Origin of the sequence: Serratia sp. FGI94, from assembly GCF_000330865.1 — a bacterium.
Lineage (GTDB): Bacteria > Pseudomonadota > Gammaproteobacteria > Enterobacterales > Enterobacteriaceae > Serratia_B > Serratia_B rubidaea.
Genome location: NC_020064.1, coordinates 173,015 through 403,700, shown reverse-complemented (window position 1 = coordinate 403,700; position 230,686 = coordinate 173,015). Strand labels below are relative to the sequence as shown.

Genomic DNA, 230,686 nt, shown 5'->3' with positions numbered 1-230,686 from the left:
TCAGATGAAACTGGACCTGTACGCCAACGAAAAGCTGAAAGCGGCGCTGAAAGCGCGCGGTGAAGTGGCGGGCATCGCTTCTGAAGAAGAAGACGAAATCGTCATTTTTGACGGCGACCGTGCTGAAAACGGCAAGTATGTAGTGCTGATGGATCCGTTGGACGGCTCGTCCAACATTGATGTCAACGTCTCCGTCGGGACGATTTTCTCCATCTATCGCCGCATTACGCCAATCGGCACCCCGGTGACCGAGGAAGACTTCCTGCAGCCGGGCAGCGCCCAGGTCGCAGCCGGCTACGTGGTTTACGGCTCCTCCACCATGCTGGTGTACACCACCGGTTATGGCGTCCATGCCTTTACCTACGATCCTTCTCTGGGCGTGTTCTGCCTCTCCCACGAGAAAGTGCGCTTCCCGGAATCCGGCAATATGTATTCCATCAACGAAGGCAACTACATCAAGTTCCCTCTCGGCGTGAAGAAATACATCAAGTACTGCCAGGAGCAGGACGAAGCGACGCAGCGTCCTTACACCTCACGCTATATCGGTTCTCTGGTTGCCGACTTCCACCGCAACCTGCTGAAAGGTGGCATTTATATCTACCCAAGCACCGCCAGCCACCCGCAGGGCAAGCTGCGTCTGCTGTATGAATGCAACCCGATGGCGTTTCTGGCCGAACAGGCCGGCGGTAAAGCCAGCGACGGTAAAAACCGTATTCTGGACATTACGCCGCAGAAACTGCACCAGCGCGCGCCGTTCTTCGTCGGCACCAAATCGATGGTAGAAGACGCCGAACGCTTTATCGCCGACTATCCGGACGAGTAACGCCTTCGACGCCGGGGCCGCTCAGGCCCCACGGCGCAGCACGCTGCGCCGTTATTGCGTTATAGCTTGAACGCCGCCATGCTCTGCGCCAATGACTGGGCCTGTTCTTCCAGCGAGCGCGTTGCGGCGGCGGACTCTTCCACCAGCGCCGCATTCTGCTGCGCCACCTGATCCATCTGCGCCACCGCCAGATTCACCTGCTCGATGCCGCTGCTTTGCTCGCGGGTCGCCGCCGAGATTTCGCGCATCAACGCCGTAACGCGTCCGACTTCATCGGCAATGCCGTTCATGGTTTGCGCCGCCGACTCTGCCATCTGCTCGCCTTCCTGCACGCGCTCCTGTGACGCTTCAATCAGCCCCTTAATCTCCTTGGCCGACTGCGCGCTGCGCTGCGCCAGACTGCGCACCTCGCCGGCGACCACGGCAAAGCCGCGCCCCTGCTCGCCGGCTCGCGCCGCCTCAACCGCCGCATTCAGCGCCAGAATGTTGGTCTGAAACGAGATGCCGTCCATCACGCTGATAATATCGGCAATGCGGCGGGAGCTGTCGGTAATCGCCAGCATTTTGTCTTTGACCTGGCTGACCACATCACTGCCGCGGTCGGCAACGTCGGACACGCTGAGCGCCAGCTGGTTGGCCTGCTCGGCATTTTCCGCATTCATTTTTACCGTTGAGGTCAGTTGCTCCATGCTGGCCGCGGTCTCTTCCAGCGAGGCCGCCGACTCTTCAGTACGCTGCGCCAGGTGGACATTGCCGGCCGCCAGCTCGCGGGAGCCAACGTCAATCTGGCTGCTGGCATCGCGCACCTTGCTGACCGACATCACCAACGACTGCTGCATGCGCTGCATCGCCCGAATCAGGCGGCCCATCTCGGTATCGCCTTCACCGCGGATTTTACGGGTCAGATCGCCGTTGGCGATATGCTCCAGCTCGGCGATCGACGCATCCAGCGGGCGCAGAATAATCAGCCGCAGCGCAAACCAGGCCAATACCGCCAGCAGCACGCTGAGTATCCCGGCCGCCACGATTAACGCAATCTTGGTACTGGCGTTGCCTTCCGCCTCGCGCACCTGCTGCTGCCCGGTTTCCATGGCAAAGCGGCGGAATTCGCTCAGATCGTTTTCAAATGCAATGCTCAGCTTAGAGATGCGCGTTTCCTGAATACGGTAGTATTCATCGATCTGGCCGGCCTTGATGGCATCTGCCATCGGACGCACCCCCTGTTCCTGGTAAGCACGGTAGCTGGCCTGCAGATGTTCAGACAGCTCTCTGCCGCGCTCGGTGACCGTCCCTACGCCGACAAACGTCGCCATTTCACGCTGCGACTGCGCCAGATAGCCGTAAATACGCCCGACGGTGGCGTCGGCCACCGCAATCTGGCCCACTTCGCGCTGGCGCACCGCCAGAGACGCGGCGGTGCGCGCCCGCAGCGTCAGATTGGAACTGTTCGCCAACGAACCCAGCTCCTCACCCAGAATTTGATTCAGGGTATGCAGCGAACGCGAGCCCTGGTTAATGGCATTGACACCGATAACGCTGACCATAATCAGCAATACCGTCAGCAGGCTGAGCAGGGCCAGCAGCCCAGCCTTCACCGTAATTTTATTTAGCATGGATTTTTCCTGGCTATCGACAATAGGTGGTTACAGAAGATGTAGGGTGGTAAAACGCAGGTCGTCGCCGCGGCGCGCCATTATTGTTGTCATTGTCAGGTTATCGGCAGCAGCGGCAAAAACTTGATGCAGGCAGCGGATTAATCCGGAAGTCGCAGGCCAGGAACGTCGCGGAGGCGTTGACGATGAAAAGGACAGGAAATCGTAAAAGAGTCCGTTATAATACCCGGCACTCCATTTCTGGTTTGAAAAAAGGAAACCGACATGAGCTTGAATCAGGTACCTGCGGGTAAAGACCTGCCAGAAGACATCTACGTAGTGATCGAAATCCCGGCCAACGCTGACCCGATCAAATATGAAGTTGACAAAGAAACCGGGGCGCTGTTCGTTGACCGTTTCATGTCCACCGCGATGTTCTACCCGTGCAACTACGGTTACATCAACAACACCCTGTCTCTGGACGGTGACCCGGTTGACGTGCTGGTGCCAACCCCGTACCCGCTGCAGCCAGGCTCAGTGATCCGCTGCCGTCCGGTTGGCGTACTGAAAATGACCGACGAAGCCGGTGAAGATGCCAAACTGCTGGCCGTACCGCACAGCAAGCTGAGCAAAGAGTACGATCACATCAACGATGTGAACGACCTGCCAGAACTGCTGAAAGCGCAGATCGCTCACTTCTTCGAACACTACAAAGATCTGGAAAAAGGCAAGTGGGTGAAAGTTGAAGGCTGGGACGATGCCGCTGCCGCTAAAGCAGAGATCGTAGCTTCCTTCGAGCGCGCCGCTAAAAAATAATTTTTACGCCGCAGCCGATGAAAAAAAAACACCGCTCAATGAGCGGTGTTTTTTATTATGCTTCGTCGTGACGTGTCAGCCAGTCCCCGCTTTCAATCAGCGGGAAACCTTCTACGCTGTGTCGGTACAGGTAGATCCACGCACTCCCATAAGGCGTCTGGATCAGTTCGCGCTTATAGTCCTTAGTGTTGCTTTTAAGCTCGTCGAGCTCAGCCAAAATCGATGCATTAATACGATACACCTCGCAATGTATCGTACCTTCACCGGGGATCGCTGCCGGGTAATGGCCCAGATTATAAATCTGATAGCCTTCGAGCTCATGCTCGCCTAACCATTGGGCGTTGGTCATCCAATGGCTGTTTCCCTGTTTGCGTCGTAAACTGCCGTAGACAATTATTCGCATTGCTAAAACTCAAACTGATAGAGCAAATCTAGCGCCTGATCGAGACCAGACACCGCTTCAAGATACAATTTAGGCATCAGGCGGTAACGCAACGTCAACGTAGCCAGCGAGTCGAAAATACCCACCCCATATTTTACTTGTAAGCCAGGGAGGACATAGCCACTCACGACAACCTGTGAGCTGTCGCCAACGCCGGCAGTATCAAGTGCCAGGTTACTGACGCCGAATGCTTCGCCGATTTTACCCACAAGTTGACCACTTTGTGCAACCCCCATGCCGATTAACATTGACGTCATCGCGTTGCCGTCGGCGCCGGAGTTGCTCAGGCCCTGCCCGCGCAGCAGGTAAGACAGCGCTTCCTGCTGCGATTTGGCCGGGTCGGAGAACACTTCCAGCTTCGGCGCATCCGCCAGCCCGGTGACGCGCACCCCGGCGGTGACATCATCCTCAGTGGCCTCCGGGTTACGAATCGCCTCCATGTTCAAGTATGGCTGATCCGGCGGGCCGGAGAACAATAATTGTCCCTTGCGCACGATCAAGTCCTGACCATAGGCGTGGAAACGGCCGGCCGGAATATCAATCTGGCCATTCAGCCCCAGACCGCGTTTATCCTGCACCACTTTCAGGTCGCCCTTCAGCCGCGCCTTCAGGCCGAAGGCGTCCAGCCGCACGTCGTCGCCGACGTGAATCATCAGGTTGCTGTTAATCGCCACCGCGGTGCTCTTCGGCTGGATCGGTTTTAGCTGTTTATCCAGCATCACTTCATCCGAAGAGACCCCGATCGCGCTTTCCGGCAGCTCCTGCACGGTGATGCGCGCCCACGGAATATCCACATTGCCGTTGAGCGAGAACAGCTGCGGCGTGGCTTCAAACACCAGATCCGGCGATACGTCGATGCGCACCATCGGCGGCACCGTTACCCGCAGCTTGTCGCCTTTCGCGGCGATGCGCGCCCGCCAGGCGTTGATATCCCGCCAGTCGGCGTCGCCGGTCAGGTTCAGCTGGCCGCGCGTGGTGGTGATCAGGCCATCCAGCGTCGAGTTCATGCCGTTGAAGTCGATCGCCAGCCGGCCGTCGGTCATATCAAACGGCATCCAGCTGCCGTCAATATCTACCTTATCCAGCGCCAGACGGCCATATACCAGCGGTTTTTGCGCGTTGCCGCCCAGCCGCAGATTGGCGTTCAGCATGCCGGCGGCCTTTTCCCCCTGCATCAGCGCCGGGTTAATCATCGCCAGCGAGATGTTGGCAATGTTGACGTTGCCGGCGATATTGCGCTGTTTCTGCGGGTCGGTCACCTGGATATTGCCGTCCAGCTGGCCGTTGTTGTGCAGCTTGATCAGCCAGTCGGCCTGCGCGCGGCCGTTATTGACGCCCGCGTTGAGATTCAGCGTGTCAAAGGCGATCGGCAGCGCGTTGCCCTGAACCTGCTGCACCACTTTCACCCCGTTGCCCACCAGCGACACCTTCGCCTGCGGCAGCGCGGCGCCCTCTTTCCAGCTCACGTCGGCGCGGCCGGTGAATACGCCGTTCAGCGCAGTCTCCGGGCCGAGGAACGGCTTGATCATTTTCAGATCAAAGCGGTTCAGCACCACGCTGGCCTGGCCGCTGGCGGCGCTGGCCTCGATGGTTTTCGGCACGCAGACCTCGGCGTCCGGGTTCTGCCAGCAGTGCGGTCCGACGCTGATTTTCTGTTGGGTATTCAGGTAATCCAGCGCAATAGCGCGCGTCAGGCGCCATTCACCCACCGGCGTATCAAAGCGGGTGTTATTCAGGTTGCCGCGCCAGCGCTGCTGCTGACGGTCGAAACTGCCCGCCAGCGCCAGCTGGCCGGACACCGGCTTGCCGTCCACTTTCAGCTGCAGCGTGTGCTGTTTTTCCGTGCCTTTGCCGTCAAGCTGCAGCAGGTTCACTTCCAGCGCGTCCTGCTTCAGCTGTTCGACCCGCACCGCCAGCTGGCCCTGAATCTGATCGGTAGAGCGTACGTCGCCGTCCACTTTCACCCGTTTGATATGCAGCGCCTGCCATTGCAGACCGGATGCCGTCAGGTCCGCCAGCAGCTGCGGCGCCTGCAGGTTACCGCGCAGCTTCAGCAGGCCCTTCGCCGTGCCGCCCAGGCCCGGCAGCGCGCCGTCCAGCTGCGGCGCATCAATATTGGCGTCCAGATTCCAGCTTTTTTCGTCCAGCTGCCCTTTCACGTTCAGGTTATTGCGCCCCAGCGCCAAATCAACGCCGGGGATCTTCCACTGGCCGGCAGCGTTGCCGCTCAGCGAGCCGTGCGCCGACACCTTGTTCTGTTTCACGTTGCCGTCCAGCTGCAGCGTCGGCACCTGCAATTGCCAACTGCCACCGTACAGACTGCCGCGGGTGGTGATTTTGCCGTCCAGCTTCGCCGGCCATTCCGGCCACTGTTTGGCGGTGTTGATGCCGCTGAGCGTCAGCTGTGACGTCCAACTGATGGCCTTGCTCCAGTCCACCAGCGCGGTCAGGTCGGTATTGCCCTGCAGCGCCGCCAGACGCAGGCGGTTGAGGCGGAACTGCTCGACGTTGCCTTTGCCGTCCAGCGTCAGCAGCGCCGGCGGCAGATCCTGCCCTTTAATATCGGCGCGCGTCGACAGCGTATAGTCGGTGGCTTTGCCGTTAAAGCGCAGGCGTAAATCGTTTACCTGGTATTGAGACGCGCCGGTAAGCGGCCACTTCAGCCGTTTACTCTGCAGCGTCAGCGACAGCGGTAAGCCGGCCTCCGCCAGCTGGGTCTGCAGATCGAGCTGCGCCCCCACCGGCCCGGACAGGTTCAGCGCCACGTTCAGCGCTTCGCGCAGGCCGCCTCCAATATTCAGCTTCACCTTTTCGCCTTTCAGCGGATCGATATTCAGCGTGCTGTTGGCCACCATCTGTACCGGCCAGTTATCTTTCAGCGTGGCCTGGCCGTGTGCGAACAGCGTGCCCTGCGGCGACCTGACGTCGAAATTGTCCAGCTGGATATGTTGGTCCCGGGTGCTGGCCTTCAACAGCAGGCTGGTGATCAGCACATCGGTATCGCCGGTCAGACGCAGCTGCTCGCCGCGAATCTCTTTTACCGTGATATCCAGCGGCAGGCGGACTTCCGGCAGATCCGGCAGCAGCGGCTTGGCAAACAGCTCTTTCAGCGTTTCGCCCAGCGGTTTCTCTTCCGGCTGCGGCGCCGGCTTCGGCGCGTCGCTCACCTTCTCGCCAACCTTCTTCGCCATATCGGCCGCCGGCTGTACCTCTTCCGGCAGCGGACTGGCCGGCGTTTTCGGCAGGGCAATCAGCAGCGCAGCAATTTTGGTCGGCTGCAGCTGCAGCGCGCGCTCCCGCCATTCGGCGCCGGTGCTGAACTCCCCGAGTGAAATCGCGGTATCGTCAACGTTGACCTTGACGTTATTCAGCGCCAGTTTGCGCAGGATAATCGGATAAGGGGTGCTGAGCTCGGTGGTCGGCTCACTGCTCTCCGCCGCCGGTTCGGACGGCGCCATCTCGCTGGTTTTCACCACCACGTCGACATCGTCGGCGGTCAGGGCGTTCACGCACAGCGAGCTGCGCTTAAAGCACGACAGATCGAGCGCCAGATGGAACTGGCCGGCATTCACCGTCACGCCCGGCATCTGGTACTTCACGCCTTTCAGCGTCAGATCGCGCCAACCGCCGCTGACGCTGGCGATATCCAGCCCCGGCACCCAGCGCGCCGCACCGTTGAGCACCATATGCAAACCGCTGGTGGTGCCCAGCAGGTAGGCGACGCCCCCCACCAGCAGCAGCAGAACGATCAGCAACCCAAGACAAATCTTTTTCACCAGGCTCATAATTCAGGCCCCAAACCGATATAGAACTGCATCCCGTGGGTTTCCTTATCCCCGACCGGGGCGGCAATATCCAGTTTCACCGGCCCGACCGGTGACTGCCAGCGCACGCCAACGCCCGCGCCGGTTTTGAAATTGCTCTGTTTGATGTCATTCACCGCTTCGCCGGAGTCGATGAACACCGCGCCCCACCATTTGCCGGTCACGTTGTATTGATACTCCAGTGAACCGGTCAGCATTTTGGAGGCGCCGGTCAGTTTGCCGTCTTCGTCACGCGGTGAGATGTCTTTGTATTTATAGCCGCGGATGCTGCGGTCGCCGCCGGCAAAGAAGCGCAGGTCCGGCGGCACTTTATCGAAGTCGTTGGTTTCAATCCAACCCACCTGACCGCGCGCCACAAAGCGGTGTTTATCCGCCAGCGTGCGGATCCAGACGTTCTGCGCCTGCAGCAGCGCAAAATCAACGCCGGACCCCCAGGTGGTATCGGAAACGTCGATGGAATAGCGCTGACTGTCGCCCCAGGTCGGCATCAGTCCGCCGCGCGAGCGGGTGCGGCTGAGGCTGGCGCCCGGGTACAGCAGCACGGTGGTGTTGGTGACATTACCTTGGGTAAAGTGGTCAAAACGGCCGGTCATATTGATGGCGTACTGCCAGCCGCTGGATTTATCCCAGTTGCGCGACACCACCACCTTGGTGCTGTCCGACTTGGTATCGTTCAGATCGCTGCGCTTATAGCCGCCCTGCATCAGGTAATACTCTTCCAGCGGGCTCTTCTGCAGCGGGATCTTATACGTCAGATCCAGCTGCTGCTCCGGTGCCGAAATATAGGCGCTGGTTTCCAGACTGTGGCCGCGGTCGTTCAGCCAGGGCTTCTTCCAGGTACCTTTGATTCGCGGCCCGACGTCGGTGGAGTAGCCGACGCCGGTTTCCAGCGTATTGCGACTACGCGGCGTGACCAGCGCATCCAGCGGCAGGATTTTGCTCTCTTTGGCATCTTCGAAGTCAGGGGACACCACCACCGAGTTAAACCAGTTGGTGGCGGACAAACGGCGGTTCAACTCGGCCAAATCCTGCGAGCTGTAATATTCCCCTTGGTGGAAGGGGATCAGGTTTTGCAGGTAGTCTTCGCGAATCTGCGAACCCTCGAATTTCACTTTGCCGAAGCGGTAGCGCTCGCCGCTGTTGAAGTCGAGGTCCCAGTACGCCTTACGCAGCTCTTCCGACACGCCGAGCTGGCTCTTGGTCATCTCGGCGTCGAAGTAGCCCTTGCGCAGCGCCAGGCCGCTCAGGGAGCTTTTAAAGCTTTCATAGGTGCCGTGATTCAGGATATCGCCGATGGTCGGCCGCCCCTTCTTCACCAGCGCCAGATAGTCTTCATCGGTTTTAGCGCCGCCTTCCAACGTAATATTGGCGCCGGCAATGCGCACCGGCTCGCCCGGTTTCACCTTGGCATGCAGCACCGGACGCGACAGTTTGGGATTGTCGTCGAGGGTAAACTCAATGGTCGGGTCATAATAGCCCAGCGCACGCAGCCCCTGGCGCACCGCCTGATCTACGCGTGCGCGGAACCGACCGTCGGCGCTCACCTCTTCGGGGGTGATGGCAGACAGACGAACCCGCACGTTTTTTTCCAACTCTCCGCTCAGCCCTTCGACCTGCAGCCGCAAATTGGCCGACAGCGCCGCAGGCGCGACAAATAGCGCGCATAAAACGCAAAGGACACGGTAACGTGGCACACGTTCTCCTTAATTTATTGTACTTTCCTGTAAAAACCGTCGTTCAGATCGCCTGACCACGCCGCCACGCTAGCAAAATGGCAACTCTCCCCTGGCCGACTCCCACCGACCTGCGCACAAAATGGCATAAACAGGACGTATTCTTGGCTTTTTGCGCTCAAAAGACTGCGTTAAGCTTACACATAAACGCAACATCGGCCTTATTGTGGGCAAATAAGCGACGAGTTACAACTCGCGCAATGTCGTCTAGGGCCAATTCTTATTAAGACAACAGGAGTCAATCGCGGTGCAAAATACAGATAAATCTTGCCTGGTCGACCAGGCCAACGCGCTGCCGGGACGCGCCACGCCGGTGCCGGTCGCCGCACTTAACGTCGTCACCCAGCACTCCATGACAGAAGTGCCGGCCGGCATGGAGGTGGCGATCTTCGCCATGGGTTGCTTCTGGGGCGTCGAACGCCTGTTCTGGCAACAGCCGGGGGTTTACAGCACCGCCGCCGGCTACACCGGCGGTTACACACCGAATCCGGCCTACCATGAAGTGTGCACCGGCCAGACCGGTCATGCCGAAGCGGTGCGCGTGGTCTTCGATCCGAAGGTCATCAGCTATCCGCAGCTGCTGCAGGTATTTTGGGAAAACCACGATCCGGCGCAGGGCATGCGTCAGGGCGGCGATATCGGTACGCAGTACCGCTCCGCGATCTATTACCTGACGCCGGAGCAGCAGGCCGACGCCGAACGCAGCCTGGCCAGCTTCCAGCAGGCGATGGACGCGGCGGGAGACCAGCGCGTCATCACCACCGAAATCGCCCCGGCCACGCCGTTCTACTACGCCGAAGACGACCACCAGCAATATCTGGAAAAGAATCCGGGCGGCTACTGCGGGCTGGGCGGCATTGGCGTTTGTCTGCCGCCGCAGGGCTAACGCGTTAATTTTTAACCACTGGCGGGCCTTATCGGGCTGCTGCTATACTATCCAGGCCGCAGAAACGCGGCCTGCTTTTTGCCGTGGCAAAGCGGGCGCTGTAAAACGCGTCCGGCAACTCTTTTTTACAATGTATTGCCCTTCCTCAAGAGCGCCGTCATCCCGTCGGCACGTATGGATAGATTATGTTAAACAGTATTTTACTGATTCTCTTTCTGATCGCAGTGAGCGCCTTCTTCTCTGTATCGGAAATATCTCTGGCTGCCTCACGCAAGATTAAACTGAAGCTGATGGCAGATGAAGGCAACGTCAACGCCGCCAAGGTGCTGAAACTGCAGGAAACCCCCGGCCTGTTCTTTACCGTGGTGCAAATCGGTCTTAACGCCGTCGCCATTTTGGGCGGTATCGTCGGCGATGCGGCGTTCTCCCCCAGCTTCCAGGTGCTGTTCGATCGCTTCCTGTCGCCGGAACTGTCGCAGCAGCTCAGCTTTATCTGCTCGTTCGTGCTGGTCACCAGCCTGTTTATCCTGTTCGCGGATCTCACCCCGAAGCGCATCGGTATGATTGCACCAGAGGCGGTCGCCGTCCGGATCATCAACCCGATGCGTTTCTCGATCATGATCTTCCGCCCGCTGGTCTGGCTGTTTAACGGTATGGCGAACCTGATTTTCCGCCTGTTCAAACTGCCGATGGTGCGTAAAGACGACATCACCTCTGACGATATCTACGCCGTGGTGGAAGCCGGCGCGCTGGCCGGCGTGCTGCGCAAGCAGGAACATGAGCTGATTGAGAACGTGTTCGAGCTGGAGTCGCGCACCGTGCCCTCCTCAATGACCTCGCGTGAAAGCGTGGTCTATTTTGATCTGCGCGAGAGCGAAGAAAGCATCAAGGAGAAAGTCTCCACCCATCCGCACTCCAAATTCCTGGTATGCGACGGCCATATCGACCAGGTGGTGGGTTATGTCGATTCCAAAGACCTGCTGAACCGCGTGCTGGGCAACCAGAGCCTGGTGCTGAGCAGCGGCGTGCAGATCCGCTCTGCGCTGATCGTACCGGACACCCTGACGCTGTCTGAGGCGCTGGAAAGCTTTAAGGCGGCCGGTGAAGACTTTGCGGTGATCCTGAACGAGTATGCGCTGGTGGTGGGGATTATCACGCTCAACGACGTGATGACCACCCTGATGGGCGATCTGGTGGGACAGGGCCAGGAAGAGCAGATCGTCGCCCGCGACGAAAATTCATGGCTGATTGAGGGCGGCACGCCGATCGACGACGTGATGCGCGTACTGGATATCGATGAGTTCCCGCAGGCCGGCAACTATGAAACCATCGGCGGCTTTATGATGTATATGCTGCGCAAGATCCCGAAACGCACCGACTTCGTCAAATACGCCGGCTACAAGTTCGAAGTGGTCGATATCGACAGCTACAAAATCGACCAGCTGCTGGTCACCAAGCTGAGCGATAAGCCGGCGGCGGTGCTGCCAAAGGCGGCGGATGATAACCTGCCGGCCTGACGCGCCATGAGAAGATAAAACATCAGCGGCCCCGTTTGGGGCCGCGCTTGTTTCTGTACGCCGTTAGTGCGGCAGCGCTCAGGCTGCAGCTTTAACAACGTTTTAACCCATTTCGGATTGCAAAAGCAGCACTTGCCGATTAACTTCAGACATCACGCTGAGATGACGCTTGTCGCGGACTTTCGGCACCAGGATCCGGCCTTTGTCGAATTCAAATGCGCCAACGTCCTTAATATATAAACGTCCGCGGAACAGGGTCTTCACATATTTGGCAATTTTCAAAGGGTTATAACGCTGGAAGATTCTCATTTTGTTCTGTGCTCCTCCGTTGGACCAGGCGTTCATGCGAACCGCTAATCGGGCGGTTTCTTATCAAAGAACGCAATTGATTGCAGTGGTGTAGACCTAGTTAAGACCATTTTGTTCACTTTCGCCCGGATGTCTTCACTGGTTTTACACTTGTTGACAGATTTGTATATGATGATTTACGACATATTCAGAATATCCCTTCAAATTAAAGGCGTTAGAGACCGATAGGGAAAACTGAGATCGCGCTAACAGGACAGACCTCCGATCACCACCTAAGCTTTAGGCCGCGGAGACTGTTCGCACTATCCCCCATAACAAGGAGCACGCATGAAAAAGAGTAGCATGCTAATTATGTCCCTGCTGTTCGCCCCCCTGTTGGCCTCGGCGCACAACTTTCAACTGTTACAGCGCGTCGCGCCGGTCAGCGTCACGGACCGCGGCGAGCTAAACTACGCGAACGGCGACTTTAGCTACGAAAAATGGAGCAGCGGCAAGCTCAGCGGAAAAGTGCGGGTAATTCAGCATATTGCCGGCCGCAGCTCCGCCAAGGACATGAACGATCCATTGATTGAAGCCATCAAGGACGCCAAGCTACCACGCGATCGTTACCAAACGACGACAATCATCAACATTGACGACGCCATCGTCGGCACCGGCATGTTTGTGCGCAGCAGTATTGAGGACAGCAAGAAAGAGTTCCCGTGGTCGCAGTTTATCGTCGACAACAAGGGCAGCGTGAAGAAGGCCTGGGATCTGCAGAGCAACGGCTCGGCGATTATCGTGCTGGACGATCAGGGGCGGGTGAAGTTCGCCAAAGACGGCAAGCTGACGGAAGAAGAAGTGCAGCAGGTGATGAACATGCTGCACCAGATGCTGCGCTAACCGATCAGAACAGCGACACGCGGAAGCCGGGGTTGAGGAAAGATTCACGCGGCGTATAAAGCAGCGGCTTGCCTTGCCAGTCGTGAATTTGCGCCCCGGCAGCGACCGCCACCGCATGCCCTGCGGCGGTATCCCAGATATTGGTCGGCCCAAAGCGCGGATACAGCTGCGCTTTGCCTTCCGCCACCAGGCAGAACTTCAGCGACGAGCCGACCGAGATGGTTTGGTGCACGCCCAGCTGCTTCAGATAGTCCTTCAGCTCATCATCGCTGTGTGAACGGCTGACCACCACCAACGGCGGCTGCCCCTCCATCACGTGGATCGACTGACGCTGGCCTTTTTCTTCTTTCCACGCCTTGCCGCGCTCCGCCAGGTACAGCACGTCCAGCGCCGGCGCATACACCACGCCCATCACCGCCTGGCCGTCCTCAATCAGCGCAATATTGACGGTAAACTCGCCGTTACGCTGCAGGAACTCTTTGGTGCCGTCGAGCGGGTCCACCAACCAGTAACGCGTCCAGTGCCGGCGCTCTTCCCACGTCGGCGGATCCTCTTCCGACAGCAGCGGGATCTCCGGCGTCAGCGCCGCCAGTCCCGCCTTGATGATGCCATGGGCCGCCAAATCGGCGGCGGTAACCGGTGAATCATCTTTTTTCACCGCGGCGTCAAGCGGCTGTTCGCCGTGATAGACCGCCATAATTGCTGCGCCCGCCTCGCGGGAAAGCTGGCAAATTTGTTCTAACATCATTCACCTCAGATCAAACAATTCCGTGGGAAATCTCCCGCAACCTTATGCTAGCAGACTAGTTTTTTTTGCCCGGAATATCCATCCCGACGTGTTAACGTTAGGAAATAATTCAAGTTTGCCGGCCCGCAATTGTGAGCTTTCCCGCTGTGCCAACCGGGATTTTCTGCCACACTTCACGTTTTCTGATGGCAAGTAAGCATAATTACATCGTTCTTTGCGGCTTCCCTCCAGGAAGACGCCAAAAAACCTCATGGCATGGAGAACACCAATAATGATGAAACGTCCGCTGGCATTATCCGCCCTCGCCCTGCTGATCGCCGCCGGCGCGCAGGCGGCAACGGTTGACCTGCGCGTGCTGGAAACCACCGACCTGCACGGCAACATGATGGACTTCGATTACTATAAAGATAAACCCACCGAAAAATTTGGCCTGGTGCGTACCGCCAGTCTGATCCAGCAGGCGCGCGGGCAGGCGGTCAACAGCGTGCTGGTCGATAACGGCGATATCATTCAGGGCAGCCCGATGGCGGACTATATGGCGGCCAAAGGCCTGCACCAGGGCGACGTTCACCCGGTCTACAAGGCGCTGAACCGGCTGGATTACGTGGTGGGCAATATCGGCAACCACGAGTTCAATTACGGCCTCGACTACCTGCAAAACGCCCTCGCCGGCGCTAAATTCCCCTACGTGAACGCCAACGTCATCGACAGCAAAACTCAGAAACCGCTGTTCACCCCGTATATTATCGTCGATACGCCGGTAAAAGACCGCGACGGCAAGGCGCACACGCTGCGCATCGGCTACATCGGCTTCGTCCCGCCGCAGATTATGGTATGGGACAAGGCCAACCTGCAGGGCAAAGTCACGGTTAACGATATTACCGCCACCGCCAAGCGCTACGTGCCGGAAATGCGCCAGCAAGGGGCCGACCTGGTGATCGCCATTCCCCACTCCGGCCTCTCCAGCGAGCCGTATAAAGCGATGGCGGAAAACTCGGTCTACTACCTCAGCCAGGTGCTGGGCATCGACGCCATTATGTTCGGCCACGCCCACGCGGTCTTCCCCAGCCAAGACTTTGCCGCCATCAAAGGCGCCGATATTGAGCAGGGCCTGCTGAACGGCGTACCGGCGGTGATGCCGGGCCAGTGGGGCGATCACCTCGGGGTGGTGGATTTGCAGCTCAGCAACGACGGCGGCCGCTGGGCGGTCACTCACGCCAAAGCGGAGGCGCGACCGATTTATGACAGCGTAGCCAAGCGCTCGCTGGCGGCGGAAGACGCCGGTCTGGTAAAAGCGCTGGCCGACGACCATAAGGGCACCCGCGAATTCGTCAGCCAGCCTATCGGCAAATCCGACGGCAACATGTACAGCTATCTGGCGCTGGTGCAGGACGACCCGACGGTGCAGATCGTCAACAACGCGCAGAAAGCCTATGTGGAGCATTACATTCAGGGCGATCCGGATCTGGCTGATCTGCCGGTGCTGTCCGCCGCCGCGCCGTTCAAGGTCGGCGGCCGTAAAAACGATCCGGCCAGCTTTGTGGAAGTGGAAAAAGGGCAGCTGACCTTCCGCAACGCGGCCGATCTGTATCTCTACCCCAATACGCTGGTGGTGGTCAAAGCCAGCGGTCAGGACGTGAAGGAGTGGCTGGAGTGCTCCGCCGGGCAGTTTAACCGCATCGACGTCAACAGCAGTAAGCCGCAGAGCCTGATTAACTGGGACGGCTTCCGTACCTATAACTTCGACGTGATCGACGGCGTCAGCTACCAGATCGACGTCAGCCAGCCGGCGCGCTACGACGGCGAATGTCAGTTAATCAATGATAAAGCGGAGCGGATTAAGCAGCTGACCTTCAACGGCAAACCGATCGATCCGCACGCCACCTTCCTGGTGGCCACCAACAACTACCGCGCCTACGGCGGTAAATTTGCCGGCACCGGCGACAAACACATCGCCTTTGCCTCGCCGGATGAGAACCGTGCCGTACTGGCGGCCTATATCGGCGCAGAGAGCAAAAAGCACGGGGCGGTGCATCCGCAGGCGGACAATAACTGGCGTCTGGCCAATATCGACGCCGCCCAGCCGCTGGATATCCGTTTCGAAACCTCGCCAAGCGACAAGGCCGCGGCGTTTATCCGGCAAAGCGCCCGCTACCCGCTGAAGCCGCTCGGCAACGACCGCATCGGCTTTGCGATTTATCAGGTCGATCTGCAAACGCCGCCCGCCGACGCGGCACGCTAAATAACAAACGGGGCGCCATCTGGCGCCCCGTTTCGTCAATCCCGTTTACAGGATTTCCAGCAGTTCAACCTCAAACACCAGCGCGCTGAACGGTGGGATAGCAGCGCCTGCGCCACGCTCGCCGTAGGCCAGGTTGTGCGGGATATACAGTTGCCATTTAGAGCCAACCGGCATCAGCGTCAGGGCTTCGATCCAGCCGGCAATCACGCCGGTAACCGGGAACTCGGCCGGCTGGCCGCGCTCAACGGAGCTGTCGAACACGTCGCCGTTAATCAGGCGGCCGGTGTAGTGTACGCGCACGCGGTCCTGACGAGACGGAATTGGGCCGTTGCCCTGCTGCAGCACGGAGAACTGCAGGCCGGATTCGGTCAGCGTCACATCATCACGCTTGGCGTTTTCTTCCAGGAATTTCTGGCCTTCTACCGCCATCGCCTGCTGACGCTCACGACGTACGGCATCCGCACGTTCGTGGATTTCACGCAGCGCGCGATGTACGACGTCAACGGGAACCGCCGGGGCATTCCCTTCCAGCGCGTCACGCAGACCTGCCAGCAGAGCGTCCGGTTGTAAACCTTCCAGACCGGATTCCTGCAGTTGCTGGCCGACCTGTAAACCAATCCCGTAGCTTGCTTGCGCTTCAACGCTGTCAAAAGAAGGGGTTGTCATGGGGTTTTCCTTAAGTCTGTAAAAAGTCGAAGGCGCAGCATAACAGCGCCGGAAAGCCGGGTAAAATCTTGTGTCGAGAATGATGACTTTTCCCGTAGAAAAAGAAACAATAACCTTCTGTTAATGCCCATTGCCGCCCCCGCCGTACAATAACGCCGCTGCCTTTCACATCAAACAGTTAGCGGACTATACTGAAAGCGGGTCATCGGACCGTCGGCACACTATTTGGTACTGTGGCAATTTACGCCGTTGAAGAGAGGTCACCATGGGCAGAATCGCGCCCAGGAGAAGGAAAACCACCCGCGCCCACCGCTCGTTGCAACGCGTCTGGCAGCGCGTCAGCCAGCGCCTGCCGTTCGGCGCACCGCGACAGACGCCCGCGGAGGCAGACTCGCAGCCGCCGACAGGCGGTCAGGGACAGGGGATCAAAGCGCTACTGTTGAAAATCTGGCATCTGCCGGACGGCTTCGGCTGGCTGGAGCCTTTGCCCTATTTCCACCGCCGCTGGGTCATCATCTTCGGCGCCATACTGCTGCTGTCGCTGCTGTGGCCCTATTCACCGGATCGCGATGAGCGCCCGGGCCATCTGGAGTCGCCAAGCGCGCAGCAAACCGATGCCCAGCCGGTTACCGACGCCTCGGATCCGGGCGGGCAGTGGCAGCGTTATCACATTCAGCCCGGCCAGACGCTGGCGCAGCTGTTCCGCGACAATAGCCTGCCGGTTAATGAAGTGTTCGCCATGGCGCAGGTGGAAGGTAATGATAAGCCACTGAGCAATCTGAAAGCCGGGCAGGAAGTGCGTATCGAACGGGACGCCAACGGCGTCATTATCGCGCTGTCGGTCACCACGCTCGACAATCGCCAGGTCACCTTCCGTCGTCAGGCCGACGGCGGCTATCGTCGCCAGCGCTAAGCCGGCAGCTGTTCCAGAAGAAAATCACGCAGTACAACGCCCTGGTTGTGCTGCGTGTCCTTGCTGCCGTACAGCAGGGTCAGGCTCTCGCCCTGCCGCAACAGCGCCGCCAGCGGCCGCCAGGCATCGCCTGCCGCCAGCTCCTGCCGGTAGCGCGCGACAAACGCCTCCCACTGGTCGGTATGATGGTGGAACCACTGGCGCAGTTCACCGCTGGGCGCCACCTCTTTCAACCACGCCACGCCTTCCAGCCGCTGCTTGCTGATACCGCGCGGCCACAGCCGATCGATCAGAAAACAGTGCGGCGCCGGGCCGCTGAAGTCATACACACGCTGTAACCGGATTTGCGTCATCGTTGCCTCCTTGTCGTCCTCTGGCACCATAACGCATTTTGCCGGCGGCAGAAAAGCAAAACGCCAGCACAAGGCTGGCGTTTTGCTCGGGTAACTCTCGCGATTAAGCGACAGCAACCACAACTACATTCAGCTGTGCGAACACGTCGCTGTGTACCTGGAAGTGCACTTCGTGCTCACCAGTGGTACGCAGAACGCCGTTCGGCAGGCGAACTTCGCTCTTGGCAACTTCAACGCCGGCAGCGGTAACTGCGTCAGCGATGTCGCGGGTGCCGATAGAGCCGAACAGTTTACCTTCGTCGCCTGCTTTAGACTCGATGGTAACCGTAGCCAGTTCGTTGATCTTGGTTGCGCGCGCTTCGGCAGCAGCCAGAACGTCAGCCAGTTTGGCTTCCAGTTCAGCACGGCGTGCTTCGAAGAACTCTACGTTTTTCTTGGTAGCAGGAACAGCTTTGCCCTGTGGTACCAGGAAGTTACGGGCGTAGCCCGCTTTAACGTTAACTTGATCACCCAGGCTGCCCAGGTTTGCTACTTTATCAAGCAGAATAACTTGCATTACCTTATCCTCTCAAAGTCGTTAATGGACAGTGGCCGATTACTGATGACGATCAGTGTACGGCAACAAAGACAGGTAGCGCGCGCGCTTGATAGCACGGGCGAGCTGGCGCTGATATTTGGCACGAGTACCGGTGATACGGCTCGGGACAATTTTACCACTTTCAGTGATGTAGTTTTTCAGCGTAGCGATGTCTTTATAGTCAATCTCTTGAACGCCTTCCGCGGTGAAACGGCAGAACTTGCGACGACGGAAATAACGTGCCATTTGGCTAGTCTCCAGAATCTATCAATTCAATCTGCTCGGCATGCAGGACCAATTTGTTCAGGCCGTTGCGCCCTTGATGGCAGCTAACAAAACCTTGAACGGTAACCTGACTGCCGACCGTTAATCTTTGAGTCAGTGCTTGTGACTGTTGTCCGCTGACAACCACGGGCATGCGGCACCATGCTTGTCTGCTGAATCCGGCTTCTGTCTGCGTCGATCTGTGCTCAAGCACAAACTGGCAGTGGGGAATGCCGGAAGGACTTACCTTTCGCACCGGTTGCTTGCACAGCGTGCCAGACAAAACCAGACGATTAGTCGTCACGGCGGCAATTACTCTTCAGAATCCCCAGCATCTGCTTCTTCAGTGGTTTCGTTAGAGAACTCTTCGCGGCGATCGCCACGACGTTCGTCTTTCGCTTTAACCATTGGAGAGGCTTCAGTTACCGCGTGCTTAACGCGCATAACCATGCTGCGGATAACGGCGTCGTTGAAGCGGAAGTTAGTTTCCAGCTCATCGATCGCTTCCTGCGGAGCTTCAACGTTCAGCAGAACGTAGTGAGCTTTGTGCAGTTTGTTGATCGGGTAAGCCAGTTGACGGCGGCCCCAGTCTTCCAGACGGTGAATCTGACCTTGCGCGTTAGTGATGGTAGCACTGTAACGCTCGATCATGCCCGGAACCTGTTCGCTTTGGTCAGGATGGACCATAAAAACGATTTCGTAATGACGCATCGAATTGCTCCTTACGGATTATTCAGCCTCCTGTCAGGGTCAACCGCAGCCCATGGAAGCAAGGAACGTGTTTGTGTGCGGCTGAAAAATGACGCGTAATCATACTGGCGCCGGGGCGGAAACTCAAGGAGAGAGTGGGATTTATTCGCCGCCGGACGGTGCTCAAGGCCAAAGCGCACGATTTGTCACGGCCGGCAACGGGCGCATACGGCGGGAATCTTTCAATAAAATCATCATCAAGCGCGGCGGCTTGTTCATATTTTTTGAAAAATCCCATCAAATAGCTGCGCTTTTTTATCTGCGAGAACGGACTAGAATTAAACGTATCCGCCGTAGACAGCGCGACGAACAGATTTAAGGTTATTCAAGACAGACAAATAACTTTTTGCCCCACGATCATCGCTGCCGGACCGACCGGGACAAAGGTTAAGCGAGGCTTTATGAAACACGCCATTCTCGCCATGCTTGCCGCATTACTGCTTTCCAGCGGCGCGATGGCCGCAGAAGAGATCGACGCCCAACAGGCGTCACAGCGCCAGAGCATCGGCTTTATCACCCTGAACCGCAACGTGGTGTCTCCCGATGACGCCGATGCGCAGGTCAGGCAAATCGCCGAACGGCGCGGCGCCGGCGCCTATCGCGTCATCGCCCTGCATGAGCCGGGCAGCAACGCGTCGATTCACGTCAGCGCCGAGCTGTACCGTTAACCGAACGATCAACGCCAGGGAACCAAGCCGCAGCCAAAAGCGGCAGTCTAAAACGGTGATCCAACCCAACGCCCCCTGCTTGCAGGGGGCTTTTTTATAGCGTCGCGCGGAAGAACCCCACGCAGGCGTCCAGCGCCGCCGGCGTAATGCGGTGCTTCACGCCCGCCTCAAGCGCCAGCGTCAACCGCGCCCCCAGGCCGCGCTCGCGCAATACCTGCGCCAGGCGCAGGCTCTCCGCCGCCGGCACCACGTCATCGGCCTCGCCGTGCCACAGCAGCAGCGGACGCTCGCCCAGCTTATCCCACTGCTGCTCCAGGGCATCATCCGCCAGCGGCGCCAGGCGGGCGGTATGCTGCGCCTCAGGCAGCGGCTGCCCCAAGCTGTCCAGCGGCGGAAACAGCGTCTGCGACAGAGAAGAAAACGAACCGGAGCCCATCAGGCTGGCCGCCGCGGCGATCCACGGATAGCGCGTCAGCGCGCCCAGCGTGGCCATGCCGCCCATCGACGCCCCGGCAACGCCGACGCGCGCGCCATCAATCAGCCCGCGCTGCGCGAAATGCGACCGCAACGCCGGCAGTTCATCGATATTACTTTTGAGGATCTCCCAGAACTGCGCCAGCCGCCGCGGCTCATCACCATGATAGCGTTCGCCATGCTGGTCGGCGTCCGGCAATATCACGCGGAACCCGGCCTTCGCCAGCGCATAGCCGAAATAGGCGTACACTTCTTTCGAGGAGCAGTAACCATGGTAGAAAAACACCGTCGGCAACGGCTGTTCATATTGCCCGGCCGGCACCGCGTGAATCACGGCGATATCCCCAACGCGCTCGTCAAATAACTCGACCATCCATTCAACCCCTTATCGCTTCGCAAGCCGCTCTATCATGACAAAAAAACGCCGTCGGCATTAGCTCATTCTGTTCCAGCTTATGCTTAAGCATTACACTTGGGAGACTGCGATGAAAATAGCGAGGTCGATGATGACTCTGACGCGTACTGCCGCCCTGCTGACGCTGCTGGCCGCGTTATCCGGCTGCGGCCTGATGACCACCACGCCAAAACCACCGCCGCCGCCGATTGCCGGGCAGGCGCAGGAGGTCACCCGCGCGCAGACCTTTGGCCTGGAAAAAATGACCACCGTCAGCGCACTGGTGCACGGCAGCCCGATGAACGTGGAAGAGGCCATCCAGAAAAAAGCCTCCGCCAGCGGCGCCCGTTACTACCTGATTATCATGAACAGCGAAACCGTGGTGCCCGGGCAGTGGTACTCCCAGGCCATTTTGTACCGCTAGGCGACAGCGTATGCCACGCGGGAGAGTCCGCCATCAGTATGTCATGCACGCCGCGTTCAATACGCCGCCGCTGATGGAGACACCGCCGAGGAAAATCCCCGCCGCCAGGTGGTTGGCTTCGATTTTATCGCTGATGCGCGGCATATAAACCTTCACCGCGGCGAACAACAGCAGCTGCACCACCAGCGCAACGGCGCCCCAGATGACGTAATCCAGCAGGCTGACCGAGTTGACCGCCGCGCTGGCCAGGGGAATCACGTACCCCAGGCAGGCGCCGACAAAGCCGAACGCGGCGGACTGATTGTTCTCTTTAATCAACGCCCATTCGTCATGCGCCGTGATGCGGGTGTAGATAAACAAAAACACCAGCACCATGGCAAAACCACTGAAAAAGTAGGCGGCAAACGCCGCCAGTGCGTTAACGATATCCATATTATCCTTCCTGAACGCGAGTCGTGATCCCGTTACGGGTCGATACCGTGTGACAAAATGTTTCACGCCGGCGCTACTTTATGCCTAGCCGCCCATCGCTCTGTCAAGCAGCGATGCGCACAGCGACTCCGGCAACACGCGATCGCCGCGCACGTCCAGCGCCATCTGGCACCAGGCTTCCGCCACCGGCGGCGCGGCGCTGCGCAACAGCTGCGCCGCCGCAAACAGGTTGAACAGCTGCGCCGTCATGCTCCGCCCCTGCGCCTCCTGCCCCTTGCGCAGCTGCTGCATCAGCTGTCGCCACTGGCGGTCGAAATGACGGTTCTGCCCCTTCACCTCGCCAAACTCCTGCAGCACCGCCTCCTGCACCGCGCTGCTTTTCGTCCAGGCGCGCAGCACGTCCAGGCTCATGATATTGCCCGAGCCTTCCCAGATGCTGTTGACCGGCATCTCGCGATACAGCCGCGGCAGTTCGCTCTCTTCGCAGTAGCCGATGCCGCCCAGCGCCTCCATCGCCTCGGCGACAAAGGGGATGCCCTGACGACAGACTCCAAACTTCGCCGCCGACGTCATGATGCGGCTCAGCCCCTGCGACAGCGGGCTGCCGGCGTCGCCATAGGCGCGCGCCAGCCGCATCAGCGCCGCGACCTGCGCCTCCAGACGCAGCGCCATGCGCGCCAGCTGCTGGCGCATCAACGGCAGCTGGATCAGCGTTTTGCCGAAGGCCTGGCGCTGATGGGCATGGTACAGCGCCACCGACAGTGCGCGACGCATCAGGCCGTGGCTGCCGAGCGCGCAGTCAAAGCGGGTCAGCGCGCCCATCTTGAGGATTTGCCGCACGCCGTCGCCCTCGTCGCCCAGCAGCCAGGCGCTGGCGTCAAGAAACTCCACTTCGCTGCTGGCGTTGGAGCGGTTGCCGAGCTTGTCCTTCAGCCGTTCCAGCCGCACCGCGTTGCGCGTGCCGTCGGGCAGAATGCGCGGCAGGAAAAAGCAGGACAGCCCGCCGCCGGTCTGCGCCAGCACCAGGTGCGCGTCGCTCTGCGGCACCGAGAAGAACCATTTATGCCCCACCAGGCGGTAAAGTTCGCCGCTGCCGCGCCCGGCCAGCGGCGTCGCCGTGGTGGTGTTGCTCAGCACGTCGGAACCGCCCTGCTTTTCCGTCATGCCCATGCCGATCAGCAGGCCGCGTTTCTGCGCTCCCGGCAGCAAATGAGCATCGTAACGGTCGGACAACAGCGGCGGCAGCCAGTCGCTGAACGCCGCCGGCAGGGTGCGCTGCAGCAGCGGGGTCGCACCGTACGTCATGGTGATGGGGCACAGCGTGCCGGCCTCCACCTGCGCGTGCAGCATAAAACGTGCCGCGCGGGCGACCACAGAGCCGACGCGCGCCTCCTCCTCCCACGGCAGGTTGTGCACCCGGTTGGCCACCAACCCCTGCATCAGAATGTGCCAGGCGGGATGAAAGCGAACGTCGTCAAGCCGCTGGCCGCAGGCGTCGTAGCGCAGCAGCTCCGGCGGGTTGGCGTTGGCCAGCCGCCCCAGCTCCAAGGATTCCTGAGTGCCCAACTGCTGCCCCAGCGAAGCCAGCACCTCGCTGTCCCAGCCGGCCTGCTCGCGCTGCACCGCCTCGCGCAGCGGCGTATCGGAAAGAAAAAGGTTGCTGTTGCCCAGCGGTTTGGGCTGATTAAAAACGTCGTGCGTATGCCAGACCATAGACCTGCTCCCTGTTCAAGACCTCAGCAAACAGTATGGTAGACGTGACGATTTCTGCCGCGGGGCGGCGCACAGGATGGGAAAATGGCGGGAAAACAGCAGGCCCGACGATGCCGGGCCCGCGGGGATCAGCTGCGCTGGCGCACCGCTTCGAACAGACAGACGCCGGTGGCGACCGACACGTTCAGCGAGGACACGCTGCCCGCCATCGGAATGCTGATCAGCTCATCGCAGTGTTCACGCGTCAGGCGGCGCATGCCTTCACCCTCTGCGCCCATCACCAGCGCCATCGGCCCGGTCAGCTTGCTCTGATACAGCGTATGATCGGCTTCGCCGGCGGTGCCGACAATCCACACGTTCATCTCCTGCAGCAGACGCATGGTGCGCGCCAGATTGGTGACGCGGATCAACGGCACGCTTTCCGCCGCGCCACAGGCCACTTTTTTCGCCGTCGCATTCAGCTGGGCGGAACGATCGCGCGGTACGATCACCGCATGTACGCCGGCGGCATCGGCGCTGCGCAGACAGGCGCCAAGGTTGTGCGGGTCGGTCACGCCGTCCAGAATCAGCAGGAACGGCGTATCGACGCTTTCCAGCAGCCCCGGCAGGTCATTTTCCTGATACTGACGCCCTTCGCGCACGCGGGCGACGATCCCCTGATGCACCGCGCCCTCCACCTTGTCATCCAGCCACTGGCGGTTCGCCACCTGAATCACAATGCCGGTGGCTTCCAGCTCGGCGATCAGCGGCTGCAAACGGCGGTCGTCGCGGCCTTTCAGGATAAACACTTCCAGGAAGCGTTGCGGGTCACGTTCCAACAGGGCTTTAACGGCGTGGATACCGTAAATAATTTCGCTCATGATACTCTTTTAACCGTGCGGCCGACGTCGGTCGGCCAATGATAATTACCGTGCGGCAGGTCAGCCCTGCTCCGCACCTTTTTTCTTGCCGGCGCGTTTGGCCTTGGTGGCCGCGGCAATCTTCTTGGTTTTGGCCGACGCTTTCTTCGCCTTGGCCTTCTTGTCTTTCTTCACTTTGCCCGCCGGCTTGGCATCGTCCTTACGGAAGGCGCTGTCCGGCTCAAAGTTGGCCGGCGCTTTGCCACCGCGACGTCTGCGGCCGTTGCCATTGCCGTCGCGCAGCGTACGCTGCCCGCCTTTCTTCGCCCGCTCGCGCTCGGTTTTACCTTCGCCGCGCGGCTTACGGCTGCTGGAGATCAGCGCGAAGTCAATCTTGCGCTCATCCATATGCACCGCCTCAACGCGGATTTCCACCGTATCTCCCAGACGATAGACCACACCGGAAGATTCGCCGATCAGTCGCTGACCGATATTATCGTAGCGGTAGTAATCGTTATCCAGCGTCGATACGTGCACCAGTCCGTCGATAAACAGGTCGTTCAGGCGGACGAAGAAGCCGAAACCGGTCACGCTGGCAATAATGCCGGTGAACTGCTCGCCGACGTGATCCTGCATAAAGTCGCACTTCAGCCAGTCGGCCACGTCGCGCGTGGCTTCATCGGCGCGGCGCTCGGTCATTGAGCAGTGCAGGCCCAGCTGCAGCATCTCGTCGAGATCGCTGTGCCAGCCGCCGGTCGGCGTCCAGCGGTGCTGAGGTTCGCCGTGCTCTTTCGCCAGCTGGTATTTAATCGCCCGGTGCAGCGCCAGATCGGGATAACGGCGGATTGGCGAGGTGAAGTGGCCGTACGACGACAGCGCCAAACCGAAGTGGCCGCGGTTTTCCGGATCGTAAATCGCCTGCTTCATCGATCGCAGCAGCATGGTCTGCAGCATTTCATGGTCCGGACGATCGGCTACTTCATCCATCAGCGTGGCGTAATCTTTCGGCTGCGGTTTGTTGCCGCCGCCCAGCGTCAGTCCCAGCTCACCCAGCACGCTGCGCAGCGCGGAGATGTGATCGTCGCTCGGACGGTCATGCACGCGGAACAGCGCCGGCTCGTTACGCTTCTCAACAAAGCGCGCCGCGGCGATGTTCGCCAGGATCATGCACTCTTCGATCAGCTTGTGGGCGTCGTTGCGCACCGTCGGCTCTACGCGTTCAATGCGGCGTTCGGCATTGAAAATAAACTTGGCCTCTTCGGTCTCAAACGCGATGCCGCCGCGCTCGGCACGCGCCTGATCCAGCACCTTGTACATGTTGTGCAGTTCCTGCAGGTGTTTGACCAGCGGATGGTACTGCTCACGCAGCTCCTGGTCGCCCTGCAGAATGTGCCACACCTTGGTATAGGTCAGACGGGCGTGGGAGCTCATCACCGCCTCATAGAACTTGGCGGTGGAGAGACGCCCCTGCGCAGAGATGGTCATTTCACACACCATGCACAGACGGTCAACCTGCGGGTTCAGCGAGCACAGTCCGTTGGACAGCACTTCCGGCAGCATCGGCACCACCTGCGACGGGAAGTAGACCGAGTTGCCGCGGCTACGCGCTTCGTCATCCAGCGCGGTGCCCGGTCGCACATAGTAGCTGACGTCGGCAATGGCTACCCACAGCCGCCAGCCGCCGCCGCGCTTTTTCTCACAGTAAACGGCGTCGTCAAAATCGCGGGCGTCTTCGCCGTCGATGGTGACCAGCGGCAGCTTACGCAGGTCCACGCGCCCCTGTTTAGCCTCTTCCGGCACCTGTTCGCTGAGATCGGCAACCTGTTTCTCCACCTGCGGCGGCCAGGTATGCGGGATTTCGTGGGTGCGCAGCGCGATATCCACCGCCATGCTGGTGCCCATTTTATCGCCGAGGATCTCGACAATTTTCCCTACTGCCTTGGTGCGGCGCGTCGGGCGCTGGGTCAGCTCTACCACCACCATATAGCCCATGCGCGCGCCGGCTACCGCCTCATTCGGGATCAGGATGTCAAAGCTCAGGCGGCTGTCGTCAGGCACCACAAAACCAGTGCCGGCATCCAGAAAGAAGCGGCCGACAATCTGGCTGGTTTTCGGCACCAGCACCCGCACGATGCGAGCTTCGCGCCGCCCTTTGCGATCCGCGCCCAGCGGCTGCGCCAGCACCACGTCACCGTGGATCGCCATTTTCATCTGCTCGGCGGACAGATACAGGTCGTCTTTACGCCCTTCAACGCGTAAAAAGCCGTAGCCGTCGCGGTGGCCGATAACCGTGCCGCGCAGCAGGTCCAGCCGCTCGGGCAGCGCATAGCATTGGCGACGGGTAAACACCAGCTGACCATCGCGCTCCATGGCGCGCAGGCGGCGACGCAGCGCCTCCAGATGTTCATCGCTGGTCAGGTTCAGTTCTTTCGCCAGCTCTTCGCGGCTGGCCGGCGTCTCACGCTTGGCCAAATGGGCAAGGATGAATTCGCGGCTCGGGATTGGGGATGCGTATTTTTCTGCTTCTCGTTCCAAGAATGGATCTTGTGACATTGCGGTTCCTCCGTTGTCATCAGCAGGATGTCGCTGAGCCTTGTCTTCTCAACGACGTTTTATTCGACAAGCAATAGCTTGTAGAGCGGCGGATTATCTTCAACCATATCGGCCAAAGTGTAGTTATCCAACTCTTCAAGGAAATTCTGTACCCCTTTATGCAGTACCTGCTTCAGTCGGCAGGCTGGGGTGATGTGGCAAAAATCGCTGCTGCAGTTAACCAGGGCGAGCGGTTCCAGCACCCGCACCACGTCGCCAAGACGAATGGTTTCAGCCGGTTTGCCCAACCGGATGCCGCCATTTTTACCGCGTACGGCCGTGACCAGGCCAATACGGCTCAACTGGTTGATTATTTTCACCATATGGTTGCGGGATACGCCATACACCTCGGTCACTTCCGAAATGCTGGTCATTTTATCCTTCGGGAGCGATGCCAGATAAATCAGCGCCCGCAGGCCATAATCAGTAAAACTTGTTAACTGCACGTTTACCTCTGGGCGCGATAGAGCCCGTTTGCGTTTGATGTGCCGCTTTTCGGCATTTTTCAAAAGATTGCTATTGGATAATAAACCAGCCGGCGAGTTTGCCGCTAATTATTTAGCGCATGAAACACTTTATGACGGAACGGTGACGGTGTTTTTGACGGGAAACCGCAAGAGGGTGGGAATAACCGCGATCCTCAACGTCATGCGCGCTGCGCTGACGCCGTTCAGCGATGCGGGCACAGCCAACAGAGCGCAAGCCGGAAAAAAACAAACCGGGACTCAGCCCGGCTTGTTTGATGCAGAAAAACCGATTATGCGTCGAACGGGTCGCGCAGAACCATGGTTTCGCTACGGTCCGGGCCGGTAGAGATAATGTCTACCGGTACGCCGGTCAGCTCTTCAAGACGCTTGATGTAGTTCAGCGCCGCCTGCGGCAGTTTGCTGTACTCTTTCACGCCAAAGGTGGTTTCGCTCCAGCCCGGCATGCTTTCGTAGATTGGTTCGATACCTTCCCAACCTTCAGCAGCCAGCGGCGTGGTGGTCATTTCGCGGCCGTCCGGCATGCGATAGCCCACGCAGATTTTCACTTCTTTCAGGCCGTCCAGCACGTCCAGTTTGGTCAGGCAGAAGCCGGACAGGGAGTTGATCTGCACCGCACGACGCACTGCAACCGCATCCAGCCAGCCGGTACGACGGCGACGGCCGGTGGTGGCGCCGAATTCGTTGCCCTGCTTGCACAGGTACTCGCCGGTTTCGTCAAACAGTTCGGTCGGGAACGGGCCTGCGCCAACGCGGGTCGAGTAGGCTTTCACAATGCCCAGCACGTAGTCGACATAACGCGGGCCAATGCCGGAACCGGTGGCAACGCCGCCGGCGGTGGTGTTGGACGAGGTCACGTACGGATAGGTACCGTGGTCGATATCCAGCAGCGTACCCTGCGCGCCTTCGAACATGATCAGGTCGCCACGCTTGCGCGCGCCGTCCAGCAGTTCGGAAACGTCAACCACCATCGCGGTCAGGATGTCGGCGATGGACATCACGTAGTCCAGCGTAGACTGGAAGTCGACCGGCTCGGCTTTATAGTAGTTAACCAACTGGAAGTTGTGGTATTCGACGATCTCTTTCAGCTTAACCGCGAAAGATTCTTTATCGAACAGATCGCCAACGCGCAGACCACGGCGGGCGACTTTATCTTCGTAAGCCGGACCAATGCCGCGACCGGTGGTGCCGATGGCTTTCGCGCCGCGCGCTTTTTCACGGGCCACGTCCAGCGCAACGTGATAAGGCAGGATCAGCGGACAGGCTTCGGACAACAACAGACGCTCGCGTACCGGGACGCCGCGCGCTTCAAGTTCGCCCATCTCTTTCATCAGCGCGTCAGGAGCCAGTACAACACCGTTGCCGATGATGCTGGTGACGTTTTCACGCAGGATGCCAGAGGGAATCAAATGAAGAACGGTTTTTTCACCGTTGATAACCAGAGTGTGGCCAGCGTTATGGCCACCTTGGTAGCGCACAACATATTTAGCCCGTTCAGTCAGCAGGTCTACGACCTTGCCCTTACCTTCGTCACCCCATTGGGTGCCCAGTACGACGACGTTCTTACCCATTTTTCAAAATCACCGATTGCTTAAAAATGGATTCTAGCACCGTAATTTCTGAGTTTCAGCACTTTTCGCATACGATTGCGTAATTTTTCGGCTAAACTTCAGCCACCAAGGCGCGTGCTCAACATATAGTAGATCACGATGCCGGCAACCACTATTCCACCGCCGAAACGACGCAGCGTGGCGTCCGGCAACTGCGAAATCGTCAAGATCATTTTACGCCAGGCGCGCGGGAACAGCATCGGCCCCAGCCCCTCAAGCACCAGAACCAAACCTAACGCCAGCCAAATTGTTGCATTCATGCCTTACCCCAAAAAAGAAGGGGCCCGTGCTAACACGGACCCCCGGTCACTGTCTTAACGCCTTATTTACGCGATGAATCCGGCGATTTCATATAGCGGAAGAAATCGCTGTCCGGGCTGAGCACCATCACGTCCTGGTTCTCTTTGAAGCTGGCTTCATACGCACGCAGGCTACGGATAAAGGCATAGAAGTTAGGATCCTGGCTGAACGCGTTGGCGAACAGCTTGGCCGCTTCGGCATCCCCTTCACCGCGGGTGATACGCGCCTGACGCTCGGCTTCCGCCAAGGTACGCGTCACCTCGTAGTCCGCGCTGGCGCGCAGCTTCTCGGCTTCTTCCTGGCCCTGCGAACGCAGACGGCGTGCTACCGCTTCACGTTCCGCACGCATACGCTGATAAATCGCGTCGGAGACTTCCACCGGCAGGTTGATCTGCTTGATACGCACGTCGACCACTTCAATACCCAACGCCGCCATGCTGTTCGGGTTCACCTGCGGCTGTTTGCCGGTGGTTTCCCGCTCAACGCGCGCCGCCGCCGAGGCGATGGCGTCATCGGCTTCGGTCTTCGGCATCTCTTCGCCGTTGTTCAGCGTACCGGTGTTCAGCGCGTCGCGCACGTCGGACATCAGCTTGCCGCGCGAGTCGGTCACGATGTCTTTCACATCCAGACGGCCGATTTCAGAACGCAGACGGTCGCTGAACTTACGCTTCAGCAGCACCTCGGCCTGAGAGACGTCGCCGCCGCCGGTCGCCAGATAGTAGCGGCTGAAGTCGCTGATGCGCCACTTCAGGTAGGAGTCGACGATCAGGTCTTTCTTCTCGCTGGTCACGAAGCGATCGGCCTGGTTCTCCATGGTCTGAATGCGCGCATCCAGGTTTTTCACCGATTCAATAAACGGGATCTTGAAGTGCAGGCCCGGCGCATAAATCAGCGGTTTGTTTTCGTCATCACGCAGTACTTTGCCGAAGCGCAGAACGATGCCGCGCTGGCCTTCCTGCACCACAAACAGTGAAGCATAAAGCGCTACCAGCACCACGAGGAGGATAACTACAAAAGACTTACGCATTGATTACTGTCTCCCTACGCGAGTGGTATCGTCACGCTGCGCATTCGCCCGGCGTTGGTCCATAACCGAACCGCTGTTCTGCGGTTTACTGCCGGCGTTGCTGCCGGAAGTCGACGGCGCAGGGTTAAGACGAATCAGGCTGGTGTCTTTGTTGCCGCTGTCGCTGGCTGCGCCGGCCTGGCCACGCAACATCTGCTCCAGTGGCAGCACCATCAGGTTGTTGCCTTTGTCATTCACCAGCACCTTGCGGGTATGGCTCAAGACTTTTTCCATGGTTTCGATATACAGACGCTCGCGGGTGATTTCCGGCGCGGACTTGTATTCCGGCAACAGTTTGGCAAAGCGCGCCACCTCACCCTGGGCTTCCAGGACGGTACGGTCTTTATACGCCTTGGCATCTTCCAGCAGACGCTGCGCCTGGCCGTTCGCACGCGGCTGAACTTCGTTGGCGTAGGCTTCCGCTTCACGGATGTACTGCTGCTCGTTTTCACGTGCGGCGATAGCATCATCGAACGATGCCTTCACCTCTTCCGGCGGACGCGCCGCCTGAAAGTTGACGTCCAGCAGCGTGATGCCCATCTTGTACGGACGCACGGTCTCTTCCAGCATGCGCTGGGTATCGTTACGCACCACGGTACGCCCTTCGGTCAGGATGCGGTCCATGGAGTACTTGCCGATAACCCCGCGCAGGGCGCTATCGGTAGCCTGGCTCAGGCTGTCGTCAGCGTTCACCACGCTGAACAGGTACGCTTCCGGGTCGGTCACGCGATACTGTACGTTCATCTCGACCCGCACCACGTTCTCATCGGAGGTTAGCATCACGCCGGACGCCGCCAGTTCGCGTACCGACTCCACGTTCACCGGCTTCACTTCGTCGATAAAGGTCGGCTTCCAGTTCAGGCCCGGCTGCACCAGATGGCTGAACTTACCGAAGCGCGTGACCACGCCGCGTTCCGCTTCCTTGATGGTATAGAAACCGCTGGCCGCCCAGATCACCACCACGGCAACCGCCGCGATGCCGATGATACGGCCGCTGAAGCCCGCACCGCCGCCGCTATTATTGCCGTTAGAGCCTTTGCCTCCGCCCAGGCCGCTCAATTTCTTGCTCAGCTTGCGGAAGATATCGTCTAAATCAGGTGGCCCTTGATCACGACCGCCTTTGTTACCGCCAGAGTTGCCGCCATTATTATTGCTGCTCCCCCACGGGTCGCGGTCCTGTCCGTTATTACCGGGCTGATTCCACGCCATGTTTTAGCTCCATTATTCTGTGATTGGGTACTTCAGGTTCACGCGCGGGCCACAGCAACAATTTGCCGCCCCTATAACGCCCGCAGACCGAGTGCACAAATGTAACAGGATATGATCATACTATAAAGTTAATCAGATCGTGTTCCTGTTTACACAGGCGACGCCACTCCACTATCGGCATACGCACCACCATGCCAATGCTGCCGTCTTCTTCGTTCCACTCTTTTTCGATTGCCTGAAGCTGGTAAAAACGGCTACGAAGACGGCCAGCCTGTGGCGGTAAGCGCAGCTCGTGATGCGCGATTTCCCCCGATAAGCGCTCCGTCAACGCCTGATACAACAACGGAATACCTTCCCCGCTGACGGCAGACAGCCACACGCGGATCGGTAAATTTTCATCGTTGCGGTCGATACGCGGAACAAAGTCATCCAGCATATCTATTTTGTTCATTACCAACAGTGTAGGTATCTCGTCCGACTCTATCTCTGTCAGCACGCTGTTGACGGCTTCAATATTTTCGTCAACGCGGCTGTCTGCGGCGTCGATCACATGCAGCAGCAACGATGCCTGCCGCGTTTCCTGCAGCGTCGCCTTAAAGGCGGCGACCAGGTCGTGCGGAAGATGCCGGATAAACCCTACGGTATCCGCCAACACCGTATCGCCAACGTCCGCGACGTCGATGCGCCGCAACGTGGGATCCAGCGTGGCAAACAGCTGATCCGCCGCGTAAACCTCGGCGGATGTCATACGGTTGAACAGGGTGGATTTGCCGGCGTTGGTATAGCCGACCAGTGAGACGGTCGGCACGTCGGCGCGGGTACGCGCCCGTCGGCCTTGTTCACGCTGCTTCTCTACCCGCTCCAGGCGGCGCAGAATCAAGCTGATACGATCGCGCAACAAACGACGGTCGGTCTCTAATTGGGTTTCCCCCGGCCCGCGCAGGCCGATCCCCCCTTTCTGACGCTCCAGGTGCGTCCAGCCGCGCACCAGGCGCGTGGCGATATGGCGCAGCTGCGCCAGCTCTACCTGCAGCTTGCCTTCATGGGTACGGGCGCGCTGGGCAAAGATGTCTAGAATTAACCCGGTGCGGTCGATAACTCGGCATTCACACAGCCGTTCCAGGTTTCTTTCCTGCGCCGGGGAAAGGGCATGATCAAACAGGACAACAGACGCGCCGCTGGCTTTCACCGCATCTGCAATTTCTTCGGCCTTTCCTTCACCGACAAAGTACTTTGGGTGCGGGGCTTTGCGGCTGCCAGTTACCACTTGCAAAGCCTGAACACCGGCTGAAGAGACCAGCGACTCAAATTCGCTGAGATCTTCCGTATCTTTGTCCTGCGAGAAATAGATATGAACCAGTACGGCCTGCTCACCGGCTTCATAACGGTCAAACAAGCGTGCAACCTCTCAAACGGATATCAACCGCGAGCGTGGGGGACATAAACAGCGCACGGCTGCCTATGTTCCCCGTCATGGTTGTCTTGCAATGCGCCTTATTCAGCGTCATCGCTTTCCTGCTGCGGCTGTTGCTGCGCAGACGGATTATTACCATGGTGATAGTTATTGCTGCCGCCGCTCGGATTGTTGCTGTGGTGCGAAACCGGGCGCGATGGGACAACGGTAGAAATAGCGTGCTTATACACCATCTGGCTTACTGTGTTTTTCAACAGAATGACAAACTGGTCAAAAGACTCAATCTGGCCTTGCAGCTTAATACCATTCACCAAATAAATAGAAACCGGAACACGTTCACGACGCAATGCGTTCAGGAACGGATCTTGCAAAGATTGCCCCTTAGCCATTCTATCTTTTCCTTATTTGCTTGTTGTTTGTAACTAAGAACCTGTCGGCTCTAAAATGTACGACCTAAAAAAATTTGCGCGCTGAATACTCATCAATTGTACACAATCACTCAGCCTATGCACTAACAACCTGTGTCACCGACGCCAAAGCCTCTCCCGGCTTTTCGCTGTCCAGCCAGCGGACTGACTCCCAGCCCCGTAACCAGGTCATCTGGCGTTTGGCCAACTGACGCGTTGCGCAAATACCACGATAAACCATCTCATCGTAACTAATTTCGCCAGACAGATATGACCACATCTGGCGGTAACCGACACAGCGAATGGAGGGCAAATCCGTATGCAAATCACCCCGCGCGAAAAGTGCGCGCGCTTCCGTCTCAAAACCTGCCGCCAACATTTGATGGAACCGCAGCTCAATGCGTTGATGCAACAACTCACGGCTGTTCGGCGCTATCGCAAATTGGTGAACATGATACGGCAACGATTCACCCGAAATTTTAGTCAGTTCCGTTAAAGTTTTACCCGAAATAAAAAAAACTTCCAGTGCTCTGGTCAGTCTCTGTGGATCATTCGGATGAATTCTTAACGCCGCTACCGGATCTATCTGCTGCAACTGCTGGTGCAGCGCCTCCCAGCCCTGCTCCGCGGCCTGCTGCTCAATGCGCTCGCGCACCGCCGCATCGGCTGACGGCAGCGGGGAAAGTCCCTCCAGCAACGCCTTGAAATACAGCATGGTGCCGCCCACCAGCAGCGGGATGCGCCCGGCGGCGGTAATCTCGGCCATCTCTTGCAGCGCGTCGGCGCGGAAGTCTGCGGCGGAATAAGCCTCGGCGGGATCGCGAATGTCGATCAGCCGGTGCGGCGCCTGCGCCAGCTCTTCGGCGCTCGGCTTGGCGGTACCGATATCCATCCCGCGGTAAATCAGCGCCGAATCGACGCTGATCAGCTCCACCGGCAGCTGCTCGCGCAGCGCCATCGCCAGTGCGGTCTTGCCCGACGCCGTCGGCCCCATAATAAAAATCGCCGGAGGACGCGGCGTTATTGCTGTTTCAGTCATGTGTAAGGGCTGCCAGTGCAGCCTGTAAATCAACGGGTTGTAAAAGACCGCTCGGTGGTGCTTTGACCAGCTGCGGGCAAAGTCGTTCAACGTCGGTCAGTAATTGTATCGCTTGCGAGGCGTTCCACTGCTCATGCTCGCTGCCAAGATGGCGGGCGAACCAGGTGGCCAGCACGTCAGGCGACATCGCTTTAGGGTCGGCCAGATAGCCTAACAGTTCCGGAATCAACTTTTGTAAATTTTGTTGGCGTAACGGTAAAGGCACCGCGCGCAGGGTCACACGGCCGTGATCGACCTGCAGTTCCATCCCCATTTTCACCAGCAGCGCCTGATGCGTCGTACAGGCGGCAACCTCCGCTTTCTCCAGCGTCAGTTTTACCGGGATCAGCAGCGGCTGCGGGCGCAGTCCCTCTTCCGGCGGCGTCAGCTGCGCCTGGCGCAGCCAGCGTTCAGCCACCGGCAGATTCAGCAGCGACAGACGCTGCTGCTGTTCCACCAGCGCGTAGCACGGCGGATACACCATCAACACCCGGCCGAAGCCGTGCTGACTGCCCGCCAGCGCCGGTTCCTGCGGCGTTGGCGTCGTCTTGGCCGGTGGGAACAGCGGCGGTTTCTCGGCGGCGGCCGGCGCAGCCTCAGGCGTTGCCTGCATCAGGCGTCCGTACAGCTCGCCTTCACGCTTCTGATAACCCGCCCCGCCGTGATAGCTCTGCGGCGCCCGCTCGCGCACCGGCGCGGCGGGCGACGTTTCACGCCGCGGCGCGCTCTCCGCCGCCGGCTGGGAAAAGTGATTGCCGCCGGCGGCCACGCGGTTTTCCGGCTGCCAGGCCGGCGCCGGTTCCTGCTGTGTCTCTTCCGTCAACGGCAGCGACGTCTGCCCCACCTGCTGCAGCACCGTGGTCACCGCCTGATAGATAAAATCATGCACCAGACGCGCCTGATGGAAACGCACCTCATGCTTGGCGGGGTGTACGTTAACATCCACCTGATGTGGATCGACCTCCAGATACAGTACGTAAGCCGGCTGTTGTTCATCCTGCAGCTGATCCTGATACGCCTGGCGGATCGCGTGGTTGATCAGCCGGTCGCGCATCATCCGGCTATTGACGTAGCAGTACTGCATATCGCCAAGCGCCCGCGCGCCGGCCGGATCCGCCACCCAGCCGCGGATGGTTAAATCGCCGTGCTGCCAGGAAACCGCCAGCGCATGTTGTAAAAACGCCGGGCCGCAGATGCTGGCCAGGCGACGCTCATACTGGCTCTCTTCCTTCGCCGCACGGTACTGACGCACCAGCTTGCCGTTGTGGCTGAGGGTGATCGCCACGTCGAAGCGCGCCAGCGCAATGCGCCGCACCACTTCGTCGATATGGCCGAATTCGGTTTTTTCGGTGCGCATAAATTTGCGCCGCGCTGGCGTGTTGTAAAACAGGTCCAGCACCTCCAGCGTACTGCCTACCGGATGCGCCGCCGGCTTGACCGTCACCGCCTGCTCACGCCCTTCGGCGTAAGCCTGCCAGGCCTCCTGCTGCTGAGCGGTGCGCGAGGTCAGCGTCAAGCGCGATACCGAACTGATGCTGGCCAGCGCCTCACCGCGAAAGCCGAGGCTGATAATCGCTTCCAGATCGTCAAGCGTGGTGATTTTACTGGTAGCGTGCCGCGCCAGCGCCAGCGCCAGCTCCTCTTTACCGATGCCGCAGCCGTTATCGCGAATGCGGATCAGCTTGGCGCCGCCGCGTTCAATCTCGATATCGATGCGCGTGGCGCCGGCATCCAGACTGTTCTCCACCAGCTCCTTCACCACCGACGCAGGACGCTCAACCACTTCCCCGGCGGCGATCTGGTTGGCGAGCTGCGGCGGTAACACCTGGATTGACATGCGGGTTCCCCTTGATGGTTCAGGTATGCGGAATGGTCAGCGTCCGATCCAGCGGCGCGACGTCCGACTTCAAACGATTGGCGCTTTTCAGAGCGGTGACGCTAACGCCATAGTGCGCGGCAATCGACGACAGCGTATCGCCGCGCACCACCTTATGGCGCGACGTCTTGCTGACGCCGGCGGTTTTCGCGCTGCCTTGGACACCGGCGGCGGCCCCCGCCGCCGGTACTTTCAGGCGCTGTCCGACCCATACGCCGTCTTTCTTCAAGTGATTAAGGTTATGCAGCGCCGTCATGCTGGTGCCGTAACGGCGGGCAATCGCAGAGAGCGTTTCCCCTCTGCGCACAACGTGAGTCTGCGTTTTACCCCGGTAACTGCTGCTGACGTCTGGTGAAGCCGTATTAACCGCCGCTGCGACGTCCAGCGGTCGGTTTTCCACCTTTGGGTCGGCTTGCAGCGGATGCGACAGGAAGTAGCTGCGCAGGCCGCGATGAATCGCCTTGGCAATCTTCTCCTGATAGTCGCTACTGCCCAGCAGTCGCTCCTCCGAAGGGTTACTGATAAAGCCGGTTTCCACCAGCAGGGAAGGAATATCCGGCGAACGCAGCACGCCGAGGCTGGCCGGCTGCGGACGACTCTTGTGCAACACGCCGATGGTGCGCATTTCACTCAGCACCTTCACCGCCACGTCATACCCCACGCGCTGCGAATGGCCGAACTGCAGGTCCAGCACCGCCTGGCTGAGATACGGATCCGCCTGGTTGCTGGCCAGCAGATCGCCCGCGCCGCCCAGCAGCTCGGACTGTTTCTCATGCTGTTCCAGCCAGTTGGCCATTTCACTGTTGGCGCGGCGGTTGTTCAGCACCCACACCGAGGCGCCCGTCGCGCTGCGGTTCGGCGCCGAATCCGCATGGATCGACACCAGCACGTTGGCCCCCTGCTTACGCGCCACTTCCGAGCGGCCCATTACCGACACAAAGTAGTCGCCGGTGCGCGTCAACACCGGTTTGAACATCGGGTCGTTATCCAGCAGCGCCTCCAGGCGGCGGGCAACGGCGATGGTCACGTTCTTTTCACGCAGCCCGTTCTGTCCCAGCGCGCCGGGATCCTGACCGCCGTGACCGGCGTCAATCGCCACGACCACGCGGTTGCCCGAGCCGGCGGACACCCGACTGCTGCGCGGCGTTTCCGCCGTCGCGGTGCCGGACACCACGGTCGGTTTTTCCTTGAACGGATTGCTGCCGGATGAGCTGGACGGCGCCGCGCGGCGCACCGGCTCTTCTGTTTTCGTCACCACCGGCTTGCTGACCAGTGGCTTACTGGCCGCAGGTGCCGGTGCCTGGCGTACAACGTTGTTATTACCGCCGCTGGCGGTAATGGTGAACACCACGGTATACACGTTGCCATTCTGCCGCGTGACGGCGCGGGTTTTTGCACGCTGCGTCAGCTCAAACACCAAACGCACGCTCTGTGCATCTTTCGGCGCGCTGGAACGGATGCGTTTCACCAGATTCTGACCGCTGAAGTTCAGCGGCAGACCGCTGACTTTGCCGCTCTGGTTCACGTCCAGCACCACGCGCTCCGGCCCGTGCAGCGGGAAGAACGCATAGGCCGGCGGGCCGTTAAAGCTGACCGCGACGGTCGCTTCCCGCTGGGCGTTGGTGACTTTGATATCCGCCAGCGACGATGACGCCGCCAGCGCCAGCGACGGGCCGAACAGCCCCATCACGACGATCAGCGTCATGCCCAGGAATTTCTTTAGTCCATACATCATGTTGGCGTCATCCCTGTTACCTGTGGATTCGGTCGATGAGTTGGCTGCCGTAATCGGACAGCGCGTCCAGACGCGCTTCCCGGCCTTGATCCTGGTAGCTCAGATGCAGCGCCAGATCCGGCGCCGGCAATACGCCGGCCCCCTGCTGCGGCCACTCCACCAGGCAAATGGCATTCTGCGCAAAGTAGTCGCGAATGCCCATAAATTCGAGTTCTTCGGGGTCGGCCAGCCGGTACAAATCAAAGTGATAGACCGACAGCGGCTCCAGCGCATAAGGCTCCACCAGCGTATAGGTTGGGCTTTTCACATTGCCCTGATGGCCCAGCGCCTGCAGGAAACCACGGCTGAAGGTCGTTTTACCGGCGCCCAAATCACCATAGAGATAAATGACGCTGGCCCGATCGCACGCCTGCGCCAACGCGGCCCCCAATTCAACCGTCGCTGCCTCATCCGGCAGAGGTAATACGAGTTCTTTCATTCGATAATATCTATTTTGCCAACTGAGGATTAACGTAATAAGGGATCGCCGGCAGTAAGTCGGTCGCCAGCAACCCTCTGGTTCCTTGTTTTTCCGCCACGCTATCCGCGGCGACGCCGTGGACCACGCAACCGGCGCAGGCGGCATCATACAGCGAGAGCTTTTGCGCCAGCAATCCGCCGATAATGCCCGCCAGCACGTCGCCCATGCCGCCGGACGCCATGCCGGGGTTGCCGACGTCGGCAATCGCCATCGCGCCGTGCTCATCGGCGATCAGCGTTCCCGCGCCTTTCAGCACCGCAACGCCGCCATAGTCCGCCGCCAGACGGCGCACGGCAAGTAAGCGATCACTTTCAATTTCGGCGGTGCTGCAGCCCAAGAGCCGCGCCGCTTCGCCGGGATGCGGCGTAATAACACGATTCTGACGCTTCTCGGGATTTAATGCCAGCAGGTTAAGCGCATCGGCATCCCATAACGTTGGTTTATCGCTGGATTGCAGAACTTTCAGCGCATTCCGACCCCACGCCTCCTGTCCAAGGCCCGGGCCAATCACCATGACATCGGCCCACGCCAACGCCCGCTGCAGGGCCTCGTCATCCAGCGCCTGCACCATCAGTTCGGGGCGCGCCGTCAGCAGCGGCGCCACATGATCAATGTGAGTAAGCACTCGCACCAATCCTGCACCGCTGCGCAGCGCCGCTTCGGCGGCCATACGTATCGCGCCGCCCAAGCCGCGATCGCCGCCGACCAACAGCAAGCGTCCATGTTCGCCTTTGTGCGAACACGGGCGCCGCGGCGGCAGCCATCCTGCCAGATCGGCAGCGCTAACGCGCTGAATCTGCACCGGTTGCTGCGCCAGCCATTCAGATAATCCTAGCGTACTATAATGAAGTTGCCCGACCCAATCGCGCGCCTGGCCGGTCAGCAGGCCCGGCTTCAGCCCGATAAAGGTGATGGTGTGCGCGGCACGAATCGCCGCACCGGGAACGGCACCGCTGGCCGCCAGCAGCCCGGAGGGAATATCCAACGCCACAATCGGCAGCCCGCTGCCCAGCAGGCCGTCGATAATCAGGTCGATATCCACCGGCCAGCGGCTGTCTTCCGCCAGCTCCGTACCGCCGGCATCCAGCCAGGCCTGACGCGCCATCGCCGCCTCAGCCGGCAAGGGACGCGAACCTGCGCCGGCGATCAGCGTCACCCGCACGCCGGCCTCCGTGGCCAGCCGCGCGACCACGTAACCATCGCCGCCGTTATTGCCACGCCCGCACAGCACCAGCCAGTGGCGCGCGGCCGGATAGCAAACGCCGGCCAGACGGTAAGCCGCAGCGCCTGCACGCAGCATCAGTTCGTACAGCGAAATACCGGCGGCGGCGGCCGCTAACGGCTCCGCCTGTCTGATCCAGTCCGCAGGCCAGACAGAGTGTGGTAAACTGACAGCGTATTGTTTCTCACTATGGCCCGTCATGACACACCCTCTCGATCTCCATCAACTCGCCCAACATATCAAGCAATGGGGGCAATCGCTAGGCTTCCAGCAGGTTGGCATTTGCGATACCGATCTCAGCGCTGAAGAGCCAAAACTGCAGGCGTGGCTTGATAAACAGTACCACGGAGAAATGGAGTGGATGGCGCGCCACGGCATGCTGCGCGCCCGGCCGCATGAGCTGCTGCCCGGCACCCTGCGGGTGATCAGCGTACGTATGAACTACCTGCCGGCCAAGGCGGCATTCGCCAGCACGCTGAACAACCCACAGCTCGGCTATGTCAGCCGCTATGCGCTGGGGCGTGACTACCACAAGCTGCTGCGCCAGCGCCTGAAAAAGCTCGGCGAACAGATCCAGCAGTATTGCGGCGAACTGAATTTCCGGCCGTTTGTCGACTCGGCGCCGATTATGGAACGCCCGTTAGCCGCCAAGGCCGGGATTGGCTGGGTTGGTAAACACTCACTGATTCTGAATCGGGAAGCCGGCTCGTGGTTTTTCCTCGGCGAACTGCTGATCGATTTGCCCCTGCCGGTCGACCAGCCGCAGGAGGAGCAGTGTGGCCGCTGCGTGGCCTGCATCACCACCTGTCCGACCGGCGCCATCGTAGAGCCGTATACCGTTGACGCCCGCCGCTGCATCTCTTATCTGACCATTGAGCTGGAAGGGGCGATCCCCGAAGAGTTTCGTCCGCTGATGGGCAACCGTATCTACGGCTGCGACGACTGCCAACTGATTTGCCCATGGAACCGTTTCTCACAGCTGACCGACGAAGCGGACTTCAGCCCGCGCGCGGCGCTGCATGCGCCGCAGCTGATCGATCTGTTCGCCTGGAGCGAGGAAAAATTTCTGCGCATCACCGAAGGGTCGGCGATTCGCCGCATCGGCCATCTGCGCTGGCTGCGTAATATTGCCGTCGCACTTGGCAACGCGCCGTATCAGGAAGAGGTCGTCACCGCCCTGCGCACCCGGCTGGGGCAAAGCGAACTGCTGGATGAACATATCGAGTGGGCGCTGCAGCAACAGCTGGCCCGCCGCGCCGAACACCGCGTTGAGGTGCAGAGCCCGCAGAAAAAACGATTAATACGCGCGGTAGAAAAGGGATTACCGAGGGACGCCTGATGCCAATGGCAGACCTATCATCCACCCCGCCATGTAGCCTGTGGACTTGTGCATAAAAATAAAAACCCTTTGTCTTTCAAACGTCACAAAAAGAGCAAGTGATCGGGGTAACGTTTTGGAATAAATAAATATCTTTAAAAATCAAAAAGATAAATATTTCATTCTGATAACGTTGTTTTTTTGTCCGCGAGGTATTACCCGAGCAGCCTGTGGATAACTCTGTTTACAAGATTTTTCGTATGAATAATACAGAAGAGACTCGCTCGCATCGCTGAGGGCGATGTGGTGACGTTTAAAGGGGGAGAAAATTGGAGCGGGAAACGAGGCTCGAACTCGCGACCTCAACCTTGGCAAGGTTGCGCTCTACCAACTGAGCTATTCCCGCACACAAGAGATGCTTCGCAGCATCCGGCCAAAAATGAAGATGGCCTTTGAAATTTTGGAGCGGGAAACGAGGCTCGAACTCGCGACCTCAACCTTGGCAAGGTTGCGCTCTACCAACTGAGCTATTCCCGCGTCGCATGGTTACTACTGGTACTGCTTGTTACTCATCATGCCGCAAACTGCGACATTGCTGAATTTGGAGCGGGAAACGAGGCTCGAACTCGCGACCTCAACCTTGGCAAGGTTGCGCTCTACCAACTGAGCTATTCCCGCGTCGTATCGATAGCTGAACTTTTCGAAATTCTTCATCGGTACGGGGTGCGCATTATACGAGAATTCCTTTTTGCCGCAAGCCCCTAAACGCAAAAAATCGCTTTTTTTGTTTGATTGCTGCTTAATGCGCCAATATGGCGAATTAAGCGGCAAAGAGCGGCATTTTCTGAACGTCTAACGGCCCTTGCCGGCTTACAGCTGAATAAAATGCTCACGGTAATAGGCCAGTTCCGCCACCGATTCGCGGATATCGTCCAGCGCCTGATGGGTGCCCTGCTTTTTAAAACCGGCCAGAATTTCCGGCTTCCAGCGGCGTGCCAGCTCCTTCAGCGTGCTGACGTCCAGATAGCGGTAGTGGAAGTAGGCTTCCAGCAGCGGCATATAGCGGAACAGAAAACGCCGGTCCTGACCCACGCTGTTGCCGCAAATCGGCGATTTGCCCGCCGGCACCCACTGTTCAAGAAACGCGATGGTCGCCAGCTCCGCCGCCCGGTCGTCAATGCTGCTGGCCTTCACCCGCTCCACCAGCCCGCTGCCGGTGTGGGTGCGCACGTTCCAATCGTCCATTAATGCCAGCTGTTCATCTGACTGATGCACGGCGATCACCGGCCCTTCCGCCAGAATGTTCAGATTGGCGTCCGTCACCAGCGTGGCGATCTCGATAATACGGTCGCGCTCGGGATCCAGACCGGTCATCTCCAGATCGATCCAAATCAGGTTATTTTCGTTTGCGGTCATAATAGTTCCTGCCTGTAAGCCTCAAGACAACCCCGCGCCGGCCGGCGGCGGCAAATATTCCGCAACGGCGCGCGGCAGCCAACAACGGTTATTTAATATAAAATAGCGTGTATCATAGTCTTTTTAGTCGCAACGAGCGATAGAGCGATATAAAGCCGAAGAGTGAGGCGCAGTGAGCAAAAACAAACTGTCTAAAGGTCAACAACGCCGGGTGCAGGCAAACCATCAGCGCCGCCTGAAGCGCACTGATAACAAACCGGAACTGGACGATAGCCAATTGGGTGAACCGCAAGAGGGGATCGTCATCAGCCGCTTTGGCATGCACGCCGACGTTGAAGCAGCAGACGGTAGTCAGCATCGCTGCAATATTCGTCGCACCCTGCGGTCGCTGGTGACCGGCGACCGCGTGGTATGGCGCCCCGGCCTTGGCAACCATGAAGGGGTAAAAGGCATCGTCGAAGCCGTGCATGCGCGCAGCTCGGTGCTGACGCGGCCGGATTTCTACGACGGCGTCAAACCGATCGCCGCCAATATCGATCAGATCGTGATCGTGTCGGCGATCCTGCCGGAGCTGTCGCTGAACATTATCGATCGCTACCTGGTGGCCTGCGAAACGCTGGATGTCGAGCCGCTGATCGTGCTGAACAAAATCGATCTGCTGGACGCGGAAGCGCGCCAGCTGGTTGACGGCATGATGGATATTTACCGCCGCATCGGCTACCGGGTGCTGGAAGTGTCCAGCCGTACCCGCGAGGGCATGGCGGAGTTCGAACAGGCGCTGGCGGGACGCATCAGCATTTTTGCCGGGCAGTCCGGCGTCGGGAAATCCAGCCTGCTGAACGCCCTGCTGCCGCCGTCCGACGAACAGATTCTGGTGAATGACGTCTCCGACGTCTCCGGCCTCGGGCAGCACACCACCACCGCGGCGCGGTTGTACCACTTCCAGCACGGCGGTGATGTGATCGACTCGCCGGGGGTGCGCGAATTTGGCCTGTGGCACCTGGAGCCGGAACAAATCACCCAGGGCTTTGTCGAATTCCGCGATTACCTGGGCGGCTGCAAGTTCCGCGACTGCAAGCACGATAACGATCCCGGCTGCGCCATCCGCGCCGCGGTGGAGCGCGGCGATATCGCCGAAGAGCGCTTCGACAATTATCACCGCATTTTAGAAAGTATGGCGCAGGTCAAGGTTCGCAAGAACCTGCTGGACGCCAACGGTTAACACCCTCGGGCGAACGTTGACAGCGATCTGCGGGTCGTTACAATGCGCGCCTTTTACCCCCTTTTTAAGAGGTTAACGTGCTGGATAGCATCAAAATCAAATTACAATACTGGCTGCCGAAGTTGGCGCTGACCCGTCTGGCCGGCTGGGGCGCAGACAAAGAGGCCGGCTGGCTGACACAGCAGGTGGTAAAACTGTTCGCCCGCTATTACCGTGTGGATATGCAGGAAGCGCAGAACCCGGATTTGACCTCATACGCCACATTTAATGAATTCTTCGTACGTCCGCTGCGCGACGGCGCGCGTCCTGTCGTCAGCGACGCCAACGTGCTGGCGCTGCCGGCCGACGGCGCCATCAGCCAGCTTGGCCTGATCCGCGACGATCAGATCTTCCAGGCCAAGGGGCACCACTACAGCCTGGAGGCGCTGCTGGCCGGTAACTACCAGTTGGCGGACACCTTCCGCAACGGCCTGTTCGCCACCACTTACCTGGCGCCGCGCGACTATCACCGCGTGCATATGCCGTGTGACGGCGTGCTGCGCGAGATGATCTACGTGCCGGGCGACCTGTTCTCGGTCAACCCGCTGACCGCCGCCAACGTGCCTAACCTGTTCGCTCGTAATGAACGCGTGATCTGCGTCTTTGACACCGCATTCGGGCCGATGGTGCAAATCCTGGTCGGCGCCACCATCGTCGGCAGCATTGAAACCGTGTGGGCCGGCACCGTGACGCCGCCGCGCGAAGGCATCATCAAGCGTTGGACCTACCCGGCGGCCGGCGCAGACGAGGCGGTGACGCTGGCAAAAGGCGCAGAGATGGGCCGCTTTAAGCTGGGGTCGACGGTGATCAACCTGTTTACCGCCAACAGCGTGCATTTCGAACCGCGCCTGAACAACGGCACCGTGACCCGTATGGGTGAAGCCTTTGCCGAAGCGGCTACCGCACGCGACGCGGCAGAAGCGCCGCAAACCTAAAGGAATGATGTCGTGCGCCTGATTATCACCACGTTATTGCTCGGTTGTTTACTGGCTCAGCCGGCGCTGGCGGCGGCGCTGCCCAGCGAGTCGCAGCTCAAACAGGAGCTGAAACAGGCAGAAAGCAACAAAAACGCAGCCAATCAGGCGGAAACGGTTGAGGCGCTGCAAAGCGCCCTCAACCGGCTGGCCGAACGCACCGAATCCCTGACGCGTACGGAACAGTACCAGAAAGTGATCGACGACTTTCCCAAGATGGCGCAGCAGCTGCGCCGTCAGTTAGCGGTTGAAAGCGCCAAAATCCTGCCGAACGGCGATAATCTGCCCACCAGCGAGCTGGAACAGCAAATCCTGCAGACCAGCAGCCAGCTGTTGGAGCAGGCGCGTCTGATGCAGCAGGAACAGGACCGTTCGCGCGAAATCAGCGACTCGCTCGGCCAGTTGCCGCAGCAGCAGACCGAAGCCCGGCGCACGCTGACGGAAACCCAGCGCCGCCTGCAGGCGCTGCCGCCGAACCCGACCAAGCCGCAGGCGCTGGCGCAGCTTTATCTGCTGCAGACCGAAGCCGCCGCGCGCAAGGCCAAAGTCAACGAGCTGGATCTCGCCCAGCTGTCGGCGAATAACCGGCAGGAACTGGCGCGCATGCGCGCCGAAGTGTTTAAAAAGCGGCATGAAAAGCTGGATGTTCAGCTGCAGGCGCTGCGCAATAACCTGAATAACCAACGCCAGCGCGAAGCCGAGCTGGCGCTGAAAAAAACCGAACAGCTGGCCGAACAGAGCGGCGAACTGCCGAAAAGCATCAGCGAACAGCTGCAAATTAACCGCGAACTCTCCACCGCGCTGAATAATCAGGCGCAGCGTATGGATCTGATCTCTTCGCAGCAGCGCCAGGCCGCCTCGCAAACCCTGCAGGTGCGTCAGGCGATGAGCACCATCATCGAGCAGGCGCAATGGCTGGGCTCATCGCCGGTGCTGGGCGAAACGCTGCGCGCGCAGGTGTCGACGCTGCCGGAAATGCCCAAGCCGCAGCAGCTGGACAGCGATATGGCGCAGCTGCGCGTCCAGCGTCTGCAGTTTGAAAACCAGCTGGAAAAACTGCCGCAGCGCGCGCAAAGCATCAAGCAGGACGACGGCTCCGAGCTGACGCCGAGCCAGAAACAGATTATCGACGCGCAGCTGCGCACCCAGCGCGAACTGCTTAACTCCCTGTTGTCCGGCTGCGATACGCAAATTCTGGAGCTGACCAAGCTGAAAGTGGCCAACACGCAGCTGGTCGACGCACTCAATGAAATCAAAGACGCCACCCACCGTTATCTGTTCTGGGTGCCGGACGTCAGCCCGCTGACGCTTTCCTATCCGCTCAACGTGGCGCACGACCTGACCCGTCTGCTGTCGCTGGATACCCTGTCGCAGCTGAGCGGCGCCTTTGTGATGATGGTGACCAGCCGCAGCACGCTGGTGCCCATTTTCGGCGCCCTGCTGCTGGTGATATTCAGCATCAGCACCCGCAAGCACTACCACGCATTTCTGGAGCGTTCGAGCAGCAAGGTCGGCAAGGTCACTCAGGATCAGTTCTATCTGACCCTGCGCAACGTCTTCTGGTCAATTCTGGTGGCGCTGCCGTTGCCGGTGCTGTGGGCGGCACTGGGCTTCGGCCTGCAGAACGCCTGGCCTTATCCGGTCGCGGTGGCGATCGGCGACGGCGTGACCGCCACCCTGCCGATCCTGTGGGTCTGTATGATCAGCGCCACCTTCGCCCACCCGCGCGGCCTGTTTATCGTACACTTCGGCTGGCCGTCGCAGCAGGTTTCACGCGCCATGCGCTATTACAAGATGTCGATCTGGCTGATTGTGCCGCTGATTATGGCGCTGATCACCTTCGATAACCTCAACGACCGCGAGTTCTCCAATACCCTGGGACGCCTGTGCTTTATCCTGCTGTGCGTCGCCCTGCTGCTGGTGACCAGCAGCCTCAAGCGCGCCGGCATCCCACTCTATCTGGATAAGAAAGGCTCCGGCGATAACATGGTGAACACCGCGCTGTGGGGCGTACTGATGTCTGCGCCGCTGCTGGCGGCGTTGGCGTCCACTATCGGCTACCTCGCCACCGCCCAGGCGCTGTTGGCGCGGTTGGAAACCTCGGTCGCCATCTGGTTCTTCCTGCTGGTGGTCTACCACATTATCCGCCGCTGGATGCTGATTCAGCGCCGGCGCATCGCCTTCGACCGCGCCAAACAGCGGCGCGCCGAAATTCTGGCCCAGCGTGCGCGCGGCGAGGATGAAACCGGCAATACGCACGTCACCGGCAGTAATGAAGGCAGTATCGATATCGATGAGACCGAGATCGATCTGGATGCGATCAGCGCCCAGTCGCTGCGGCTGGTGCGTTCGATCCTGACAATGATCGCACTGGTGTCGGTGATCTTCCTGTGGTCGGAGATCCACTCCGCCTTCGCCTTCCTGGAAAATATCTCACTGTGGAATGTGACCTCCACCAGCAACGGCGTGGACAGCGTCCAGTCGATCACCCTCGGCGCGGTGCTGATCGCGGTGCTGGTGATCATGGTGACCACCCAGTTGGTGCGCAACCTGCCCGCGCTGCTGGAACTGGCGGTACTGCAGCACCTGGATCTGTCCCCCGGCACCGGCTACGCCATTACCACCATCACCAAATATCTGCTGCTGCTGATCGGCGCCATCCTCAGCTTCTCCTGGATCGGGATCGAATGGTCGAAACTGCAGTGGGTGGTCACCGCGCTGACCTTCGGCCTCGGCTTCGGTATGCAGGAGATCTTCTCCAACTTTATCTCCGGCCTGATCATTTTGTTTGAAAAACCGATCCGCATCGGCGATACCGTCACGATCCGCAACCTGACCGGCAGCGTCACCAAGATCAACACCCGCGCCACCACGATTTCCGACTGGGACCGTAAAGAGATCATCGTGCCGAACAAGGCGTTTATCACCGAACAGTTCGTCAACTGGTCGCTGTCCGACGCCATCACCCGTGTGGTGCTGACCGTGCCGGCGCCGGCGGAGGCCAACAGCGAGGAGGTGACCAAAATCCTCACCGACGCCGCCCGTCGCTGTTCGCTGGTGCTGGATACCCCGCCGCCGGAGGTCTACCTGGTGGATCTGCAGCAGGGTATTCAGATCTTCGAACTGCGTATCTACGCCGCCGAAATGGGCCACCGTATGCCGCTGCGCCATGAGATGCACCAGCTGATCCTGGCCGGCTACCGTGAACACGGCATTACCCTGCCTTACCCGCCGTTCCAGGTGCGCACCGACACCCTGTCGCGCATCACCAATCACGACGGCCGCGCGGTCTCCTCCACGCCGGCGCCGAGCACCAAGCGCGATTCCGGCGGGCTGTAAGCATAAAAAAAGGCCGACATCATCGATGTCGGCCTTTTTATTGGCTGGCGGCTGCCCGTCAGGCGCGCGTCACCGGGAAGGCAATCACGTCGCTCAGGCTTTCCGCCCCCAGCGCCAGCATCACCAGACGATCCACCCCCAGCGCTACGCCGGCGCACTCCGGCATACCGTGGCTCAATGCCTCCAGCAGGTGATAGTCGATCGGCTGCTGCGGCAGGCCGCGGGCGGCGCGCTTGCGGTTATCCTGCTCAAAACGCTGACGCTGTTCACTGCTGTCGGTCAGCTCGCGGAAGCCGTTCGCCAGTTCAATGCCCTTAAAATACACTTCGAAACGCTCCGCCACGCGGTGATCCTCGGTGCTGATCTCCGCCAGCGCCGCCTGCGACGCCGGGAAATGGTAGACGAACGCCGGCTTCTCACGGCCGATGTGCGGCTCGACGCCGAAGGTGAACAGCATCTGCAGCAGCGTATCGCGATCCTCTTCCGTCTCGGCAATATTGCTCAGATCCAGCTTGGCGGCGGCTTCACGCAGCTGCGCCTTATCCGCCGACAGCGGGTCGATCTCCAGATGACGCTGGAACGCCTGCTGATAGGAGAGCGTTTCCGCACTGTCACAGTCCAGCACCTGCTGTAATAAGTCATCCACTTCATTCATCAGCCGGTACATATCGTAATGCGGGCGGTACCATTCCAGCATGGTGAACTCAGGATTGTGGTGGCGTCCGGCTTCTTCATTACGGAAAGCGCGCCCCAACTGATAAATCGGGCCGCTGCCGGCCGCCAGCAGACGCTTCATGTGATATTCCGGACTGGTCATCATGTACAGCGTCATGCCATCCGCCGCGCCCGGGCCGACAAACTGCGTCTGGAACGGGACCAGATGGACATCGGTGACGGTTGCCTGGCTCATCGCCGGCGTCTCCACCTCTAATACGCCGCGATCGGCGAAAAAGCGCCGGATCTCAGCGAGAATCGCTGCGCGTTTCAACAAATTGGCGATAGGTGCACTTGGCTGCCAGCTTGCCGCTTCGCTCATGGTAATTACTCCGAAATCAAACAGGGCATGCAGTCTACTCGCATCCTGCCGGGCAAACAAATTCTTGCGCCGACCGGTCAGGTGCCGATTAAAAACATAAAAACGATAACGGCTATATAAACCGCTGCGAGTTAGACAAATAACAGTGAAATGCGAGCAAGGCGCCATTTTTATCGGTAATGGCTCCGGCATGCGCACTAATCGACAAAATAATCGATCACATCAAATTTCACCTACTCAACTTTGGGTATATTAAAACCCTATATTTGCCGGGTGTTATCTGTGCGTGGGGCTAACGCTATAAATTACCGGCGTTTAATTAGCATCCGAATTATTCCTGAATTTTAAGCCTTGAAAGTTAATCAGCCGTTCTGACAAGAATATTGGAGGAGTGCAGTGCAAACCTTTAACGCCGATCTCGCCATTATTGGCGCTGGGGGCGCGGGTTTACGTGCGGCGATCGCCGCCGCGGAAGCCAACCCCGCCTTAAAAATTGCCTTGGTGTCAAAAGTCTACCCCATGCGCAGCCACACGGTGGCCGCCGAGGGCGGTTCCGCCGCCGTCACCCAGGCGCACGACGCCTACGATTATCACTTCAACGATACCGTCGCCGGCGGCGACTGGCTGTGCGAACAGGACGTGGTGGATCACTTTGTGCACCAATGCCCGCGGGAAATGACCCAGTTGGAGCAATGGGGCTGTCCATGGAGCCGCAGGGAAGACGGTTCGGTCAACGTGCGCCGTTTTGGCGGCATGAAGATCGAACGCACCTGGTTCGCGGCCGATAAAACCGGCTTCCATATGCTGCACACCCTGTTCCAGACCTCGCTGAAATACCCGCAAATCCAGCGCTTTGATGAACATTTCGTCCTCGATATTCTGGTCGATGACGGCCAGGCGCGCGGCCTGGTCGCCATCAATATGATGGAAGGCACCCGGGTGCAGATCCGCGCCAACGCGGTGGTGATGGCCACCGGCGGCGCCGGCCGCGTTTACCGCTACAACACCAACGGCGGCATCGTGACCGGCGACGGCATGGGCATCGCCTTCCGCCACGGCGTGCCGCTGCGCGATATGGAGTTTGTGCAGTATCACCCCACCGGCCTGCCCGGCTCTGGCATCCTGATGACCGAAGGCTGCCGCGGCGAAGGCGGCATTCTGGTGAACAAAGACGGCTATCGCTATCTGCAGGATTACGGCATGGGGCCGGAGACGCCGCTCGGCGAGCCGAAGAACAAATATATGGAGCTGGGGCCGCGCGACAAAGTCTCCCAGGCCTTCTGGCACGAATGGCGCGCCGGCCGCACCATCGCTACGCCGCGCGGTGACGTGGTGTATCTGGATCTGCGCCACCTCGGCGAGAAGAAGCTGCTCGAACGTCTGCCGTTTATCTGCGAACTGGCCAAGGCCTACGTCGGCGTCGACCCGGTGAAAGAACCGATTCCGGTGCGCCCGACCGCGCACTACACCATGGGCGGCATTGAAACCGACCAGAATTGCGAAACCCGCATCAAGGGCCTGTATGCGGTGGGCGAATGCTCATCCGTCGGCCTGCACGGCGCCAACCGGCTCGGCTCTAACTCGCTGGCGGAACTGGTGGTGTTTGGCCGCGTGGCGGGCGAACACGCCGCGCAGCGCGCGCAGGAGAGCGCGCCGGCCAACGGCAGCGCGCTGGAGGCGCAAAGCCGCGACGTCGAGCAGCGCCTCCACGACCTGCTGGCACAGGAAGGCGACGAAAGCTGGTCGGCGATCCGCGACGAAATGGGCCTGTCGATGGAAGAAGGCTGCGGCATCTACCGGACGCCGGAGCTGATGCAGAAAACCATCGACAAGCTGGCGGAGCTGAAGGAGCGCGTGAAACGCGTCAGGATTGCCGACCGCTCCAGCGTATTCAACACCGACCTGTTGTACACCATCGAACTGCAGCACGGCCTGAACGTGGCGGAATGCATGGCGCACTCCGCCTTTAACCGCAAAGAGTCGCGCGGCGCCCACCAGCGGCTGGACGACGGCTGCACCGAGCGTGATGACGTCAACTTCCTTAAACATACGCTGGCGTTCCACAACGCCGACGGCGCACCGCGCCTGGAGTACAGCGATGTGAAAATTACCAAACTGCCGCCGGCCAAGCGCGTCTATGGCGCCGAGGCCGATGCGCAGGAGAAAAAGGAGAAGGAGCAGGCGAATGGCTGAGATGAAAACGCTGAAAATCGAGGTCATGCGTTATAACCCGGAAAGCGACGCCGCACCGCATTTCGCGACCTATAGCGTGCCTTATGACGAGCAGACCTCGCTGCTGGATGCGCTGGGCTATATCAAAGACCACCTGGCGCCGGACCTGTCCTACCGCTGGTCGTGCCGCATGGCGATCTGCGGTTCCTGCGGCATGATGGTCAACCGCGTGCCGAAGCTGGCGTGTAAAACCTTCCTGCGCGACTACGCCGACGGCATGAAGGTCGAGGCGCTGGGCAACTTCCCGATCGAGCGCGATCTGGTGGTCGATATGACCCACTTTATCGAAAGCCTGGAGGCCATCAAGCCGTATATCATCGGCAATGAGCGCAAACCGGAAGACGGTCCCAACGTGCAAACGCCGGCGCAGATGGCGAAGTACCACCAGTTCTCCGGCTGTATCAACTGCGGTTTGTGCTACGCCGCCTGCCCGCAGTTCGGCCTGAACCCTGAGTTTATCGGCCCGGCCGCCATTACCCTGGCGCACCGCTATAACCTCGACAACCGCGACCACGGCAAAAAGCAGCGTATGCCGCAGCTCAACGGTCAGAACGGCGTCTGGAGCTGCACCTTTGTCGGTTACTGCTCTGAAGTCTGTCCGAAACACGTCGACCCGGCCGCCGCGATTCAACAGGGCAAAGTTGAAAGCGCTACCGACTTTATGATCGCCATGCTGAAGCCGCAATAAGGGAGAGGAGAGTGCAATGACAACACAACGTAAGCCTTATGTGCGCGCCATGGCGCCCAACTGGTGGCAAAAACTGGGGTTCTACCGCTTCTATATGCTGCGTGAAGGCACCTCGGTGCCGGCGGTTTGGTTCAGCATCCTGATGATTTACGGCGTCTTTTCCCTGAAGGGTGGCGCGGAAAGCTGGGCAGGGTTCGTCGGTTTCCTGCAAAACCCGCTGGTGCTGCTGATTAATATCATCGCTCTGCTGGCGGCGCTGCTGCATACCAAAACCTGGTTCGATCTGGCGCCTAAGGCGGCCAATATCGTGGTCAACGGCGAAAAGATGGGCCCCGGCCCGATCGTCAAAGCCCTGTGGGCGGTGACCATTCTGCTCACGCTGGTCGTTCTCGCCGTCGCGCTACTGTAATTGGGAGGAAATATGATTAACCACGCACCTAAACGCTCCGACGAGCCGATTTTCTGGGGCCTGTTCGGCGCCGGCGGCATGTGGGGCGCCATCGTGGCCCCGGTGATCGTGCTGCTGCTGGGCATTTTGCTGCCGCTGGGGCTGTTTCCCGGTGAAGCGCTGGGCTATGAGCGCGTACTGGCGTTCTGCCAGAGCCTTGTCGGCCGTCTGTTCCTGCTGCTGATGATCATCTTGCCGCTGTGGTGTGGTCTGCACCGCATCCATCACGCGATGCACGACCTGAAAATCCACGTGCCGGCCGGCAAGTGGGTATTCTACGGCCTGGCGGCCATCCTCAGCGTCGTCACGCTGATCGGCGTCGTCACGCTGTAAACCCTCAACGGGCGGCCACGCTATCCGGCCGCCCTCTGCGTTTATCGCCTCAATGGCTGCTGAATTTCAGCCCCAGAATCCCGACAATAATCAGGCACAGGCTGAGGATGCGCATCAGGTTGGTCGACTCGCCCAGCAATATCATACCCATCACCGCCGCGCCCACCGCGCCGATGCCGGTCCATACCGCGTAGGCGGTGCCGGCCGGCAGCGTTTTCATCGCATTCGCCAGCAGCAGCATGCTGACCACCATCGCAACTATCGTAATAATGCTTGGCGTCAAACGGGTAAAACCGTGGGTATATTTCAGGCCTATCGCCCAGACAACTTCCAGTAAACCGGCAAAAACAAGAATGATCCACGCCATGAAACGGCTCCAGGATTAGGTGGGGTCGTCCCCGGACATCAGGAAGCGCAGGAAGGTCGTCCAACCTGGCAGGGTGAAGCAGGGATTATATAACCAAACTGGCGTCTGCGGAACATACCGCTGCCGCAGTATATACAGGGTATTCCACCGCCGGGGAACAGAGAACAACGCCCGTGATTGCTAATGGAATACCACAGACATTAGAGCATGACGCTATTGCGCGCTGCGTTGAATCGCCTCGCCGCCGGCCTGAACATCCTTACCGATGCCTTCGGTCGTATTACACGCGGTCAGCGAAAACAGGAACAGCATGGAGCACATCGCAAGGATACTTTTCTTCAGCATAAGACTTCCTTATTTATCAGTGATGAAAAGATACGGCTCTCTAAGCGTAGTCAATATTGGCGGGCGTTGCGCAAGTAAATGGGACTGGTTGTTACGGGAGGCGGCTTAGCTCGCACCGCGGGAGATCGCGCCGCCAAGATGCTGAACGTCCTGGCCAAAGCCGCGGAAGGTGTTGCAACCGCTGAGCGACAGCAGCAGCGTCAGGGAAATAACGGCCAACAGAGTTTTCTTCATCATGCAAATTCTGCCAACTATCAAGGGATTAAAATAAAACGGGGGAATCCGATGACTCCCCCGCTTTGATGCTTACTTAACGCGTGATACGTATTCGCCAGAGCGAGTGTCAACTTTGATCACTTCGCCAATCTGTACGAACAATGGCACTTTAACCACGGCGCCGGTAGACAGCGTGGCAGGTTTGCCGCCGGTGCCTGCGGTATCGCCTTTCAGGCCTGGATCGGTATCAACGATTTCCAGCTCAACGAAGTTCGGCGGGGTAACGGCGATAGGACGGCCGTCCCACAGGGTCACGATGCACTCTGCCTGATCCAGCAGCCACTTGGCGTTGTCGCCGATGGCTTTCTGATCCGCAGCCAGCTGCTCGAAGGTTTCGTTGTTCATGAAGTGGTAGAACTCACCGTCGTTGTACAGGTAAGTCAGGTTCATATCCATCACGTCCGCGCCTTCGGCCGAGTCGGTGGATTTGAAGGTTTTCTCTACGCGGGTGCCGGTCAGCAGACGACGCATTTTAACGCGTGCGAAAGCCTGGCCTTTACCTGGTTTCACGAATTCGCTGGATTCCACAGCGTAAGGTTCGCCCTCGATCATGATTTTAAGACCCGGACGGAAATCGTTGCTAGAATAAGTCGCCATAATGGCCCTCTGAATTTTAAATTGGTAGCTTAGCCAAAAAAATGGCACATATTGTAACCCAAAACATCGCAGATAGAGAAGATTGGTTGCATCAACTCGCCGATGTTATTACCGACCCCGATGAATTGCTGCGGCTTCTGTCACTGAACACACATCCGGAACTGCCTCAGGGACGCGATGCGCGCCGCCTGTTTCCGCTGCGCGTACCGCGCGCTTTCGCTGCCCGCATGCGCGCCGGTGACGCCGGCGACCCGCTGCTGCGTCAGGTATTGACCGCCAGCGATGAGTTCGTGACCGCCGCCGGCTTTACCACCGACCCGCTGGACGAACAGCGCAGCGTGGTGCCCGGCCTGTTGCACAAATACCGCAACCGCGCCCTGCTGCTGGTTAAAGGCGGCTGCGCCGTCAACTGTCGTTACTGCTTCCGTCGCCACTTCCCTTATCAGGATAACCAGGGTAATAAAGCCAACTGGCGCCAGGCGCTGGACTATATTCGCCAACAGCCGGAGCTGGACGAGATCATCTTCTCCGGCGGCGACCCGCTGATGGCGAAAGATCATGAGCTCGACTGGCTGATCGGCGAGCTGGAAGCCATCCCGCACGTGAAACGCCTGCGCATCCACAGCCGTTTACCGGTGGTGATCCCGGCGCGCATCACGCCTGAGCTCTGCCAGCGCCTGTCCCGCTCGCGTTTGCAGGTGCTGATGGTGACGCACATTAACCACGCCAATGAGATTGATGCGGCGCTGGCGGCCAGCATGGCGCGGCTGCGCCGTGCCGGCGTAACCCTGCTTAATCAGAGCGTGCTGCTGCGCGGCGTGAACGACGACGCCGATACGCTGGCGACGCTGAGCAACGCCCTGTTTGATGCCGGTATTCTCCCCTATTATATCCATGTGCTGGATAAGGTGCAGGGCGCCGCCCACTTTATGGTCAGCGATGACGAAGCGCGCCGCATCATGCAGCAGCTGCTGAGCAAGGTGTCCGGCTATCTGGTACCGCGCCTGACGCGCGAGATCGGCGGCGAACCCAGCAAAACGCCGCTGGATCTGCGGCTGACTCAGGACGCGGCGCCGCAGCCTTAAGCGAAAAAAAGAGGAATGCCCAGGCATTCCTCTTTTTTATATCGGTGACCCGTCCTAAATAACGTTGACACATTTTACTCACGTACAGAGGAAAATGTGATGAACCAGTATGTTAAACGCACACAACGCGATTACTCTCTATCCTTTAAGTTAGCCGTTGTCGAACAGGTCGAAAAAGGTGAAATGACTTGTCGTCAGGCCGCAGACCGTTATGGTATCCAAGGCAACGCAACCGTCATGAACTGGCTGCGCAAATACGGTCAACTTGACTGGCGGACTTCTCCTTCCCCCCAAAAGTGCGGAGGCAACATGCCCAAACTTCCCCTGACGCCCGAACAGCGAATTAAAGAACTTGAGCAGCAACTGGCTGAATCTGAAGTCAAAGCCCAGTTCTTCGAAGCCGTCGTCAAAGTGATGAATACCGACTTTGGTGCTACGCTGACAAAAAAGCAGTTAACCGCCTTATCGCGCAAACACAAGTACCGGGACTCACAGTAACGCGGGCCTGCCGATGGATGGGCATCAGCCGACAAGCGTGGTATCAGTCTCTGCAGCGAGAGGCAGGCAGAGAGGAGCAGGCCCGGCATCTCGTCGCACAGGTAACGGCTATCCGCTTGCATCAGCCCCGACTGGGGACGCGTAAGTTGCATCACCTGTTGCGGCAACGCCCGGAACCGGCGTTGCATGTGGGCCGCGACCGGCTGTTCAGTATCCTGCGCTGCGCGCGGTTACTGGTGATGCCTAAACGGGCATATCACAAGACGACGCACAGCCATCATCGTTTTTATCGCCATCCCAACCTGCTGAAAGCAGGAGACAATCAAGTAATAGCCAGCCGTCCGGAACAGGTGTGGGTGGCGGATATCACCTACCTGCCGCTGAGGACGGGAACGGCGTATGTCAGCCTGATAACGGATGCCTGGTCGAGAAAAATCGTGGGGTATCATGTACATGACAGTCTGCATACCCGACACGTCGCCTGCGCGTTCAAAATGGCGCTGGCCGGCAGACGCACGACGTTGCCGCTGGTGCACCACTCGGATAGGGGTATCCAGTACTGTTCGCAGGAATATCAGGCGTTACATCAAAGGTATGGTGTCACTTGCTCGATGACGGACGGGTATGACTGTTACCAGAATGCGCTGGCGGAACGGGTAAATGGGATACTTAAAACGGAATATCTGCTCGGCAGGCCAGAAGACATCGTACAGGCAAAAAAGATGGTCAGGGAGTCGGTGAACATCTACAACACACAGCGGCCGCACCTGTCGCTGAAATACAAAACGCCCGATGAGGTTCATCGGGCGTTATCCGGCTGAAAAGTGTCAACCTATATCAGGACTAGTCATCGGTGGTTAACGGCGTGGGGCCGTTATGGGCATTTATAAACCTGGCCCATCATTTTGCTGTCCAGAGGGGCGAAGCTGGAGAGCAGATTCTGGCTCGGGCTGGTCGCACCGTAAATCACGTTGCCGCCCATTTCAGCCGCCTTGTTGCGCAGGTCGTTGGCCGCACCGCGCAGGCCGCCGCTTTCTGCATTACTGCCGGACAGCCAGTTGCTCTGCGTGCCGGTGACTTCCCCCACCAGCTGGCATTCCGCCGCCGGTTTGGTATCGGTAAATTTAACCTGCTGACCTGCGCTGGTCAGTTGATGAGTGGTGCTGCATCCTGCCAGCAGCAGCGCCGCCGAAAGTCCCAGTAAGGCTGTAGTCCGCATCTTGTTCCCCATATAATGTTGAGAATTACGCAAAAGCTTATCAGAAAGCAATGCTACCTCTTAAGCTTCCGTTGCCACGTATACTTGGTCAACGCATAGAGCGACAGTTGATGAGGTAACAGTTTACACGCTAATTCCGTCCGGCCGGTAAAAATATCGCCAAACCCTGTGCGCCAGCTCTTTGTTATAATCGGCGTCCTGCCCATGCGCTCCGTGCAACCGATACGGTAAGCCGCGCGAGCCTATCAGCAACCCCACCCGCTCCCACTCAGCCAAAATCGTCCCAGTCCAAAACCGCCAGGCAAACGGCGTCGGGATAAATCCGTCAGAGCACGGAGGGTAAGAAATTTAACGCCATAATATTCATGGCGTTATGCGCATCCATAAATAAATAAAGAAAAGTGACGGTTGTGCGCCTTTTCTTGGGCAAATTCCTGCGCCATAGCATATATTAATACATCTAATGATTGGGGTGGCGACACAGCGGATAGCTGACGAATAAAGGATAATGGTAAATATTAATAAGCTAAGTATTTATGCGATCCGGTCACTGAGATGTAACTTAATAGACAACCCCGCTCATTATCGGGATGCCGAAGCCATTAAATAATGGCAATAATCAATCAGTGACGCTTGGACTGACAGAACGAAACCAAAAAATAGAGTCGACAAAACAGGATGGTGATATGAGAGTGATAATATGCGCCCTGGGTTCCTCTGGTGACGTTTACCCATGCATCGAAATTGGCGCGATATTAAAAGAAAGAAACCATGATGTGCATATACTTACCAATGAATACTTCAAAGATTACGTTGAGTCTCGCAATCTTTCCTTTTCAGCAGTAGGCAGTAAAGGGGACTTTATCCGTTCAGTACGTGACAGCCAGCTATGGGAGAAGAAAACCTCATTAATAAAAATATCTGCATACATGGCTAATTATCAGGTTGGTATGTTTCATTCAATCGAGAGGTTGGTGAATGATAATTGTGTAATTATTCATTCGCTTTGGGTCTTTTCAGCCAAGGTGGTTAGCGAAAAATATTCGTTAAAACGCTTCCCGATAAGCCTTACCAACGCCAACCTTAAACTCTGCCCGGGGAAATTTATTAGCTGGTTAGAAAGCAAGCTCGGCACCTCATTAAACCTGAAGGCTGAACTCTTTAGACGCCGCCTGGTTTCTCCGCTGTTACAGGGGGTCATCGCCTCGATAAGAAAATCAGAGAACCTCCCAGACGACAAAAACATCTATACCGACCTGGTAGATAGACGCTTAAAGCCTATTATTTTGTATGAGCCTTGGTTCTACGAAAAAAAACCGCAGCATGGATTTTACATGGGGTTCCTGTTAAATAAAAACCGGGAATTCGACCACGCTCCGATAATCAACCGCTTTGTGGACAAAAAAACGGTGATTTTCTTCACCAGTTGGGCATTGTCTGATGAAGCAGGCATAAATCATGTCTTAAGCAGTCTGAAAGATGAAGGTTTGAAATGTGTACTGGTCACCCCCACCCTCGACAGCGTCCACGTTGAAGAAAATGTCATCAGAACACCTTATCTTAATATGGATAGCATCAAAGGATGTCTGTTTGCCATTCACCACGGCGGCATCGGCACCAGTGCCCAACTGCTTAAAAACGGCATACCTCAGTTAATCTACCCAAAAGCCTTTGATCAGTTCGAAAACGCAAGCTCTCTCGAAAGAATAGGCTGTGGCGTTAAAGGCGGCGATATAAATGCGTTGAGGCATATGATTAAAAAATCGGTTACCAATGATAATAACTGTGCTTTTTACGCCTCGCGGCTAAGTGAAGAGAACAAAGAACGAAACGATGCGCTGGAACGTTTACTCATGGGTTAACGTGATATATTTCATGAGCGTTACTAATGATTAAGCGCATGAAATGTATGCGCCGCGCTGAACACTGAGACATGCCCTGCCGCTCCATCGCCGCCTGATAAAACACGCGTCCGCTATTCCGCATCGCCTGAACCCTTTATTCAGAGATAAAAAAACCCCGGCGCCAGGCCGGGGTTTTCACTCACGCAAGCGTGAAGGGGGATGATTACATCATGCCGCCCATACCGCCCATGCCGCCCATACCTGCAGCGCCCATGTCGGCTTTATCTTCTTTCGGCAGGTCGGTAACCATGCACTCGGTGGTGATCATCAGGCCAGCCACGGATGCCGCGTACTGCAGTGCAGAACGGGTCACTTTGGTTGGATCCAGGATACCCATGCCGATCATGTCGCCGTACTCTTCAGAGTAAGCGTTGTAACCGTAGCTGCCTTCGCCCGCTTTCACGCTGTTGGCGATAACGGAAGCTTCTTCACCGGCGTTGATCACGATCTGACGCAGCGGTGCTTCCATCGCGCGCAGCGCAACTTTGATACCTACGTTCTGATCTTCGTTGTCGCCTTTCAGCTCGGCAATTTTGCTCGCTACGCGGATCAGCGCAACGCCGCCGCCGGCAACCACGCCTTCTTCAACCGCAGCACGGGTCGCGTGCAGGGCATCTTCAACGCGGGCTTTCTTCTCTTTCATTTCAACTTCAGTCGCTGCGCCAACTTTGATAACGGCAACGCCGCCTGCCAGTTTAGCTACACGCTCCTGCAGTTTTTCACGATCGTAATCGGAAGTCGCTTCTTCGATCTGCTGACGAATCTGCGCAACGCGGCCCTGGATGGTCGCTTCGTCGCCGATGCCATCGATGATGATGGTGGTGTCTTTGTTGATCACAACGCGTTTTGCCTGGCCCAGGTCTTCCAGGGTGGCTTTTTCCAGCTCCATGCCGATCTCTTCAGAGATCACGGTGCCGGCGGTCAGGGTTGCGATGTCTTGCAGCATGGCTTTACGACGGTCGCCGAAGCCTGGCGCTTTAACCGCAGCCACTTTCACGATGCCGCGCATGGTGTTCACCACCAGCGTCGCCAGCGCTTCGCCTTCAACGTCTTCAGCCACGATCAGCAGCGGCTTGCCGGCTTTCGCTACGGCTTCCAGTACTGGCAGCAGTTCACGGATGTTGGAAACTTTTTTGTCAGCCAGCAGGATGAACGGGCTTTCCAGCTCAACAGAACCGGTTTCCGGCTTGTTGATGAAGTATGGGGACAGGTAGCCGCGGTCGAACTGCATACCTTCAACCACGTCCAGCTCGTCTTGCAGGCCGGTGCCTTCTTCAACGGTGATAACGCCTTCTTTACCGACTTTTTCCATCGCTTCTGCAATCAGTTTACCCACGGTTTCGTCGGAGTTTGCAGAGATGGTGCCGACCTGCGCGATAGCTTTGGAATCAGAGCAAGGTACGGACAGTTTTTTCAGTTCTTCAACCGCAGCGATAACCGCTTTGTCGATGCCGCGCTTCAGATCCATCGGGTTCATGCCCGCAGCAACGGCTTTCAGACCTTCGTTAACGATAGCCTGCGCCAGAACGGTTGCGGTGGTGGTGCCGTCGCCCGCAGCGTCGTTCGCTTTGGAAGCCACTTCTTTCACCATCTGTGCGCCCATGTTTTCGAACTTGTCTTCCAGCTCGATTTCACGCGCAACGGAAACGCCGTCTTTGGTGATGGTTGGCGCGCCGAAGGATTTGTCCAGCACTACGTTACGGCCTTTCGGGCCCAGGGTGACTTTTACCGCATCTGCCAGAATGTTCACGCCGTTAAGCATTTTTACGCGTGCGTCATTGCCGAATTTTACGTCTTTAGCTGCCATTGGTATTTCCCTTCAATTCTTTTCAGTTCAGAAGATAAAGCGTAATTACGCTTCAACAATTGCCAGGATGTCGCTTTCGGACATGATCAACACTTCTTCATTGTCGATCTTCTCGGCTTTCACGCCGTAACCGTCGTTGAAAATCACGATGTCGCCGATTTTCACATCCAGCGGTTGAATATTTCCGCTTTCCAGAACGCGCCCTTTGCCAACGGCCACTACTTCGCCACGAGTGGATTTACCCGCCGCAGAGCCAGTCAGTACGATGCCGCCAGCAGATTTTGATTCAACTTCTTTACGCTTGACGATAACGCGGTCATGCAATGGACGAATACTCATTGAACGCTCTCCTGTAAGAAGGTCTGTATCAGATTTAGGGTTGTGCACCGGATTCTCATGTTTACCGGCCTCGTGGGTTTTGAAATGGGGGCATTCCAACTCCCTTCAAGGGGGCCGGGAAAAAAAATTTTTAACGAATGAGCCAACTGCGATCGCTGACACAAAAACGCGGCCGGACGGCCGCGTGGTGATGTGTTGTTAATGAACAGAAAAGCATCTGTTAACGATCGTCGCGCTTGTCGTGCTCGTCCGGGCGGTGTTCCAGCGTGTGGCGTTCGTCGTCCTTACGCTGAAATTCGCCGTCGAAGGTGTTGCCGTTGGCCGCATCGCCGCTCGGCCCCCAGCCGCCGGGACGGTAAACCGAAAGATGCGGCATCAGCTTCAGCGTCAGCGTTTTTTGCACCGGCGGCAGCAACAGCAGCAGGCCGAGGAAATCGGTAAAGAATCCCGGCACCAGCAGCAGGAACCCCGCCATTACCAGCGAAACGCTTTTCACCATTTCGGCCGCCGGGCTTTCGCCGGCTGCCAGCTTCTGCTGCATCTGCACAAAGGTTTTCATCCCCTGGTTGCGCACCAACGATATGCCGACGCAGGAGGTGAAAATAACCAGCAGCAGGGTAACGGCGACGCCCAATACGGCGGCGACTTTGATAAATAACGATATTTCAATGTAGACCAGCAGAAATATCAGTAAAAACGGTAACCAGCGCACCGTGTTCTCCTATCAGATAGCTTCGCGTACCCGCCCCGGCGCATACGAGAACAATAAAGTGGCCTGATAAAACAGGTCGAGTTAATTACAATGAGGGTATCCGATCGGCTTTTCAACCGGCTTGTCTCTTTTAAATGGCTACACTGACAAATGTGAAACAGATCACACAATGCAAAAACTGTGGTTTTTGAAATTCCAGATAGTGATCTGTGTTCACTCATTTATTGCGAAGCAGCATATGATCGGCGCAGCTCCGGCCGCTCGCGGTTGATACTGCGGCCGCCGGCGCTCACGGCGACATAAATTAGCTAACAAAATCTATAATTCGGCAGCAACATAGAGAAGGTTCTCATGTCAAACAACATTCGTATCGAAGAAGACCTGCTAGGAACACGTGAAGTACCCGCAGATGCCTACTACGGTGTTCACACTCTGCGTGCGATTGAAAACTTTTATATCAGCAACAGCAAAATCAGCGATGTTCCTGAGTTTGTCCGCGGCATGGTGATGGTGAAGAAAGCCGCTGCGCTGGCGAATAAAGAGCTAAAAACCATCCCGCGCAAAATCGCCGACACCATTATTCAAGCCTGTGATGAAGTGCTGGATAACGGCAAATGCATGGATCAGTTCCCGGTGGACGTCTTCCAGGGCGGAGCGGGCACCTCGCTGAACATGAACACCAACGAAGTGCTGGCAAATATCGGCCTGGAGCTGATGGGGCATCAGAAAGGGGAATATCAGTACCTGAACCCGAACGATCACCTGAACAAGAGCCAGTCCACCAACGACGCCTACCCGACCGGCTTCCGCATTGCGGTTTACGCCTCGGTGATGAAGCTGATCGACGCCATCAACCAACTGGGCGATGGCTTCGAGCGCAAGGCCAAAGAGTTTGAAAATATCTTGAAGATGGGCCGCACCCAGCTGCAGGACGCGGTGCCGATGACGCTGGGCCAGGAGTTCCACGCCTTCAGCGTGCTGCTGAACGAAGAGACGCGCAACCTGCGCCGCACCGCGGAGTTGCTGTTGGAAGTCAACCTGGGCGCCACCGCCATCGGCACCGCGCTGAACACGCCGGACGGCTATCAGCAGCTGGCGGTGCAGAAACTGGCGGAAGTCAGCAACCTGCCGGTCGTGCCGGCTGAAGACCTGATTGAAGCCACCTCGGACTGCGGTGCTTACGTCATGGTGCACAGCGCACTGAAGCGTCTGGCCGTGAAAATGTCCAAAATCTGCAACGACCTGCGCCTGCTCTCCTCCGGGCCGCGCGCCGGCCTGAATGAAATCAACCTGCCGGAACTGCAGGCAGGTTCTTCCATTATGCCGGCCAAGGTTAACCCGGTAGTGCCTGAAGTGGTCAATCAGGTGTGCTTTAAAGTGATCGGCAACGATACTTGCGTTACCATGGCGTCCGAAGCAGGTCAGCTGCAGCTGAACGTGATGGAGCCGGTGATCGGCCAGGCGATGTTCGAGTCTATCCATATCCTCACCAACGCCAGCTATAACCTGTTGGAGAAATGCATCAACGGCATTACCGCCAATAAGGAAGTGTGCGAACACTACGTCTTCAACTCTATCGGCATCGTGACCTACCTGAATCCGTTTATCGGCCACCATAACGGTGACATCGTCGGTAAGATCTGTGCGGAAACCGGTAAGAGCGTGCGTGAGGTAGTCCTGGAGCGCGGCCTGTTGACGGAAGCCGAACTGGATGACATCTTCTCCGTCGAGAACCTAAAACATCCGGCCTATAAAGCAAAACGCTATACAGATGAAAACGAACAATAACAGATACATCCGGTAGCCCGAAAGGCACGCTAAATCCTCTGGATAGCGTGCCTTTTTACTTTCTAGCGCCCACAAATTTTTAACGTTTCATTTTCATATAACCAAAGTAATTCGGGTTGTCGCGCCCCCGTCACGGCGCAGCGAACACGTCGATGGAACGGCGGATACGTACGGCCGGGCAAACGGCAGCCTGAAAAATGGCGGATATAAAAAACTTTAATTGTGAGGAGCAACACTATGTTAGCGGTGGAATTGATCATCGTTCTGCTGGCCATTTTTCTCGGGGCCAGACTGGGCGGTATCGGCATTGGCTTTGCAGGGGGCCTTGGGGTTTTAGTGCTGGCGATGATCGGCGTAAAGCCGGGCAATATACCCTTTGACGTAATCTCCATCATCATGGCGGTCATCGCCGCCATCTCCGCGATGCAGGTCGCGGGCGGCATGGACTATCTGGTCCAGCAAACCGAGAAGTTACTGCGTAAGAACCCAAAACACATCACCATTCTGGCGCCGGTGGTGACCTACTTCCTGACCATCTTTGCCGGCACCGGCAATATTTCCCTCTCCGCGCTGCCGGTGATTGCCGAAGTGGCGAAAGAGCAAGGTATTAAGCCCTGCCGTCCACTGTCTACCGCCGTCGTTTCCGCCCAGATCGCCATCACCGCATCGCCGATTTCCGCCGCCGTGGTGTATATGTCCTCGGTGATGGAAGGCCACGGCGTCAGCTATCTGCATCTGCTGATGGTGGTCATTCCGTCGACCTTCCTGGCGGTGCTGCTGATGTCGCTGTTGGTTACCTGGCTGTTCGATTCCAAACTGTCCAACGACCCGGTCTACCTGAAGCGGCTGGAAGAAGGCCTGATCACCCTGCGCGGCAACAAGGTGATGGAGATTAAACCACGCGCCAAGTCGTCGGTGCTGCTGTTCCTGCTGGGGGTACTTTGCGTGGTGGCCTACGCCATCATCAACAGCCCGGGGCTGGGACTGGTGGCCAAACCGCTGATGAACACCACCAACGCCATTCTGATCATCATGCTGAGCGTCGCCACCCTGACCACCCTGCTGTGCCGCGTCGACACCGACGCCGTGCTGAACTCCAGCACCTTCAAGGCCGGAATGAGCGCCTGTATCTGTATTCTGGGCGTGGCCTGGCTGGGCGATACCTTTGTGCAGGCGAATCTGGAGTGGATCAAAGTGACCGCCGGCAGCGTGATTCAGGCGCACCCATGGCTGCTCGCGGTGATCTTCTTCTTCTGCTCGGCGCTGCTCTACTCCCAGGCCGCCACCGCCAAGGCGCTGATGCCGATGGCGCTGGCGCTGAACGTCAGCCCGCTGACCGCCGTCGCCTCTTTCGCGGCGGTATCCGGCCTGTTTATCCTGCCGACCTATCCGACGCTGGTCGCCGCGGTGCAGATGGACGATACCGGCACCACCCGCATCGGCCGTTTCGTGTTTAACCACCCGTTCTTTATTCCCGGCACCATCGGCGTCATCCTCTCCGTGGTGCTCGGTTTCCTGCTGGGCGGTATTTTGCTGTAACTCTCCGCGGGGCCGTCAGGCCCCGTTTTTCCTCCCACCTCCGCGCTGGTGATAAACTCGCCTTCTAGCCGCCGGGGCTTCAGGGTATAGTGCTCTGCAGAGAATCGGGTTGAGAGGGAGTCAAGATGTCTGATTGCGAAGCCGTCGTCATACTTTGTACCGCACCGGATGAGGCCAGCGCCCAAGAGCTGGCGGCCCGCGTTCTGGGTGCAAAGCTGGCCGCCTGCGCCACGCTGCTGCCCGGCGCGTCATCGCTGTATTACTGGGAAGGGAAACTGGAACAGGAGTACGAAGTCCAGATGCTGTTCAAAAGCAATCGCCAGCATCAAGACGCCCTGCTCAGCTATCTGAAACAACATCACCCGTACCAGACGCCCGAGTTGCTGGTGCTGCCGGTGATGGCCGGAGATAAAGACTATTTGTTATGGATCAACGCATCATTAAACTGATTTTCCTGCTTTGCAGCCTGTTCTTCCTGCCACAGACGGTGCAGGCCTCGCTGTTTGGCAACGGCGGCGGCAACCAATTTGTGCCGGTCGATCGGGCGTTTGCCTTCGACTTCCAGCAACAGGGCCGGCAACTGACGCTGAACTGGCAGATCCGCCCCGGCTACTACCTGTATCGCCAGCAGATTAAACTAGTGCCGCAGCAGGCCAGGCTGGCCGATTTCAGTTTGCCGCAGGGTATCGCTCATAAAGATGAGTTCTTCGGCGAGACCGAGATTTATCAGCAGCAGTTACAGCTGCCGCTGACGCTGCTGCAAGCCTCAGAGAACGCCAGCCTGAGCGTCACCTATCAGGGCTGCGCCGCCGCCGGGTTCTGCTATCCGCCGGAAACCCGCGTGATCCCGCTGGACGCCGTGGCGGCGTCATCCGCTGCGACGCCGGCCAGCGCGGCGCCGGCAACGCCCGCGCCCGCCAGCCTGCCGTTTTCACCACTGTGGGCGCTGCTGATCGGCATCGGTATCGCGTTTACCCCCTGCGTCCTGCCGATGTACCCGCTGATTTCCGGCATTATCCTCGGCCGGGAGCGGCCGCACAGCAGCGGCCGCATCCTGCTGCTGGCGCTGGTGTACGTACAGGGCATGGCGCTGACCTATACGCTGCTGGGTCTGGTGGTGGCCGCCGCCGGCCTGCAGTTCCAGGCGGCGCTGCAGCATCCGTACGTGCTGATTGGCCTCTCCGTACTGTTTATTGCCCTCGCGCTGTCGATGTTTGGCTGCTATTCGCTGCAGTTGCCTTCTGCGCTGCAGACGCGGCTGGCCAACTGGAGCAACACCCAGCGCGGCGGCTCGCTGTTCGGCGTGTTTGTGATGGGCGCGCTGGCCGGGCTGATCTGCTCCCCCTGCACCACCGCGCCGCTCAGCGCCATCCTGCTGTATATCGCCCAGAGCGGCAATATGTGGGCCGGCGGCGGTACGCTGTATCTGTACGCGCTGGGCATGGGCATTCCGCTGATTATCGTCACGCTGTTCGGCAACCGACTGCTGCCGCGCAGCGGGCCGTGGATGCAGTACGTCAAAGAGGCCTTCGGCTTTGTGATCCTGGCCCTGCCGGTGTTCCTGCTGGAGCGGGTGATCAGCGATCTGTGGGGACTGCGCCTGTGGAGCCTGCTCGGTCTGGCGTTCTTCGGCTGGGCCTTCGCGCTGAGTTTGAAAAGCTCACGCGGCTGGGCCCGCGCGCTGCAGCTGCTGTTGCTGGCCGCGGCGGTGATCGCCGCCCGCCCGCTGCAGGATTGGGCGTTTGGCCCCGGCGCCGCGCAGCAGGCCGCCCAGCCGCATTTGGCGTTCACCCGCATCAGCAACGTAGCGCAGCTGGATCGGGCGCTGCAGCAGGCGCAGGGCAAACCGGTGATGCTGGACCTGTACGCCGACTGGTGCGTCGCCTGCAAAGAGTTTGAGAAGTACACCTTCAGCGACGCCGGCGTGCAGGCCAGCCTGGCCGATGCGGTGCTGCTGCAGGCCGACGTCACTGCCAATAGCGCTGAACAGGCAGCGTTGTTAAAACATTTGCAGGTATTGGGATTGCCCACCATTTTATTCTTTGACCGTAATGGCCATGAGCAAACGGCCAATCGCGTTACCGGTTTTATGAACGCCCAAACGTTTAACGCACATTTGCAGAAAACTGCGCGGTAAACGACACTGAAGTGGCAGAAGTAGAATTTAGAGGGGAGCACAGGTGCAACGCGAACATGTTCTTGATACCGCGCTGGGACTGCTGGAGCAGCAAGGTCTGGCAAACACCACGCTGGAGATGCTGGCGGAAAAGCTCAGCGTACAACCTGCGGATTTCAAGCCCTACTGGCCGGATGCTGAGGCCCTGCTGTATGACTGCCTGCGCCACCATGGGCAACAGATCGATGCCTGGCGTCGGCAGCTGCTGCTGGATGACACGCTGACGCCGCAGCAAAAGCTGCTGGCGCGCTATGACGTACTGGCGGAATACGTGCAAAACGGCCGCTATCCCGGCTGCCTGTTTATTGCCGCCTGCAGCTTCTTCCCGGAAGACGACCACCCGATCCACCAGCTCGCCGAGCAGCAGAAGACGAGCTCGCTGGCGCTGACCCGCGACCTGCTGCGGGAGATGGACGCCGACGACGCCGATATGGTAGCCCAGCAGATGGAGCTGATTCAGGAAGGGTGTCTGAGCAAATTGCTGATCAAACGGCAGCTTCAGGATGTTTCCGTCGCCAAACGTCTGGCGGAAGACATTCTGCAGGTGGCCCAGTGCCGCAAACACGGCGCCCTGAGCTAGCGCATTTACAGCGCTACCCGGCCCGATAAGGCTCTGATTATCCAGCCTAAGGATAAAGTTCACGCAACCTGCATGAAAAGACAGCAAACGGCGCTGTTTTTTCATATTTATGCCATAAAGCGATTGACGCCAACCGGGCTTTACGGTTTAATGCTGCCCGTTGCCCGGATAGCTCAGTCGGTAGAGCAGGGGATTGAAAATCCCCGTGTCCTTGGTTCGATTCCGAGTCCGGGCACCATATTCAGAAAAACCCGCCTATGGCGGGTTTTTCGCTTTCTGGCCGGCGGATTCTCCATCGCTTCTCCCCTCATCCCCGCTCCACCGGCGATGATAACGCTAAAGATATAACCACGCCGGCGTCTGACAGCACTCCCCGAAGTTATAAAGTACGACGGGGATAGCCATAGCATCGTTTTTATTATTTATTTTTTAAAACTTTGATTCGTTAAATTATCAAAAATAGAATAACTACGCTCCCCCCTCTCCGCCACACACTCTCTTTCACCTTGAGCTTCCCTGGTAGAGAGCTACCTGCTTATTGCCCGCTGAAAAATGAGAGTTTTATTAGTTATAATATCTCAAAAATATAAAAAAATAAGCAAAGCACACCTTGATGAATCCATAAATATCGATTACCCCTATCTTTTCTGCCACACCTCAACGTGCTGAACCGGACACCGCTATTTTCTAACGTGATGCACATCACGCATTTAAACTTATTTAGAAGATCAAACCCCCAGAATTAATGGCATTAGCGATCGCCATGTTTCTTATACAAATTAAAGTTGGTAGATTTTTTGACAACCCTATTATCTGTAGACTAGTCTTTTTTCGTCACTAATGAAGCTATTTCACAGTGAAAATGGGAAACGCTAAAATACATAGCACCCTAACAAATTCATATGCAATATTTCATCTTATTTATTGAGTTAAAATGGAGCCAACTTTGTTAGGAAATACATTAACTACGAAGTTTCCCACCGTCTCGTCGAGCGTTACGGGTAGCTTTGGTGAACTATTACAGGGTGAACTTCCCGGCAATCAGGAGTTTTTAGTAACCTGTCCCATCGCCCATTCATCCACTACTTACTTCTATCAAAACAGCAACATATATACCCTGGATATTTATCCACCCTGCAAAACCAAGACTAAGCGCGCCGTTGAAATTTACCTCAATAACCTAAAACAATCCGCCTGCGGCATGTTAGTGATTAATAGCCAGATAGAAAGTGGTAAAGGGTTAGCCAGCTCAACGGCGGATATCGTTTCTGCCTTAAAGACGATGGCCCAGGCGATAGGGCGAACCATCATGCCCGATGAAGTCGAAGATATACTCCGCCATATCGAACCTTCCGATGGTGTGATGTACGATACGCCGGTTGTTTTTCAACACCGCAAAGTCAAACTGCTCAAGCAGCTTCCCCAGTTGCCCGTCGGCATTATTTTCGCCGTCGACGAAGGCGGAAGGTTGGATACCGTCACTTACAACCGTCATTACTCCAACTATTCGCTGGAAGAACAAAAGAATTTTTCTCATTTGCTGGACCATTTGGAAAATGCCATCCACAGCCGTGATTTGGTCGGCATTGGCCGGATCGCCAGTGAAAGTACGCGCCTTCATCAGCAGCGTGCCCCCAAGCAGCACCTTGAATGGCTGGCGGCATTACAGCATGACATCGGCGCGCCGGGCATTATTAATTCCCACAGCGGCACCATGCTGGGCGTATTGCTTGATATACACGATAACGATTTCCCCAACCAACTGCGTTATCTAGCGGAAAAGACCACCGCCAATGGACTTTCCCATTGCACTTTCTCATTAGCCCATTAATTCAATCCAGTTTAACAAGGATCTGCCATGCGAGACGATATTGAATACTGCGTTGTCATTAATCAGGAAGAGCAATTCTCAATCTGGCCGAAAAGCAAACCACTCCCCGCCGGCTGGCTGATGGAAGGCACTGCGGGCAGTAAACAACAGTGCCTGGATAAAATATCAGAAGTCTGGACTGATATGCGACCAAAGTCATTGCGTGCAGCGTTAAGTAAATAATCTCGTTTTCATGAATGACGCTAATGACGCATGCGCGTCAGGCGTTCCCTTTATCCTTTTTTGGGTGCAGCCGAGTGAAGCCAATGATAAATACGACCGAGAATCTCAACAACCTCAGGATGAAGTACGACTCTCCCCATGATATTTCATTGCTCAAAGCGGCTGATTTACTGAAAACGCTGGATGCAAACGGCATTGTTATTTCACTGAAAAACGACAACACGCTCTCACTTTACGCGGACGAAACGGTGTCGCCCGAATTGCTCGACGCCCTGCGCGAACAGAAAACGGGATTAATCGCCTACCTGCAGCAGCCGGAACGGCTGGAAAACCCCAACGGACCTTATCCGTTGTCAGAACAGCAAGAGCGCTTATGGCTGGCTTACCAAGCGAACCCAACGTCCGACAGTTATCTGGAAACCACCACGCTGTCATTTCCCGGCCCGCTAGAGCATACGGCGCTGGCGGCCAGCCTGTCAGCGCTCTTGGCACGTCATCCGCTGTTACGCAGTCAGTTTGACGAGTATGATGGCATCCCCTGTCAGTGGATCAATCCGCACTCTCGCGTTGATGACGTGCTGACAGTCTTCCCTTCCTGCGCGTCTGACGGCGAATATTTACAGCAATTGCAAACGCTAACGCGCTCTCCGTTCAATTTAAGTCACGCTCCGCTGATACGCGTGGGGTTGTTCACGCGGGAAGACGGACGCGCCAGACTGGCGATCGTGATGCCGCACATCATCACCGATGGCTGGTCCATTCAGGCGCTGCTGGAAGAACTGGCGGCAGACTATTCGCTGGCGCTAGCCCAAGGTGCGGACAGTCTGCGTCAGGACAACCGCTCAACTCCGCCGCGCCTCAGCGATATCTGCGCTCCGGCTCACCGACTGACGCCGGATTATCTCATCAGGCGCTCGCGCTTTTGGCGACAGCATTTCCTTTCGCGGCACGCGGCCGGCGAGCAAATCGAACCGGCAAAACTCCCTGCCCTGCTGCCGATCTGCAAGAACGGCGAAAACCGCCTCACACAGCCATTGCCCGCCGCGCTCAGTGACGCCGTCGCCCAACTCTGTCAGCGAATCCAGGTGCCGGAGGCCTCTGTTTGCCTCGCGCTCTTCGCGGTAGCGTTTTATAAAACATCCATGCTGAGCGAATTTATTCTCGCCACCCCGTTCGCCAACCGTACGACTGCAGAGGCGGAAACCTTTCGGGGGATGTTGGTCAATACCTTGCCGATCCGCGTCGCAGTGGACAGCAATCACACCCTGCAGCGTCACATCCAGGCGACCCACGAGCAATTCCTTGACTATATGGAGTTTCAGGATACGCCGCTGGCGCTGGTACTCAATCAGTCGGTTCAAAACGGCGGCCCTGCCAGCCATCAGCTTTTTCAGTCGCTGTTTGAATATCAATCGTTCGAAAACCGTTTTCGTTTCGCCGGCCATCGCGTTGATATTGCCAACCCGGCTCCGCAAGCCAGCAAATTCCCGCTGACCTTTCTGCTACGCCGTGACGGCGGCCTGACGCTGGATATCGAGTTTGATGCTTCGCTCTACGCCATGCAGCATATCGAACAGCTTGCCGACGGTTTCTTACGCCTGCTGCGTGCGGCCCTGCACAATGTTGATACGCCGATAGCTGCTCTGTCTCTGCTGGGTGACCGCGCCGACGACTATTTACGTACGGCCTTCAACTACGCCGATTGCGACTGGTCACAACACTTCGCGCTGGATTGCGCCAACGTCAATACGCTCCTTTATCAACGCGCGCTCGCAATGCCGGACAGTATCGCGATCACAACCCACACCCGGTCAATCACCTATCGTGAATGGTATCGGCAGGCGCTGCAGTTGGCGGCAGGTCTGCAGCAATATACGTTTGCCGCAGAAACAGTCATCGGCGTACTGATGCCGAGAAGCTATCCGTTGCTGTGCGCGCTCTCGGGCATTTTCCTCAACGGCTGTACCTATCTGCCGCTGGACCCGGCCCTGCCTAACCACCGTCTGCAGGCGGTGTTAAAGAAAAGTCGCTGCCGGAACCTGATCTGCCTGGACACACTGCAACAGCGCGCTGCGGACATCGCCGCTCCGCTGGGGGTGCAGGTCACGACATTCAGCACGCTGATGGCAACGACGTTGCCGGGCGATAAACACGCGCTGCCGCCGCTGCCCGCACGCGCGCAGGTTCATCCTCAGCAGCTGGCCTATGTGATATTCACCTCCGGCTCATCAGGAGAGCCTAAAGGCGCGATGGTGGAACATGCCGGCATGATTAACCATTTGCTGGCCAAAGCCCATGATATGGCGCTTGGTCCGCAGAGCGTCGTGGCCTTCCTGTCCACGCCCAGCTTCGACGTGTCAATCTGGCAAATGCTGACGGCGCTATGCGCCGGCGGCACCACGGCGATTCTGGAAGACGAGGCGGCCTGGGAGCCGGCGCCGCTGTTCGAGGGCATTGCCCGGCAGCGTATCACGGTTTTACAAACCGTCCCTTCGCATCTCAACCTGCTGTTGGAGTATTGCGAAACATACCGCCCCGAGTTACCGGACAATTTTATACTGATGCTCAACGGCGAGCCGCTGCTGCGCGAACAGTGCCAGCGCTGGCTCAGTGCTTACCCGCACAGTCATTTGATGAATGCCTACGGCTTGACCGAGGTATCCGACGATACCTGTCATTTCCATATTTCTTCGCCAGCCATCGCGCAGCAATACGCCTGTATGCCTATCAGCGGCACCCTGCCAAACATGAAGCTCTATATTCTGGACGATGATTTTTGCCCGGTTCCCGCCGGCGCGAAAGGTCAGCTCTGCATCGGTGGGATCGCCGTGGGCCGCGGCTATCTGTTCGACGCGGTCAAAACGGCGGAACGCTTTGTCCCCAATCCGTTTACTGATGTTCCCGGCGCACGCCTCTATTGCACGGGGGATATTGTTTGGGCCGACAATGACGGCGCCATTCACTTTTTGGGACGAAACGATTTTCAGATAAAAGTGCGCGGCTTCCGCATTGAAATCCAGGAAATAGAAAACGCCATCCACCAAATTGACGGCATCGATAACGTTGCCGTAATGGTCGACGGCGAGGCAGAAAATAAACATATTCTGGCTTTCTATCTGTGCGGAAAACACTCCTCCTTGACGCCGGCTGCGGTAAGATCGCGTCTGGAACATGAGCTGCCGCACTATATGGTGCCCGACATCATCGTAGCCTGTGAAGACTTTACGCTGACCACCAATGGAAAAATCGATCGTAAACGCCTGCTGGCGCGTTACAACGAGCAAAAGCATGCCGCCGTTTCCTGCGGCGAACGCACAGCCCAGTACGACACACCGCTGCAACAGCAGCTGGCAACCATCTTTGCCGCCGTCCTTAACGTCGCCCAGGTTGATAAACAGCAGTCATTCTTTACATTAGGTGGCAACTCGCTCAATGCGTTGCGCATCGTCAACCAGGTCCGTCAGGCCTGCTCCGTGCAGCTCAAGGTATCCGACGTCCTGCGCCATGAAACGGTGGCAAAGCTGGCACTGGCCGTCGAAGCGCTGCAACACGAACGTCAGCAGGATGACGATGTCATCACTCAGCTTAACCGCATAGCGCATATGCCCGGCGTCCGGCAAACACCGCTGACGCCTTATCAGCTGCCTGAATGGTATATGTACTGTCTGGAACCAGAAAATCCGTTCTACAACGTCAGCTTTCCCAATATTTTCTTCCGGGGCGCAGTGGATGAAGAAGCCTTTCTCAATGCGCTGAACACGCTTATCCAACGTCACCAGGCGCTGCAGTCGCGCTTCGGCACCCATAACGGCGTGCCCTGTGTGCGCTACCACGAAGCCCTGAGTTTGTCCCGGGAGGAGCTGTTCATCGACCGCAGCGATCTCAATAGCGAACAGCGGGAACAAGCGATCAAAACCTATGCCGAACATTACAATCAGATCGCCCTGGATCTGACCCGTCAATGTTTCACCGCCAGGCTGATCAAATACGGCGCCACGGATTATCAGTTTATTTGGGTGGTGCATCACATCATCTGGGATGAAACCACCACCATGATTTTCTTTAGCGAATTGTCGGCCGCCTATAACCAGTTCCGCCGGCGCATGCCGCCGAATCTGGCGCCGCTCGCCGTCAATTATGCCGATTTCCAACGCACCATCGACACCCTGCTGGAACAGCCGGCGATGCAGCGGCAGCGGCAATGGTGGGAACAGCACCTGCATCAGGCGCCCGGTCAGATTAACCTCCCGACCGATCGGCCTCGAGCCGCCTCGCCCACCTTTAACGGCGACGGTATGCTTTTCCACTTCAGCGCCGCTCAGAAACAGCAGCTGACACGTTATCTGGCCGAGCACAACACCACGCTGTTTATCTATTTCCTCGCGGTGCTGAATCTGGAGCTATACAAAATCACCGGCGATATCGATCAGGTGATCGGCGCGCCGATCGCCAACCGCGATTCGGATGCCTTACAGCAAATTGTCGGGCTATTCGCCACGGCGTTACCACTGCGTAACCATCTGCATCCCGAGCAATCGTTCAGCGCATTGCTGGAACAAACCAAAGAGCTGGCCACCCATGCTTTCGACAATCACAACTATCCGGCCATTTACGCATTGCGCGACGTGGCGAAATCCACCAGCGGCAACAACGTTAACCGCTTTAACGTCATGTACGGCGTGCAAAACGACAAAACTCACTGGAAGCAGCGCATTAATTTCGATGGCCTACAGTACATCGAACGCGACGACGTCAGCATCACTGAAGATAAAACCGCACGTTTCGACCTCACCGTTGTCGTTGATTATGCCGACGACGATGAGATCGTCGTTTATTTCAACTTCAATACCGATCTGTTCGATCATCAGCGCATTGCCTTCTATCTGGCTGGGTTTAAGCGCCTGGTCCTGGCCACGCTGGAGAACGACGCCCAGCCGCTGTATCGCTATTCCCTGCTGGCGGACACGCCGCCGATGGCGCAGGCTTCGCTGCTGGCCGCCGATAAGTCATTATCGATCGCTCCGGCCGAGCATTCATTGGCGCACATCTTCTTCACGGCCTGCGAACGCTATCCGGCGCATATTGCGCTGCGCAGTGCGAACGCCAGCCTCACCTATGGCCAATTGCGCGACAGAGTACATTGCGCCATGCACGCACTGGCGGCTTATCCGCTGACGATTGAAGAACCGGTGATTGTGCACGCCGAACACAGCGAAGACAGCATCGCCGTTACCCTGGCCCTGCTGGCGCTGGGAGCCAACGTTATTCCGCTCTATACGTCGATGCCCACGGCGCGCGTCGCACAAATCATCACGCAGTCCGCCGCGCGCTACCTGTGCCTCAGCGAAACGCAGTGCGCCTGGTCCGCGTTGGCGCAGACCGGCGTTCAGCGATTAGATATCCACCGCCTGTGCAGCGCTCCCCGGTCGCCGCAACCGACAGGCTTCCAGGCCGAAGAACTGCGGCGCGATGCCCCCGGGCAGCTGGCCTACACCGTATTCACCTCCGGCACCACCGGCGAGCCTAAAGGGATCGCGGTGACGCATCAGGCGATCGCCAACACGATCCACGCCACCATAAATCAGCATCAGCTGCATAACTCGGACAATGTATTACTGCTGACGGAATCTCATTTCGATCCTTACTGGCTGGATCTCTTTTGCCCTCTCGCGCGCGGCGCGAGCATCACGCTGCTGCCGGAGTGTGAGCGCAAACGCCCCGTCGATGTCGCACAGGGACTACATACGCATGGCATCACCATGCTGCAGGGCACGCCATCACTGTTAGATATGCTGGCGCGCCATCTGCTGCAGTCTGGCCGCCCCGCGCACTGTGTACGCGTTGCAATCACCGGCGGTGAAGCCATCGCTCCGGCGACGTTGCATGCGCTCGCAGCGGCGTTCCCCCAGGCTAAAATCGCCAACCATTATGGTCCCAGCGAGGTCGCCGTCGATGCGGTATCCACGTCGCTTCACGCCGATGACCGCCAGCCCATCGCCATCGGCCAGCCTATCGCCGGCGCGCTGACGCTGGTGCTCGATGAGATGCTCGAGCCGGTGCCGCGCGATCACATCGGTGAGCTGTACATTCTTTCCCCCGGGCTGGCCCGCGGCTACTTCAATAATCCGGCGTTAACCGCCGACCGTTTTCTTCCCTCACCGTTCGCCCGCTACCCTGGTGAACGCATGTACCGCACCGGCGATCAGGTCAAAATGAGCGCACAGGATCGGCTGATTTTTGTTGGCCGCACGGATGAGCAGCTTAAAATTCACGGCAGCCGGGTTGAACTGGCGGAAATCGAAGCGGCGCTCGCCGCCCAGCCGGACATCGATCGGGCCGCGGTGATTCATCACGCGACGGACCAGGGCACCTATCTGGCGGCCTTTTTACAAATGACCAACCCACGCCACCACGTTGCCGGCAAAGATCGCCGTTACGGCCTACATCCGCTCAGCCAAAAACCCGCGCTGCGGGGCGAGCTGACGCAGCTGCACCAGCAGTCATGGCCGGCCTTTTTTGCGGCCGATCACGCCACGCTTAACCACTGGCCCACTCTGCTGCGCCAACATGAAGACGATCAGCTGCTGCTGCTCAACGAACAGCAGCAACTGTCCGGCGCAGTGCACACCACACGTATCGATTGGGACGGGCAAACCGCCTCGCTGCAGCGAGGGTGGACGGGCGCTATCGCCGACGGCATCAGCCGCGACGCATCCCGGAAGCCAAATACGCTGGTGGCGCTCGCGGCGCTGGTGGCCCCGCAGGAACGCGGGCAGGGACTCAGCCGCATCCTGCTGGACACCATCAAACAGCATGCGATCGCCAGCGGCATGACGCGCTGCATCATTCCACTGCGGGTTACGGGAAAAGCGGCCTATCCGGCAATGACCTTTGCCGATTATGTTTACGCCACCGATGCCGACGGACGGCCGCTCGACCCCTGGTTGCGGGTGCATCTGGCCGCTGGCGCCCGTCTGTTGGGCATCGCCGACCGTTCACAGCGCGTCGCTGCCGACAGCAAACGCTGGTCGCAATGGCTGGCGCAAGACGTCACGGCACCGGGTCTGCATCATCATCCGTCGCTGTTTACTCCCCTGAGCGTCGATGAGCAAGGCCAAGGAATTTACGACGAACCCTGTGTCTGGGTCGAGCATCCTCTGACCGGGCTACCGGCGACTACGCCGTTCGCCGAGCCTGAGGCGCTGCGCCAAAGCCTCAGCGCGCGGCTTCCCAATTATATGCTGCCTGCCGACTGGCATTTCCTGAACGCATTGCCGCTGACTCTCAACGGCAAAGTCGACAAAAAAGCCCTCGGCGCCTGGCAAACACAGTGGCGCACGCAGGATGCGCAACCGCCGGGCGATGAGCAGGAGCGCGAGCTTCACCGCATCTGGAGCAATGCCCTGAATCACGATCGCTTTGGCGTACAAAGCCACTTCTTTATGCTCGGCGGCCACTCGATCAGCGCGCTGCAGTGCCTAGATGAAATCAACCGCACCTTCGGTAGTACGCTCACATTAAAAACGTTTTTACAAAACCCCACCATTAAAGGGATCTGCCGCGCATTGTCGTCAACGTCAGCGCAACAAGGGGAGCAGCCATGAATTCGTCATACAGTCTGTTGGCCGGCGAACAGGTCGATTTTGGTGCCGAGACGCTCATGCAGCGCTTCTTCGCCGTCGCGCAGCATTATCCGCACCGGCCGGCGATCTACAATGCGGGGCTAACTATTGATTACACACAGTTGGCCGCGAACGTACGCGCCATCGCCGCCGCCCTGCGCCGTTACCGTCTGACACCGGGCCAGCGCGTTGGCCTGTTGATCGGTGAAGACAGCGAAAAAATCGCCTTGCTGTTGGGTATGATGGCCGCCGGCGTCACCTTTGTTCCGCTGAGCAATGCCCTGCCGGCAGCACGCGTGGAGGACATCCTGCTCAAAGCCGACTGCAGTGCGGTGATACTCGATCGCGACCTGCCGCTGGCGCACAGCCTGCTGACGACCGGCGGCCTGCTGTCACAACCCGATGCGCCGGCAATTATCGATCTGACGGCGTTCCGGCAGGCTACGCGACAGATCGATGACGAGGAACACGAATACGTCTGCCATGACGTTACGCATGGCATCGCGTACTGCCTGTTCACCTCCGGCAGTACCGGCAAACCCAAATGCGTTGAAGTCAGCTATGGCGCCCTGCTTAATACGCTGTGCTCCACCCGGCATATGCATCGTTACAGCACTCAGGATTGTTCGATTTTACTGACCGATTTCAGCTTCGACGCCGCCTTTGTCACCATTTTTTGTCCCTTGCTCGGCGGCGGCAGCGTCGTCACGCTGCCCGGGCGACTGTTAAAAAACCACGAGGACATCTGGGCCGCGATCCTGCAACATCGGGTGACGATTCTACAGGGGACGCCAATCGTCCTCGCCGCGCTGGCGCAACACTGGCAAACCCTGCCCCAACGGCCCCACCATGCGCTGCGCCTGCTGATGAGCGGTGGCGACGTGCTGACCCCCACCATGTTCGCCCAGCTGCAAACGCTGGACGCCGAGGCCATCGCCAATCACTACGGGCCGACGGAGATCGCCATCGACGCCGCCTGCGGCGTCATTAGCGATAGCGACGATATTTCCATCGGCGTTCCCATCTGCAACGCCCGCTGCTATCTGGTTGATGCCCAGTTGGCGCTGGTACCCGCAGGAGAGGCCGGGGAACTGCTGGTGGCGTCGCCCGGCCTGGCGAGAGGCTATCGCGGCGATCGCGTCAGCACGGAAAAGGCGTTCATCACCAGCGCCAGGCTCAGCGGCCTGCCGCAGAGCGAGCGCGAACGCGGCGATTTTCGACTCTACCGCACCGGCGATCTGGCACGCATCGTTAACGGCAAAATCGTGCTGTTGGGCCGTAACGACCGCCAAATCAAAATCCGTGGCGTACGCGGCGATCTGAACGAGATCGAAGGCCATTTACGCGCCTGTGCCGGCGTGCAGGAGGCCAGAGTGCTCGTTCAGCAGCGGCCCATCATCGGCCGCGTTCTGGCGGCCTACGTCAGCGAGAGTCAACCGGGCGCGATCGCCATGGGAGCGTTGCGTCAACATTTACAGCAAATGCTGCCGGCTCAGATGGTGCCAACCTACTGCAAGCGGGTCGCCTATTTCCCGCTGAATAAAAACGGTAAGCCCGACGAGGAGCAATTCCCCCCGGTGGATCAGCATGATTTGCTGGCAGAGGCCGCCTCGGATGAACCTTACCAGAATCGCTACGAAACGCTGATTGCCGAGCTGTGCGCCAAATTTCTGCAAATTGACCCGCCATCGCGTCACGCTGGCTTTCAAGAGCTGGGTGCTCATTCGCTCCTGTTGACGCGCATGGCGAATTTACTCAGCGATAAACTGGCCATCCACGTCACCGCACAGGAGATGTTCGTCCACCGGGACATCCGCTCACTGGCCCACTGGTGTGAAAAGCAGACGCGGAGCGAAGCGCCGCCTACTGCCGCGCAACGGCCGATCGCCGCTGCGCCGGCAGCATTTCCCCTATCTTCCGGCCAGAAACTGATCTGGTTTAGTCAGCAGATGCATCCTGACTCATCGGCCTATAACGTGCCGCTGACCATGGCTTTCAACCGGCCGATCGCCGCGCAGGACGTCGAACAGGCGTTGGCACACCTCTGGCAACGCCACGCCATGCTCAGGGTCAAATTCCATCATGATACCGCCAGCGCCGTGCCGGATGTCTACCAATCCGACTGTTGGCAGACGCCGCCGACGCTGCAGCACAAAGACCTGAGCGCTTACTCAAACGCCGCCTATGAAGCGGCGGTCGCCCAGTTGATTGAGCAGCCGTTCGATCTGCAACAGGAACGAGCCATGCGGGCGGTATTGATCCGTACGCCGGCGCAACAGGATACGCTGATCCTGACGATCCACCACCTGGTCTGCGACGGATGGAGCATCGGGGTGCTGCACCGTGAGCTGCTGGCGGCGTTACGTATGCCGCAGGCGGCGCTGGCCAGCGCCGATCGCAGCGATGCCGCGATTTACCATCATCTGGTCCAACGCGCACAGGCTGACAACGAGGCGCCGGCCATGGCACAAAAACTGGCGTGGTGGCGTCAGCAGTTCCGCGACTTACCAACGCTGCCCTTCCCAACCGACTACCCGCGCCCCGCGTTTCAGTCATTAGCCGGCGACGTTGTGACCTGGCGCTTTTCCACCGCGCAAAGCGCCCGCCTCAGAGCGCTGGCCAAACACTATGACGCCTCCCTATTCCAGACCATGTTGAGTCTGTTCGTGATTTTGCTGCAGCGCTATGCGCAAAGCACCCCGGTGAGCGTGGGTATTCCCACCGCCGGCCGCGATGACCGTCGCTATGAGGAGTGTGTCGGGCTTTTTATCAATACGCTGGTGCTTGCCACTGATGTCGTCAGCCACGACAGCTTTGCCGACGTTCTGCACAAAGTGAAAGCCAACCTGCTGGCGGCCATGCAGCATGAGGTGCCGTTCGAGGCGCTACTGAACGCGCTGGCCCCGCCGCGTGATACTACGCGTAGCCCACTGTTCCAGATAATGTTCGATTATCACTACGAAGATATCCACCGGCGCCAGGAGATTACGCCGGAGCTTTCCTGCCTCAGCCAGCCGACGCAAACGCGCAGCGCCAAGTTCGATCTGGCGCTGGATGTCTATCAGGCTGATGAAATCACGCTGATGCTTGAATACGCCAGTGCGTTGTTTGCCCGGGAGAGCATGGAGCAATTTATCCGGCACTTTGTAGCACTCACCGAAGCCTGCCTGCAAACGCCCGATGCGTTACTCAGCAACATGCCGCTTTTCGCACAATATGCAACGCTGAATGAACGGCATGCCGCCGCCCGGCCGGCAGCGTTCCAGCCAATACTCTCACTCCTTTATCAGCAGGTGGATCAACATGGCGCACGTATCGCCGTCGCAGACGGCGAACGCCAGTTAAGCTACCGGCAGTTGGATGACTACAGCAGCCACGTGGCGCAGCGACTGATCCAGGCCGGCGTCAGCCACGAAGATATCGTCGCCGTCCATCTTCCGCGCAGCCTGGAATATGTCGTCGCGGTGGTCGCCGTGCTGAAAAGCAATGCCGCCTTTATGCCGTTGGATCCTGCGCAGCCCCCGCAGCGTCTGGCGATGATCGCACACGCCAGCCAGGCCAAAGCAGTTCTTCACTGTGCGGCGCTGTCGCCGAACGCCGGCGATAGCCTGTTCCACTTCACGTCTGAGCAGATTTTTAACGTCGATCTCAGCAGCCCCGCACCGCGCGACGCACCGCCGCGCCCACCGCTGACGGCGCACCCGCAGCAGCTGGCTTATATCTTCTATACTTCCGGCTCAACCGGCACCCCAAAAGGGGTCATGCTGTCGCAGGCGGGATTAAGCAATCAGTTGCGGATCAAAGTCGAAGAGTTCGCTCTGCGGCCAGGAGACGGTATTGGTTTCCTCGCTACCCCCGGCTTTGACGTCTCGGTATGGCAAACGCTGACCGCGCTGACCTGCGGCGCCACAACCGTCATATTTCCTGATGTTACCGCCTGGGATCCCCCAGCTCTGCTGCAGCATTGCCGCCGTATGGAGGTGGTGTGCATAGAGACAGTGCCGTCGCACTTTAATCAGTTGCTGAATTATCTGGAACAGCATGACACTCCATTGCCGGCGCTGCGTTTCGTGATGCTGAACGGCGAGCCGCTGTTGGCAGAACACTGCCGACGCTGGCTAAAGTGCTATCCACATATTCCACTGGTGAATGGCTATGGCGCGACGGAGGTCAGCGATGATTGCTCGCACTGTGTGATCGGTGCTGGCGACACCATTGCGCAGCATAAACCCATGCCCGTCAACGGCACCCTGGACGGCTACCAAATGTATGTGCTGGATCCGCAGTTAAATATCGTACCACCCGGCGCCGTCGGTGAAATCTGCGTGGCCGGCATCGGCGTCGCACGCGGTTATTTACAGGATCCAGTAAAAACCGCCTGCCAATTCGTACCGAACCCTTATGGTACATCGGCAGGCGAAGTCCTGTACCGCAGCGGCGATATGGCCAGCTATGATGCGGCCGGGCGTATCTACTATCTCGGGCGGCAGGACAATCAGCTCAAAATCAATGGGGTGCGCGTCGAACTGGCCGAGATCGACGCCGCACTGCGCTCGCTACCGCAGGTCGAACACGCGTTTACCTGTATTGATGACGCGAACCCGCAGCACAAAACGCTGCTCGCATTTATTGTCCCGCGCGACGCGCAGCCAAACGGTTTTTCTGTCGATGCGCTGCGTCCGCTGCTGACGCAGCAACTGCCCGTTCATATTATTCCCAAACATATTATCCCGCTCTCGGCATTCCCGCTGAAACCTAACGGGAAAATCGATAAAAATGCGCTGATGTCCCTTGCCGATGGCACGCTCTCGACGCATGCGCCCGCAGGAAAACTGCCGGGCGATCGGATAGAAACGCAATTAATTCATCTGTGGAGTGAAACTCTCGGTAAATCCGTTACCTATACTGATCAGAACTTTTTTGAGGCGGGAGGACACTCCATGAGCGGTATGGCGATCCTGGCGCGCATTCAAAAGCAGTTCACAGTGCAGATATCGCTAAAAGAATTTTACCAAAATGCGACCGTTGCCGCGCTGGCGCATTATGTCAAAACGCGGCAAAACCGGCAGGATAACGACGGCAGCGAACAAGGCGTTTCCAACAACGCCGGCGGCTACTCAATAGAAATTTAACCAGCGACATAATTAAAGTGGATGTTATGAGCAATAGCTTACTTAAACGCAGTTCGCGCGCTTACTTTATTTATTACATTGCGTCACAAGCCGTTTTTGACCGCGGCATTTTTATCTTGTTTCTCGTATCCAAAGGATTCGGTAATGAACAAATAGGCTTGCTGCAGTCGATTCTATTTATCTCGTCATTTCTATTCGAGATCCCCACCGGTCTACTCAGCGATAAGTATGGCCGGAAGAAAAGCGTGATCATCGGCTTGCTGGTGTACATCGGCTATTGCTTCAGCGTGATCAGCTTTACCGGCATGACGGCATTTATCCTGTTTTATACTGCTTACGGGCTGGCGATGAGTCTGGTTTCAGGTAGCGATCGCTCCCTTATTTATGAGATATACAAGCGCCATGACCGCGAGGCGTCGTTTATCAAGATGGAGTCGCTCTGTCGTACCATCGGCAGCATCGTGCTCGGGGTCGCCATCATCGTCGGCGGCGTTCTGCAGTCTGTTTCCTGGGATATGGTTTATCTGGCCTATGCAGCAGCGCTGGTCATCAGCCTGACGGCCATCGCCTTTATCCCGGAAAAAAACACGACAAATCATGAGCATGATGAGGATTTATCTATCGTACGCGATGCCACGACCTACTTTATTGTCGGCAATGGGCGCGCGCTGTTGCCGATATTACTCTTTATGGCATGTATCTATTTTGTCTACACGCCGTACCTGGTGTTCAGCCAGTCCGCCTTTAAAAGCCAGGGACTATCGGTAGAAATCATCTCCATGATCTTTGCCATCGTCGAATTCGTCAGCGCCGTCGGGTACTTCACCAGCGATAAACTGCCGGAGAAACACCGTTATCGCATCGCCTTCTTTGTGTGTCCGCTGCTGCTCAGCGTTATTTTCCTGCTGTCGGACATCGGCGGCATTTACCTCAGCGTGGCCAGCTTCTTTTTACTGGCCTATGTGGTGGCGATTATCGAACCGATCTACATCACCTATCTCAACAGCAAGTTCGCCAGCCATATCCGTTCATTTGCCAATTCATTCAGCAGTTTTGTGCAAACAACGTTTATTTCGGTCGGATTCTATTTGTACAGCCAATTAAGCAATACCGTCGGCTTTGGGATGGTTGCCCAGCTCTCCAGTCTGTTTCCGCTGCTGTCCGTGGCGCTGATTTATTACTACTTCCGTAGCCAAAGCGGCGGCCTTAAGCAAGAAGAAGTGGCAAGGAGTGAAGGATGAGAACATCGATCTATCAAGGCGCATTTGAGAAATATCTCCAGCCCGATCTTTATCAGCTGGATCGCAACCTGTTTCTGGCGCAGTTTACCGTGATGAAGGCCATTCCGGCGCACAATATTATCAGTAATGCCCTGCGGTCGGGGCGTATTAACAAAAACACCCATGTTATCGACTCCTCAAGCGGCACGTTTGCGCTCGGGCTGGCGTTGACCTGCCACTACCACGATCTCAAGGTCACCATCGTCGGCGACCCGGCCATGGACAGCACGTTGATCGCCCGGCTGAAAGAGCTGAACGCCGAAGTCGTCATTACCCACGCGACGAACCAAAACGGCAACCACCAGCTTGAACGCCTGCGCATCGTGCAGGAGGTGCTCGGCCAAGATAAAAATTCCTTCTGGTGCCAGCAATATGACAACCTGGACAATATGCGGGCTTACCATGACTTCGCCCGCCTGCTGCTGCGTCAGTTTGGCGATCGCTTGATTCTGGTAGGCACGGTCGGCTCTGGCGGTTCCACCAGCGGTACCATCAGCTATCTGCGCCAAATGAATCCAAAGATTCGCATGGTGGTGGTCGATACCTTTGGCTCCGTGCTGTTCGGACTGCCCGAGTCACCACGCGAGCTGCGCGGCCTGGGCAACAGCCTGCTGCCCAAGAATCTGCAGCATGAATTCTATGATGATATCCATTGGGTTGCCGCAGAAGCCGCCTACGCCGGTACGCGCGAACTGTACCGCAAACATGCCGTCTTTGCCGGAATTACCACCGGCGCCGCCTACCTTGTTGCGCAATCCATCGCCGCGGAGGCATCGCCGGACCAAAAAGTAATCTTTATCGGCCCTGATGATGGTACGCGCTATATGAATACCGTCTACTGCGACAGTTGGCTGGCCACGCAAGGCTATGCACAGTTGCCGATGCCGCAGCAGTGTTCCACGATCAGCAGCTTACACCAGGTGGAGCTGCTCAAGGCGCCCTGGCTACATTTCCCTTGGCGGCGTAGAAGCTTCGACGAGGTAACACGCCATGGCTAATCAGAGCTGTGTCTTTATTGAAAGCAACACAACCGGCAGCGGTGAAATATTGCTGGACAAGGCCCTGCGAGCCGGTTTTCGCGTCTACTTCCTGACTGCCAATCCGGAAAAATACCCGTTCCTCAACGATTATCTGCTCCAGGTTATATCCCTGGATAGCCGGAATTTTTCCAGCGTCGAGCGCTGTGTCGCTCAGTTGAGCAACGTGCGCTGCGTCATGTCGACCTCAGAGTATTTTATTGAAATCAGCGCCCGCGTCGCCCAGGCATTGGGGCTGCCGGGCAACGCCCCGGAAGCGATCGCCTGCTGTCGGGATAAATGGCGGCTTGCCGAGTGCCTGCAGGCCTGCCATGTTCCCACCGCCGACACCATCAGGTTCCCCGCGGCAGAGCAGCACGGCACCACGGCGCTCTGGCAGCATATCGTCAACCACGTAGGCGCCCCTTTTGTAGTCAAACCCCGCGCCTCATCCGGCAGCATCGGCGTGCGAAAAATCAGCGATGCAGAGAACCTCGCCGATTATTTGTCTGATGTGGCCGATGCGGATACCACCTTAATATGCCAGCGCTTTCTGCACGGCCCTGAATATTCAGTAGAAACCATCAGTTATCGCGCTGAACACACCCTGTTGGGCATTACCCAAAAACATCTGGGCCCGCAGCCCTATTTCGTGGAAAGCGGTCACGATTTTCCCGCGGCTCTGGATGCCTCAACCCGCCAACGCATTGAAGAGGTCTGCCTGGCGGCGCTGGATGCGGTCGGATTTACTTTTGGGCCGGCGCATATCGAATTGCGCCTTGTTGACCATCAGCCCCGCATTATTGAAATCAATCCCAGACTGGCGGGCGGTATGATTCCGCAGCTGATCGCCAACAGTTGCGATGACGATCCCCTGGATCTGGTGTTTGATCTGTACTGCGATCGGGCGGTGCGCTGGTTCACGCCACAGGCGGCGAGCCGGTTCGCCGCTGCCAAACGCCATGCATCCATCCGTTTTATGCTGGCTGAACGCCCGGGAACATTGCTGACGCTGCAGCTGCCTGCCAACGTCGGCGAATCCGTCAGCATGGTGCGCCCTCTGCGAGGTTCTGGCGATGAAATCCGCCATATCGGCGATTTCTCCGCCCGGCTGGCCTATGCGATCGCAACGTCGCCTGACGCGGACATCGCCGCCGTTCAGGCGCAGCAGGCATTGGATGGCGTCACCGTGCAATTTGCCGCGCCGACAGATGAAGAGGCGGCGGATAAAGCACAACGTATTGCCCAGCGCCTTGAGAACACCGGACGCCTTGCCAACGCACTCGATCCCCAAGCTCAAGCGCTGCTGAGCGACGTCGCCGATACCACCAGCGACGAATGCGCCCTGCTGGCGGATATCGACGAAGCGCACTTGCTTACGTTGTATCGTCAGCAATTGATCCAGCCGCGCCATGCGCTGGCGTTATTGCGTGAGATGCGCCGTTTACGCAACGACCGCTTCCGCGAGATCGCGGGACTGCCGCAGCCGCGCGGGCTGTATCTGACCTGGGAAGCCTGGATGAGTGAAACGCTGGGCGCCGAGGCCGCCGGCCAGCTACAGTTGGGGCGTTCTCGCAACGACCTGAACGCCGCCATTAACCTATTACAGCTGCGTCAGCTCACACTGGCGGTATTTCGCCAATGCTGGCAGCTGTCGGCAACGCTGCTGGATCGGGCGGAAAGCGGCGCGTACAGCCTGCCGATTTATAGCCAGTATCAGACGGCGCTGCCGGGCAGCTTCGCCCATTATCTGACCGCCGCGGCGCAGGGGCTGACCGACACCCTGCATCATTTATTGCAGCGGCTGCAGGACGGATTCCGCAGCCCGTTAGGCGCCGGCGCCGGGTGCGGTTCAACGCTGCCTCTGGCGCCGGAGTTCAGCGCCAGTTTGCTGGGATTACGCCACAGCTGCGCCAATTCTCTGCTGGCGGTCAGTTCGCGCGACGACAATCTGCGCATATGCAGTGAAGTGCAGATAGCGATGCTGCAACTCAGCCGCATCGCGCAGGACTGGCAGTTCCTGGCGACGCAAGAGAGCGGCGTGCTGACCTTCCCTGACCGTTTATCCGGTGGTTCTTCCTCCATGCCGCAGAAGAAAAACCCCTGGCTGCTGGAGTGGATTAAAGCCAGCGTCGATGAGTGGCTGGCCCGGCAGCAGGCGCTGGCCCTTGCTCTGCATAAAACGCCGTTGAGTAATTCTTATGAGATTTCCTCTACGTTCGCGCGCCTAACGCCGGTGCTGCTGCGTCAGGCCAGCCGCACGCTCGCCATGATGAGGCTGCTGGTCGCCGGCGTTGAAGTTAACGCCAAGCAAGGCGAGGCGCTGATTGTCCGCCACTTTACTTGGGCGACCTGCGCCGCCGAGGGGCTGACGCAGCACAAGGAAGACAACTTCCGCAGCGCCCATCATCAGGTTGGTGCCGCCATCAGCGCACTGCTGGCGGAATCCCCACAGGCCGACGATCGTCAACGTTTAGCGCTAATGCAACGGCTGCTCACGCAGGCCGGCCAAGCTGACGATATGTCGGTGCGCAACCTGATCGATCTCCACCGCTACGGCGGCGGCGCGGCGGTCGACGCGGTGCAACAACATATCGACCGCCTGCGTACGACGCATGCGAACCTGGCCGCGGAATACTACCAATGGGAAAACCACCTTGATGCGGCGCGTGGTGAACGGGAAAGGCTTATCGCCGAACTGGAACGTCAGTCCCCCCTTTCCTCCCCGTTTCCCGGTGACGCAGCGTCGCCAACCGATTCGTAAGGTAAAGATATGGAAACATTAATTAGCTGCAGCAAAGTGAAATATTCAATCGATGCCAGGCTGTTGTTTGACGAGCTCTCGGTCACGATTTCCGATAAGGATCGCATTGCTCTGGTGGGATATAACGGGGCGGGAAAAACCCACTTACTGAAACTGCTCGCCGGACACTATAAGCCGGATGATGGGCTGATTGAACACGTACGCGGGCTTAAGCTGGAAATGGTTTCCCAGTTTATCGATGAATCTCTGTTAGCGATGACGCTGCTGGACAGCATCAGTCAAAAAATCCGCAGCGTTGACGAATTCGCCGACTATAAGGCCAGCAAGGCGCTCTATGAGCTCGGTTTTACCGAGGCCGATTTCTCCCTGCCGGTCTCGGCGCTCAGCGGCGGACAAAAAACCAAACTGATGTTTGCAATGGCAGCGATCGTCGAACCGGACATTATTTTGTTTGACGAACCGAGCAACCACCTGGATGCCGGCACCATGAAACTGTTCGAACACTACCTGAACGCCAGGTTGAAATGCGCCTTTATCATCGTTTCACATGACCGTGATTTTCTTGATCAGGTGACCAATCAGACGCTGTTCCTGCGGGATCGTCAGCTTACCGGCTTTGCCCTGCCGTTTAGCGCCGCATTTGCCGCATTAAGGGAAAAAGACGCCGCCGACGCAGAACGCTTACGTGCGGAAGAAAAGAACATTAGCCGCCTGAAGGAAAGCTCCAAGCGGTTGGCCGAATGGGGGAAAAATTACGATAATGAAAAGTTTGCCCGCAAGGCCAAGTCTATCGAAAAACGCGTGGAAAAGCTCGAAAAGGCGAAGACCAGGGTTACCGCCGGTGAAACCTATCAGCTAACCCTCGACAGCGACCAGATCAAATCGAAAAACATCTTACAGATAGAAAAACAGCACATTGGCTACCTCGGCGCCGAACGCGATAATTCACTGTTTTTTATTGAGCAGCTTTATATCCGCCCCGGCGATCGCATCGCGCTGCTGGGTAATAACGGCGCCGGCAAATCGACCTTACTGCACACTATCGTTACCGCCTATGCGCAGCGGCAAGGGCAGGGCGGCACACATCGCGTCATTCCGGCCGATGTCACGCTCTCGCCGCAGTGCAGCCTGGGTTTTCTCGATCAGGAACTCAGTACCTTGCCGCTGTCGCAAACCATTTTTGACGCGGTGCGCGACAACGCGCCGGATGTTGATGATGTTACCTGCAAGAAGGCGCTGATTGCCGCCGGGTTCGAGTATGCCGAGTTCAGTAAACGTATCAGCCTGCTCAGCGGCGGTGAACGTTCACGCCTGCTGTTTCTGATCTTAAAAATTAACAAACCGAATTTTTTGATCCTCGATGAACCCACCAACCACCTGGATATCTTCGGCAAAATCGATTTAGAAACGGAACTGATCAGAAACCAAATCACGATGCTGGTGACTTCCCACGATCGGGCATTCATCGATAACGTCGCCAATCGCTTCATTATGATCAGCGACGCCAAACTGGAAGAAGTGTCATCCAGCCAGGCCTACTACGACAGCATCGATAAAGACATCGCCACGGCAGCCGCGCAGGTGAAGTTCTCTTCGACACGCACGCCGGAGCCGCCTACGAACGCCAATCTCAGCAGCGAAGAAATGATACTCGACATGATCATTCAATTGGAAAACAAGCTGGCTGACGATCTGTCACGCAAACCCAAGCACCAGAAGCCGCACAAGCACGCGCAATGGCGCAATGAGATCAAAAACCTGTACGCAAAGCTCAATTAGCACCTCTCACCCCATGGACTCACGACTGAAGGGCGCAATGATGACAACGACAACATGCAGTAAGGATTTTTGGGACAATTTTCTTGCTCACTACCACAATCAGGAGATATTCGCCTCCGGCCCGTTTGCTCAGGCATCACCTCTCGATGCTGACGCTCTGTTCACCACCGTGGTGGATTATTGCCGACGTGCGCAGAACGGCCAATGGGGCGTGCGCCTCTTCGTGGATGGTAAAGCCTGGCTCTCCGGCAGCGGTTTGGACGACGTTGAGGCCGCACGCGCCTATTTTCCTCTGCCGACCGACAGCAACTTTGCCGGCTATCACCGCAGAATGACGACGCTATGTCGCGAATACTGTTTGATCATCAACGATCCAGAAAGCCTGGATTTTGAGTTGTATCATTGGTGCCGTCAGTTTTTGCGTCCGATCTTCCAGCAAAATGGCATGAATAACATCGGTATCTATAACGCATTATTTATCGGCAACTATGCTAAAACCAGCTTCGGCGTACACTTCGATCCCGAAAGTATTTTCCAGTTTCCTATTGTCGGGCCAAAAACCATGCGCTTCTGGTCCGCCGAGTATGTACGCGATAATCCCGATCTGGCGGAAAGCCTCGACTATCACACCCACCGAGATGCAGCACGCAGCCTGACCAGCCATCCGGGGGAATTCACCTATTGGCCGAAAAAGGCCTGGCATATCGCGGAAAACAGCGGGGAGCTGTCGGTGGCTCTTGCGCTTTCCCTGCATGAATACAGCGATATCCGCCCTTATCTTGTCAATAATCTGCTGCTGCCGCAGCTGAGCGGCGCCCGCAAGCTTAACGATCAGTTTGAACTCGGCGGCCGCCCCTCCGCCGCGCTGGAGGTGGCGGGAGTGTCATATTCATCCACTCCTGATGTCGCGACCTATGACGTGCCGCAGGTTGTCAGTCAGGTTTTCCAGCGTCTATCCCACATGACCTCCCCCTCAGCCGCAGCAAAATTCTGGCTCCGGTTGCTGTCTGCCTTCGGCTTTACCTCACCGCCGGCACTACAGACAGGAGAGATCGACCGACAGCAGCGTTACCGCCTCTACCCCGACTTCCCGGTTTTGATGCAGCGTCATGACGACGCGCTATATATCGCCGCCAATGGCTATCTGCTGGCCTGTCCAGCCCCGTATGCGCATATCCGTGACTTTATCCGTTACCTCAATACGCACAACGAGCTGCAGGGTGCAGAGATTTATCAGGCCAGCCATGCGCTAGAAACCGACACGGCCAAACGCCTGCTGGCATTTTTATACGCAACGCGCGCACTGAGCCCGGTCGGCGCGTCATCGGCCATTGACTAATCACCGCAGGAGCACATGATGAATCTTGATCTCGACAACAGTCAGGCATTCTGGGACGCTGTCGCCGCCGATTTTTATGGCCGACACGCGTTTTCTTCCGCTCAGCGGCACTGCACAGAGCCGCCTCCTCAGTCCGCGCTCTTCGCCGCAGTAGTTGAATGCTGCCGACGTCATCTGCTTGGCGAATGGGGCGTCGAGCTGGACTGGCAGCAGGACGCCATGCCGGCCGCCGACGCGCAAACCCTGTATCCAACGTCGGAAGACGGCAATTTTGCCGGCTATCAGCGCAGGATGGCGGCGCTGGGCGTACGGTTTAGGCTGGTTGTTCACGATCCGCAGCGGGTCAATCACCTTCTGTGGCGCTGGGGCAGCCTGTTTCTGCAACCGCTGTTTCAACGCCGGGGCATGAATAAGCTGGGCGTAGCGACGCGCGTCACCATCAGTAACAGAACCGGCGAGGGCGCCGGAGTAGGCTTCGCCCCCGAATGCAGTATACATCTGCCGTTGATCGGCGAACTGCAGCACCTCTTATGGTCCGCCGAGTATCTGCAGACACATCCCGCACTCAAAGGAAGCACTGACTATCAGGCACATCTCGATCGGGCGGAATGCCTGGCCACGCCAGAGCAGGGCTTCAGCTGCATACCCAAGAAATATTGGTACGCCACATTGTTTCGCGCCCCCTTCAATGTTTCGTTGACGCTGGCGCTGCAAGAATACGCAGACATCACGCCGTATATTATCAATACGCTGATCTGCCCGCCGCTGAACGAACGCCGTGAAGCCAGCGATCATTTTGAATACGCGGGCATGCCCGATGGCCGTTTGCACCATGTCAGCCTGCCAATCGACATCGACAACCTCCAGGCCAGTGCAGAGCAGCCGCCGGCAAGCCTGCTGGCGTCGTTTGCCGCGATCCATCACCCGTTAAGGCCGGAGCAGATGTCCGCCTTCTGGATGCGATTGCTCTCCGCCAACGGCTTTAACGTCTGCCCAGAGGCCCTGCCCACCGACCAGTGTCAGACAGCAACCGCGCACAGCGTTATTCAGCTTGCCGCGCAATTTCCGCTACGTTGGCGTAAAACCATGGACAACGCCCTGAGCATCGCCGCTAATGGCCACCTTGTCACCATCCACACCCGTCATGACTACGCACCGATGCTGCAAATGCTGAATCAGGGAACCCCTGTCGCTCTCGGCGAAGCAGCCTCTCAGCTCAAGAGGGATGAGCTGGCGCTCTTCTATGACTTGATAAACCAACTGGCTGCGGTACAGGCAGTCACAATCATTACGCCGAGCTAGCCCAAAATTCGCATCAGCAAACGACGAATAATGCAGTGTACAGACGTTCGACAGTTCACATGGATTGTCGTCGCCAACATTCATCTCCGGTTACATGGAAATATTGCATGATGAACACAGACAACTCGTCAGTGGCTATTTTTTCCCGCCACGAATCCTCTGCACGCAGCTATTGCCGTAATTTCCCCGTTATTTTCCAGACGGCTTCAGGCTGTCATCTCTACGATCGCGATAACATCGCCTATTTGGACTTCTTAAGCTGTGCCGGTGCGGTGAATTATGGACACAATCCCACCGCGCTTAAACGCGCGCTGATCGGCTACCTGGAAAACGACGGCCTCCAGGCTTCGTTGGATATGCACTCGGTGGAAAAAATGGATTTCATCCGGTATTTCAATGACATCATTCTGGAACCACGCGAGCTGCAGTATAAAATGCAGTTCACTTCCCCCGCCGGAGCCAGCGTGGTTGAGTCTGCGATAAAACTGGCAAGAAAAGTGAAAAACCGGGCGAATATCATTGCGTTTACCAATGCCTTCCACGGCATGTCAAATACCGCATTAGGTTTGACCGGCAATCGCGACCTCCGCCAGCCGCACGTCGATCCGCATATTTCGCGGATGCCTTATGAAAACTATCTAGCGGGGCTTGATACTCTGGACTACCTGGAGAAATTGCTTGATGACAACAGCTCCGGCTTAGAAATCCCGGCAGCCATCATCGTGGAAACCATACAGGGGGAAGGAGGCGTCAATGTCTGCTCCGCTCCCTGGCTACAGCGCCTGCGTCGGTTAAGTGAAAGGCATGATATCTTATTAATTATTGATGATATTCAGGCCGGCTGCGGACGCAGCGGGCACTTCTTCAGTTTTGAGTTCGCAGGCATCGTGCCGGATATGGTTTGCCTGTCGAAGTCCCTGAGCGGCTACGGTTTGCCTTTTTCGCTGTTGCTCTATACGCCGGAACTGGATCTCTGGCGTCCGGGCGAAGATAACGGCACCTTTCGCGGCAATGCCTCCGCGTTTATTACGGCAGGCGCGGCGCTCAAATGCTATTGGCGGGACGACAAACTGGTTGAGCATATTGCGGAACTCGAAGCGATCGTACAGCAGCAACTCTATACGCTGCGCGCCAATTACCCCGATCGGATTAAGGCCGTACGCGGACGCGGACTGTTTTATGGCATCGAACTGTACGACCACCATCTCGCCAAAGCCGTTACCGACCACTGCTTTACCCGGAAACTGATCGTTGAGCGAAGCGGTGCCCGCGACCAGGTTATAAAAATTATGCCTGCATTAACTATATCTGCCGAACTCCTGATGCAAGGCCTACAGATCATCAGCCATGCCATGGAGCACATCCTTACTCCGCTGAGTACGCCGCCTTCTCTGTGCGAATAAGGCGCATCGGTACGTCGCAACGTTTATCGCTCCCATGTTAATCCATGGGAGCGTGCCCATAAGCTAACGCCATTGCGCCATCAGAGATTAATCCAGCGTTTTCCGATAGGAGCGCAGGCCGATAAACATCACCAGCGCCGCCAACCCCAGCAACGGCAGCAAATCCGGCAACAGTTCCGCCAGCGTGTACCCCTTCAGCATCACCCCTTTGATTAAGCGAATAAAGTAGGTCAGCGGCAGGCATGAGCCAATCGCCTGCGCCCAGACCGGCATGCTGATAAACGGGCTGATAAAACCGGACAGCAGCACCGAGGGAATAAAGTAGAACGACGACATCTGCAACGCCTGCAGCTGGCTTTGCGCGATGCTGGAAATGGTGATGCCGACCGACAGGCACAGGAAAATATAGACCGTCAGCACCGTCAGGAGTAACAGCACGTTCCCCAGCAGCGGAATGTTAAACAGGTACACCGCGCACAGCAGAATCATCACCGACTGGAACATGCCAATCAGCACATAAGGCGTGATCTTGCCGACGATCACTTCCAGCCCGGTCACCGGCGATACCAACAGGTTTTCGATCGCGCCGCTCTCACGTTCGCGGGTGATCGCCAGCGCGGTCATCAAGATCATGGTGGTGCTGAGGATCGAGCCGATAATCCCAGGAATGGTATTGTACTGCGTGATCCCTTCCGGATTGAACATGCGGTGTACCACCAGCTCGACGTTATCCGTCCCTTCCCTGCCCCGCAGCGACTCCGGCAGATCGTACTGAAACATGTTCTTTGACGCCTGCGCGATGGCGCTCAGCGCGTTGCCGCCGGCGATCGGATCAATGGCATCGCTCTGGATCAGTAGCTGCGGCTTTTCGCCGCGCAAGATCTTCTGGCTGAAGTCCGCCGGGATGGTCACAATGAAGATCACATCACCCCGCACGAAAGCCTTTTTCGCTTCCTGCTCCGAGGATACCGGCTGCAGGGAGAAATATTGAGTATTCTGCGCCGCGCTGATAAATACCTGGCTCAGATGCCCCGAGTCATAGTTCAGCAACGCTGCCGGCACATGGCGCGGATCCATATTGACCGCATAACCCAGGATGATCAGTTGGAACAGCGGCGTCAGGAATACCATGCTGAAACTCACCCGATCCCGACGCAGTTCATGGATCTCCTTGATCACCACGCCCAGCCAGCGCGTCAGCGAAAAGTTAATCATTGGTTTTTTCATCGCGAGTCTTCATCAGGTAGGTAAAGGCATCCTCAAGCTGGGTCGGTACCCGGCACAACTCATACCCCGCAGGCAGCCGCGACGTCAATAAACCGTGCAGCCGCTCGCCGTTGCAGGCGGTCACATACAGCGCATTGCCGAAAATGACCGTCTGCTCGATCTCGGGCAGGGTTTGCAGCTGACTTTCCAACTGCGTCAACCCTCTGCCGCGCACCTGGATCGTGGTAAGATTCTGCGCTTGAATAATCTCTTCAATGGCGCCGCTGGCCAGCAGGGTGCCGTAGGAAAGGTAGGCCACTTTATGGCAGCGCTCTGCTTCATCCATATAGTGCGTGCTGACCAATATGGAGATGCCGGCGTCGGACAGCCGATGCAGCGTTTGCCAGAACTCACGCCGCGCCTTAGGATCGACGCCCGCCGTCGGCTCATCCAGAAACAGCAGTTCGGGTTCGTGCAGCATACAGGCGGCCAGCGCCATTCTTTGCTTCCAGCCGCCGGACAGCACCTTCGCCAGCTGATGCTGGCGGGGCGCCAGTCCCATCTCCGTCAGCACACGCTCAATACGCTGCTTGCGCCGGTCAAGATTATGCAGGCGCGCAATGAACAATAAATTTTCCCGAATGGTTAAACTGCCCCACATCGAAAAATGCTGGGTCATATAGCCGATGCGCCGCTTAATCGCTTCGCGCTGGGTAAAAATGTCCATCCCCAAGCAGGAACCGCTGCCGGAATCCGGCGTGAGCAAACCGCACATCATGCGTATCGAGGTAGTTTTACCGCTGCCGTTCGGCCCCAGAAAGCCATAAATCTCACCTTTTCCAATGCGTAAAGAAAAATCCTTCACCACATGATTGGTGCCAAAGTGTTTATTCAGCTTATGAACATCAATGCACCAATCATTCATCGGAAACCAGCCTCACCTGCACCGGCTGACCGATTTTCATCTGCTGCGCCTGCGCCAGTTCCGGACGCGCTTCAGCCATAAACACCAGTTTTTCACGACGTTCGGTGCTGTAGATCACCGGCGGCGAGTATTCTGCCTGTGGGCTGATATAGTGAACCGTTCCCGCAATCGGCTGTGGGCAGCCGTCGCACAAAATATCGATGCGCGATCCCACGCTCAGCGCTGCCAGCCCGGTTTCCGGCACAAAGAAGCGCACCTTGATATTCTCCGGCGGCAGCAGGCTGATAATAGGTTTACCGGCGGCGGGGCGCTCGCCGGGACGATAGATAACATCATACACCAATGCCGACTGCGGCGCGACGATCCGGCTTTGCTGCATATCCCAACGCGCCTTGTCCAGATGCAGCCTGGCGGACGCCACCCGCGCCGACTGATTATTAATCCGCTCCTGCCGTGCCGGTAGCGCCTTGGCGGTCAGCTGATGCGACAGTTCATTAACCTGCGCACTCTTCTGCGCATAATTCGCCTCCATGCTCTCCCACTCCGTGGCGGAGATAACATGTTTGGCATAAAGAGGCTGATTTCTTTCCAACTGACGCTTGGCCAGCTTGGCTGCGGCACGCGCCCGCGTTAACTGCGCACGCACCACATCCAGCTCTTTATCACGGTCGCCAGAACGCAAATCCTGCAGCAGAGCGCGTTCGGCCATATAGTTTTTCTCTGCAATGCGCAGCGCATTATCGGCGTTAAAAGATTCCATAGTGGCCAAAAGCTGCCCTTTCTCGACCCAAGCGCCCTTATTGACCAGAACCTGCTCAATCTTTTCGCTGGCGTGATAAGAAAGATAGATAAATTCGCCGTTAGCATAGCCGGAAAACGTATCAGACGACGGATCCCGGCAGCCCGAACAGAGCAAAGAAAAAACAGCAATCAGCACAGCCTTACCAATAAGGTTCATTGAAGATATTCCTATATACCAAGAGGCGCCGGCGCATTTCCTTCGATAAATAATCACGCCGTTTTAATATAGTGGGATTGATAGCTTTTCTTCAGCGACGCCAGTTTGCAAATACTCAAGCCGGCAATAGAATTAAAGCGTTGGTCGTCTCTGAAGCCAACCAGCATTGAACCACCAAGATAAAACCAGCGCGCCATCTGCTTAAATGGCCACGGCAGTTGATAGCCCGCCTCATCCAGCAGCGCATTTAACCGCTTCCAGTCGGCGCGAAAATCACCACCGGAGAACAGAGCGTCGGATTCTCTATCCGGGAAGAGCGTATCCTCCATCATTAGGCCATCCGGATGCGACGCGGAGAAATAGCATTGGTAAAAATTAATAATCAATCGCTGTGCCGAAATAGAATAGTTTTTAGGGATCGTTAATACCCCCAGCAGGTTTTTATAATCGGGATAACGTTGAGCAAAACAGAAAATGCCTTTCCATAATGCATCCAGCGCATTGGTTTTTTGATATTGGTGTTGGATAAAGCCGCGGCCGACTTCAAAACTCTCGGCGACGTCATCCGTTAAAGGAGGAGTATATTGGAACAGGGAATAGCTATACAGGCCTTCTACGCCACGTCTGGCGATCTGCTCACCGGCCGGAACAATGCGGTAGGCGCCGGCAATTTCTAATGCCTGCGGATCCCAAAGAATCACATGGTAATAGTCCAGATCGTAAGCGTCATTATCACGTTTTTCACCGGAGCCCATCTCCATAGCGCGGAATGAGGCTTCACGCAGCCGCCCCAGCTCCTGCAAAATAGGCGAATACGCCTCACCCTGATGGCGGTAAAGATAGACCCGTTTACCATCCCCCAGCGTTTTCAACACGTCACAATGACTCAATGCGTTAGCCAGCAGGCTTCGCTGCTCCGGAGCGGCAAGCGCCGGCAGCGTAGACACCAAACCCGGTTTGCCCGTACCGATGTTCAAAAGATGGGACCGACAGTCGGCAGCCAACGACTCCAGCGCTTTGTCCGCCTTTAGGGCTGAAAGAGCGATCGGCCGGCAGATTTTTATGCGCAGCGCGCTGCCCTGATGCCGGGCTATTTCACGTAAAATCATTAGATTAGACAGAGGGCGCCAGGCAAGCGCAGCCATGTAATACCACACGCTGTTAATACCGCGAATATGCACCGGCAACAGCGTCGCTCGGGTGCGCCGTGCCAGGTGAATAAATCCCGGATGCCATGGCGACTCCCGCAGCCCGCCCAACGACAGTCCGGCCAATCGTCCAGCCGGACAAATAAGCAAAACCCCCCCTTTTTCTAGGTGGTCGCTCATCTCTTTAAATTGCCGATGGCTCATCTTGCCGTGCATATTTCTGATACCGATAGAAATATCTTTTATGGGTGGAAAAAGAAAGGTTAATACATGGTTAGCAATTATCTTCACATCTTTACGCACGCGTGAAATTGTGCTCATTAGCGCCAGGCCGTCGATAACCGTAGGATGATTGGCAATGACAATCAGCGGCCCCTGGCTAGGGATATTATCGTAATCGCCACTGTGTGCCTCAAAGCGCAATTGCAAGGCATCAACCACCGAGTCGACCCAATCAATCCCTTGCTTTCCTCTGGCTTTTTTTAATACGTGCGCAATCTTTTCTTCACCAAACACCCATTTAATTAACCTACGCCGGCGAGGAGAAATATTCCGCCCCGGGAAAAACTCCTCAATAATCCTGCCGATTGTATCCATACAAGTACCTTCGATTATCCAAGCTGATTTGCAGTATCAATATAAAAAACCAACAAAATCACTCTGCTGATTAAAATGATTCACAGAAAAATATGTCTTCTATATAAGTATAACTACGGATTATAAGAAACGGATCGTCGACACAAAACCATCATCTAACGTGATATTTATATAAAATATAACCGGTAGGGTGTTTTAAAGTCCAGAAATAAATAAACAGCACATTTCTCCGGACGAAAAAACAAGGATATTTCCAATCATACGTCAGGAATAATCATAAAATACTATGCAGGCGGTATTTTATGTTGATTTTAATTCCCTCTTGGATAAAAGTAGTCGGCGGAATAGCTTGGTCGGCCAATTTAATTTGGGCGCCATTTATTTCTTCACGTTAAAAACACAAACCTGTCATATAAAAGGATGATGAATATGAGAGAATTAAATAAAGTCGAATTACAGGACGTTTCTGGCGCAGGTCAAATCGCTGATGCAGCAAAAGCATTAGGCAACGGCATCGGTGCATTGATCGAAAGCTTTGGCGTCAAGGGTGCTAAAGACGCAGCTGCTAACCTGGGTAACGGCATCGGTGAAGTTATCGAAGCTGGCCTGTCCGTGCTGAACGGCATCTTCGGCGGCATCTTCGGCCGTCGTCCAGCCAAGTAAGCTGAGCGGTAAGCAAACCCCAGGCTGCGCAAAACGCAGTCTGGGGTTTTCTATTTAATACGGCGTAACCCGCGGAAGCCAGGTTAACAGACTCCTGACGCCGTTATCACTTCATTCACCTACACCGGCCAGCGGTTCAACGTAATACCGCGCGTTGCCGCACTGGCGCCAAAGTCCGACAGCATGGCGCGCACGTCAGGATCGATATATTCCGCATTATCGCATTCTGCAATCACGACGCAATTATCCGGGATTTGCGCCAGCAGGCTCTGCAGCCGCGGATTATGCAGGAAGGTCAGATTCTGGTGAAAACGCACCACATAATGGTCGTCATACTGCGCCAGCTGCAGCGCATTGTGATGGCTTTTATACGTGCTGCACAGAACCTGCGTCATCAGACCAATCGCGATCCCCGCCAGCATACCGAAGACAATAATCCCGCCAACGGTGACGATAAACGGGACGAAATGCGCCAGCCCCATACGCCACTGCACGGCAAACAACGCCGGGGAAGCCAGTTTATAGCCGGTATACAACAGCACCGCCGCCAGGCTCGCCAGCGGAATAACGTTCAGCAGATCGCTGAAGAACACGCCGCACAACAGCAACAGCACGCCATGCAGTAAAATAGACACTTTACTGCGCGCTCCCGCATTGACGTTGACTGAACTGCGCACGATAACGGCAGTAATCGGCAGACCGCCCAAAAATCCGCTCAGCATATTCCCGACGCCCTGCGCGCGCATTTCTTTATCCGGCGAAGGCGACGGCGTCTGCGATTTGAGCTTTTTCAACGCTTCCTGACTGAGCAGGGTTTCCAGGCTGGCTACCAACGCCAGCGTCACCGCGATCACATACACGGAAGGGTTGCGCCAGGCACCCTGCCAATCCGGCCGGCTAAGCTGCGCGCCCAATTCATCGGCGCTATCGAATTTGGGTAAAGTAATACGCGCGATATTACCCATAAATTCCGGCATCAGGCGCTCGCCGAAGACCACGGCCAAACCGCCCCACAGCACGGCCACCAGCGGCCCGGGAATATAGGTCATCACTTTGATGCGCTTCACCGGCTTCGTCGTCCAGGCCCACAGAATAAACAGCGCGCCCAACGCCACGACGATGGAAGCCGGAGACAGCAGTTCGCTCCCAGCGCTCAGCAGCCCTGACAGGCTATCTTCGCCCTGATAGCCCAACGCAACCGGTATCTGTTGTAGAATCAGCAACAGGCCGATCGCCGCCAGCATGCCCTGGATCACCGTCCCAGGCACCAATGAAATAAAACGCCCAGCGCGCAGCAAACCGAAAATAAGCTGCAGTACCCCCGCCATGATCAGCGCTACCAGCAGCAGAGAAAACGATCCGAGCGTTTCCATCGCTCCGACGATAATGGTCACCAATCCGGCCGCCGGCCCGCTAACGGCATAACGCGACGGACTAAGCAGCGTAACCACCAATCCACCAATCACACCGGTCAGTAATCCGACAAACGGCGGCACGCCACTCGCCTGCGCAATGCCCAGACTGAGCGGTAACGCCACCAAAAATACAACGATCCCTGCGGGAATATCATTACGCAGAGTGCTTAAGCTCATCACGCACCTCCGCACTGTCCTGATGAATCAGCTCCTTCAGGTGCCCTTCATGCAAATCATAAACGCAGCCAAATACATCCAGTGTGCGGCCCTGTCGCCAGGCCTGTTGCACCGGCGGACAGTCGACAAGATGAGCAAACTGGGTCACCACGTGCGCGTCGATCACGCGGTTCAAGCGCAGCACTTCATCCTCTTCACTCTGCTGATACTGCGGCAGTTCGCTCGCCAGCGACTGGCGCAGATGTTTCAGACGCCTGGCCAATGCGCTGTTCTCCTGCGACAGCGGCAAATCGGGCAGATTAACGGCGGCCTGCACGCCGCCGCAGCCATAGTGGCCGCACAGTACAATCGCGGAGACGTGCAGATAGTCCAACGCGTACTGCAATACGCTCATCAGGCTATCGTCATCCTGTAACACCATATTGGCGATATTACGGTGTACAAACAGTTCACCCGGGTGTGCGCCGGTCAGCACCTCAGCCGGAACCCGGCTATCGGAACAACCTATCCACAACGCGTGTGGCTGCTGACCGGCGACATGCTTACGGAAGTAGTGAGGATTGCGCTGGCGCTGTTGCAACGCCCAGCTGCGATTCCTGGCTAATAGGGGTTTGAGTATTGTCACAGCATGCTTCTCTCTGTTGGGGACAAACAGGCTTTCACCTACCCGCCCAGGGCCAATAACATAAAAAAAACTTATGATGAAGATAAAGGCTTGAAGCTCATACATGACGTTTTCATGTCATGCAGGATCGTTCCTAAAGCAGGTTAATCCTTTATTAAAAATAGAGCCGGAGAAGATTAAGGCAAGTAAAAAAAAGTGGGAACTTTTAACGGAGCCTTATAATCATACTGATTTATAAAGATAAAAAAATGATACCGCAGTATTAAAAAACTAAAGTAAGCGCTTACTGAAGAAACTTTACACTCGGGAAGCCATCGCTAGCGTTATGGCATAAGAAAAGCCCGCCAATGGCGGGCTTTTTTAATAATTAGTGAAGTCTAATATTAAGATTGTCTTGCTGTTTTGACTTTGCCAGCGAGGAATTCTTTCTCATAGGCCAGCGCTTTACTGCGGTCGAACTGGCGCTCCCACTTGGCAACCACCAACACGGCCAGCGCATTACCGACAACGTTCAGCGCCGTACGCGCCATATCCAGAATACGGTCAACGCCGGCGATAAAGGCCAGTCCTTCCAGCGGGATCCCAACGCTGCCCAGCGTCGCCAGCAGTACCACGAAGGAGACCCCCGGCACACCGGCAATACCTTTTGACGTTACCATCAACGTCAGCACCAGCACGATTTCCTGACCAATTGATAGCTCAATACCGTAAAGCTGCGCAATAAAGATGGCGGCAATGCTCTGGTACAGCGTAGAGCCATCCAGGTTAAACGAGTAGCCGGTCGGCACCACAAAACTGGTGATCGACTTCGGTGCACCGTAGGCTTCCATTTTTTCAATGATGCGCGGCAGCACCGTTTCCGAGCTGGCGGTAGAATAGGCCAGAATAAGCTCGTCTTTCAGGATGCGAATAAGCGTCCAAATGCGCAGTTTGCACATCCGCGCCACCGTTCCGAGCACCACCAGTGCAAAGAAGATGATGGCCACGTACACCAGCAACACCAGCTTGGCGAGCGGCAGCAACGAAGCAAAACCAAAGTTCGCGACGGTCACCGCAATCAGGCCAAAGACCCCGACCGGCGCATAGCGCATAATCATATGCGTCACTTTGAACATGGTTTCAGACACCGCTTTAAAGACGTTCAGCAGCGGCTCTTTCGTTTCCTTCGGTAGAGAAGAGAGGCCCAGACCGAACAGCACCGAGAAGAAGATAATCGGCAGCATGTCACCTTTCGCCATCGATGCGAATACGTTGGATGGGATTAGCGACAAAATGGTGCTCACCAGGCTGTGAGAGCCACTCTGCACCTGCTCAGTGGTTTTTTCATACTGGGAGATATCCACGGTGGTCAACGTCGACATATCAATGCCGTGACCAGGTTGGAACACATTCGCCAGCGTCAGCCCGACCACAATCGCGATGGTGGTAATCACCTCAAAATAGAGAATGGTTTTCAACCCGATGCGGCCCAGTTTCTTCGCATCGCCGACGCCGGCAATGCCGACGACTAACGTCGAGATAACGATTGGTACGACAATCATTTTAATCAGGCTGATAAAAATATTCCCGGCGGGGCTAAGAATATTATTAACAAACCATTCGCGAGATTCCGTTTGATTATGCAGGATCGCACCAACAGCAATCCCCAAAAACAACGCAATCAAGATTTGCCAAGCAAGGCTGATTTTCACACTTCTCATACCCAAAAAAGTCCTCAAAGCACTCCTCCGGAGTAATTTTTACCAACAACCCCAGATGGAATACTTAATCAATTTCAATACAGATTTATGTTAATTTAATGTAACGTTCACTTGCCCTGTCAGTGTCGCGGGTTAAATCTGTACCATCTGAAGCCTATGTTCTGCAAGCCTTGTTTCAGCCGCGGAAAGCACGCCGCAGCAGGAAAAATCGGTGTCCGAAAATTTCCCATTAACATAATCTGTTGTTATTAAATACATAATTCACTATGGATTAAGCTATAAAATAAACAAATCGTTCAATTTGACGGCAATAAGGAAATGCGTGATTCATCACGTAATATGCATATTTAGACGTATGACTGGAACTTTCTTTCGTTTACACTAGCTTACAATTTTTAATGACAAGACAATAAATTGCATTTGCCTGCTCGGACAATTAGTGATTATCAGAATAATAAATCCCCTACAGACCCTGGAGGATTTATTGCATAATTTGCGGTTAGTTTATTATTAATTTACATTTAATTTTTAAGAAAAAAACAAGTCAACGGTTTTATCCCTAATTAATATCGAATAGGAATATTAATACAAATATTATTACAAAACAGTTTTAGCCTCGCTAAAAGCAATATCGCACGGCGTTGTTAACGCGTCGAGTTTTATGTCTTTTCGTTATTTTGAGGACGGAGTTATTGTCAAAAACTGTCAACTCTTTCGGAAAGCTCCCCTAACCTCACAGATCTAGCCGTCAATCCACCAGTAACTATTACAAATCAATATCTTCGTTGCGTGATCTATCGCGCAAAAAAGAAACAAAGAATCACGGCAAACTATACTTAACCATCAGTTGACATATTATTAACAACTTATAACAAGGAGTAAAAGCCATGAGCCAACTGCACAAACATACGATTCCTGCCGCAATTGCGGAACATGCCCTGATTAGCCCGGCACAATACCAGCAGTATTATCAGCAGTCGGTGCAAGACCCGGCCGCCTTCTGGGGAGAACACGGCAAGATTGTTGACTGGATCAAGCCTTATACTCAGGTAAAAAACACCTCTTTCGCACCGGGGAACATCAGCATCCGCTGGTTTGAAGACGGCACCCTCAACCTAGCCGCCAACTGTCTGGATCGCCACCTGGCCACCCGCGGTGATCAAACCGCCATTATCTGGGAAGGTGACGATCCGGACCAGTCCAAGCATGTAACCTATAAACAACTGCATCACGATGTGTGCCAATTCGCCAACGTGCTCAAAGGGCTGGGGGTGAAAAAAGGCGACGTGGTGGCGATCTATATGCCCATGGTGCCAGAGGCAGCGGTCGCCATGCTGGCCTGCGCCCGCATCGGGGCGGTGCACTCGGTGATCTTTGGCGGCTTCTCTCCGGAAGCCGTAGCCGGGCGCATCATCGACTCCAACGCCCGCCTGGTGATCACCGCCGATGAAGGCCTGCGCGCTGGTCGCTCGGTGCCATTGAAAAAGAATGTGGATGACGCCCTGAAAAACCCGGGCGTAACCAGCGTCGACAACGTAGTGGTCTTCCAGCGTACCGGCAAGCCCGGTTACTGGCAGGAAGGACGCGATCTGTGGTGGCACGAGCTGACCGCCGGCGTGTCTGCCGAGTGTCCACCGGAAGAGATGAATGCCGAAGATCCGCTGTTTATCCTCTATACCTCCGGTTCAACCGGTAAGCCCAAGGGCGTACTGCACACCACCGGCGGCTATCTGGTCTATGCGGCGATGACCTTCAAATACGTCTTCGACTACCACGATGGCGACGTTTACTGGTGCACCGCCGACGTCGGCTGGGTCACCGGCCACAGCTATTTACTGTATGGCCCGCTGGCCTGCGGCGCCATTACCCTGATGTTTGAAGGCGTGCCGAATTACCCCGGCGTTAACCGCCTGTCGCAGGTTATCGACAAGCATCAGGTCAATATTCTGTATACCGCCCCAACGGCGATCCGTGCGCTGATGGCGGAAGGCGACAAGGCGATTGAAGGTACCCAACGCGACTCGCTGCGCATTATGGGCTCAGTAGGTGAACCGATTAACCCGGAAGCCTGGGAGTGGTACTACGAAAAGATCGGCAACGGCCAATGCCCAATCATGGACACCTGGTGGCAGACCGAAACCGGCGGCTTTATGATCACCCCGCTGCCCGGCGCCACCGAACTGAAAGCCGGTTCCGCCACGAAGCCGTTCTTCGGCGTACAGCCAGCGCTGGTCGACAACGTCGGTACGCCGCAGGAAGGCGCCTGCGAAGGCAACCTGGTGATGGTCGACTCCTGGCCCGGTCAGGCGCGTACGCTGTTTGGCGACCACGCACGCTTTGAACAGACCTATTTCTCGACCTTTAAAGGTATGTACTTCAGTGGTGACGGTGCACGACGCGACGAAGACGGCTACTACTGGATCACCGGCCGCGTCGATGATGTGCTGAACGTTTCCGGCCACCGCCTGGGAACGGCGGAGATCGAATCGGCGCTGGTTGCCCACCCGAAAATCGCCGAAGCCGCAGTGGTCGGTATTCCACATAATATTAAAGGCCAGGCGATTTACGCTTACATCACGCTGAATCACGGCGAAGAACCGACGCCAGAGCTCTATACCGAAGTACGCAACTGGGTGCGTAAAGAGATAGGGCCGATCGCGACACCGGATATCCTGCACTGGACTGACTCACTGCCTAAGACCCGCTCCGGCAAAATCATGCGGCGTATCCTGCGCAAAATTGCCGCCGGCGATACCAGCAATTTGGGTGATACCTCAACGCTGGCGGATCCGGCGGTGGTCGATAAGCTGTTGGAAGAAAAACAATCAATGAAAGTACCATCCTAATTTTTGCCGTTCCCGGCCGCCGGCGCATGTCCGGCCGGCGGCCGCTATCTCCGAAAGTGTTCAGGTTGCAGTCTGCGTCTGAATGAATTCCCCGGTCTCAGTCTGAAGCTGGCGCCGGAACAGACGTTGGTGTCCTGAAAGGCTGCGGATATAGCGCGGCGTTCGCAGTCAATGCCTTTTGGAGACAGACAATGAATGACACCATCTACCAGGGAATTGAACAAAATCCGCGCTTTAAGGAGCTAGTGCGCAAACGTGGCCGTTTCGCCTGGCTGCTGTCGTTAATCACGCTGGCGTTATACGTCGGTTTTATCTTACTGATCGCCTTCGCCCCACAGTGGCTGGGCACTCCCATTGCCGCCGGTTCTACCATCACACGCGGCATTCCCGTCGGCGTGGGATTAATCGTCATCTCTTTTGTCTTGACCGGTATCTACGTATTCCGTGCCAACGGCGAGTTTGACCGCCTGACGGCAGAGATTCTGCGTGAGGTGAAACAATGAGGTACATACTTGCCATTGCCGTCCTGCTGCTGCCGACGCTGGTGAATGCCGAGGCCATCAGCGGCGAGGTACAGCGCCAGCCGTTAAATCTGCAGGCCATCGTGATGTTTGTCCTGTTTGTCGGCGCGACGCTGTACATCACCTACTGGGCCTCCAAACGCACCCGCTCCCGCCAGGACTACTATACCGCCGGTGGCCGTATCACCGGCTTTCAAAACGGGCTGGCGATCGCCGGTGACTTTATGTCCGCCGCTTCGTTTCTTGGAATTTCCGCGTTGGTGTATACCTCTGGCTATGACGGGCTGATCTATTCCATCGGTTTTCTGATTGGCTGGCCGATTATTCTGTTCCTGATCGCCGAACGCCTGCGTAACTTGGGGCGCTATACCTTTGCCGACGTCGCATCCTACCGGCTGCAGCAAAAACCGATTCGTATGCTATCGGCCTGTGGTTCTCTGGTAGTGGTCGCGCTCTATCTGATTGCCCAGATGGTTGGCGCCGGCAAACTGATCGAGCTGCTGTTCGGGCTGAACTACCACGTCGCGGTGATTCTGGTTGGTATCTTGATGGTATTGTACGTGCTGTTCGGCGGGATGTTGGCCACGACCTGGGTACAGATAATCAAAGCCGTTCTGCTGCTGGCCGGCGCCAGCTTTATGGCATTGATGGTGATGAAGTCGGTCAATTTTGACTTCAATACGCTGTTTGCCGAAGCCGTGAAGGTACATCCTAAGGGGAGCGACATTATGAGCCCCGGCGGGCTGGTTTCTGACCCGATATCGGCTCTCTCACTGGGGCTGGCGTTAATGTTCGGCACCGCCGGCCTGCCGCATATCCTGATGCGTTTCTTCACCGTTAGCGATGCTAAAGAAGCGCGGAAAAGCGTGTTCTATGCCACCGGTTTTATCGGCTACTTCTATATTCTGACCTTTATTATCGGTTTTGGCGCCATCTTGCTGGTCAGCGCTAACCCTGCCTTTAAAGACGCCACCGGCGCCCTGCTTGGCGGCACCAACATGGCAGCCGTGCACTTGGCTAATGCGGTTGGCGGTAATTTCTTCCTTGGCTTTATCTCTGCCGTCGCGTTCGCCACCATTCTGGCGGTCGTGGCTGGCCTGACTCTGGCCGGTGCTTCTGCGGTCTCGCACGATCTCTATGCCAGCGTGGTCAAAAACGGCAAGGCGACCGAGAGAGAAGAGCTGCGGGTTTCAAAAATTACCGTGGTGCTGCTGGGGATCGTCGCCATTGGCTTAGGGATCCTGTTCGAGAAGCAAAACATTGCCTTTATGGTCGGGCTGGCCTTCTCCATTGCCGCCAGCTGCAACTTCCCGATCATCATCCTCTCCATGTACTGGTCGCGCCTGACAACCCGCGGCGCCATGATCGGCGGCTGGCTCGGCCTGTTGACCGCAGTAATCCTGATGATTCTGGGGCCGACTATCTGGGTAGAAATTCTGGGCCATGAAAAAGCCATCTACCCTTATGAGTACCCGGCGCTGTTCTCCATGATCGTTGCCTTTATCGGTACCTGGCTGTTCTCGGTCACCGACAGTTCACTCACCGGTCAGCAGGAGCGTGAACGCTTCCGTTCCCAGTTTGTTCGTTCACAAACCGGGTTGGGGATTTCCCAGGGAAGTTCTCATTAATCGGTAGCATGCAAAGGCCCTGCGGGGCCTTTTTAGTGGCCGATAAGGCCAAGATACGGATGAATAGTGCAGAAACGCAAAAAGCCTCATGCTTTCGCATGAGGCTTTCTACTTTATTTGATGCCTGGCAGTGTCCTACTTTACTCGGCTCTTCGAGCCTCGCCCCTGCGGGGCCGCCGCAAGCGGCGTTCAAACGCGCTATCGCGCCTTTGTCGCATGTCATGCTCGAGCAGAACACCTGCCAACAGACAAAACAAAAAGCCTCATGCTTTCGCATGAGGCTTTCTACTTTATTTGATGCCTGGCAGTGTCCTACTCTCGCATGGGGAGACCCCACACTACCATCGGCGCTACGGCGTTTCACTTCTGAGTTCGGCATGGGGTCAGGTGGGACCACCGCGCTATTGCCGCCAGGCAAATTCTTTTTTACCCGTCCTGTGTCTTTCACGCTGCTGCCGCCTTGGCCGCTCTCTGTCGTCACAGTCACATACTCATGTATGCTCCTGCTCCGCCATCGCTTGCCGCCTTGCTTCAGCGCGAAATCCTTCGGACTTCAATCACAGAACAGGCTGAAAATATCTATCTCTCTAAAACACCTTCGGTGTTGTAAGGTTAAGCCTCACGGTTCATTAGTACTGGTTAGCTCAATGCATCGCTGCACTTACACACCCAGCCTATCAACGTCTTAGTCTTAAACGTTCCTTCAGGGGACTCGAAGTCCCAGGGAAGACTCATCTTGAGGCAAGTTTCGCGCTTAGATGCTTTCAGCGCTTATCTTTTCCGCACTTAGCTACCGGGCAGTGCCATTGGCATGACAACCCGAACACCAGTGGTGCGTTCACTCCGGTCCTCTCGTACTAGGAGCAACCCCTCTCAATCTTCCAACGCCCACGGCAGATAGGGACCGAACTGTCTCACGACGTTCTAAACCCAGCTCGCGTACCACTTTAAATGGCGAACAGCCATACCCTTGGGACCTACTTCAGCCCCAGGATGTGATGAGCCGACATCGAGGTGCCAAACACCGCCGTCGATATGAACTCTTGGGCGGTATCAGCCTGTTATCCCCGGAGTACCTTTTATCCGTTGAGCGATGGCCCTTCCATTCAGAACCACCGGATCACTAAGACCTGCTTTCGCACCTGCTCGAGCCGTCACTCTCGCAGTCAAGCTAGCTTATGCCTTTGCACTAACCTCACGATGTCCGACCGTGATTAGCTAACCTTCGTGCTCCTCCGTTACTCTTTGGGAGGAGACCGCCCCAGTCAAACTACCCACCAGACACTGTCCTCACCCCAGATTATGGGGCCGAGTTAGAACATCAAACATTAAAGGGTGGTATTTCAAGGATGGCTCCATGCAGACTGGCGTCCACACTTCAAAGCCTCCCACCTATCCTACACATCAAGGCTCAATGTTCAGTGTCAAGCTATAGTAAAGGTTCACGGGGTCTTTCCGTCTTGCCGCGGGTACACTGCATCTTCACAGCGAGTTCAATTTCACTGAGTCTCGGGTGGAGACAGCCTGGCCATCATTACGCCATTCGTGCAGGTCGGAACTTACCCGACAAGGAATTTCGCTACCTTAGGACCGTTATAGTTACGGCCGCCGTTTACCGGGGCTTCGATCAAGAGCTTCTCCTTACGGATAACCCCATCAATTAACCTTCCGGCACCGGGCAGGCGTCACACCGTATACGTCCACTTTCGTGTTTGCACAGTGCTGTGTTTTTATTAAACAGTTGCAGCCAGCTGGTATCTGCGACTGGCTTCAGCTCCATCCGCAAGGGACTTCACCTACGCGCCAGCGTGCCTTCTCCCGAAGTTACGGCACCATTTTGCCTAGTTCCTTCACCCGAGTTCTCTCAAGCGCCTTGGTATTCTCTACCTGACCACCTGTGTCGGTTTGGGGTACGATTTCGTGTTACCTGGAGCTTAGAGGCTTTTCCTGGAAGCTTGGCATCAACTACTTCTGCACCGTAGTGCATCGTCATCACGCCTCAGGGTTAACAGCGTTCCGGATTTACCAGGAACACCCCCCTACACGCTTAAACCGAGACAACCGTCGCTCGGCTAGCCTAGCCTTCTCCGTCCCCCCTTCGCAGTAACACCAAGTACAGGAATATTAACCTGTTTCCCATCGACTACGCTTTTCAGCCTCGCCTTAGGGGTCGACTCACCCTGCCCCGATTAACGTTGGACAGGAACCCTTGGTCTTCCGGCGAGCGGGTTTTTCACCCGCTTTATCGTTACTTATGTCAGCATTCGCACTTCTGATACCTCCAGCAACCCTCGCAGGCCACCTTCAACGGCTTACAGAACGCTCCCCTACCCAACAACGCCTAAGCGTCGCTGCCGCAGCTTCGGTGCATGGTTTAGCCCCGTTACATCTTCCGCGCAGGCCGACTCGACCAGTGAGCTATTACGCTTTCTTTAAATGATGGCTGCTTCTAAGCCAACATCCTGGCTGTCTGTGCCTTCCCACATCGTTTCCCACTTAACCATGACTTTGGGACCTTAGCTGGCGGTCTGGGTTGTTTCCCTCTTCACGACGGACGTTAGCACCCGCCGTGTGTCTCCCGTGATAACATTCTTCGGTATTCGGAGTTTGCATCGGTTTGGTAAGCCGGGATGGCCCCCTAGCCGAAACAGTGCTCTACCCCCGAAGATGAGTTCACGAGGCGCTACCTAAATAGCTTTCGGGGAGAACCAGCTATCTCCCGGTTTGATTGGCCTTTCACCCCCAGCCACAAGTCATCCGCTAATTTTTCAACATTAGTCGGTTCGGTCCTCCAGTTAGTGTTACCCAACCTTCAACCTGCCCATGGCTAGATCACCGGGTTTCGGGTCTATACCTTGCAACTAGACGCCCAGTTAAGACTCGGTTTCCCTACGGCTCCCCTATTCGGTTAACCTTGCTACAAAATATAAGTCGCTGACCCATTATACAAAAGGTACGCAGTCACACCACGAAGGTGCTCCCACTGCTTGTACGTACACGGTTTCAGGTTCTATTTCACTCCCCTCGCCGGGGTTCTTTTCGCCTTTCCCTCACGGTACTGGTTCACTATCGGTCAGTCAGGAGTATTTAGCCTTGGAGGATGGTCCCCCCATATTCAGACAGGATAACACGTGTCCCGCCCTACTCATCGAACTCACGACCTGTGCATCTTCGTGTACGGGACTATCACCCTTTACTGTGCGACTTTCCAGACGCTTCCACTGACACACAAGCCGATTCAGGTTCTGGGCTCTTCCCCGTTCGCTCGCCGCTACTGGGGGAATCTCGGTTGATTTCTTTTCCTCGGGGTACTTAGATGTTTCAGTTCCCCCGGTTCGCCTCCTGCCACTATGTATTCATGACAGGATAGTGTGTCGAAACACACTGGGTTTCCCCATTCGGGTATCGTCGGTTGTAACGGTTCATATCACCTTACCGACGCTTTTCGCAGATTAGCACGCCCTTCATCGCCTCTGACTGCCTAGGCATCCACCGTGTACGCTTAGTCACTTAACCTCACAACCCGAAGATGTTTCACTTCGCGCTGCAAACATTTGAGAGACTCGTTGAACCACTTCTTACGTCAAGAAGCGTTCAATCGTTTCAATTTTCAGCTTGTTCCAGATTGTTAAAGAGCAAATATCTCAAACATGACTCGCAAGTCAGTTTTGAGATATCGTTTGATACCGTCTTTCACCCGATATCAGCAAGTGGCGTCCCCTAGGGGATTCGAACCCCTGTTACCGCCGTGAAAGGGCGGTGTCCTAGGCCTCTAGACGAAGGGGACACGAAATTTTCTTAGCGAATCACTGATTCGCTAATTTCGTGTAAGGGTGAGATTTTCCCAGGAAAATCGAGCGACATTGTTACTTGTCACCGTACCCCCAACGCATCGACGCTTTGCTCGTTCTTTTCATCAGACAATCTGTGTGGACACTGCACAGTCAGGATATCTTTCGGTAAGGAGGTGATCCAACCGCAGGTTCCCCTACGGTTACCTTGTTACGACTTCACCCCAGTCATGAATCACAAAGTGGTAAGCGCCCTCCCGAAGGTTAAGCTACCTACTTCTTTTGCAACCCACTCCCATGGTGTGACGGGCGGTGTGTACAAGGCCCGGGAACGTATTCACCGTAGCATTCTGATCTACGATTACTAGCGATTCCGACTTCATGGAGTCGAGTTGCAGACTCCAATCCGGACTACGACGTACTTTATGAGGTCCGCTTGCCTTCGCAGGTTCGCTTCTCTTTGTATACGCCATTGTAGCACGTGTGTAGCCCTACTCGTAAGGGCCATGATGACTTGACGTCATCCCCACCTTCCTCCAGTTTATCACTGGCAGTCTCCTTTGAGTTCCCGGCCTAACCGCTGGCAACAAAGGATAAGGGTTGCGCTCGTTGCGGGACTTAACCCAACATTTCACAACACGAGCTGACGACAGCCATGCAGCACCTGTCTCAGAGTTCCCGAAGGCACCAATCCATCTCTGGAAAGTTCTCTGGATGTCAAGAGTAGGTAAGGTTCTTCGCGTTGCATCGAATTAAACCACATGCTCCACCGCTTGTGCGGGCCCCCGTCAATTCATTTGAGTTTTAACCTTGCGGCCGTACTCCCCAGGCGGTCGATTTAACGCGTTAGCTCCGGAAGCCACGCCTCAAGGGCACAACCTCCAAATCGACATCGTTTACGGCGTGGACTACCAGGGTATCTAATCCTGTTTGCTCCCCACGCTTTCGCACCTGAGCGTCAGTCTTCGTCCAGGGGGCCGCCTTCGCCACCGGTATTCCTCCAGATCTCTACGCATTTCACCGCTACACCTGGAATTCTACCCCCCTCTACGAGACTCTAGCTTGCCAGTTTCAAATGCAGTTCCCAAGTTAAGCTCGGGGATTTCACATCTGACTTAACAAACCGCCTGCGTGCGCTTTACGCCCAGTAATTCCGATTAACGCTTGCACCCTCCGTATTACCGCGGCTGCTGGCACGGAGTTAGCCGGTGCTTCTTCTGCGAGTAACGTCAATTGATGAACGTATTAAGCTCACCACCTTCCTCCTCGCTGAAAGTGCTTTACAACCCGAAGGCCTTCTTCACACACGCGGCATGGCTGCATCAGGCTTGCGCCCATTGTGCAATATTCCCCACTGCTGCCTCCCGTAGGAGTCTGGACCGTGTCTCAGTTCCAGTGTGGCTGGTCATCCTCTCAGACCAGCTAGGGATCGTCGCCTAGGTGAGCCATTACCCCACCTACTAGCTAATCCCATCTGGGTTCATCCGATGGTGTGAGGCCCGAAGGTCCCCCACTTTGGTCTTGCGACGTTATGCGGTATTAGCCACCGTTTCCAGTGGTTATCCCCCTCCATCGGGCAGATCCCCAGACATTACTCACCCGTCCGCCGCTCGCCGGCGAGGAAGCAAGCTTCCTCCCGCTGCCGCTCGACTTGCATGTGTTAGGCCTGCCGCCAGCGTTCAATCTGAGCCATGATCAAACTCTTCAATTAAAAGCTTGATTCGCTAAGTTAATAGCTGTTGCTCAAAGATTACTGCATGAATTTTACTTCAGTTAGTCACTCTTCAAGACTTGATATTTTTTTGCATCCGAAGATGCTGGATATCGTCTTGTGAGTGCCCACACAGATTGTCTGATAAATTGTTAAAGAGCAGTGAGTTACGCGCTTTCGCTTGCTAACTCGAGGTGGCGTATATTACGCTTTCCTCTTTCAGAGTCAACCCGTTTTTCAGGATTTTTTCTCTGTCGGCCCCGGATACTCTGTGAAGTTGTTCACATGTTCCGTGTCGATGGAGGCGCATTATAGGGAGTTCCGCGCAGGCCGCAACAGGTATTTTCAACAAAAACGATCGTTTGCTGCATTCCACAGCAAAAGCCGCCCTTATACCCACTTTTGCACAAACTTATCCACAATCCGTATTTGAGCGGAAAATTTACGAGCACCACGCAAACGTTTTCGCTACAATTCCCGGCGATGAAACGATCCCCCTTTATGGGGGCGTTACCTGAATCTGTTCCTGTTCCTCTTTATATAGAGAGTTAAAAGGTAGAGATTCACGTAACGCTCTTTATATTGCGACTCAAAAGCCAAGGGATAAAACCATGCAACAACCTCGTCCAATCCGCCGGGCCCTGCTCAGCGTTTCTGACAAAGCCGGTATCGTTGAATTTGCGCAGGCGCTGTCACAGCGCGGCGTTGAACTCCTGTCTACCGGCGGCACCGCCCGTCTGCTGGCCGATGCCGGCCTGCCTGTCACCGAAGTGTCCGACTACACCGGTTTCCCGGAGATGATGGACGGACGAGTCAAAACCCTGCATCCCAAAGTACACGGCGGCATTCTCGGCCGGCGCGGCCAGGATGACGCCATCATGAGCCAGCATGCGATCCAGCCGATCGATATGGTGGTCGTCAACCTGTATCCTTTCGCCCAGACCGTCGCACGCCCGGATTGCTCGCTGGAAGACGCGGTAGAGAACATCGATATCGGCGGGCCGACCATGGTGCGCTCCGCCGCCAAGAACCATAAAGACGTCGCCATCGTCGTCAAGAGCAGCGACTACGCGGCTATTATTGGCGAGATGGATAACAACGACGGCTCCCTGCTGTACACAACCCGCTTCAATCTGGCGATCAAGGCCTTTGAGCACACTGCCGCCTATGACAGCATGATCGCCAACTACTTCGGCACGCTGGTGCCGGCTTACCACGGCGATACCGAACAGCCTGCCGGCCGCTTCCCGCGCACCCTGAACCTGAACTACGTGAAGAAGCAGGATATGCGCTACGGGGAAAACAGCCACCAGCAGGCCGCCTTCTATATAGAAGAAGATCTGCAGGAAGCCTCCGTCGCCACGGCGCAGCAGCTGCAGGGTAAAGCGCTCTCTTACAACAACATCGCGGATACCGACGCCGCGCTGGAGTGTGTGAAAGAGTTCGCCGAGCCGGCCTGCGTGATCGTCAAACACGCCAACCCATGCGGCGTGGCGATTGGCGACGACATTCTGGCCGCCTACGAGCGCGCTTATAAAACCGACCCGACCTCCGCATTCGGCGGCATCATCGCCTTTAACCGCGAGCTGGACGCCGCCGCTGCGCAGGCGATTATCAGCCGCCAGTTCGTGGAAGTGATTATCGCGCCAAGCGTCAGTGAAGAAGCACGCAGCCTGCTGGCCGCCAAACAAAACGTGCGCGTACTGGCTTGCGGGCAGTGGCAGCAGCGCGTTGCCGGCCTGGACTTCAAACGCGTTAACGGCGGGCTGCTGGTGCAGGATCGCGATTTAGGCATGGTGAGCACCGATGACCTGCGCGTCGTCACCGAACGCCAGCCAAGTGAGCAGGAGCTGCGCGACGCGCTGTTCTGCTGGAAAGTGGCCAAGTTCGTGAAGTCCAACGCCATTGTCTATGCGCGCGACAATATGACCATCGGCATCGGCGCCGGCCAGATGAGCCGCGTTTACTCCGCCAAAATCGCCGGTATCAAGGCGGGCGATGAAGGGCTGGAAGTGAAAGGGTCCGCGATGGCGTCTGACGCCTTCTTCCCGTTCCGCGACGGTATTGATGCCGCAGCGGCAGTGGGCATCACCTGCGTGATCCAGCCGGGCGGCTCCATCCGCGACGACGAAGTCATCGCCGCCGCCAACGAGCACGGCATCGCCATGATCTTCACCGACATGCGCCATTTCCGCCATTAATCCCCTGTTATTGCGTGCGCCGCGTGGCGCACGCCGTTTTTTGTGGAGCACCTGATGAATATTTTAGTGATCGGTAACGGCGGGCGTGAACACGCGCTGGCCTGGAAAGCCGCCCAGTCGCCGCTGGCTGATAAAGTCTACGTCGCCCCCGGCAATGCCGGCACCGCGCTGGAAAGCAACCTGGAAAACGTTGCCATCTCCGCCACCGACATCCCGGCGCTGCTCGCCTTTGCCCAGAGCCACGACATCGGTCTGACCATCGTCGGGCCGGAAGCACCGCTGGTCATCGGCGTGGTGGACGCCTTCCAGGCCGCCGGCCTGAAAATCTTTGGCCCGTCGCAGGCCGCCGCCCAGTTGGAAGGCTCCAAGGCATTCACCAAAGATTTCCTCGCCCGTCATCAGATCCCGACGGCGGAGTACCAAAACTTTACCGACGTAGATGCGGCGCTGGACTACGTGCGCGGCAAAGGCGCGCCGATTGTAATTAAGGCCGACGGCCTGGCAGCGGGTAAAGGGGTGATCGTCGCCATGACGCTGCAGCAGGCGGAAGACGCCGTGCGCGATATGCTGGCGGGCAACGCCTTTGGCGACGCCGGCCACCGTATTGTGGTGGAAGAGTTCCTGGACGGCGAAGAAGCCAGCTTTATCGTGATGGTGGATGGCGAGCACGTGGTGCCGATGGCCACCAGCCAGGATCACAAACGCGTCGGCGACGGCGATACCGGCCCGAATACCGGCGGCATGGGCGCTTACTCGCCGGCGCCGGTGGTTACCGACGAGATCCACCAGCGGGTGATGGACCAGGTGATCTGGCCGACGGTGCGCGGGATGGCGGCGGAAGGCAATACCTACGTCGGTTTCCTGTACGCCGGCCTGATGATCTCCAGCAAAGGTCAGCCAAAAGTGATCGAGTTCAACTGCCGCTTTGGCGACCCGGAAACCCAACCGATCATGCTGCGCCTGCGCTCCGATCTGGTGGCGCTGTGCCTGGCCGGCGCCGAAGGCACGCTGGACCAGCAGACTTCCGAGTGGGATGAGCGCCCTGCCCTTGGGGTGGTGCTGGCGGCCGGCGGCTATCCTGGCGACTACCGCACCGGCGATGTCATTCACGGCCTGCCGCAGCAGGAAAGCGCCGACGGTAAGGTATTCCATGCCGGCACGCAGCTGAAAGACGGCGACGTGGTGACCAGCGGCGGACGCGTACTGTGTGTGACGGCGCTGGGTGAGACGGTGGCGCAAGCACAGCAACGCGCTTACCAACTGGCGACGGATATTGCATGGCAGGACAGCTTCTGCCGGAAAGATATCGGTTATCGCGCGATCGCGCGCGACAAGTAAATCACGCGCCATGGCAGGGCGCGCTCGCCGCGTCCTGCCCCCTTCTCTTACAGCGCGTCTTCCTGCGGTTCCCAGGTACAGAAGTCTTCGTTCGCCACCAGCAGCAGCTGACGCCCTTCCGGCGCCTCCAGCCAGGCCACGCTGACCGCGCCAGCGCTGTTACTTGCCCGGCGTTCAATCCACGCCGTTGCGCTGTCGCCCAGCTCCGGGTCGCGCCACTGTCCGGCGCAGGTTTTCACTCTGCCCTGTTGCCAGCGCCCCTGCTGCAGGATCACTTTGCCGGCCCGCAGCGTATCGCTTAACTCGAGTACGCGGCGCGCCTGATATTGATAACGGGCGATGTCGTCCGCAGACAGCGGTTCACGCCGCGTCGCCAGCTGGCGCTGCATAAAGCTGACCGTGCCGTCGTCGGTAAAACGCAGTTGAATGGAGTCGCGGTCGCCGTCGGCGTCGGTACGCTTGATTTGCCTCAGCGCGCCGTGCTGATAGTCATAGCGGGTTGTCACGGTGCCAACGCCGCGGTAGGGGCTGTATACGGTCACCAGCACCGCCGGACGCTGTTGTTCGTCGTCTTTACGCCACAGGCGAATCACGCCCTGATCGGCCACATAGCCGCTGGCGGTAAAGGCGGGAGGGGTATGATGCCAACTGCAGGCGCTCAGAGCGCTGGCAATGCCAATGGCCGCCAGCGCCCTGCGCATAAACAAAAGGGGCTTCAAAGCCCCCCTGTTTAATCTTTTCACCAACACGCGGTCTTATTTAACTGCGTCTTTCAGTGCTTTGCCAGAAACGAACGCAGGTACGTTAGCCGCTGCAATTTTGATTTCTTTGCCAGTCTGTGGGTTGCGACCAGTGCGCTCTGCACGATGGTTTACTTTGAAAGTACCGAAACCAACCAATTGTACCGCATCACCGTCTTTCAGAGACTCAGTAATAGCAGCCAGGGTAGATTCCAGAGCCAGTTTAGCTTGTGCTTTGGAAAGGTCAGCCTTGTCCGCGATTACATCAATCAGTTGAGTCTTGTTCATAAGTTATCCTTACAGTGTGTTTATCGTTTGCAAAGCATCGAGTGCGACGGATATGCCGATTGACAGCACTCTCCTGCATACACGCACCGATAGCCACTTTTTTTACGCCCCCCAAATGTAGACCAGACAGGGTGCGGATGTGAAGCCTTAAGGCATGACAAATCAGGCGTTAAATCACGTTTTCTTGCCTTATTGCGCTAAATTTATCCCAATATTACTCACGCCAGCCTCACGAAGGTCTGCGCGCAGCCCTTTAATCAGGTCTAAATCGCGCTCTTCGCAGGCTGCCAGCAGGCGGAAAATTTCCCACTGGATGTCCCATTCTTCCTCAACCGCCGGCAGAACCTTCAGTTCTTCATCGGTCATTTCTTTCCCGGCCTGGGTCATTTCCAACATCGCCACGGTGCGAATTGATGTTTCGCTGATGGCGATGGCGTGCTCCAGCGTCTCCCCGCTGAGGCGCGAATGGATCAGTTCCCCTAATGCGATACACGCATCAATTGCCGGGTAAACGCCGTAAAGATCGTAATCTCCCGCCGTCGGTATCGCTTCCTCCAACTTCTCGAGCTGGCTGTCGAAGTTGACCTTGGCGTCTTTCACTACCAGCGTTTCCCAGACCAAGTCCAGGATTCGACGATACACCTGCGGGTCACCAAACTCGGTTTGCAGGCAGAACATCTGGTAATTCGGATACATACGCTCGCACAGACTAGCCATAAAGGTCAAATGTTGCCAGCTTTCAAGCTTTTCCAAGCGTAAATGAATTGGGTTACGGAGCATTATTTTATCTCACTCGCTGAGTCTGCGGCGCAGTGTAACCTAAAACGCGCATGGCGACACCTCCGGATGCGCAGCCAGCCAGCGTTGGAAGGCCGGCCGGCGCGAAGCAATGGCGTCCGCCCAGCGCGTCGGTTCGGGTAAACGATAGCCCGCCATGCAGCGCTGCACCCAGGCCAGTGCGCCGTCGGCGCTGACGCGGTGCCCGGTGGCGATAAACAGCGGGTTGCAGCGCGCCTTGCTGCGCCATACCCAGCCCAGCTGTTCGCCCTTGTCCATCAGCGCGCTTTTGGCGCCGACCTCGGCGCTCAAAGGCTCAAACTTGCCGCACAGGCGCTTTTTCGCCACGCCGATAGTCGGCACGTCAACCAACAGGCCAAAGTGGCTGGCTACGCCGAGGCGACGCGGATGCGAAATACCGTGGCCGTCGACAAAGATCAGATCGGGCTTCTGCCGCAGCTGTTCCCAAGCCGCCAGCAGCGCCGGGTATTCGCGAAACGAGAGAAAGCCGGGAATGTACGGCATGGTGGTGGCGATACGCGCCACCTGGTATTCCACCAGCGCCAGCGACGGGTAGCGCAAAATCGCGATAGCGGCGCGCGTTACTGCGCCTTCCTGTTCGAACCCCACGTCGCAGCCGGCGATAAAGGCCGGCGGGTCAACCGCCAGCCGATCCTGGCGAATCACCTCGGCGGCGCGCTGTAACTGCTCGGCGCGCAGCGTCTGGGTATCAATCATGGCAACAACTCCTTGTATGCGCTATCGCTGAGGCGCGTTCGGGATCAGCGATGATATTTGGCCGACAGCGCGTGCACCGCCTCGACAAAGACGCCGGCGTTTTCCGGCGGCACGTCCAGGTGAATGCCGTGGCCCAGGTTAAACACATGCCCTTCGCCGTGGCCGAAGCCGGACAGAATGGTTTCCACCTCCTGCTCAATACGCTGCGGCGCGGCGTACAGCATTGACGGATCCATATTGCCCTGCAGCGCTACCCGGTCGCCGACCCGACGGCGCGCATCGGCGATATCGGTGGTCCAGTCCAGGCCCAGCGCATCGCAGCCGGTCGCCGCCATGGCTTCCAGCCACTGGCCGCCGCCCTTGGTAAACAGCGTCACCGGCACGCGGCGGCCGTCCTGTTCACGCTGCAGGCCGTCGACGATTTTATGCATATAGTTCAGTGAGAATTCGCGGTAATCACGGCCGGTCAGCACGCCGCCCCAGGTGTCGAACACCATGACCGACTGCGCGCCCGCGCGGATTTGCGCGTTCAGATACATAATCACGCTGTCCGCCAGCTTGTCCAGCAGCAGGTGCAGGGTCTGCGGCTCGGCGTACATCATCTTTTTCAGCTTGGTGAACGCCTTGCTGCTGCCGCCCTCAACCATATAGGTCGCCAGCGTCCACGGGCTGCCGGAGAAGCCGATCAGCGGCACCTGGCCTTTCAGCTCGCGGCGGATGGTGCGCACCGCATTCATCACGTAACCCAGCTCGACTTCCGGGTCGAACAGCGGCAGCTTTTCCACGTCGGCGCGGCAGGTAATCGGCGATGAGAAACGCGGCCCCTCGCCGGTTTCAAAATAGAGCCCCAGCCCCATGGCATCGGGAATGGTCAGAATGTCGGAAAACAGGATAGCGGCATCCAGCGCATAGCGGCGCAGCGGCTGCAGCGTGACCTCGCAGGCCAGCTCGGCGTTCTTGCACAGCGACATAAAATCGCCGGCCTGCGCCCGCGTGGCCTTATACTCCGGCAAATAACGACCGGCCTGGCGCATCATCCATACGGGGGTGACATCCACCGGCTGGCGCAGCAGCGCACGCAGGTAACGATCGTTCTTTAACTCAGTCATTATTGGCTCCCTTAATTCAGCTGGCGCTATTGTATACCCAAAAGAATGGGCGTTGTACCAAAGCGCCAACGCCGGCAGCCCATCATGCGTCCCGGCACAGCACCACGGTGTCCTCAATCAGGCGCCGCGCCACGGTGCCCGGCGGCGGCAACTGGGGCAGCTTATCGTAGCGATACCAGCCGGCATTCAGCAGCTCCTGCGGATCGTGACGCAGTTCACCGCGGTGATAATCCGCCATAAAGGCCATCATCAGCGACTGCGGGAACGGCCAGGGCTGGGAGGAGATATAGCGCAGGTTCTTGATTTCAATATTACTCTCCTCCATCACCTCGCGCGCCACCGCCTGTTCCAGCGTTTCCCCCACCTCGACGAAACCGGCCAGCACCGTATGGATGCCGCCGCGGTGACGCACGTGCTGCGCCAGCAGGATTTCGTCATCGCGACGGATGGCGACGATCACGCAGGGGGCGATTTGCGGGTAATAGCGTTCACGGCAATGGTCGCACAGGCAGGCGTTCTCGGTTCGGCTCAGGTGCATCTTATGGCCGCAGTAGCCGCAAAACTGGTGCGAGCGATAAAACTCGGCCAGCTGCACGCCGCGCCCGGCCAGTTGAAACAGCGCGCGATCCAGGTCCAGCAGTTGACGCACCGAGCCCATCTCCTGCGGCATGGCGCGGCGCACCAGCCAGACCGGCGCCCCTTGCCACTCGCCAATTTGCCGCGCCGCTTCACCGCGCAGGCCCCATTGTTCAGCAGCACCAAACGGCAGTTCACCGTTTGGTAACCAAAGTTTGTTTTCATGGCTGACGATCCACCAGCCCTTTTCGTTACCCGTTAATGCAAGTTCCATATCGTTGTTGCACAACCTCAGCTTCACTGGCAATCTAGAAATCGGTACCGTTACATTTCCATAACTTACCGTTACTTTTTCTTACTTACGGAGTCAACAATGCTCAACCACTTGGAAAGCCTGACTCAGCGCGTTGGTGGTAGTAATGAATTAGTTGATCAATGGCTTGAGGCACGTAAGCAGTTGCTGGTTGCTTACTGCACGCTCGTCGGCATCAAGCCGAATAAAGAAAAGCATACGCCGCTTAATGCAAAAGCGCTGGAGAACTTTTGCCATAATCTGGTGGATTATCTCTCCGCAGGGCATTTTCATATCTATGACCGAGTCATCAAGCAGGTAGAGGGCGCCCGTAGTCCGAAAATGACCCTCGCCACGCAAATTTATCCCAAGCTGTGGATCAATACCGAACAGGTGATGGCGTTCCACGATCGCTATGCCGACACCGAGATCGATCAGGATCTCTGTCTGGCGTTTCATCAGGCGCTGTCGGACATCGGCGAAACCCTGGCCGCCCGCTTCGCGCTGGAAGATCGCCTGATCCAGCTGCTCACCGAAACCTGGCAGCCCAACCAACCGGAAGCGGAAAAAGGCAACCTGGTCCAATAGCTTTCCCTTGCAGCAAACAATAATGCCCTTCTATACTGGGGGCTCTTGTCGGAGTGCCTAGCGCCAGGCTTGTTATCAAGTCGGCCAGGCTGAGACCGTTAATTCGGGATCCGCGGAACCTGATCGGGCTAATACCCGCGAAGGGAACAAGAGTAATCTATCGCCACCGGCAGAGCCACCACCCGCGTCTGCCGATCGGCCAGCATCGTTACTCCCTCCGAGCTCCAGACAAGCAATTTTCCCAACTCACCCGACTTGTAGGAATTTGCTATGTCTAATAACAACCAGCGTCCCCGTAAAGTACAGCGTGAAGAAGCGCAGCAGTTTATCGATAACCTTCAGGGCGTCGCCTTCCCCAGCTCCCGCCGTATCTATCTGCAAGGGTCGCGTCCCGACCTGCGGGTGCCGATGCGCGAGATCCAGCTCAGCCCGACCCTGATCGGCGGCAGCAAAGACGAACCGCAATACGAACCGAACGAAGCGGTGCCGGTCTACGACACCGCCGGCCCTTACGGCGACCCGGCCTCTCAGTTGGACGTGCACCGCGGCCTGGACAAGCTGCGCGCCGGCTGGATCGCGGAACGCGACGATACCGAAACGCTCGCCCACGTCAGCTCCGGCTTTACCCAGCAGCGCCTGGCGGATGAAGGCCTGGACCACCTGCGCTTCGAGCATCTGCCGCAGCCGCGCAAAGCGCAAGCGGGCAAATGCGTCACCCAGTTGCACTATGCGCGCGCCGGCATCGTCACGCCGGAGATGGAATTTATCGCCATCCGCGAAAATATGGGCCGTGAGCGCATCCGCAGCGAAGTGCTGCGTCAGCAGCATCCCGGCCAGAGCTGGGGCGCCAACCTGCCGGAAAACATCACGCCGGAGTTTGTCCGTCAGGAAGTAGCCGCCGGCCGCGCCATTATCCCGGCCAACATCAACCACCCGGAATCCGAACCGATGATTATCGGCCGCAACTTCCTGGTGAAGGTCAACGCCAATATCGGCAACTCTGCGGTCACCTCCTCCATCGAGGAAGAGGTGGAAAAACTGGTGTGGTCCACCCGCTGGGGCGCGGATACCGTGATGGACCTCTCCACCGGCCGCTATATCCACGAAACCCGCGAATGGATCCTGCGCAACAGCCCGGTGCCGATCGGCACCGTCCCGATCTATCAGGCGCTGGAAAAAGTTAACGGCGTGGCGGAAAACCTCACCTGGGAGATGTTCCGCGACACGCTGCTGGAACAGGCGGAGCAAGGGGTCGACTACTTCACCATCCACGCCGGCGTGCTGCTGCGCTACGTGCCGATGACCGCCAAACGTCTGACCGGCATCGTCTCGCGCGGCGGTTCGATCATGGCCAAATGGTGCCTGTCGCACCATCAGGAAAACTTCCTGTATGAACACTTCCGTGAAATCTGCGAAATCTGCGCCGCCTACGACGTATCGCTGTCGCTGGGTGACGGTCTGCGTCCCGGCTCGGTACAAGATGCCAACGATGAAGCGCAGTTCTCCGAGCTGCATACGCTGGGCGAGCTGACCAAAATCGCCTGGGAATACGACGTGCAGGTGATGATCGAAGGCCCGGGCCACGTGCCGATGCATATGATCCGCCGCAATATGACCGAAGAGCTGGAGCACTGCCACGAAGCGCCGTTCTATACGCTGGGGCCGTTGACCACCGATATCGCGCCGGGCTATGACCACTTCACCTCCGGCATCGGCGCCGCGATGATCGGCTGGTTCGGTTGCGCCATGCTGTGCTACGTCACGCCGAAAGAGCACCTGGGGCTGCCGAACAAAGAGGACGTCAAGCAGGGGCTGATCACCTATAAGATCGCCGCGCACGCCGCAGACCTGGCCAAAGGCCATCCCGGCGCGCAGATCCGCGATAACGCCATGTCCAAGGCGCGCTTTGAGTTCCGCTGGGAAGACCAGTTCAATCTGGCGCTGGATCCCGCCACCGCCCGCGCCTATCACGATGAGACGCTGCCGCAGGAGTCCGGCAAAATCGCCCACTTCTGCTCCATGTGCGGGCCGAAATTCTGTTCGATGAAAATTTCACAGGAAGTTCGCGACTACGCCGCCGCGCAGGAAGCCGCCAAGCCGATTGAGGTGCTGTCCGGCATGGAAAGAATGTCCGCCGAGTTCCGCTCACGCGGCAGCGAGCTCTATCACAGCGCCACCGCGCTGCAGGAGGACAACAATGGCTGAGATATCAGGCCCGTTTCCCGCCACGCCGCAGCGCCTCGGGCTGTACCCGGTGGTGGACAGCGTGATGTGGATCGAACGCCTGCTGGAGGCAGGCGTCACCACCATCCAGCTGCGGATTAAAGACCTGCCGGACGAGCAGGTCGAAGCCGATATCATCGCCGCCATCGCCCTCGGCAAACGCTACCATGCCCGGCTGTTTATCAACGACTACTGGCGACTGGCGGTTAAACACGGCGCTTACGGCGTCCATCTGGGGCAGGAAGATCTGGATAGCACCGATCTGGCGGCCATCCAGCGCGCCGGGCTGCGTCTCGGGGTATCAACCCATGACGATGCCGAACTGGCACGCGCCAAAGCGCTGCAACCTTCCTATATCGCACTCGGCCATATCTTTCCCACCCAGACCAAGGATATGCCCTCCGCACCTCAGGGACTGGCGGAGCTGAAGCGCCACGTGGCGACGCTGGCAGCCTATCCGACGGTGGCGATCGGCGGCATCAGTATCGACCGCGTGCCGGCGGTACTGGCCTGCGGCGTCGGCAGCGTGGCGGTGGTGAGCGCCATCACCCAGGCGCCGGACTGGCGCGCCGCCACGGCGGAGCTGCTGCGTCTAATTGAAGGCAAGGAGTAAGCATATGCTCAGCGATCACGAGTTCTTGCGTTACAGCCGGCAGCTGCTGCTGGAAGACATTGGCCCCGAGGGGCAGGAAAAACTCAAAGGCGCCAGCGTGCTGATCGTCGGCCTGGGCGGCCTGGGATCGCCGGCGGCGCTGTACCTGGCCGCCGCCGGCGTCGGCACGCTGCTGCTGGCGGACGACGACCAGCTGCATCTCACCAATCTGCAACGGCAAATCCTCTACCGCAGCGCCGATGTGCCACAGGGAAAAGCGCTGCTGGCCCAGCGCCACCTGCAGGCGCTTAATCCGCAGGTCGAGTCGATTGCACTGGCGCAGCACCTGCAGGGCGCGGAGCTGCAACAGGCGGTGGCGCGCGCCGACCTGGTGCTGGACTGTAGCGACAATATGGCGACCCGCCACGCGGTCAATGCCGCCTGCGTGGCCGCCGGCAAGCCACTGATCAGCGGCAGCGCGGTCGGTTTCAGCGGGCAGCTGCTGGTTATCACCCCGCCGTTCCAGCAGGGGTGCTACGCCTGCCTGTATCCCGACCAGGCGGAGCCGCAGCGCAACTGCCGCACCGCCGGCGTACTCGGCCCGGTGGTCGGCGTTATCGGCACGCTGCAGGCGCTGGAGGCCATCAAGATGCTGGCGGGCATGCCCTCCGCACTCAGCGGCAAACTACGGCTGTTCGACGGCAAACAGCAAAGCTGGCATACCCTGCAGCTGAGCAAGTCCCACGTGTGCCCCACCTGCGGAGGCGACGTATGCAAATCCGCCTGAATGAGCAAACGCTGGAACTGGCGGCGCCGCTCAGCGTCGGCGACCTGCTGTCGCAGCTGGCGCGCGACCAGCCGGGCACCGCGCTCGCCATCAATCAAGTCATCATCCCGCGCGCCGACTGGGCCAATCATCTGGTGCAGGACGGCGATGACATTCTGCTTTTCCAAGCGATTGCCGGAGGCTGATATGCTGCAAATCGCCGATACCACCTTTACCTCACGCTTATTTACCGGCACCGGCAAGTTCGCCACCCCGGCGCTGATGCTTGCAGCGCTGCAGGCGTCCGGCTCACAGCTGGTGACCATGGCCATGAAGCGCGTCGACCTGCAGGGCGGCAACGATGCGATCCTCGCGCCGCTGCGGCAGCTGGGCGTACGCCTGCTGCCCAATACCTCCGGCGCCAAAACCGCTGCGGAGGCCGTATTCGCCGCCCGGCTGGCGCGCGAAGCCCTTGGCGCCCACTGGGTGAAACTGGAAATCCACCCGGACGTGAAATACCTGCTGCCCGACCCGATCGAAACCTTGAAAGCCGCGGAAACGCTGGTCAAAGAGGGCTTCGTGGTGCTGCCCTACTGCGGCGCCGACCCGGTGCTCTGCAAACGGCTGGAAGAGGCAGGCTGCGCCGCGGTAATGCCGCTGGGCGCGCCGATCGGCTCCAACCGCGGGCTGCGCACCCGCGATTTTCTGGAGATCATTATCGAGCAGGCCAAAGTGCCGGTGGTGGTCGACGCCGGTATCGGCGCGCCGAGCCACGCACTGGAAGCCATGGAGCTGGGCGCCGACGCGGTGCTGGTGAATACCGCGATTGCCGTCGCCCGCGATCCGGTACAGATGGCGCAGGCTTTCCGCCTGGCGCTGGAAGCCGGCGAGCTGGCGCGCCAGGCAGGCCTCGGCCACAGCCAGCGCGGCGCGGTCGCCTCCAGTCCGCTGACCGCATTTCTCAGCCAATCGGCGGAGGTGGGCTAATGACGGAAGATTTCTCGCAACGCTGGCAAACGTTTGACTGGGACGATATTACCCTGCGCATCAACGGCAAAACGGCGCACGATGTGGAGCGGGCGCTGAACGCGGAGAAACTGACGCGGGACGATTTTATGGCGCTGATTTCGCCGGCGGCAGCCCCCTATCTTGAGCCGCTGGCGCAGCGCGCCCAGCAGCTGACCCGCCAGCGCTTTGGCAACGTGGTCAGTTTCTACGTACCACTCTATTTATCCAACCTGTGCGCCAACGACTGTACTTACTGCGGTTTTTCCATGAGCAACCGCATTAAGCGCAAGACGCTGGATGCCGACGAAATTGCCCGTGAATGCCGGGCCATCAAGGCGCTGGGTTTCGAACACCTGCTGCTGGTCACCGGCGAGCACCAGACCAAGGTCGGCATGGACTATTTTCGCCGCCACCTGCCGCAAATCCGCCCTCAGTTCAGTTCGCTGATGATGGAGGTGCAGCCAATGTCGCAGGAGGAGTATGCAGAGCTGAAAACGTTAGGGTTGGACGGGGTGCTGGTTTACCAGGAAACCTATCATCCGGCGGCCTATCAGCAGCATCATCTGCGCGGGCAGAAACAGGATTTCCACTGGCGGCTGGCCACGCCGGATCGTCTGGCGCGCGCCGGGATCGACAAGATCGGGCTGGGTGCGCTGATCGGCCTGTCCAACAGCTGGCGCACCGACTGCTATCTGTTGGCGGAGCATCTGGCCTACCTGCAGCAGACCTACTGGCAGAGCCGCTATTCAATTTCATTCCCGCGTCTGCGGCCGTGCGCCGGCGGTATCGAGCCGGCGTCGCTGATGGATGAAGCCCAGCTGGTGCAGCTGATTTGCGCCTTCCGGCTGTTTGCTCCTGACGTAGAGCTTTCTCTGTCGACGCGTGAATCACCGCACTTCCGCGACCACGTGATCCCGCTCGCCATCAACAGCGTCAGCGCCGGCTCCAAAACGCAGCCGGGCGGCTATGCCGATGACGTACCGCCCGAGCTGGAACAGTTTGAACCGCACGATGGCCGCACTCCGCAGCAGGTCGCTCAGGCGATCGACAAGGCCGGGCTGCAGCCGGTGTGGAAAGACTGGGACAGCTATTTGGGACGTGCGCCGCAATAGCCGGCAACGTTTTCAACCGCCGCAAGAAAGTGCCGGAAGCGGCACGCAGTCTCGGCCAACAGCGCTGGCCGGCGCCAGGCATTGGCGTAGAGTGGCGACGTTGGTTATCACTCCCGAAGCCAACCGGGGTTATCTTCCCCTCTTGATAACCCCGCCTTACCAACCCCGGAGCGTATGGCCAGCGCGCCATGCGTCTCCGGCTCCTTATGATCCCGCGCCGATCGACAGGCAAAAAAAAACCGCCCCCGAAGGAGCGGCTTATCAATACTGGCCCGGCGTACCGGGCCGCGGCATCAACGCGATTACTCGTCGTCGCTGCCGTTCAGGCCTGCATTCAGCAATTCAGCCAGGTTGGCAGTCGCTTCTTCCGCGCTCACCTGCGGAACAACCGGTGCTTCGCCCTGCGCACGACGACGCATGCGGTCCTGGTGATAAGCGTAACCGGTACCGGCTGGAATCAGACGGCCCACGATGACGTTCTCTTTCAGGCCACGCAGTTCATCACGCTTGCCGGCAACCGCCGCTTCGGTGAGAACGCGCGTCGTTTCCTGGAACGATGCGGCAGAGATGAAGGACTCGGTCGCCAAGGAAGCCTTGGTGATACCCAGCAGGTCGCGTGCGAAGGTTGCCCCAATCTTGCCGTCAGCTTCCAGCTGGCGGTTGGCAATCTTGACGCGGGACACTTCAGCCTGTTCGCCTTCCAGGAACTCAGAGCCACCAGCGCTAACGATGGTGCCTTTACGCAGCATCTGACGAACGATAACTTCGATGTGCTTATCGTTAATCTTAACGCCTTGCAGACGGTAAACTTCCTGCACTTCGTTGGTGATGTAGCGGGTAACCGCATGCACACCACGCAGACGCAGAATATCGTGCGGCGACTCTGGACCATCGGAAACCACATCACCACGTTCGACGCGTTCGCCTTCAAACACGTTGAGCTGACGCCATTTCGGAATCATCTCTTCGTAGGCATCGCTGCCGTCCAGCGGGGTGATAACCAGGCGGCGTTTGCCTTTGGTCTCTTTACCGAACGAGATAATGCCGCTGATCTCAGCCAGGATTGCCGGCTCTTTCGGACGACGGGCTTCGAACAGATCCGCAACGCGCGGCAGACCACCGGTAATATCCTTGGTACCGCCGGATTCCTGCGGAATACGCGCCAGGGTGTCACCGGAACCGATCTGCACGCCGTCTTCCAGCTGAACAATCGCTTTGCCCGGCAGGAAGTACTGAGCCGGCATATCGGTGCCCGGGATCAGAACGTCGTCGCCATTGGCGTCCACAACTTTCAGCGCCGGACGCAGGTCTTTACCGCCCGCGGTACGTTCTGCAGAATCCAGAACCACCAGTGATGACAGGCCGGTCAGTTCGTCGGTCTGACGAGTAATCGTCTGGCCGTCGATCATATCGGCGAAGCGAATGAAACCGCTCACTTCACTGACAACCGGCATGGTGTGCGGATCCCAGTTCGCAACGGTTTCACCGCCGGTCACTTCCGCGTTGTCGCCTTTCGCCATCACGGCGCCGTAAGGCACCTTGTAGCTCTCTTTGGTACGGCCGAATTCGTCGATCAGCTTCAGCTCGGTGTTACGCGAGGTGATAACCAGCTTATCGCTGCTGTTGACAACAAACTTGGCGTTGCTCAGCTTGATGCTACCGCTGTTTTTCACCTGGATGCTGGATTCAGCAGCCGCACGCGATGCCGCACCACCGATGTGGAAGGTACGCATCGTCAGCTGGGTACCCGGCTCACCGATGGACTGTGCTGCGATAACGCCGATGGCTTCACCCTTGTTGATGATGTGGCCACGCGCCAGGTCACGACCATAGCAGTTGGCACACACGCCGAAGTCGGTTTCACAGCTAACGACGGAGCGAACCTTCACGCTGTCAACGGAGTTCTCTTCTAACAGATCACACCATTTCTCGTTCAGCAGGGTGTTACGCGGCACCAGAATGTCCGCCGTACCCGGCTTCAGGACTTCTTCCGCGGTCACACGACCCAGTACGCGCTCACGCAGCGGCTCTTTCACGTCGCCGCCTTCGATGACCGGAGTCATCAGGATGCCGTCGTGCGTGCCACAGTCGTCTTCGGTCACTACCAGATCCTGCGCAACGTCAACCAGACGACGCGTCAGATAACCGGAGTTTGCGGTTTTCAGTGCGGTATCCGCCAAACCTTTACGCGCACCGTGCGTGGAGATGAAGTACTGGAGTACGTTCAGACCTTCACGGAAGTTCGCGGTGATTGGCGTTTCGATGATGGAGCCGTCCGGCTTCGCCATCAGGCCACGCATACCGGCCAGCTGACGAATCTGAGCGGCGGAACCACGCGCACCGGAGTCGGCCATCATAAAGATGCTGTTGAAGGAAACCTGCTGTTCCACTTCGCCGTCACGGTTAACCACGTCTTCTATCGACAGGTTTTCCATCATCGCTTTAGCAACGCGTTCGTTGGCCGCAGCCCAGATATCGATAACCTTGTTGTAGCGTTCGCCGGCGGTAACCAGACCCGATTGGAACTGCTCCTGGATCTCGGCAACTTCGGTTTCCGCTTCTTCGATGATCTCGGCTTTCTTCGCCGGGATAACCATGTCGTCGATACCTACGGAAGCACCTGAACGGGCTGCGTAAGCAAAACCGGTGTACATGATCTGGTCAGCAAAGATAACGGTCGGCTTCAGGCCCAGGATGCGGTAACAGGTGTTCAGCATCTTGGAGATCGCTTTCTTGCCCAGCGGCTGGTTAACGATAGCGTACGGCAGGCCTTTCGGCACGATCATCCACAGGATGGCGCGGCCGATGGTGGTGTCCACCAGGCTGGTCTGCGTCGTCCACTCGCCTTCCGCATCTTTCACTTCTTCAGTGATACGCACTTTAACGCGCGCGTGCAGAGAGGCCAGGCCGGCGCGGTAAATACGCTCGGCTTCTTTAGGACCGTTCAGCACCATGCCTTCGCCTTTGGCGTTAACACAGTCACGGGTCATGTAGTACAGACCCAATACAACGTCCTGCGACGGAACGATGATTGGCTCGCCGTTCGCTGGAGACAGGATGTTGTTGGTCGACATCATCAGCGCACGCGCTTCCAGCTGGGCTTCCAGCGTCAGCGGTACGTGAACAGCCATCTGGTCACCATCGAAGTCGGCGTTATACGCCGCACAAACCAGCGGGTGCAGCTGGATGGCTTTACCTTCGATCAGTACCGGTTCAAAGGCCTGGATACCCAAACGGTGCAGGGTTGGTGCACGGTTCAGCAGTACCGGGTGTTCGCGGATCACTTCATCCAGGATATCCCAAACGACGGCTTCTTCGCGCTCAACCATTTTCTTGGCGGCTTTGATGGTGGTGGCCAGGCCACGCAGCTCCAGCTTGCCGTAGATGAACGGTTTGAACAGTTCCAGCGCCATTTTCTTCGGCAGACCACACTGGTGCAGACGCAGGTATGGACCAACGGTGATAACGGAACGGCCGGAGTAGTCAACACGCTTACCGAGCAGGTTCTGACGGAAACGACCCTGCTTACCTTTGATCATGTCGGCCAAAGATTTCAGAGGACGTTTGTTGGAACCGGTGATCGCACGACCGCGACGGCCGTTATCCAGCAGCGCATCTACCGCTTCTTGCAGCATACGCTTTTCGTTGCGCACGATGATGTCCGGCGCGGCCAGATCCAGCAGGCGCTTCAAACGGTTGTTACGGTTGATAACGCGACGATACAGATCGTTCAGATCGCTGGTCGCGAAACGACCGCCATCCAGCGGAACCAGCGGACGCAGATCCGGCGGCAGTACCGGCAGCACGGTCAGGATCATCCACTCCGGCTTGTTGCCGGACTGTACGAACGCTTCCAGCAGCTTGATACGCTTGGTCAGCTTCTTACGCTTGGTTTCGGAGTTGGTTTCGTTCAGCTCTTCGCGCAGAGTTTCACACTCTTGCTCCAGATCCATGTTTTTCAACAGGGCCTGGATCGCTTCCGCACCCATCTTGGCGTCGAATTCATCACCGAACTCTTCCAGCGCGTCCAGATACTGCTCTTCAGTCAGGATCTGACGACGCTCGAGGTTGGTCATACCGCCTTCAACCACCACGTAGGATTCGAAGTACAGTACGCGTTCGATGTCACGCAGCGGCATATCCAGCAGCAAACCGATGCGGGACGGCAGCGATTTCAGGAACCAGATGTGCGCAGTCGGGGAAGCCAGTTCGATGTGGCCCATGCGCTCACGACGCACTTTGGTCTGGGTCACTTCAACGCCGCACTTCTCACAGATGACGCCGCGGTGCTTCAAGCGCTTGTACTTACCGCACAGGCACTCGTAATCTTTTACCGGCCCGAAGATACGGGCGCAGAACAAACCGTCACGCTCTGGTTTGAACGTACGGTAGTTAATGGTTTCCGGCTTTTTAACTTCACCGAACGACCACGAACGGATCATGTCTGGCGATGCCAGAGCAATCTTGATCGCATCAAACTCTTCGGTCTTAGTTTGCGCTTTCAGAAACTTCAATAAGTCTTTCACGGATTGGCTCCTGTCGGAGTTAAACCTGTTGGGAAGAGGCAAATATCGCCTCTTCCCGTGTGACCTGAACAACCACGCTCAGGCTCCTAGGCGAGGAGCCTGAGGCTGAAAGCCGATTACTCGTCTTCCAGTTCGATGTTGATACCCAGCGAGCGGATCTCTTTCAACAGTACGTTGAAGGATTCCGGCATGCCCGGTTCCATACGGTGGTCGCCATCCACGATGTTTTTGTACATCTTGGTACGGCCGTTAACGTCATCCGACTTAACGGTAAGCATTTCCTGCAGGGTATAAGCTGCGCCGTATGCTTCCAGCGCCCACACTTCCATCTCACCGAAGCGTTGGCCACCGAACTGCGCTTTACCACCCAGAGGCTGCTGCGTAACCAGACTGTAAGAACCGGTTGAACGAGCGTGCATTTTATCGTCGACCAGGTGGTTCAGCTTCAGCATGTACATATAGCCTACGGTTACCTGACGCTCAAATTGCTCGCCGGTACGGCCATCGAACAGCGTGATCTGACCGGAGGTCGGGATACCGCCCATTTCCAGCAGTTTCTTGATTTCAGTCTCTTTCGCACCATCGAACACCGGCGTTGCGATCGGCATACCTTTTTTCAGGTTCTCCGCCAGGCGCAGCACTTCTTCATCGCTGAAGGTGTTCAGGTCAACTTTCTGGCAAACGTCGTCACCCAGATCGTACGCTTTCTGGATGAATTCACGCAGTTTGGCCACTTCCTGCTGCTGCTTGAGCATCTGGTTGATCTTCTCACCAATGCCTTTCGCCGCCATACCCAGGTGGGTTTCCAGAATCTGACCGATGTTCATACGTGATGGTACGCCCAGCGGGTTCAGTACGATGTCTACCGGCGTGCCGTTTTCATCGTAAGGCATATCTTCGATCGGGTTGATCTTGGAGATAACACCTTTGTTACCGTGGCGACCTGCCATTTTATCACCCGGCTGGATCTGACGTTTAACCGCCAGGTACACCTTGACGATTTTCAGCACGCCAGGTGCCAGATCGTCGCCTTGGGTGATCTTACGACGCTTGGCTTCCAGTTTCTTCTCGAAGTCGGCTTTCAGTTCGTCGTACTGCTCGGCCAGCTGTTCCAGCTGGTTTTGCTTCTCTTCGTCGGTCAGGCCCAGTTCCAGCCAGCGATCGCGCGGCAGTTGGCTCAGCTTGTCAGCTTCAATGCCGCCGGCAACCAGCACCGCGTGGATACGCGCAAACAGACCGGCTTCCAGGATCTGCAGTTCTTCAGTCAGGTCTTTCTTCGCCTGCTTCAGCTGCATCTCTTCGATTTCGAGCGCACGCTTGTCTTTTTCCACGCCATCGCGGGTGAAGACCTGCACGTCGATAACGGTACCGGAAACGCCGTTCGGCACACGCAGAGAAGAGTCTTTCACATCGGACGCTTTCTCACCGAAGATCGCGCGCAGCAGTTTCTCTTCCGGCGTCAGCTGGGTTTCACCTTTCGGCGTCACCTTACCTACCAGAATGTCGCCGCCGGTCACTTCCGCACCGATGTAGACGATACCTGACTCATCCAGTTTAGAGAGCGCTGCTTCACCCACGTTCGGGATATCGGCGGTGATCTCTTCAGGCCCCAGTTTGGTGTCGCGCGACACGCAAGCCAGTTCCTGGATGTGGATGGTGGTGAAGCGATCTTCCTGGACAACGCGTTCGGACACCAAGATGGAGTCTTCGAAGTTGTAGCCGTTCCAAGGCATGAACGCCACACGCATGTTCTGACCCAGCGCCAGCTCACCCAGATCGGTAGACGGACCGTCTGCCAGCACGTCGCCGCGCTCGATAGGTTCGCCCAGGTTCACACACGGCATCTGGTTGATGCAGGTGTTCTGGTTGGAACGGGTGTACTTGGTCAGGTTATAAATGTCGATGCCTGCTTCGCCCGGGTACATCTCGTCTTCGTTAACTTTGATAACGATACGGGAAGCATCCACGTACTGGATCACACCGCCGCGTTTGGCAACGGCGGTAACGCCGGAGTCAACCGCTACTGCGCGCTCCATACCGGTACCGACCAGCGGCTTGTCAGCACGCAGGGTTGGCACCGCCTGACGTTGCATGTTCGCACCCATCAATGCACGGTTGGCGTCATCGTGTTCCAGGAATGGAATCAGAGAGGCACCAACGGAAACAACCTGCTGGGTGGATACGTCCATATAGTCAACCTGATCGCGGCTGAACAGGCTGGATTCGCCTTTGCTGCGGCAGGTGACCAGGTCTTCCACGAAGCGGCCGTCATCATCCAGGTTGGAGTTAGCCTGGGCGATAACGAAGTTGCCTTCTTCAATGGCAGACAGGTAGTTGATTTCATCGGTAACCACGCCGTCACGCACGCGGCGGTACGGGGTTTCCAGGAAGCCATACTCGTTAGTCTGTGCGTACACGGACAGGGAGTTGATCAGACCGATGTTCGGACCTTCCGGGGTTTCGATTGGACATACACGACCGTAGTGGGTTGGGTGTACGTCACGTACTTCGAAGCCGGCGCGCTCACGGGTCAGACCGCCCGGGCCCAGTGCGGAGATACGACGCTTGTGCGTAATCTCGGACAGCGGGTTGTTCTGGTCCATAAACTGGGACAGCTGGCTTGAGCCGAAGAACTCTTTCACCGCCGCCGAAATCGGCTTGGCGTTGATCATGTCCTGAGGCATCAGGGTGTCCAGATCGCCCAGAGACAGACGCTCTTTCACCGCACGCTCAACGCGCACCAGACCTACGCGGAACTGGTTCTCAGCCATTTCGCCCACGGAGCGGATGCGACGGTTGCCGAGGTGGTCGATATCGTCCACTTCGCCTTTACCGTTACGGATGTCGATGAGCTTCTTCATTACGTCGATGATGTCTTCCTGGCTCAGGATGCCTGAACCTTCGATGTCATCGCGCAGCAGAGAGCGGTTGAACTTCATACGGCCGACCGCGGACAGATCGTAGCGGTCTTCGGAGAAGAACAGGTTCTCGAACAGGCTTTCCGCCGCTTCACGCGTCGGTGGCTCGCCAGGACGCATCATGCGGTAGATCTCAACCAGCGCGCTCAGGCGGTCATTGGTCGGGTCGACACGCAGCGTCTCGGAGATGTAGGCGCCGTGATCCAGATCGTTGGTGAACAGCGTTTCGATACGCTTGTGGCCAGACTGGCTCAGCTTCGCCAGCAGATCCAGCGACAGCTCCATGTTGGCGGCGCAAATCAGTTCACCGGTATTGGTATCGATGTAGTCTTTGGCGACCACTTTGCCCGCGATGTACTCAACCGGCACTTCGATGCTCTGGATATCGTCTTTTTCAAGCTGGCGGATATGACGAGCAGTGATGCGACGGCCTTTCTCAACGTAGATTTTGCCGTTGGCTTCAATATCGAACGACGCGGTCTCACCACGCAGACGCTCTGGAACCAGCTCCATCTGCAGCTTGTTGTCGCGGATTTCGAAAACAACTTTCTCGAAGAACAGGTCAAGGATCTGCTCTGAGGTGTAGTTCAGCGCGCGCAGAATGATCGAGGCCGGCAGTTTACGACGGCGGTCGATACGCACGAACAGGTTGTCTTTCGGGTCAAACTCGAAGTCCAGCCAGGAACCACGGTAAGGGATGATGCGTGCGTTATACAGCACTTTACCCGACGAGTGGGTTTTACCCTTATCGCTGTCGAAGAATACGCCAGGACTACGGTGCAGCTGGGATACGATAACCCTCTCAGTACCGTTAATAACAAAGGTACCGTTTTCGGTCATGAGCGGAATTTCGCCCATGTAGACTTCTTGTTCCTTGATGTCTTTGACCGTACCTTCTGGTGCTTCTCGCTCATAGATAACCAGGCGCAGTTTGACGCGCAGCGGTGCGGAGAACGTCACACCACGGATCTGGCACTCTTTGACGTCGAACACCGGCTCACCAAGACGGTAGCTAACGTATTGCAGCTCCGAATTGCCACTGTAGCTCTGGATTGGGAACACAGAACGGAATGCGGCTTCAAGGCCGTACTGCCCTTCTGGATCTTGCTCGATAAACTTCTGGAACGAGTCAAGCTGGATAGAAAGGAGATATGGTACATCCAACACTTGTGGACGCTTACCAAAATCCTTACGAATACGTTTTTTCTCGGTATAGGAGTAAACCATAGGGTTCCTCAGCTCGCTGAAAAGTAGAACCTCTCTGTCCGTCCGATTAGGACAGTTCATGCAACACTATTTTGTCGACCGGAAAGCGGGAACACTTTCCGCAATACCTCTTGCTATCACTCTTAAACCATTTCATTGCCACTGCCCCCAGAACTCCTGGAGCGCACAGCCGCAGTATATTAAGTCGTCGATAGAAACAAATATTGGGAGGCAAATCCAGCAGCCAAACAGTGTGAAACGCTACTGGCGCCCTACAGCGCAAAAAGGCTGGTGACTAAAAAGTCACCAGCCATCAGCCTAATCGCTTAGGCTGCAACCGGAAGGGTTGGCTTATTTAACTTCAACTTCAGCGCCAGCTTCTTCCAGAGATTTTTTCAAAGCTTCAGCGTCATCTTTGCTCACGCCTTCTTTCAGAGCGGCTGGAGCAGATTCAACCAGGTCTTTAGCTTCTTTCAGACCCAGGCCGGTAGCGCCACGTACTGCTTTGATAACAGCAACTTTGTTAGCGCCTGCAGCTTTCAGGATAACGTCGAATTCAGTTTTCTCTTCAGCAGCTTCAGCAGCACCGCCAGCAGCAACAGCTACAGCAGCAGCAGCAGAAACACCGAATTTTTCTTCCATAGCGGAAACCAGCTCAACAACGTCCATTACGGACATAGCAGCTACTGCTTCCAGGATTTGGTCTTTAGTGATAGACATAACAATTGTTCCTAAGATTCAGAAATAGTTTAAATACGTTAGCAAAGGCTAAGAAAGAGCGGCTTATGCAGCTTCTTTCTGATCGCGCACAGCAGCCAGAGTACGAACCAGTTTGCCGGCAGCGGCTTCTTTCATGGTCGACATCAGGCGTGCGATTGCTTCTTCGTAAGTTGGCAGCGTTGCCAGGCGGTCGATTTGCGCCGCAGGGATCAGCTCACCTTCAAAGGCCGCAGCTTTAACCTCGAACTCTGCATTCGCTTTCGCGAACTCTTTGAACAGACGAGCAGCAGCGCCCGGGTGTTCAGTAGAGAATGCAATCAAGGTTGGACCGACAAACGTGTCTTTCAGGCATTCGAATGGAGTGCCTTCAACAACGCGACGCATCAGGGTGTTGCGAACAACACGCATGTAAACGCCAGCTTCACGACCTGCTTTACGCAGTTCAGTCATTTTACCTACGGTAACGCCGCGGGAATCCGCAACAACCGCAGACAGCGCGCCTTTGGCTACTTCGTTGACTTCAGCAACAATCGCTTGTTTGTCTTGAAGATTTAATGCCATTAGCTTTTTGCTCCTGGATTAGCCGGGGAACATTCCCCGGAACTCACTTCACTTAACCGCTGCCGAAACAGCAGGTTAAGCGGCTTAACACGGTGAGCAGAATCCAGCAAAGACATTCTTTTATAAAAAATTTCTTTAGGCTCTGTCACCGTCTACGCAGGAAAATTAAGTATCTTGCGATACACCTGCGGTCTTGGACGGAGGCCTGGATTAGGCCAGGCTCCAACCGAAAATTCTTCTGTTCCGCCGAACATACGGCAGAACCTTGGGGCATAAGATTCTAGGCGAAAATATACCCCAAGTCAAAGCGATTAATCGTCTAAACGATTAGCTCGCTACAGCAGTCAGGCCGCTCTGATCGATAGCAACGCCAGCACCCATGGTGGTGGAGAGGCTAACTTTCTTGATGTAAACGCCTTTAGCCTGAGATGGTTTCGCTTTTTTCAGCGCGACCAGCAGGGCTTCCAGGTTTTCTTTCAGCTGAGCTGCATCGAAATCAACCTTACCGATAGTGGTATGGATGATGCCGTTTTTGTCGTTACGGTAACGAATCTGACCTGCTTTAGCGTTTTTCACTGCTTCAGCAACGTTCGGAGTAACGGTACCCACTTTCGGGTTTGGCATCAGGCCGCGTGGACCCAGAACCTGGCCCAGCTGGCCAACAACGCGCATTGCATCTGGAGATGCGATAACAACGTCAAAGTTCATTTCGCCTTTTTTGATCTGATCGGCCAGATCTTCCATGCCTACCAGCTCTGCGCCAGCTGCTTTAGCAGCTTCAGCGTTAGGGCCTTGAGCGAAGACGGCAACGCGTACGCTGCGACCGGTGCCGTGTGGCAGAACGGTAGCGCCGCGAACGTTTTGGTCAGATTTACGCGCGTCGATGCCCAGGTTAACGGCAACGTCTACGCTTTCTACGAATTTAGCGGTGGCCAGCTCTTTCAGCAGAGCAACAGCTTCGGTGATGTCATACTGTTTAGTAGCATCAACTTTGTCACGGATCACGCGCATGCGCTTGGTCAGCTTAGCCATCTATTAATCCTCCACTACCAGGCCCATGGAACGAGCAGTACCTTCGATGGAGCGAATCATCGCTTCAACGTCGGAACCAGTCATGTCCGCAGCTTTGGTTTCTGCGATTTCACGTACCTGAGCACTGGTCACTTTACCGACTTTGTCTTTGTTCGGCTTGCCAGAACCAGACTTGATACCAGCCGCTTTCTTCAGCAGTACTGCTGCTGGCGGAGTTTTGGTAACGAAGGTGAAGGAGCGATCAGAATAAACGGTAATAACAACCGGGATCGGCAGGCCTTTTTCAATGCTGTCAGTCTTAGCATTGAACGCCTTACAGAATTCCATGATGTTAACACCTTGCTGACCCAGAGCTGGACCGACTGGCGGGCTCGGGTTAGCCATACCAGCTGCAACCTGCAGCTTAACGTAGGCTTGTACTTTCTTGGCCATTGAAATTTCCTCGTATGGGTAGTATCGCCTCGTCAGAGGCTCCCCGTGTTTTACCTCGCCCAAGCCAATGAGCAAGGCCTCTAAAAACAAAAGGCGCGAAATTATAGTTTAATTTCGCGCCTCATACAAGACGTAAAGCCGGGATAGCTGATGATTAAACGATCAGCCTTTCTCCACCTGGCTGAAGTCCAGTTCTACCGGCGTTGCACGGCCGAAGATGGAAACGGAAACCTTCAGGCGGCTCTTTTCGTAATCCACTTCTTCCACCACGCCGTTAAAGTCAGCGAACGGACCGTCGTTAACGCGCACCAGTTCACCCGGCTCGAACAGCGTTTTCGGACGCGGTTTGTCGCCAACCTGCTGCAGACGGTTCATGATGGCATCAACTTCTTTGTCGCTGATTGGCGCCGGACGATCCGACGTACCACCGATAAAGCCCATCACGCGCGGAACGCTGCGCACCAGGTGCCAGCTCGCATCGTTCATCACCATTTGAACCAGCACGTAGCCCGGGAAGAATTTACGCTCGCTCTTGCGACGCTGACCGCCACGGATCTCAACCACTTCTTCCGTAGGCACCATGACATCGCCGAACAGCTCTTCCATATCGTGCAGTTTGATGTGCTCGCGCAGCGATTGCGCTACGCGACCTTCAAAACCAGAAAACGCCTGAACGACGTACCAACGTTTTTTTGGAGCTTCAGACATTTTTTAGAACCTCAGGCCAGTAATAAACGATACCAGACGGACCAGAACGCCATCCAGCCCCCACAGAATCAATGACATCACGGCAGTTACCGCGGCAACGATCAACGTGGTGTGTAGCGTTTCCTGGCGCGTTGGCCAAATCACTTTACGTACTTCGGTACGCGCTTCGCGCGCGAACGCTACGGTAGCTTTACCTTTGGCCGTCATCAGGGCGATGGCGCCCGCAATAGCAATCACCACAACCACAGCCAGCGCACGCAGCGGCAGGCTGAAATCGCGGTAATAATAGTTACCGACAATAGCCACAACCAACAGAACGGCGACGATTAGCCACTTCATCACTTCCAGGCCGCGCCCGCTCCCTTGAGCCTCGGTATTCGCACTCATAAACCAACCTGTCACTTATGATTCAGAACAAACAACTTTGCCTCGCATTGCGAGGCAAACCAAACCGACTAGATGCTCTTCAAACAGCATTCGGTGTTTTACGCGATGACGTACCCTGTCAATACGCTTTTAAGAGCCCATCTCACCAATGATTATGAACGTAAAATCGCTGATGAGATAGGTTCTAGTTCACAGCGTAGAAAAAGGGCATCAAATGATGCCCTTTTACCGCGTGTCGCGTCAAATGTTATCAGCGATTAAGCGATAACTTTAGCAACAACACCCGCGCCTACGGTACGGCCGCCTTCACGGATTGCGAAACGCAGACCGTCGTCCATTGCGATTGGGTGAATCAGAGTAACTTTCATGTTCACGTTGTCGCCTGGCATTACCATCTCTACGCCTTCTGGCAGTTCGATGGTACCGGTCACGTCAGTTGTACGGAAGTAGAACTGTGGACGGTAGCCTTTGAAGAACGGAGTATGACGGCCGCCTTCGTCTTTGGACAGAATGTACACTTCAGATTCGAACTGGGTGTGCGGCTTGATTGAACCTGGCTTCGCCAGTACCTGACCACGTTCGATTTCTTCACGCTTGATACCACGCAGCAGAACACCTACGTTCTCACCAGCACGGCCTTCGTCCAGCAGTTTGCGGAACATTTCTACGCCAGTACAGGTAGACTTAACGGTGTCTTTGATACCTACGATTTCTACTTCTTCACCAACTTTGATGATACCGCGCTCTACACGACCGGTAACTACGGTACCACGACCGGAGATGGAGAATACGTCTTCGATTGGCAGCAGGAACGGCTTGTCTACAGCACGCTCTGGCTCTGGGATGTAGCTGTCCAGCGCTTCTGCCAGCTCAACGATTTTCGCTTCCCACTCGGCTTCGCCTTCCAGCGCTTTCAGCGCGGAACCACGGATTACCGGCAGGTCGTCGCCTGGGAAGTCGTAAGCAGACAGCAGTTCGCGAACTTCCATCTCTACCAGTTCCAGCAGCTCTTCATCATCTACCATGTCGCATTTGTTCATGAATACGATGATGTAAGGTACGCCTACCTGGCGGCCCAGCAGGATGTGCTCACGGGTCTGAGGCATTGGGCCGTCAGTCGCTGCTACTACCAGGATTGCGCCGTCCATCTGCGCTGCACCGGTGATCATGTTTTTCACGTAGTCGGCGTGCCCTGGGCAGTCAACGTGCGCGTAGTGACGAGTCGGGGTGTCATACTCAACGTGAGAAGTGTTGATGGTGATACCACGAGCTTTTTCTTCTGGCGCGTTATCGATCTGGTCGAATGCGCGAGCAGCGCCGCCGTAGGTTTTAGCCAGTACGGTAGTGATTGCAGCGGTCAGCGTTGTTTTACCATGGTCAACGTGGCCGATAGTACCGACGTTAACGTGCGGTTTTGTACGTTCAAACTTTTCTTTAGACATCGATTGTCCCTCTAAGACACGGATAAATCGGTGGTATCACCACATCAACCAAGCTTAATGCTTGCTGAATTCAGAACAGAAAGAGAATCAGGGGACGAGAAAATAAGAAGTGGTGCTGATAGGCAGATTCGAACTGCCGACCTCACCCTTACCAAGGGTGCGCTCTACCAACTGAGCTATATCAGCACATCTTGGAGCGGGCAGTGGGAATCGAACCCACATCATCAGCTTGGAAGGCTGAGGTAATAGCCATTATACGATGCCCGCATCCTGGAACTCGGCTACCTGATTTTTCTGTAGATATTGGGATGGGGAAAGGACGGTTGGTCGCTGGCTTCCTCACCCTTCGTTTTGTACAGCCTGTAAACATGCTGTGCAAACCGGTTTTCCTTCTTCGCCCGGCACTCATACTGCCTGCCGTGCGGTTTAACCTTGTTGCCAAGATTAAATATGGTGGTGGGGGAAGGATTCGAACCTTCGAAGTCTGTGACGGCAGATTTACAGTCTGCTCCCTTTGGCCGCTCGGGAACCCCACCAGATTTTTAAACTACAAGGTACTTGATGGTGCCGGCTACCGGAATCGAACTGGTGACCTACTGATTACAAGTCAGTTGCTCTACCTACTGAGCTAAGCCGGCATCAAGTGCAGCGCATTCTAGGTAGAGAGCGCGGGCTATGCAACAAAAAAATTGCGTTCTGCGTACTTTCGCTCACAAAACAGCCGATTTTTGCATTTTGCAGCGGATTCAGCTCGCTCCGCGCGCAAATAACCATCAAGTGCCATGACCATTCTCTATAATTTTATCCGTTTTTTGCAAGCCTTGAGCCGATGTTTCTGCCTGTCGGCCGTTTCAGTGCGGTCAACAGGCGGCGCCTCCCCGCCCTTCGATGCTTGCACCACCAAGGGTCACGCCGCCCCATAATGATGCAAGCGCGCAAACGCCTGCGGCCCCGCGAAGGTATCAGCGATGACTCCGTTGGGTTGGCGCGCTTATTGCTTGCATGTTTTACCCGCATTAACCAAGGAGTTGTTGATGAAAATCGTACCGATAAATGCCAGTACGCTGCCGGTCTATCGCAGTGAGTTGGCAGCTCTGCTGCTGGATGCCGTAAAAGGGGGCGCATCAATCGGCTATACCGAGGACATTACGCCAGAAGAGGCTGCCAACTACTTTCACGGCCTGCGCCCGGCTCTGGCAAAAGGCGATCTGCTGTTATGGATTGCCAGAGACGAAAGCGGCGTTACCGGCTGCGTACAGCTGGAACTGTGCCAAAAACCCAATGGACGCAACCGTGCAGAGGTCCAAAAACTCCTGGTGCACAGCCAGGCGCGTCGTAAAGGCATCGGCCGTACCCTGATGAAGACCGTGGAAAATACGGCGCTGCAGCAGCAGCGTGGCCTGCTCTATCTCGATACGCAAGCCGGCAGCGTAGCCGAATCGCTGTATCGCGCCATGGGATATCACTGCCTCGGAGAACTGCCGGACTACGCCGCCACGCCCGACGGTTATTACCACCCTACCGTGATTTATTATAAGCGCCTGTTCGCGGTCAATCCTGCCTCCCGCTCCCTGGCCAGCTGAGCCTCACGCGGTATCATTGCCTGATGATACCGCCATGCAACGCACGCATTCACAAGTGCGCGCCCGTTCGCACAATTACCATTCTCTCAGCGTAATCAGCAACAAAGTTGAAAAAAGTCTACGCCAAAAACGAAGCTGTCTATAATATGCAGCTTGTTTATTATCTGGAGTTGGCGTCCGGCGCCTTTCCCAACCTGCGTTAACAGGCAGAATTTGGCTTATGATAAAAAGAGAGCAGTCTTTAGCAACGCCGTATCTACAGTTCGATCGTACCCAATGGGCTGCGTTGCGAGATTCAGTGCCGCTGACGTTATCAGAAGAAGAAATTGTTAAGCTAAAAGGGATTAACGAAGATCTCTCTTTAGAGGAAGTGGCGCAGATCTACCTCCCCCTGTCGCGACTGTTGAACTTTTACATCAGTTCCAATCTGCGCCGCCAGGCCGTTCTGGAGCAGTTCCTTGGCACCGACGGGCAGAAAATCCCCTATGTGATCGGCATCGCCGGCAGCGTCGCCGTAGGTAAAAGCACCACCGCCCGCTTACTGCAGGCGCTGCTTAGCAGCTGGCCGGAACACCGCAGCGTTGAACTGGTCACCACCGATGGCTTCCTGCACCCTAACAAAGTGCTGAACGAACGCGGTCTGATGAAGAAGAAAGGCTTCCCGCAGTCTTACGATATGCATAGCCTGGTGAAGTTTGTCTCAGAAGTGAAATCAGGCGCTAAACGCGTCACCGCACCGGTTTATTCACACCTGATTTATGACGTCGTACCCGACGGTAATAAAGTCATTGAACAGCCGGATATTCTGATTCTGGAAGGTCTGAACGTGCTGCAGAGCGGTATGGACTACCCGCACGATCCACACCACGTCTTTGTCTCGGATTTTGTCGATTTCTCTATCTATGTCGACGCGTCTGCAGAACTGCTGCAAACCTGGTATATCAACCGCTTCCTGAAGTTCCGCCAAGGGGCGTTCTCTAATCCAGACTCTTATTTCCATAACTATGCCAAACTCTCCGAGAGTGAAGCGGTGAAAATCGCGACTCAGCTATGGAATGAGATTAATGGACTGAATTTACAGCAGAACATTTTACCGACCCGCGAGCGCGCCAGTCTGATTATGACGAAAAGCGCGAATCACGCCGTCGAGCATGTGCGCCTCAGGAAATAGCCTGTTTGCAGGGGGCAGCCTTGTCCCCTGCAAACAACAGCATTACTCGGCGCTGCGTAATGAGATCTCACCGCCGATAAAGGGTTTAATCACCCCATCTTGCTCAAGCAACAGCGCCCCCTGCTGATCGATGCCGCGTGCGATGCCAAAGATCTGCTGCTCGCCGATCAGGAGTTTTACCGGACGATCGATAAAGTTATCCAGCTCACGCCAACGTGTAATGAAAGGTGCCAGCCCCTCGCTTTCGAACTGCCGTAATGACTGACGCATCTCGTTAAGCAACGTGGCGGCAAACTCATTGCGGTCAATAGCGATCCCGGCCTCCTGCAGGTTAATCCAGCCCTGATTAATACTGTCGCTATGCGTATCACGCATTGCCAGGTTGATGCCGGCGCCGATAACGATCTGCGCCGCATCGCCGGTTTTACCGGTCAGTTCGACAAGGATGCCGGCCAGTTTACGATCGTTCAGGTAAAGGTCATTCGGCCATTTCACCCGAACTTTTTCTGCACCCAAACGCTGTAGCACCTCGGTCATCACGATACCGATCACCAGGCTCAGGCCAATCGCTGCCGCCGGGCCCTGCTCCAAACGCCAAAACATCGACAAATAGAGATTGGCGCCAAACGGAGATACCCACTGGCGCCCGCGCCGGCCTCGTCCCGCCTGTTGATATTCAGCCACGCAGGCATCGCCGGATTGCAGACTGCCGATGCGGTCGAGCAAATACTGGTTGGTTGAGTCCACCACCGGCAGTACGGTCACCTGCTTTTCATCCAGCAACGCAGCAATACGCTGCGCTTCCAGGAGTTGAATCGGTGCCGGCAGGCTGTAACCTTTCCCCGGGACGGTAAACACGTCTACGCCCCACTCTCTGACGGTTTGAATGTGCTTGTTAACCGCGGCACGGCTCATGCCCAGATATTCACCCAGCTGTTCACCCGAATGGAAATCTCCATCGGCTAGCATGGCGATGAGCTTTAATGGGACCGTCGTGTCTCTCATGAAATAGCCTCTACGGCGTCTACTTCTCCCGTCGCCGCAATAAAGCGCACTTCAGGTTCAAGCCAGACGCTAAACGTCTCTGCAACCGTGTTGCGTACATGACGCGCCAGCGCAACGATATCCTGGCTGACGGCATTATCCTGGTTAATCAATACCAGCGCCTGCTTGCTGTGCACTGCAGCGCCGCCAATACGATAACCTTTTAACGCGCATTGGTCGATCAGCCAACCTGCCGCCAACTTCACCCGGCCATCCGCCTGCGGGAAGTGCGGCATGCCAGGATGAGCGGCTAACAGCTCTGCAGCATGCTCCTTCTCCACCACCGGATTCTTGAAAAAGCTGCCGGCGTTGCCGGTTTCTCGCGGGTCAGGCAGTTTACTGCGACGCATCGCACAAACCGCATCAAATACCTGGCGCGGCGTTACCGTCTCTTTATCCAGCTTGGTCAGATCGCCATAGCTCAATAGCGGCTGCCATTGCTTATTCAGTCGTATACCCACGCCAACAATGATATGGCCGATTTTGAATTGATGTTTGAAAATACTTTCCCGGTAGCCGAAGTTGCAGCGTTCGGGCACCATCCTGTCAATCTCGCCGGTCGTCAGATTAAGCAGGTCGACGTATTCACAGACATCTTTCCATTCAACGCCATAAGCGCCGATATTTTGAATAGGTGCAGAGCCAACACAGCCAGGGATCAGGGCCAGATTTTCCAAACCGTGCATGCCACCGTCGAGCGTTCTTTTTACCAGCTCATGCCAGCTTTCACCGGCACTGACATGCAGATGCCAGCTATCCTCTTCTTCCCTGACCTTAATGCCGTGCAGGCGGTTAATCATGACCGTACCAGCAAAATCTTCTAAAAACAGGACATTACTGCCCTCTCCAAGAACCAGCAGCGGCTCTTGACGTTTTTTCGTCTTCTGCCAGACCTTAATCATTAGCTCAATGTTTTCAGCAATGACCAATTGCGCTGCGTTAACCGGGAGCGCAAAGGTATTGTGATTTTTTAAAGACGCGCTTTCACTAGACATGATATTGAATACCCATTCCGGAATAAATTGTACTTAGTCTACTCGAATAAAATCTTGTGGCTATTATTTGTTTTTTAACAATGCGTGCCGCATCGCCAAAATCATGAAACTGAATGCAGCAACGGTCAGGCTATCTGGATGAAAGATCGCAATAAATTCAATGATGCGGCGATGGGAAATGCGTTTTCGCGTAAGAGAAGAAATAACAAAAAACAGGGAAACATATAAATACATTGCTTATAAGCATAGTAATTGATTGCGGATTTATATGTTACCCCAATAGATGAAACACCTAATGAATAAACAATAAGCCAACCATATGTATTATTACTAAGTCGTCATAAGGGATATTATCGGATATTTATTGATGCCAAACGCAAAAAGCCTCATGCTTTCGCATGAGGCTTTCTACTTTATTTGATGCCTGGCAGTGTCCTACTCTCGCATGGGGAGACCCCACACTACCATCGGCGCTACGGCGTTTCACTTCTGAGTTCGGCATGGGGTCAGGTGGGACCACCGCGCTATTGCCGCCAGGCAAATTCTTTTTTACCCGTCCTGTGTCTTTCACGCTGCTGCCGCCTTGGCCGCTCTCTGTCGTCACAGTCACATACTCATGTATGCTCCTGCTCCGCCATCGCTTGCCGCCTTGCTTCAGCGCGAAATCCTTCGGACTTCAATCACAGAACAGGCTGAAAATATCTATCTCTCTAAAACACCTTCGGTGTTGTAAGGTTAAGCCTCACGGTTCATTAGTACTGGTTAGCTCAATGCATCGCTGCACTTACACACCCAGCCTATCAACGTCTTAGTCTTAAACGTTCCTTCAGGGGACTCGAAGTCCCAGGGAAGACTCATCTTGAGGCAAGTTTCGCGCTTAGATGCTTTCAGCGCTTATCTTTTCCGCACTTAGCTACCGGGCAGTGCCATTGGCATGACAACCCGAACACCAGTGGTGCGTTCACTCCGGTCCTCTCGTACTAGGAGCAACCCCTCTCAATCTTCCAACGCCCACGGCAGATAGGGACCGAACTGTCTCACGACGTTCTAAACCCAGCTCGCGTACCACTTTAAATGGCGAACAGCCATACCCTTGGGACCTACTTCAGCCCCAGGATGTGATGAGCCGACATCGAGGTGCCAAACACCGCCGTCGATATGAACTCTTGGGCGGTATCAGCCTGTTATCCCCGGAGTACCTTTTATCCGTTGAGCGATGGCCCTTCCATTCAGAACCACCGGATCACTAAGACCTGCTTTCGCACCTGCTCGAGCCGTCACTCTCGCAGTCAAGCTAGCTTATGCCTTTGCACTAACCTCACGATGTCCGACCGTGATTAGCTAACCTTCGTGCTCCTCCGTTACTCTTTGGGAGGAGACCGCCCCAGTCAAACTACCCACCAGACACTGTCCTCACCCCAGATTATGGGGCCGAGTTAGAACATCAAACATTAAAGGGTGGTATTTCAAGGATGGCTCCATGCAGACTGGCGTCCACACTTCAAAGCCTCCCACCTATCCTACACATCAAGGCTCAATGTTCAGTGTCAAGCTATAGTAAAGGTTCACGGGGTCTTTCCGTCTTGCCGCGGGTACACTGCATCTTCACAGCGAGTTCAATTTCACTGAGTCTCGGGTGGAGACAGCCTGGCCATCATTACGCCATTCGTGCAGGTCGGAACTTACCCGACAAGGAATTTCGCTACCTTAGGACCGTTATAGTTACGGCCGCCGTTTACCGGGGCTTCGATCAAGAGCTTCTCCTTACGGATAACCCCATCAATTAACCTTCCGGCACCGGGCAGGCGTCACACCGTATACGTCCACTTTCGTGTTTGCACAGTGCTGTGTTTTTATTAAACAGTTGCAGCCAGCTGGTATCTGCGACTGGCTTCAGCTCCATCCGCAAGGGACTTCACCTACGCGCCAGCGTGCCTTCTCCCGAAGTTACGGCACCATTTTGCCTAGTTCCTTCACCCGAGTTCTCTCAAGCGCCTTGGTATTCTCTACCTGACCACCTGTGTCGGTTTGGGGTACGATTTGATGTTACCTGGAGCTTAGAGGCTTTTCCTGGAAGCTTGGCATCAACTACTTCTGCACCGTAGTGCATCGTCATCACGCCTCAGGGTTAACAGCGTTCCGGATTTACCAGGAACACCCCCCTACACGCTTAAACCGAGACAACCGTCGCTCGGCTAGCCTAGCCTTCTCCGTCCCCCCTTCGCAGTAACACCAAGTACAGGAATATTAACCTGTTTCCCATCGACTACGCTTTTCAGCCTCGCCTTAGGGGTCGACTCACCCTGCCCCGATTAACGTTGGACAGGAACCCTTGGTCTTCCGGCGAGCGGGTTTTTCACCCGCTTTATCGTTACTTATGTCAGCATTCGCACTTCTGATACCTCCAGCAACCCTCGCAGGCCACCTTCAACGGCTTACAGAACGCTCCCCTACCCAACAACGCCTAAGCGTCGCTGCCGCAGCTTCGGTGCATGGTTTAGCCCCGTTACATCTTCCGCGCAGGCCGACTCGACCAGTGAGCTATTACGCTTTCTTTAAATGATGGCTGCTTCTAAGCCAACATCCTGGCTGTCTGTGCCTTCCCACATCGTTTCCCACTTAACCATGACTTTGGGACCTTAGCTGGCGGTCTGGGTTGTTTCCCTCTTCACGACGGACGTTAGCACCCGCCGTGTGTCTCCCGTGATAACATTCTTCGGTATTCGGAGTTTGCATCGGTTTGGTAAGCCGGGATGGCCCCCTAGCCGAAACAGTGCTCTACCCCCGAAGATGAGTTCACGAGGCGCTACCTAAATAGCTTTCGGGGAGAACCAGCTATCTCCCGGTTTGATTGGCCTTTCACCCCCAGCCACAAGTCATCCGCTAATTTTTCAACATTAGTCGGTTCGGTCCTCCAGTTAGTGTTACCCAACCTTCAACCTGCCCATGGCTAGATCACCGGGTTTCGGGTCTATACCTTGCAACTAGACGCCCAGTTAAGACTCGGTTTCCCTACGGCTCCCCTATTCGGTTAACCTTGCTACAAAATATAAGTCGCTGACCCATTATACAAAAGGTACGCAGTCACACCACGAAGGTGCTCCCACTGCTTGTACGTACACGGTTTCAGGTTCTATTTCACTCCCCTCGCCGGGGTTCTTTTCGCCTTTCCCTCACGGTACTGGTTCACTATCGGTCAGTCAGGAGTATTTAGCCTTGGAGGATGGTCCCCCCATATTCAGACAGGATAACACGTGTCCCGCCCTACTCATCGAACTCACGACCTGTGCATCTTCGTGTACGGGACTATCACCCTTTACTGTGCGACTTTCCAGACGCTTCCACTGACACACAAGCCGATTCAGGTTCTGGGCTCTTCCCCGTTCGCTCGCCGCTACTGGGGGAATCTCGGTTGATTTCTTTTCCTCGGGGTACTTAGATGTTTCAGTTCCCCCGGTTCGCCTCCTGCCACTATGTATTCATGACAGGATAGTGTGTCGAAACACACTGGGTTTCCCCATTCGGGTATCGTCGGTTATAACGGTTCATATCACCTTACCGACGCTTTTCGCAGATTAGCACGCCCTTCATCGCCTCTGACTGCCTAGGCATCCACCGTGTACGCTTAGTCACTTAACCTCACAACCCGAAGATGTTTCACTTCGCGTTGCAAACATTTGAGAGACTCTATGACAGGTTACTCCTCATCCCACTACTTCTACGGAGGGACAAGTTTCAGCCGTCATGTTTCAATTTTCAGCTTGTTCCAGATTGTTAAAGAGCAAAATACTTCGCAGCATACTGTTGCCAATATACTCTGAAGTATTGATATTCGGACTTATATGGTGGAGCTAAGCGGGATCGAACCGCTGACCTCCTGCGTGCAAGGCAGGCGCTCTCCCAGCTGAGCTATAGCCCCATACAGTCACTGACAGAGACCTTCGGTTTACTACTTCTCTTCTAGGCAAGGCGTGGTGTCGCGACGCATATTGAAATATGCGAGCGGCGCCATAACGCAGCATAGGAGAGAAGTGGTAGGCCTGAGTGGACTTGAACCACCGACCTCACCCTTATCAGGGGTGCGCTCTAACCACCTGAGCTACAAGCCTATAAAGGTATTTCTGCTCGTTCTTTTCATCAGACAATCTGTGTGGACACTGCACAGTCAGGATATCTTTCGGTAAGGAGGTGATCCAACCGCAGGTTCCCCTACGGTTACCTTGTTACGACTTCACCCCAGTCATGAATCACAAAGTGGTAAGCGCCCTCCCGAAGGTTAAGCTACCTACTTCTTTTGCAACCCACTCCCATGGTGTGACGGGCGGTGTGTACAAGGCCCGGGAACGTATTCACCGTAGCATTCTGATCTACGATTACTAGCGATTCCGACTTCATGGAGTCGAGTTGCAGACTCCAATCCGGACTACGACGTACTTTATGAGGTCCGCTTGCCTTCGCAGGTTCGCTTCTCTTTGTATACGCCATTGTAGCACGTGTGTAGCCCTACTCGTAAGGGCCATGATGACTTGACGTCATCCCCACCTTCCTCCAGTTTATCACTGGCAGTCTCCTTTGAGTTCCCGGCCTAACCGCTGGCAACAAAGGATAAGGGTTGCGCTCGTTGCGGGACTTAACCCAACATTTCACAACACGAGCTGACGACAGCCATGCAGCACCTGTCTCAGAGTTCCCGAAGGCACCAATCCATCTCTGGAAAGTTCTCTGGATGTCAAGAGTAGGTAAGGTTCTTCGCGTTGCATCGAATTAAACCACATGCTCCACCGCTTGTGCGGGCCCCCGTCAATTCATTTGAGTTTTAACCTTGCGGCCGTACTCCCCAGGCGGTCGATTTAACGCGTTAGCTCCGGAAGCCACGCCTCAAGGGCACAACCTCCAAATCGACATCGTTTACGGCGTGGACTACCAGGGTATCTAATCCTGTTTGCTCCCCACGCTTTCGCACCTGAGCGTCAGTCTTCGTCCAGGGGGCCGCCTTCGCCACCGGTATTCCTCCAGATCTCTACGCATTTCACCGCTACACCTGGAATTCTACCCCCCTCTACGAGACTCTAGCTTGCCAGTTTCAAATGCAGTTCCCAAGTTAAGCTCGGGGATTTCACATCTGACTTAACAAACCGCCTGCGTGCGCTTTACGCCCAGTAATTCCGATTAACGCTTGCACCCTCCGTATTACCGCGGCTGCTGGCACGGAGTTAGCCGGTGCTTCTTCTGCGAGTAACGTCAATTGATGAACGTATTAAGTTCACCACCTTCCTCCTCGCTGAAAGTGCTTTACAACCCGAAGGCCTTCTTCACACACGCGGCATGGCTGCATCAGGCTTGCGCCCATTGTGCAATATTCCCCACTGCTGCCTCCCGTAGGAGTCTGGACCGTGTCTCAGTTCCAGTGTGGCTGGTCATCCTCTCAGACCAGCTAGGGATCGTCGCCTAGGTGAGCCATTACCCCACCTACTAGCTAATCCCATCTGGGTTCATCCGATGGTGTGAGGCCCGAAGGTCCCCCACTTTGGTCTTGCGACGTTATGCGGTATTAGCCACCGTTTCCAGTGGTTATCCCCCTCCATCGGGCAGATCCCCAGACATTACTCACCCGTCCGCCGCTCGCCGGCGAGGAAGCAAGCTTCCTCCCGCTGCCGCTCGACTTGCATGTGTTAGGCCTGCCGCCAGCGTTCAATCTGAGCCATGATCAAACTCTTCAATTAAAAGCTTGATTCGCTAAGTTAATAGCTGTTGCTCAAAGATTACTGCATGAATTTTACTTCAGTTAGTCACTCTTCAAGACTTGATATTTTTTGCATCCGAAGATGCTGGATATCGTCTTGTGAGTGCCCACACAGATTGTCTGATAAATTGTTAAAGAGCATCGCCGGAGATAATTCCCATCGGCGCGGGCTGCGTATACTACGCTTTTCACCCGGAGAGTCAAGCGTTTATTTCGCTTTCTTCTCGCTGACCCGGCGGCTTGTCAGTCGTTGTTCCCGGTCAGTGGAGGCGCATTATAGGGAGTTCTCAGAACGCCGCAACCCCTAATTTAAAAAAACTTTTCAACTGCCTTCTTTTTCAACAAAACGCTGCTCAAGGCAGCGTTTTTGTCACTTTTCATACTAAAGCTGGCGGAATTCCTGGGCAAAACGTTCGACCTCACGCCAATCTGTATACTCTACTTCTTTACTGCTATCCGTTTCTCCCCCCGTCATACGCATAATGAACTGAATCATTATACGGTCGAACCAGCGGTAACGCGGATATCGCAGCGCACCAGCAAAGACTGCGCACTGTTTGGGTTGCCACGGCGAAGCGAGCAGGAACTTACGGGTATAAGGGTTGGTTTGCGGCGAGCGTTTGTCCGGCTTGCGCGCCGTCAGATTGACGGAGAAGAAAGCGCTCGGCATATGGTTCAAACGTTCGGCATGGCGTTTTACAAACTTATCCAACGCAGGATTAAAATGCCCGTAGCGAATCGAGGCGCCAATCATGATGCGTTGATACTGCCCAAGGTCGACGCTTTCCGCCTGAAGCAGGTCAACCACATCGCAGCACATCGCCTCTTGCAGCTTACTCGCAATATAAGAGGCAATGGCGTGAGTCTGCCCATCGCGACTCGAATAGAGAATCAGTGCCTTCATGGCGTTACTCCTTATCCAGGATCATTCACGCCAGAAGGTCGGCGTAAACAGAACCAGCAGTGTGAAAACTTCAAGGCGCCCGAACAGCATCGTCAACACCAGTATCCACTTCGCCGGCGGCGGCATGGTCGTAAAGTTATCGGCGACAACCCCCAGGCCGGGGCCCAGGTTGTTCAGCGTAGCGGTCACGGCAGCAAAGGCGGAGAAATCATCCACGCCGGTGGCGATAATCGCCAGCATGCTGACAATAAACACCAGCGCGTAAGCTGAGAAGAAACCCCATACTGCTTCTAATATACGTTCGGGCAACGCGCGGTTACCCAGCTTAATGGTATACACCGCATTGGGGTGCACCAGTCTTTTTAGTTCTCGCGAGCCCTGTAGATACAGCAGCAAGATACGGATCACCTTCAGGCCGCCGCCGGTGGAACCGGCACAGCCACCGATAAAGGCGGAGCACAGCAGCAGCATCGGCAGGAACAACGGCCATTTGGCAATGCTGTCGGTGGTAAAGCCTGCTGTCGTCGCCATGGAAACCACCTGGAAAAACGCCTGATTGATCGTTTCCATACCCGACTGATAGACGCCGTGTCCCCACAGGATCACCGAACACACCACCACCAGCGTTAATTGCACAAAGATAAACATGCGGAATTCAGGATCGCGCCAATACACCTTCAGGCTGCGGCCGCTCAATAGCGCAAAGTGCAGACCGTAGTTACAGCCGGAGATCAACAGGAATACGGCGATAATGGTGTTAATCGTCGGACTGGCGTAATAGCCGATGCTGGCGTCGTGGGTAGAGAAACCGCCAATGGCGATGGTGGAAAAACTGTGGCCAATGGCGTCAAACGCCGACATCCCGGCCCCCCACAGCGCCAGCGCGCAGGCCACGGTCAGCAGCACATAAATCAGCCACAGAGTTTTCGCCGTTTCCGCAATCCTTGGGCGCATTTTATTGTCTTTCAGCGGCCCCGGCATTTCTGCACGGTACAGCTGCATCCCGCCGACGCCGAGGATAGGCAAAATAGCCACCGCCAGCACGATGATCCCCATCCCGCCCATCCACTGCAGCATCTGCCGGTAGAACAAAATGGCTTTAGGCAGCGAATCCAGCCCCACCAGCGTGGTAGCGCCGGTAGTGGTCAGGCCGGAAAAGGATTCGAAAAACGCATCGGTAAGCGAAAGATTAGGCCGCTCGGAGAACAGAAATGGCAACGCCCCCACGCTGCCCAGCACCGTCCAGAACAGCACCACGATCAGAAACCCTTCGCGCGGCTTCAGTTCATGCTTTTGCTTACGGTTCGGCCACCACAGCAGCAAGCCGATAGTCACGGCAACAAAGAAGGTCTGCGTAAATGCCCGCCCCGCGCCATCGCGGTAAATCAACGCCACCAGTCCGGGGAGGAACATTGTCCCGGAGAATAAGATGACCAATACACCTACGATACGGGTTATGGCGCGAAAATGCATTTCACACGATCCTTAGCAATTTAATTGGAGGGAATTATTGCGAAATGGGGGTTAATTGCAAATTACCGCGACTCAGATCACGTAATTTATTCCCAAAGGCCACGGTTTCCGTTGCCGGCAGAGCCAAATGCAGTATGACATCCGCACCGTATTCGCCGTGCAGAATCCGTCCTTCCATTTGCTGCAGCAGATTCTCAACCAACGCCAGCTGCGCATAGTCGCATTGCAAAGTATATTCCAACTGCGGCACTTTGCTGACCAGCGGCAGCTGCTTTAACGCCTGCTGCACCCCGCTGCCATAGGCTTTGACCAAACCGCCTGTGCCTAATTTGATCCCGCCGTAGTAGCGGACCACCACCGCGGTAATTTCCCCCACGCCGCTGCCCATCAACTGGGCCAGGATCGGTTTGCCCGCCGTGCCGGAGGGTTCACCGTCGTCAGAAAAACCCAGCTGCTGCGAATCCCCCGGCGCACCGGCGACAAAAGCCCAGCAGTGATGCCGGGCCGTAGGATGTTCCTCTTTGACCTGCTGAATAAATGCTTTGGCCGCATCCACGCCGCAGGTCGGCGCCAGTAACGTAATAAAGCGGCTTTTCTTTATCTCCTCACAGACGCTGACGCCGTCGGCAGGAACCGGGTATGCCTCCATCACGCCAAATGAAGATCGCGCGTCATGTTTTCCACCCGCTTGTCATGAATCACGACGTTATCTTCAATACGGATGCCGCCGTAAGCCTTCATCATATCAATGCGCTCCCAGGCAAAATGCTTGGCGAACTCGCCGCTGCGCCACGGCGCCAGCAGAGACTCGATAAAATACAGCCCCGGCTCAATGGTCAACACCATGCCCGGTTGCAACACCCGCGTACAGCGCAGGAACGGATACTTGGCCGGCGCCGCCAGGTGGGTGCCGTTTTCATCCTGCATAAAGCCGGCGGCGTCATGCACCTGCAAACCCAGCGGGTGGCCCAAACCGTGCGGCAGGAACGGGCAGGTAAGACCCTGCTCAACCATCGCCTCTTCGCTGATGTCATTCACCAGGCGGTGTTTCTTCAACAGGCCGGCCAAACGCTGGTGCATCTGCACATGGTAATCGGTATAACGTACGCCGGGCTTCAGCGTATCGATCAACGCCAGCTGTTCAGCGTTGAGATCCTTAATCAGCGCGGCGAAGTCGCTGTCGCCGTCCGCCGCATAGGTACGCGTCAAATCCGCCGCGTAGCCGTTATATTCCGCCCCGGCATCGATCAGGAAGCTGCGCATGTCGGACGGCGGCTGATGGTCAAGCGTGGTGTAATGCAGTACGGCGGCGTGTTCATTCAGCGCCACGATATTGCCGTAAGGCACGTCGGTGTCGCGGTGGCCGGTCGCGGTCAGGTAGGCCTGATTGATATCAAACTCGCTCATGCCGGACAGGAAGGCTTCACGTGCGGCCTTATGCCCCGTCACCGCCGTTTTCTGCGCGGCGCGCATGCAGGCCTGCTCATAACCGGTTTTAATCGACCGGTGGAAATCAAGGTAGTTCAGCACCGCCTGCGGATTGATATTGTCTGCGGCAATGCCCAGTTCCCGCGCCCGCTGCTGAGCGTAGCCAATATAGCCGACGCGCTCGCGCTGCGCGGGCAGAAGCTGGCCGATATCGCCGGCATTGGCCAACGGTATCAGCTCGACAGACTGCGTCCAGAAGCTATTCGGTAAAGGCTCGACGCTGTGCCAATAGTCTACCGGCGAGTAGAACCACAGCTTCGGCTTGTTAACGCCATCAATCCATAACCAGCAGTTCGGCACCGACGTCACCGGCACCCACGCTTTAAAATGCGCGTTGACCTTGAACGGATAGTGGTGATCATCCTGAAATACCCGCAACAACTCGCCGGAATGAATCAGCAGCGCGTCCAGTTTATTGCGCGCCAACACGTCGCGCGCGCGGTTTTGCAGTTCATTCAGATGTTCGTTATACAAAGAAGCCAGCGTTTCCATCACAGTACCTTTATGCCCTTAGAACGGAATACGCCATCTTAACACACTGATTACGCACTCCAACCCCGCCACCTCAGGCATGCGAAACGCCTCGCAAACTGTTAACCATGCCGATCCGGCCAGATAAACCATCGCTATGGCCATCGGTGAAAAAACGATACTGCATCAGCCAGATGCACTAAAGCACATAAAATATAATAACTATAAAAATCAATTAAATATGATTATCCCTTGTGATCGGCGCAGCAAAAAATCAATTTCTGATTTGCATATTTTTAACATTAAAACCACACTCACTTTCATCTGGTCATACCAGATCATACGCGCTGATTCAGGAGATAGACATGCTCTACCAAGGCGAAACATTACAACTGCACGAGCTCGAGAACGGTATCGCCGAGCTGGTGTTTGATGCCCCAGGCTCGGTCAACAAGCTGGATACCCGTACCGTTGCCGCGCTGGGCGAAGCGCTCGACGTCCTGGAGAAACATGCCGGGCTGAAAGGGCTGCTGCTGCGTTCCAACAAAAACGCATTTATCGTCGGTGCCGATATCACCGAATTCCTGTCACTGTTCGCCGCCCCGGCGGAAAAACTGCAGCATTGGCTGGCCTACGCCAATTCTATTTTCAACCGCCTGGAAGATTTACCGGTGCCGACCATTTCCGCGATTAACGGCTATGCGCTGGGCGGCGGTTGCGAATGCGTGCTGGCGACAGACTTCCGCGTGGCAACGCCGGATGCGCGCATCGGCCTGCCGGAAACCAAACTCGGCATCATGCCGGGCTTCGGTGGCTCAGTACGTCTGCCGCGTCTGCTCGGCAACGACAGCGCGCTGGAAATTATTGCCGCCGGTAAAGACATCGGCGCTAAAGAGGCGCTGAAAGTCGGCCTGGTCGATGCGGTCGTCGCGCCGGAAAAACTGGCGGACGCTGCGCGGCAGATGTTGCAGCAGGCCATCGACGGACAATTGGACTGGCGCGCCAGCCGCCAGCCGAAGCTGGAGCCGCTGAAGCTCAGCCCGATTGAAGCAGCGATGAGCTTTACCACCGCCAAAGGCATGGTGCTGCAAACCGCCGGCAAACACTACCCGGCGCCGATGACCGCGGTGAAAACCATTGAAGCCGCCGCCAAACTGGGGCGCGATGAAGCCCTGAAGCTGGAGACCGCCAGCTTTGTGCCGCTGGCGCGTTCCAATGAAGCGCGGGCCTTGGTCGGCATCTTCCTCAACGATCAGTTTGTGAAAGGTCAGGCGAAAAAACTGGCGAAAGACCATGCCGCGCCGAAGCAGGCCGCAGTGCTGGGCGCCGGTATTATGGGCGGCGGCATCGCCTATCAGTCCGCATTAAAAGGCGTGCCGGTGCTGATGAAGGATATCAGTGAGAAATCGCTGACGCTCGGCATGGGCGAAGCCGCCAAACTGCTGAACAAACAGCTGGAGCGCGGCAAGCTCGACGGCATGAAAATGGCCGGCGTGCTGGCAACCATTCAGCCAACGCTGGACTACGCCGGGATCGAACGCGCCCAGGTGATCGTCGAAGCGGTGGTGGAGAATCCGAAGGTCAAAGCCGCGGTGCTGAGCGAAGTGGAAAGCCTGATCGGCGAAGAAACGGTGCTGGCCTCCAACACCTCGACCATTCCGATCAATGAGCTGGCAAAATCGCTGCAGCGCCCGCAAAACTTTTGCGGTATGCACTTCTTTAACCCGGTGCACCGTATGCCGCTGGTAGAAATTATCCGCGGCGAGCGCACCAGCGACGACACCATTGCTGCCGTAGTGGCCTACGCGTCACGCATGGGGAAAACGCCGATCGTGGTCAATGACTGCCCGGGCTTCTTCGTCAACCGCGTGCTGTTCCCTTACTTTGCCGGCTTCAGCCTGCTGCTGCGGGACGGCGCCGATTTCCGCCAGGTCGATAAAGTGATGGAAAAACAGTTCGGCTGGCCAATGGGTCCGGCTTATCTGCTGGACGTGGTCGGCATCGATACCGCACATCATGCCCAGGCGGTGATGGCCGCCGGCTTCCCTGAACGCATGGGCAAAGATTACCGTGACGCGGTCGACGTGATGTTCGACAACCAGCGTTTCGGCCAGAAAAATCAGCTGGGGTTCTACCGCTATAGCCAGGATAACAAAGGCAGACCGCGTAAAGAGAACGATGAACAAACCGATACGCTGCTGGCGGAAGTCAGCCAGCCGCGGCAAAACATCAGCGCCGAAGAAACCATCGCGCGCATGATGATTCCGATGATTAACGAAGTGGTGCGCTGTCTGGAGGAAGGCATCATCGCCAGCCCGGCGGAAGCCGATATGGCACTGGTTTACGGCATCGGTTTCCCGCCGTTCCACGGCGGCGTATTCCGCTACCTGGATACCATGGGCACGGCCCATTACGTTGAAATGGCGCAGCGTTACGCACATCTGGGCGCGCTGTACCAGGTCCCGGCCGGCCTGCGCGCCAAAGCCGAACGTAATGAAAGCTACTACCCGGTGACGGCGCCGATCGCGGATGTCTCCACTGGCCAACCGGCATGAGGTCATAAAGATGGAAAACGTAGTTATTGTTGACGCCGTCCGTACGCCGATGGGCCGCTCAAAAGGCGGCGCCTTCCGTCAGGTACGCGCCGAGGATCTGTCCGCCCACCTGATGCGTACGCTGCTCAGCCGCAATCCGGCGCTGGAACCCAGCGCGATTGATGATATTTACTGGGGCTGCGTACAGCAGACGCTGGAACAGGGCTTTAACGTGGCGCGCAACGCCGCGCTGCTGGCGGAAATTCCCCATACGGTGCCCGCCGTTACCGTCAACCGCCTGTGCGGTTCCTCCATGCAGGCGCTGCACGACGCCGCACGCGCCATTATGGTCGGCGATGCGCAGGTCAGCCTGATCGGCGGCGTCGAACATATGGGCCACGTGCCGATGAACCACGGCGTGGACTTCCACCCCGGCCTCAGCCGCTCGGTCGCCAAGGCTGCCGGCATGATGGGGCTGACCGCAGAAATGCTGGCCAAGATGCATGATATCAGCCGCCAGATGCAGGATGAGTTCGCCGCACGCTCACATCAGCGCGCCTATGCCGCCACGCAGGCCGGCCATTTTAAAGCGGAGATCGTCGCCACCACCGGTCACGATGCCGATGGCGTCCTGACGCGCTACGACTTTGATGAAGTGATCCGCCCGGAAACCACGGTGGAAAGCCTGGCCGCACTGCGTCCGGCCTTCGATCCGCTGAACGGTACGGTGACCGCCGGCAGTTCCTCCGCCCTGTCGGACGGCGCTTCCGCCATGCTGCTGATGAGCGAATCGCACGCCAAGGCCTTGGGGCTGAAAGCGCGAGCACGCATCCGCTCGATGGCGGTAGTGGGCTGCGATCCGTCCATCATGGGCTACGGCCCGGTGCCCGCCAGCCGGCTGGCGCTCAAGCGCGCCGGACTGACCACGCAGGATATCGATCTGTTCGAACTGAATGAGGCCTTCGCCGCGCAGTCGCTGCCCTGCATCAAGGATCTGGGGCTGCTGGATAGCCTGGACGATAAGGTCAACCTGAACGGCGGCGCCATTGCGCTTGGTCACCCGCTGGGCTGCTCCGGTTCACGTATCTCCACGACCCTACTGAACCTGATGGAACGGCGCGACGCGCAGTTTGGCCTGGCCACCATGTGCATCGGCCTGGGCCAAGGCATCGCCACCGTGTTCGAACGCGTATAACACACCCTTTGCCGGCCCGCCGGGCCGGCAGCTCAGTTTAGTTGCCGTGTTTCCCGCCTGTCAGGGGCGGGTTTTTTCTTCCCGTCGTTTCACCGGTGACTAGTCCTGATATAGGTTGACACTTTTCAGCCGGATAACGCCCGATGAACCTCATCGGGCGTTTTGTATTTCAGCGACAGGTGCGGCCGCTGTGTGTTGTAGATGTTCACCGACTCCCTGACCATCTTTTTTGCCTGTACGATGTCTTCTGGCCTGCCGAGCAGATATTCCGTTTTAAGTATCCCATTTACCCGTTCCGCCAGCGCATTCTGGTAACAGTCATACCCGTCCGTCATCGAGCAAGTGACACCATACCTTTGATGTAACGCCTGATATTCCTGCGAACAGTACTGGATACCCCTATCCGAGTGGTGCACCAGCGGCAACGTCGTGCGTCTGCCGGCCAGCGCCATTTTGAACGCGCAGGCGACGTGTCGGGTATGCAGACTGTCATGTACATGATACCCCACGATTTTTCTCGACCAGGCATCCGTTATCAGGCTGACATACGCCGTTCCCGTCCTCAGCGGCAGGTAGGTGATATCCGCCACCCACACCTGTTCCGGACGGCTGGCTATTACTTGATTGTCTCCTGCTTTCAGCAGGTTGGGATGGCGATAAAAACGATGATGGCTGTGCGTCGTCTTGTGATATGCCCGTTTAGGCATCACCAGTAACCGCGCGCAGCGCAGGATACTGAACAGCCGGTCGCGGCCCACATGCAACGCCGGTTCCGGGCGTTGCCGCAACAGGTGATGCAACTTACGCGTCCCCAGTCGGGGCTGATGCAAGCGGATAGCCGTTACCTGTGCGACGAGATGCCGGGCCTGCTCCTCTCTGCCTGCCTCTCGCTGCAGAGACTGATACCACGCTTGTCGGCTGATGCCCATCCATCGGCAGGCCCGCGTTACTGTGAGTCCCGGTACTTGTGTTTGCGCGATAAGGCGGTTAACTGCTTTTTTGTCAGCGTAGCACCAAAGTCGGTATTCATCACTTTGACGACGGCTTCGAAGAACTGGGCTTTGACTTCAGATTCAGCCAGTTGCTGCTCAAGTTCTTTAATTCGCTGTTCGGGCGTCAGGGGAAGTTTGGGCATGTTGCCTCCGCACTTTTGGGGGGAAGGAGAAGTCCGCCAGTCAAGTTGACCGTATTTGCGCAGCCAGTTCATGACGGTTGCGTTGCCTTGGATACCATAACGGTCTGCGGCCTGACGACAAGTCATTTCACCTTTTTCGACCTGTTCGACAACGGCTAACTTAAAGGATAGAGAGTAATCGCGTTGTGTGCGTTTAACATACTGGTTCATCACATTTTCCTCTGTACGTGAGTAAAATGTGTCAACGTTATTTAGGACGGGTCACGGCAAAAAAATAGGGCGGCTTACGCCACCCCTGGTTACGACCCGTACCGCATCCCGCTTAGATAAACGAGAAGGCATCGCCAAACATGCGCGAGGCCTGCGCGCCGCGCTCTGCGCAGAAGCGCTCGCGGGCGATTTTCGCCATCTCGAAACGGCCGGCGATATAAATATCGTGCTCGGCCAGCGAACCGTAATCCTGCAGTACCGCACTCAATACCGTGCCGCTGCGGCCGCGCCATTCAGGGTCCGGCTGCTCCACCACCGGGATCACCTTCAGATTCGGATGCTGCAGCGACAGCGCTTCCAGCTCACTCAGATCGTACAGATGCTGCAGTTCACGGCCGCCCCAGTAAATCGCAATATCGCGATCCGGCTGCTGTTCCAGCGCGGTCAGCAAAATGGAACGTGCGTACGAGAAGCCGGTTCCGCCGGCGATCAGCACCAGCGGACGGCTGCCGTCCTCACGCAGCCAGGCGTCGCCATGCGGCACATCGACGGTAATCGCCTGCTCTTTCAAAATACGGTCCATCACCGCCATGGCGTACAGGTTCAGCTCAGAAGCGCCAATGTGCAGCTCAATATATTCCTGCTGCGACGGCGTGGAGGCCAGTGAGAACGGACGCTTGTCGCGCTCGTCCATCACCACCATCAAATATTGTCCGGCCTTGAATGAAAACGGTGCTTCCGGCACCAAACGTACCCGATAAACGGTATCGGTAATGGCCTCTACGGAGGTCACTTTACAGCTCAATATTGTCATGCGTTCCCTCTGTCGGGTCATCAATGCAAAACTGAGAACAGGGCGCTGACGCTACAACGTCGGCTCCCTGTCACTGAAGATTGCGAGTTCGTCCCAGATCTCATCGATGCGCGCACGCACCTTTTCATCCATCACGATCGGACGACCCCACTCGCGCTGGGTTTCCCCCGGCCATTTATTGGTGGCGTCCAGCCCCATCTTCGAACCCAGCCCGGAAACCGGCGAGGCGAAGTCCAGATAGTCAATCGGCGTATTTTCCACCATCACGGTATCCCTTGCCGGATCCATGCGTGTGGTAATCGCCCAAATCACATCATTCCAGTCACGCGCGTTGACGTCGTCATCGCAAACAATCACGAACTTGGTGTACATAAACTGACGCAGGAACGACCAAACGCCCATCATCACACGTTTGGCATGGCCCGGATACTGCTTCTTGATGGTGACTACCGCCAGGCGGTAGGAGCAGCCTTCCGGCGGCAGATAGAAGTCGACGATTTCCGGGAACTGTTTTTGCAGAATCGGCACAAAGACTTCATTCAACGCCACGCCCAACACCGCCGGCTCATCCGGCGGACGGCCAGTATAGGTGGAATGGTAAATGGCGTCACGACGCTGCGTCACATGTGTAACGGTGAATACCGGGAAATGGTCGATTTCATTGTAGTAACCGGTATGGTCGCCGTATGGCCCTTCCGGCGCCATTTCTCCCGGCTCAATATAGCCTTCGAGCACGATTTCCGCGCTGGCGGGCACTTCCAGATCGTTGGAAATACATTTGACGACTTCAGTTTTATTGCCGCGCAGCAGCCCGGCGAAGGCGTATTCGGACAGCGTATCCGGCACCGGCGTCACCGCGCCAAGGATGGTGGCCGGGTCGGCCCCCAGCGCCACGGATACCGGGAAGCGCTCGCCGGGGTGCGCCTGACACCACTCCTGGTAATCCAGCGCGCCGCCGCGGTGCGACAGCCAGCGCATAATCACCTTGTTCTTGCCCAGCACCTGCTGACGGTAAATCCCCAGGTTCTGACGCTCTTTCTCCGGCCCGCGGGTCACGGTCAACCCCCAGGTAATCAGCGGTGCGGCGTCTTCCGGCCAGCAATGCATCACCGGGATGCGGCCAAGATCGACATCCTCACCCTGCCACACCTGTTCCTGACAGGGCGCCGATCCCAGGACTTTGGTCGGCATGTTCAGCACCTGCTTGAACTTCGGCACCTTGTCGAACAGATCGCGGAAGCCCTTCGGCGGCTCAGGCTCTTTCAGAAACGCCAGCAGCTTGCCCACGTCGCGCAGCGCGCTGACGTCTTCCTGGCCCATGCCCATCGCCACACGGTTTGCCGTGCCGAACAGATTGCACAGCACCGGCATGTCATAGCCTTTCGGGTTTTCAAACAGCAGCGCCGGGCCGCCCGCACGCAGGGTGCGATCGGCAATTTCCGTCATTTCCAGATAGGGATCGATAGGCTGGCTGATGCGTTTTAGTTCCCCTCTCTTTTCCAGCAACGAGAGGAAATCGCGTAAGTCACGGTATTTCATACTGTTCATTATAACGGCCAGTGAGGCGGGCATTATAAGCCCTCTTCACGGTTGATGCTGCAATTTTGTTAAACAGCGCCGCGGCGCTGTCAGTGACAGTCGAACGGCACCAGCGCCTGCAGCGCCAGCGTATCCTGATGTTCCTGCGTCGCCGTGTTATGGCGAAACAGCTTGTACCCTTGGCCGCGCGCACTGATATAGCGCAGCGTATTGTCGCGGACGTGCAGCAGGCTGCCTTCGCGCAGCGCCACGACGGATTCGCTCGGGTTGACCGCACAGAACTCGGCCAGGCGTTCATCGCGCGTTTCCCCCATATGGCCGCTGATATGCGCATCGATATAGTGCGGATTGATCTGCAGCGGGAACAGCCCTAACGACGGCAGCACGACGCTGTTGCGTACCGGCATATCATTGGTGGTACGGATACTCGGCGTCGCAACGTTGCAGCCGGCGCTCCAACCAACGTACGGCACATGACGTTCACGCACCGCGCGCTGAATGGGGACGATCAGGCCATTTTCATGCAGCAGCTGGTTCAACAGCCAGCTGTTGCCGCCGCTGATCAGAATGCACTCCGCCTGTTCAACCGCTGCCGCCGGCGAGGCCGCGTGGTGAATGCTGGAGACGGGAATGCCCAGCGTCTGCGTCAGCTCCCGCGCGCGTTCATCGTAATCGCTGCGGATCAGCGCGTAAGGGATCAGCAGCGCAGAGGTGAGACGACGGCGGGCAACCATCTCCAGCAGGGGCTCTTTGGCGTAGCCCAGCAGTTCCGCCTCACCGGAAAGCTTACCGTTGCTCAGTAGAAATAGTTCCATTGCTGTCCCTTATCTTCAGAAGGATGAATAACATCACATAGACGCTCGCCGCACTTTGCGATACTGCTCACGGTAACAAATTTTGTGCCCCCAGTTATACCCGGGCACGGCAGATATGTGTATGGCAGCACGCCAAATGCTGCCGATTAAGCACGATCTGCGCCAGCGAGACTGGGTTTTCTCTGATTAACCCCGTTTCACTATTGTGGGGCTTAGCCTAGGTATCCGTAATGGCTTTTGCTATGCTTAACGGCTGACAGAAAGGCATGTGAAATTATGGAATCTTGGTATTTACTCTATTGTAAACGCGGCCAGCTCTTGCGGGCACAGGAACACCTGGAACGGCAGGCGGTGGGCTGTTTTAGCCCGATCATCGCGCTGGAAAAGATTGTGCGCGGCAAGCGCACCACGGTGAATGAACCGCTGTTTCCCAACTACCTGTTTGTGGCGTTCGATCCTGAGCGGATCCACACCACGACCATCAGCGCGACGCGCGGCGTCAGCCACTTTGTCCGCTTTGGTTCGCTGCCAACAACCATTCCACATACGGTTATCGAAGAGCTGCGCACCCATACCAACGACACCTATGTCGACCCGGAAACACCGCAGCCGGGCGATACCGTGCTGATTACCGACGGCGTGTTCGAAGGTCTGCAGGCCATTTATACCGAGCCGGACGGCGAAGCACGCTCGATGCTGCTGCTGAACCTGATTAACAAACAGGTGACGCAAAGCCTGGATAACAAGCAGTTCGAAAAGATGTAAACAGGGCACCTTCAGACTGCTGACAAAGCCTGTTATTAGGGATAGCGTGGCGATGGGGTCGTAGCGGCGTAAGCCGCCGGAGCGCCCCTCGTTACGCTAGGCCCGAGTATCTCGGACTCTCAGACCACTTTGTCATCAACCTCAAGGCGCCACAGGGCGCCTTTTTATCTTCCGTCGGGCAGCCAATCAGCGCCGCATTGCTTCGTCATGCAGCCACTGCGCCACGCGCTTGGCAAAATAGGTCAGCACGCCATCGGCGCCGGCGCGTTTGAAGCACATCAGCGACTCCATAATCGCCGGTTGCTCCTGCAGCCAGCCGTTCTGGATCGCCGCCATATGCATCGCATACTCGCCGGACACCTGATAGGCGAACGTCGGCACGCCAAAGTTATCCTTCACGCGGCGCACCACGTCCAGATACGGCATACCCGGCTTCACCATCACCATATCCGCCCCTTCCTGCAGATCCTGCGCAATTTCCTGCAGCGCTTCGTCGCTATTGGCCGGATCCATCTGGTAGGTTTTCTTGTTGCCGCCCTTCAGGTTGCCGCTGGAACCCAGCGCATCGCGGAACGGACCGTAATAGCAGGAAGCATACTTGGCAGAGTAGGCCATAATCTGCGTATTGATCAGCCCCTGCTGCTCCAGGCTGTCGCGAATGGCGCCGATGCGCCCGTCCATCATATCGCTCGGGGCGACAATTTCCGCGCCGGCTTCCGCATGCGACAGCGCCTGACGCACCAAAATCTCTTTGGTGACGTCGTTAATCACATAGCCGTCGTTATCAATCACGCCGTCCTGACCGTGCGTGGTATAGGGATCCAGCGCCACATCGGTCAGGATGCCCAGCTCAGGCACCGCATCCTTCAGCGCGCGCACCGTGCGCTGCACCAGGCCGTCAGGGTTATAGGCTTCTTCCGCATGCAGGGATTTCTGCGCGGACTCAATCACCGGGAACAGCGAAATCACCGGCACGCCAAGCTTGGCGATGGCTTCCGCCTCTTTAACCAGCAGGTCGATGGACATCCGCGCCACGCCCGGCATGGAGCTGACCTCCTCCCGACGTTGGCTGCCTTCCATCACGAAAACCGGATAGATCAAATCGTTAACGCTCAGCTGGTTTTCAGCCACCAGGCGACGGCTGAAATCATGGCGACGCACGCGACGCATGCGACGCCCCGGGAAAGTACCCGGAAACGCATAGCTCATACTCTTCTCCTGACTCATGCCAGCCGGAATAACCGGCGGGCGTTACGATCGGTTTCCTGCGCCAGCCACTGCGGATCTTCCTGGCGCCAGGTAGCCACCTGACGGACGATGTGGGGCAGAAAACAGGGTTCATTACGACGCGAAGCAGGTTTGGGCTGCAAATCCCGCGGCAACAGATACGGCGCGTCGGTTTCCAGCAGCAGCCGGTCGGCGGGAATGTTCGGCAGCAGCGCACGCAGTTCCAGGCCGCGACGCTCATCGCAGACCCAGCCGGTAATGCCGACGGACAACCCCAGCGACAGACAGCTCGCCAGCTCTTCCGCATTACCGGTAAAGCAATGCACGACGGCGGCGGGCAGTTTATCCAGCCAGGGCGTCAGCAACGCGACAAAGCGTTCATGCGCATCCCGGCAGTGTAAAAATACCGGCAGCTCCAGCTCTGCCGCCAGCGCCAGCTGCGCGCTGAACGCCGCCTCCTGCTCCTGCGGCGTAGAAAAGTTGCGGTTAAAATCCAGCCCGCACTCGCCGATGGCCACGACTTCCTCTCTGGCGGCCAACGCGCCAATCTGCTGAGCAACCTCGTCGCTCCAGCCGCTGGCCTGATGCGGATGCACGCCCGCGGTAGACCAGCAGAAGCCACGGTAATGCTGCGCCAGCGCGCTGGCCGCCTCACTCTCCGGCAGATCGGTGCCGGTAATCAGCATTCCCGTGACGCCGGCTTCTCTGGCACGCTCAACCACCTGCGCGACATCTTTGGCAAATTGCGAACTGGTCAGGTTAACACCGATATCAAACATGGCTTTTCCAAAACAGAAGCCGCCCATCTGGGCGGCTTGGCGATAACGATAAGGAGAACTCAGGACGTCGGGTGCTCTTCACCCTCATCCTCTTCTTCCGGCTGCGGCCGCCGCTTACCAACGTAGAAGCGGGCAAAGAAGATGCCGACTTCGAACAGCAGATACATCGGGATAGCCAGCAGCGTCTGGGAGAACACGTCCGGCGGCGTCAGCAGCATCCCCACCACAAAGGCGCCAACCAGCACGTAGGGGCGCTTCTTCTTCAGGTCTTCCGGCGAGGTGACGCCGCTCCAGCACAGCAGAATAATCGCGACCGGCACCTCAAACGCCACGCCAAACGCCATAAACAGCGCCATAACAAAGTCGAGGTAGTTATTGATGTCGGTGGCAATCAGTACGCCGGCCGGCGCGGTTTTGGCAAAGAAGCCGAACGCCAGCGGGAACACGATAAAGTAGGCAAACGCCATCCCCAGATAGAACAGGACGCTGCTGGAAAACAGCAGCGGCATCATCAGACGGCGCTCATGCTTATACAGCGCCGGCGCGATAAAGGCCCAGACCTGATACAGGATGACCGGCGCCGATACGAACACCGAGACAATCATCGTCAGTTTGATCGGGGTAAAGAAAGGCGAGGCCACGTCGGTGGCGATCATGCTTGCCCCGGCCGGCAGCTGCTTGATGAGCGGCGCAGAAACCAGCTGATAAATATCATTGGCAAAAAATACCAACGCAATAAAGATCACCAGCACGCTGATGATGGAGTTCAACAGCCGCTTACGCAGTTCAATCAGATGGCTGATAAGCGGTTGGGTATCTTCCACTGCCATGTTTTAACGGTCGCCATTAGGTGAGTGAGACGCTGGGGTATGCTCCGCAGCGGACGTGACGGGAGCCTTGGCTACGCTCGGCGCCGCGGCGACAGGCTCCTGCGCCGGTGCTTCCGCGGCCGACGGCGTGGTTTTCGCGACGGCTGCCGGCGCGACGCCGTTCGCCGCCTCGCCAGCAATCGCATCGTCATGCGCCGCCTCGGGTTCGTCGGTCCGTGGATTATGGATAGTGTTGGCATCGGCATCGGGCTGGTACGAACGCTTCAGTGAGTCGGCCGCCTCTTTCAGCTCGTCCATCGACGCCTTCAGCTCCGGCGTCAGGTTCTGCAGGCCGGCCTTCTCCGCTTTCTTCAGGCTGTCCTGCAGCTCCTGCAGCTTCAGCTCCTGAGAAAGTTCGTTTTGCACCGACGCCGCCAGAGAGCGCAGCGCACGGATCCAGCCCGCAACCGTTCTTACCGCGACCGGCAACCGTTCCGGCCCCAGCACCACCAGACCAATCACCAGTACCAGCAGCAGCTCACTAAACCCAATGTCAAACACGGTTTATACCTGCTCTTTGTTCTTCGACTCTTCAGTTTTCGCTTCCGGCTGCTTATCCGCGATAGGCTTGGCCGTAAAGTCAGCGTCATGGCTGGTTTTTTCTGTCGTGTTGGTTGGCGAGGTGTTGTTGTCGTCGCCAATCGCCTTTTTGAAGCCCTTGATGGATGCACCGAGATCGGAGCCCAGCGTACGGAGCTTATTGGTGCCAAACAGCAGCACCACGATCACCGCGATGATCAACAATTGCCAAATACTAATACCGCCCATTCCAATTACCTCTAGATTTACAGGGGTTATTCAACGTTGCCGCATTATACGGCAACTGTTAACCGGGTTACGAGTTCCCCGTCGACTTTTACATTGCGCTGACAGACGCCTATGAGGCCGACGAAAAACAGATTTAGCTCGCGCGCTTCCAGCCCACGATCCAGGCGACGATCCCTCCGGCCATCATCCAGGCCGGCAGTACCTCGGTACCGCCCAGCAACAGAACGGAGCCGCCTACTAACAGTGTAGCGCCAACGCCGAACAAATACCGCGACTGCCCTTGCCGGACGCGCTGCGCCTGCATCTGATGGGTCAGCTTATCAACGCTTTGTTGCAACAGTTTATGCTGCTGCAGGCTATCATAAAATAATTCCGGCAGTTCAGGCAGCTTCTCCGCCCAAAACGGCGCCTTGTCTTTCAGGGCGCGGATCACCGCAGGAATACCGACCTGGTCACGCAACCAGCTTTCCAGGAAGGGTTTCGCCGTGGTCCACAGGTCCAGCTGTGGGTAAAGCTGCCGCCCCAGACCTTCAACGTACAGCAGGGTCTTCTGCAGCAGCACCAGTTGCGGCTGCACTTCCATATTGAAACGGCGCGCGGTGTTAAACAAGTTCAACAGCACGTTGCCGAATGAAATCTCCGCCAGCGGCTTTTCAAAAATCGGCTCGCACACGGTGCGGATGGCAAATTCAAAGTCTTCCACGTTGGTATCGCGCGGCACCCAGCCGGAATCAACGTGCAGCTCCGCCACCTTGCGGTAATCGCGATTGAAGAAGGCGATAAAGTTTTCCGCCAGATAACGTTTGTCGTCTTTGTTCAGCGAGCCGACGATACCGCAGTCAATGCCGATATAGCGGGGATCTTCCGGATGCTCATAGCTGACAAAGATATTGCCCGGGTGCATATCGGCGTGGAAGAAGCTGTCGCGGAACACCTGAGTGAAGAACACCTGCACGCCGCGCTCGGCCAGCAGTTTCATATTGGTGCCCTGCGCTTCCAGCGTCGGAATATCCGACACCGGTATGCCGTAGATACGCTCCATCACCAACAGGCTCTCGCGACAGTAATCGGAATAGACCTCCGGCACGTACAGCATCGGGCTGCCGTCGAAATTACGCCGCAGCTGAATGGCGTTCGCCGCTTCACGCAGCAGGTTCAGCTCGTCCAGCAGGGTCTTCTCGTACTCGCGCACCACTTCACGCGGGCGCAGGCGGCGGCCGTCCGGCAACAGCTTCGGCACCCAGCCGGCCAGGCGGTACATCAGGCGCACGTCGGCCTTGATAATCGGTCCGATATCCGGCCGGATCACTTTCAGCACCACTTCCTTCCCGGTGGTTTTCAGGCGGGCGGTATGCACCTGCGCAATCGATGCCGAGGCCAGGGGTTGTTGTTCAAAGTCGTCAAACCACTCTTCCAGCGGCCCGCCCAGCGCCAGCTCGATATGCTTGCGCGCCAGCGCGCCGTCAAACGGCGCGACGCGGTCCTGCAACAGCGTCAGCTGGTCGGCAATGTGCGGTGGAAACAGATCGCGGCGCGTCGACATCATCTGGCCGAACTTGATCCATACCGGGCCCAGCTCCTGCAATGCCAGACGCAGACGCTCGCCCAACGGCTGATCCTTGTGCTTGTTCGGCATCCAGAACAGCAGACGCCGGCCAAAGCGCAGCGGCAGGGTCAGACGCATTTTAGGGATCAGCTCATCCAAGCCGTAGCTAAGAAAAACGCGAACGATAAAGTACAGGCGGCGTAATTCGCCAGGGGTCATCGCTTACCCTCCAACTTGTCCATACGGGCCAACAGGGATTCCAGACTGCGGGCTGCGGCGTCCACCTCTTCGTTGAACCACACCACTTCCAGCGGCCCCGGCGCAACGCGCCACTCTTCGGTCAGCGTTTCCGCCACGTAGCGCTGCTGACGCTGCAGGCCGGACTTCAGCAGACAGGCGCCTTTGCCCATCACCTGAGTAATGCCCTGTGCGGCAATATCGCCGACGTAGGGCGCCAGCCACTCCGCCGGATCCCACTCCGCCAAATCAAGCAGCCCAACCAGCTGTTGCACCACCTGGATATCGCCCTCAACAATCAGCTCGCCGCTGCGCATCAACGGCGACAGCTGCTGGCGATCGCGCAGCTTCAGCAGCACCGGGATGCGCGTCTGCACCGTGCAATCGGCATCATCTTCGGATTGCCCCAGCACGTCGACCCGCTGTTCGCTGAAAATCAGCACCAACGGCGCAGAAAACTCCTGCAGCTCAATCCGCAGCACCTTGCCGGCCAAGCGCTGACGCGCGGCCTTCATGCTGCGATCGCGGAACAGCAGGCTATTGAGCGACGTTTCCAACACGCCGGTCAGCAGCGGGGTTAACAGCATCGGCATGTCCATATCAGAACTTAAAGCCCCGGTGCAGCGCGACGATGCCGCCAGTCAGGTTGAAGTAGCTGACGTTGTCAAAGCCGGCATTCTGCATCATGCCTTTCAGGGTGTCCTGATCGGGATGCATGCGGATGGACTCCGCCAGATAGCGGTAGCTGTCCGGGTCTTTCACCACCAACTCGCCGATTTTTGGCAGCACGTGGAAGGAGTAGGCGTCGTAGGCCTTGCTCAGCGGCGCCAGCAGCGGCTTGGAAAACTCCAGCACCAGCAGACGGCCGCCCGGCTTCAGCACGCGGAACATCGAACGCAGCGCCTTGTCCTTATCGGTGACGTTGCGCAGGCCGAAAGAGATGGTGATGCAGTCGAAATAGTTATCCGGGAACGGCAGCGCTTCGGCATTGGCCTGCACGTAGTTGATGTTGCCGACGATGCCGCGGTCACGCAGCTTATCGCGCCCCATCTTCAGCATAGATTCGTTGATATCCGCCAGCACCACCTGCCCCTGTTCCCCGACCATGCGTGAGAACTTGGCGGCCAGATCGCCGGTGCCGCCGGCCAGATCCAGAACGCGCTGACCGCGGCGTACGCCGCTGCAATCAATGGTAAAACGCTTCCAGACCCGATGAATGCCGAATGACATCAGGTCATTCATTACGTCATATTTGGCCGCTACCGAGTGAAAAACATCGGCCACCATGGCCTGTTTTTCTTCACGCGCTACGGTACGAAAACCGAAATCTGTGGTTTCCTGCGATTGATCTGCCATTGTCTTGCCTGCTATTCAGTCAATTTTGTAGTTGTGGAGTGTACCAGAACCCCACGAAATACCCCACCTCGCCGCAGTGTTCATCCCTGCGACGCCGGGTCGGTAGCATCTTTTGCCTCTGCCGCCGGCAACCCGTCGGCGGCGTCATCGGCCGCCTGAGCGTCTTGCCGGTCCTGCTCGCAGGCCTGCTGCGCCAGCTGCGGGTTTATCGGCCGTTTCACCTCAACCCCCAAGGCGCGGAAGCCTTCAGTCTGACCGATAAGATTACCACGCCCTTCGCTGAGTTTGTTCATCGCCTGTCGATAGCTGCCCTGCGCCTTATCCAGACTTTGCCCCAGCGCCGACATATCATCGACAAACAAGCGCATTTTGTCGTACAACCGCGCCGCGCGGTCGGCAATGCGCTGAGCGTTCTGGCTCTGGTGCTCATAGCGCCACAGGTTGGTGATGGTACGCAGCGCCACCAGCAGCGTCGTCGGGCTGACCAGCATGATATTGTGCTTCAGGGCCTCGCTGATAAGCTCCGGCTCGCGGTCAATGGCCAGCAGGAACGCCGGCTCCACCGGAATAAACATCAGGACGTAGTCCAGCGAGCGCAGCCCCGGCAGCTGCTGGTAATCTTTCCGCCCCAGCAGCCGGATATGCCCGCGCAGGGAGGCGATATGCTCGCTCAGCGCGGCCTCGCGCTCCGCCTCATCCTCGCTGTTGAAGTAACGCTCGTAGGCCACCAGCGACATTTTGGCGTCGATCACCACGTCCTTCCCCTGAGGAAGACGCACGATCACGTCGGGCTGCATGCGGCTCTGATGATCCAGCCGCACGTTCACCTGAGTTTCGTATTCATGCCCTTCCCGCAGGCCGGAGGCCTCCAGCACCCGGCTGAGCACTACTTCACCCCAGTTGCCCTGCGTTTTGTTATCGCCTTTCAGCGCCTTGGTCAGGTTGATCGCCTCCCGCGCCATCTGCGCATTCAGCTGCTGTAGGTTGCGTATTTCGTGAGTCAGGGTGTGACGCTCCCGCGCTTCTTGGCCAAAGCTGTCCTGCACCTGGCGACGGAAGCCGTCCAACTGTTCGCGCAGCGGCAGCAGCAGCCGATCCAGGCTCTGCCGGTTCTGTTCATCCACCTTACGGCCGCTGTGTTCGAAGATGCGGTTCGCCAGGTTTTCAAACTGGGTGGTCAGCCGCTGCTCGCTGTTGATCAGCAGGCGCTGCTTCTCTTCGGCCGCCATACGCGTCTCTTCCAGGCGAATCGTCACCTCGCGCAGCTCGGCCTCCTGCATGCTGTTGATCTCGCGCTGGGCGCGCAGCTCCTGATTAAGCTGCTCGCACTCGCCGCGCCAGTGTTCAAGCTGCTGCAGCTTCTCCCGCGCGGCGGCGAACTGCCCGTGCAAATTACGCAGGTCCAAATCGTTTTGCCGCAGCTGCTGCTCCTGGCGCTGCGCCGCCTCCTGACGCGCCGCAAGCTCCTGTTGCGCCTGCTGCAGAGACTGCTCCAGCAATCGCAGCTCCGTTTCGTGATGCGCCTGGTTTTGCTGCAGCCGCAAACTGGCGATCAACCACCCCAGCAGCATGCCGATCACCACGCCACCAATACCGTATACCAAGCTGGTATCCACCCTGCCTCCCGTTAAACCGTACCGTCCGGCGCATCGCGCCCGCTGCCCGTCACGTTAAGGGGAGACTGTATGGATGTCCAGTTAGAATTTTATCTGGCGCGCAATTATGCGCAACGCTGCGCAAACTAGGCAAACCACTGGCTTAACCACTTGATACCGAACGCGCCCGGCGCAAGAATGCCGAACGCCCAGATCATCGCCGACGTCAGGTTAGCCAGTTGGAAATAGCGCTGCGGCATGGCGCAGATACCGCCGACCAGCGGCACCACCGCCCGCAGCGGGCCGAAGAAGCGGCCGAAGAAAATGCCCAGCACGCCCCAGCGCTCAAAGAACGCGTGGCCGCGCACCAGCAGCTGCGGGTTGCGCGACAGTGGCCACATATGGGCCACGCGATCCTGATAGTGGTAGCCGACCCAGTAAGAGAGCCAGTCGCCAAAGAATGCGCCGGCCGCCGCCGCCGCCCAGATCGGCCAAAAAGCGATGCCGCTTTCCCCAATCAGCGCGCCCAGCGCCAGCAGGATCACCGTTGCCGGCAGCAGCAGGGAAAGAAATGCCAGCGATTCGCCGAAGGCCAGGAAAAAAATGATGGGGATGGCCCAGCCCTCGTGCTGCCGCACGACGTCGCTGACCCAGTGAATAACGTCGTTGAGACTCAAAGACGGGCTCCTTTACGGCGCAGTGTTAACATTCAGCCTTATGCTCGCCGGCGCAGGTTAAACCCCGGCTAAACGCGGCGATGATTGCCGCCGTCTCACAACGGCGGGCCACCGATATCGCTCCGGGCCGGCGTTACTCGAGGTAGCGCGCCTGCAGCGCGGCGCGCTGGTCGGCGCCCAGGCCATACTCCGCCTCCAGCCAGCGGTCGGTGCTGCCATACTGTTCACAGATACGGCCCAGCGCCGTCATCAGAAACTCTTCGCGGGCGCTCAGCACGTAGGCGAACTGCGCCAGCGCAGACTCGTTCAGGCGCACCGACAGCTGATCCAGCATCTGTTCGCGGAAGGCGGCCAGCGTGGTTTCCGTCAGCAGGTAGTCTTCCACCACCGTGGCCTCGTCCGCACCCAGTGCAAACAGCACCAGCGCGGAGCCGACCCCGGTACGGTCCTTGCCGACCGCACAGTGCTGCACAATGGCGCCTTCCGCCGGGTTGCTCAGCAGATCCGTCAGCTGCCTGTAAGCGGCGTTGCCGAACGGCAGGCGGCGATACAGCTCCAGCATAAAGGCGCGCGCATCGAACGTCGCCAGCGTCTCGCTGGTGAGTTTTTCCAGATTGGCGTTCACTTCATTGCTCAGCGGGTTGGCGGGAAAATGATGATACTGCGCGCCCTGCCACAGGATGTCCGGCTTGGCCTGCACCTCGTCGCTATCGCGGTAGTCCAGCACCGAGCGCACCGGGACGCCCGCCAGATAGGTGCAGTCGTTTTCCGTCAGGCGCTCCAGCGAACCGGAGCGAAACAGCAGGCCACGCTTGATGCGGCGTCCGTCGGCAGCGCTGTTGCCGCCTAAGTCACGAAAGTTGATGCCGCCATCCAGGGGCGCAAGCGAGGGGTGAAGCAGAATTTGGGCGGTCATAGACATCCTCTTGATTATTGTCTGAGAAAGCGCCAACGCAGCGTGTAGACAAAGCGGGCGGACGCTGAAAGCTATACCCTAAATAATTCAAGTTGCGACAACAGACAAGAGAGGATCGCCGAAAATGCGCAAAACTTTTCACCGCCGGCTGCGCCGCAGCTTGCTGGCTGACGGGGCGTTGAACAGGTAGCCAGGGGGAAACGGGCCGCGCAGCGGCCCGTAAAAAACAGCGGATTACAGCAGGCGACGCGCCGCGTCCACCACGATCTGCACCGCTTTGCTTTCGGTCTGTTTCATGGTTTCTGCATCAGGGATTTCCTGCTGGGTGCGGTTAACGATGACCCCGGCCACCATACCGGCGCGCAGGCCCTGGCTGGCGCACATGGTCAGCAGCGTGGCGGATTCCATTTCATAGTTCATCACGCCCATTGCCTGCCACTCTTCCATCGAGCCTTTAAAGCGGCTGACCACGCGGCCTGAATAGGTGTCGTAACGCTCCTGCCCCGGGTAAAAGGTATCGGAAGAAGCGGTGACGCCGATATGGGTCACGGCGCCGTTGTCCTTGGCCGCATCCACCAGCGCGGTGGTGCAGGCAAAATCGGCCACGGCCGGGAACTCCATCGGTGCAAAGTGCAGGCTGGCGCCGTCCAAGCGCACCGCCGCGGTGGTCACCAACACGTCGCCGACGTTGATATCAGGCTGAATGGCGCCGGTGGTGCCGATACGCAGAAACGTACGGATCCCCAGCTGCGCCAGCTCTTCCACGGCGATGGAGGTCGACGGCCCGCCGATACCGGTGGAACACACGATCACCGCTTTACCATCCAGCTCCGCGCGCCAGCTGGTAAATTCACGATGGGACGCCAAATGCACCGGGTTCTCCATCAGTTTGGCAATTTTTTCTACGCGCTGCGGGTCGCCGGGAACAATTGCCAGCTGAGCCCCTTGTAAATCGTTTTTGGTGAGGCCGAGATGAAAAACATCAGACTGAGACATACGAGACTCCTCATAAATCAGGATTATTGGGAGGAACAAAAAAGCACTCTACTGAAAATTCCTGCCATTTTTAGTGATTAACATCACTACGGAAGAAGAAACAGTTGGCAATCTACATATTTTATGTGATTTAAATCACATTAATAATCCCAAATAGCCATGTTTTCACTGGCTCAAGCATAGCCGACAAACGCCACAAAACGGCGATGACAAGCGGCCGTCTTGTTATCTATAGTTAATCTTTGCTCCGCTTCTCTCTTGGATGGAGACCGCCATGAAAACCGAACACACGATGACACTCGCACCGGTGCAGGGAAGCTTCGCCCCTGCCGCCGAGCCGTTGACCGAGACAACCATTTATACTGACGACCAGGGCATTCACGCCGGAGAAACCACTATTCCTTCTCAGGGCGACGATCTGCCAGCCTACATCGCCAAACCGGCCAACCACCAAGGACCTTTCCCGGTGGTACTGGTGGTGCAGGAAATTTTCGGCGTCCATCAGCATATTCAGGATCTCTGCCGCCGGCTGGCGAAAGAAGGTTACCTGGCGATTGCCCCGGAGCTGTACTTCCGACAGGGCGACGCCGCCGACCACAGCGAGATCGACGATCTGCTGAAAAATCTGGTCAGCAAAGTGCCGGACAATCAGGTACTGGCGGATCTGGATCACGTCGCCCACTGGGCCACCCGACACGGCGGCGATGCCAGCAAGCTGGCCATCACCGGTTTTTGCTGGGGCGGACGCATTACCTGGCTGTACGCCGCGCACAATCCGCAGCTGAAGGCCGCGGTCGCCTGGTATGGCAAGCTGCTGGGTGAGAAGACGCTGAATTCGCCCAAGCACCCGGTGGATATCGCCAGCCATCTGTCGACGCCGGTGCTGGGGCTGTACGGCGGTCAGGACAGCGGTATCCCGCTGGAGAGCGTGGAAAGCATGCGCCAGGCGATCCGCGCCGCCAACGCCGATGCGGAAATCGTGGTTTACCCGGAGGCCGGCCACGCCTTTAACGCAGACTATCGCCCCAGCTATAACGCCGAGGCTGCGCAGGACGGCTGGCAGCGCATGCTGGCATGGTTTATCCAGCACGGCGTGGTCGGTGTGAAATAACGCCGTACGAACGTCTCCTCACGCCAACAGCGGCAAAAAAAGGGCGCCGCAGCGCCCTGAATCCTGTTGCCCGCTGGCTCACGCGTTTTCACGCAGGCGCTGCGCCGCCAGTACCATATTCGCCAGCGACTGACGGGTCTCCGGCCAGCCGCGGGTTTTCAGGCCGCAGTCCGGGTTCACCCACAGACGCTCCGCCGGGATGTTCTGCGCCGCTTTGCGCAGCAGCGCCTCAATCCACTCCACGCTCGGTACGTTAGGTGAGTGAATGTCATACACGCCCGGCCCGATTTCGTTCGGGTATGCGAACTCTTTGAAGGCTTCCAGCAGATCCATATCGGAACGTGAGGTTTCGATGGTGATCACATCCGCGTCCAGCGCCGCAATGGAGTCCATGATGTCGTTAAACTCGCAGTAACACATATGGGTGTGGATCTGCGTGTCGTCGCTCGCCACCGCGGCGTTCAGCTTGAAGGCGTCCACCGCCCAGTTCAGATATGCCGCCCAGTCGGAGCGGCGCAGCGGCAGCCCTTCGCGCAGCGCCGGTTCGTCAATCTGGATGATGCCGATGCCGGCTTTTTCCAGGTCGGCCACTTCGTCGCGCAGCGCCAGCGCAATCTGTTTGGCGATGGTTTCCCGCGTAACGTCTTCGCGCGGGAACGACCAGCACAGAATAGTCACCGGCCCGGTCAGCATGCCTTTAACCGGTTTGTCGGTCAGCGACTGGGCGAATTTGGCCCACTCGACGGTAATGGCTTGCGGACGGCTGACGTCGCCGATAATCACCGGCGGCTTCACGCAGCGGGAACCGTAACTCTGCACCCAGCCGTTTTGCGTAAACACAAAGCCGTCGAGGTTTTCACCAAAGTATTCCACCATGTCGTTACGCTCGGCTTCGCCGTGCACCAGCACGTCCAGGCCCAGGCGCTCCTGCTCGACAATCGCCTGTTTGATGTGTTCGCCGATGCTGGTGCGATAGTTGCTGCCGTCCAGCCGCCCCTGTTTGAAATCAAGACGCAGCCCGCGGATCTCGGTGGTCTGCGGGAATGAACCGATGGTGGTGGTCGGCCAGGCCGGCAGGTTGAAGCGTTGACGCTGCGCATCGGCGCGCTGCGGATAAGGGCTGTTACGCTCGCTGTCCTGCGCAGTGACCGCCGCCAGACGCTGTTCCACCTGCGCATTATGCACCCGGCTGGAGTGGCGACGGGCGCGGATTGGCGCGCTGTAGGCGTCCAGCTGCGCCTGCTTGTCCGCATCCGGAGCGTTCAGCGCCGCGCTCAGCAGCGCCAGCTCCGCACATTTCTGCAGGGCGAAGGCAAACCAGCTTTTCACTTCGTCGTCGAGGCGCGTTTCCACGCTCAGGTCGATGGGGCTGTGCAGCAGCGAGCAGGAGGAGCCGATCCACAGCGGGCGGCGGCCTGCCAGCGGCCGCAGGCTCTCGAACCAGCGACTCAGATCGGCGCGCCATACGTTGCGGCCGTTAATCACCCCCAGCGACAGCAGCCACTCCTGCGGCAATGCGTCGTTCAGCGCTTCGATATCGTCATTGCCCGCCACCAGATCGACATGCAGTCCCTGTACCGGCAGCGCGCGGATGGTGTCCAGATTATGGCCGACGCTGTCGAAATAGGTGGTCAGCAGCAGCTTTACCCGGCCCTGCAGCGCCTGATACGCCGGCTGGTAGGCGTCCAACCACGCTTGCGGCAGTTCCAGCACCAACGCCGGTTCGTCGATTTGCACCCACTCCACGCCGCGCTTGGCCAGTTCCGCCAGCACCTGCTGATAAACCGGCAGAATAGCCGGCAGCAGCGTCAGGCGGTCAAACGCCTCACCCTTCACTTTACCCAGCCACAGATAGGTCAGCGGCCCCAGCAGCACCGGCTTGATGTTATGCCCCAGCGCCAGCGCTTCGTCCACTTCCTCCAGCAGCTGCGTCCAGCCCAGTTGGAACTGCTGGCCCTGGTGGAATTCCGGCACGATGTAGTGATAGTTGGTGTTAAACCATTTGGTCATTTCCCCCGCCGCCGCCGGCTCGCCGGTGGGCGCACGGCCGCGGGCGATGCGGAACAGCGTATCCAGATCGACGGTACCATCCTGGTTGTGATGACGCGCCGGCACGTTGCCCAGCAGCAGGCTGGTGGTCAGTACGTGATCGTACCAGGCGAAGTCGCCGACCGGCAGCAAATCCACGCCGGCCTGTTGTTGCTGCTGCCAGTGACGCGCGCGCAGCTCACGGCCCACGGCCAGCAGCTCTTCCTGCGTCGAATTACCTGCCCAGTAGCTTTCCTGCGCTTTTTTCAGCTCGCGACGTAGCCCAACGCGTGGAAAACCCAGAGTGTGATTCAAAATTGTCATCGTCTTTTCCCCATTGTGGCCCAGACAAATGGGCACTTAGCCGTCTAGATGTTTACACATCCATAATCAACAGGTACTGTAGTCACCACAAGCGCAAATTATTCACTGTCACCGTGAAGGACTCTCATGATCGAACTTAAACACTTACGGACGCTGCAGGCACTGCGTAATACCGGCTCGTTAGCCGCCGCGGCCGCCCAACTCCATCAGACTCAGTCTGCCCTGTCGCATCAGTTCAGCGATTTGGAACAGCGTCTGGGCTTTAAGCTGTTTGTTCGCAAAAGCCAGCCGCTGCGCTTTACCGCCCAGGGGGAGATCCTGTTGCAGCTGGCGGAGCAGGTGCTGCCGCAGATCCAGCAGGCGCTGCAGGCCTGTCATGAGCCGCATCAGACCACGCTGCGCATCGCCATTGAATGCCACAGCTGCATCCAGTGGCTGACGCCGGCGCTGGACAACTTCCGCCTGCGCTACCCGCAGGTCGTGATGGATTTTAAATCCGGCGTCACCTTCGACCCGCAGCCGGCCCTGCAGCAGGGCGAGCTGGATCTGGTGATGACCTCCGATATTCTGCCGCGCAGCGGCCTGCACTATTCGCCGATGTTTGATTTTGAGGTGCGTCTGGTGCTGGCGCCGGATCACCCGCTGGCCGGTAAACCGCAGATCACGCCGGAGGATTTAAGCGATGAAACGCTGATGATTTACCCGGTACAGCGTCAGCGGCTGGATATCTGGCGCCACTTCCTGCAGCCGGCCGGCATCAGCCCGGCACTGAAAAGCGTCGATAATACGCTGCTGCTGATTCAGATGGTGGCGGCGCGCATGGGTCTCGCCGCGCTGCCGCACTGGGTGGTGGAGAGCTTTGAACGTCAGGGGCTGGTGATCACCAAAACCCTGGGCGACGGCCTGTGGAGCCGGCTGTACGCCGCGGTGCGCGACGGCGAACAGCGTCAGGCGATCACCGAAGCGTTTATTCGTTCCGCCCGTCAGCACGCCTGCGACCATCTGCCGTTCGTGCGCGACGCCGCACGCCCTAATGCCGCGCCGCCCGTCGCCAAACCGCTGGCGCCGCAACCGTGAACGACATAAAAAAACCCCGGCGATATCGTCCGGGGCGTTCAATCGTTAAAACTGCGCTTTGGGCGCCACCCAGCGGCGGTGCACCCACAGCGAAGCGCAAATCACCGCGCCGCCGATAATAAAGCTCGGCCAGTGCGGCTGCTGCTGCCAGATAGCCAGATTAACCAGCAGCCCGGCCGGCACGTGCATGTTGTTCATTATGCCAAGGGTGCCGGCATCCACCTGCGTCGCGCCGTAGTTCCACATAAAATAGCCCAGCCCCGACGCCACGACGCCCAGCCAGACCAGAATGCCCCACTGCAGACCGGTGGTCGGCAGCTGTTGCGGGTTGCCCCACAGCAGCCAGGCCGCAATGGCCACCACCAGCGCTCCCAGATAGAACCAGGAAAACGCGGTGTGCTGCGGCAGCGGATGCACTTCCATCAGGCGCTTATAGCCAACGATGCCAATGGCAAAGCTGATATTGGCCGCCTGCACCAGCAGCAGCCCCAGCCAGAAATGCTCACTCAGCTGGTGATAGCGGATAATCGCCGCCCCCAGCACCGCCAGCAGGGCGCTGAACATATAGCCCCAGCGCAGGCGCCGACGGCTGAGCAGATCGTAGATCAGCGTGATATACAGCGGCGTCAGCACGGTAAACAGCAGGAACTCCGGCACCGTCAGATATAAAAAGGCGCGGAAGCTGAACAGGTACATAATGCCCAGCTGGCAGGCGCCCACCAGCATATACAGCAGGATCACCCGCCCCTTGAGGTTGCGCCAGCGCAGAAACGGCAGGAACACCACGGCCGCAAGGCCGATACGGATCAGCACCGAAAACCAGCTGTCCACCTGACCCGCGAGATATTCGCCAATCAGGCTAAAAGAGAATGCCCATAAAATGGTAGTAATAACCAGCAGTAGCACGACGGGAACTTCCTATGCACGGTAAAAACAGCGATTGTAACGGATGGCAGCACCCAATGCGGCACGAATAAGGTTTACGTGTGAGCAATAATCCATCACGCGGCAATTTTACCGCTTTGCGTTAAGCTTAAACCAACGGGAGGAGTGAATGATGAAAGACAAACTCTGGGGCATCGTGCTCCTGCTGCTGGCGACCGCACCGGCGGCGGAAAACGGCGTCACAACGCTGAGCGGGCAGCAGCAGTTCCTCAATCAGCGTACGCAGCAACAGCAGCAGCAACGGGTGCTGAACAATCAGCAGCTGGATCAGCGCCGCCTGCAGCAGCAGCGGCAGTTTGACAACAATCAGCAGCGCCTGCGGCAAATGACGCCGAACGGCAGCCAGACGTTGCCGAACGGCAATCAGCCCCGCAATCCGTTCGACCGCACTACGCCGGCGGTGCCCACCGCCCCGCAGCCGGCCGGCGCGCGTTAATTAAAAATCTGCGCCGATCAGATCGATTCGGTCGGTGCAGATGCAATCCACGCCCCAGTCCAGCAGCTGCCGCGCCCGGTCAGGACGGTTGACGGTATACGCCAGAATCCGCAGCCCGGCCTGCTTCAGCGCCTGCACCCGCTCGGCGGTCAGCGCCCGATGCGCGATATGCAGCGACACGCAGCCCAGTTGGTCGGTCAGTGCGCACCAGTCATCCTGCCAGCGTTCCAGCAACAGCCCGCGCGGCAGCGTCGGCTCTGCCGCCTGCGCCGCCGCCAACGCCGCCACGGAGAAAGACGAAAGCAGCGGATCGGTCTGCCCCTGCCACAGCTGGCGCGCCGCCTGCGCCACCCGCCGTCCGGTTTCCTCATCCGCACCGTGGGTAGGTTTAATTTCAATATTGGCCATCATGCCGTGCTGCCGGCAGCGCTGCGCCACCTCGGCCAGCAGCGGCAGCCGTTCGCCCTTAAACGCCGCGCCGTACCAGTTGCCGGCATCCAGCTGCGCCAGTTTGTCCCACGGCAGCTCGCCCGCCACGCCCCAGCCGTTGCTGGTTCTGTCCAGCGTGTCGTCGTGCAGCAGGAAGATCTGTCCGTCCTGCGCCAGCTTGGCGTCAAACTCAATCATCTTATGGCCGTGGCGCGCGCCGACGTCGATCGCCGCCAGGGTGTTTTCCGGCGCCAGAGAACCGCCGCCGCGGTGGGCGACAATGGGAGGGTAAGGCCAGGCTTGGGTCATCATTCCATCCGTAATCCGCGTTGAGTATCAAAAAAGTGCCGCGCCTGCGCCGGCAGCTGTCACTATAACGTGCTGCCCGGCGCCGGCGGGGTTACAGCGAACGGCGCAGGCGCGCCACCGCTTCCTGCATCTCCTGTTCGCTGGCGGTGGCAAACGACAGGCGGAACGTGGCGCGGTCCGGACGGTTGGCGAAGAAGTATTCCCCCGGCACAAACACCACGCCGTTGGCCAGCGTGGCGTTCAGCCATTCGGTGGCGTTAAACGGCTGGCGGAAACGCGCCCACAGGAACATGCCGCCTTTCGGCATATCGAAGTCAATGACGTCGCCCAGCTCGCTGCGTACCAGCCCGGCCAGCAGTTCGCCTTTTTGCTGGTAGGCGCGACGAATGGTGTCAATCTGCGCCGGCAGGCGGCCAAGGCCCAGATAGCATTCGACGATGCTCTGCGACAGCGCGCTGGCGTGCAGATCCGCCGCCTGCTTGATAATCGCTACCTTCTGCAGCAGCAGCGGCGGCAGGATCGCCCAGCCCAGACGCAGGCCCGGCGCCAGAATTTTCGAGAAGGTCGAGGTGTAAATCACGTTGTCGGTATGGCCCAGCAGCTGCTGCGCCACCTGGTACAGCGTGGCGTTGCGCTCCTCGGTAAAGCGCAGCTCGCCGTAAGGGTCATCCTCAATAATCAGGAAGTTATGCTCCGCCGCCAGCCTGACCAGCTGTTCACGGCGCGCGGCGCTCAGCGTCAGGCCACTCGGGTTGCCGAACGTCGGCACCACGTACACCCCTTTGATGCGCTGCGTCTTCAGCAGCTCGGCCAGCTCATCCACCACCATGCCATCGCTGTCGGACGATACCGACATCACCGTCGCTTCCGCCAGCTCCAGCGTCTGCAGCGCCGCCAGATAGGTCGGGCTCTCCACCACAAACACATCGCCCGGGTTAACCACGGTGCGCATCACCAGATCCAGCGCCTGCTGCGAGCCGGCGGTGACCATCACGTCTTCCGGCCGCGCCTGCACGCCGCGTTCGGCGCACAGCGTGCAGATACGCTCGCGCAGCAGCGGGCTGCCTTCGGTCAGACCGTACTGGAAGGCGCTTTTCGGCTGTTCGGTAATCGCCTGTTGCGTGGCGATGCTCAGCCCTTCAAAATCAAACAGCGCGTCGGAAGGGATGCCGCCCGCCAGCGAGATGACGCCCGGCATTTTGCTTTGTTTGAGTAATTCACGGATAGCGGAGCTTTTGACGTTGATAATACGTTGGGCGAGAAGTCCTTCAGTGTTCATGATTTATCTTTTTATCTCGTAATCGGTAAGAAAAGGGGCGCGCGACAGGCGCCCCGACGCCCCGGACAGTACCGGGGTCAGCCCCCCAGATAGGCGGAGCGAACGGCTTCGTTTGCTAACAATGCGGCTCCCGTATCTTCCAACACCACGCGGCCGTTTTCCAGTACATAACCGCGATCCGCCAGCTTTAACGCCTGATTGGCGTTCTGCTCCACCAGGAAGATGGTCATCCCCTCGGCGCGCAGCTGCTCAATGGTGTCGAAAATCTGCTGGATAACGATCGGCGCCAGTCCGAGCGACGGTTCATCCAGCAGCAGCAGTTTCGGCTGGCTCATCAGCGCCCGGCCGATGGCCAGCATCTGCTGCTCGCCGCCGGACATGGTGCCGGCGCGCTGCCCGCGGCGCTCCCGCAGGCGCGGGAACAGCTGGAATACCCGCTCCAGCCGCTGCAGATACTGCGGGCGGGCGGCGAAAAAGCCGCCCATCGCCAGGTTCTCTTCCACCGTCATGCGCGCGAACACCCGCCGCCCTTCCGGCACGATGGCCACCGCCTCGCGCATTATGCGCGACGTCGGCCAGCGGGTAATGTCCTGATCCAGCAGCGTGATCGTTCCCTCGCTGGCGCGCGGTTCGCCGCACAGCGTGCCCAATAACGTGGTCTTGCCGGCGCCGTTGGCGCCAATCAGCGTAACGATCTCCCCCTGCCGGATGGTCAGGCTGACCTGATGCAGCGCCTGAATCTTTCCGTAATGGGCGCTGACCTGATTAAACGACAGCATCATGATTATGCTTCCCCCAGATACGCCCGGATCACATCCGGGTTATGGCGAATTTGTTCCGGTGTGCCCTGCGCCAACGGCGCGCCCTGATTCACCACATAGATCCGGTCGGAAATCCCCATCACCAGTTTCATATCATGCTCAATCAGCAGCACCGAGACCTGATGCTGAGTGCGCAGTTCGACAATCAGCCGATCCAGCTCGGCGGTCTCCTTCGGGTTCAGCCCCGCCGCCGGCTCATCCAGCATCAGCAGTTCAGGGCGCGTCACCATACAGCGGGCGATCTCCAACCGGCGCTGCTGGCCGTAGGCCAGATTGCCCGCCGAGCGGTTGGCCATCTCCAGCAGGCCGACGCGCTCCAGCCACAGCGCCGCCCGCTCGCGCGCGTCGGCCTCGGCGCGGCGAAAAGATGGGGTTTTCAGCAGCCCGGCGAACACGCCGCTCTGCAAATGCTGATGCTGCGCCACCAGCAGGTTTTCCACCACCGTCATTTCGCGGAACAGACGCACGTGCTGGAAGGTGCGTACCACGCCCAGCCGGGCGATCGCCTGGCCGGACAGCCCCGCCAGCTGGCGTTCCCGCAGGCGAATCGCGCCGCTGGTCGGGCGGTAAAAACCGGTCAGGCAGTTGAAGATGGTGGTTTTGCCTGCGCCGTTCGGGCCGATCAGCGAGACGATCTCTCCCTGATTCAGCGTCAGGCCGACATTGTTTACCGCCAGCAGGCCGCCGAAACGCATCGACAGCCCCTCGACCGTCAGCAAAGGTTGTGCGCTCATGGCTGATCCTCCTTCGCCGCCTGGATATCCGCCGCCTTCAGCTTCATCTGCGGGCGTTTCATCGGCAGCAGCCCCTGCGGACGCCAGATCATCATCAGCACCATTAGCGCCCCCAGCAGCAGCATGCTGTACTCGTTTAAATCCCGCATCATCTCCCGCGACACCACCAGCAGAATCGCCGCCAGAATCACCGCAAACTGCGAGCCCATGCCGCCCAGCACCACGATCGCCAGCACAAACGCCGATTCGGCGAAGGTGAAGGACTCCGGGCTGACAAACCCCTGCCGCGCGGCAAACAGCGTACCGGCAAAACCGGCGAAGGCGGCGCTGATGGTAAACGCCGTCAGCTTGATTCTGGTCGGACTCAGGCCCAGCGAACGGCAGGCAATCTCATCCTCGCGCAGCGCCTCCCAGGCGCGCCCCAGCGGCATGCGCAGCAGGCGGTTGATGACGAACAGCGTCAGCACCACCAGCAGCAACGCCACCAGATAGAGGAAGATAATGCGGTCGCTGGGATCATATTTCAGGCCGAAGACGTTGTGGAAGGTATCCCAGCCGCCGTCGCGCGCGCTGCGGCTGAACTCCAGTCCGAACAGGGTCGGTTTCGGGATCTGGCTGATGCCGTTCGGCCCGCCGGTAATCTCGGTATTGTTCAGCAGCAGAATGCGCACGATCTCACCGAAGCCCAGCGTGACGATCGCCAGATAGTCGCCGCGCAGGCGCAACACCGGAAAGCCCAGCAAAAAGCCGAACGCCGCGGTCACCATCCCCGCCAGCGGCAGGCTTTCCCAGAACCCCAGGCCGTAATAGTGGTTAAGCAGCGCATAGGTGTAGGCGCCGATGGCGTAAAAACCGCCGTAGCCCAGCACCAGCAGGCCGGACAGCCCCACCACCACGTTCAGCCCCAGCCCCAGCATCACGTAGATCAGCGTCAGGGTGGCGATATCCACCGTGCCGCGCGACACCAGAAACGGCCAGGCGACGGCGGCAACAATCAGCAGCGCCGCCAGCAGTTTCTGTCGCGGCGTGGTGCCGTCAAAACTCGGCAACACCCAAGACGGGCCGCTGACTTTACTCAGCCCCTGCTGCAACAGCGGGCGCAGCAGCTGGAAGACAAACACCAGCGCACAGCCGATGCCGATCCACATCCAGCGCACTTCCGCCGCGCCGCGCACCACCAGTTTGGTGCCGTCGAGGCCCAGCTGCATCCCCATCAGAAAAGCGGCCATCACAAACAGCACCGCCGCGGCGATCAGGGCGTTAAGCAGATTGAGTTTCATACCTTCTCAACCTCCGGACGGCCCAGAATGCCGGTCGGCATCACCAGCAGCACCACGATCAGCAGGGCGAATGACACCACGTCTTTATATTCGGTGCTCAGGTAAGCCGAGGTCAGCGCTTCGGCCACGCCCAGCACCAGGCCGCCGATCATCGCGCCGGGAATGCTGCCGATGCCGCCCAGCACCGCGGCGGTAAAGGCCTTCATCCCGGCCATAAAGCCGATATACGGGTTAATCACGCCGTAGAACTGCCCCAGCAGCACGCCGGCCACCGCCGCCATCACCGCGCCGATCACGAAAGTCAGCGAGATCACCCGATCGGTGTTAATGCCCAGCAGGCTGGCCATTTTTAAATCTTCCGCACAGGCGCGGCAGGCGCGCCCCATGCGCGAATAGCGGATAAACAGCGTCAGCGCCAGCATCGCTACAAATGTAACCAGCCAGATAGTGAGCTGCATGGTGCTGACGGTGGCGGCAAAGCCGTTGCTCTCCCCCAGCACCCAGCGACCGGTCACCAGGCTCGGCAGGGCCAGATCGCGCGAGCCCTGGGTCAGGCTGACGTAGTTTTGCAGGAAGATCGACATGCCGATGGCGGAGATCAGCGCGATCAGACGTTTGGAATAGCGCACCGGCTTATAGGCCACCCGCTCGATGCTCCAGCCGTAGGCGCTGGCGATGACGATCGACACCAGAAACGCCGCGCCGATCAGCAGCCAGCCGGCGTCAATGCCGAACATCATCAGCGCGGCGATGACGATAAACGAGACGTAGCTGCCGATCATGTACACTTCGCCGTGGGCGAAGTTAATCATGCCGATGATGCCATACACCATGGTGTAGCCGATGGCGATCAGGGCATAGGTGCTGCCCAGCGTCACTCCGTTGAACATTTGCTGCAGGAAGTAGAGAAACTGCTCAGACATACGCGGACCCTCGACTGCGCGTTGAGTGCAGGGCGCGACAGGCCGCGCCCACGCTTGCCGGGATGCGCCTTCCCCCGGCAAGGCTGCAACGTGAAAGACGAAAGGTCGGTTATTTCACCGGCGTCGAGGTGCCATCGGCGTGCCATTCGAAGACGCCGAACTCGAAGCCTTTGAGATCGCCCTTCTCATCCCAGCTCAGCGGCCCCATCACGGTATCCACCGGCTTGGCTTTCAGATCCTTGACGATCTCCTCCGGCTCCCGGCTACCGCTGCGCTCCATGCCGGTGGTCAGCGCCTGCAGCGCCGCGTAGGTGGTCCAGACGAACGGGCCGGTCGGATCCTGCTTTTTGGCCTTCAGCGCATCGACCACCGCTTTGTTGGCCGGCACCTGATCGTAACGCTTCGGCAGCGTCACCAGCATGCCTTCCGACGCCGCGCCGGCGATGTTCGACAGCGAAGAGTTGCCCACCCCTTCCGGACCCATAAAGCGGGTCTTCAGCCCGGCCTGTTTAGCCTGGCGCAGAATCTGCCCCATTTCCGGGTAGTAGCCGCCGAAGTAGACAAAGTCCACGTTCTCTTTTTTCAAGCGGGCGACCAGCGTGGAGAAGTCTTTATCGCCGGCGGTGATGCCCTCGAACATTACCGGCTTCACGCCCGCTTTCTGCAGGCTGTCGCGCACCGCGCGCGCCAGGCCTTCCCCGTACTGCTGTTTATCGTGCACCACGGCGATCCGCTGCGGCTTCAGGGTTGCCATAATATATTTGGCGGCGGTCGGCCCCTGATCGGAGTCCAGCCCGGTAGTGCGCATGATCATCTGGTAACCGCGGGTGGTCAGATCGGCATTGGTGGCCGCCGGCGTAATCATGATCACCCCTTCGTCTTCATAGATATCCGACGCCGGTTGGGTGGAGGAGGAACACAGATGGCCGATCACATAGCGGATGCCGTCGTTGATCACTTTGTTGGCGACCGCCACCGCCTGCTTCGGATCGCAGGCGTCGTCATATTCGACCGCCACCAGCTTGTCGCCCTTGATGCCGCCCTTGGCGTTGATATCGGCGATCGCCTGACGCGCGCCGGTAAACTCCATATCGCCGTACTGCGCCACCGGGCCGGACATCGCCCCGACGACCGCCACTTTAATCTCTTCCGCCAGCGCGCCGTGGCCGATCGCCATGGCGATACCCGCGGCCAACCATGCCTTACCCTTGGTTACTTTCATCCGCATAATCCCCGTCTGTTGTTGTGTGTGAAGCTATCCGTTGTGTTGCCATGCCGACGCATTAGCGCTTTATTCATAAGTAATAATGACTTAGGCATTTAAACGGCAAGATATTGTTATAAGACCTTATTTTTCATGCCATTAAACAGGAATTTTCTTCTGCAAATCAACTTGACCATCCAGAAACAAGCGATGTAAACAGGATAAAGTATGGATGAAATATGAGCTATTTCCTCCCTTATGCAGTGCGTTAAACTAGTTAACAATCTATTTACTAATTTTTTACTCGGAAAATCACCGTGCTGAAAAACATTCTGCGAACCCGCCGTACAGAAAAAGTTACACATAGTGACCAGCAAGATCTATTACACTGACGCCATCGCTAATTTGTCCGGAAATGTTGCATGAAACTCACTATCGAACGGTTAACCGCGCTGTCCGCACAGGACCTGATTGACCTTGGAAAAATCTGGCCGCATCAGACGCCAGAGCAGTGGCAATCCTGGTTAAGCGACGGGCGGGCGCTGTTCGGCGCGCGTTTTAACGAACGCCTGTTAGGGGCGGTCAAGGTTTCGCTGGATGGCGACACGGCGCAGCTGCACGACCTGCTGGTACGCGATGTTACCCGCCGCCGCGGCGTCGGCCTCTACCTGGTGCAGGATATGCAGCGCCAGCTGCCGCAGGCGACCCGCTGGCAGCTCTCCACCGCCGATCTCGCCGCCCGTGAGCGCGGCGAGGTGGAAAACTTTATGCGCGCCTGCGGCTTCAGCGCGCAAGGCGATATCTGGCAGAAATGAAACGCTGGGCGGCGGCGCTGCTGCTGATTCTGCTGGCCCTTTGCGCCTGGTTCACCGGGCGCTATCAGGCGCTGTCCGCACCGCCGGTCTGGGATCAGCAGGTTTATCTGTGGCAACGAGTCTGGAGCGCACAGCACGCGCCGGCGCTGGCCGCCAGCCGCGATCTGTTTTCCAGCCTGCGTATCCTCGCCCTGCAGCTGCATCCGCGCGAAGGGCTGCGGGTGATGCCGCTTGATAGCGCGCTGCTGAAACAGGACGGCCGCCCGCTGTGGCTGGTGGCGCGTCTGGACGGTTCGCAGCCGCAGTGGGATGAAGAACGGTTGAATCACCGCCTGCTGCAGCTGTTGCAGCAATACCGCGCCGCCGGGCTGTCCGTAACCGGTATTGAGATCGATCACGACGCTGCCACCGCCCGCCTGCCTCAGTACCGCGATGCCCTCCAGCGCCTGCGCCGGCAGCTGCCGGCGGACGTACAGCTAAGCATCACCGCCCTGCCGGCCTGGCTTGCATCGCCGCAGCTGCCGTCCCTGTTGCAGCAGGTCGACAGTTCGGTACTGCAGTTGCACGCCGTACTCTCCCCGCAGCAGGGACTGTTCGACAGCCGGCTGGCGCTGCGCTGGACGCAGCGTTACGCTCAGGTGACCAGTAAACCGTTCCGCATTGCCCTGCCGGCCTACGGCATGGGGCTGGTCGGCGTGGATGCGCAGGGCGCGCAGGTGGAGAGCGAGGCCCCGCTGCGCGTCGCCGGCAGCCTGCGGGAACTGACGGTCGCACCGCAGCGCATCGCCGATTTTCTGCAGCAGCTGTCCGCACGCCCGCTGCCGCATCTGCAGGGCATCGTCTGGTTCCGCCTGCCGCTGGCCGGCGACCGCCGCGCCTGGTCGATGAAGACCCTGCGCAGGGTGATCCACCAGCAGCCGCTAACCAGCCACTGGCAGGTAAAAATGCGCCCGCAGCCACAGCAAAATGGCCTGTATGATCTGATAATTGCCAATGACGGGCCGGCCGATGCGCCGTTGCCCGCGGCGATTACGCTGGCGGCCAGCGACTGTCTGGCCGCCGACGCGGTCGGCCATTACCGGCTGGACTCGACGGCCACGCAGCTGCGCTTTACCCGCACCGGGGACGATTTGGTGCGCGCCGGGCAATCACGCCCGCTAGGCTGGCTACGCTGCCAACATCTGACGCCAGGAGGCTTTCGTGTTACACCTTAATCTTCAGCGCATCCGGCCGCTGACGCTGAGCATCACCATCGCCGCCACGCTGGGTACGCCGCTGGCGCAGGCCTGCGGCCCGGATTTCCCCAATCGCCTGCTGCTCGATCGCAACGGCACGCTGCTCTCAATGCCGGAAGGCAACTTCACCTTTGAAACCAGCCGGCTGACGCCAGTCGACCCTCAGCTGCCGCGCTGGCAGGCGCCGCCGCCGCCCGGCCCGATGAAGCCGATGCCGCTGTCGCCGGAAACCGTCGCCATTAAGCAGATGCGCGCTGCCAAAACCGTGGAAGAAGCCGACGCCGTCAACAGCCAGGCGCTATCCGCCGCCGCGCGTCAGTACACGCTGGGCGCCGTCGCCTTTGCCGCCCGCGATCCACGCGCCGCAGACTATTTCCATCAGGTGCTGGCCCTGCCGGATGCCGAGCAGGGAGCATGGGGGCTGCGCGCGCGCTACTCCCTCGGACGGCTGCTGATGAATGACTACGGCACGCCGGAAGATGCCAATGCTTCCGCCACGCCTGTGCGCCCGGATGCGGCGCTGCTGCAGCAGGCGCTGGCCGCCTTTCAGCAGGTGATCGACCGCGTGAAAAGCGGCGGCGACGATCCGGACCAGCTGGCGCTCAGCAGCCTCGGGCAGCAGGCGCGCATCCATTTCTGGCTGGGTGATATCAAACGCGCCGCGCATCTCTATGCGCAGCAGGCGGCGCAGGGCGATGCGCAAGGCGGGCAGTCGCTGCAGTATGTCGCCAGCTATCTGGTCGACCCGCAGCACTTCGAACAGTTGAAAACGATCGCCGCCGATCCGCTGGTGCAGCAGCTGGTTACCGTCGAGCTGTTCGCCCGCAGCAGCAACCTGCAGGCGCAGGATGACGGCAGCACTCCGCCGCGTTCGCAGCAGGTCACCCAGCGTTTACTGACGCTGCTCGACAGCGAGACCAAGAGCGGCTTCAACGGCAGCGACCGCCTGGCGGCGCTGGCCTACCGCGCCGGCAACTACCCGCTCGCCGCCAGCCTGTTGCGCCACGCCGGCGACTCCGGCCTCGCCTGGTGGCTGCGCGCCAAAATGGCGCTGCGCAGCGGCAGCCTGCAGGATGCCACCGCCGCCTATGCTAAAGCGGCGGCCGCCTTCCCGGCGGATGAAAGCTGGGGCGAACAACGCGGCGAAAATTATGCACAGGAAACCATCATCCCCGACTGCCGGATCGCCGGTGAACAGGCGATTCTGGCGCTGAACCGCGGCGACTATCTGCAGGCGCTGACGCTGCTGTACCGCAGCAAGGATCTGTATTGGGCCGACGTAGCCGACGTGGCCGAGCGGGTGCTGACGATTGATGAACTGAAGGCGTTTGTCGATAAACAGGTGCCGCCGCCCAGCCAGCCGATCAAGCCGGTGGAGCCGGACGTGTATAACGGCCAGGTGCTGACGCCTGATATCCAGCTGCGCGAACTGCTGGCCCGGCGTCTGATGCGCGCCGGGCGCTATCAGGAAGCGCAGAACTACTTCGCCGTGCCAAACTTCCGCGCCGCCGCCCAGCAGCTGGCGCAGCAGTTCACCATGGCGCGCCAGAGCAGCAACGCCAGGCTGGCGCGGGCGCAGGCTTACTATCAGGCCGCAACGCTGCTGCGCGAACAGGGGCTGGAGCTGACCGGTTATGAAATGACGCCGGATTACGCCATTTACGGCGCCGGCTACTCTTACCTGGGCGATGCCTTCGACACCCGTGAATTGACGCATAAAAGCTGGATCGGCGCGGCAGAAGCCGCCCGCGCCGCCAAGGCGTTGCCGCCGCAGGACAACCGCTTCCTGCACTATCGCTGGCAGGCGGTGGCGGCGGCGCAGAAGGCCGCGGATTTACTGCCGCCGAAAAGCCAGGCGTACGGCGCGGTGCTGTGCAACGCCGCCAGCTGGGTGATCAAGCGCGATGCCAAGACCGGCCGCGCGCTGTATAAGCGTTACCTGGCCAACGGCAAGCCGGATGCCGCCCTGAGTCAGTTTGGCGAGCATTGCCCGGCGCCGGACTTCAAGGCGTTAACCGCCAAATCCTGACCCGCGCCGGATTACAGGCATAAAAAAACCCGGCTTTGCCGGGTTTTTTGGCTGCATCAGCCGTTATGCTTCGATCGCCATTTTCAGTTTTTTCATGGCGTTCTTTTCTAACTGACGCACACGCTCTGCGGAAACGCCGTAGCGGTCAGCCAGTTCCTGCAGGGTGGACTTGTTCTCATCGTCCAGCCAGCGGGCGCGAATAATGTGTTGGCTACGCTCATCCAGACCTTCCAGCGCATAGGCCAGTTTGTCGGCGGCGTTACTCTCCCAGTTGTCTTCTTCGATGCCTTCGGCAAAATCAGACGTTTTGTCCTGCAGGTACAGCACCGGCGCCATCGCCTGGCCGTCGCGCGCTTCGTCGTCCGGCGTCGGGTCAAAGGTCATGTCCTGCGCCGCCATGCGGGATTCCATCTCGCGCACGTCTTTGCTGGATACGCCCAGCTCACGCGCCACCAGCTCGACTTCATCCTGATTGAACCAGCCCAGACGCTGCTTGGTTTTACGCAGGTTAAAGAACAGCTTGCGCTGCGCCTTGGTGGTCGCAACTTTGACAATACGCCAGTTACGCAGCACGTATTCGTGAATTTCTGCCTTGATCCAATGCACCGCAAAGGAAACCAGACGCACGCCGACTTCCGGGTTGAAACGGCGCACTGCTTTCATCAGGCCGATATTACCTTCCTGGATCAGGTCCGCCTGCGGCAGGCCATAACCCGAGTAATTACGGGCAATATGAGCGACAAAGCGCAGGTGAGACAGGATCAGCTGCTTGGCCGCATCCAAATCGCCCTGGTAATGCAGCCGTTCAGCCAGCTCCCGCTCTTCCTCTGCAGTAAGCATCGGATAGGCGTTGGCGGCCCGAACATAGGCTTCCAAGCTGCCTTGGGGTACTAAGGCTAAAGTTTGCATTTCTTTGGTCATTCAAACCCTCTCTCTAATAAAACCGATCGTACAGGTGACGATACTGCTGCTGCAAACCACAACGCTGTTGCTGCCAAGCCTCTGCAAGGAGGTTTGTCGGTTGCCGGTTGAGCCTGGTGAGTATCTGTTTGGCGGGGAGTCAGTGATTTACGGTGATCATTGCAAAACGGTTCCACACGCCGGGCACCTTAACATTTGCTGCAATATTTGACCGTGTTCTTCCCTAAAAGTTCACCGTTTTTTCGATCGCAATGTTCATGACAATACGCGATGAACTGACGGCCGGATAGGGAATTCGTGCGCTTGAGCAGAGGCGGGATCTTTGAAGATCCGAAGCGGCTCTTCTCCTGCGGCACGGCAAACGCAGCAGGAGAAGAGTATATCAAAAAATTTTTTACTGTGGTGTAAATCGGCGTAAATGTTGCACTGTGGCCAACCAGGCGGCAATCCAGCCGATCATCGCGGCGATGATCAACAGCAGCAGCGCCTCATCCCAGCCGAGTCCGTGCAGGGTAAAGGTCGTGCCGAACACCTTCGCCACGCCGGCCACCACCGACTCCAGCTGCCACACCAGCGCGCCGGACAAAATCAGCGACAGCAGCGCGCCGAAGAAGCCCAGCATCGCGCCGCCGTTCAGGAACGGCCGCAGAATAAAGCCGTCGGTCGCGCCGATCAGCTTCATCACGTTGATGGTGTCGCGCCGGCTGAAAATGCTCAGACGTACGCTGTTGCCGATCACCAGGAATACCGCCACCACCATCAGAATGCCGATAATCGCCGCCACTTGCCCCACCAGCCCGGTCAGCGCCGCCAGGCGGGCGAACCAGCTGTCGTCCATACGCACTTCATCCACACCCTGCACCGCCGTCACGCGCTCGCGCAGCGTATTCAGGGTTTCCGAACTCTGGAAGTCCATTTTCGGCGTGATAATCGCCACCGCCGGCAGCGGGTTCTCTTCCAGCATATCCAGCGCCCCGCCGAAGCCGGACCAGTTGCGGAACTCGCCGAGCGCTTCTTCACGCGACAGATAATTGACCTTCTCAACGCCCGCTTCGGCCTTGATGGCGTCCAGCACCTTGACCGCAGCGTCATCGTCGAGCGATTTGTCGAGATACACCGTCAGCTGCGGCGTCGGATACCACTGGGTCGCCGCCGTGCTGACGTTCTTCCACACGATGTAGCACACGCTCGGCAGCGTCAGGGAGATGGCGATCACCATCACCGTCAGCAGGGTCGCCAGCGGCTGACGCAGCATATCCTTAATCGCATTCATCCACGCATAGCGCCACTGTTCACGCCAGCCGCCGCGCAGCGCCTTGCTCTTGGCGGTTTTTTTACTGTTCGCCATGCTGCACTCCTCCTATCATACGGCCCTGGCTGAGCGTCAGAATGCGGTAATTACGGCGGGCGATAAGCCCGGTGTCGTGGGTCGCCATCAGGACGGTCACCCCGACGCGGTTAAACTCTTCAAACAGGCGCAGGATGCCTTCCGACAGCGCGTCGTCCAGGTTGCCGGTCGGTTCATCCGCCAACAGCACCGCAGGTTTGTTCACCACCGCACGGGCGATGCCCACGCGCTGCTGCTCACCGCCGGACAGCTGGATCGGGAAGTTCTTCGCTTTGTCCAGCAGCCCGACCTTGTCCAGCGCCGCCGACACCCGACGACGGATATCCTCGCTGCTGGCGCCGGCGATAATCAGCGGCATCGCCACGTTGTCGTACACCGTACGGTCCAGTAGCAGATGGTGATCCTGGAAAATCATGCCGATCTGGCGGCGCAGGAACGGCACCTCGCTGTTTCTCAGCCGGCTGATGTCATGGCCGGCGAACCAGATGTGGCCGGCGCTCGGCCGTTCGATACCGCATATCAGTTTCAGCAGGGTACTCTTACCCGCCCCGGAATGGCCGGTCAGAAACGCCATTTCTGCCGGGCGCAGATGAAAATCCACCCCCTGCAACGCCTGACGCCCGCCCAGATAAGCTTTACTGACCTGTTCAAAGCGAATCATCCGTATTAATCCTCTCGGGCAAAAAGTGCCTCAATAAAATCGTCAGCCTTAAACGGCCGCAAATCTTCGATGCCTTCGCCAACGCCGATATAGCGAATCGGAATGCCGAACTGATCGGCAATGGCGAAGATCACCCCGCCCTTGGCGGTACCGTCCAGTTTAGTCAGCGTGATGCCGGTTAACCCTACGGCTTCATTAAATAATTTCGCCTGGCTGACCGCATTTTGACCGGTGCTGGCGTCCAGCGTCAGCATAACCTCATGGGGGGCGTCCTCGTCCAGTTTTTTCATTACCCGGACGATCTTCTTCAGCTCTTCCATCAGGTGGGCCTTATTCTGCAGACGCCCGGCGGTATCGGCGATCAGCACGTCGACGCCGCGCGCCTTGGCCGCCTGCACCGCATCGAAGATCACCGAGGCGGAATCGGCGCCGGTATGCTGCGCCACTACCGGAATGTGGTTGCGCTCGCCCCACACCTGCAGCTGCTCAACCGCCGCCGCGCGGAAGGTATCCCCCGCCGCCAGCATCACCGATTTGCCTTCGGCCTGGAACTGACGCGCCAGTTTACCGATGGTGGTGGTTTTGCCGACGCCGTTAACCCCGACCATCAGAATGACATACGGCGTTTTACCGCTGACATCCAGCGGCCGATCGACCTTGGCCAGAATTTCGGACATTTCTTCCTTCAGCTTGCCGTACAGCGCTTCTGCGTCTTTCAGCTGTTTGCGGCTGGCGTGCTGGGTGAGGGAAGTGATGATTTTACTGGTGGTTTCAACGCCAACGTCGGCGATCAGCAGCTGTTCTTCCAGCTCTTCAAACAGATCGTCGTCGATTTTCTTGCCACGGAACAGGCCGACAAAGCCGGAGCCCAGGTTCTGCTTGGTTTTGACCAGGCTGCGTTTCAGGCGCGCGAAGAAGCCCTCTTTGGTCGGCCGCTCCTGTTCCTGAGACGCCGCAGGCGCTACCGCCGCCACCTCCGGCTCAGCCTCTTCCTGCTCAGCCTCGGCAACGGCTTCCGCCGCCGCGGGTTCAACCTCTATCACCGGCTCGGCCTCTACGACCGTTTCAGCCTCTGCGACAGGTTCAGCTTCGACAACCGGTTCGGCTTCTGCGACCGGCTCAGTTTCGACAACAGGTTCGGCTTTTGCGACCGGCTCAACCTCGACAACCGGTTCGGCTTCTGCAACCGGCTCAGCCTCGACAACCGGTTCGGCTTCTGCGACCGGTTCAGCCTCAACAACGGTTTCCGCTTCCGGTGCCGCATCCTTCTCCACCAGCAGTTCAGCGATGGCCGGCGCGGCCGCATCAACGCTCTCAACCGGTTTGGCATCGCTGGCTGCAGCGTCGTCGGCCGGCGCATCCGGCTGAGGCATCACCGCTTCAACGATCTCGTCCTGCGTGTACACCGGCGCCGCCTCGGCGTCCTGTTCCTGCTGTTCTGCCGCCGGCGCGGCATGCGCCGCAATCTCCGGCACATTTTCGGCAACCTGTTCGGTGCTGCCGTCCCACTCGCCCGGCAGATCGACGGATGCGGCAGGTTCGGATTCCCGTGCGGGGAGCTTATCGTCCAGCGTGGTCGCCGGCGCAGGCGCTACCGCCGGCGCTTCAGATTCGGCCTGCTCAGCCTGCGGCTCCGGCTGTTTCTCTTCCTTCTGGCCGAAACCCAGCCAGGAGAAAAACCCACGTTTTTTTTCTTTTGCCATGCTGTGACCCTAACTCCGTACCAATGGCTGAATAACGAAAATAATTTAACCCCCGAGTCTATCACTTTCCCTCGCGGAGCAACACGCATCCGGCAGCTGAAAATCCGCCAACGGCCGTTGTTCGAAGCATCTTCACCGCCGCATCCCGCGGCATAAACCGCAAATTGCCAGACGGCGCGCTATTTCCCCGCGGCGCTCTCCCCGTTAGAATAGCGTTAACTTTTCTCGATCTGCGAAATTCATTAAGACTTTTATGGCAAGACTATCGTCGCGGCCCGCGCCCCGCAAAGCGCAGACGGCCGCTGCCGGACAAATCCGCATTATCGGCGGCCAGTGGCGCGGACGTAAATTGCCGGTGCCGAACAGCGCCGGGCTGCGCCCCACCACCGATCGGGTGCGTGAAACGCTGTTTAACTGGCTGGCGCCGGTGATCCAGGGCGCGCGCTGTCTGGACTGTTTTGCCGGCAGCGGCGCGCTGGGTCTGGAGGCGCTGTCGCGCTACGCCGGCAGCGCCACGCTGCTGGAGTATGAACGCCCGGTTGCCCAGCAGCTGGAAAAAAACCTGGCGTTGCTTAACGGCAACGGCCAGGTGATCAACACCAATGCATTGAACTGGCTGGCAAACGCCGGTGAGGCCTATGATGTGGTGTTCCTCGACCCGCCGTTCCGCAAGGGGCTGCTGGCGCAGACCGTCGATCTGCTGGAGCAGCAGGGCTGGCTGGCCGATGAGGCCTGGGTGTACGTGGAGGCCGAAGCCGAAAGCGCCGCCGCCGACGTGCCGGCCAACTGGGCGCTGCATCGAGAAAAGGTCGCCGGACAGGTGGCCTACCGTCTTTATATCCGTTCCGCCAAAGAGAAAACTGAAAATGCTGATTAATATGGGCCGCCTGCTGATGCTGTGCGTATGGGGCTTCCTGCTGACCAACCTGATCCACCCGTTCCCCAAGCCGCTGAAATACTTTATCGACGTGGCGCTGTTCTTTATGGTGGTGATGCACGGGCTGCAGGTGGTATTGCTGAAATCCACCCAGCCGAAAGATCAGCCCATCAGCTACTGGCAGGAAGCCAAAATCTTTATCTTCGGCGTGTTTGAACTGCTGGCCTGGCAGAAAAAACAGCCGCCGCTGAAGAAGAAGTAACTCCCCGCCTTTACTGCTCCGCGGTAAATGAAATAAAGCGCGTACCCTGCATCTTCAGGGTGCCGCGCGCGCCGGGCGTTATCGGCTCATACTGCGGCTGCTTCAGCCGCACCACCAGGCTCTCGCCGCCGCGCTGCGGCTGGAAGGTCACCTCATAACGCATCGCTTCATTGACGATATGCTCGCGCTGGCGTGAACGGTTGGTGCTGGCCGCAAAGGCGCGTTTGTCGCTCACCACAACCTGCGTGGCGCGCACCGGCTCGCGATCGTTCGCCGCCTCCTGCTTACGCTGGCTGAAGTAACGCTGCGTCGCCAGTACGGCGATCAACGCCACCACGGCGATAAAAATCAGCGGGGGTTTACTCATCTCTTTCCCATTTCCTTTACCGCTAAAAGCGGGTAAACATAGCACTCAGTGGAAAACCTTAGCGCACAGCAACGTGCTTCTCTATAGCCGGACAAATAACGTCGCACGCCTGATTCAGGTATACACTGAAGAAGTGACGCAGGTGACATTTTTTGCGCCGCCCGATGGCGGCGCTGATGACTAAAAGGAAGATATATGAGTTGGCCATTCCTTGCCGTATTCTTTTCCGGTTGGTTATACGTTGACGCCGCCTATCGCGGTCCGAGCTGGCAGCGCTGGCTGTTCAAACCCGTCACGCTGCTGCTGTTGCTGCTGCTCGCCTGGCAGGCGCCGGTGCTCGGCGCCGCCGGCTATCTGATCGTCTTTGGCCTGCTGGCCACCCTGGCGGGTGATGCCCTGCTGCAACTGCCCCGCCAGCAGATGCTGTACGCCCTCGGCGCATTCTTCCTTGCCCATCTGCTGTATGCCCTCAGCTTCGCCAGCCAGATGACCTTCAGCCTGTTTTGGCCGCTGCCGCTGGCGCTGCTGATCATCGGCGTACTGCTGCTGGCGACGCTGTGGACGCGCATTAGCGAACAGCGCTGGGCGGTGGTGGCCTACGTCGGCATGACGCTGCTGATGGTCTGGCTGGCCGGCGAGCAGTACTTCCTGCGCAGCACCGACTACGGTTTCTCGCTGCTGGCCGGCACCTCGCTGCTGTTGCTGGCAAGCATTGTCTGGCTGGTGAGCCACTACCGCAGCCGATTCCGCGCCGCCGACGCCATCGTCGCCTTCTGCTACTTTGCCGGTCACTTTCTGATTGTGCGTTCGCTGTATCTGTAAGCCTGCGGGTTCGCGCCGGCGAACCGGTGACTCAGTCCAGCGCCTTCAGGGTCAGGCCGTCCTCATCGCCGATGCGGTGGCGATAAACGTCGCCGTCACGTGAAAAGAACGCCAACGTGGCGCCATCCGCCTGTAGCAGCGCGATGCCGTCCGGTGTGGGACGCCAGCCGGCCGCCGGTGCAGTCAGCAGCGTCTGCAGACACTGCTGCTCATCCTGCAGCTGATAGCCATTGGCGGCCGGCTGTTTGTCAGCCCGCAACGCGACCCGGCACTGCGTGTCGCCCCTGGCGACCTGCCATTCACCCGCCAGAGACTGCGCGGAAGGAAGAACCAGACTGCTGGCCATAGCGGCTCCTGTTGTTATGCAATATGTCATTATCGCGGCCACCACCGGGGTGACGCGCCTCCTGCGTTTGCTCATGCTCTGCTCACCGTAAACGTGGCGGGCGCGCCGACAAGGCCACGCCCGCCTGCCGGTCAACCGGCAATGGCCAAATAACGGCCTAGACGATAAAGTCGGTGGCGACGTCCGCCTGTCCGACAATTTTCACCAGGAAGTCCGGCGTGCTATGTCCGCCGAAGTCCACCGCCAGATCGCTGACGTTGTTGGCGGCATCATAGGTTAACAGGGCTTCGCCCGCCGCGCCGCTGAAGTGGTCGACAAAATGAACCCCCTCGCCGCCTTTGTTAAAGTATGACAGATCGATTTTATCGATACCCTTCTGGAAGTCACGGATCCAGTCCGGCGCGCCCGGCGTGGAGTCGCTGACGGCGGAGAACACAAAGGTGTCGCTGCCGGCGCCGCCCCACAGTTCATCGGCGCCGCCGCCGCCGAACAGGATGTCGTTGCCCGCGCCGCCCTTGAGCACGTTATCCGCCTGATTGCCGACCAGCACGTCATTGCCGGAACCGCCGATGGCGTTCTCAATGGTCACACCCGCCGCAATCGACACGTTGCCCTTCAGGCCGCCGACGTCGGAGAATGACTTCTCGTTCAGGTTGATACGCTGGTCGGCGCTATAGCCGGAGAAATCAAAGGTATCGTTGCCACCGGCATCCCACACGGAGAAGATCACTTTTTCCGCGTTGCTGCTGGTGCTGAAGAAGTCGCGGTCGGTATTGGAGTTAAAGCCGTATACCGTATCGCCGGTGCGGGTGCTCATGTTGGCGCCGTACAGGTGCTGGATCGCCGAAATGTCGTCCAGCAGCGGGCCGGCGGCATAATGACCGCCGTTGTCGCCGCCGGTGTTGCTTTCACTCCAGTAGCTCATCAGGCTGAACATGCGGGTATCTTCCGCATAGCTGGCGTCGCGATAGGAAGGGTTACCCTGGCCGGCGTTGTAATCACCGGGGTGGCTCAGGCCCAGGGCATGGCCGATTTCATGGGTAAAGGTCTGGCGACCGTAGTCTTCAGAAGCCGGGTGCTGAATATTGGACTGGTTGATGTTGTACCAGCTTTGGCCGGAGACGCTGCCGGAGCCCGGCAGCCAAGCATACGCCTGCGTGTCATAGTCGGTCTGGCCGTACTGATCCTGGCTGTAGTTGCCGAAGGTGATATTGGCTTTTTGCGTGCCGGACACCTCGGTGAAGGTGATATTGGCGACGTCAGACCAGGACTGCAGCGACAGTTTGGCCTGCTGCTGCTGTTCGGTGCTGAACTTGCTTAACCCGCGATCGCCGCCGCCGTTGGCGGAATTGAACTGATAGTCGGGGAAAGAGAACGTCAATTTTACCGGCGTATCAAATACGCCTTTTCCATTCCAGGTTTGGTTAGTACGGGTAATATATAACCCGGCATCTTCCGTAGAAAATGAGTCCTTGCCATTAACTTGAATCCCATTACCGCGTTGGTGATAATGCAGTAAGTCATTCACCGCATCATAACCGGATTTGGCAGCGGCCAGGCTGGATTCATTTGTTTCTATCGCTTTTTTCTTCGATTGCATTGGTTCGATTCCACGCATTATTTGATCGTTAACGATCAAATAGATAAACATAACCTTCCCTGTTACTGCGTAATGACATCACGCAGATCCCTGGGAAGACGCGTATGCGCCAGTGATGGCTTGAATGTAGACGGAATTAATACATAACAATCAGTAAATAAGATCACCACCCCAAATGGTAATCGTTTCCAAGTATAGATAGCGACATTAAAAGGATCTCAGAATTAAAAACTTTTTAAATTACATATGAAAGTGTTTTTATCTGGAAAAACAGGAAAATCACACATATGAAACATGAAAATCATGACAAGAAAGCGACAAAGGCCAATAAGAACGCCATATCGAGCGGCGAGTGTTTCATGCTGGTACTTTTCAGATCGCCTGAGTTTTTATTTACTCAAATGATGAATTGATCACAATATTATTTCGCACACAAATTGATTAAGCGCAAAATGGTCAATTAATACGATAAGAAATAAATATAGAAAGCAAAATAACGCCTAAGGAAATAATAAAAACCTCTGGATTGAGCTGCATATTATTAGCATGCTAAATAAAATCATTTCATTAATTAACCACTCGCCGATGTGATTCCCCTTGACTCTGGAGTTGGCTCCAGGGTGTAGAGTCAGCCACGATAATGATCGTTAACTGCCTGGGGGCGTTATGCATACTCATCAAGACCATCAACACCACGAACATAACCATCATGACGGCGACTGCGGCTGCAACCACAGCCACGCCAAAAACCAACACGGCTGCAGCAGTGAAAAACCCACGGATGCCGCAGGCCAGGCCTGCAGCGACGGCCATCAACATACGCATCAACACGGCGCAAGCTGCTGCGACAGCGGCGACCCGGATGAGGAAAGCGACAGGTTAAGCGCCGCTCCCCCAGCCGGCAGCCAACGTTTTAGCTGGAAGGTCAACGGCATGGATTGCCCAAGCTGTGCCAAAAAAATCGAAAACGCCGTCACCGCCGTACCTGGCGTCGATAGCGCGCGCGTGCTGTTCGCCACCGAAAAACTGGTGGTGGATGCGCAGAACGATATCAGCCAGCACGTGCAGGATGCGGTCGCGCAGGCCGGCTTTACCCTGCAGGGCATCGGCAACCAGCCGCAGCCGGCGTCGGAAAGCCCATCGCGTTTTGCGCCCTACGCGCCTTTATTACTGCTGACGGCGCTGATGATCCTCAGTTGGGCGCTTGACCGCATCAACCCACAATGGGGTAGCGTCGCCTTTATCGCCACCACGCTGGTCGGGCTGGCGCCGATCGCGCGCAAGGCACTGCGTTTAATCCGTTCCGGCACGCCGTTTGCCATTGAAACCCTGATGAGCGTCGCCGCCATCGGCGCGCTGTTTATCGGCGCCACCGCTGAGGCGGCGATGGTGCTGCTGCTGTTTATGGTCGGTGAACTGCTGGAATCCTACGCTGCCAACCGGGCGCGCCGCGGCATCACCGCGTTGATGGCGCTGGTGCCGGAAGAGGCGGTGCTGCTGAACGGCAGCCAGCGCCGGCGCGTACCGGTCGGCAACCTGCGGCCGGGCGATGTGATTGAAATCGCCCCCGGCGCCCGGCTGCCGGCCGATGCCGAGCTGATTAACCCGTTCGCCAGCTTCGACGAAAGCGCGCTGACCGGCGAGTCCGTGCCGGTGGAGCGTCAGCAGGGTGAAAAAGTGGCGGCGGGCAGCCTGTCGGTCGATCAGTCCGTACAGATGAAGGTAGTCTCCGAGCCGGGCAAAAACGCCATTGACCGCATCCTGCAACTGATTGAAGAGGCGGAAGAGCGCCGCGCGCCGATTGAGCGTTTCCTTGACCGCTTCAGCCGCTACTACACGCCGGCTATCATGCTGCTGTCGCTGGCCGTGATTCTGCTGCCGCCGCTGCTGTTCTCCCAGCCGTGGGAAACCTGGATTTACCGCGGCCTGACGCTGCTGCTGATCGGTTGTCCGTGCGCGCTGGTGATTTCAACGCCGGCGGCCATCACCTCCGGCCTGGCGGCGGCCACCCGGCGCGGTTCGCTGATTAAAGGCGGCGCCGCCCTCGAGCAGCTGGGGCAGGTGCAAACCATCGCATTTGATAAAACCGGCACCCTGACCGAAGGCAAGCCGACGGTCACCGACGCGCTGCCGATCGGCGCGCTGAGCGAACAGCAGCTGCTGACGCTGGCGGCAGCGGTCGAAGCCGGTTCGCACCATCCGCTAGCGCAGGCGATCGTTCGCCGCGCCGAACAATATGGCGCACCGCTGCCGCTGGCCGACAACCGTCGCGCGCTGGCCGGCGTCGGCATCGAAGGGCAGCTTGACGGCAAAACGGTGCGCATCAGCGCGCCGGCCAAACTGGCGCCGGGGCTGCTGGACGCCACCTGGCAAACCCGTCTGGAACAGTTGGAAAGTGAAGGGAAAACCGTGGTGGTGGCGTTGGAGGATAATCAGCCGGTCGGCCTGCTGGCCCTGCGTGATACGCTGCGCAGCGATGCACGACAGGCGATCGACGCGCTCGGTCAGCTGGGCATCAACGGCGTAATGCTGACCGGCGACAACCCGCGCGCCGCGGCCGCCATCGCCCGTGAACTGGGCATCGATTACCGCGCCGGACTGCTGCCGGAAGATAAGGTCACGGCGGTGACGGAATTGAGCCGGCAGCGGCCGACGGCGATGCTCGGCGACGGCATCAACGACGCGCCGGCGATGAAAGCCGCCAGCATCGGCATCGCCATGGGCAGCGGCACCGATGTCGCGCTGGAGACCGCCGATGCAGCGCTGACGCACAACCGCCTGCTGGGCATTGCCGAGATGGTGCGCATCTCACGCGCCACCCACGCCAACATCCGGCAGAACATCACCATCGCGCTGGGGCTGAAAGGGATTTTCCTGGTCACCAGCCTGCTGGGCATCACCGGGCTGTGGCTGGCGGTGCTGGCCGACTCCGGTGCCACCGCGCTGGTGACGCTCAATGCAATCCGGCTGTTAAAAAACCGTCAATGATCTTATCGTGCTCCGCGCTGCGCGCGGGGCACGATAGCCGCATTAAATGTACGCACATCCATATTTTATTTATTATACCCTTGCGCTCTTACCATAAGAATACTCCGCTTTTTTTCGCGTATTTCCATGCAAAGAGCCTTAACTATGAAAGCCTTTAACTATAAAAACGTTATCTTCGTTCCCGCTGCTCTGTTTTCAGTGGTAACATTTGCGCAACAAACCACGCCTGAAGACACCGAACGTCTAATCGATAATGCCCAGCGCCCCGCTTTTGCCCAGGGCGCATTGCCAGCGGCCAGCCAGCAGGACGCCACGCCGTCAGCCCAGCTGCCCGCAACGCCACTGCAGTCCACCTCTCAGCGGCACACACTGCCTTTCTGGGGCGATGAAGCGCGCGCCCGCGGCTACGACCTGCCGGAAACCTTCGGTATCGGCATCAACCATATGAATATGCGGCAAAATATCGAGGTCAGCAGCATCAGTTTCTCCGGGCTGGGCTGGGATACCTTCCAGATGCCGGGCAATCTGTTTAATATCAAGGCCGAAAACAGCCGCGAAAAAAGCAAAACCGAAACGATGCGCCTCGACGCTTGGGTGCTGCCGTTCCTCAACGTCTACGGCATCGTCGGCCATACCCGCGGCAGCTCCCACTCGATCGTCTCCGTGGACTCCGACCCTAGCCAATTCAGCGGTTTTATGGAAAAAATCATCGCGTCCGCCGTCCATCAAATGAACAAAAGCGGCCAGCTGCAAAATCTCGATTTCAACCTGGACTTTAAAGGCACCACCTACGGCGCCGGCTTTACGCTGGCCGGCGGCTATGAAAGCTGGTTCGCCACGCTGGACACTAACTACACGCGCACCGACTTCAATATTCTCGACGGGCAAATCTCGGCGCTCACCGTCACGCCGCGCGTCGGCTACCGTTTCCAGACGCCGGGCATCAGCGGCACCAGCCACCTGAACCTGTGGGTCGGCAGCATGTATCAGGACGTACAACAAGAGTTTAAAGGCAGCCTGGGGGATCTGAATATGCCGGCCGCCCTGCAGCCATTGATCAACATTGCCAACCAACGGGGCGAAGGCCGCTTCCGGGTCAAGCAACACCTGCAGTCGCCGTGGAACGTGCTGGTCGGCGCGCAATATGAGATCACCAGAAACTTCAACGTGATGACGGAAATCGGCTTTAGCGAACGCAACAGTGCGATGGTTTCTGCCGAATACCGCTTCTGATGCGGCGCTGGCTTCCCCTTCTGCTGCTGGCAGCGCACACGGCAGCCCACGCCACACTGCCCAGCCGGCAGCAGATTGACGATTTATTGCGCCCGCTGGGCGCAGACAACCAGTTTGACCACCGGAAAACCATCGACTGGGGCGTGCTGCCCGGGCCGTTTTATACCCCGGAGCTGGGCCTGGGCATCGGCACCGCCGTGGTCGGCATGTATCGCCCGGACAGCAGCGACAGCGTCAGCCAGAACTCCACGCTGGCGCTGAAAGGCTTTTTCAGCTCAACCGGCGCGTTCGGCGTCGGGTTTGAAAACTACAGCTTCTTCGCCAACGACCAGTGGCGCTTTTTCGCCACCGGCAGCATGAAAAATATGCCCACCTATTACTGGGGCACCGGCTATCAGGCCGGCCGGCGCGACAGCAACAAGGAAAAATATACCCAGCAGTCGCTGCAGGTCGCGCCTGCCGTGATGTACCGCATTGCCGACGCCACTTATCTGGGCCTCGGCTGGGACTTCTCCTCCACCCACGCCGACGATCCGGACAACGGCGACCACAGCCTGTTTCTGGCGGAAGCCGCCGGGCCGTCTTCGGTCAGCTCCGGCGTCAGCGCACGTTTCAGCTACGACACGCGGGACTTTGTCGCCAACGCCAGCCGCGGGCAGTACTTCAACCTGACCTATACCCATTTCGCGCCCGAGCTGGGCAGCGACAGCCGCTTCGAAACGCTGGAATCCCAGTACAATCTGTACCATAGTCTGAGCGCCAAAAGCGTGCTGGCGCTCGACCTCTACGGCCGTTTTGCCAGCGGCGAGGTGCCGTGGGATCGCCTGTCGGAACTGGGTAATGACAACCGCATGCGCGGCTACTATCAGGGGCGCTACCGCGATCGCAACGCCTTCAGCGGTCAGCTTGAGTACCGCCGCAAACTCAACTGGCGGCACGGCTATGTACTGTGGGCCGGCACCGGCACCATGAGCCGCGATGCCGGCGATCTGGGACGCGGCAACTGGCTGCCGACCGTCGGCGCCGGCTACCGTTTCGAGTTTAAACCGCGGATGAACGTACGCCTCGACTTCGGCGTCGGACGTCAGAGCAGCGGGTTCTATTTTCAGGTGGGAGAAGCTTTTTAATGCGTTATTGCGCGCTGATATTCATCATATTTCTGAATACGGCACAGGCCAGCGCGGCGATGGAGACCATTGTCACGGCACAGTCGACCCGCGTCACGCGTATCGACTGGCCGGTGGCTCCCCCACTGTCCGCGCCGGACGGGTTGCGCCCGTGCTGCGCCTTCGGCTTCAATCTCAACGTGCAGGCGTTGGGCATTCCGGTGCCCTTCTACCAGCTGGACAACGTGGTGGAGGCCGGCCGGCTCGGTCATCACCGCTATAACGACAGCGCCTTCGGCGCCGTCAGCAATGTGCTGGGGCTGAGCAGCGAGCGGGACGGCCTGCTGTACACCCGCCGCGGCGGGTTTATCGATATCGCCCACGTGCGCGACACCGCTGACAATACCCTGTACCTGTTCAGCCAGATCCTGCCGCGCCTCGGCCAGCGCTGGCACATTTCCCTGGGGGAAGAGCTGGCGCAGCGGCGGATTCAGCTCAACGCCTTTACGCCGCCGGATGACGCGGCACAGCGCTATACGCTGGCGGCCTACCTGGCGGGGAAACTGGCGTATCAGCTGGCCGCCTGGCATGAAATTGCCCAGTGGTATGGCTACCAGTCCGTGCCCGGTTTTTCCGAGGAGATTTCCGCCTTTTCGCCGGAGGATCTCTACTCCAATCTGCTGGGCGCGCGGCTGGCGATCGATGCGATTTTGCAGGGCGGCGCGGTGTCGGTCGGCAGCTATAACCGCGCGATGGAAACGCTGCTGCCTGCGGCGCTCAATCAGCTCGGGGCGGTGTCCGCCACGCAGACCCGGCGACAGCTGGCCGGCATTGACGGCGACTGGTGGGACAGCCACCGGCGGGTGCCGGAGAAGTTTTTGGTACTGAAACGCAACTACGATACCGGCGACAACCGCCTGCCGACGCCGGTGCCGTTCGAACGCACCGCGCCGCAGCGCCTGATGCTGCCGCAGCAGCTCTACGGCATCTCACTGAGCGATATCGGGGAGTTACAGCTCTGGCCGGGCAGCGCCCCGCGTCATCTGCCGCCGCCGTCGCCGTACTATACGGCGGCAGACTTCAGCGACCTGGCGCTGCACGCCCGGGCGGAGGATGCGCGGCAGATACTGGAAAAACGCTGACGGGCGGCACACCAGCCTCAGGCGGCGGCGGTGCCTTTACGCAGCAGGTAGCGGTAAGGGGTCTGCTCCGTTTCCTGCGCCACCAGCGTATGCTCCATAAAACGGCAGAAGCCGGGAATATCGCGAGTGGTGGCCGGATCGTCGGCAATGATCAGCAGCGTTTGGCCATTGTCCATATGGCGCACGGTTTTACGCACCATCATGACCGGTTCAGGACAGCGCAGGCCAAGCGCATCGAGCGTTTGGTCAGCCTGGGAAAAGATGTCACTCATGTTATTTATCTCGATCAACTACGATCGGCGAACGCTCGCCGGATCTCATAGCGCCATAGTTTACGCCGGTAGTTTTTCTGTGCAACATGCGTTAACGTTTGCGTGTATTTTAACCGCATTGTCGATTGCATTGGTTGCGCAAACGCGTATCATGCGGCGCGCGGCCGACAAAAAACGGCGGCGGCAATCCTTATTTATCCCCTCGCGCCGCGCGGGGTGAACATCGTTGGTATGGGTTCCCTCACCCCATTCATTCAAAAAGGTCAATTATGTACGCTTTTACTCCGCAACAGCGCACCGCCGCGTTGCTTTGGCTGTCGCTGTTCCACATCATCATCATTACCTCCAGCAACTATCTGGTGCAGCTGCCGATTACCATTTTCGGCTTCCACACCACCTGGGGCGCCTTTACCTTCCCGTTTATTTTTCTGGCTACCGACCTGACCGTGCGTATTTTCGGCGCGCCGCTGGCGAGAAAGATCATTCTGGCGGTGATGGTGCCGGCGCTGTTTATCTCCTACGTGATTTCCACCGTGACGTTTCAGGGCGCGTGGCAGGGACTGGCGGCGCTGGGGCAGTTCAACCTGTTTGTCGCGCGCATCGCCGTCGCCAGCTTTATGGCCTACGTGCTCGGCCAGATCCTCGACGTGCACGTGTTTAACCGCCTGCGCCAGCGCAGCGCCTGGTGGGTAGCGCCCGCCGCCGCGATGTTCCTCGGCAATATCAGCGATACGCTGTCGTTCTTCTTTATCGCCTTCTACCAGAGCAGCGATCCGTTTATGGCCGCCAACTGGGTGGAGATCGCCCTGGTGGACTACAGCTTCAAGGTGATGATCTGTCTGCTGTTCTTCCTGCCGATGTACGGCGTGCTGCTGAATATGCTGCTGAAACGCCTCGCCGGCCGTCAGCAGGCGGGTGCGCTGCAGGCCAGTTAAGTTATGATGGCGGCCTGCGCAACGACGGAGGCCGCCAAGATGTTAACCACCCGCTCTGCCACGCTGGCTGAGATCCAGCAGCTCTATCAGCGCATCCCTGAATTTAACGCCGCCCACCGCCTGCAGGATCTGCAGCTGCGCATCGGCGACGCGATGCATTACGCGCTGATTGCCGAGCTGGACGGTCAGCCGGCCGGTTTTAAACTGGGCTATCAAACCGGTGACGACACTTTCTACAGCTGGCTGGGCGGCGTGCTGCCGGCCTTTCGCCGCCGCGGCGTCGCCGGGCGGCTGCTGGAGGAGCAGGAACGCTGGGCGCGCACGCAGGGGTTCCGCCGACTGACAGTGAAAACGCGCAACCAGTTCCGCGGCATGCTGATGCTGCTGATCGCTCGTCACTATCAGATTATTACGCTGGAAAAGAAGGGCGAAGTGGCTGATTATCGGTTATTACTGGAAAAAACGCTGTGACACAATCTGCCTTGCATTTTGCTAATGAATAGGTTGCGATCAAGCAAAGAGACACGCTATCCGTCATACTTCAGGTAACAGGAATTTTAGCGTTATGCGCTGCCCTGCATTTGCATGATTCAGGGTATAACCCGTGAAGAAAAGGAAGAAAGCCCAATGCGTAAAGTAGCAAAATTAATGGGTATCAGCCTGCTGGTACTTGGCCTGGCAGCCTGCGACGGCAACAGCAAAGACGCGGCGGCACCGGCCGGCGATGCCGCCAGCAGCAGCGCGGCCGCACAACAGGTGAGCCTGCTGGACGGTAAGCTGGCCTTTACCCTGCCGACCGGCATGTCCGATCAAAGCGGCAAGCTGGGCAACCAGGCCAACAATATGCACGTGTATGCCGACAGCACCGGCCAGCGCGCGGTGATCGTCATTCTGGGCGATAAAACCAGCGAGAGCCTGGAAACCCTGGCGCAGCGTCTGGAAACCACGCAGCGCGCGCGCGACGCCAACCTGCAGGTGGTGACCAATAAAGCCATCGACGTCGACGGCGTACCGCTGCGTCAGTTGGACAGCATCCTCAGCAGCGGCGGCGAGAAAGCCTATTCGTCCATCCTGATCGGCTCGCTGGACAACCATCTGCTGACCATCCAGGTGACGCTGCCGGCGGATAATCAGCAGCAGGCGCAGACCGACGCCTCGGCGATTATCAGCACGCTGAAGCTCAAACCGTAATCCTCCGCGGGCCGGCAACGCCGGCCCCGTTTCCCTCAGGCTTACGCCAGCGCCTGCGCCAGCAGCGTAATCGGATGTTCACAGCGCTTGCTGGTCGACATCTCAATCTGCCATTTGCAGGTTTCACAATCGGTCACCACCAAATCCACGCCGCTCTGCTCAATCTGCCGGAACAGCGACGCGCCGATGCCCTGCGAAGTGGCGTAATTCTCCGATTTAAAGCCGTACGTACCGGCAATACCGCAGCACTGGGAATCCAGCACCACCAGCTCCACGCCGGGGATCTGCCGCAGCAGCGCCAGGGTGTAAGCCGTCCAGCCCATTTTTTCCATATGACACGGCGTATGGTAGGCCACGCGCAGCGGCGTAGAGCGCAGCGGCAGCGTCCGCCCCTCGCTCAGCAGGCGGTAGAGATAGCGCGTCGCCAGCTCCACGCGGTCGCGCACCGCCGTGGTATCCACCCCCAGCAGGTGCGGATACTCGTCGCGCAGGGTAAAGGTGCAGCTCGACGAGGTGGCGACCACCGGAATGCCCTGCTCCAGCACCGTCTGACGCAGCGATTCAGCGTTTACGGCAGCCTGCTTTTTCGCCTGATCGATAAAGCCGTTGGCGATCAGCGGCACGCCGCAGCATTTTTCCCGCTGCAGCAGCTGCACGCCGATCTCCATGGCGTTAAAGACGCGGATCAGATCCTTGCCCAGCTGCGGATGGTTGTAGTTGACGAAGCAGCCGTGGAAAAACGCCACCTGCTCGCCATAGCGCCGCTGCTGCTGCGCCTGCTGACGATACCAGCGGCGGAAAGTGCCGAACGAGTACTTCGGCAGCGTGCGGCGATGGTCGATTTTCAGCGCCTTGTCCAGCAGCTTGCGCACCGGCTTCAGGCCGGTGGCGGCGTTGACGATCGGCGCGAACGGCGTCGACAGCGAGCCCATGATATCGGTGTGGCTGAGGATGGCGTCGCGCAGGCTCGGCGTGCTCTGGCTCAGCTCGGCGCGCGCCCGCTGGATAATATCGCCGATTTTCACCTCCGACGGGCAGGCCACTTCGCAGCGTTTGCAGTTGGTGCAGTACTTCAGCGCTTCGTCATACAGCGCCGAATCCTTCAGCCGCAGGCGCTCGCCGTCCGGCCCCGCCTGCTTCGGCCCCGGATAGAGCGGATTGACTTTGGCCACCGGGCAATAGGTGGTGCAGACGGTGCACTTGATACAGCTTTCAAAGCTGTTGTCGCTCGTCAGGCTCATGCGCCCTCCCCCTGTTCAACAATATTCCGGGCGGCATGCAGCGCCCCCAACAGCGATACGCCGGCGCCGCAGCCCTGCTGCAGCGGGTCGTAGCCACCGGTCACCGCGCCGATGGCGTACAGATTGTCCAACGCCTGCCCCTGCCTGATGGCGCGCAGCCGCGCATCGGTGCGTACGCCAAACTGCAGGTAAGGCTGCGGTGCGAATAAATCGCGCCGGCACCAGTCGGCGCGTTCGGCGCTGTCGTAGACATCCAGCCCGAATACCGGCTCGCGGATGCCGTTGCTATCCGAACTCAGGCCGTTGCTGAAGAAACTGCCGCCGGCCAGCACCAGCTGCGGCGCCCGCAGCGGAATATCGCCGTGGTTGCGGGTATACAAGGCCGTCACCCGTCCGCCGTCAAACTCGGCGCGCAGCGCGCGATCGCCGGGCATCAGCACACCGCCCAGCTGCACCAGACGCTGGCGTAGCGCCTGATGCAGACGCATGCCCAGTACAGAAGGCGGCAGGGTCGGCAGCAGATGCACCGGCTTACCCAACCGCTGCTGCAGCGTCTGCAGCGCCTGATCGTCTTCCAGCCCCAGACAGGCCGGCAGGAACACCACCTCCGCCTCGTCCGCCAGCCGTCGGATCTCCTCCGTCAGCGCGGCGCCCTGTGCCGGCGAGTCCAGCACGCGGGCGATATTCACCGCGCGAAATTCGCTGGGGTTATTGCGCAGACGGTCAAGCGCCGGCAGATGCAGCTGGCCGATGCGGACGTCAACGCCCTGCTGACGCTGCAGCGAGCTGGCCACCATCTGCGGCTGAAAATCCAGAAAACCTTCAATGCCCAGCACCGCAATGCTGCGCCACGGCAGCGGCGCGTCCAGCGGCGTGGTCGGCACCGCCTGCGGGCTGAGCCAGGTCGCCCGCCGCGTACCCAGCGGCGTAATGCGCAAATGGTTCATCCGGCAATCGCCCTGCATCGCCAGGCCGCAACGCTGCAGCAGCTGCTGCGCTTCATCCGCCAGCGCCGCCACCTGTGTCGACCCCATCAGGCTGTAAGGGTGCTGCGGCGCCTGTCGCGCCAGGGCAGGCAGCGCGCCGAGCGGCGCCGCCACCGGCGTGCCGTCCGGCAGCTGCGCCAGCAAATCCAGCGAGCCGGAGGCGAAATAGAGCGCGTTCTGACCGTTGCTCACCACCGCGCAGCGCTTGCCCAGCTCGCTCAGCCGCAGCGCGCAGCTTAAGCCCGCCAGTCCGCCGCCGATCACCACCACGTCAAATTGCATCATCCGCCTCCTGTTTAGCGTCGCCGCACGCGTCCAGCCCGCACAGCCCCTGATAGACCCAGCTGGTGAACTCGCTTTCACGCAGCGCATCGCCCCAGGCGATGGGCCGCACGCCCTTCCAGCGTTCGTTCAGGAAGTGGGAGAGCTGGGCGATGGACTGCTGCGGCGTCGTGACGTTAAAGCGGGACAGCAGGCCGGCGGCGCGACAGGCGCACAGCTCACCCTGGCAGGTGCCCATCCCTACGCGGGTGCGGCGGCGTAAATCCACCAGGTTATTCACCGTCAGCGACTCCACCGCGTAGCGCACCTCACCGGCGGTTACCGCTTCGCATTCACACACCAGGCTGGTATCAAGACGGTTTTCGGCCGGCACCAGAGCGGCGCGGTCGCCGTGGCGATACACCGCCGAACCGCGGATGCTGGCCGGCAGCGACACCACGCGGCGCACGGTCTCCTCCGCCGACTGGCGCGAGCCGGGCAGCGCCTGCTCGGCGGTGGTGCAGCGGGCGCTGACGCCGAGTTTTTCGCATACCAGATTGGTGGCCCACTCCGCCATCAGCCGGTAGGTCATCAGTTTGCCGCCGGTGATGGTGATAAAGCCTTCCAGGCCGTCGCGCTGCGCGTGGTCGAGCAGCACGATGCCGCGGCTGACGTTGCGCCCGGACGGGTCGTCGTCGCTGGCCACCAGCGGCCGCACGCCGGCGTAGGCGCGCAGAATGCGGGTTTGCGCCATCGCGGGCGCCAGCAGCGCCCCTTCGCGCATCAGCGTATCCACTTCCTGCGGCGTCACCAGCATGTTGTCGATCTGGTCGTAATCAATGTGCGTCGAGGTGGTGCCGATCAGCGAGATGGTATCGCCCGGCACCAGAATGTCGGCGTCCGCCGGTTTGCGGCAGCGGTTGATCACCCTATTATTGATGCGGTGGCCGAGGATCAGCAGCGCCCCCTTTGCCGGGAACATGCGCACGCGCAGATCGGCGTATTCGGCGATCTGCTGGCCCCAGATGCCGGCGGCGTTGACCACCACCTCCGCGCGTATTTCATACTGACGCCGCTGCTGATGGTCGTAAACGCGCACGCCGCGCACGCGATCGCCCACGCGCAGCAGCCCCACCACCTGATGGTAGGTCAGGATCTGCGCGCCCTGCTCGCGTGCATCCAGCATGTTGGCCGCGGTCAGCCGGAAGGGATCCACCGTGCCGTCCGGCACCCGCACCGCGCCGATTAGCGCCGGGTTGGCCGCCGGCTCCAGACGCAGCGCCAGCTGCGGGTCGATCGCCTGGGCGTCAATGCCGGCCTGCTGACAGGCCTGAATAAACTGCTGCTGATACGCCAGAGAATCCTGCGGCAGCGTAATGAACAGGCCATCGGTGCTTTCAATACAGTGGTGCGCAATACGCTTCAAAATGCGGTTTTCTTCAATGCATTCGCGGGCGGACTCGCCGTCGGTCACCGCATAGCGCGCGCCGCTGTGCAGCAGGCCGTGGTTGCGCCCGGTGGCGCCGGTGGCGATATCGTGACGTTCCAGCAGCAGGCAGCGTATGCCGCGGCGTGCGCAGTCGCGGGCAATACCGGCGCCGGTCGCGCCGCCGCCTATAATGATGACATCCGTTTCAGTTACCGGTGCAGCGTGGCTCATTTCCACCCCCAATGACGCTGATGATGGGGCTATTGATCCACAGTTCGTGCAGGCTTTGTTTGATAAGGAACAATAACGAACATAAAACGAAAGAGAAATGTCCATAAAAGTCCACTTATGTGATCGATATCACGACTTTTTTGCTTTTCTCTATTTCATAACGTTAACGAATCGCTCAAAATTCGCCGTTGTTTTATAAAAGTGTAACAAATGCGCCATCCATCACAGAGCCAACCAGGGGTTTTGTCTAGCATGGTGTTCGTTATGGAACAAAAAGCAACACTTTTTATATCCGCTCAAGCACGACTCAGAACACCTGCTCTGAGCGTGTCATACTGATAAAGCCAATCGGAGGCGCTCATGCTGAGTATTTTTAAGCCAGCCGCACACATTGCTCGTGTGCCGGTCGACAAGGTAGATCCGCTCTATCGCCGACTGCGCTGGCAAATTTTTATGGGAATTTTCTTCGGCTACGCCGCGTACTATCTGGTGCGTAAGAACTTCACCCTGGCGATGCCTTATCTGATCGAAGAAGGCTTCAGCCGCGGCGATCTGGGCTTCGCCCTGTCAGGGATCTCCATCGCTTACGGTTTTTCCAAATTTATCATGGGCTCGGTGTCCGACCGCTCTAACCCGCGCGTCTTCCTGCCCGCCGGTCTGATCCTGGCCGCCTGCGTCATGCTGTTTATGGGCTTCGTTCCGTGGGCCACCTCCAGCATCGCCGTGATGTTCGTGCTGCTGTTCCTGTGTGGCTGGTTCCAGGGCATGGGTTGGCCGCCGTGCGGCCGCACCATGGTGCACTGGTGGTCGCAGAAAGAACGCGGTCAGATCGTCTCCGTCTGGAACTGCGCCCACAACGTCGGCGGCGGTCTGCCGCCGCTGCTGTTCCTGCTCGGCATGGCCTGGTTCAACGACTGGCACGCCGCGCTGTATATGCCGGCCTTCGGCGCCATTCTGGTGGCCCTGATCGCCTTCGGCCTGATGCGCGATACGCCGCAGTCCTGCGGCCTGCCGCCGGTGGAAGAGTATAAAAACGACTACCCGGACGATTACAGCGAGAAAGCGGAAGAAGAGCTGACCGCCAAGCAGATCTTCATGCAGTACATCCTGCCGAACAAGCTGCTGTGGTATATCGCGGTCGCCAACGTGTTCGTTTACCTGCTGCGCTACGGCATTCTGGACTGGTCGCCGACCTACCTGAAAGAGGTGAAGCACTTCGCGCTGGATAAGTCCTCCTGGGCCTACTTCCTGTACGAATATGCCGGTATCCCGGGCACCCTGCTGTGCGGCTGGATGTCGGATAAAGTGTTTAAAGGCAACCGCGGCGCCACCGGCGTCTTCTTTATGACGCTGGTGACCATCGCCACCATCGTCTTCTGGATGAACCCGGCGGGCAACCCGACGATCGACATGATCTGCATGCTGGTTATCGGCTTCCTGATTTACGGCCCGGTGATGCTGATCGGCCTGCACGCGCTGGAACTGGCGCCGAAGAAAGCCGCAGGCACCGCCGCTGGCTTCACCGGCCTGTTCGGTTACCTGGGCGGCTCGGTCGCCGCCAGCGCCATCGTCGGCTACACCGTGGACTTCTTCGGTTGGGACGGCGGCTTTATGGTAATGATCGGCGGCAGCATCGCCGCAGTCATCCTGCTGCTGCTGACCATGCTGAACGAGAAGAAACATCACGCAGAAGTTGCGGCCAAACGCGACTAATCGTCACGAAAATCATGCACTATCCTAAAAGGCCGCCGCACCGCGGCCTTTTTATTCCCACTCACTGGCAACGATGCCGCCCACGGCTACCCTGCCACTTAAGGAGAAGACTATGCGGACTCACGTTAAAGCCCTGCTGTCAGGGATTATTCTGGCGACAACCATGAGCAGCGCCGCCTTTGCCGCCGACAAGGTGGTGATCGCCCACCGCGGCGCCAGCGGCTACCTGCCGGAGCACACGCTGCCGGCCAAGGCCATGGCCTACGCACAGGGTGCAGATTTCCTCGAGCAGGACCTGGTGATGACCAAGGATGACGAACTGGTGGTGCTGCACGATCACTACCTGGACCGCGTGACCGACGTCGCCAAACGCTTCCCGGACCGCGCGCGCAAAGACGGGCGCTACTACGCCATCGACTTTACCCTGGCCGAGATCAAATCGCTGAAGTTCACCGAAGGCTTTGATATCAAAGACGGCAAGCAGGTGCAGAGCTACCCGGGCCGCTTCCCGATGGGTAAATCCGACTTCCGCGTCCACACCTTCCAGGAAGAGATTGAGTTCGTGCAGGGCCTGAACCACTCAACCGGCAACAACATCGGCATCTATCCGGAAATCAAGGCGCCGTGGTTCCACCAGCAGGAAGGGAAAGACATCTCCAGCAAAGTGCTGGCGGTACTGAAGCAGTACGGCTACACCGGTAAGAACGATAACGTCTACCTGCAGTGCTTCGACGCCAACGAGCTGAAACGCATCAAAACCGAGCTGGAGCCGAAGCTGGGCATGGATCTGAAGCTGGTGCAGCTGATCGCCTATAACGACTGGAATGAAACCTACGAGCAGAACGCCGACGGTAAATGGGTCAACTACGACTATGACTGGATGTTCAAGCCGGGCGCGATGAAGCAGATCGCCCAGTATGCCGACGGCATCGGGCCTGACTACCACATGCTGGTGGAAGCAGAGAAGTCCAAACCGGGCCATATCGTGCTGACCGACATGGTGAAAGAGGCGCACGCCAACAAGCTGGCGGTGCATCCGTTCACCATCCGCGCCGACGCGCTGCCGAAGTACGTCACCGACGTCAACCAACTGTACGACGTGATTTATAACCAGGCCGGCGTTGACGGGGTATTCACCGACTTCCCGGACAAAGGCGTGCAGTTCCTGCAAAAACAGGGGCAACACCGGTAAAACGCAGGCTGGCCGACAGGTCAGCCATGCTATCGATGCCGGCCGGGGCGCGCCCCGGCCGCATCACTCAGGAGAGGAACATCTCGCGCAGATAGTGCGGCACCGCGTTATCCACGTTGGAGCCAATCACCTCCAGCTCCGGCAGCTTATCCTTCAGGCGCTGATGCGCGTCGCGCATAATGCAGCCTTTGCCCGCCATCGCCAGCATCTCCAGATCGTTCATGCCGTCGCCGAACGCGATGCACTCTTTCAGCGTGTAGCCGATAATCTTCGCCACTTCTTCCAGCGCATGCCCCTTCGACACGCCGCCGGCCATCACTTCCAGGCAGGTCGGGAACGAGAAGCTGACGTTCACCCGGTCACCCCAGCGCGCATTAATCGCCGCTTCCAGCGGCAGCAGTTTCTCGTGGTCGTCACAGGTGAAGTACACCTTGCAGACGCCGTCGGTTTCCAGCAGGCCTGGCTCAAACAGCTGATATTTGAACACCGACTCGCGGAAGAACTCTTCCTGCTCCGGGCTGTTGCGGTTGATAAACCAGTCGTCGTTACGGTAGACGTTGGTGGTGATATCCGGGCTGTTATGCACGATGCCGTACAGATCGCGGGCGATATCGCCGTCCAGATTGTGGCTGAAGATCAGCTCGCCGGCGGTGTTATGCACCCGCGCGCCGTTGGAGGTGATCATAAACGCGCTGATACCGAGGTTATCGCGGATTTGCCCCACGTCGATATGGTGACGGCCGGTGGCAAACACAAAATGCACGCCGCGCTGCGTCAGCAGCTGCAGCGTCTCTTTGGCATAAGGTGACAACGTATGGTCAGGGGACAGCAGGGTGCCATCCAGGTCGGAAGCAACAACATGATACATAAATAGGTCAACCTCTAATGGAGTTGTCGGCGGCATCAGCGCCGCTGAAAGCGTGTTGAGCATAAAAACGCAGGATTGCGTTTAGTGCTTCGGCGCGCATAGCGTCCCGCTCAAACAGGATCTCATGGCGTGCGCCCTGGATAACCCGCGGTTTTTCCCCTTCGCAAGGGTGTCCCGCGTCTGACAGTGCCTGACAAAAAGCCTGGTGCGAACGGTTGTCGACCACCCGTTCCTCACCGGCCTGCAATAACAAGATTGGCGTAGCGATCTCTGCGGCCTCGGCAATCGCCTGTTGCCCGGCCTGAATACTTTCCCGCACCCAGTGGTAGGTCGGCCCGCCCACCTGCAGCTCCGGGTAGTCGGCATAGTAACGCACCGCGCGCCGGTAGCGCTCGCGGCTGTGGGTCAGCACGTTGACCATATACGGCAGCGGCCGCCACTGGCCGGTGCCCACCGCATAGTAATCGCGCACGTTCGGCCGTTTCTCCGCCCAGTTCAGGATGCGGTGCGCCATCCAGTCGGGCATCGGCAGGTAGATGCCGAACATCGGCGCGCACAGCGCAGCGGCGGCGAACGCCTGCGGCTGGCGGGCGAGGAACTGCGCCAGAATCGCACCGCCCATCGAGTGCGCCAGGGCGAAATGCTGGCGATAGCCCAGCGGCTGCACCGCCTGCTGATAAAAGCGCGTAAAATCTTCGACGTAATCGGCAAAGTTCACCACGTGGCCACGGTGGCTGTCCGCCAGCAGACGCCCGGAGCGCCCCTGCCCGCGGTGGTCGATAATCATCACGTCGTAGCCGCACTGAAACAGATCGTAGGCGACTTCCGGGTACTTCACATAGCTTTCGATGCGGCCGGGGCTGATCACCACCACCCGCTGATGCTGCGGCGCGCTAAAGCGCACATAGCGAATCGGCACCTCATCGACGCCGCTGAACTCACCCTCCTGGCGCGTGCGCCAGAAATCCAGCAGCGGGCCGGTGGCAAAGGCCGCAAACTGGGTTTCACGCGTGAGCCATTCATCGGGGCTGAGTATAGACGCCGTCATGACATGCCTTCCTTTCCGCTAGCGCCGCCCGCTCAGCGGGTAAAAATCAGGTGTAAACCGAAACCGGTGAACAGAACGCCCGCCAGCCCGTCGATCCATTTCGCCAGCCGCTGATAGCCGCGGCGCATCGCCGGCAGGGCGAAAATCATCGCCACCAGGCTGAACCAGGCGAAGGTTTCCGCCACGATCAGCAGAAACAGTCCCCAGCGCGCGCCGGCGCCGACGCTGTCGCCGACAAACAGCGAAAACACGCTGCCGAAGTAGATCACCGCTTTCGGGTTGGACAGGTTGGTGAGAAACCCGCGGATAAAGCTGCGGCCCGGTTTGGCCAGCGTCACGCTCGCCTCGTCCGGCAGCGCCGCCGGCTGCCCGCGCCTGGCGCGCGCCGAACGCAGCAGCTGCCAGCCCATCCAGCACAGATAGATGCCGCCGCCGACCATGATAATCTGATGCAGCCAGGCCATCTTCGCCAGAATCAGGTGCAGCCCCATCAGCGCCACGCCGGCCCACACCACGATCCCGAGGGCGATACCCAGCACGCCCATCATCGCCTCGCGGCGCGAGCGGCTGGCGGCAGTCTGCGAGACAAAGAAGAAGTCCGGCCCCGGACTCATCAGGGCAATCAGGTGCACCAGCGCGACCGTCAGAAACAGCATCAGCATGATTACTCCTCGTCGTTATCCATATGGTCGCGGATCATCGCCATAAACGGCGTGCCGAAACGTTCGAGCTTGCGCTGGCCGACGCCGTTGACGCTCAGCAGCTCGCTGGCCCGGGTCGGCATCTGCTCCGCCATTTCCAGCAGCGTCGAGTCGTTAAACACCACGTACGGCGGAATATTTTCTTCATCGGCGATCGACTTGCGCAGCTTACGCAGCTTGGCGAACAGTTTGCGGTCGTAGTTACCGCCGTAGGATTTCTGCGCCGAGCCGCCGCGCGGCTTCAGGCTCTGAATACGCGGCACCGCCAGCTGCAGTTCGACTTCGCCGCGCAGTACCGGACGCGCGGCTTCGGTCAGCTGCAGCGCCGAGTGCATGGCGACGTTCTGGGTAATAAAGCCCAGGTGGATCAGCTGACGCAGCACGCTGATCCAGTGTTCGGTGGTGTGATCGCGGCCGATGCCGTACACCGGCAGTTTGTCATGGCCGAATTCGCGGATACGCTGATTATTGGAGCCGCGCAGCACTTCCACCACGTAGCCGATGCCGAAACGCTGGCCGACGCGGCCGATCGCCGACAGCGCCTTGCGCGCGTCCTCCAGCCCGTCGTAGCGCTTCGGCGGGTCGAGGCAGATATCGCAGTTGCCGCAGGCTTCCTGTTTACCTTCGCCAAAGTAGTTGAGCAGCACCAGGCGGCGGCAGGTCTGCGCCTCGGCAAAGGCGCCCATGGCGTTGAGCTTATGGCGCTCAATATCCAGCTGCTGCCCGGCGGGCTTCTCCTCCAGACAGCGGCGCAGCCAGGCCATATCGGCCGGGTCATACAGCAGGATCGCCTCCGCCGGCAGGCCGTCACGGCCGGCGCGGCCGGTTTCCTGGTAGTAGGATTCAATGTTGCGCGGGATGTCGAAGTGCACCACGAAGCGCACGTTGGGTTTGTTGATGCCCATACCGAACGCCACCGTCGCCACCACCACCTGCAGGTCGTCGCGCTGGAAGCCTTCCTGCACCTGCGCGCGCCGCGCGTTGTCGAGGCCGGCGTGATAGGCCGCCACGCTCAGGCCGCGGCTCTGCAGACGGGCGGCGGTGTCTTCCACCTTGGCGCGGCTGTTGCAGTAAATAATGCCGCTTTTACCGCGCTGGTCCTGCACAAAGCGCCACAGCTGATCGAGCGGTTTGAATTTTTCCACCAGCGTATAGCGGATGTTCGGCCGGTCGAAGCTGCTGACCTGAATCAGCGGGTCCTGCAGCGCCAGCAGGCGCGTAATGTCGTTGCGCGTCGTCTCATCGGCGGTGGCCGTCAGCGCGACCACCGGCATCGCCGGGAAGCGCTGCTTCAGCTGGCCGAGCGCGCGGTACTCCGGCCGGAAGTCGTGGCCCCACTGAGAAATACAGTGCGCCTCGTCCACCGCCAGCATCGCCGGCGGGCAGCTGTCGAGCAGCGACAGGAAACTGTCCATCATCAGGCGTTCAGGAGCGATATACAGCATTTTAATCGCACCGCTGCGGCAGCCGGCCATCACCTCCAGCTGCTGTTCGCGCGTTTGCGTCGAGTTATAGCAGGCCGCCGCCACGCCGTTGGCCAGCAGTTGGTCCACCTGATCCTTCATCAGGGAGATCAGCGGGGAAACCACCAGGGTCAGGCCCTCCAGCATCAGCGCCGGGATTTGATAGCACAACGATTTGCCGCCGCCGGTCGGCATTACCACCAGACAGTCCTGGCCGCGGGTTACCGCGTCGATAATCGTTTGTTGCCCCGGACGGAATTGTTGATAGCCAAAGGTGTCGCGTAACACCTGCTCTGCCAGCAATTCGCTGTTTATCACTGCTGCGGTAGACACACACTTCCCCATGTTAAATTCTGAGTACCCCGATAAGTAAGGCCGCCGCCGGATGTGCGACGGCCTCTGGGACGCGGGGCTATGATTACATAATATCGTTCAGCATGACACCAACGCCGACGCGTGTCTGCCGGAAGTTGTAATCAATCATCGATTCGCCATAGCCGCTGAATACCTGGGTATAGAAACGCACGTGCTTGGTGATCGGATAGCTCCAGCCCAGCTCCGCCCCGCCGAAACCGCTGTTCCAGTTATAGTGGCCGTCTACGCTGAATACGCTCTCGCCCCAGGTATAACCGACTTTCAGGCGGTAGTAGCCCATGTACTTGGTGATATCCGGGTTGTCGTCGCTGCTGGCGCTTTCGGAGAAACGCAGCCAGGGTTTGACGTCTACCTGCCAGTTGCCGTTCTGCGCCATCAGGCGCGCGTAGGCGCGGTTCCAACTGCGCGACGTCGGCTCCGAGCGGCCGTTCGACTGGTGGTTAAGCCCCACCTCAACGTCGCGCAGCGTCCAGCCGGCAAAGGTGTAATCCGTCGCCCAGCCGAGGAAAATCTGCGGCTCGTAGTTGGTTTCGCGGAACGGCGAGGACTGGCCGCTGTTGGACAGCTGCCACCAAGAGCGTTGAGTATAGGACGCGCCAAGCACCGAGTTTTCACCAACAATGCCGCGCCACAGTGGGAAGGCCAGGCTGAGCTGGAATTTCACCTCGTCTTTGCGCGCGTGATCCGCCCAGCTGTAGCTGTCGATCGCCTCTTTATTGAGATCGCTGGTGTAGCTATACAGTATGTAGTTGGGTTCGTACGGGTAGAGCGTAAACGGGTTATCGTGGGATTGCAGCATATTGGCGATAATGCTGCCGTTAACCGCCGGTTTATCATGTATTTCTTGTTGTTTCGCTTCTTCGGCCTGAACCAGCGCCGGGGCTAACAGCGTTGCCATCACGGCCCCTGACAGAATACGCATAATTCTCATCACTCCAGCAAATAAAAACACACCCTGAAATAAAAACAGGCCATTTTACACACAAAGCGACGTTTACAGCAGTCCGGGGCGCTTTTATTGGAATAGTCTGGAAAGCAACAAAGGTTAAGCATAAAATCAACAAACCATTAACCTGGACTGACCAGTACCCTAAACCCATTTATCAATAAGAAGAATCACCGCTATGTCGACCCTGCCTCTCACAACAGAAGCCGCTCGCCAGAAGATTGGCGAGATCTTTGTTTATCACATGCCGTTTAACCGCGAATTGGGCCTGGAGCTGCGCCACTTCGACGACGACGGCGTCGAGCTGACCTTTACCAATCAGCACAAGCTGGTGGGCAACGCCGCGCAGAAGATCCTGCACGGCGGCGTGATCGCCTCGGTGCTGGACGTCGCCGCCGGGCTGGCGTGCGTCGGCAGCGTACTGATGCGTCAGGAATCGCTGGTTGAAGAGGAGCTGGCGGCGCGCCTGTCGCGCATGGGCACCATTGACCTGCGCGTCGACTATCTGCGCCCCGGCCGCGGCGAACATTTTATCGCCTCCGCCTCGGTGCTGCGCAGCGGCAACAAGGTGGCGGTCGCCCGCGTCGAACTGCATAACAACGACGGCCTGCATATCGCCAGCGCCACCGCCACCTACCTGGTTGGCTGATTGTGCCCGGTGAGCGTCTTCAGTACACTCACCGTATCGACTCTCTTACCTCCAGGTCACGTCATGGACGCACAGCAAACGCGTCAGGGTATCTTCTTTGCCCTGGCCGCCTATTTTATTTGGGGCATCGCCCCGGCCTATTTCAAACTTATCCAGCAGGTGCCGGCCGATGAGATCCTGACCCACCGGATCCTCTGGTCATTTTTCTTTATGCTGGCGCTGGTGACGCTGGGGCGTAACTGGCCGCAGGTGCGCGCCGCCTGCGCCAACCGCAAGCGTCTGTTGCTGCTGGCGCTCACCGCGCTGCTGATCGGCGGCAACTGGCTGCTGTTTATCTGGGCGGTGAATAACCACCATATGCTGGAAGCCAGCCTGGGTTACTTTATCAACCCGCTGGTCAACGTGCTGTTGGGGATGCTGTTTCTCGGCGAGCGTTTCCGCCGCATGCAGTGGGTGGCGGTCGCCCTGGCGTTTACCGGCGTGCTGGTGCAGCTGTGGCAATTCGGCTCGCTGCCGGTTATCGGACTGGGGCTGGCATTCAGCTTTGCCTTCTACGGCCTGCTGCGCAAGAAGATCGCCATCGACGCGCAGACCGGCATGCTGATTGAGACGCTGTGGCTGTTGCCGGTCGCCGCCGTCTATCTGTTCTTTATCGCCGACAGCGCCACCAGCCATCTCGGTGCCAACCCCTGGTCGCTCAACCTGCTGCTGGTGGCCGCCGGCATCGTCACCACCGTGCCGCTGCTGTTCTTCACCGCCGCCGCCACCCGTCTGCGCCTGTCGACGCTGGGCTTTTTCCAGTATCTCGGCCCGACGCTGATGTTCCTACTGGCGATCACCTTCTACGGGGAAACCGTCGGCCAGGATAAACTGGTGACCTTCGGCTTTATCTGGGCGGCGCTGGTGCTGTTCACCCTCGACGCCCTGTACACCCAGCGTAAGCTACGATGAGCTGGAGGCCGGCGTCGCATGGTTGGAAATAAAACGCGCGATCGCCGGCCCGGTCAGCAGGATGGTAAACAGCCGCAGCGTCTGCAGCGCCATCACAAATGACATATCCACACGGCTGCCGGCGGCGATAATCGCCACCGTGTCCAGCCCGCCGGGGCTGGTGGCCAGATAAGCGGTCATCATGTCTACCGGCAGGAAGCAGGTCAGCATCCACGCCAGCAGGCCGCAAAACAGCATCAGTGCGGCGATGGACACCAACATCTGCGGCAGCGTACGCAACGCCAACAGCAAGATCGGCCGGGTAAAGCGCAGCCCCACGCTCCAGCCAATCAGCGTATAGGCCAGCGCCAGCAGCCATTCCGGCACCTGCAGCGCCATCGCGCCGCTGGAGTGCAGCGCGGCGCCGATAATCATCGGCAGCAGCAGCGCCCCCGACGGTATGCGCAAGCGCGGACCCAGCCAGGCGCCGGCGGCCGCCACCGCCAGCGTCGCCAGAAAGCGCCAGTCCAGCGGCGGGAACCAGTTCAGCGTCGCGCTGCCCTGCCCCGCCTCATCGCCCAGACCGATACGCGCCACCACCGCCGCCGCGGTGGCGACAAACAGCACGCGCAGATACTGCATAAATGCCACCAGACGCACGTCGGCGCCAAAGTCGCCGGCCATGGCGACCATCGCCGACGCGCCGCCGGGCGAGGCGCCCCAGGCGCCGGTCGGGCCGGGCAGGTCGCTAAAGCGCACCAGACACCAGCCGGAGATACCGCTGGCCAGCAGCGTCGCCAGCAGCACCAGCAGGATCAGCGGCCAATCAGCCAGCAGCGGCGTCAGCATGGAAGGAGACAGGCTTTGGGCGATCATGCAGCCCAGCACCGCCTGCGCGCCGATAAACAGCGGCTTGGGAATGCGCACCGACGCGCCCAGCAGCCCGAGAGTAACGCCAACGATCATCGGCCCCAGCAACAGGGCGGCGGGAATATGGAAAGCCAGTAGGCCGAACCCCAGCGCCAGCGACGCCAGCAGCAGGATCAGCCATTGCAGTACCGCGGGGAACCTCTCCATCGGAAGGATTGCCTTCAAATAATTTTGCAGGGAATTATCTTAGCAGGCTAAGGGCGTGAAATCACGATGCGGCAGGCGCCGCACCGCTTCGGCCAGCGGCTTACAGCCAGTTCTTGCGTTTGAAGTACAGGTACGGCGCCAGGCCGGCCAGAATCATCAGGCTGATCGCGCCCGGATAGCCGAACGACCACTTCAGCTCCGGCATAAATTCGAAGTTCATGCCGTAGCTGGAGGCCACCAGCGTCGGCGGCAGGAACACCACCGACACCACCGAGAAGATCTTGATGATGCGGTTCTGTTCAATATTGATAAAGCCCATCGCCGCCTGCATCAGGAAGTTCACCTTCTGGAACAGCGACTCATTGTGCGGCAGCAGGGATTCGATATCGCGCAGCACCTCGCGCGCCTGCTCCAGCTGGCCGGTCGGCAGCCGCGCCTTGCGCACCAGGAAGTTCAGCGCGCGCTGGGTATCCATCAGACACAGGCGCACCTTCCAGCCGATATCTTCCAGCTCCGCCAGCGTCGACAGCGCTTCGTCATATTCATCGCCCTGATGGCCTTCCATAATGACCCGGCTGAGCTTTTCCAGATCGCTGTAAATATTCTCGATTTCGTCCGCCAGCTGTTCAATTTTGGTTTCGAACAGGTCCAGCAGCAGCTCATAGGCGTTGCCGTCCACCATCATCTGGTTGCGGGCGCGCATGCGGTACAGGCGGAACGCCGGCAGCTCGCGCTCGCGCAGCGTATACAGCCGGCCGTCGCGGATGGTAAACGCCACGGTGGAGTTGCCGGCGTGATCCTCCGCATCTTCAAAATAGAAGAAGGAGTGGATGTGCAGACCGTCTTCGTCTTCAAAGAAGCGCGCCGAAGCCTCGATATCGTCCAGTTCCGGACGGGTGGCCAGGCTTTGCCCCAGCTCATGTTGCACACGGTCGCGCTCGCTTTCTTCCGGCTCGACCAGGTCAACCCACAGCGAGGTAGTCAGGTCTTCGGCCTCATCCAGCTCGAGGCGGGACAAGCGGCTGTGATCTAATTTGAAAGCGCTCAGCATGTGCTAAAACTCCCTAATGGTGAGGGGATACCCTGCATTCATCGGCATTACATCATCCCGGGCGCAGACGCGCCCAAACCCACAGATGCAATTCACATCATTTTAGGCGGACAACGCGTTGAAGCACAGAAACGGAGGGGCACGCAGGCCATGCTCGTTTCAGACCATAAAGAGATCTGACTCAGAGCGACGCACAGAGGGGTCGCCGACAACCACGAAGGCTATCAGCGTAATGGGATAGCCTTAGAAGTTGTACCTGTTGGGATCCAGGTCAGTGAGCCAGCATCTACTGGGTGTGTCCAAGGCGAATGTCCTCATTGATAATCGTGCGCGCATGTTACGCCGAGAGGAAAAAGCCTGTCAACACGTTAAACAGGATAAATCCCCAACAATTCACCGCGATGACAGGGCGATAAAAATCCGCGCGCCGGCGCAAAGAAATGACCGTGCGCAACGCCCCGCGCCGGGAAAGTTGCTAGACTCTCTCTACCGATAGCTTGCGGATTTCCTTAATGAAATTGATAACCTTGCAACAGATGAACCTCATGGGCGAGCAGGCCGCCCAACTGCCGCGCCTGCGCACTCACCACCTGCTGCATGACGATACGTGCGAGCCGGTGCAGCGCATGACCATCGCCATGGAGCCGGGCACCTATATCCGCCCGCACCGCCACCCACTCGCCTGGGAGCTGTTGACGCCGCTGCGCGGCCGCTTTGTGGTGCTGCAGTTTGACGATCGCGGTGCGGTAACCCGGCGCATTATGCTGGGCGAAGAGAACCGGCTGCTGGAGATGCCCGCCAACGTCTGGCATACCGTGCTGTCGGTTGATGCCGGCGGGGTGCTGTTTGAGGTGAAACCGGGGCCGTATCAGCCGCTGGCGGCAGAAGACTGCATGACCTGGGCGCCGCCCGAAGGCGGCGACGGGATTGACGCCGTGCTGCGCTGGTACGCCACCGCGCAGGAAGGCGACCGCTACCCGGGCTAAAGCGCGCCGGGGTTACGGCGTCTCCAGCTTGGCGTAGGCCGCTACCAGCCATTTGATGCCCTCACCTTGGAAGGCAATCTGCAGCCGGCTGTGTTCGCCGCTGCCTTCCAGATTGACGATGGTACCTTCGCCAAACTTCGGATGGCGCACCCGCTGGCCCAGTTTGTAGCCGGTGTCGTTCTCAGCGATCGGCGTCCCCATGCGCTGGTGCTTCACCGGGCGCGACACGCTGGCGCGCAGCCGCACCTCTTCCACGCACTCCTCCGGGATCTCACCGATAAAGCGCGACGGCCGGTGGTAGACTTCCTTGCCGTACAGCCGGCGGGTCTCGGCATAGGTCAGCGTCAGCTTTTCCATCGCCCGCGTCAGGCCGACGTAGGCCAGACGGCGCTCCTCCTCCAGCCGGCCGCCCTCTTCCAGCGACATCTGGCTGGGGAACATGCCCTCTTCCACGCCGACGATAAACACCTGGCGGAACTCCAGCCCTTTCGCCGAGTGCAGCGTCATCAGCTGCACCGCGTCCTGATAGGCGTCGGCCTGCCCTTCGCCGGCCTCCAGTGCCGCATGGGACAGGAACGCCTGCAGCGGCATTAAATCCTGATCTTCTTCCTGATAGCTGAACTGGCGCGTCGCCGTCACCAGTTCCTCCAGGTTTTCGATCCGCGCCTGACCTTTTTCACCCTTTTCCTGCTCGTACATCAGGAACAGGCCGGAATCGCGGATCACCCGGTCGGTCTGCACGTGCAGCGGCATATCTGCGGTTTCATGCGCCAGCGAATCCACCAGCTCGGTGAAGCGCTGCAGGGCGGAGGCGGCGCGTCCGGCCAGCACCTTGTCCTGCAGCAGCGCGCGCGTGGCCTGCCACAGCGTCAGCTGACGGTCGCGCGCCGTCTGGCGCACCACGTCCAGCGTGCGGTCGCCGATGCCGCGCGTCGGCGTATTCACCACGCGCTCAAACGCCGCGTCGTCGTTGCGGTTGGCGATCAGGCGCAGATAGGCCAGCGCATCCTTGATCTCCTGCCGTTCGAAGAAGCGCATGCCGCCGTAAATGCGGTACGGCATCGCGGTCTGCAGCAGCGCCTCTTCCAGCACGCGCGACTGGGCGTTGCTGCGGTAGAGGATGGCGCAGTCGTTCAGCGCGCCGCCGTTCTCCTGCCAGGTTTTGATGCGGTTAACCACAAAGCGGGCTTCATCCAGCTCGTTGAACGCGCAGTACAGCGAAATCGGCTCTCCTTCCGCCCCTTCGGTCCACAGATTTTTCCCCATGCGGCCGTCGTTATTGGCAATCAGCGTGTTGGCGGCCTTAAGGATATTGCTGGTCGAGCGGTAGTTCTGCTCCAGGCGGACGGTTTCCGCCCCCGGGAAGTCCTTCAGGAAGCGCTGAATATTCTCCACCTGCGCGCCGCGCCAGCCATAGATCGACTGGTCGTCGTCGCCGACGATCATCACATTGGCGCTGTCGCCCGCCAGCAGGCGGATCCAGGCGTACTGAATGCGGTTGGTATCCTGGAATTCATCCACCAGGATATTGCTGAAACGCTCGCGGTAATGGTTGAGGATGTGCGGCTTGTTCAGCCACAGCTCATGGGCGCGCAGCAGCAGCTCGGCGAAGTCCACCAGCCCGGCGCGGTCGCAGGCCTCCTGATAGGCCTGATAGATGCGCAGCCAGGTGGCCTCCACCGGGTTGCCGTAGCTTTCAATATGCTGCGGACGCAGGCCGTCGTCCTTTTTGCCGTTGATGTACCACATCGCCTGGCGCGGCGGCCACTGTTTCTCGTCCACGTTCAGCGCGCGGATAATGCGCTTGAGCAGCCGCAGCTGGTCTTCGCTGTCGAGGATCTGGAAGTCCTGCGGCAGATTGGCGTCCATATGGTGGGCGCGCAGCAGGCGGTGCGCCAGGCCGTGGAAGGTGCCGATCCACATGCCGCCCTGGCTGGTGCCGATCAGCTGTTCGATACGGTGGCGCATCTCCGCCGCCGCCTTGTTGG

Annotated in this window: 186 protein-coding genes, 11 tRNA genes, 6 rRNA genes, 2 pseudogenes and 1 riboswitch (2 of these 206 cut by a window edge); of the genes and pseudogenes, 78 read left to right on the top strand and 127 right to left on the bottom strand. The window is 58.1% G+C overall.

Annotation, left to right across the window (positions count from 1 at the left end; genetic code table 11):
• Positions 1–823: the 3' portion of a class 1 fructose-bisphosphatase gene (fbp, locus tag D781_RS01760; RefSeq protein ID WP_015670590.1), read on the top strand. It extends 182 nt beyond the left edge of the window; only the last 823 of its 1,005 coding nucleotides appear in the window; the start codon falls outside the window, past its left edge; the stop codon is at positions 821–823.
• Positions 824–882: 59 nt separating this feature from the next.
• Here the strand turns inward: fbp and D781_RS01755 are convergent, their stop codons facing one another.
• Positions 883–2,436, bottom strand: a complete 1,554-nt coding sequence (locus D781_RS01755; protein WP_015670589.1) for a methyl-accepting chemotaxis protein — start codon at positions 2,434–2,436, stop codon at positions 883–885.
• A 264-nt stretch (positions 2,437–2,700) separates the two neighbouring features.
• Between D781_RS01755 and ppa the strand changes: the two genes are divergently transcribed.
• The gene (gene ppa / locus D781_RS01750; protein WP_015670588.1) at positions 2,701–3,231 is read left to right on the top strand and encodes an inorganic diphosphatase; all 531 of its coding nucleotides are present in this window, start codon (positions 2,701–2,703) and stop codon (positions 3,229–3,231) included.
• Positions 3,232–3,286: 55 nt separating this feature from the next.
• Here the strand turns inward: ppa and D781_RS01745 are convergent, their stop codons facing one another.
• From D781_RS01745 to D781_RS01735, 3 genes are read right to left on the bottom strand one after another with little or no spacing between them, the layout of a single operon-like run.
• Positions 3,287–3,634 carry a gamma-glutamylcyclotransferase gene (locus D781_RS01745; RefSeq protein ID WP_015670587.1) on the bottom strand — a complete coding sequence of 116 codons (348 nt, stop codon included), beginning with the start codon at positions 3,632–3,634 and terminating at the stop codon, positions 3,287–3,289.
• A 2-nt stretch (positions 3,635–3,636) separates the two neighbouring features.
• Positions 3,637–7,458 (bottom strand): translocation/assembly module TamB domain-containing protein, encoded by a 3,822-nt coding sequence (locus tag D781_RS01740; RefSeq protein WP_015670586.1) that lies wholly within the window; start codon positions 7,456–7,458, stop codon positions 3,637–3,639.
• Complete coding sequence (locus tag D781_RS01735; RefSeq protein WP_015670585.1) at positions 7,455–9,191, bottom strand: autotransporter assembly complex family protein; 1,737 nt, start codon at positions 9,189–9,191, stop codon at positions 7,455–7,457. Before D781_RS01735 ends, D781_RS01740 begins: the two co-directional genes overlap by 4 nt.
• A gap of 286 nt (positions 9,192–9,477) precedes the next feature.
• Here D781_RS01735 and msrA point away from each other — a divergent pair, with 286 nt between their 5' ends.
• Positions 9,478–10,116 carry a peptide-methionine (S)-S-oxide reductase MsrA gene (gene msrA / locus D781_RS01730; protein ID WP_015670584.1) on the top strand — a complete coding sequence of 213 codons (639 nt, stop codon included), beginning with the start codon at positions 9,478–9,480 and terminating at the stop codon, positions 10,114–10,116.
• Positions 10,117–10,301: 185 nt separating this feature from the next.
• Positions 10,302–11,633 (top strand): hemolysin family protein, encoded by a 1,332-nt coding sequence (locus D781_RS01725; protein ID WP_015670583.1) that lies wholly within the window; start codon positions 10,302–10,304, stop codon positions 11,631–11,633.
• A 102-nt stretch (positions 11,634–11,735) separates the two neighbouring features.
• On the opposite strand, the gene D781_RS01720 is transcribed toward D781_RS01725, so the two are convergent.
• Entirely contained in the window at positions 11,736–11,942 is a 207-nt protein-coding gene (locus D781_RS01720; RefSeq protein WP_015670582.1) for a DUF1107 domain-containing protein, read from the bottom strand.
• 327 nt (positions 11,943–12,269) lie between these two features.
• On the opposite strand from D781_RS01720, the gene D781_RS01715 reads away from it, so the two are divergent.
• A complete protein-coding gene (locus D781_RS01715) occupies positions 12,270–12,824 on the top strand; it encodes a YtfJ family protein (protein ID WP_015670581.1) in 555 nt (184 codons plus the stop codon).
• A 4-nt stretch (positions 12,825–12,828) separates the two neighbouring features.
• On the opposite strand, the gene cysQ is transcribed toward D781_RS01715, so the two are convergent.
• On the bottom strand, positions 12,829–13,569 hold the full coding sequence (cysQ, locus tag D781_RS01710) for a 3'(2'),5'-bisphosphate nucleotidase CysQ (protein WP_015670580.1): 741 nt from the start codon (positions 13,567–13,569) through the stop codon (positions 12,829–12,831).
• A 274-nt stretch (positions 13,570–13,843) separates the two neighbouring features.
• Between cysQ and D781_RS01705 the strand changes: the two genes are divergently transcribed.
• Complete coding sequence (locus tag D781_RS01705) at positions 13,844–15,814, top strand: bifunctional 2',3'-cyclic-nucleotide 2'-phosphodiesterase/3'-nucleotidase (protein WP_015670579.1); 1,971 nt, start codon at positions 13,844–13,846, stop codon at positions 15,812–15,814.
• Positions 15,815–15,859: 45 nt separating this feature from the next.
• Here D781_RS01705 and fklB read toward each other — a convergent pair whose 3' ends face one another.
• A complete protein-coding gene (gene fklB, locus D781_RS01700; protein WP_015670578.1) occupies positions 15,860–16,480 on the bottom strand; it encodes an FKBP-type peptidyl-prolyl cis-trans isomerase in 621 nt (206 codons plus the stop codon).
• A 265-nt stretch (positions 16,481–16,745) separates the two neighbouring features.
• Between fklB and D781_RS01695 the strand changes: the two genes are divergently transcribed.
• Positions 16,746–17,393, top strand: coding sequence for a LysM-like peptidoglycan-binding domain-containing protein (locus D781_RS01695; RefSeq protein WP_015670577.1), 648 nt, complete (start codon positions 16,746–16,748; stop codon positions 17,391–17,393).
• Here the strand turns inward: D781_RS01695 and D781_RS01690 are convergent.
• The 5 genes from D781_RS01690 to rpsF all read right to left on the bottom strand — a co-directional run bounded on the left by D781_RS01690 (position 17,390) and on the right by rpsF (position 19,298).
• The gene (locus tag D781_RS01690; RefSeq protein ID WP_015670576.1) at positions 17,390–17,746 is read right to left on the bottom strand and encodes a DUF488 family protein; all 357 of its coding nucleotides are present in this window, start codon (positions 17,744–17,746) and stop codon (positions 17,390–17,392) included. The genes D781_RS01695 and D781_RS01690 overlap by 4 nt on opposite strands.
• A 103-nt stretch (positions 17,747–17,849) precedes the next feature.
• On the bottom strand, positions 17,850–18,302 hold the full coding sequence (gene rplI / locus D781_RS01685) for a 50S ribosomal protein L9 (RefSeq protein WP_015670575.1): 453 nt from the start codon (positions 18,300–18,302) through the stop codon (positions 17,850–17,852).
• Positions 18,303–18,341: 39 nt separating this feature from the next.
• Entirely contained in the window at positions 18,342–18,569 is a 228-nt protein-coding gene (rpsR, locus tag D781_RS01680) for a 30S ribosomal protein S18 (protein WP_000135199.1), read from the bottom strand.
• Positions 18,570–18,573: 4 nt separating this feature from the next.
• A complete protein-coding gene (gene priB, locus D781_RS22400) occupies positions 18,574–18,891 on the bottom strand; it encodes a primosomal replication protein N (RefSeq protein WP_015344308.1) in 318 nt (105 codons plus the stop codon).
• Between the two features lie 8 nt (positions 18,892–18,899).
• Positions 18,900–19,298 carry a 30S ribosomal protein S6 gene (gene rpsF / locus D781_RS01675; protein WP_015344307.1) on the bottom strand — a complete coding sequence of 133 codons (399 nt, stop codon included), beginning with the start codon at positions 19,296–19,298 and terminating at the stop codon, positions 18,900–18,902.
• Positions 19,299–19,386: 88 nt separating this feature from the next.
• On the opposite strand from rpsF, the gene D781_RS23820 reads away from it, so the two are divergent.
• Positions 19,387–19,656, top strand: coding sequence for a hypothetical protein (locus D781_RS23820; protein WP_041411701.1), 270 nt, complete (start codon positions 19,387–19,389; stop codon positions 19,654–19,656).
• 82 nt (positions 19,657–19,738) lie between these two features.
• Positions 19,739–20,005 (top strand): DUF1471 domain-containing protein, encoded by a 267-nt coding sequence (locus D781_RS01665; RefSeq protein WP_015344306.1) that lies wholly within the window; start codon positions 19,739–19,741, stop codon positions 20,003–20,005.
• Positions 20,006–20,099: 94 nt separating this feature from the next.
• Here the strand turns inward: D781_RS01665 and yjfP are convergent, their stop codons facing one another.
• Positions 20,100–20,852 carry an esterase gene (yjfP, locus tag D781_RS01660; protein WP_015344305.1) on the bottom strand — a complete coding sequence of 251 codons (753 nt, stop codon included), beginning with the start codon at positions 20,850–20,852 and terminating at the stop codon, positions 20,100–20,102.
• A 133-nt stretch (positions 20,853–20,985) separates the two neighbouring features.
• Here yjfP and bsmA point away from each other — a divergent pair, with 133 nt between their 5' ends.
• Positions 20,986–21,297 (top strand): biofilm peroxide resistance protein BsmA, encoded by a 312-nt coding sequence (bsmA, locus tag D781_RS01655; RefSeq protein WP_015344304.1) that lies wholly within the window; start codon positions 20,986–20,988, stop codon positions 21,295–21,297.
• Positions 21,298–21,330: 33 nt separating this feature from the next.
• Here bsmA and D781_RS01650 read toward each other — a convergent pair whose 3' ends face one another.
• From D781_RS01650 to nsrR, 5 genes are all read right to left on the bottom strand, one after another.
• Complete coding sequence (locus D781_RS01650; protein WP_015344303.1) at positions 21,331–21,729, bottom strand: DUF350 domain-containing protein; 399 nt, start codon at positions 21,727–21,729, stop codon at positions 21,331–21,333.
• 84 nt (positions 21,730–21,813) lie between these two features.
• A complete protein-coding gene (locus tag D781_RS01645; RefSeq protein WP_015344302.1) occupies positions 21,814–23,442 on the bottom strand; it encodes an isovaleryl-CoA dehydrogenase in 1,629 nt (542 codons plus the stop codon).
• A 128-nt stretch (positions 23,443–23,570) separates the two neighbouring features.
• Entirely contained in the window at positions 23,571–24,302 is a 732-nt protein-coding gene (rlmB, locus tag D781_RS01640) for a 23S rRNA (guanosine(2251)-2'-O)-methyltransferase RlmB (protein ID WP_015344301.1), read from the bottom strand.
• Between the two features lie 60 nt (positions 24,303–24,362).
• Positions 24,363–26,834 (bottom strand): ribonuclease R, encoded by a 2,472-nt coding sequence (rnr, locus tag D781_RS01635; RefSeq protein WP_015344300.1) that lies wholly within the window; start codon positions 26,832–26,834, stop codon positions 24,363–24,365.
• Positions 26,835–26,893: 59 nt separating this feature from the next.
• Entirely contained in the window at positions 26,894–27,319 is a 426-nt protein-coding gene (gene nsrR, locus D781_RS01630) for a nitric oxide-sensing transcriptional repressor NsrR (protein WP_015344299.1), read from the bottom strand.
• Positions 27,320–27,392: 73 nt separating this feature from the next.
• On the opposite strand from nsrR, the gene D781_RS23525 reads away from it, so the two are divergent.
• A complete protein-coding gene (locus D781_RS23525; RefSeq protein WP_124014424.1) occupies positions 27,393–27,686 on the top strand; it encodes a hypothetical protein in 294 nt (97 codons plus the stop codon).
• On the opposite strand, the gene D781_RS01625 is transcribed toward D781_RS23525, so the two are convergent.
• The 11 genes from D781_RS01625 to nnr form a co-directional block, all read right to left on the bottom strand.
• The gene (locus D781_RS01625) at positions 27,631–28,929 is read right to left on the bottom strand and encodes an adenylosuccinate synthase (protein ID WP_015344298.1); all 1,299 of its coding nucleotides are present in this window, start codon (positions 28,927–28,929) and stop codon (positions 27,631–27,633) included. The two genes, D781_RS23525 and D781_RS01625, sit on opposite strands and share 56 nt — an antisense overlap.
• A 98-nt stretch (positions 28,930–29,027) precedes the next feature.
• Positions 29,028–29,228 (bottom strand): DUF2065 domain-containing protein, encoded by a 201-nt coding sequence (locus D781_RS01620; RefSeq protein WP_015344297.1) that lies wholly within the window; start codon positions 29,226–29,228, stop codon positions 29,028–29,030.
• Positions 29,229–29,290: 62 nt separating this feature from the next.
• Positions 29,291–30,295 (bottom strand): protease modulator HflC, encoded by a 1,005-nt coding sequence (gene hflC / locus D781_RS01615; protein ID WP_015344296.1) that lies wholly within the window; start codon positions 30,293–30,295, stop codon positions 29,291–29,293.
• 3 nt (positions 30,296–30,298) lie between these two features.
• Entirely contained in the window at positions 30,299–31,543 is a 1,245-nt protein-coding gene (gene hflK, locus D781_RS01610; RefSeq protein ID WP_015344295.1) for an FtsH protease activity modulator HflK, read from the bottom strand.
• A gap of 115 nt (positions 31,544–31,658) precedes the next feature.
• Positions 31,659–32,939 (bottom strand): ribosome rescue GTPase HflX, encoded by a 1,281-nt coding sequence (hflX, locus tag D781_RS01605; protein WP_015344294.1) that lies wholly within the window; start codon positions 32,937–32,939, stop codon positions 31,659–31,661.
• A 98-nt stretch (positions 32,940–33,037) separates the two neighbouring features.
• Positions 33,038–33,346 (bottom strand): RNA chaperone Hfq, encoded by a 309-nt coding sequence (gene hfq / locus D781_RS01600; RefSeq protein WP_015344293.1) that lies wholly within the window; start codon positions 33,344–33,346, stop codon positions 33,038–33,040.
• 115 nt (positions 33,347–33,461) lie between these two features.
• Positions 33,462–34,403 carry a tRNA (adenosine(37)-N6)-dimethylallyltransferase MiaA gene (miaA, locus tag D781_RS01595; protein WP_015344292.1) on the bottom strand — a complete coding sequence of 314 codons (942 nt, stop codon included), beginning with the start codon at positions 34,401–34,403 and terminating at the stop codon, positions 33,462–33,464.
• Positions 34,396–36,279, bottom strand: coding sequence for a DNA mismatch repair endonuclease MutL (mutL, locus tag D781_RS01590; RefSeq protein ID WP_015344291.1), 1,884 nt, complete (start codon positions 36,277–36,279; stop codon positions 34,396–34,398). The genes miaA and mutL overlap by 8 nt, the downstream gene beginning before the upstream one ends.
• A gap of 19 nt (positions 36,280–36,298) precedes the next feature.
• Positions 36,299–38,053 carry an N-acetylmuramoyl-L-alanine amidase AmiB gene (gene amiB, locus D781_RS01585; RefSeq protein ID WP_015344290.1) on the bottom strand — a complete coding sequence of 585 codons (1,755 nt, stop codon included), beginning with the start codon at positions 38,051–38,053 and terminating at the stop codon, positions 36,299–36,301.
• A gap of 16 nt (positions 38,054–38,069) precedes the next feature.
• A complete protein-coding gene (gene tsaE / locus D781_RS01580) occupies positions 38,070–38,531 on the bottom strand; it encodes a tRNA (adenosine(37)-N6)-threonylcarbamoyltransferase complex ATPase subunit type 1 TsaE (protein WP_015344289.1) in 462 nt (153 codons plus the stop codon).
• A gap of 10 nt (positions 38,532–38,541) precedes the next feature.
• On the bottom strand, positions 38,542–39,996 hold the full coding sequence (nnr, locus tag D781_RS01575; RefSeq protein ID WP_015344288.1) for a bifunctional ADP-dependent NAD(P)H-hydrate dehydratase/NAD(P)H-hydrate epimerase: 1,455 nt from the start codon (positions 39,994–39,996) through the stop codon (positions 38,542–38,544).
• Here nnr and queG point away from each other — a divergent pair.
• Positions 39,995–41,134 (top strand): tRNA epoxyqueuosine(34) reductase QueG, encoded by a 1,140-nt coding sequence (gene queG, locus D781_RS01570; protein WP_015344287.1) that lies wholly within the window; start codon positions 39,995–39,997, stop codon positions 41,132–41,134. The two genes, nnr and queG, sit on opposite strands and share 2 nt — an antisense overlap.
• A gap of 309 nt (positions 41,135–41,443) precedes the next feature.
• On the opposite strand, the gene D781_RS01565 is transcribed toward queG, so the two are convergent.
• From D781_RS01565 to orn, 4 genes are all read right to left on the bottom strand, one after another.
• Positions 41,444–41,519, bottom strand: a tRNA-Gly gene (locus D781_RS01565).
• A 55-nt stretch (positions 41,520–41,574) separates the two neighbouring features.
• Positions 41,575–41,650: transfer RNA gene (locus D781_RS01560), tRNA-Gly, on the bottom strand.
• 65 nt (positions 41,651–41,715) lie between these two features.
• Positions 41,716–41,791, bottom strand: a tRNA-Gly gene (locus tag D781_RS01555).
• A 192-nt stretch (positions 41,792–41,983) separates the two neighbouring features.
• A complete protein-coding gene (orn, locus tag D781_RS01550) occupies positions 41,984–42,529 on the bottom strand; it encodes an oligoribonuclease (RefSeq protein ID WP_015344286.1) in 546 nt (181 codons plus the stop codon).
• 172 nt (positions 42,530–42,701) lie between these two features.
• Here orn and rsgA point away from each other — a divergent pair, with 172 nt between their 5' ends.
• The 3 genes from rsgA to mscM all read left to right on the top strand — a co-directional run bounded on the left by rsgA (position 42,702) and on the right by mscM (position 48,103).
• On the top strand, positions 42,702–43,751 hold the full coding sequence (rsgA, locus tag D781_RS01545; RefSeq protein WP_015344285.1) for a small ribosomal subunit biogenesis GTPase RsgA: 1,050 nt from the start codon (positions 42,702–42,704) through the stop codon (positions 43,749–43,751).
• A gap of 77 nt (positions 43,752–43,828) precedes the next feature.
• A complete protein-coding gene (asd, locus tag D781_RS01540) occupies positions 43,829–44,725 on the top strand; it encodes an archaetidylserine decarboxylase (RefSeq protein ID WP_015344284.1) in 897 nt (298 codons plus the stop codon).
• Between the two features lie 12 nt (positions 44,726–44,737).
• Entirely contained in the window at positions 44,738–48,103 is a 3,366-nt protein-coding gene (mscM, locus tag D781_RS01535; protein WP_015344283.1) for a miniconductance mechanosensitive channel MscM, read from the top strand.
• 58 nt (positions 48,104–48,161) lie between these two features.
• Here mscM and epmA read toward each other — a convergent pair whose 3' ends face one another.
• Positions 48,162–49,139 (bottom strand): elongation factor P--(R)-beta-lysine ligase, encoded by a 978-nt coding sequence (gene epmA / locus D781_RS01530; protein ID WP_015344282.1) that lies wholly within the window; start codon positions 49,137–49,139, stop codon positions 48,162–48,164.
• Between the two features lie 396 nt (positions 49,140–49,535).
• On the opposite strand from epmA, the gene frdA reads away from it, so the two are divergent.
• Genes frdA through frdD form a run of 4 tightly spaced genes read left to right on the top strand, consistent with a single transcriptional unit; the run spans position 49,536 to position 52,840 of the window.
• Positions 49,536–51,332 (top strand): fumarate reductase (quinol) flavoprotein subunit, encoded by a 1,797-nt coding sequence (frdA, locus tag D781_RS01525; protein ID WP_015344281.1) that lies wholly within the window; start codon positions 49,536–49,538, stop codon positions 51,330–51,332.
• On the top strand, positions 51,325–52,059 hold the full coding sequence (locus D781_RS01520; protein ID WP_015344280.1) for a succinate dehydrogenase/fumarate reductase iron-sulfur subunit: 735 nt from the start codon (positions 51,325–51,327) through the stop codon (positions 52,057–52,059). Before frdA ends, D781_RS01520 begins: the two co-directional genes overlap by 8 nt.
• Before the next feature lie 16 nt (positions 52,060–52,075).
• Complete coding sequence (gene frdC / locus D781_RS01515; RefSeq protein ID WP_015344279.1) at positions 52,076–52,468, top strand: fumarate reductase subunit FrdC; 393 nt, start codon at positions 52,076–52,078, stop codon at positions 52,466–52,468.
• A gap of 12 nt (positions 52,469–52,480) precedes the next feature.
• On the top strand, positions 52,481–52,840 hold the full coding sequence (gene frdD / locus D781_RS01510) for a fumarate reductase subunit FrdD (protein ID WP_015344278.1): 360 nt from the start codon (positions 52,481–52,483) through the stop codon (positions 52,838–52,840).
• 49 nt (positions 52,841–52,889) lie between these two features.
• Here the strand turns inward: frdD and sugE are convergent, their stop codons facing one another.
• From sugE to efp, 4 genes are all read right to left on the bottom strand, one after another.
• On the bottom strand, positions 52,890–53,207 hold the full coding sequence (sugE, locus tag D781_RS01505) for a quaternary ammonium compound efflux SMR transporter SugE (RefSeq protein WP_015344277.1): 318 nt from the start codon (positions 53,205–53,207) through the stop codon (positions 52,890–52,892).
• A 213-nt stretch (positions 53,208–53,420) separates the two neighbouring features.
• Positions 53,421–53,552: an entericidin A/B family lipoprotein gene (locus D781_RS01500; protein ID WP_015344276.1), complete on the bottom strand. Its 132-nt coding sequence runs from the start codon at positions 53,550–53,552 to the stop codon at positions 53,421–53,423.
• Between the two features lie 105 nt (positions 53,553–53,657).
• The gene (locus D781_RS01495) at positions 53,658–53,789 is read right to left on the bottom strand and encodes an entericidin A/B family lipoprotein (RefSeq protein WP_041411700.1); all 132 of its coding nucleotides are present in this window, start codon (positions 53,787–53,789) and stop codon (positions 53,658–53,660) included.
• Between the two features lie 69 nt (positions 53,790–53,858).
• Positions 53,859–54,425, bottom strand: coding sequence for an elongation factor P (gene efp / locus D781_RS01490; RefSeq protein WP_015344275.1), 567 nt, complete (start codon positions 54,423–54,425; stop codon positions 53,859–53,861).
• Between the two features lie 41 nt (positions 54,426–54,466).
• On the opposite strand from efp, the gene epmB reads away from it, so the two are divergent.
• Together epmB and D781_RS01475 are read left to right on the top strand one after the other, a co-directional pair.
• Positions 54,467–55,510 carry an EF-P beta-lysylation protein EpmB gene (epmB, locus tag D781_RS01485; RefSeq protein ID WP_015344274.1) on the top strand — a complete coding sequence of 348 codons (1,044 nt, stop codon included), beginning with the start codon at positions 54,467–54,469 and terminating at the stop codon, positions 55,508–55,510.
• A 99-nt stretch (positions 55,511–55,609) separates the two neighbouring features.
• A pseudogene (locus D781_RS01475) lies at positions 55,610–56,855 on the top strand (IS3 family transposase).
• A gap of 27 nt (positions 56,856–56,882) precedes the next feature.
• On the opposite strand, the gene D781_RS01470 reads toward D781_RS01475, so the two are convergent.
• The gene (locus D781_RS01470; RefSeq protein WP_015344273.1) at positions 56,883–57,227 is read right to left on the bottom strand and encodes a DUF4156 domain-containing protein; all 345 of its coding nucleotides are present in this window, start codon (positions 57,225–57,227) and stop codon (positions 56,883–56,885) included.
• A 686-nt stretch (positions 57,228–57,913) separates the two neighbouring features.
• Between D781_RS01470 and D781_RS01465 the strand changes: the two genes are divergently transcribed.
• Entirely contained in the window at positions 57,914–59,089 is a 1,176-nt protein-coding gene (locus tag D781_RS01465) for a nucleotide disphospho-sugar-binding domain-containing protein (RefSeq protein ID WP_015344272.1), read from the top strand.
• 205 nt (positions 59,090–59,294) lie between these two features.
• On the opposite strand, the gene groL is transcribed toward D781_RS01465, so the two are convergent.
• The 3 genes from groL to D781_RS01450 form a co-directional block, all read right to left on the bottom strand.
• Entirely contained in the window at positions 59,295–60,938 is a 1,644-nt protein-coding gene (gene groL, locus D781_RS01460) for a chaperonin GroEL (protein WP_015344271.1), read from the bottom strand.
• Between the two features lie 45 nt (positions 60,939–60,983).
• On the bottom strand, positions 60,984–61,277 hold the full coding sequence (locus tag D781_RS01455; RefSeq protein WP_006322062.1) for a co-chaperone GroES: 294 nt from the start codon (positions 61,275–61,277) through the stop codon (positions 60,984–60,986).
• Between the two features lie 220 nt (positions 61,278–61,497).
• Entirely contained in the window at positions 61,498–61,989 is a 492-nt protein-coding gene (locus D781_RS01450) for an FxsA family protein (RefSeq protein ID WP_015344270.1), read from the bottom strand.
• Between the two features lie 351 nt (positions 61,990–62,340).
• Between D781_RS01450 and aspA the strand changes: the two genes are divergently transcribed.
• The 17 genes from aspA (at position 62,341) to ectB (ending at position 93,762) form a co-directional block, all read left to right on the top strand.
• Positions 62,341–63,777, top strand: coding sequence for an aspartate ammonia-lyase (aspA, locus tag D781_RS01445; protein ID WP_015344269.1), 1,437 nt, complete (start codon positions 62,341–62,343; stop codon positions 63,775–63,777).
• Between the two features lie 237 nt (positions 63,778–64,014).
• On the top strand, positions 64,015–65,316 hold the full coding sequence (locus D781_RS01440; RefSeq protein ID WP_015344268.1) for an anaerobic C4-dicarboxylate transporter: 1,302 nt from the start codon (positions 64,015–64,017) through the stop codon (positions 65,314–65,316).
• 125 nt (positions 65,317–65,441) lie between these two features.
• Entirely contained in the window at positions 65,442–65,765 is a 324-nt protein-coding gene (gene cutA / locus D781_RS01435; RefSeq protein WP_015344267.1) for a divalent cation tolerance protein CutA, read from the top strand.
• Complete coding sequence (locus D781_RS01430) at positions 65,741–67,453, top strand: protein-disulfide reductase DsbD (protein ID WP_015344266.1); 1,713 nt, start codon at positions 65,741–65,743, stop codon at positions 67,451–67,453. The genes cutA and D781_RS01430 overlap by 25 nt, the downstream gene beginning before the upstream one ends.
• Positions 67,454–67,496: 43 nt before the next feature.
• Positions 67,497–68,072, top strand: a complete 576-nt coding sequence (locus D781_RS01425) for a transcriptional regulator (protein WP_015344265.1) — start codon at positions 67,497–67,499, stop codon at positions 68,070–68,072.
• Positions 68,073–68,234: 162 nt separating this feature from the next.
• A tRNA-Phe gene (locus D781_RS01420) sits at positions 68,235–68,310 on the top strand.
• Between the two features lie 708 nt (positions 68,311–69,018).
• Entirely contained in the window at positions 69,019–69,903 is an 885-nt protein-coding gene (locus tag D781_RS01415; protein WP_158497473.1) for a kinase, read from the top strand.
• 27 nt (positions 69,904–69,930) lie between these two features.
• Positions 69,931–70,125 carry an MbtH family NRPS accessory protein gene (locus D781_RS22390; protein ID WP_015344263.1) on the top strand — a complete coding sequence of 65 codons (195 nt, stop codon included), beginning with the start codon at positions 69,931–69,933 and terminating at the stop codon, positions 70,123–70,125.
• A gap of 83 nt (positions 70,126–70,208) precedes the next feature.
• A complete protein-coding gene (locus D781_RS01410) occupies positions 70,209–77,729 on the top strand; it encodes a non-ribosomal peptide synthetase (RefSeq protein ID WP_015344262.1) in 7,521 nt (2,506 codons plus the stop codon).
• The gene (locus D781_RS01405; protein ID WP_015344261.1) at positions 77,726–82,879 is read left to right on the top strand and encodes a non-ribosomal peptide synthetase; all 5,154 of its coding nucleotides are present in this window, start codon (positions 77,726–77,728) and stop codon (positions 82,877–82,879) included. The genes D781_RS01410 and D781_RS01405 overlap by 4 nt, the downstream gene beginning before the upstream one ends.
• Positions 82,880–82,905: 26 nt before the next feature.
• Positions 82,906–84,120 (top strand): MFS transporter, encoded by a 1,215-nt coding sequence (locus tag D781_RS01400; protein ID WP_015344260.1) that lies wholly within the window; start codon positions 82,906–82,908, stop codon positions 84,118–84,120.
• Positions 84,117–85,157 (top strand): cysteine synthase family protein, encoded by a 1,041-nt coding sequence (locus tag D781_RS01395; protein ID WP_015344259.1) that lies wholly within the window; start codon positions 84,117–84,119, stop codon positions 85,155–85,157. Before D781_RS01400 ends, D781_RS01395 begins: the two co-directional genes overlap by 4 nt.
• Entirely contained in the window at positions 85,150–87,939 is a 2,790-nt protein-coding gene (locus tag D781_RS01390; RefSeq protein WP_015344258.1) for a lyase family protein, read from the top strand. Before D781_RS01395 ends, D781_RS01390 begins: the two co-directional genes overlap by 8 nt.
• 9 nt (positions 87,940–87,948) lie before the next feature.
• Positions 87,949–89,718 carry an ABC-F family ATP-binding cassette domain-containing protein gene (locus D781_RS01385; RefSeq protein ID WP_015344257.1) on the top strand — a complete coding sequence of 590 codons (1,770 nt, stop codon included), beginning with the start codon at positions 87,949–87,951 and terminating at the stop codon, positions 89,716–89,718.
• A complete protein-coding gene (locus D781_RS01380; RefSeq protein ID WP_124014422.1) occupies positions 89,684–91,057 on the top strand; it encodes a hypothetical protein in 1,374 nt (457 codons plus the stop codon). Before D781_RS01385 ends, D781_RS01380 begins: the two co-directional genes overlap by 35 nt.
• Before the next feature lie 15 nt (positions 91,058–91,072).
• Complete coding sequence (locus D781_RS01375) at positions 91,073–92,359, top strand: hypothetical protein (protein WP_124014421.1); 1,287 nt, start codon at positions 91,073–91,075, stop codon at positions 92,357–92,359.
• A gap of 107 nt (positions 92,360–92,466) precedes the next feature.
• Complete coding sequence (gene ectB / locus D781_RS01370; RefSeq protein WP_015344254.1) at positions 92,467–93,762, top strand: diaminobutyrate--2-oxoglutarate transaminase; 1,296 nt, start codon at positions 92,467–92,469, stop codon at positions 93,760–93,762.
• An 87-nt stretch (positions 93,763–93,849) separates the two neighbouring features.
• Here ectB and D781_RS01365 read toward each other — a convergent pair whose 3' ends face one another.
• From D781_RS01365 to D781_RS01350, 4 genes are read right to left on the bottom strand one after another with little or no spacing between them, the layout of a single operon-like run.
• A complete protein-coding gene (locus D781_RS01365) occupies positions 93,850–94,989 on the bottom strand; it encodes an ABC transporter permease (RefSeq protein WP_041411697.1) in 1,140 nt (379 codons plus the stop codon).
• Positions 94,970–95,893 carry an ABC transporter ATP-binding protein gene (locus tag D781_RS01360; RefSeq protein ID WP_015344252.1) on the bottom strand — a complete coding sequence of 308 codons (924 nt, stop codon included), beginning with the start codon at positions 95,891–95,893 and terminating at the stop codon, positions 94,970–94,972. Before D781_RS01360 ends, D781_RS01365 begins: the two co-directional genes overlap by 20 nt.
• Positions 95,886–96,851: an HlyD family efflux transporter periplasmic adaptor subunit gene (locus D781_RS01355; RefSeq protein WP_015344251.1), complete on the bottom strand. Its 966-nt coding sequence runs from the start codon at positions 96,849–96,851 to the stop codon at positions 95,886–95,888. The genes D781_RS01360 and D781_RS01355 overlap by 8 nt, the downstream gene beginning before the upstream one ends.
• 53 nt (positions 96,852–96,904) lie before the next feature.
• Positions 96,905–98,596 (bottom strand): lysophospholipid acyltransferase family protein, encoded by a 1,692-nt coding sequence (locus tag D781_RS01350; RefSeq protein WP_015344250.1) that lies wholly within the window; start codon positions 98,594–98,596, stop codon positions 96,905–96,907.
• 429 nt (positions 98,597–99,025) lie between these two features.
• On the opposite strand from D781_RS01350, the gene D781_RS01345 reads away from it, so the two are divergent.
• Entirely contained in the window at positions 99,026–99,259 is a 234-nt protein-coding gene (locus tag D781_RS01345; protein WP_015344249.1) for a hypothetical protein, read from the top strand.
• A 119-nt stretch (positions 99,260–99,378) separates the two neighbouring features.
• On the opposite strand, the gene D781_RS01340 is transcribed toward D781_RS01345, so the two are convergent.
• The 3 genes from D781_RS01340 to gltP form a co-directional block, all read right to left on the bottom strand.
• The gene (locus D781_RS01340) at positions 99,379–100,851 is read right to left on the bottom strand and encodes a SulP family inorganic anion transporter (RefSeq protein WP_015344248.1); all 1,473 of its coding nucleotides are present in this window, start codon (positions 100,849–100,851) and stop codon (positions 99,379–99,381) included.
• Positions 100,829–101,476 carry a carbonic anhydrase gene (locus D781_RS01335; RefSeq protein ID WP_041411696.1) on the bottom strand — a complete coding sequence of 216 codons (648 nt, stop codon included), beginning with the start codon at positions 101,474–101,476 and terminating at the stop codon, positions 100,829–100,831. Before D781_RS01335 ends, D781_RS01340 begins: the two co-directional genes overlap by 23 nt.
• Positions 101,477–101,859: 383 nt before the next feature.
• Positions 101,860–103,176, bottom strand: coding sequence for a glutamate/aspartate:proton symporter GltP (gene gltP / locus D781_RS01330; RefSeq protein WP_015344246.1), 1,317 nt, complete (start codon positions 103,174–103,176; stop codon positions 101,860–101,862).
• 887 nt (positions 103,177–104,063) lie between these two features.
• Between gltP and acs the strand changes: the two genes are divergently transcribed.
• The 3 genes from acs to actP all read left to right on the top strand — a co-directional run bounded on the left by acs (position 104,064) and on the right by actP (position 108,171).
• Positions 104,064–106,022, top strand: a complete 1,959-nt coding sequence (gene acs, locus D781_RS01325; RefSeq protein WP_015344245.1) for an acetate--CoA ligase — start codon at positions 104,064–104,066, stop codon at positions 106,020–106,022.
• A 191-nt stretch (positions 106,023–106,213) separates the two neighbouring features.
• On the top strand, positions 106,214–106,525 hold the full coding sequence (locus D781_RS01320) for a DUF485 domain-containing protein (protein ID WP_015344244.1): 312 nt from the start codon (positions 106,214–106,216) through the stop codon (positions 106,523–106,525).
• Positions 106,522–108,171: a cation/acetate symporter ActP gene (actP, locus tag D781_RS01315; RefSeq protein WP_015344243.1), complete on the top strand. Its 1,650-nt coding sequence runs from the start codon at positions 106,522–106,524 to the stop codon at positions 108,169–108,171. The genes D781_RS01320 and actP overlap by 4 nt, the downstream gene beginning before the upstream one ends.
• A gap of 299 nt (positions 108,172–108,470) precedes the next feature.
• Here actP and rrf (D781_RS01310) read toward each other — a convergent pair.
• The 4 genes from rrf (D781_RS01310) to D781_RS01295 all read right to left on the bottom strand — a co-directional run bounded on the left by rrf (D781_RS01310) (position 108,471) and on the right by D781_RS01295 (position 113,673).
• Positions 108,471–108,586 (bottom strand): 5S ribosomal RNA (rrf, locus tag D781_RS01310).
• A gap of 193 nt (positions 108,587–108,779) precedes the next feature.
• Positions 108,780–111,687: ribosomal RNA gene (locus D781_RS01305) — 23S ribosomal RNA — on the bottom strand.
• Positions 111,688–111,882: 195 nt separating this feature from the next.
• Positions 111,883–111,958: transfer RNA gene (locus D781_RS01300), tRNA-Glu, on the bottom strand.
• A gap of 173 nt (positions 111,959–112,131) precedes the next feature.
• A 16S ribosomal RNA gene (locus D781_RS01295) occupies positions 112,132–113,673 on the bottom strand.
• Together the 16S, 23S and 5S rRNA genes with 1 tRNA gene alongside form the textbook arrangement of a ribosomal RNA operon.
• 611 nt (positions 113,674–114,284) lie before the next feature.
• Between D781_RS01295 and purH the strand changes: the two genes are divergently transcribed.
• Both purH and purD read left to right on the top strand, forming a co-directional pair.
• Positions 114,285–115,874 carry a bifunctional phosphoribosylaminoimidazolecarboxamide formyltransferase/IMP cyclohydrolase gene (gene purH / locus D781_RS01290; RefSeq protein WP_015344242.1) on the top strand — a complete coding sequence of 530 codons (1,590 nt, stop codon included), beginning with the start codon at positions 114,285–114,287 and terminating at the stop codon, positions 115,872–115,874.
• 54 nt (positions 115,875–115,928) lie between these two features.
• The gene (gene purD / locus D781_RS01285; RefSeq protein ID WP_015344241.1) at positions 115,929–117,212 is read left to right on the top strand and encodes a phosphoribosylamine--glycine ligase; all 1,284 of its coding nucleotides are present in this window, start codon (positions 115,929–115,931) and stop codon (positions 117,210–117,212) included.
• Between the two features lie 47 nt (positions 117,213–117,259).
• On the opposite strand, the gene D781_RS01280 is transcribed toward purD, so the two are convergent.
• From D781_RS01280 to nudC, 6 genes are all read right to left on the bottom strand, one after another.
• Complete coding sequence (locus D781_RS01280; RefSeq protein ID WP_041411957.1) at positions 117,260–117,913, bottom strand: DUF1481 domain-containing protein; 654 nt, start codon at positions 117,911–117,913, stop codon at positions 117,260–117,262.
• 54 nt (positions 117,914–117,967) lie between these two features.
• A complete protein-coding gene (gene hupA / locus D781_RS01275) occupies positions 117,968–118,240 on the bottom strand; it encodes a nucleoid-associated protein HU-alpha (RefSeq protein WP_015344239.1) in 273 nt (90 codons plus the stop codon).
• Positions 118,241–118,429: 189 nt separating this feature from the next.
• The gene (locus D781_RS01270) at positions 118,430–119,020 is read right to left on the bottom strand and encodes a YjaG family protein (protein ID WP_015344238.1); all 591 of its coding nucleotides are present in this window, start codon (positions 119,018–119,020) and stop codon (positions 118,430–118,432) included.
• Positions 119,021–119,059: 39 nt separating this feature from the next.
• Positions 119,060–119,752, bottom strand: coding sequence for a deoxyribonuclease V (gene nfi, locus D781_RS01265; RefSeq protein ID WP_102024996.1), 693 nt, complete (start codon positions 119,750–119,752; stop codon positions 119,060–119,062).
• 47 nt (positions 119,753–119,799) lie between these two features.
• Complete coding sequence (gene hemE, locus D781_RS01260) at positions 119,800–120,864, bottom strand: uroporphyrinogen decarboxylase (RefSeq protein ID WP_015344236.1); 1,065 nt, start codon at positions 120,862–120,864, stop codon at positions 119,800–119,802.
• 82 nt (positions 120,865–120,946) lie between these two features.
• Entirely contained in the window at positions 120,947–121,714 is a 768-nt protein-coding gene (nudC, locus tag D781_RS01255) for an NAD(+) diphosphatase (RefSeq protein WP_015344235.1), read from the bottom strand.
• Positions 121,715–121,813: 99 nt separating this feature from the next.
• Here nudC and D781_RS01250 point away from each other — a divergent pair, with 99 nt between their 5' ends.
• The 7 genes from D781_RS01250 to thiH all read left to right on the top strand — a co-directional run bounded on the left by D781_RS01250 (position 121,814) and on the right by thiH (position 128,021).
• A complete protein-coding gene (locus D781_RS01250) occupies positions 121,814–122,320 on the top strand; it encodes an Rsd/AlgQ family anti-sigma factor (protein ID WP_015344234.1) in 507 nt (168 codons plus the stop codon).
• A 39-nt stretch (positions 122,321–122,359) separates the two neighbouring features.
• A riboswitch (TPP riboswitch) is annotated at positions 122,360–122,483 on the top strand.
• Between the two features lie 107 nt (positions 122,484–122,590).
• Positions 122,591–124,525: a phosphomethylpyrimidine synthase ThiC gene (thiC, locus tag D781_RS01245; protein ID WP_015344233.1), complete on the top strand. Its 1,935-nt coding sequence runs from the start codon at positions 122,591–122,593 to the stop codon at positions 124,523–124,525.
• Positions 124,518–125,156, top strand: coding sequence for a thiamine phosphate synthase (gene thiE, locus D781_RS01240; RefSeq protein ID WP_015344232.1), 639 nt, complete (start codon positions 124,518–124,520; stop codon positions 125,154–125,156). The genes thiC and thiE overlap by 8 nt, the downstream gene beginning before the upstream one ends.
• Positions 125,157–125,160: 4 nt before the next feature.
• Entirely contained in the window at positions 125,161–125,922 is a 762-nt protein-coding gene (locus D781_RS01235; protein ID WP_015344231.1) for a HesA/MoeB/ThiF family protein, read from the top strand.
• A complete protein-coding gene (gene thiS / locus D781_RS01230; protein WP_015344230.1) occupies positions 125,907–126,107 on the top strand; it encodes a sulfur carrier protein ThiS in 201 nt (66 codons plus the stop codon). Before D781_RS01235 ends, thiS begins: the two co-directional genes overlap by 16 nt.
• Position 126,108: 1 nt before the next feature.
• Positions 126,109–126,888, top strand: a complete 780-nt coding sequence (locus D781_RS01225; protein ID WP_015344229.1) for a thiazole synthase — start codon at positions 126,109–126,111, stop codon at positions 126,886–126,888.
• On the top strand, positions 126,888–128,021 hold the full coding sequence (thiH, locus tag D781_RS01220; protein WP_015344228.1) for a 2-iminoacetate synthase ThiH: 1,134 nt from the start codon (positions 126,888–126,890) through the stop codon (positions 128,019–128,021). Before D781_RS01225 ends, thiH begins: the two co-directional genes overlap by 1 nt.
• Positions 128,022–128,323: 302 nt before the next feature.
• On the opposite strand, the gene rpoC is transcribed toward thiH, so the two are convergent.
• From rpoC to D781_RS01155, 13 genes are all read right to left on the bottom strand, one after another.
• Positions 128,324–132,547, bottom strand: coding sequence for a DNA-directed RNA polymerase subunit beta' (gene rpoC / locus D781_RS01215; RefSeq protein ID WP_015344227.1), 4,224 nt, complete (start codon positions 132,545–132,547; stop codon positions 128,324–128,326).
• A 116-nt stretch (positions 132,548–132,663) separates the two neighbouring features.
• On the bottom strand, positions 132,664–136,692 hold the full coding sequence (rpoB, locus tag D781_RS01210; protein ID WP_015344226.1) for a DNA-directed RNA polymerase subunit beta: 4,029 nt from the start codon (positions 136,690–136,692) through the stop codon (positions 132,664–132,666).
• Positions 136,693–137,022: 330 nt separating this feature from the next.
• Positions 137,023–137,391 carry a 50S ribosomal protein L7/L12 gene (rplL, locus tag D781_RS01205; protein ID WP_015344225.1) on the bottom strand — a complete coding sequence of 123 codons (369 nt, stop codon included), beginning with the start codon at positions 137,389–137,391 and terminating at the stop codon, positions 137,023–137,025.
• 63 nt (positions 137,392–137,454) lie between these two features.
• Positions 137,455–137,952, bottom strand: a complete 498-nt coding sequence (gene rplJ / locus D781_RS01200) for a 50S ribosomal protein L10 (RefSeq protein WP_015344224.1) — start codon at positions 137,950–137,952, stop codon at positions 137,455–137,457.
• A 327-nt stretch (positions 137,953–138,279) separates the two neighbouring features.
• Positions 138,280–138,984, bottom strand: coding sequence for a 50S ribosomal protein L1 (gene rplA / locus D781_RS01195; RefSeq protein WP_015344223.1), 705 nt, complete (start codon positions 138,982–138,984; stop codon positions 138,280–138,282).
• Between the two features lie 3 nt (positions 138,985–138,987).
• Entirely contained in the window at positions 138,988–139,416 is a 429-nt protein-coding gene (gene rplK, locus D781_RS01190) for a 50S ribosomal protein L11 (RefSeq protein ID WP_004089458.1), read from the bottom strand.
• Positions 139,417–139,578: 162 nt separating this feature from the next.
• Positions 139,579–140,124: a transcription termination/antitermination protein NusG gene (gene nusG / locus D781_RS01185; protein ID WP_015344222.1), complete on the bottom strand. Its 546-nt coding sequence runs from the start codon at positions 140,122–140,124 to the stop codon at positions 139,579–139,581.
• A gap of 3 nt (positions 140,125–140,127) precedes the next feature.
• Positions 140,128–140,511 (bottom strand): preprotein translocase subunit SecE, encoded by a 384-nt coding sequence (secE, locus tag D781_RS01180; protein WP_015344221.1) that lies wholly within the window; start codon positions 140,509–140,511, stop codon positions 140,128–140,130.
• Positions 140,512–140,768: 257 nt separating this feature from the next.
• Entirely contained in the window at positions 140,769–141,953 is a 1,185-nt protein-coding gene (gene tuf / locus D781_RS01175) for an elongation factor Tu (RefSeq protein WP_015344220.1), read from the bottom strand.
• Positions 141,954–142,063: 110 nt separating this feature from the next.
• Positions 142,064–142,139 (bottom strand) — tRNA-Thr (locus tag D781_RS01170).
• Between the two features lie 6 nt (positions 142,140–142,145).
• Positions 142,146–142,220, bottom strand: a tRNA-Gly gene (locus tag D781_RS01165).
• 184 nt (positions 142,221–142,404) lie between these two features.
• A tRNA-Tyr gene (locus D781_RS01160) sits at positions 142,405–142,489 on the bottom strand.
• 26 nt (positions 142,490–142,515) lie between these two features.
• Positions 142,516–142,591, bottom strand: a tRNA-Thr gene (locus tag D781_RS01155).
• A 396-nt stretch (positions 142,592–142,987) separates the two neighbouring features.
• Between D781_RS01155 and D781_RS01150 the strand changes: the two genes are divergently transcribed.
• Together D781_RS01150 and coaA are read left to right on the top strand one after the other, a co-directional pair.
• Entirely contained in the window at positions 142,988–143,536 is a 549-nt protein-coding gene (locus D781_RS01150; RefSeq protein WP_015344219.1) for a GNAT family N-acetyltransferase, read from the top strand.
• 220 nt (positions 143,537–143,756) lie between these two features.
• Positions 143,757–144,707 (top strand): type I pantothenate kinase, encoded by a 951-nt coding sequence (coaA, locus tag D781_RS01145; RefSeq protein ID WP_015344218.1) that lies wholly within the window; start codon positions 143,757–143,759, stop codon positions 144,705–144,707.
• 42 nt (positions 144,708–144,749) lie between these two features.
• Here the strand turns inward: coaA and birA are convergent, their stop codons facing one another.
• The 11 genes from birA to pepQ all read right to left on the bottom strand — a co-directional run bounded on the left by birA (position 144,750) and on the right by pepQ (position 156,846).
• Complete coding sequence (gene birA, locus D781_RS01140) at positions 144,750–145,712, bottom strand: bifunctional biotin--[acetyl-CoA-carboxylase] ligase/biotin operon repressor BirA (protein WP_015344217.1); 963 nt, start codon at positions 145,710–145,712, stop codon at positions 144,750–144,752.
• On the bottom strand, positions 145,709–146,746 hold the full coding sequence (gene murB, locus D781_RS01135) for a UDP-N-acetylmuramate dehydrogenase (protein ID WP_015344216.1): 1,038 nt from the start codon (positions 146,744–146,746) through the stop codon (positions 145,709–145,711). Before murB ends, birA begins: the two co-directional genes overlap by 4 nt.
• Positions 146,747–147,168: 422 nt before the next feature.
• Positions 147,169–147,284, bottom strand: a 5S ribosomal RNA gene (gene rrf, locus D781_RS01130).
• 193 nt (positions 147,285–147,477) lie between these two features.
• Positions 147,478–150,385: ribosomal RNA gene (locus tag D781_RS01125) — 23S ribosomal RNA — on the bottom strand.
• A gap of 204 nt (positions 150,386–150,589) precedes the next feature.
• Positions 150,590–150,665, bottom strand: a tRNA-Ala gene (locus D781_RS01120).
• Positions 150,666–150,778: 113 nt separating this feature from the next.
• Positions 150,779–150,855, bottom strand: a tRNA-Ile gene (locus tag D781_RS01115).
• A gap of 72 nt (positions 150,856–150,927) precedes the next feature.
• Positions 150,928–152,469 (bottom strand): 16S ribosomal RNA (locus D781_RS01110).
• 402 nt (positions 152,470–152,871) lie between these two features.
• Positions 152,872–153,393 carry a menaquinone-dependent protoporphyrinogen IX dehydrogenase gene (gene hemG, locus D781_RS01105; RefSeq protein WP_015344215.1) on the bottom strand — a complete coding sequence of 174 codons (522 nt, stop codon included), beginning with the start codon at positions 153,391–153,393 and terminating at the stop codon, positions 152,872–152,874.
• Positions 153,394–153,414: 21 nt separating this feature from the next.
• Entirely contained in the window at positions 153,415–154,866 is a 1,452-nt protein-coding gene (gene trkH, locus D781_RS01100; protein ID WP_015344214.1) for a Trk system potassium transporter TrkH, read from the bottom strand.
• Between the two features lie 34 nt (positions 154,867–154,900).
• Positions 154,901–155,515 (bottom strand): IMPACT family protein, encoded by a 615-nt coding sequence (locus D781_RS01095; RefSeq protein WP_015344213.1) that lies wholly within the window; start codon positions 155,513–155,515, stop codon positions 154,901–154,903.
• Positions 155,515–156,846, bottom strand: a complete 1,332-nt coding sequence (pepQ, locus tag D781_RS01090; RefSeq protein WP_015344212.1) for a Xaa-Pro dipeptidase — start codon at positions 156,844–156,846, stop codon at positions 155,515–155,517. Before pepQ ends, D781_RS01095 begins: the two co-directional genes overlap by 1 nt.
• 344 nt (positions 156,847–157,190) lie before the next feature.
• Here pepQ and fadB point away from each other — a divergent pair, with 344 nt between their 5' ends.
• Positions 157,191–159,380 carry a fatty acid oxidation complex subunit alpha FadB gene (gene fadB / locus D781_RS01085; protein WP_015344211.1) on the top strand — a complete coding sequence of 730 codons (2,190 nt, stop codon included), beginning with the start codon at positions 157,191–157,193 and terminating at the stop codon, positions 159,378–159,380.
• A 10-nt stretch (positions 159,381–159,390) separates the two neighbouring features.
• Positions 159,391–160,554, top strand: a complete 1,164-nt coding sequence (fadA, locus tag D781_RS01080) for an acetyl-CoA C-acyltransferase FadA (protein ID WP_015344210.1) — start codon at positions 159,391–159,393, stop codon at positions 160,552–160,554.
• A 99-nt stretch (positions 160,555–160,653) separates the two neighbouring features.
• Here the strand turns inward: fadA and D781_RS01075 are convergent.
• From D781_RS01075 to pepE, 4 genes and pseudogenes are all read right to left on the bottom strand, one after another.
• Positions 160,654–161,899 (bottom strand): annotated as a pseudogene (locus D781_RS01075) (IS3 family transposase).
• A 112-nt stretch (positions 161,900–162,011) separates the two neighbouring features.
• Entirely contained in the window at positions 162,012–162,713 is a 702-nt protein-coding gene (gene fre, locus D781_RS01065) for an NAD(P)H-flavin reductase (protein ID WP_015344208.1), read from the bottom strand.
• Between the two features lie 51 nt (positions 162,714–162,764).
• Complete coding sequence (gene ubiD, locus D781_RS01060; protein ID WP_102024946.1) at positions 162,765–164,261, bottom strand: 4-hydroxy-3-polyprenylbenzoate decarboxylase; 1,497 nt, start codon at positions 164,259–164,261, stop codon at positions 162,765–162,767.
• Between the two features lie 80 nt (positions 164,262–164,341).
• Positions 164,342–165,067 carry a dipeptidase PepE gene (gene pepE / locus D781_RS01055; RefSeq protein ID WP_015344206.1) on the bottom strand — a complete coding sequence of 242 codons (726 nt, stop codon included), beginning with the start codon at positions 165,065–165,067 and terminating at the stop codon, positions 164,342–164,344.
• A gap of 276 nt (positions 165,068–165,343) precedes the next feature.
• Here pepE and rfaH point away from each other — a divergent pair, with 276 nt between their 5' ends.
• Positions 165,344–165,832 (top strand): transcription/translation regulatory transformer protein RfaH, encoded by a 489-nt coding sequence (gene rfaH, locus D781_RS01050; RefSeq protein WP_015344205.1) that lies wholly within the window; start codon positions 165,344–165,346, stop codon positions 165,830–165,832.
• A gap of 186 nt (positions 165,833–166,018) precedes the next feature.
• Here the strand turns inward: rfaH and hemB are convergent, their stop codons facing one another.
• The 12 genes from hemB to udp all read right to left on the bottom strand — a co-directional run bounded on the left by hemB (position 166,019) and on the right by udp (position 176,798).
• Complete coding sequence (gene hemB, locus D781_RS01045; RefSeq protein WP_015344204.1) at positions 166,019–167,041, bottom strand: porphobilinogen synthase; 1,023 nt, start codon at positions 167,039–167,041, stop codon at positions 166,019–166,021.
• 14 nt (positions 167,042–167,055) lie between these two features.
• Positions 167,056–167,838, bottom strand: coding sequence for a 3'-5' ssDNA/RNA exonuclease TatD (gene tatD / locus D781_RS01040; RefSeq protein ID WP_015344203.1), 783 nt, complete (start codon positions 167,836–167,838; stop codon positions 167,056–167,058).
• Between the two features lie 59 nt (positions 167,839–167,897).
• Positions 167,898–168,668 carry a Sec-independent protein translocase subunit TatC gene (tatC, locus tag D781_RS01035; RefSeq protein WP_015344202.1) on the bottom strand — a complete coding sequence of 257 codons (771 nt, stop codon included), beginning with the start codon at positions 168,666–168,668 and terminating at the stop codon, positions 167,898–167,900.
• Positions 168,669–168,671: 3 nt separating this feature from the next.
• On the bottom strand, positions 168,672–169,208 hold the full coding sequence (gene tatB / locus D781_RS01030) for a Sec-independent protein translocase protein TatB (protein ID WP_015344201.1): 537 nt from the start codon (positions 169,206–169,208) through the stop codon (positions 168,672–168,674).
• 3 nt (positions 169,209–169,211) lie between these two features.
• Positions 169,212–169,475, bottom strand: a complete 264-nt coding sequence (gene tatA / locus D781_RS01025; protein WP_015344200.1) for a Sec-independent protein translocase subunit TatA — start codon at positions 169,473–169,475, stop codon at positions 169,212–169,214.
• 133 nt (positions 169,476–169,608) lie between these two features.
• Positions 169,609–171,240, bottom strand: a complete 1,632-nt coding sequence (gene ubiB / locus D781_RS01020; RefSeq protein ID WP_015344199.1) for a ubiquinone biosynthesis regulatory protein kinase UbiB — start codon at positions 171,238–171,240, stop codon at positions 169,609–169,611.
• Entirely contained in the window at positions 171,237–171,845 is a 609-nt protein-coding gene (locus tag D781_RS01015) for an SCP2 domain-containing protein (RefSeq protein WP_015344198.1), read from the bottom strand. Before D781_RS01015 ends, ubiB begins: the two co-directional genes overlap by 4 nt.
• A gap of 13 nt (positions 171,846–171,858) precedes the next feature.
• On the bottom strand, positions 171,859–172,614 hold the full coding sequence (ubiE, locus tag D781_RS01010) for a bifunctional demethylmenaquinone methyltransferase/2-methoxy-6-polyprenyl-1,4-benzoquinol methylase UbiE (RefSeq protein ID WP_015344197.1): 756 nt from the start codon (positions 172,612–172,614) through the stop codon (positions 171,859–171,861).
• A gap of 80 nt (positions 172,615–172,694) precedes the next feature.
• Complete coding sequence (gene rmuC, locus D781_RS01005) at positions 172,695–174,230, bottom strand: DNA recombination protein RmuC (RefSeq protein WP_015344196.1); 1,536 nt, start codon at positions 174,228–174,230, stop codon at positions 172,695–172,697.
• 125 nt (positions 174,231–174,355) lie between these two features.
• The gene (locus tag D781_RS01000; protein WP_015344195.1) at positions 174,356–174,886 is read right to left on the bottom strand and encodes a DedA family protein; all 531 of its coding nucleotides are present in this window, start codon (positions 174,884–174,886) and stop codon (positions 174,356–174,358) included.
• A 133-nt stretch (positions 174,887–175,019) separates the two neighbouring features.
• A complete protein-coding gene (locus tag D781_RS00995; RefSeq protein WP_015344194.1) occupies positions 175,020–175,802 on the bottom strand; it encodes a tyrosine-protein phosphatase in 783 nt (260 codons plus the stop codon).
• Positions 175,803–176,036: 234 nt separating this feature from the next.
• Positions 176,037–176,798 (bottom strand): uridine phosphorylase, encoded by a 762-nt coding sequence (gene udp, locus D781_RS00990; protein WP_015344193.1) that lies wholly within the window; start codon positions 176,796–176,798, stop codon positions 176,037–176,039.
• A 274-nt stretch (positions 176,799–177,072) separates the two neighbouring features.
• Between udp and D781_RS00985 the strand changes: the two genes are divergently transcribed.
• Positions 177,073–177,909 (top strand): dienelactone hydrolase family protein, encoded by an 837-nt coding sequence (locus D781_RS00985; protein WP_015344192.1) that lies wholly within the window; start codon positions 177,073–177,075, stop codon positions 177,907–177,909.
• 78 nt (positions 177,910–177,987) lie between these two features.
• Here the strand turns inward: D781_RS00985 and metE are convergent, their stop codons facing one another.
• On the bottom strand, positions 177,988–180,261 hold the full coding sequence (metE, locus tag D781_RS00980) for a 5-methyltetrahydropteroyltriglutamate--homocysteine S-methyltransferase (protein WP_015344191.1): 2,274 nt from the start codon (positions 180,259–180,261) through the stop codon (positions 177,988–177,990).
• 126 nt (positions 180,262–180,387) lie between these two features.
• On the opposite strand from metE, the gene metR reads away from it, so the two are divergent.
• Positions 180,388–181,338 carry an HTH-type transcriptional regulator MetR gene (gene metR / locus D781_RS00975; RefSeq protein ID WP_015344190.1) on the top strand — a complete coding sequence of 317 codons (951 nt, stop codon included), beginning with the start codon at positions 180,388–180,390 and terminating at the stop codon, positions 181,336–181,338.
• A 45-nt stretch (positions 181,339–181,383) separates the two neighbouring features.
• Here the strand turns inward: metR and D781_RS00970 are convergent, their stop codons facing one another.
• On the bottom strand, positions 181,384–182,244 hold the full coding sequence (locus tag D781_RS00970) for a carboxylate/amino acid/amine transporter (protein WP_015344189.1): 861 nt from the start codon (positions 182,242–182,244) through the stop codon (positions 181,384–181,386).
• A 151-nt stretch (positions 182,245–182,395) separates the two neighbouring features.
• Between D781_RS00970 and D781_RS00965 the strand changes: the two genes are divergently transcribed.
• Positions 182,396–182,719 (top strand): hypothetical protein, encoded by a 324-nt coding sequence (locus tag D781_RS00965; RefSeq protein ID WP_041411691.1) that lies wholly within the window; start codon positions 182,396–182,398, stop codon positions 182,717–182,719.
• On the opposite strand, the gene ugpQ is transcribed toward D781_RS00965, so the two are convergent.
• From ugpQ to D781_RS00930, 7 genes are all read right to left on the bottom strand, one after another.
• Positions 182,720–183,457, bottom strand: coding sequence for a glycerophosphodiester phosphodiesterase (gene ugpQ, locus D781_RS00960; RefSeq protein WP_015344187.1), 738 nt, complete (start codon positions 183,455–183,457; stop codon positions 182,720–182,722).
• Positions 183,458–183,548: 91 nt separating this feature from the next.
• Entirely contained in the window at positions 183,549–184,736 is a 1,188-nt protein-coding gene (locus D781_RS00955) for a PLP-dependent aminotransferase family protein (protein WP_015344186.1), read from the bottom strand.
• A gap of 77 nt (positions 184,737–184,813) precedes the next feature.
• Complete coding sequence (gene livF, locus D781_RS00950; protein WP_041411956.1) at positions 184,814–185,515, bottom strand: high-affinity branched-chain amino acid ABC transporter ATP-binding protein LivF; 702 nt, start codon at positions 185,513–185,515, stop codon at positions 184,814–184,816.
• Between the two features lie 5 nt (positions 185,516–185,520).
• Positions 185,521–186,291, bottom strand: coding sequence for a high-affinity branched-chain amino acid ABC transporter ATP-binding protein LivG (gene livG / locus D781_RS00945; RefSeq protein ID WP_015344184.1), 771 nt, complete (start codon positions 186,289–186,291; stop codon positions 185,521–185,523).
• Entirely contained in the window at positions 186,288–187,571 is a 1,284-nt protein-coding gene (locus tag D781_RS00940) for a high-affinity branched-chain amino acid ABC transporter permease LivM (RefSeq protein ID WP_015344183.1), read from the bottom strand. Before D781_RS00940 ends, livG begins: the two co-directional genes overlap by 4 nt.
• On the bottom strand, positions 187,568–188,494 hold the full coding sequence (gene livH / locus D781_RS00935; protein WP_015344182.1) for a high-affinity branched-chain amino acid ABC transporter permease LivH: 927 nt from the start codon (positions 188,492–188,494) through the stop codon (positions 187,568–187,570). The genes D781_RS00940 and livH overlap by 4 nt, the downstream gene beginning before the upstream one ends.
• 109 nt (positions 188,495–188,603) lie before the next feature.
• Positions 188,604–189,716 (bottom strand): branched-chain amino acid ABC transporter substrate-binding protein, encoded by a 1,113-nt coding sequence (locus D781_RS00930; RefSeq protein ID WP_015344181.1) that lies wholly within the window; start codon positions 189,714–189,716, stop codon positions 188,604–188,606.
• Between the two features lie 404 nt (positions 189,717–190,120).
• On the opposite strand from D781_RS00930, the gene panM reads away from it, so the two are divergent.
• From panM to D781_RS00915, 3 genes are all read left to right on the top strand, one after another.
• On the top strand, positions 190,121–190,513 hold the full coding sequence (gene panM / locus D781_RS00925) for an aspartate 1-decarboxylase autocleavage activator PanM (RefSeq protein WP_015344180.1): 393 nt from the start codon (positions 190,121–190,123) through the stop codon (positions 190,511–190,513).
• Positions 190,510–191,727: a DUF3142 domain-containing protein gene (locus D781_RS00920; RefSeq protein ID WP_015344179.1), complete on the top strand. Its 1,218-nt coding sequence runs from the start codon at positions 190,510–190,512 to the stop codon at positions 191,725–191,727. The genes panM and D781_RS00920 overlap by 4 nt, the downstream gene beginning before the upstream one ends.
• Positions 191,728–191,857: 130 nt before the next feature.
• Positions 191,858–193,777, top strand: coding sequence for a hypothetical protein (locus D781_RS00915; RefSeq protein WP_233494149.1), 1,920 nt, complete (start codon positions 191,858–191,860; stop codon positions 193,775–193,777).
• A 63-nt stretch (positions 193,778–193,840) separates the two neighbouring features.
• Here D781_RS00915 and rpoH read toward each other — a convergent pair whose 3' ends face one another.
• From rpoH to ftsY, 4 genes are all read right to left on the bottom strand, one after another.
• The gene (gene rpoH / locus D781_RS00910) at positions 193,841–194,698 is read right to left on the bottom strand and encodes an RNA polymerase sigma factor RpoH (RefSeq protein WP_015344177.1); all 858 of its coding nucleotides are present in this window, start codon (positions 194,696–194,698) and stop codon (positions 193,841–193,843) included.
• Positions 194,699–195,092: 394 nt separating this feature from the next.
• Positions 195,093–196,046 (bottom strand): permease-like cell division protein FtsX, encoded by a 954-nt coding sequence (gene ftsX / locus D781_RS00905; protein WP_015344176.1) that lies wholly within the window; start codon positions 196,044–196,046, stop codon positions 195,093–195,095.
• Positions 196,033–196,707: a cell division ATP-binding protein FtsE gene (gene ftsE / locus D781_RS00900; RefSeq protein WP_015344175.1), complete on the bottom strand. Its 675-nt coding sequence runs from the start codon at positions 196,705–196,707 to the stop codon at positions 196,033–196,035. The genes ftsX and ftsE overlap by 14 nt, the downstream gene beginning before the upstream one ends.
• A gap of 5 nt (positions 196,708–196,712) precedes the next feature.
• Entirely contained in the window at positions 196,713–198,410 is a 1,698-nt protein-coding gene (gene ftsY, locus D781_RS00895) for a signal recognition particle-docking protein FtsY (protein WP_015344174.1), read from the bottom strand.
• A 253-nt stretch (positions 198,411–198,663) separates the two neighbouring features.
• On the opposite strand from ftsY, the gene rsmD reads away from it, so the two are divergent.
• On the top strand, positions 198,664–199,287 hold the full coding sequence (rsmD, locus tag D781_RS00890) for a 16S rRNA (guanine(966)-N(2))-methyltransferase (protein ID WP_015344173.1): 624 nt from the start codon (positions 198,664–198,666) through the stop codon (positions 199,285–199,287).
• Positions 199,277–199,549 carry a DUF1145 family protein gene (locus D781_RS00885; RefSeq protein WP_015344172.1) on the top strand — a complete coding sequence of 91 codons (273 nt, stop codon included), beginning with the start codon at positions 199,277–199,279 and terminating at the stop codon, positions 199,547–199,549. Before rsmD ends, D781_RS00885 begins: the two co-directional genes overlap by 11 nt.
• 10 nt (positions 199,550–199,559) lie before the next feature.
• Here the strand turns inward: D781_RS00885 and D781_RS00880 are convergent, their stop codons facing one another.
• On the bottom strand, positions 199,560–199,916 hold the full coding sequence (locus D781_RS00880; protein ID WP_015344171.1) for a DUF2500 domain-containing protein: 357 nt from the start codon (positions 199,914–199,916) through the stop codon (positions 199,560–199,562).
• 195 nt (positions 199,917–200,111) lie between these two features.
• On the opposite strand from D781_RS00880, the gene D781_RS00875 reads away from it, so the two are divergent.
• Entirely contained in the window at positions 200,112–200,738 is a 627-nt protein-coding gene (locus D781_RS00875) for a lysoplasmalogenase (protein ID WP_015344170.1), read from the top strand.
• Positions 200,739–200,769: 31 nt separating this feature from the next.
• On the opposite strand, the gene D781_RS00870 is transcribed toward D781_RS00875, so the two are convergent.
• Together D781_RS00870 and D781_RS00865 are read right to left on the bottom strand one after the other, a co-directional pair.
• Entirely contained in the window at positions 200,770–201,084 is a 315-nt protein-coding gene (locus D781_RS00870; protein ID WP_015344169.1) for a protease inhibitor Inh/omp19 family protein, read from the bottom strand.
• A 157-nt stretch (positions 201,085–201,241) separates the two neighbouring features.
• A complete protein-coding gene (locus D781_RS00865; RefSeq protein WP_041411689.1) occupies positions 201,242–202,684 on the bottom strand; it encodes a serralysin family metalloprotease in 1,443 nt (480 codons plus the stop codon).
• Between the two features lie 666 nt (positions 202,685–203,350).
• Between D781_RS00865 and D781_RS00860 the strand changes: the two genes are divergently transcribed.
• The 4 genes from D781_RS00860 to D781_RS00845 all read left to right on the top strand — a co-directional run bounded on the left by D781_RS00860 (position 203,351) and on the right by D781_RS00845 (position 209,153).
• The gene (locus D781_RS00860) at positions 203,351–205,672 is read left to right on the top strand and encodes a zinc/cadmium/mercury/lead-transporting ATPase (RefSeq protein WP_015344167.1); all 2,322 of its coding nucleotides are present in this window, start codon (positions 203,351–203,353) and stop codon (positions 205,670–205,672) included.
• A gap of 144 nt (positions 205,673–205,816) precedes the next feature.
• A complete protein-coding gene (locus D781_RS00855) occupies positions 205,817–206,905 on the top strand; it encodes a hypothetical protein (protein WP_015344166.1) in 1,089 nt (362 codons plus the stop codon).
• The gene (locus D781_RS00850; protein WP_015344165.1) at positions 206,905–208,032 is read left to right on the top strand and encodes a BamA/TamA family outer membrane protein; all 1,128 of its coding nucleotides are present in this window, start codon (positions 206,905–206,907) and stop codon (positions 208,030–208,032) included. Before D781_RS00855 ends, D781_RS00850 begins: the two co-directional genes overlap by 1 nt.
• A gap of 59 nt (positions 208,033–208,091) precedes the next feature.
• Positions 208,092–209,153 carry a DUF4056 domain-containing protein gene (locus tag D781_RS00845; RefSeq protein WP_233494108.1) on the top strand — a complete coding sequence of 354 codons (1,062 nt, stop codon included), beginning with the start codon at positions 208,092–208,094 and terminating at the stop codon, positions 209,151–209,153.
• A 17-nt stretch (positions 209,154–209,170) separates the two neighbouring features.
• Here the strand turns inward: D781_RS00845 and tusA are convergent, their stop codons facing one another.
• A complete protein-coding gene (gene tusA, locus D781_RS00840; RefSeq protein ID WP_015344163.1) occupies positions 209,171–209,425 on the bottom strand; it encodes a sulfurtransferase TusA in 255 nt (84 codons plus the stop codon).
• Positions 209,426–209,694: 269 nt separating this feature from the next.
• Between tusA and D781_RS00835 the strand changes: the two genes are divergently transcribed.
• The 3 genes from D781_RS00835 (at position 209,695) to D781_RS00825 (ending at position 211,551) form a co-directional block, all read left to right on the top strand.
• Complete coding sequence (locus D781_RS00835) at positions 209,695–210,360, top strand: 7-cyano-7-deazaguanine/7-aminomethyl-7-deazaguanine transporter (protein ID WP_015344162.1); 666 nt, start codon at positions 209,695–209,697, stop codon at positions 210,358–210,360.
• 39 nt (positions 210,361–210,399) lie between these two features.
• Complete coding sequence (locus tag D781_RS00830) at positions 210,400–210,831, top strand: GNAT family N-acetyltransferase (protein ID WP_015344161.1); 432 nt, start codon at positions 210,400–210,402, stop codon at positions 210,829–210,831.
• A 156-nt stretch (positions 210,832–210,987) separates the two neighbouring features.
• Positions 210,988–211,551 carry a DcrB family lipoprotein gene (locus D781_RS00825; protein ID WP_015344160.1) on the top strand — a complete coding sequence of 188 codons (564 nt, stop codon included), beginning with the start codon at positions 210,988–210,990 and terminating at the stop codon, positions 211,549–211,551.
• Between the two features lie 41 nt (positions 211,552–211,592).
• Here the strand turns inward: D781_RS00825 and glpC are convergent, their stop codons facing one another.
• From glpC to glpA, 3 genes are read right to left on the bottom strand one after another with little or no spacing between them, the layout of a single operon-like run.
• Positions 211,593–212,792 carry an anaerobic glycerol-3-phosphate dehydrogenase subunit GlpC gene (glpC, locus tag D781_RS00820; protein ID WP_015344159.1) on the bottom strand — a complete coding sequence of 400 codons (1,200 nt, stop codon included), beginning with the start codon at positions 212,790–212,792 and terminating at the stop codon, positions 211,593–211,595.
• On the bottom strand, positions 212,789–214,060 hold the full coding sequence (glpB, locus tag D781_RS00815) for a glycerol-3-phosphate dehydrogenase subunit GlpB (protein WP_015344158.1): 1,272 nt from the start codon (positions 214,058–214,060) through the stop codon (positions 212,789–212,791). The genes glpC and glpB overlap by 4 nt, the downstream gene beginning before the upstream one ends.
• A complete protein-coding gene (gene glpA, locus D781_RS00810; protein WP_015344157.1) occupies positions 214,050–215,699 on the bottom strand; it encodes an anaerobic glycerol-3-phosphate dehydrogenase subunit A in 1,650 nt (549 codons plus the stop codon). The genes glpB and glpA overlap by 11 nt, the downstream gene beginning before the upstream one ends.
• Before the next feature lie 360 nt (positions 215,700–216,059).
• Between glpA and glpT the strand changes: the two genes are divergently transcribed.
• Positions 216,060–217,412: a glycerol-3-phosphate transporter gene (gene glpT / locus D781_RS00805; RefSeq protein WP_015344156.1), complete on the top strand. Its 1,353-nt coding sequence runs from the start codon at positions 216,060–216,062 to the stop codon at positions 217,410–217,412.
• Between the two features lie 112 nt (positions 217,413–217,524).
• Positions 217,525–218,604 (top strand): glycerophosphodiester phosphodiesterase, encoded by a 1,080-nt coding sequence (glpQ, locus tag D781_RS00800; RefSeq protein ID WP_015344155.1) that lies wholly within the window; start codon positions 217,525–217,527, stop codon positions 218,602–218,604.
• A 67-nt stretch (positions 218,605–218,671) separates the two neighbouring features.
• Here glpQ and yigL read toward each other — a convergent pair whose 3' ends face one another.
• The 5 genes from yigL to pldA form a co-directional block, all read right to left on the bottom strand.
• Positions 218,672–219,472: a sugar/pyridoxal phosphate phosphatase YigL gene (yigL, locus tag D781_RS00795; RefSeq protein ID WP_015344154.1), complete on the bottom strand. Its 801-nt coding sequence runs from the start codon at positions 219,470–219,472 to the stop codon at positions 218,672–218,674.
• A gap of 7 nt (positions 219,473–219,479) precedes the next feature.
• Positions 219,480–220,520, bottom strand: a complete 1,041-nt coding sequence (gene pldB / locus D781_RS00790) for a lysophospholipase L2 (RefSeq protein WP_015344153.1) — start codon at positions 220,518–220,520, stop codon at positions 219,480–219,482.
• 32 nt (positions 220,521–220,552) lie between these two features.
• A complete protein-coding gene (gene rhtC, locus D781_RS00785) occupies positions 220,553–221,182 on the bottom strand; it encodes a threonine export protein RhtC (RefSeq protein ID WP_015344152.1) in 630 nt (209 codons plus the stop codon).
• A gap of 2 nt (positions 221,183–221,184) precedes the next feature.
• On the bottom strand, positions 221,185–223,017 hold the full coding sequence (recQ, locus tag D781_RS00780; RefSeq protein ID WP_041411688.1) for an ATP-dependent DNA helicase RecQ: 1,833 nt from the start codon (positions 223,015–223,017) through the stop codon (positions 221,185–221,187).
• A gap of 85 nt (positions 223,018–223,102) precedes the next feature.
• Positions 223,103–223,981 (bottom strand): phospholipase A, encoded by an 879-nt coding sequence (gene pldA / locus D781_RS00775; protein ID WP_015344150.1) that lies wholly within the window; start codon positions 223,979–223,981, stop codon positions 223,103–223,105.
• A 202-nt stretch (positions 223,982–224,183) separates the two neighbouring features.
• On the opposite strand from pldA, the gene D781_RS00770 reads away from it, so the two are divergent.
• Positions 224,184–224,654: a thioesterase family protein gene (locus D781_RS00770; protein WP_015344149.1), complete on the top strand. Its 471-nt coding sequence runs from the start codon at positions 224,184–224,186 to the stop codon at positions 224,652–224,654.
• A 63-nt stretch (positions 224,655–224,717) separates the two neighbouring features.
• On the top strand, positions 224,718–225,605 hold the full coding sequence (gene rarD, locus D781_RS00765; RefSeq protein ID WP_015344148.1) for an EamA family transporter RarD: 888 nt from the start codon (positions 224,718–224,720) through the stop codon (positions 225,603–225,605).
• Here rarD and D781_RS00760 read toward each other — a convergent pair.
• Positions 225,597–226,661, bottom strand: coding sequence for an AbrB family transcriptional regulator (locus tag D781_RS00760; RefSeq protein WP_015344147.1), 1,065 nt, complete (start codon positions 226,659–226,661; stop codon positions 225,597–225,599). The two genes, rarD and D781_RS00760, sit on opposite strands and share 9 nt — an antisense overlap.
• A 100-nt stretch (positions 226,662–226,761) precedes the next feature.
• A complete protein-coding gene (gene corA / locus D781_RS00755; protein ID WP_015344146.1) occupies positions 226,762–227,712 on the bottom strand; it encodes a magnesium/cobalt transporter CorA in 951 nt (316 codons plus the stop codon).
• A 512-nt stretch (positions 227,713–228,224) separates the two neighbouring features.
• Here corA and D781_RS00750 point away from each other — a divergent pair.
• The gene (locus tag D781_RS00750) at positions 228,225–228,698 is read left to right on the top strand and encodes a WbuC family cupin fold metalloprotein (RefSeq protein WP_015344145.1); all 474 of its coding nucleotides are present in this window, start codon (positions 228,225–228,227) and stop codon (positions 228,696–228,698) included.
• Positions 228,699–228,710: 12 nt separating this feature from the next.
• Here the strand turns inward: D781_RS00750 and uvrD are convergent, their stop codons facing one another.
• Positions 228,711–230,686: the 3' portion of a DNA helicase II gene (gene uvrD / locus D781_RS00745; protein WP_015344144.1), read on the bottom strand. Its footprint extends 187 nt past the window's final position; only the last 1,976 of its 2,163 coding nucleotides appear in the window; its start codon lies beyond the right edge, outside the window — the gene reads right to left on this strand; it ends in the stop codon at positions 228,711–228,713.

Bases quoted from the DNA above. Each gene is read 5' to 3' on its own strand.
- D781_RS01755 (WP_015670589.1), bottom strand. From the start codon at position 2,436: ATGCTAAATAAAATTACGGTGAAGGCTGGGCTGCTGGCCCTGCTCAGC.
- ppa (WP_015670588.1), top strand. From the start codon at position 2,701: ATGAGCTTGAATCAGGTACCTGCGGGTAAAGACCTGCCAGAAGACATC.
- D781_RS01745 (WP_015670587.1), bottom strand. From the start codon at position 3,634: ATGCGAATAATTGTCTACGGCAGTTTACGACGCAAACAGGGAAACAGC.
- D781_RS01740 (WP_015670586.1), bottom strand. From the start codon at position 7,458: ATGAGCCTGGTGAAAAAGATTTGTCTTGGGTTGCTGATCGTTCTGCTG.
- D781_RS01725 (WP_015670583.1), top strand. From the start codon at position 10,302: ATGTTAAACAGTATTTTACTGATTCTCTTTCTGATCGCAGTGAGCGCC.
- D781_RS01720 (WP_015670582.1), bottom strand. From the start codon at position 11,942: ATGAGAATCTTCCAGCGTTATAACCCTTTGAAAATTGCCAAATATGTG.
- D781_RS01715 (WP_015670581.1), top strand. From the start codon at position 12,270: ATGAAAAAGAGTAGCATGCTAATTATGTCCCTGCTGTTCGCCCCCCTG.
- cysQ (WP_015670580.1), bottom strand. From the start codon at position 13,569: ATGTTAGAACAAATTTGCCAGCTTTCCCGCGAGGCGGGCGCAGCAATT.
- D781_RS01705 (WP_015670579.1), top strand. From the start codon at position 13,844: ATGATGAAACGTCCGCTGGCATTATCCGCCCTCGCCCTGCTGATCGCC.
- fklB (WP_015670578.1), bottom strand. From the start codon at position 16,480: ATGACAACCCCTTCTTTTGACAGCGTTGAAGCGCAAGCAAGCTACGGG.
- D781_RS01695 (WP_015670577.1), top strand. From the start codon at position 16,746: ATGGGCAGAATCGCGCCCAGGAGAAGGAAAACCACCCGCGCCCACCGC.
- D781_RS01690 (WP_015670576.1), bottom strand. From the start codon at position 17,746: ATGACGCAAATCCGGTTACAGCGTGTGTATGACTTCAGCGGCCCGGCG.
- rplI (WP_015670575.1), bottom strand. From the start codon at position 18,302: ATGCAAGTTATTCTGCTTGATAAAGTAGCAAACCTGGGCAGCCTGGGT.
- rpsR (WP_000135199.1), bottom strand. From the start codon at position 18,569: ATGGCACGTTATTTCCGTCGTCGCAAGTTCTGCCGTTTCACCGCGGAA.
- rpsF (WP_015344307.1), bottom strand. From the start codon at position 19,298: ATGCGTCATTACGAAATCGTTTTTATGGTCCATCCTGACCAAAGCGAA.
- D781_RS23820 (WP_041411701.1), top strand. From the start codon at position 19,387: ATGACGCGTAATCATACTGGCGCCGGGGCGGAAACTCAAGGAGAGAGT.
- D781_RS01665 (WP_015344306.1), top strand. From the start codon at position 19,739: ATGAAACACGCCATTCTCGCCATGCTTGCCGCATTACTGCTTTCCAGC.
- yjfP (WP_015344305.1), bottom strand. From the start codon at position 20,852: ATGGTCGAGTTATTTGACGAGCGCGTTGGGGATATCGCCGTGATTCAC.
- bsmA (WP_015344304.1), top strand. From the start codon at position 20,986: ATGACTCTGACGCGTACTGCCGCCCTGCTGACGCTGCTGGCCGCGTTA.
- D781_RS01650 (WP_015344303.1), bottom strand. From the start codon at position 21,729: ATGGATATCGTTAACGCACTGGCGGCGTTTGCCGCCTACTTTTTCAGT.
- D781_RS01645 (WP_015344302.1), bottom strand. From the start codon at position 23,442: ATGGTCTGGCATACGCACGACGTTTTTAATCAGCCCAAACCGCTGGGC.
- rlmB (WP_015344301.1), bottom strand. From the start codon at position 24,302: ATGAGCGAAATTATTTACGGTATCCACGCCGTTAAAGCCCTGTTGGAA.
- rnr (WP_015344300.1), bottom strand. From the start codon at position 26,834: ATGTCACAAGATCCATTCTTGGAACGAGAAGCAGAAAAATACGCATCC.
- D781_RS01625 (WP_015344298.1), bottom strand. From the start codon at position 28,929: ATGGGTAAGAACGTCGTCGTACTGGGCACCCAATGGGGTGACGAAGGT.
- D781_RS01620 (WP_015344297.1), bottom strand. From the start codon at position 29,228: ATGAATGCAACAATTTGGCTGGCGTTAGGTTTGGTTCTGGTGCTTGAG.
- hflC (WP_015344296.1), bottom strand. From the start codon at position 30,295: ATGCGTAAGTCTTTTGTAGTTATCCTCCTCGTGGTGCTGGTAGCGCTT.
- hflK (WP_015344295.1), bottom strand. From the start codon at position 31,543: ATGGCGTGGAATCAGCCCGGTAATAACGGACAGGACCGCGACCCGTGG.
- hfq (WP_015344293.1), bottom strand. From the start codon at position 33,346: ATGGCTAAGGGGCAATCTTTGCAAGATCCGTTCCTGAACGCATTGCGT.
- miaA (WP_015344292.1), bottom strand. From the start codon at position 34,403: ATGACTGAAACAGCAATAACGCCGCGTCCTCCGGCGATTTTTATTATG.
- mutL (WP_015344291.1), bottom strand. From the start codon at position 36,279: ATGTCAATCCAGGTGTTACCGCCGCAGCTCGCCAACCAGATCGCCGCC.
- amiB (WP_015344290.1), bottom strand. From the start codon at position 38,053: ATGATGTATGGACTAAAGAAATTCCTGGGCATGACGCTGATCGTCGTG.
- tsaE (WP_015344289.1), bottom strand. From the start codon at position 38,531: ATGAAAGAACTCGTATTACCTCTGCCGGATGAGGCAGCGACGGTTGAA.
- queG (WP_015344287.1), top strand. From the start codon at position 39,995: ATGACACACCCTCTCGATCTCCATCAACTCGCCCAACATATCAAGCAA.
- nnr (WP_015344288.1), bottom strand. From the start codon at position 39,996: ATGACGGGCCATAGTGAGAAACAATACGCTGTCAGTTTACCACACTCT.
- orn (WP_015344286.1), bottom strand. From the start codon at position 42,529: ATGACCGCAAACGAAAATAACCTGATTTGGATCGATCTGGAGATGACC.
- epmA (WP_015344282.1), bottom strand. From the start codon at position 49,139: ATGAGCGAAGCGGCAAGCTGGCAGCCAAGTGCACCTATCGCCAATTTG.
- D781_RS01520 (WP_015344280.1), top strand. From the start codon at position 51,325: ATGGCTGAGATGAAAACGCTGAAAATCGAGGTCATGCGTTATAACCCG.
- frdC (WP_015344279.1), top strand. From the start codon at position 52,076: ATGACAACACAACGTAAGCCTTATGTGCGCGCCATGGCGCCCAACTGG.
- frdD (WP_015344278.1), top strand. From the start codon at position 52,481: ATGATTAACCACGCACCTAAACGCTCCGACGAGCCGATTTTCTGGGGC.
- sugE (WP_015344277.1), bottom strand. From the start codon at position 53,207: ATGGCGTGGATCATTCTTGTTTTTGCCGGTTTACTGGAAGTTGTCTGG.
- D781_RS01500 (WP_015344276.1), bottom strand. From the start codon at position 53,552: ATGCTGAAGAAAAGTATCCTTGCGATGTGCTCCATGCTGTTCCTGTTT.
- D781_RS01495 (WP_041411700.1), bottom strand. From the start codon at position 53,789: ATGATGAAGAAAACTCTGTTGGCCGTTATTTCCCTGACGCTGCTGCTG.
- efp (WP_015344275.1), bottom strand. From the start codon at position 54,425: ATGGCGACTTATTCTAGCAACGATTTCCGTCCGGGTCTTAAAATCATG.
- epmB (WP_015344274.1), top strand. From the start codon at position 54,467: ATGGCACATATTGTAACCCAAAACATCGCAGATAGAGAAGATTGGTTG.
- D781_RS01470 (WP_015344273.1), bottom strand. From the start codon at position 57,227: ATGCGGACTACAGCCTTACTGGGACTTTCGGCGGCGCTGCTGCTGGCA.
- D781_RS01465 (WP_015344272.1), top strand. From the start codon at position 57,914: ATGAGAGTGATAATATGCGCCCTGGGTTCCTCTGGTGACGTTTACCCA.
- groL (WP_015344271.1), bottom strand. From the start codon at position 60,938: ATGGCAGCTAAAGACGTAAAATTCGGCAATGACGCACGCGTAAAAATG.
- D781_RS01455 (WP_006322062.1), bottom strand. From the start codon at position 61,277: ATGAGTATTCGTCCATTGCATGACCGCGTTATCGTCAAGCGTAAAGAA.
- aspA (WP_015344269.1), top strand. From the start codon at position 62,341: ATGTCAAACAACATTCGTATCGAAGAAGACCTGCTAGGAACACGTGAA.
- D781_RS01440 (WP_015344268.1), top strand. From the start codon at position 64,015: ATGTTAGCGGTGGAATTGATCATCGTTCTGCTGGCCATTTTTCTCGGG.
- cutA (WP_015344267.1), top strand. From the start codon at position 65,442: ATGTCTGATTGCGAAGCCGTCGTCATACTTTGTACCGCACCGGATGAG.
- D781_RS01430 (WP_015344266.1), top strand. From the start codon at position 65,741: ATGGATCAACGCATCATTAAACTGATTTTCCTGCTTTGCAGCCTGTTC.
- D781_RS22390 (WP_015344263.1), top strand. From the start codon at position 69,931: ATGCGAGACGATATTGAATACTGCGTTGTCATTAATCAGGAAGAGCAA.
- D781_RS01410 (WP_015344262.1), top strand. From the start codon at position 70,209: ATGATAAATACGACCGAGAATCTCAACAACCTCAGGATGAAGTACGAC.
- D781_RS01405 (WP_015344261.1), top strand. From the start codon at position 77,726: ATGAATTCGTCATACAGTCTGTTGGCCGGCGAACAGGTCGATTTTGGT.
- D781_RS01400 (WP_015344260.1), top strand. From the start codon at position 82,906: ATGAGCAATAGCTTACTTAAACGCAGTTCGCGCGCTTACTTTATTTAT.
- D781_RS01395 (WP_015344259.1), top strand. From the start codon at position 84,117: ATGAGAACATCGATCTATCAAGGCGCATTTGAGAAATATCTCCAGCCC.
- D781_RS01390 (WP_015344258.1), top strand. From the start codon at position 85,150: ATGGCTAATCAGAGCTGTGTCTTTATTGAAAGCAACACAACCGGCAGC.
- D781_RS01385 (WP_015344257.1), top strand. From the start codon at position 87,949: ATGGAAACATTAATTAGCTGCAGCAAAGTGAAATATTCAATCGATGCC.
- D781_RS01380 (WP_124014422.1), top strand. From the start codon at position 89,684: ATGAGATCAAAAACCTGTACGCAAAGCTCAATTAGCACCTCTCACCCC.
- D781_RS01375 (WP_124014421.1), top strand. From the start codon at position 91,073: ATGATGAATCTTGATCTCGACAACAGTCAGGCATTCTGGGACGCTGTC.
- ectB (WP_015344254.1), top strand. From the start codon at position 92,467: ATGATGAACACAGACAACTCGTCAGTGGCTATTTTTTCCCGCCACGAA.
- D781_RS01365 (WP_041411697.1), bottom strand. From the start codon at position 94,989: ATGAAAAAACCAATGATTAACTTTTCGCTGACGCGCTGGCTGGGCGTG.
- D781_RS01360 (WP_015344252.1), bottom strand. From the start codon at position 95,893: ATGAATGATTGGTGCATTGATGTTCATAAGCTGAATAAACACTTTGGC.
- D781_RS01355 (WP_015344251.1), bottom strand. From the start codon at position 96,851: ATGAACCTTATTGGTAAGGCTGTGCTGATTGCTGTTTTTTCTTTGCTC.
- D781_RS01350 (WP_015344250.1), bottom strand. From the start codon at position 98,596: ATGGATACAATCGGCAGGATTATTGAGGAGTTTTTCCCGGGGCGGAAT.
- D781_RS01345 (WP_015344249.1), top strand. From the start codon at position 99,026: ATGAGAGAATTAAATAAAGTCGAATTACAGGACGTTTCTGGCGCAGGT.
- D781_RS01340 (WP_015344248.1), bottom strand. From the start codon at position 100,851: ATGAGCTTAAGCACTCTGCGTAATGATATTCCCGCAGGGATCGTTGTA.
- gltP (WP_015344246.1), bottom strand. From the start codon at position 103,176: ATGAGAAGTGTGAAAATCAGCCTTGCTTGGCAAATCTTGATTGCGTTG.
- acs (WP_015344245.1), top strand. From the start codon at position 104,064: ATGAGCCAACTGCACAAACATACGATTCCTGCCGCAATTGCGGAACAT.
- D781_RS01320 (WP_015344244.1), top strand. From the start codon at position 106,214: ATGAATGACACCATCTACCAGGGAATTGAACAAAATCCGCGCTTTAAG.
- actP (WP_015344243.1), top strand. From the start codon at position 106,522: ATGAGGTACATACTTGCCATTGCCGTCCTGCTGCTGCCGACGCTGGTG.
- purH (WP_015344242.1), top strand. From the start codon at position 114,285: ATGCAACAACCTCGTCCAATCCGCCGGGCCCTGCTCAGCGTTTCTGAC.
- purD (WP_015344241.1), top strand. From the start codon at position 115,929: ATGAATATTTTAGTGATCGGTAACGGCGGGCGTGAACACGCGCTGGCC.
- D781_RS01280 (WP_041411957.1), bottom strand. From the start codon at position 117,913: ATGCGCAGGGCGCTGGCGGCCATTGGCATTGCCAGCGCTCTGAGCGCC.
- hupA (WP_015344239.1), bottom strand. From the start codon at position 118,240: ATGAACAAGACTCAACTGATTGATGTAATCGCGGACAAGGCTGACCTT.
- D781_RS01270 (WP_015344238.1), bottom strand. From the start codon at position 119,020: ATGCTCCGTAACCCAATTCATTTACGCTTGGAAAAGCTTGAAAGCTGG.
- hemE (WP_015344236.1), bottom strand. From the start codon at position 120,864: ATGACTGAGTTAAAGAACGATCGTTACCTGCGTGCGCTGCTGCGCCAG.
- nudC (WP_015344235.1), bottom strand. From the start codon at position 121,714: ATGGAACTTGCATTAACGGGTAACGAAAAGGGCTGGTGGATCGTCAGC.
- D781_RS01250 (WP_015344234.1), top strand. From the start codon at position 121,814: ATGCTCAACCACTTGGAAAGCCTGACTCAGCGCGTTGGTGGTAGTAAT.
- thiC (WP_015344233.1), top strand. From the start codon at position 122,591: ATGTCTAATAACAACCAGCGTCCCCGTAAAGTACAGCGTGAAGAAGCG.
- thiE (WP_015344232.1), top strand. From the start codon at position 124,518: ATGGCTGAGATATCAGGCCCGTTTCCCGCCACGCCGCAGCGCCTCGGG.
- D781_RS01235 (WP_015344231.1), top strand. From the start codon at position 125,161: ATGCTCAGCGATCACGAGTTCTTGCGTTACAGCCGGCAGCTGCTGCTG.
- thiS (WP_015344230.1), top strand. From the start codon at position 125,907: ATGCAAATCCGCCTGAATGAGCAAACGCTGGAACTGGCGGCGCCGCTC.
- D781_RS01225 (WP_015344229.1), top strand. From the start codon at position 126,109: ATGCTGCAAATCGCCGATACCACCTTTACCTCACGCTTATTTACCGGC.
- thiH (WP_015344228.1), top strand. From the start codon at position 126,888: ATGACGGAAGATTTCTCGCAACGCTGGCAAACGTTTGACTGGGACGAT.
- rpoB (WP_015344226.1), bottom strand. From the start codon at position 136,692: ATGGTTTACTCCTATACCGAGAAAAAACGTATTCGTAAGGATTTTGGT.
- rplL (WP_015344225.1), bottom strand. From the start codon at position 137,391: ATGTCTATCACTAAAGACCAAATCCTGGAAGCAGTAGCTGCTATGTCC.
- rplJ (WP_015344224.1), bottom strand. From the start codon at position 137,952: ATGGCATTAAATCTTCAAGACAAACAAGCGATTGTTGCTGAAGTCAAC.
- rplA (WP_015344223.1), bottom strand. From the start codon at position 138,984: ATGGCTAAGCTGACCAAGCGCATGCGCGTGATCCGTGACAAAGTTGAT.
- rplK (WP_004089458.1), bottom strand. From the start codon at position 139,416: ATGGCCAAGAAAGTACAAGCCTACGTTAAGCTGCAGGTTGCAGCTGGT.
- nusG (WP_015344222.1), bottom strand. From the start codon at position 140,124: ATGTCTGAAGCTCCAAAAAAACGTTGGTACGTCGTTCAGGCGTTTTCT.
- secE (WP_015344221.1), bottom strand. From the start codon at position 140,511: ATGAGTGCGAATACCGAGGCTCAAGGGAGCGGGCGCGGCCTGGAAGTG.
- tuf (WP_015344220.1), bottom strand. From the start codon at position 141,953: ATGTCTAAAGAAAAGTTTGAACGTACAAAACCGCACGTTAACGTCGGT.
- D781_RS01150 (WP_015344219.1), top strand. From the start codon at position 142,988: ATGAAAATCGTACCGATAAATGCCAGTACGCTGCCGGTCTATCGCAGT.
- coaA (WP_015344218.1), top strand. From the start codon at position 143,757: ATGATAAAAAGAGAGCAGTCTTTAGCAACGCCGTATCTACAGTTCGAT.
- birA (WP_015344217.1), bottom strand. From the start codon at position 145,712: ATGAGAGACACGACGGTCCCATTAAAGCTCATCGCCATGCTAGCCGAT.
- murB (WP_015344216.1), bottom strand. From the start codon at position 146,746: ATGTCTAGTGAAAGCGCGTCTTTAAAAAATCACAATACCTTTGCGCTC.
- hemG (WP_015344215.1), bottom strand. From the start codon at position 153,393: ATGAAGGCACTGATTCTCTATTCGAGTCGCGATGGGCAGACTCACGCC.
- trkH (WP_015344214.1), bottom strand. From the start codon at position 154,866: ATGCATTTTCGCGCCATAACCCGTATCGTAGGTGTATTGGTCATCTTA.
- D781_RS01095 (WP_015344213.1), bottom strand. From the start codon at position 155,515: ATGGAGGCATACCCGGTTCCTGCCGACGGCGTCAGCGTCTGTGAGGAG.
- pepQ (WP_015344212.1), bottom strand. From the start codon at position 156,846: ATGGAAACGCTGGCTTCTTTGTATAACGAACATCTGAATGAACTGCAA.
- fadB (WP_015344211.1), top strand. From the start codon at position 157,191: ATGCTCTACCAAGGCGAAACATTACAACTGCACGAGCTCGAGAACGGT.
- fadA (WP_015344210.1), top strand. From the start codon at position 159,391: ATGGAAAACGTAGTTATTGTTGACGCCGTCCGTACGCCGATGGGCCGC.
- fre (WP_015344208.1), bottom strand. From the start codon at position 162,713: ATGACAATATTGAGCTGTAAAGTGACCTCCGTAGAGGCCATTACCGAT.
- ubiD (WP_102024946.1), bottom strand. From the start codon at position 164,261: ATGAACAGTATGAAATACCGTGACTTACGCGATTTCCTCTCGTTGCTG.
- pepE (WP_015344206.1), bottom strand. From the start codon at position 165,067: ATGGAACTATTTCTACTGAGCAACGGTAAGCTTTCCGGTGAGGCGGAA.
- rfaH (WP_015344205.1), top strand. From the start codon at position 165,344: ATGGAATCTTGGTATTTACTCTATTGTAAACGCGGCCAGCTCTTGCGG.
- hemB (WP_015344204.1), bottom strand. From the start codon at position 167,041: ATGAGCTATGCGTTTCCGGGTACTTTCCCGGGGCGTCGCATGCGTCGC.
- tatD (WP_015344203.1), bottom strand. From the start codon at position 167,838: ATGTTTGATATCGGTGTTAACCTGACCAGTTCGCAATTTGCCAAAGAT.
- tatC (WP_015344202.1), bottom strand. From the start codon at position 168,668: ATGGCAGTGGAAGATACCCAACCGCTTATCAGCCATCTGATTGAACTG.
- tatA (WP_015344200.1), bottom strand. From the start codon at position 169,475: ATGGGCGGTATTAGTATTTGGCAATTGTTGATCATCGCGGTGATCGTG.
- ubiB (WP_015344199.1), bottom strand. From the start codon at position 171,240: ATGACCCCTGGCGAATTACGCCGCCTGTACTTTATCGTTCGCGTTTTT.
- D781_RS01015 (WP_015344198.1), bottom strand. From the start codon at position 171,845: ATGCTGTTAACCCCGCTGCTGACCGGCGTGTTGGAAACGTCGCTCAAT.
- ubiE (WP_015344197.1), bottom strand. From the start codon at position 172,614: ATGGCAGATCAATCGCAGGAAACCACAGATTTCGGTTTTCGTACCGTA.
- D781_RS00995 (WP_015344194.1), bottom strand. From the start codon at position 175,802: ATGACCGCCCAAATTCTGCTTCACCCCTCGCTTGCGCCCCTGGATGGC.
- udp (WP_015344193.1), bottom strand. From the start codon at position 176,798: ATGTCTCAGTCTGATGTTTTTCATCTCGGCCTCACCAAAAACGATTTA.
- D781_RS00985 (WP_015344192.1), top strand. From the start codon at position 177,073: ATGAAAACCGAACACACGATGACACTCGCACCGGTGCAGGGAAGCTTC.
- metE (WP_015344191.1), bottom strand. From the start codon at position 180,261: ATGACAATTTTGAATCACACTCTGGGTTTTCCACGCGTTGGGCTACGT.
- metR (WP_015344190.1), top strand. From the start codon at position 180,388: ATGATCGAACTTAAACACTTACGGACGCTGCAGGCACTGCGTAATACC.
- D781_RS00965 (WP_041411691.1), top strand. From the start codon at position 182,396: ATGAAAGACAAACTCTGGGGCATCGTGCTCCTGCTGCTGGCGACCGCA.
- ugpQ (WP_015344187.1), bottom strand. From the start codon at position 183,457: ATGACCCAAGCCTGGCCTTACCCTCCCATTGTCGCCCACCGCGGCGGC.
- D781_RS00955 (WP_015344186.1), bottom strand. From the start codon at position 184,736: ATGAACACTGAAGGACTTCTCGCCCAACGTATTATCAACGTCAAAAGC.
- livF (WP_041411956.1), bottom strand. From the start codon at position 185,515: ATGCTGTCGTTTAATCAGGTCAGCGCCCATTACGGAAAGATTCAGGCG.
- livG (WP_015344184.1), bottom strand. From the start codon at position 186,291: ATGAGCGCACAACCTTTGCTGACGGTCGAGGGGCTGTCGATGCGTTTC.
- D781_RS00940 (WP_015344183.1), bottom strand. From the start codon at position 187,571: ATGAAACTCAATCTGCTTAACGCCCTGATCGCCGCGGCGGTGCTGTTT.
- livH (WP_015344182.1), bottom strand. From the start codon at position 188,494: ATGTCTGAGCAGTTTCTCTACTTCCTGCAGCAAATGTTCAACGGAGTG.
- D781_RS00930 (WP_015344181.1), bottom strand. From the start codon at position 189,716: ATGAAAGTAACCAAGGGTAAGGCATGGTTGGCCGCGGGTATCGCCATG.
- panM (WP_015344180.1), top strand. From the start codon at position 190,121: ATGAAACTCACTATCGAACGGTTAACCGCGCTGTCCGCACAGGACCTG.
- D781_RS00920 (WP_015344179.1), top strand. From the start codon at position 190,510: ATGAAACGCTGGGCGGCGGCGCTGCTGCTGATTCTGCTGGCCCTTTGC.
- D781_RS00915 (WP_233494149.1), top strand. From the start codon at position 191,858: ATGCCGGAAGGCAACTTCACCTTTGAAACCAGCCGGCTGACGCCAGTC.
- rpoH (WP_015344177.1), bottom strand. From the start codon at position 194,698: ATGACCAAAGAAATGCAAACTTTAGCCTTAGTACCCCAAGGCAGCTTG.
- ftsX (WP_015344176.1), bottom strand. From the start codon at position 196,046: ATGGCGAACAGTAAAAAAACCGCCAAGAGCAAGGCGCTGCGCGGCGGC.
- ftsE (WP_015344175.1), bottom strand. From the start codon at position 196,707: ATGATTCGCTTTGAACAGGTCAGTAAAGCTTATCTGGGCGGGCGTCAG.
- ftsY (WP_015344174.1), bottom strand. From the start codon at position 198,410: ATGGCAAAAGAAAAAAAACGTGGGTTTTTCTCCTGGCTGGGTTTCGGC.
- rsmD (WP_015344173.1), top strand. From the start codon at position 198,664: ATGGCAAGACTATCGTCGCGGCCCGCGCCCCGCAAAGCGCAGACGGCC.
- D781_RS00885 (WP_015344172.1), top strand. From the start codon at position 199,277: ATGCTGATTAATATGGGCCGCCTGCTGATGCTGTGCGTATGGGGCTTC.
- D781_RS00880 (WP_015344171.1), bottom strand. From the start codon at position 199,916: ATGAGTAAACCCCCGCTGATTTTTATCGCCGTGGTGGCGTTGATCGCC.
- D781_RS00875 (WP_015344170.1), top strand. From the start codon at position 200,112: ATGAGTTGGCCATTCCTTGCCGTATTCTTTTCCGGTTGGTTATACGTT.
- D781_RS00870 (WP_015344169.1), bottom strand. From the start codon at position 201,084: ATGGCCAGCAGTCTGGTTCTTCCTTCCGCGCAGTCTCTGGCGGGTGAA.
- D781_RS00865 (WP_041411689.1), bottom strand. From the start codon at position 202,684: ATGCAATCGAAGAAAAAAGCGATAGAAACAAATGAATCCAGCCTGGCC.
- D781_RS00860 (WP_015344167.1), top strand. From the start codon at position 203,351: ATGCATACTCATCAAGACCATCAACACCACGAACATAACCATCATGAC.
- D781_RS00855 (WP_015344166.1), top strand. From the start codon at position 205,817: ATGAAAGCCTTTAACTATAAAAACGTTATCTTCGTTCCCGCTGCTCTG.
- D781_RS00850 (WP_015344165.1), top strand. From the start codon at position 206,905: ATGCGGCGCTGGCTTCCCCTTCTGCTGCTGGCAGCGCACACGGCAGCC.
- D781_RS00845 (WP_233494108.1), top strand. From the start codon at position 208,092: ATGGAGACCATTGTCACGGCACAGTCGACCCGCGTCACGCGTATCGAC.
- tusA (WP_015344163.1), bottom strand. From the start codon at position 209,425: ATGAGTGACATCTTTTCCCAGGCTGACCAAACGCTCGATGCGCTTGGC.
- D781_RS00835 (WP_015344162.1), top strand. From the start codon at position 209,695: ATGTACGCTTTTACTCCGCAACAGCGCACCGCCGCGTTGCTTTGGCTG.
- D781_RS00830 (WP_015344161.1), top strand. From the start codon at position 210,400: ATGTTAACCACCCGCTCTGCCACGCTGGCTGAGATCCAGCAGCTCTAT.
- D781_RS00825 (WP_015344160.1), top strand. From the start codon at position 210,988: ATGCGTAAAGTAGCAAAATTAATGGGTATCAGCCTGCTGGTACTTGGC.
- glpC (WP_015344159.1), bottom strand. From the start codon at position 212,792: ATGAGCCTGACGAGCGACAACAGCTTTGAAAGCTGTATCAAGTGCACC.
- glpB (WP_015344158.1), bottom strand. From the start codon at position 214,060: ATGCAATTTGACGTGGTGGTGATCGGCGGCGGACTGGCGGGCTTAAGC.
- glpA (WP_015344157.1), bottom strand. From the start codon at position 215,699: ATGAGCCACGCTGCACCGGTAACTGAAACGGATGTCATCATTATAGGC.
- glpT (WP_015344156.1), top strand. From the start codon at position 216,060: ATGCTGAGTATTTTTAAGCCAGCCGCACACATTGCTCGTGTGCCGGTC.
- glpQ (WP_015344155.1), top strand. From the start codon at position 217,525: ATGCGGACTCACGTTAAAGCCCTGCTGTCAGGGATTATTCTGGCGACA.
- yigL (WP_015344154.1), bottom strand. From the start codon at position 219,472: ATGTATCATGTTGTTGCTTCCGACCTGGATGGCACCCTGCTGTCCCCT.
- pldB (WP_015344153.1), bottom strand. From the start codon at position 220,520: ATGACGGCGTCTATACTCAGCCCCGATGAATGGCTCACGCGTGAAACC.
- rhtC (WP_015344152.1), bottom strand. From the start codon at position 221,182: ATGCTGATGCTGTTTCTGACGGTCGCGCTGGTGCACCTGATTGCCCTG.
- pldA (WP_015344150.1), bottom strand. From the start codon at position 223,981: ATGCGTATTCTGTCAGGGGCCGTGATGGCAACGCTGTTAGCCCCGGCG.
- D781_RS00770 (WP_015344149.1), top strand. From the start codon at position 224,184: ATGTCGACCCTGCCTCTCACAACAGAAGCCGCTCGCCAGAAGATTGGC.
- rarD (WP_015344148.1), top strand. From the start codon at position 224,718: ATGGACGCACAGCAAACGCGTCAGGGTATCTTCTTTGCCCTGGCCGCC.
- D781_RS00760 (WP_015344147.1), bottom strand. From the start codon at position 226,661: ATGGAGAGGTTCCCCGCGGTACTGCAATGGCTGATCCTGCTGCTGGCG.
- corA (WP_015344146.1), bottom strand. From the start codon at position 227,712: ATGCTGAGCGCTTTCAAATTAGATCACAGCCGCTTGTCCCGCCTCGAG.
- D781_RS00750 (WP_015344145.1), top strand. From the start codon at position 228,225: ATGAAATTGATAACCTTGCAACAGATGAACCTCATGGGCGAGCAGGCC.